Raw genomic sequence first — 188,427 nt, forward strand, 5'->3', positions numbered from 1 at the left:
GGTGCCGCCCGGCCCGCCCGGATTGAGCATGAGCACGCCGCGTCGCTTCTCCGGCTTCGTGCTCGCGATCCGCGACACCATGAGCTCGATCTGGGCGCCGCCCGGGTCGCCGTAGTCCAACGGAACGGGAACCTTCGCGCACTGCAACGGCAGCTGCACCGTCGGCGGCACCACCACGTCCTCCGGGCACGCCACCCACGCCAGCCCCGCCATGGGCTTCCCCGCCGCCGATTCCCCGGCCGCCGCCGGAATCACCGCGACCACGGCACCGACCAGTCCCAGCGTCCCCACCAGGGCCATACCACGTCTTCTCAACATTCTCGTCTCCTGTCCGACCCGCCCTCAGCGGGCTCGGACTCATGCGAACCTGTGCCCTCGGGGCACAGTCAAATGGGCACCGGGTCCTCTGCGGGTGGTCCCGTACGCCGATCGTCCTGAGCCGTCGAAAAGCGCCGCAAGCTCCCAGCCGTACGCCACTGTGCCGGGAGCACGGACCGGCCGGGTCACCGCGCCTGCCGGTCGGCAGACATCCCGTACGAGGTGGCGGATCTTCTCGGAGTCACCGACCAGATCACACCCCGGCGGGGTTGAGTGTGCCGTTACGGCCGGGTGTTTCGTCGAAGACGCAAACATGTAGAACGAATCGGAGGCTCCGATGACCTTGTTCGACTCCGGTCCGCCCGTGGACCGCTCCGCTCCACCTGCCTCCCCGGGCATGCCCGGGCGTCTCGGCGCCGCTGTCGGGGCGATGGCAGTGCTCGCGTTGGCGGCGGCCTGCACCAGCACCCCGACCTCGGCGGGATCCGAGCCGCAGCCGTCCGCTGCCGGGCTGGAGGCCTACTACGGGCAGAAGCTGTCGTTCGGCTCGTGTGCGGGCTACGACACCACACCCGGACAGAAGAAGCTCTATGTCGAGCCCTTCGAGTGCGCCCGGCTGAAGGTGCCGCTGAACTACCAGAACCCCAAGGGCCGGACCATGCAGATCGCGGTGCTCCGGCTCGCCGCTCAGGGGGACCCCGGGCAGCGCATCGGATCCCTCGTGCTCAACCCGGGCGGCCCGGGCGGTTCGGGCCTGACCCAGGCGACGAGCTTCGTCGCCGCCCAGGCGAAGAGTCCGCTGCTGCAACGGTTCGACGTGGTGGGGTTCGATCCGCGCGGTGTCGGCTCGTCGACGCCCGCGATCAGCTGTTTCACCGACGCCGAACGCGATCGAGGCGAGGACCAGACCACTCTGCTGGCCTCCTCGGGGCAGTGGACCGAGGAGGACACCCGACGCTTGGCGGAGCGCTGCGCGAACGGCTCGGGCGGGAAGGAGATCCTGTCCGCGGTCGGCACCCGCAACGCCGCGCGGGACCTGGACGTCCTGCGCTCGGCTCTGGGTGACGAGAAGTTGACCTTCGCGGGGCAGAGCTACGGCACCCGACTCGGCGCGGTCTACGCCGAAATGTTCGGCAAGAACGTCCGGGCGCTGGCGCTGGACGGGGTGACGGACCCCACCCTGAAGAACCCGCAGCGGCGGCTCACCCAGCAGGCCGGCTTCCAGCAGAACTTCGACAAGCTGGCCGCCTCCTGCGCCGCCAGCAAGGACTGCCCACTGGGCACCGACCCGGCCCAGGCCACGGCGGTCTTCCAGAAGCTGGTCCAGCCACTGATCGACAAGCCCGTCCCCGCAGGCAAGGGGCGCACGCTGAACTTCACGCAGGCCGTCGGCGGCATCACCGCCGGCCTCTACCAACCCGAGGTCTGGCCCGTGCTCATCAAGGGCCTCACCCAGCTCAAGCAGGGCGACGGAACGCAGATCCTGAAGGTGGGCGACCTGTTCGGCGGTCGGGAGGCCTCCGGCGTGTGGACCAACTTCCTTGAGGCCAACCTCGCCATCAACTGCAACGACGAGGTACGCCGCACCCCCGAGGAGGAAGCCCGGCTGCGCGCCGACATTGCCAAGAGCAGCCCGTACGTCGCCACCGGCAGGAACGTCGAGGGAGTCACCCGGGACGCCTGCGAATCCTGGCCCGGCGAGCCCAGCCTCGGCATCCCCTACGCCCAGGACGTCAAGGGCCTGCCCGCCACCCTGATCATCTCCGTCACCGGCGACCCGGCCACCCCCTACGCCGCCGGCAAGGTCCTGGCCGACGAGATCGGAGGGGCTGTGCTCACCGTCGAGGGTGCGCGGCACACCGTCGCGCAGGATGCGGTCAACCCCTGCGTCAACGCCGCTTTTGCCGCCTACCTCATCGATCTGAAGGTCCCCGCAGAAGACCAACGCTGCCGACTCTGACCGGACGGCCGGCCATCGACCTGGCATCGCCGGGCGTGGACGGCCTCGGCGCGGTCACCTTATCCGGTGCGCCCGCTCGTAGCCGGTCACCAACGCGCCGCGTCGAACTCACCCGGGTACGCCGGGCTGCGTGAACACGACTGGCGGTAACCGGAGGCACGGGCGGTCCCCGCGGACGCGACGCCTCACTAGCGACCTTTGGATTGAGAGCATGACTTCCACCTGGACCACTACTCCGATCACCGCTGACCTGCTGCGCGGTGCGCTCGACGTGGAGCGCACCGCGCGCGGGGTGCTGCCGCACCGGCTGCCCGCCTGGGCCCGCGCCCAGAACACCGACGGCCAGCTCGCCATGGCGGAGGCCCAGCCCGCCGGCGTACGGCTGGCCATCCGCACCCGCGCCACCGCGGTCGAGCTGGACACGCTGCCGGCCCGATGGACCTACACCGGCCTGCCGTCCCGCCCCGAGGGCGTCTACGACCTGCTCGTCGACGGTCACCTGACCGACCAGGCCAGCGTCACCGGTGGTGACACGGTGACCATCGACATGACCAGCGGGAAAACTCAGCGCCGGTCCGGCCCACCCGGCACCGTCCGCTTCACCGGCCTGCCCGACCGGGTGAAGGACCTGGAGATCTGGCTGCCGCACAACGAGACCACCGAACTCGTCGCCCTGCGCACCGACGCCCCCGTCGCACCCGTGCCCACCGGGGGTCGCCGGGTATGGCTGCACCACGGCAGTTCCATCAGTCAGGGCTCCAACGCCACCAGCCCCACCGCCACCTGGCCGGTCGTCGCCGCGTCCCTTGGCGGAGTCGACCTGGTCAACCTCGGCTTCGGCGGCAGCGCGCTGCTCGACCCGTTCACCGCCCGCACCATGCGGGACACTCCGGCCGAGCTGATCAGCGTGAAGATCGGCATCAACCTGGTCAACACCGACGTGATGCGGCTGCGCGCCTTCGGCCCGGCCGTGCACGGCTTCCTCGACACCATCCGCGACGGCCATCCCCACACGCCGCTGCTGGTCGTCTCCCCGATCTACTGCCCGATCCACGAGGACACGCCCGGCCCAGGCTCGTTCGACCTCGCCGGCCTCGCCACCGGGCAGATGCGGTTCCGGGCCACCGGCGACCCAGCCGAACGGGCGAGCGGGAAACTCACTCTCCGCCTCATCCGCGAGGAGCTGGCGCGGATCACCGCCCAGCGGGCGGGCGGCGACCCGAACCTGCACCACCTCGACGGCCTCGACCTCTACGGCGCGGCCGACTTCGCCGAGCTGCCGCTGCCCGACCAACTGCACCCGGACACCGTCACCCACCGGCGCATCGCCGAACGCTTCGCGAAGCGGGTGTTCAGCGCCGACGGCCCCTTCGCGGGACCTAGCTCCTGACCGGCCCGGGGTAACCGGTGGGGACGGTCAGCACCGGTCGGCCGCCCCCGGTCGTTCCGGGGAGTTCCGCCGTTGCCGGCGGCTCGGGGAACGTGGCCTCGGACGACGTCCCGGCATCGCCGGCCTGATTTCGGCCGAGACCAAACGCCAGGGCGCTGTCGATGCCAGATCCGCATGAACACCGCCAGTTCCGTATTCGATCGCATGCAGGATCCCTGTCAGGGTGGCGTTCTGCCCGACCGGCGCCGCCCGCGCCGGACCTGACGACACCAACAAGGAGCGACCATGGTGCTTGCAACACACCGTCTGGTAGCCGCGGTGGCAGTGGTGTCACTGGCCGCCTGCGGCCCCGCTGATGCCGCGGAGCAGCCGACGCGGGACAGTGCGGCAACGATGACCCCGTCCACCGCCGTTGACCGGGGCCACGAGTTCCGGCAACTGGAGGAGCGGTTCGACGCGCGGCTCGGGGTCTATGCGATCGACACCGGCACTGGCCGGACCGTGCAGTACCAAGCCGACGAGCGGTTCGCGTACGCCTCGACGTTCAAGGCGTTGGCCGCTGCCGAGGTCCTCGACGAGACCACCGACGCCGAGTTGGACCGGGTGGTGCGGTACTCGGCGGACGATTTGGTGACCTACTCGCCGATCACGGAGCAACACGTCGCCGAGGGCATGACGCTGCGCGCGATCGCCGACGCGGCCGTGCGCTACAGCGACAACACCGCCGGCAACCTGCTGTTGCGTCGGCTCGGCGGACCACAGAAGTTCGAGAAGGAACTGCGCGGGATCGGCGACAAGGTCACCGATCCGGCGCGTTACGAGACCGCGCTCAACGAGGGCAGGCCGGGTGACCGGCGGGACACCAGCACCCCGCGGGCCCTGGCCGGGTCCCTGCGGGCGTACGCCGTCGGTGACGCCCTCGAACCCTCGGACCGCGACATCCTCAACGGTTGGCTGCGGGGGAACACCACCGGTGGTGCGCTGATCCGCGCCGGTGTTCCCGACGGTTGGGTCGTCGGGGACAAGACCGGGTCCGGCGGGTACGGCACCCGTAACGACATCGCGGTGATCTGGCCGCCGGACCGTGCGCCGATCGTCCTCGCGGTGCTGTCCAGCCGCGCCGAGAAGGACGCTGACTATGACGACGCCCTCATCGCCGAGGCGACAAAGGTGGTGATGGCCAGCTGGTGACCGGTTGACCGGCACCCACTCGTCGCCGAGCGCCCGCACGGACGTGTCGGACACCGCGGGGCGGCTGCGTTGGAGGACCCGAACGGGGCGTGGGACGCCGTCGGTGGGCCGCTGCCGCCCTGCACCCTATGGATCGAGGTTCCCTGGATGTGGAAACGTGACCACAAGGTCTTCACCAACGCCGCATCGCTGCTGATCTGCAGCCTGCTGGTCGGCGTGGTGGTCGCGGCGGCGGCCTTCCCCGCGGTGGCGATGTCCGGCCTGGCGGCGAAGGCTGGCGTCGAGACGTTCGGCGCGCTACCCAAGGAGCTGACGTTGGTCCGAGCGCCACAGATCAGCTACCTGCTCGCCTCCGACGGCAAGACGCCGCTGGCGACGATGTACGACGAGAACCGCCGGGACGTGAAGCTCGCCCACGTCGCCCCGGTCATGCGCCAAGCGATCATCGCCGGGGAGGACCACGACTTCTACCGGCACAACGGGGTCGACCTCAAAGGCATCGTCCGAGCCTTCGTCAGCAACCAGTCCCGCGGCGTCAACGGTCAGCAGGGCGCCTCGACGCTGACCATGCAGTACGTCCGGCTCGCCATCGCGTACTCCGCCACCCATCCGGCCGACGTGGTCGCCGCGACCGAGGACACCAGCGCCCGCAAGCTACGCGAGATGCGCTACGCCCTGCAGGTCGACAAGGAGTTGTCCAAGGACGAGATCCTGGAGCGCTACCTGAACATCGCCGCCTTCGGCAACGGCGCGTACGGCATCTTCGCCGCCAGCCAGGTCTACTTCGGCAAGCCGCCCAGCAAGCTCAAGCTGGAGGAGGCCGCGCTGCTGGCCGGCATGGTCAAGGCGCCCAGCCAGAACGACCCGACCACCCGCAGCGGCCGCACTCCGGCCTTCGACCGGCGCAACTACGTGCTGCAGAACATGGTCACCACCGGCGCGATCGACCAGCAGCAGGCCGATGCCGCCAAGGCCACCAAGATGGTCGTAAAGGACAAGCGCACCCCGAACGGCTGCGTCGCCACCAACCAGCGGCAGTGGGGCTTCTTCTGCGACTACTTCTACCGCTGGTGGATGGATCAGGAGACCTTTGGCGCCAGCACCTACGACCGGGAGCGGCGACTCAAGAGCGGTGGTTACACGATCACCACCAGCCTCGACGTGCAGGCGCAGCGCGGTGCGGACCAGGCGGTACGCAGGGCCAAGAGCGAGACCGCCGAGGAAGCGGCCATGGTCGCCACGGTGGAACCGGGCACGGGCCGTGTCCGTGCCCTCGCCGTGAACCGCACCTTCCGGCCCGACGACCCGAGGAACCCGACCAACAGGCCGCACAGCGACCCGAAGCAGCGGGCGAAGGGCGTCCCGGGCAACTACCCCAACACGATGAACCCGCTGCTCACCGGCGGTGACGGCATCACCGGTTACCAGGCCGGCTCGACCTTCAAGATCTTCACCGTCGTCGCCGCCCTGGAGAAGGGCGTCCCGCTCAGCCACACCATCGACGCCCCACAACGATTCCGGTCGGAGTACGTCATCGACCGCGCCAGCCCCACCGCGTGTCCGGGAACCGATCTCTACTGCCCCACGAACTCCGACAAGAAGGCCGGTGGCGTGCTGAACATGTGGAGCGCGTTCGCCCGGTCGACCAACACCTACTTCGTGCCGCTACAGCAGCAGATCGGCGCGGAGAACGTGGTCGACGTGGCCAAGCGGCTCGGCATCCAGTTCCGGGTCGACCAGGAGGACCGGTGGGCCGACGACCGGGAGGCCGCCCATGACTGGGGCGCGTTCACCCTGGGCGTCTCCAACACGACCCCGCTGGAAATGGCCAACGCGTACGCGACGCTGGCCGCGGACGGCACCTGGTGCGCACCGACACCGGTGCAGGAGATCCGCGACCCGGACGGCAACAAGCTGGACATCGCCAACCCACGCTGCGAGAAACGAATCAGCACCGACGTTGCCCGCGCCGCCGTCGACGTCGCCCGCTGCCCCGTCGGCGACGACTCCGCTACCAGCCGGTGCGGCGGCAGCCGTACGGCCCCGCAGGTGAAGACCGCCGTAGGTGCTCCGGTCGCCGGCAAGACCGGCACCACCGACGCGGAGAACTACGCCTCCATGGTCGCGATGACCAGGCAGTACGCCGTAGCCGGCATCCTGACCGACCCGGATTGGCCACAGACCACCGTGACGATGCGGCACCAGCAGCGCGACGGCATCAATCCGCCGGTCTACGAGAGCCTGGCGGCGGCGATGCAGGGCAAGCCACGCATCGATTTCGCACCGGCGCCGACGGAACTGACCCGCTGAGCCACGCGCGACGAGCGCCGGCTAACCCCACCAGGGCAGGGTGCCCGTCCGCAGATAGTCGTGCAGGCTCCGGGCGACCTGGGCCATCGTCGCCTCACTACCCGGCTGCGCGACGGCGGGCACCCGGGAAGCGGTGAGCGCGGCGACCGCGTACGACTGACCGTCGGCGTGGTCCACCACCCCTACCTCGTGGCGCAGGTGCAGCAGGGTGCCGGTCTTGGACGACCAGCGGGACGCGTCGGAGGTGAAGTCCGGCGCGAGCCGCTGGCGGTGCAGGTTGTCGCCCATCAAGGCGCGTACCCGCGCAGCGGTGGTCTCCTGGATCGCCGACGGCCGCCAGAGAGCCTGCAGCAGGTCGACGTAGGCCCGGGCCGACCCGGTGTTGGCGCGGGCGACGTCGAGCTGGGCGACGGGGTGGCCCTGGCCGGGCGTTCCGCCGCCGATGGCGAGGGAGTGCGCCAGGTGTACGTCGTCGGGGCCGAGACGTTCCGCCGGCGTATCGGCAAGCTCGCCGGCCCGGTGCCGTACGGTGATGCCGTCGATGCGCAGTCGCTGCAGCTCGGCGGCGACCGCGGCCGGCGGTACGAGGTCGAACAACGCGTCGGAGGCGACCCCGTCGCTGACGGCGGTGCTCAGGTAGAGCAGGTCGTCCACGGCGACCCGCGCCGGATGGCGGAAGCGGCTCAGCCCGGTCGGGCCCGGTGTGGTGATCCGACCGGGGAGGACGTCGACAGGCATCGCCGGGTCGAGTTCCCCGCGTGCGATCCGTTCGAGCACGGCGACAGCCAGCGGTACCTTCACCAGCGACGCCGTCGGGTACGGGGCGTTCGCGTCGAAGCCGAGCTCCTCGCCGGTGTCGAGGTTGCGGACCAGGAACGCGCCCTGCAACCCCGCCTCGTCGAGCTGGGCCTGGGCGTTGCGGATGACGGCGGTGGCGCTCACGCCGGATCTCCCGTCGCGCGGTCACCGAGTGTGCGGCCCCCGGCCGGCTCCGGGGGGCCGTCTGGCGTGCCCAGGCATCGTGCGATGTCCCCGTCGAGGACCGTGCTGAGCTGATCGAGGTCCTCGCGCACGCCGGCGGCGACGTCGTAACCCCGTAGAAGCTGCGGGCCGGCGAGGGGGGCCCAGTGCAGGTCGAAGTCCTCGGCTTGTTGACGGGAGCAGAGCAGCAGGTCGGGGGAGCCGAGGGCCGCTGCCGCGGCGTCGACCAGGGAAGGCGCGACCGCCACCTGGGCCGGCACCAGGCCGGCCGCCTGACCCGCGCGGCTCAGCGGGTCACGGAGGTGCGCGACGTCGTCCTCGGGTTGGATCAGGATGCGCCGGCGTGCCTGCGTGCGGGCCCGGCCGCTGCGCAGCGTCTCCAGGAACACCGTCGGCGCTGGGAAGGGGGTCCGGGCGGCCAGCCCGAGCGGCACCCGCCAGGACGCCGCAGCCTCCGGAACCGCCACGATCCCGGCACCGACCTCAAGGGTCCGACAGAGCCGTTCACGCTCGGCCGGGCCGGCCGGCCGTACCTCCAGGTGGATCCGCTGCCGCCGCGCCGCGACCACCAGATCCGCGAGGCGGCGCGGCGGGCAGACCTCGGGTACGGCGACCCGCAGCGGACGCAACCGTGCCCGCTCGGCGTCGTCGGCCATGGCGTCGGCCAGGTCGACCAGACGCCGGGCCGACGGCAACATGTCCTGCCCGAACGACGTCAGCCGCACCGCGCGCGACGACCTGTCGAACAGCCGCGCCCCGAAGTGCTCCTCCAGTCCGGCGACGCGGCGACTGGCAACCGACTGGGGGATGCCCGCAGCCGCGGCCCCGGAGGTGAAGCTGCCGTGGCCGCTGACCGCGACGAAGGCCCGGCAGGCAGCGACCACATCCACCCACCGAACCTATACCCGGATCGCATGGACGAACTGGCGCGGCACCTGCCCAGTATCAGGCCCGAACCGGCCTGAGACGAGCGCGATGACCCATGCGACGCGGGGCGGTGACGTGGCGAATTCGGGGCGTGCCCGCCTGGACCGAACGCCGGGCCGCCGGCCTCTGGGACGAGGATCACCTGGCCGCGGCTTGAGTATGCCGCTACGGCCGGGTGTCTCATCCAAGGCGCAGCTTGACGGACGAATCGATGCCGAGGAGTTCCCGCGGCTTGTCGGACGCCGTCACGCGCGACAGCACCGGGGCCGAGCACTCCGAGCACTGAAGCGGCCCAACCGATCGACATATGGATGCAAAGGACAGCATGCCCCACTCTCAAGCACATCCGGTCGTGCGCCCGCTGGGGGCGTTCGAGCACGTCATCGACCTCTACATCAGCCGCAACCCGGTACAGTTCTCACTCGTCATCGAACTCGTTACGCCCGTCTCGGCGCAGCAGCTGGACCGCGCGCTCGCGCACCTGCAGCAGACGCATCCGCTGCTCGCCGTCGGCATCGACCGCAACGGCGATCGCCCGACCTTCCAGGAGTCGACCGAGCCCATCCCGGTCCGACAGGTCCGCGGGGGCGACTGGCGTGAGGCCGCAGCGCAGGAGCAGACGCGTCCCGTCGATGCCGAGGGGAGTCCGCTGGCGCGCGCGACGCTCATGAGCGACGCATCCGGTGATCGGGGAACCGTCGTCCTCCTGACGTTCTCCCACCAGATCACCGATGGTCGCGGCGCGCTCCGCGCGGCACACGACCTCCTCACTATCCTCGACGGGCAAACGCTCTCGCCCCGGCCGGCGCCCATCGACCAGGAGAGCCTGCTCGTGGGCCTGCCCCAGGCGGAACGGGCGGCCGATCAGGCCCCGAGCCCGACGCCGGCCGTCGCCACGATACGTCCGTTCGACGCCACCGCACCCAACGTCGAGAGCGCCGAGCTCGACCCTGCGACGACCGAACAGCTTCGCTCCACCGCCCGCGCCAACGGGTCAACCGTTCAAGGTGCACTATGCGCCGCCGCCGCCCAGGCACTCTCCGCGCTCACCGGGGGCGAGAGCATCCGCATCAATGTTCCCATCGACCTCCGATCGGCGCTGGGTCTCGAGGACGACGTCGTGAACCGCTTCACGGCGACGACCGTGGTGCTGCATGCATCTGCGCACAGCACGCTCTGGTCGCTTGCGCAGGACGCGACGGCCCAACTGCGAGCGGCACGGGACGCCGCCCGCGACGCGGCGCTGATGCTGGCCTCGCTCAACCCCGCCGGCGCCGCGGAGGCAGAGGCGGCGATGCTCGCGGCCACCACCGCCGACCTGGAGATCACCAACCTGGGAACGTCCGAGCCCGGCACATCGTCCGCCGTCGCGATCTGGGGACCGACGATGACGACGCAGGTCCGCGACGAACGGATCCTCGGCGTCGTCACGCACGCCGGGTCACTCCGGATGGTATTGACGACCCACGGCGATACGAGGGGTCTTCCCGCTGACATTGCCAGCCGCCTCACGCGAGTGCGAGATTGAGGATCTGAGGAGCAGGCCTCTGCCGTAGGCGTGTTGGGCACGCCGGCCGGGCCGCTACCTACGGCCGACCAAGAGCCTGGCGTGCGGCGTGGGATACCAGTCCAGTCAGCTCTCAGTCGACGGTGGCGAGTCGTCCTCGCCCCGGTCCCTCGGTGACGGGTCGTTACGCCGATGAGTGGGGCGCATCAGAGCTAAGACCGCTCGGCCCCGATGCTGCCGGTCGTGACGGCGTTGGCGGCCATATGGAGCGTGTCGGTCTCGAACTCGAGTCGCAGGGCGTTGGTCGGGAGTGCGCGCTCGGTGAACAGGCCGTTGACGATGGTGGCCAGGAACCGGGCGCGTCGCTCGGATGTCGTCCGCCGGGACTGCGCCTTCGTCGGCGAGGGCGGCCAGCCATCGCTCGATGCGGTGCAGGCCCAGCCGCTCGAGCGAACGGTATGCCGCAACCCCGTCATCCGTCGGGTCGGACGCGATGTACGTCTCGTGGATCGCGCGCCAGACGATCGCCCTGCTGGTGGTCACCGTGCTGACCACGCCGCTGCAGTCCGCTGGCGAGGAGCTGTGGTGGCGAAGCGCTGTGCTGCCCGCTGCCGCGTCGTGGATACGTGCGGTCCGGCGGGCTCTGGCAGTCGGGCTCGTCGTCTCCAGCCTCGGCTTCGCTGCGCTCCACGGGTCGAGCGACCCCTGGTTCTTCGGTTACTTCACCTTCATCGGCCTCTGCACCGGACTCATGGCAATCAGGCGCCCGCAGCCAAGAAGCGAGTGCTGCCCCCTTCATGTGGCAGACGCCCTTCACAACCGGAGCTATACCGCGACGGCGCCTCGTGGTGGTACTCGGCCGCTGCGCAACCTCACGCTTGGGTCCACCGCCTGCGTCGAACTCAGCCGTTCGGCTCAACTTCTGCCGCCCAGTGCCGCGGACTGGGGCTCCGTCCTGCTGACGAGACGCTGACAAATGATCAAGGGCGGGTTTCCCGTCATCCGGAAACCCGCCCTTGATCTGCTGTTTCTTGGTGGAGCTGAGGGGATTTGAACCCCTGACCCCCTCGATGCGAACGAGGTGCGCTACCAGTCTGCGCCACAGCCCCCCGCCGGCGAGCCGGCTTCGGTCCCACCCGGCTTACACCGGGCGGGCCGGCAGCAAGGCTAACAGGTCGCTGGCCCCGATCGCGAATCCGCCCCCGGCACGGCGCTCCAGCCCACCCGAAGATCCACTCGACGTCCCGAAAATACGGCACCCAGGAAGCCGCGACACCCCGCCTTCCGCGAAGACACCATCCCGACCGCCCCCGAGCAGTCCACCGAGGCTCACCCGGGCGTCGCGGCGGCTGAAACCGAGTCGATCACCCGCCGGCCGCCCGCGCCAAGGTGATGATCGACTCCGTATCGCCGACCTGGCGGTATCCACCCCCGGGGACACCCCAAATCGGCGACATGGAGTGGATCAAGCCGACGAGTACGCCAGAACACGCCGAGCACGCCGCAACACCCCGCCTTTCGCGATGCGGAGTCGATCACGCCGGCCATCGCGCCGGGGATCAACTCCGTATCGCCGATACGGCGGCATCCACCCCCGGGGACACCCCCAAATCGGCGACATGGAGTGGATCAAGCCCAACGAGCGCCGCCAGAGGGCGCCAAGTGCCGGGGCACGCGGGGCACGCCGCGCACGCCGAGCACGCCGCGCACGCCGAGCACGCGGGGCACGCCGCGCACGCCGAGCACGCTGGAGCACGGCTCGGGCGGGCGGCCGGCGCCCCGGTCGGGCTTGGCGCGGTCAGGCGCCTCGGCCGGCCTCGTAGGGGCGCCCGCGTAGCCCGCCCGACCGTCGGTACGAGACCGAGCCACCGTTGACGGCTGCCGGCAGGTCCCCCGGTCGGTCGAGGCCCATCGCGGCTCGGCGTACCCCCTCGCGTTGGGCGGCGAGGCGACGCTGCGCCTCTCGGCGGGCCGCCGCGCGGCGGGCCTGTTCGCGGCGAACCTCGGCCTGCCGGGCGGCCAGCCAGGCCGCCTCACGGGCCCGGGCGCGGCGTCGGCGGCGGCCGGCCAGGGCCTGACCCCGTAGGTGGATGACGTACACGGCCAGCAGCATGAAGGTGACCGAGAAGCTGATCCAGAAGCCGGGGCTGACGAACAGCACACCGATCAACTCGACGACGTTGAGCAGGAGCAGTGCGGCGAGCACCCGGCGACGCCGGTACACGGCGGGGGTGTGCTGCCCGCGGGGCGGCGGGCGGCGGCGGGATCGCTTCGGTGCGGGCGGCACGGCGCGCAGCCGACCGGAGCGGCGGGCAGCCGGGGGCGCGGAGACCGGCGCGGTCAACGCTCCGGTGGTCGCATCCTCGCTGAGGGTGACGACCAGTGAGCGCGGAGGGTGGACGGGCCGCCGGCCCGGCACAGTACGGCGCCGTCGGCGGCGCTGGAGCACCCGCGCCGTCGACTGCGCCCGCTCCGCCACCAGCCGCTCGGTGGCGTCGTACCGGCGAACCAGCGCCGGGGCCAGGGCGAGCAGGCCGGCGGCGGCGAGGACGGCGAGGAGCACCGAGGTCGGCACCCTCACCCCTCCCGTCACCGAATTCGAAGCAACCGCCACCCGACCGCAGGATCTTCCACCGATCGCGCCTGGGTGCGTGGATCGTCCGGACGGGGAGCGCTTGCCGCAGCTTGCAGTTACTTGAGGTTACGGCGCACCGACCGAGATGCCACCGCGCCGCGCCGATCCCGTGCGTGGGACGCCTCACCGGGCGTTGGCGCGTACCCGGTGCCAGCGGGCCAGCAAGCCACCCTCGGCAGCGATCTCCTCGCTCGTCATGGCGTATCCGATGTGGTCACGCCAAGCGCCGTCGATGTGCATGTAGCGCACGTGGTACGACTCCTCGCGGAAGCCCAGCTTCTCCACCACCCGCCGGGACGGCCGGTTCTCCGGACGGATGTTGATTTCCACCCGGTGCAGCCCGCCCGGACCGAACGCGTGGTCCACGGCGAGCGCGAGCGCCGTCGGGATCGCACCCTGGCCGGCGACCCGGGCGTCCACCCAGTAGCCGACGTAGCCAGAGCAGAGCGCCCGCCGCACGATGCTGCCCACATTGATGTGCCCGACCAGCCGGTCCCGGTTGGCCTCGCGCAGGCAGACCGCGAACGGCATGCCCTCACCCTCACGGGCCGAGCGCCGCTGGTCACGGTGCACCCAGCGGAACGCGGCCGGTGAGTTCAGTTCGTCCCAACCGCCGGGCAGCGACGACTCCCAGGGTGCCAGCCAGGCCCGGTTGGCCCGCCGGACCTCCGACCACGCCACGGCGTCGGAGCGCCGGTAGGGCCGCAGCAACACCGGGCCGTCGGCCAACTCCACCGGCCAGCCCGGTGCCCGCGCGGGTCCAAAGAGACTCACCCGCACAGTCTCCCGCGCGGGACCGTGTTGCGCGCAAGAGGACCCACCGCGCCGACCGCACCCGCCAAGCTGTCCGCACCCGCCAAGCTGACCGCACCCGCCGGAACGACCGCACCCATCGGATCGACCCGGCGACCGCCCGACGCAGCCCGTCGGCGAACAGACCGGGACACCGTCATCGGCGGCGGTCCAGCAGCAGGACGTCCACGGTGGAGCCGGCGGCGGCGGTGGTGACCCGTTCGCCGAGCACCAGCAGCCCGTTGGCCTCGGCCAACCCGGAGAGGGTGAACGGCCCGCCGCTGAGTGGCTGGACCGTGTACCCGCCGCCGCGCCGCTCGGCGACGTGCGCCGGCCGGAACTCGCGCAGCCCCGTCGGGGACGACACGGTCTCCAGCAGGTGCGCCCGCACGCTGGGTCGGAACACCGGCTCCGCGCCGGCGAGCAGTTGGATGGCGGGGCGGGCCAGCACCTCGAAACCGATCAGCGCGGCGCCCGGGTCGCCGGGCAGGCAGACCACCGGCACCTCCTCGGCGCCGACCGTGCCGAACCCGAGCGCGGTGCCGGGATAGAGCGCCACGTCGGTGAACGTGACCGGCCCGGCGCGGCTGCCCTCACGGCGGGACAGGATCCGGCGCACCATGTCTCCGGGGCCGGTGCCGGTGCCCCCGGTGGTGATGATCAGGTCGGCGCGCAGGGTCTGGTCCTCCAGCAGCCCGCGCAGGCCTTCCGGGTCGTCGTCGCAGATACCCACGCGGTACGCCAGTGCGCCCACCTCGGCCGCGGCGGCGGTCAGCGCGTGCGAGTTCGCGTCCACCACCTGCCCGGGCTGGCTGCCCCGACCCACGTCGACCAGTTCGTCGCCGGTGGCCACGATGACCACCCGCGGGCTGGGCCGGACCACCACGTGCCCGATGCCGGTGGCGGCGAAGACCGCGACCAGGGCCGGGGAGACGTACGTGCCGGCACGGGCGAGCAGAGTGCCGGCTGGCAGCTCCTCACCGGCGCGGCGCACCCCGTACCCCCGTTTGGGGGTGCGGAAGATCTCCACCGCGGCCATGCCCTGGTCGGTCCACTCCACCGGGACCACCACGTCCGCGGCGATCGGCAGCGGCGCCCCGGCGGCCACCGAGAAGCACGAACCGGGGGTGAGCCGGACCGGTCGCCAGCTCGCGGCACCGAGATCGCCGACCACGTTGAGCCGGATGGTCCGCCCGCCGGGCGTGCCGGAGGGGGCCGGGACATAGCTCGGGCCCCGACCCCCTCCCGAAATGTCCTCCCAGCGGGCGGCGTAGCCGTCCACGGCCGCCTGGTCGAAGGCCGGGAAGGCGTGCGGCGCGACGACGTCCTCGGCGAGGACGTTGCCGTGCGCCTGGGTGAGGTCGAGGTCGAGTGGCGGCAGCGCTCGTAACCTGCGCAGCACGCTGCCCAGGTAGTCGGCGAGCGGCGTCAACTCGTTCGCGGCCGCCTCGGCGTCGGCCGTCGCGGTCATGTACCAGATCCGCCTGCCGCGTCGGCCTTGACGAAGTCGGCCAGCCAGGAGCGGAACTCGGTGCCGAGGTCCTCGCGCTCGGCGGCGATCTGCACCACCGTCTGGAGGTAGCCCAGCGGCATGCCGGTGTCGTAGCGGGTGCCCCGGTAGACGATCGCGTGCACCGGAGTGCCCTCGGTGCGCAGCAACTCCATCGCGTCGGTCAGTTGGATCTCGCCACCGCTGCCCGGCTTGGTCCGCCGGATCGCGTCGAAGATCGTGCCCGGCAGCACGTAGCGGCCGAGCACCGCGAGGTTGCTCGGGGCGTCCTCCGGCTGCGGCTTCTCCACCATCCCGGTCACCTTGACGACCTCACCGATGTCGCTCAGCTCCGACTCGGCGGGCTCGACGGAGGCGATGCCGTACCGCTTGGTCTCGGCCGGGTCGACCTCGAAGAAGGCGAGCACCACGCCGCCGGTGCGGGCCTGCAGCTCCAGCATCGCCGGCAGCAGCGGCTCCGATGGCTTGACGAACTCGTCACCGAGCAGCACCGCGAAGGGCTGATCGCCGACGTGCGACTCGGCGTACCCGACGGCGTGGCCGAGCCCGAGCTGCTCCGGCTGCCGCACGGTGTAGATCTCGGCCAGCTCGCTGGGCCGACGCACGGCGGCCAGCCGCTCGGCGTCGCCCTTCTCCTCCAGCCTGGTCTCCAGGTCGGGGCGACGGTCAAAGTGGTCCACCATCGACGTCTTACCCCGACCGGTGATCAGCAACACGTCACCGATGCCGGCCTGGGTGGCCTCCTCGACGATGTACTGCAGAACCGGCCGGTCCACCACTGGCAGCAGCTCCTTGGGCACCGCCTTGGTGGCCGGCAGGAACCGGGTGGCCAGTCCGGCGGCCGGGATGACGGCCTTGACCGCCAGGGGACGGCCAGTTGCGGCGACCGTCGATGAGGGCTTCGCTGAGTGCTCCGACATGCCGCGAGACTATCGGCCACGGCTCTGCCGCGGCGGGTGTGGCCCAGAAGACGCGCCGCCACCCGACCCCGGCCGCGCGGCGTCCGGGCCGGCCCGTGCCCCACCCGTCGCGGTGTCCGCCGGGTCGTCGGCCGACTCCGGCCGGGCGTGCGCCGGGCCGGCCGGCGATGATTCCGGTACGCCCACAGCCGGCTCCGACCGGGCGGGCCCGCCCGGCTCCCGGATGGCCTGCACGGGCTGGCCGGCGCGCGGCAGCCCGTCGGGTGGGCTCACGGCACCCGCGAGCACTGGTATCTCCCGCGTCGGCACGTCCTGGCGCACCTCGGCGACCCGGTACGTGTCGCGGCCGGCTGCCTTGGCGGCGTAGAGCGCGTCGTCGGCGGCCTCCAGCACCTCCCGCCCGGTGCTGCCGTTGTCCGGGTAGACGGCGATGCCCACCGACACGGTCACCACGACCGGGCCGGCGTACGCCTCGACGGCGATCGGCGTCTCGCGGACCACCACGCCGAGTCGCTCGGCCACGATCGCCGCGCCCCGCGCGTCGGTCTCCGGCAGCAGCAGCACGAACTCCTCACCGCCCTGCCGGAAGGCCAGGTCGACCTCACGTATCTCGCCGCGCACCCGCCGGGCGAACTCGGCCAGCACGGTGTCCCCCGCAGCGTGCCCGTACGTGTCGTTGACGTCCTTGAACCGGTCGAGATCCAGCGCGAGGATGCTGAGCATCCGCCCGAATCGGCTGGCCCGTTCCACCTCGCGCCGGATCGACTCGCGCAGGTACCGGTAGTTCCACAGCCCGGTGAGCGGATCGGTGAGGGAGAGCCGCTGCGCCTCCTCGTGCACCCGGACGTTGTCCACCGCCACGGCCGCATGGCCGGCGAAGGTGCGCAGGGTGACGAGGTCGTCGTCATCGAACTCGTCCGCGCCGAGCCGGTCGTAGAGGGCCAGCACGCCGAGCGCCGCCGCTGCGCCGGCCTCGTCGGTCGGTCCGGAGGACCCGATGAGGGTGGCCGCGGTACCGCCGCCCGGGGCGGCGAACGGGACTGCGACGTACGTGCGACAGCGCGGCTCACCCGCGGGGGCCTCGGTCGGCTCCACTCTCCCCCGCTGCGGCTCCCCGGTGGCGGCGACGGCGCCGACCACGCCGACGCCCACCGGCACCCGCAGCGTCTGCGGCCCGTCCGCGTCCCCCTCCGGCCAGCGCCCGTCCAACCCCTCGGTGCACTGTGCGACGAGCACCCCGCCGGTCTCCACCAGCAGCACGGCGCCGGCCCGCGCGCCGGTGGCTCCGATGGCGCTGTGCAGGATCACCCGCAGGATGCGTTGCAGGTCGTGCGTGCTGGCCAGGGTGTCACCGAGCACCGCGAGGTGCCCGCGGAGCTGGTCCCGGTTGCTGGTCAGCGCCGCGACGTAGGACCCGGTCTCCCGGGTCATCCGGTTGAACGCGGCGGCCAGCCGGCCCAGTTCGTCGCGGCTGCGTACCGGCACTCGGGCGGTCAGGTCGCCGTGGGCCACCCGGTCGACCGCGCCGGCCAACTCCATCAGCGGCCGGGTGGTCATCCGGGCCAACCGCCAGGCGGTCAGCACGGCGAGCAGCCCGGCCAGTACGACCACCCCGACCAGCGTGGCGTGCAGCCCGGGTGGCCGCTCGCTGGGCACGGAGAGCACCAGTGGCAGCGGCTGACCGTCGGACGGCCCGATCCGTCGCACGTACCGACCGTCGGTGGTTTCGGTGACCCGCTCGCCGTGGACGGAGCTGGCGGCGGCCAGCACCGCGTCGCGTACCTCGCGGGATTCGGTGGTGTGGGTGACCCGCGCGGCGCTCGCCTCGCTGTCGAGCAGGGTGACCGCCACCCCGGTCACCGCCGCCAGCCGGGCCACGAAGGCCGGGTCGACCAGCTGCGCGGCGGTCACCGTGCCCAGCAGGGTGCCGGCGCGGTCGCGCAGGTCGACGTGGGCGGCCAGCGCGCGGACCGGGCCGGTCGCGCCCGTGGTCGCGCCGGAGCAGTCCCGCCATGGGGTTGACGGCGCGCCGGGCGAGACGTAGGTGACCTGGCCAGTCACATCGGTGATCAGCACCGCGGCGGCCAGGCCCCGGCCGACCAGTTGGGCGGCGGCGACGGCCGGATCGGCGGTGAGGGCCGCCGCGTCGGCGGTGGCGCGCAGCTGCTGGCAGAGCGCGTCGACCGAGGTACGAACGGTCGACGCGGCCACGGCCAGGCGCTCGGTGGAGCGGCTGTGGTCGACGGCGGCGACGGTGTAGGCGACGAAGAGCGCGCCGAGCAGGACCGGCCCGAGCACCACCACGAGGAAGGCTGCTGTCAACCGCCCGCGTAGCGTCACTCGGTCCCCCCGGAAGTTCCGCCTCCGTTGCTTGCGATGCTGACACAGAGCAACCGTGGGAGAGGCGTTGCGTCAGGAGTGTTGCGTGCCGGAATTTTCTGATGAAGCGGAAGTGACCCGAATGGCGAAGCGGGACGCCCGCGTCGAGCTGCTCGCCCGCCGCCGGGCGCTGACCGGTCCGGCCCGGGCCGCCGCCGCCGGGCGCGTGCAGGCCGAGCTGGTCGCGTTGGTACGCCGGCTGCGCCCGCACCGAATGACGGCGTACGTGCCGGTCGGCTCCGAACCGGGCGGCGCCGAACTGCCGGAGGTGCTGCGGGCGGCCTTGCCAGCCGACGCCGAGCTGCTGCTCCCGGTGCTCCTCGCCGACCTGGATCTGGACTGGGCGCCCTATACCGGGCCGGATGCCTTGATCGCCGCGGGTCGGGGTATCCGAGAGCCCGTCGGTGCCCGTCTCGGGGTGGCCGCCGTGGCGGACGCGGAGCTGGTCGTCGTACCGGCTCTCGCGGTCGACCGCCACGGTCGGCGGCTCGGACGCGGCGGCGGCTCGTACGACCGCGCGCTCGCCCGGGTGCCCGAGGCGACGCTGACGGTGGTGCCTCTGCATGACGGCGAGCTGGTCGAGGCGCTGCTGGCGGAGCCGCACGACCGCCCTGTCCGCGCGGTCGTCACCCCTGCCGACGGGGTGCGTAGGCTTGACGACGGCCCGGGCGCGGCGCACGGTGTCTCGCCCCACACGTCCGCTGGACGAACCCGGGGCGAATGACGCACCATTGGCACTCGAATAGGTCGAGTGCCAACTGGCCGAGCCACATCCGGAGGAGAACGTGCCCACGTACCAGTACGCCTGCACCACGTGCGGTCACCAGCTCGAGGCGGTGCAGTCCTTCTCTGACGAGCCGCTGACCGAGTGCCCGGCGTGTGAGGGGCGGCTGCGCAAGGTCTTCAACTCCGTCGGCATCGTCTTCAAGGGCTCGGGCTTCTACCGCACCGACTCGCGGGCGTCCAGCTCTGAGGCGGCGGCCGGCGGCCCGGCCAAGCCAGCAAAGTCCGAGTCGTCCTCTGGTGGGGACTCCGGGTCGTCCTCGAGCTCGTCGAGTGGTTCGTCCTCGTCGTCGGGTTCGTCGTCGTCCGGCTCTTCGTCGTCCGGCTCCTCGTCGTCCGGCTCCTCGTCGTCCGGCTCCTCGTCGTCCGGCGGCAAGGCTCCGGCCGCCAACTCCGCGTCCTGACCCGTCGGCCCGCCCCCGCCGGGGCGGGCCTTGATCCACTCGGGTTCACGGATGTCGGCCGGCCCCGGCTGGCCTGACAGCCCGCCTTCCCCGACCTTGAGTCGATCAAGGTCGGCGCCATAGCAGGTCGAGCCGACCGGTGGGCGTTGTCCACAGGCCGGCCGGTTGTCCACAGGCGCCGGCCGACAGCCGGCCGACCAGGCTGGAGCGGCCTAACCTGCCGCCACGGGTGTCGCTGCGACACCCGCGGACGGGAGGCGGCAGAGACCATGGGCGATCCAGACTCCGCGCGGGCGTTGCGTCCGCTGCGCCGGCTCACCCTGCCCGGCGGGCGCACCCTGCTCCGGGCCGGTCTGGTCGCCGCGCTGCTCGGCCTGGCCGCCGCCGTTCTCCACACCCCTACCGGCTGCCCGCCGTCCCGGGCACCGGCGGGAGCCACCGACGCAGGCGGGTCGACCGACCCCGACCGGGCACGCCCCACGGACGGCAGCGGAAAGGCCGGGCCGCTGCCCACCGACGCGCCAGGTGCCTCCGACGCGCTGCCCGCCGACGCGCCGGGCGCCTCCGACGGCAGCGGCGCGAACGGAAGAACCAGCCCGCTGCCACTGCCCGCTGGCGCTGTCGGGGTGCCGGTCCGGCTGGCCGAGCCGGCCGCGCTGGCAGTGGTCCGCCCCGGAGCCCGGGTCGACCTGCTCGCGGCGACGCCGGGCGGGGCGGCCACCGAGGCAACGTTGCTCGCACCCGCGGCCCTGGTGCTGGACGTGCTGGGCGCCGGCGCGACCGACGGGTCCTCGGCGCTCTATCTGGCACTCCGCCCCGACCAGGCGCAACGCGCCGTCGGGCTCCCCGAGAACACCCGGTTCGCCATCGTCGTCCGCGGCTGAGCGCGAGCCGTCACCACCGGGCCCTCTGGCGGTACGGCCGCCGGGGTCACTCCCAGTGCGGAGGGCGTTGGGCGAGCAGCCAGTCGTCGTTGCCGTCCGTCCGCTCACCCCAACCACGGTCGGTGTCGTCGGAGGTCTGCTCGGGCAGCACCACGAAGTCTTCGCTCAGGTCGACGGTGCGGTCTTCGTCGCCGCGCGCGCCCTGCGTGCCGGGGTCCTCGGTGCTCACGAGCGGCAAGACTAGCGCAGCCGACGGCAGCGGACCGGTCGCCGACGGTGGCACGCCGGCCAGAAACGACCGGGCCGCCAGCGTCGTTGGTAGCGTCGGACGGCGTGACGACCCCCAGCGGTGGCAGCACCCCGGACGACTACTGGCGACGGCCCGGCCCCGGTGACGACGCGGTGGCGGACCAACCCCCCGCCGCGCCCGCGACGACACCGGCGAGCGGATATTCCGGGCCCCCGCCGAGCGTGCCGCCGCCGACTGGTTGGCGTCCACCCGTACACCTGCAGCCGGCGCCTCCGCGACGGCTGCCGCCGCAGGACATGGCCGACCTGGACGCGGCCGAGCAGCGCTCGCAGCGGGTCACCTACGGCTTCGGCGCGGCGGCCGGTGTGGTGCTGGTGTTCCTGGTCTGCCTGCTCTGCTCGCGGCTCATCTTCTGATGTCCGCCAGGAGCGCCGGTCAGAGGGTGGTGCCCCAGACGGCCTCGGCGCCGGTGTGGCCGGTCAGGTAGACGTAGACCAGGGCGGCGATGGACAACGCCACGACCGCCACCGCCAGCACCGGGGTGACCAGCGCCGGCAGCCGCGGCACGCGAGGGTGCCCACTGGTCGCCACCAGCAGCAGGATGGCCACGATCCCGAGCGGCACCAGGATGCGGAACAGGATGTCGCCGTAGCGGGAGTGCTCGAAGATCTGGTCGAGGATCTGACCCTGGAAGCCCCGGGCGACCAGCGCGTCGGTGAACGCCTCACCCGACTCGACGGCCACGAAGGCGGTCACCGGCGCGGCCACGGCGAGGATACCCAGGGCCCAGTCCAGCCGGTGTCGCCACCGCGGCAGCCCCACGTACGCGATCGCCAGCACCGCCAGCAGCGGCACGAACACGACAACCATATGGACCACCAGGACGTGTACCGGTAGACCCAGGATCTCCTCGAACATCGAACCCTCCAGGTGGATCATGGTCAGGAGATGGTCAGCGTACGTTCCGCCGGTCGTCCCCAGGCTCTCGACCGGAGACACGCGCGCCGCCTCGATAGGGTTCACCGTCGCGGGCCGCGCCCGCGATCTTCCTGGCTGTGTCGGTGGCCACCCGGGCCGGGCGACGGTTGTCGATGCTGATCGCGCGTGCTGTCATTGGCGCATGTCCGGTACCGAGGAGCTGCTGCGATCGAAGGGCCTGCGTGTCACGCGGCCCCGTCTCGCGGTGCTCGACGTGCTGGCCGGCGGCGGCCATCTGGAGGTCGACGAGATCACCCGGCGGGTCCGTGAACGCCTCGACTCGGTCTCCACCCAGGCGGTGTACGACGTGCTGGGTGCGCTGTCCCGAGCCGGGCTGTCCCGCCGGATCGAGCCGGCCGGCGGTCCCGCCCGCTACGAGGCGCGCGTGGGCGACAACCACCACCATGTGGTGTGCCGGGGCTGCGGCGAGATCGCCGACATCGACTGCGCGGTGGGCAGCGCCCCGTGCCTGGAGCCGAACGTCGCGCACGGGTTCGAGGTGGACGAGGCGGAAGTGACCTTCTGGGGCCTCTGCCCGAGCTGCCGGGCCCGCCGCTCCGCCGACGTCTGACCGGCCGCGTAGGCGGACCGTTTCCGACGGGGTCGGCCCGAGCGTGGCACTCTTGGGCGGTGAACTCCGATGACCTCGGCCTCTTCGGTCCGGGTTCGGTCACGTGGAAGGTGCACGAGGAGCCGATCCTGATCGTCGCCGGCCTGCGCTCGCTCTACCTCCAGGCGTTGCACCCGCAGGCGATGGCCGGGGTCGCGCAGAACAGCAACTACCGCACCGACGCCTGGGGCCGCCTGGCCCGCACCAGCACCTACGTGACGACCACCGTCTACGGGACCACCGCCGAGGCGGAGGCTGCCGGGGCCCGGCTGCGCCGGCTGCACGCCCGGCTACGGGCCACCGACCCGGCCACCGGCGCGGAGTTCCGGATCGACGAGCCGGACCTGCTGCGCTGGGTGCACGTCACCGAGGTCGAGTCGTTCCTCAGCACGGCCCGGCGTGCCGGGTTGCCGCTCACCGATGACGAGGTGGACGGCTACTACACCGAGCAGCGCCACTCTGCCGCTCTGGTCGGCCTGGACCCGGCCACCGTCCCGGGCACCGCTGCGGAGGTCGCGGAGTACTACCGCGACGTACGGCCGCAGCTGCGCATGACCCGGGAGGCCGCCGAGACGGCGCTCTTCCTCACCGCCCCGCCGCTGCCCTGGAAGCTCAGCCTGCCGGCCCGGTTGGGGCTCACCCTCGGCCCACCGCGTTGGGCGTACCTGGGGATCGCCGGCACCGCGCTGGCGCTGCTGCCGGCCTGGGCACGCCGCCTGTACGGCGGGCTCGGGTTGCCCACCACCGCCCTGTCGGCGGACCTTTCCGTGCGCGCCCTGCGGCTCGCGTTGGCCGCGGTCCCCCGTCGCTACATCGAAGGGCCGTTCATCCAGGCCGCCAAGGAGCGGGCCGCAACGGCGCTGGCCGGCTGACCCGACCCACACCGCCGGGGAATCAACCGGTGGTGGGCCGGTCCACGGCCGCCCACGGCTCCTTGCCCGGTGTCTGGGCGCCGGTCGGGCAGTGCCGCCGGAAGTCGCACCAGCCGCAGCGGGGGCCGGGTGCCACCGGGAAAGCCTCATCCGCGTCGGCGCCGTCCACGACCGCCCGCTCGGCGGCCATGATGTCGCGGGCCGTCTCCTCCGCGCGGGTCAACTGCCGGGCCAGCGACTCGACGGTGTGGTCGTGGGCGGCGATCGTGCCGGTCGGCAGGTGGTGCAGCTCAACCCGACGGCACGGCCGGCGGAACACCCGCTCCGCCGCGTACGCGTAGAGCGCCAACGCCTGCGAACCCCGGGCGTCGTCCGTGTCCAGCCCGGTGCGGCCGGTCTTGTAGTCGACGATGACCAGCTCCGGACCCTCCGGCCCGGGCCGTGAATCGATACGGTCGGTCCGGCCGTTGAACGCCAGCACGGCGGTCTTGACGGCGACCACCCGCTCCACGCCGAGCGGGTCGGAATCCGGCTCCAGCGTCTCGATGTACGACTCCAGCCAACCCAGCGCCCGCCGGTAGGCGGCCCACTCCTGCTCGTCGTCGCGGTAGCCCTCGCGAACCCAGGTGCCCTTGAGCAGGGTGGCCAGCGCCTCGGGGCGACGCCGGTCGGCGGGCAGCGCATACCAGTTTTTCAGTGCCGTGTGCACGCTGGCGCCGAGCGAGTTGTGCGCCCACGGCGGGCCCTTGGGCGGGGCCGGCCGGTCGACGTAGGAGTAGCGGTAGCGACGTGGGCAGTCCGCGTACGCGCCGAGCTTGCTGGGTGTGCAGACGAACAGCCGCTCCGGCATGCCCTCGAAGCCGAGCTGCTCGGCGCCGCCGTTGCGCTGCTGGGGGGCCCGGCCGCCAGCGGCGGGCCGTCCTGCTGAGGAGGATCGTCGCACGCCTGCGATCCTGCCATCCACCCCCGACACCGTGGGCGTGCCGGTCAGGTCATGTTCACGTACTGCGTGACGAAGGCGGCCACCGCGTCGGCGATGAGCTGCACAGCGATCGCGGCCAGCAGCAGGCCGGCGATCCGGGTCAGCACCTCGATCCCGCCCGGCCGGAGGATCTTCACGATGCCGCCGGAGAAGCGGAGGACGATCCAGACCGCGAGCATCACGGCGAGGATCGCCAGGGCGATGGCGGTGAAGTCGCCCAGCCCGTCGGCCTGCTGGACGAAGAGCATGGTCGCCACGATGGCGCCCGGACCAGCCAGCAGCGGGGTGCCCAGCGGCACCAGCGCGATGTTCGAGGTGACCTGCTGACTGGGGTCGTCTGCCTTGCCGGTGAGCAGCTCCAGGGCGACGAGCACGAGCAGTAGCCCACCGGCCGCCTGCAACGCCGGCAGGTCCACGTGCAGGTAGTCCAGCAGGGTCTGCCCCGCTACCGCGAAGATCACGATCACGCCCAGCGCCAGCGCGACGGCCTGCCAGGCCGCCCGGTTGCGGTCACGGGCGGGCAACGGGCCGGTCAGCGCCAGAAAGATCGGCATCATGCCCGGCGGGTCAGTGATCACCAGCAGGGTCACGAAAACCTCGCCGAACAGCTTCAGATCCACGTGATCAACCTAGCCGCGCCGCGATTCGCCGAAACTGGGATCAGCCGGAAGCGACCTCGGTCACCCCTTCGGCGACGATCCGCTCGTACGCCTCGACGCTGGTGCTGAACTCTCCGAGCTGGACGGTCTTGTGGGTGCCGTGGAAGTCCGAGGAGCCGGTGACCAGCAGGCCCAGCTCGGCGGCGAGCGCCCGAACGTGCGCCTGCTCGGCCGGGCTGTGGTCCTCGTGGTCGGCCTCCAGCCCGGCCAGCCCGGCGGCGGCCAGCTCGACGATCAGCTCGTCGGGCACCACCCGACCTCGTCGGGTGGCCCGGGGGTGGGCGAAGACCGGCACGCCGCCGGCCTCCCGGACCAGCCGGATCGCCCGGAACACGTCGATGTCCTCCTTGGGCAGCCGGTACCGCTCGCCCAGCCAGTCCGGGCCGAACGCCTCCCGGGTGTTGCCGACCAGGCCGGCCCGGATCAGCGCCTGTGCGATGTGCGGGCGGCCCACCGTGCCGCCGCCCGCGCCGGCCAGGATGTCCGGCCAGCGCACGTCGATGCCGTCGGCGCGCAGCAGCGCGACGATCCGTTCGCCGCGCTCCTCCCGGGCGGCCCGCACCCGGGCCAGCTCGGCCACCAGCTCCGGGTGGTCCGGGTCGAACAGGTACGCCAGCAGGTGCAGCGGCACCGCCGGCTGCACGCCGGACCAGCGACAGGACAACTCCGCGCCCCGCATCAGGCGTAGTCCCGGCGGAAGCGCGTCCACGGCCGGCGCCCAGCCGGCGGTGGTGTCGTGGTCGGTGATGGCCAGCACGTCCAGCCCGGCCCCGGAGGCCGCGCGGACCAGCTCACCCGGGCTCAGCGTGCCGTCGCTGGCCGTCGAGTGGGTGTGCAGGTCGATCCGCGGGGCGGAGCCGGTACGCGAGGTCACCATCCGACGCTACCGAGGGACCACGGAGCCCGGCTCGCGGAGGTCACCCCGACCGCGAGGGATCAGAACGGGGTCACCAGGACTGGCCGTTCCCCGGCTGGCACGCCGGGCACCGGAGCGGGGCTGGCAGCCTTTCCTGCCTGCACCTGGCCGACGTCGACCCGGACCAGCTCGCCGGTGTCATCGAGGTAGGAGGCGTGGGACTCGTCGCTCCAGACGATCGCGCCGGTCATCGGCGGCCCGGCCGAAACGGCGGCCGTGTCCGGCCCGAGCCTCTGCAGGTCGACCAGCAGGGAGCGGCTGGCCTTGCCGACCCACCCGTTCACCAGCAGCCACCGCCCGTCAGCGGAGACCCCGCCGACTCCGTCCTGGCTCAGGTCCGGACCGCAGCCCGTGCGTACCGGATCCAGGTGACGCGTCGGGTCGAGCACGGCCAGGCAGGTCCCGCCCGGATCGGTCGTGGAGATCTGGCCGACCAGCCGGCCGTCGGGGAGCCCTCCGTAGACGTTGAGGGTCTTCTGGTCGACGGCCTCCGGCAGCTGTCCGGCTCCGGGGCGCCACAGGGTATGGCCGGCGTCGGCCGGGTCGAGTCGGACCAGGACGCTGTCACCGACGAACCGGACGGGTGCCGCGTCTGCGGGCGCCGGGGTGCGCACCGCCCCGATGAGCTGGGTGCCGACCACCCCCGCCATCAGCAGGTCGCTGCCGTCGCGCCAGGCGACCTGGCGGCTGTCGTCTGCCAGGACGATCGGGCCCGCACCGGCCAGCAGCACCTGCACCAGGCCGTCGTTCTGCACCACCCAGAGGGTGCGACCGGCGGTGGTCGGCGTGCTGACCACCAGCCAACCGCCGCCGCCGGGCAGGACCTGGGCGCGTTCGGCCGGCCCGACGTCGGGCAGCACCAGTCGCCGTCCGTCGGCGCTGACCAGTGTCTCGCTCCCGATCAGGGCCGCGGACGTTCCGGGCGAGGGGGTGGAGCCGGGAACGCTGGCCGTCGGGCCCGGGCGGCTGGACGGGTCCGGGTCACCGATCACCACGATGGGTGTCCCGTCCTGGCCGGGCCCGGCACCGAGCTGGGCCATGCCGACGCTGAGCAGCACGGTGGTGACCGTCGCGAGGGCGAGGCCGGCGGCGGTGCGCCGACGCCGGATCCGGTTTGCGCGGCGGATGGCCTGGCCGGCCGGGTCGGCGCCCAGTGGGCGGGCAAGGGCGACCTGGCGCGAGAGAGTCTCCCGCACCGCACCTTCCAGCTCGTCAGGTCGCACCTGGTATGAACGCCGCGGGCCGCCCGTCCGGTTGTCAGGCCGACCAGGGAATCCGCTCACTACTGCTCCCCGGAGCCCGTGCCGACGGGCACGGCCGCCGGGGCGGTGGGCAGCACGACCTGCGGGCCGATCGGACGCGGCGCGGCGGGGCGGGGAGTGGCCGGGCGGGGCACGGGTCGGCCACTGGCCTGCCGGGGTCGGGACGTCGCGGCGGCACCGGAGGCCGGGACCTGTCCGGTCGGGGCACCCGAGGCCCCAGCCCGGGCGGCACCGGCTGCTGCCGACCGACCGGCAATGCCGGCTGCTGCCGACCGACCGGCGATGCCGGCTGCGGCGGCCAGGTCCGGTGCGTCGGCGCCCATCCGCCGGCGCAGCGTGGCCAGCGCTCGGGACGCCTGGCTCTTCACCGTGCCCGGTGAAATGTCCAGCATCGCGGCGGTCTGCGCCTCCGACATGTCCTCGTAGTAGCGCAGCACCAACACCGCTCGCTGCCGGTTGGGCAGCTCCTTGAGATGCCGCCAGAGCAGGTCACGGTCAAGTTGCTGCTCGATCTCGTCGACACCGGCCCGCTCGGGCAGCACCTCCGTGGGGCGCTCACCGTGCCAGCGCCGCCGCCACCAACTCGTCGAGGTGTTGACCATCACCCGTCGGGCGTACGGCTCGACCGCCTCGATCCCACCGAGCCGCTTCCACGCGAGATAGGTCTTGGTCAGCGCCGTCTGGAGCAGATCCTCCGCCGTGGCCCAGTCCCCGGTGAGCAGATAAGCGGTGCGAAGCAGCGCGGCGGAGCGGGCCGCGACGAACTCGCGGAACTGCTCCTCCAACGAGTCCTTGCTCGCCACCGCCCACCTCCACGCCCCCGGCTGTCCTGGCAGAGTGCCACGTCAGAGGCGCCCTGGTCCATGACGAAAGGTGCGCACTTGCTCCGATGTTCGGTCGAAAACCTTCACGCCCCGTCGTCGGCCTTGGCCTCGTCGGCCTCCTTGCCGAGCCGAGCCTCGACTGCCTGCGGCTCGTACATTTCCTCGACCACGCGCAGGTAGAGCTCGTTCGGGTTGGGCAGGTTCTTGATCTCGCGGAGCGCCTGCTCCTGGCCGGCGGACTCCAGCACGAACGTGCCGTAGTTGAGCGCTCGGCCGGTCGGCGTCTGCTCGTACTTCATGTCGGTGACCCGAACCAGCGGCATCATGGCGACCCGGCGGGTGATGATGCCGTTGACCACCATGACCCGTTTGTTGGTCAGGATGAAACGGTCATACCACCAGTCTGCGACCTTCCAGGCCACCCAGCCCATCACGGCGAACCAGAGCAGCACGGCGATGGTGGTCAGCGCGCCCACGTTCTGCCCGGCGAGAAAGCCGGAGAGGTAGCCGAGCACGAAGGTCGCCGCGATGCCGATCAGCAGCGGGGTGGTGAGGTGGATCCAGTGCCGCTTCCACTCGCCCCGGTAGCGCTCGGTGGGGAAGAGGTAGCGGGCAACCAGCGAGCTGGGCTCGTCTTCCAGTGGCAGCACCCGCCGAGGGGACGAGCCGGTCGCGTCGGCGCGCAACCCGGCCAGCTCGTCCTCGGAGATCTGCGGCGGCTGGTAGCCGGCCTCGGGATCACGGATCCACGCCCGACCGGAACGACCCTGGCCGGCATAGCCGGGCCCGTCGCCATAGCCGACGTCGTCCGAAAGGGACGGACCGTCGGACAGGCTGGGACCCGCCCCGTAGCCCGGGCCATCGTCAGGCCCGATCCGCGGAATCGGCTCGGTGTCACGCTCACGGCGTTCCCGGTCGGGGTCGTCCGGGTCAAAGGGTGGACCGGAGGGGCTGCCCATCGGCTGCTAGGCGACGAGGCTGGTGAAGAAGTCGCCAAACCCCTGGGCGATGTCCATGATCCCGCCGCCGAGCGACTTGAACACGTCCGCCGCAGAGTTTGGCCGGTAGGCGACGAAGAAGATCAAGAACGCGATACCGGCCCAGGTGAGGACCTTCTTGACCATGGCGGGCCATCCTCTCGCGCGGCGCCGGGTCCCATTACCGCAGCGGCACCCAGAGTATCAGTGTGGTGTCGTACAGTGAATATCTGCGTCCGTTCTCCGTCAATCCGGATGGGTTGTCAAGCCCTCCCGGGTAGATACGGGGACGGTGCGCCGTACACGAGCTCGGGCGGAGTCCACTCGGTCAGGTCGTGTAGCACGACGTCTTCCGCGAGCAGGTGACCCGCACTCGCCGGCCAGGCTATCGCATGGAGCCACATTCCCCGAGCTTCGCCCGCGTACGCGCTTCGATCCGTCGGAGAATTCACCAACCACAGTGGAGTGGGGTGCCCCCCGACCCTGATCCTGGCCTGCCCGACGTGGTCGGGGTGGCCCGGCCCCGGGTCGGTCAGCGCGCCGACCAGCTCCGGTCCCGGGTCCGGGCCAGCCAGTCCGGCGAGCCGGGTGCCCAGGCCGACGCCCGGTTCCTCGGCCACGAACACCAGGTCCGCCGGGCCACCACCCAGTGGCGCCGGGCCCGCGCAGGCCACGGCGGTCGCCCGCACTCCCGTCCGGTCGTCCCCCGCGTACGCCACGCCGGTGAGGGTCCAGCCGGACGGCAGCGGCCACGGGCACCACAACGGCATCCCCGGCGGATCCGCGGTCGCGGTGATCCGCTCCACCACGCTCGCCATGATCTCCGCTCCGATGTGCTCGGGCACGTGCAGCGGCGGCACCGGGCCGCAGCGCAGACACCTCGAGTCGCTGTGCATCAGATCCGGCGCCCGTACCGGGCCCCCGCATCTCGGACAACTCACCGCGACACTCACATCCCCACCGTCGCCCCGGACCGCCGGCACGTCAAGCCGGAACGTCCGATTCGGCACCCCGGTGGGTCAGTCCGGCGGCGCGTCGGCGTGGGCACGGATCCAGGCGTGCATCGCGATGCCGCTGGCCACGCCCGCGTTGATCGACCTCGTCGAGCCGTACTGGGCGATGGAGTAGAGCTGGTGGCACGCGGCGCGGGCCGGCGCGGAGAGTCCGGGCCCCTCCTGGCCGAACAGCAGCACGCAGTCCCGCGGCAGGGCGCCGGTCTCCAGCGGACGCGACCCGGGCAGGTTGTCGATGCCGAACACCGGCAGCCGCCGCTCGGCCGCCCAGGCGACGAACTCCTCGATCGTCTCGTGGTGCCGCACGTGCTGGTAGCGATCGGTCACCATCGCGCCGCGCCGGTTCCACCGTCGCCGCCCGACGATGTGCACCTCGGCGGCGTTGAACGCGTTGGCGTTGCGGACCACCGTGCCGATGTTGAAGTCGTGCTGCCAGTTCTCGATCGCGACGTGGAAGCCGTGCCGATGCCGGTCCAGGTCGGCGACGATCGCCTCGTGCCTCCAGTAGCGGTAGCGATCGACGACGTTGCGCCGGTCCCCCTCTGCCAGCAACTGCGGGTCGTAACGCGGGTCATCCGGCGGGTCCCCCGGCCAGGGGCCCACGCCCACCTCAAGCTGGTCGTCGGTCACGGTCATCAGAGGGTACGGACCGCGCCGGCGCTCGCCGCGGCGGCCCGCCGATCAGCCCAGCCCGAGCGCGGCACCGAGTCGGTCCAGGAAGCGCCGGTCCGCCGGGCTGGCCAGATGGTCCACCCGGCGTTCGCCGGGGCTGGGCACCGCACGGCAGACCCGGGCCGCGACCGACTGCACCCACTGGCGGTACGCGGCCGAGTCGGCGGGGTCGGCGCGCCGCCCCAGGACCCGGCTCGCCGCCCGGCAGGCGGCCAGCAGGTCCACCAGATCGGTGAGTCGCTCGGCGGGTTGCGGGGTGCCGTCGTGACGGGCGTAGATCGCGGCGACCACCGCGCGGACCAGATCGCTGTCGAAGGCTCGCCCCGCCGCCACGGCATCGAGGCCGGCCAGGCCCGCCATGACTCCCCGTTCCGCGCGGCCGGGGCCGGGAGCGGCAGCGGCCACGAGGACCCGACCGGGCAGGCTGGTGAGCAGGTCCCACTCGGCAGCGGAGTAGACAGCAGTGGTCAAGGGTGCGGCTCGGCGGCCGGCAGAGGGCGGCTCTCCGGCGACGGAGTGGCTCATCGGAACCTCCGGCGCCAGCATATGCCCCGAAAAGGGAACAGGGCCCCTTCCCCAGCAGAACCCGCTGCGGGGAAGGAGCCCAGAGCCCGACGGCGGTCGACCCGCCGCGATGTTCAGCGCGGCTCGGGGAAGCTGGGCCGCTCCGGATCCACTCCGTCGGGGACGGCGCTGGCCGCGTACTCCCGCTTGGGGACCATGACCTTGCGCCGAAAGACGCAGACCATGGTGCCGTCCTGGTTGTAGCCGCGGGTCTCCACCGACACCACGCCCCGGTCGGGCTTGGAGCCGGACTCGCGCTTGTCCAGCACGGTGGTCTCGCCGTAGATGGTGTCGCCGTGGAAGGTCGGCGCGACGTGCCGCAGCGACTCGACCTCCAGGTTGGCGATCGCCTTTCCACTCACATCGGGCACCGACATGCCCAGCAGCAGGGAGTAGATGTAGTTGCCGACCACGACGTTGCGCTTGAACTGGCTGGACGTCTCGGCGTAGTGCGCGTCCATGTGCAGCGGGTGGTGGTTCATGGTGAGCAGGCAGAAGAGGTGGTCGTCGTACTCGGTGACGGTCTTGCCCGGCCAGTGCCGGTAGACCGCGCCGACCTCGAACTCCTCGTAGTAGCGGCCGAACTGCATCCTGGTCCCCTTCGACGGGCGGCGATGGAGTTCGGCACAGCATGCCTTACCGGTGGTTAAGGCGACCGGCGGGGCGCGACGGCGGCGGAAATGTCACACCGGTCACTCAAACGGGGGGAGACGCAATGAGCGGCGGGGCCCTCCCCGGCACCCGCCGCCCACGCTCTGATGTCAGGAAGTCTGCCCTACGGCACCGTAGGTTCAACAGAGATCGGCGTCACATTTATCTTTTTGTAACACTACTCTGGGTGACGAGATAGAGGTTGATCAGCGATCTCCGCAGGCCGGATACCTCCTCGTCAAGGGGCAAGTTACCGATTCGTAGCGCTCAATCCGGTGGATCTCCTTGGAAACGCTCCCATCACCGCAGGTCACGCAAGTGCGTCATGCACTTGCGATCCGCACATCGGGGAAAACAGACGTGGGTCGATGACCCCTCGCGCCCCCCGGCAGCCCCGAGCACGTTTCGTGCCCCATGGCCCGGGAATTCGATACGGTCAGCCCTGGTTCTACGGGACGTAGATAAACCGCGGTGATCGGAGAGTGCAATGGCAACCGTTGAGCTGACCTCGGCGAACTTCGACGAGGTGACCGGCGACGACGGCATCGTCCTGGTCGATTTCTGGGCCGACTGGTGTGGTCCGTGCAAGCGGTTCGCCCCGGTCTACGAGCGCTCCTCGGAGAAGCACCAGAACATCGTCTTCGGCAAGGTCGACACTGAGGCTCAGCAGGAGCTGGGCGCGAAGTTCGACATCCGGTCGATCCCGACGATCATGGCGATCCGTGACGGCGTCATCGTCTTCTCCCAGCCGGGCGCCCTTCCCGAATCCGCCTTGGAGAACCTGATCGAGCAGGTCGAGGCGCTGGACATGGACGACGTCCGCAAGCAGCTGGCCGAGCACAACCACTGAGCCGTCTCCACGACGGCACGCGAGGCCGGGCCCGGTACGGGCCCGGCCTTCGTCGTACCCCCGGAAGCGCACGCATGATCACCTGCCCGGGTAACCGGAACAGACCGTCGGTGGGACCCGAGGCAGCCGGTACATCCCGTATCGTCACGACCCGATGGAGAATCTGACCACCCGCGGGCGCGTGACCCGGTTGGGCGCGACCGCACTCGGTCTCGTCCTGCTGCTGGTCGGCACCTTCTGGGGCAGCGACGACGACTTCCCGTTCGGCCCGTTCCGGATGTACTCCACCTCCAACCCGCCGAACGCACCCGCCCCCGACACCCGCGTCGAGGGCGTGAACAGCTCCGGGGCGGTGATCGACCTCGACCAGGCCGCCACCGGCATCCGCCGTGCCGAGATCGAGGGTCAGCAGGCCCGGTACGCCGCCGACCCGACGCTGCTCACCGAGGTCGCCGACGCGTACGCCGAACGCCACCCGGACGCCGCCGAGCTGGTCGAGGTCCGGATCGTCATCCGCTGGCACGGCATCCGCGCCGGTCGACCGACCGGCAAACACACCGATGAGACCGTGGTCCGCTGGCAGGCCCCCCGATGAGCCGCTGGCTGACCGAGGCTGTGCCCCGGGGGCGGGTGGCCGCGTTCCGCACCCTGATCTACCTCTTCGTCACCGCCGACCTGGTGATCTTCACTCCCTGGGTACGCACCCGGGTCAGCGTGCCCGGCGAGCTGTACCAGCCGCTGTTGATCGGACGTGTGCTCCAACTGCCGACGCCGACCTCGGCGCTGGTGGCGGTGATCTTCTGGTCGCTGCTGGTGCTCGCTCTCCTCGCCGCGACCGGACGCGCGCCCCGACTGCTCGGCTGGGCGGTCTGCGCGCTGTACCTGGAGTGGATGTTCATCGCGATGAGCTACGGGAAGGTCGACCACGACCGGTTCGGGTTGCTCATCGCGCTGGCCGTGCTGCCCACCGCCGGTCGGGCCCGGCACGGCGACACCACCCGCACCGAGGCCGGTGGCTGGGCGCTTCGAGTCACCCAGATCGCAGTGATCTGCACGTACTTCCTCGCCGCCTGGGCCAAGCTGCGCTTCGGCGGCCTGGACTGGGTGACCGGCTCGGTCCTGGCCCGCGCGATCATCCGACGTGGCACCGATCTGGCGGACCTCATCGCCCAGGTGCCGTACCTGCTGATCGTCGCCCAGTTCGGCATCGTGGCCTTCGAGCTGCTGAGCCCGGTGGTCTTCCTGCTACCGCCCCGCTGGCGACTCGCCATGGTCGGTTTCTTCTACTCGTTCCACGCGATCACCATCGCGACCATCACGATCTCGTTCGCGCCGCACCTGGCCGCGATGACCAGCTTCCTACCGCTGGAGCGGGTCCGCCCGCTGGTCTGGGCCCGCCGGTTAGCCGGCCGCGACACCCCCGGGCCAGCGACGGACGCGTCGGAACCGGACCCGGCGGGCGCCGGCACGGAGCCGGTGCCGCTTGGTCAGGCTCCGGTGGGAGCCAGTGCGGAACGGGCGCCGCTCGGCGATCAGGCCCCGGTGCTCGGCCGGCCGGCCGGCCCGTAGAGCCGCTCCCGGGCCTCCTGCGGTAGCGAGCAGGCCGCCGTGCCACCGGGAAGCCGGTGCCGGTTGCGGGCCACCCAGCGGTACGCCGGCCAGGCCGCAGCACGTGCCGGCGGAAACCGCAGGCCGGCTCCGGCGACCCGCCAGAGCGGGCCGCTCGCGGCGAGCAGCTTCGCGATGGCGTCCGGCCCGGCGGCGCGTGAGCCGTCCGCGCCGACCCACTGCACGGCCTCCTCGCACTCGTCAGCCGTGAGGCCGAGCGCGTCCAGGTCGGCAAACTGCCAGGGCACCACCCGTGCGCCGGTGGGGATACGGCGTTCGATGAACTCCGCGCAGCGCGTGCAGAACGCGCAGTCGCCGTCGTAGACGAAGGTCGACGTCTCCATGGTGTCCATCCTCCACTCCCCGACCACCGAAACGACCATCGGTGTACGGCGGGTCACTTGCGCTTGACTCGTACACGTGTTCGAATAGTGCCCATGCGCTGGGACAACCTCACCGCTCCCCCGGTTGAGGGAGACCCCGAGCGGGCAGCGCCAGCGACGCCACCCCTGCCGCTGGCGCTGCCCGGCGCCATCGCCCGCACCTTCGACACCCCCGAGTTCGCGGGGATGACCTTCTACGAGGTCCGGGCCAAATCCATCATCAACCGGGTGCCCGGGCAGTCCCGCGTCCCCTTCGAGTGGACGGTCAACCCGTACCGAGGCTGCTCTCATGCATGCCTCTACTGCTTCGCGAGAAATACCCACACCTATCTCGACCTCGATGCCGGTGCGGACTTCGACCGGAAGGTGATCGTCAAGGTCAACGCCGGTGAGCTGGTCCGGCGGGAGTTGGCCGCGCCGAAATGGCGGGGCGCGCACGTCGCGATGGGCACCAACGTGGACTGCTACCAGCGGGCCGAGGGGCGTTATCGGCTGATGCCGCAGATCATCGCGGCTCTGCGAGACTTCGCGAACCCGTTCTCGATCCTCACCAAGGGCACGCTGATTCTGCGGGACCTGCCGCTGCTGCGCCAGGCCGCCGAGGTGACCAGGGTCGGCATCTCCTACTCCGTGGGCTTCGTCGACGAGCAGCTCTGGCGTGCCGTCGAGCCGGGCACACCGCACCCGCGTCGCCGACTGGACGCGGTCCGGGCGCTCGCCGACGCCGGCTTCTCCGTCGGGGTGCTGATGGCCCCGATCCTGCCGGGGCTGAGCGACAGCGACGAGTCGATCGACGCCACCGTTTCGGCGATCGCCGACGCCGGAGCGACCAGCGTGACCCCGCTGGCCCTGCACCTGCGTCCCGGCGCTCGGGAGTGGTACGCGGGCTGGCTGGCCCGGGAGCACCCGCACCTCGTGCCCCGCTACCGCGAGCTCTACCGAGCGGGCTCCTACGCCCCGCAGGCGTACCAGCGGGAGTTGACCGCGCGGGTGCGGATCGCCGCCCGTCGGCACGGGTTACACCGTGGTGAGCTGGGCGACAACCGCCCCGTGCCCGAGCCTCCTCCATCGCCTGCCGCCGAGCAGCTGACCCTGCTCTAGCCTCGGGGCGGCGCTACAGTCGGCGGGTGCGTACCGCTCAGCAGATCCTCGCCGACTCCGCCGTGATCGCCGTCGTAGGCGCTTCCCGCGACCCGTTGAAGGCCGCGCACGGCGTGCCGTTGCAGATGCAGCAGCACGGCTGGCGGATCATCCCGGTCAACCCGACCGTCGACGAACTCTTCGGGGAGCGGGCGTACAAGACGCTCGCCGACATTCCGCACCCCGTCGACCTGGTGGACGTGTTCCGGCCGGCCGCCGACGCCGTGCAGGTGGTCCGCGACGCCGCGGCGATCGGCGCCCCGGCGGTCTGGCTGCAACTCGGCATCGTCTCGGCCGAAGCACGGCGGATCGCCGAAGAGGCCGGCATGGACTACGTCGAGGACCGCTGCCTCATCGTCGAACGTAACGCCGCCGGCCTGACCCGCCTCCCCTAACCACCCACCCACCCCACCCCACCCCGCCCCGCCCCTGCTCCGTCGATCATGGAGTTGTGGTGCCGGATTCGCGGTTTTTTACCGCATCTGTCCCCCACCACAACTCCATGATCGACGGAGCAGGGGCGGGGGCGGGGCGGGCGGTATGGCTGCGTGGCGGTCGCACGCTGCGTTGTGTCCTTTTCGCGGCTGTTGCGTGCCTTCGCTGGACGACGGGCTCTGCCTCGCCGGTTCCTGGCACTGACGGTCGCGGCGCTGGTAGCGGGGGTGATGGCCGGCGGGTTGCTCCGGGTGCCCCAGGTGGACTCCTCCGCAGTGAGCTTGGCGGTTTGGGTGACCATCGGCGTCCGGCTGCTGGCCGGACGGTGGTGGCCGCCGCGAGACGGCCGACTGCACTGGCGGGAGCGGGTCACCGGCCTGGACACGGTCGAACCCGGCCTGGTGGCACGCCGGTTGCTCGCCGGCTGGGTCGATCTGGCGGCGGAGTGGGTCATGCTGACCGTGATCGGGGCGGCCCTGCTGGCCAGCTTGACTGAGCAGGGCCTCTGGGTCGACATCGTCCGGCCGGTGCTCGCCGTCGGAGTCGCGGCATGGCTCGGTCGGACGGCCTACGCGCAGGCGCGGTTCACGGGTCAGCTGGCGTTGACTCCCCGCGCGATCCGGCACGGCCGCCAGGTCCTGGACTGGACGAACATCGACCGGGTCAGCCGCACCGGCGCGACGTTCGGCTGAACGGCGTACGGCTGCGGCCCGCGGTCTGGCGGTCGCTGCAGCCCGCCCCGGTCGTCTTCGGCAGGGACACGGCGGTGCCGGAGGACCGGCTGATCGCGGCATTCGAGGAGTACCGGTTCCAACCGCAGGACCTGGCCAGGGAGCCGGCTGACGTGCGGATCAGAGCTTGTACTCCTTGAGCAGGCCGCGGGAGATGATGGTCTTCTGGATCTCCGAGGTGCCCTCGCCGATGAGCAGGAACGGGGCCTCCCGCATCAGCCGCTCGATCTCGTACTCCTTGGAGTAGCCGTAGCCGCCGTGGATGCGGAACGCCTCCTGGACGACCTCGGCGCAGTATTCGGAGGCGAGCAACTTGGCCATGCCGGCCTCGACGTCGTTGCGCTGACCGGCGTCCTTGAGCCGGGCGGCGTTGACCATGAGGGCGTGCGCGGCCTCGATCTTCGTGCCCATCTCGGCGAGCTTGAAGGCGATCGCCTGGTGCTTGGCGAGCGGCTGGCCGAAGGTCTTGCGCTGCTGGGCGTAGCTCACCGCCAACTCGAAGGCGCGGATCGAGATGCCGCACGCGCGGGCGGCCACGTTGACGCGGCCCACCTCGATGCCGTCCATCATCTGGTAGAAACCGCGACCCACCTTGTCGGCGCCACCGAGGATGGCCGAGTCGGGCACGGTCACCCCGTCGAGCACCATCTCGGTGGTCTCGACGCCCTTGTAGCCCATTTTGTCGATCTTGCCCGGGATGGTGAGGCCAGGGGCGGTCTCGCCGAAGCCCGGCTCCTTCTCCAACAGGAAGGTGCTCATGTTGCCGTACACCGACTCGGCACCGGTGTCGGTCTTGACCAGGGTGGCCACCACCGAGGAGTACGCCCCGTTGGTCAGCCACATCTTCTGCCCGTTGAGCACGTAGCTGTCGCCGTCGCGGACAGCCCGAGACTTGATCGCGGCGACGTCGGAGCCGGTCTCCGGCTCGGACATGGAGAACGCACCGCGCACCTCGCCGGTCGCCATCTTCGGCAGCAGGCGGGCCTTCTGCTCCGCGGAGCCGTGCTGGGAGATCAGGTACGCCACGATGAAGTGGGTGTTGACGATCCCGGAGATCGACATCCAGCCCCGGGAGAGCTGCTCGACCACCAGCGCGTAGGTGAGCAGCGACTCGCCGAGCCCGCCGTGCTCCTCGTCGATGGTGAGGCCGAACAGCCCCATCTCGCGCATGCCGTCGAGGATGTCGGTGGGGTACTCGTCGGCGTGCTCCAGCCGCTGGGCGTGCGGGATGATCTCCTTGTCGGCGAACTCCCGGACCGTCTCCAGGATCGACAGCTGCACATCGGTCAGGCCGGGCGTCTGGGCGAGTCTGGCCATCTCAGCCTCCGGGGATCAGCGCACTACTCATGGGTAACTGAACGCTGGGTCAGTATCGGCCTCCGGAGCCGGCAAGGCCAAGGTGACCAGTCCACACAACCGCTGTGAAAAGGTTCACCGCTGCGGGTAGCGTCCGGCAAGAGGGACTTTTCCGGCACCGGCAGGAGGAGGACAGCTGTGAGCTACCCGCCGCCGTCGGGACCGCCCGGGGACGAGCCGCCGCCGTCACCCTACGAACCACCCCGGGACCAGTCGCCGTACGGGCCACCGGCGGACGAACCATCGCCGTACGGGCAGCAGGGGCCGCACCAGTCGGCGCACTGGAGCCAGCAGCCGGCGTACCCCCCGCAGGGCCCCTACGGCCAGTACGGCCCACCACCGTCCGGCCCAGGTCGGCCCACCAACGTGCTGGCGATCCTGTCGCTGGTGTTCGCCTTCGTGTTTCCGCCGGCCGGTGCCGTCCTCGGCCACGTGGCCAAGCGGCAGATCCGTACCAGCGGCGAGGAGGGCGACCAGCTCGCCACCTGGGGGCTGATCCTCGGTTACGTCTTCACCGGGCTCACCGTGCTGGCCTGCTGTGGCTGGCTGGCCCTGGTCACCCTCGGCAACACCGGCAACAGCGGGGGCTACTGACCCGACGGGCCGATCTGGACCAGCGCCGTCAGCGGAACCGAGCCTCGCGGACGCTGTTGCCGCCGTCGACCACCAGCATCTGACCGGTGATGTACGAGGCGGCCGGAGAGCACAGGAAACTGATCGCCGCGGCGACCTCGTCCGGAGTGCCCGGTCGACCCACGGGAGTGCCCAGCCCCTGCTTGATCTCGGCCATCGTGGACGCCGCGGTGTAGATGGTGCCGGGCGCCACCGCGTTGACGGTCACCCCGTCGGCGATCATCTCCATGGCCAGCGCCCGGGTCAGCCCGACCACCCCGGCCTTCGCCGCGGCGTACGCGGCCTCGGTGGGCAGGGCGTTGACCGGGCCGGCCGTGGCCGCCAGGTTGACGATCCGACCCCAGCCCCGCTCTGCCATCCCACCGATGAACGCCCGACTGCACAGAAAGGCGGTGGACAGGTTGCGGTCGATCTCGCCGCGCCACTCGTCGTAGGTCAGCTGCGCCACCGGCCGCAGCACCCCCTGGCTGGCCCGACTGGCCAGGCCGGCGTTGTTGACCAGCACCTCGACGTCGCCCAACTGCTCGGCGACCGCGTCAGCCAGGGCACCGACCTCGGACTCGTCGGTCAGGTCCGCGACGAAGCCGGTCACCCCCAGCTCGCCGGCCCGCTCGTGGATGCGCCGGGTGGTGGAGACGATGGCCACCCGCGCGCCCAGGTCGGCGAGTCGCCGGGCGGTGGCGTACCCGATGCCGTCCGGGCTGCCCGCCCCGGTCACCAGGGCGACCCGCCCATCGAGCCGCATGGTCACCGGGTCGGCGAGCGCGACCGGCTCGTCAGGACCAGGGCTGCCGGCCGGCGTGGCCGCACGGGCACGCCGGGCCACGCCCGGGCGGCTGACGTCCCGTCTGGGTCGGCTGCCGGAGCGGTCCGCGGCGCGCGCGTCGAATGCCATGCCAGGATCCTGCCCGTTACGACCGGCCCGAGCAATGCGGCACCCGGTAGCAGGGGCGTCAGGTTTGGGCTGCGGTGGCTACCCTGACGGCGCACCCGACCTGACGGAGAGTTCGCATGACCAATAATCCCCCGCCCTCCGGCGGCTGGCACGACCCGGCGTCGTCGGGACAGCAATTCGACGACCCCACCCTCCCGGTGAGCAGCCAACCGGTACCCGCCCAGCCGACCGCCGCGTACCCGTACGCACCGAACGACCCGTACGCGGGCGGCGCGCCGCAGATACCGGTCCAGCCCGGCCCGTACGCGGCCACACCCGGTTACCCACCACCGGCCGGCTACCCGGGTTACGGCTACCCGCCCGCACCGAAGCAGAACGGCCTGGCCATCGCCGCGATGGTCGTCTCGATCATCGGCGCCCTCGGCCTCTGCGGCTACGGCCTCGGCGGCTACATCGGCGCGATCGGCGCGATCCTCGGCCACGTTTCCCGCAAGCAGATCAGGGAGCGCGGCGAGGGCGGCGAGGGCTTCGCCACCGCCGGCATCATCGTCGGCTGGGTCGCCACCGCACTGGCCGTGCTGGCCACCATCGCCATCGTGATCTTCATTGTCTGGGTGGCGAACCAGGACTCGTCCAGCTACGAGACCGGCACCTACTGAGTTCGGCGAGCCGCCCCCGGGGGCGACCCGGGGGCGGCTCGGCCGGTCACTCCGGTGCGGTGAACGACGAGGTACGGCTCATCCCGGCGGCCCGGCCCTTGGCCGCGACCACCAGTGCCATCTTGCGGGACGCCTCATCGATCATCTCGTCACCGAGCATCACCGCGCCGAGCTTGCCGCCCGCCTCCGAGGTGTAGTGCTCGTACGCGTCGAGGATCAGCTCGGCGTGGTCGTAGTCGGCCTGCGCCGGCTGGTAGACCTCGTTGGCGGCATCGATCTGGCCCGGGTGCAGCACCCACTTGCCGTCGAAGCCCAGCGCGGCCGAGCGCTTGGCGACCTCGCGGAAGCCGTCCACGTCCCGGATCTGCAGGAACGGGCCGTCGATGGCCTGCTTGTCGTGCATCCGGGCGGCCATCAGGATCCGCATGAGGATGTAGTGGTACGGGTCGCCCGGGTAGTCCGGGATCAGCGCGCCGACCACCAGCGACTTCATGTTGATCGACGCCATGAAGTCGGCCGGGCCGAAGATGATGGTCTCCACGCGCGGCGAGGCGCCCGCGATGGCGTCCACGTTGACCAGGCCGGCGGCGTTCTCGATCTGCGCCTCGATGCCGATCCGGCCGACCTCCAGGCCGAGCGTCTTCTCGATCTGCGTGAGCAACAGGTCCAGCCAGTGCACCTGCTCGGCGTTCTGCACCTTCGGCAGCATGATGCAGTCCAGGTTCGCGCCGGCGCCCTCGACGACCTCGATGACATCCCGGTAGGTCCACGGGGTGGTCAGGTCGTTGACCCGCACCACGCGGGCCTTGCCGGCCCAGTCGCCCTCGTTGAGCGCGGCCACGATGTTCTTGCGCGCGTCGGGCTTGGCCAGCGGGGCGACCGCGTCCTCCAGGTCGAGGAAGACCTGGTCGGCCGGGAGTCCCTGCGCCTTGCCGAGCATCTTGACGCTGGAACCCGGCACGGCGAGGCAGGACCTGCGGGGGCGACCGACTGCGGCCATGGATGCGCTCCTTCCAGCGTCCGGCGGGCATGCCGACGCCACTGATGTCAGATCCGAGAACTTAACGATCCCAAAGGGCGTTGTGACGCCACGGTAACCTCGCGCCATGACCGGGGTGAATGGACCTGTGGAAGATCTCACTGGGCGTCGGCTGGTGGTCGTGACCGGGGCCAGCTCCGGCATCGGGTTGGCTGCCGCCGTGCACCTGGCCTGCCGTGGTGACCAGGTGGTGCTGGTCGGGCGGGACCCTGCCCGCCTACAGGCGGCGGCGGAACGGGTACGCGAGAACTCGGGTGAGCGTCCGGAGTTGTTCCGGGCCGACTTCGCGGTGCTCGACGACGTACGCGGGCTCGCCGAGCGGCTGCGCGACGCGTACGACCGGATCGACGTGCTCGCCAACAACGCAGGCGCCATCGCGCTGCAACCACTCACCACCGTCGACGGTTTCGAGATGTCGATCCAGGCCAACCACCTGGCCCCGTTCCTGCTGACCAACCTGCTCGCCGACCGGGTGGGCCGGATCGTGGTGACCGCCTCCGGTGCGCACCGCTTCGGCGCGCTCGATCCGGACCACCTCAACGCTCCGCTGCGCGGCTACCAGCCGATGGGCGCGTACGGCACCAGCAAGCAGGCGAACATCCTGTTCACCGCCGAGGCGGCCCGCCGCTGGCCGGGCATCCCCGCGTACAGCTTCCATCCCGGGGTGGTGCGCACCCGCTTCGCCAATGACAGCAGGCTGGTCGCCTTCGGTATGCGGATCCTGCCGTTCCGCAGCCCCGAGAAGGGCGCCGAAACCCTGGTGTGGCTGGCCAACCAAGACCGCTCCCGGCTGGTCGACGGGGGATACTACGCCGACCGCCGGCCGCGTCAGCCCCTCCGGAAGGCCGCCGATCCGCAGCTCGCCGCCCGGCTCTGGGCGGCGAGTGCGAACGCCGTCGGCATCACCGAATGAGGGAGCCATCATGCTGACACTTGTCGCGATCGTCGAGTTCGCCGTCGGGGCCGAGGCCGCCGGGCAGCGTTACGAGGACGCCGTGCTGGCCCTGCTCGGCCGGCACGGCGGTCAGTTGGAACGACGGCTGCGCGGCACCGACGGGCAGACCGAGGTGCACGTGATCCGGTTCGACGCGCGGGCCGGCTACGAGTCGTTCCTCGTCGACCCGGACCGGGCGGCACTGCGCGCCGCGCTCGGGGAATCCGCACCGACCACCCGGGTCATCGAGGTCCACGAGGGCTAGGCCGGCGGCCGTGCGGTCCCGACGCGCCGGACGTCGTCCCCCGCCGTCGTGCGATCAGTCGTTCAACGGGGTCGGGTCGGTCGGCAGCGCGGTGGGTGCGGCCCGGCGGCCACCCAGCACCACCACCGCCACTCCAACCAGCAGCAGCGCCATCCCGAGCAGCGCGTACGGGCGGGGAAGCTGACCCAGCCAGGCCCAACCGAGCAGGGCCGCGCCGGGTGCCTCCAGCAGGATCAGCACGCTCACCGTGGTCGCCGGAATCTTCTTCAGGGCGTAGTTGAACATCGAGTGCCCGAGCAGTTGGGCTCCGGCCACCAGGGCCAGGATGGCCAGCCAGGTACGCCCCTCGAACCCGGTCAGCCGGACACCGCCGACCAGGCAGATGACCAGCAGGATCAGCGCGCAGATCCCGTAGCAGATGGTGGTGTACGTGGTGGTGCTGATGCTGGCCCGGGCCCGCTCACCGAAGGCGGTGTAGATGGCGGCGAACATGCCACCGGTCAGCGCCAGCACGTCGCCGAGGACGGCCCTGCCGGAGACACCCACGTCCGCCCCGGTCGCGATCACCGCGCCGCCGACCGCCACCGCGATGCCGATCCACACGACCAGGGGCAGCCGACGCCCCTGGGCGCGGGCGATCAGCCCCTGCCAGACCGGCTGGGTGGCGACCAGGGCGGTGGCCGCCGCGACCGAGGTGAGCTGGGCGCTCGGCATCCAGGTGGCGAAGTGCGCGGCCAGCGCGACCCCGGAGAAGACGCAGAACAGGCCCTCCCGCCGGCCCACACCAACGGTCAGCCTGCGGAACTCGGCGCGGCGCCGGGCCAGCGAGAAGGGGCTCAGCACGGCCACCGCGAGCAGGTTGCGCCAGAACGCGATGGCCAGCGCGGGGGCGGCGGCGTACGCGATCAGCGGCGCGGACGACGACACCGCGACCACGGCCAGACCGACCGCGCCGGTGGTCAGTGGATCCAGGGACGGGCGGGGTGAAGGCGGGGACACGGGAGGTAATCCTCACACGCATCACGGACAGCACGGAACGTCAGCACTCCGTTACGATCACGCGGGTCCGCGCCGGCGACCCTCGACCGCCCGGAGGCGCTCCCCATGCCCAGCTACCAGGCGGTGCTGTTCGACTTCTTCGGCACCCTGACCCGTTCGGTGCAGCGCGGCGTCGCGCACGTCGGCACCGCCGAGCTGCTCGGGTGCCCCACCGACACGTTGACCGCGGTGCTGGACCGCACCTACTACGAGCGGGCCACCGGCCGGCTCGGCAACGCGGAGGCGACCCTTCGCTGGGTGTGCGCCCAGGCCGGCGTACACCCCAGCGACCATGCGGTGCGGGCGGCGGTGGCGTCCCGGCACCGGGCGGTCCGCGCGGACACCTGGCTGCGCCCCGACGCCGTGCCGGTGCTGGCGGCCCTGCGCCAACGCGGACTGCGTACAGGTGTGATCAGCGACTGTACGCATGAGCTGCCGGCCTTCCTGCCACAGCTCGCGGTCGCCCCACTGCTCGACGTGCGGGTCTTCTCGGTGCAGGTGGGACGGTGCAAGCCGGATCCGGCGCTCTACCTGACCGCCAGCCAACGGCTCGGGCTCGCGCCCGGCGACTGCCTGTACGTCGGTGACGGCGGCAGCCAGGAGCTGACCGGTGCCGAGCGGGCCGGGATGACCGCCGTCCGGCTCGCCGCACCGGACCTGGCCACGCACATGGTGTTCAACGCCGATCTGGACTGGCGCGGCCCCACGCTCAGCACACTGCGCGAGGTGCTCGCCCTCGTCGACACCGACGCCGAGGTGGTGGGCGCCGGCGGTCGGGCGGGTTGACGCGCGGGCGACTCGATCAGCGGCGACGGACCCGGTGCAGGCGGAACGGTTTGCGGGTGACCCGGACCGCCGGAGTGGGCCGGGGCGGCTCGGCCTGCGCGTCGGCCGGCAGGTCGGCGCCGGCCAGCGGCGTACCGGCGGGGGCGAGCCGGTTCACCGCGCACCCGTCGGCTGCCCACCGGGCCACCAGATCGGCGGTCGGGCCGGGCGCGTTGAGGCGCTTCGCCGCCACCAGTGGCGCGGTGGTGTCCCACGCCTCGGTGCCCGGCTGCACCCGGGTCACCCGGGCCGACCAGGTGACGATCCGACCACCGTGGTCGCCGCGCAGGGTGACCTGGGCCTCGGTCGCGTCGGCCAGACCCGGCGCGGCCTGCTCGCCCGGCCCGCTGACCACCAGGAGCGTGCCCTCAAGCGGGGCGCACCAGAGCGCGAGCGCCGGGCCACCGGGCACGCTGACCCAGGCCACGGCGGCCTTCTTCATCGCCTCGTCGACCAGCGGTGTGCTCCCGGGGGCATCCTCGTCCGTCACACCCGCATTCTCCCGCATCGGCACCTCCGCTCAACCCACGAACGGCGGCACGGCGATCTCGCCCCGAGCCACCGGCATCACCTGGCCGGCGACCGTCGCGCCGACCGTCGCGCCGTTCGCCGCGGTGACCGTGCACGCCAGCGCGGAGGGACGGTTCATCTCCACACCCTGGCGCACCGCGTAACGGGACAGCCCTTCCCCGGGCAGCAGGCCGCTGGCCACCAGCCAGACACCGAGACCGAGCGCCGCCGAGCCGGTCGCCGGGTCCTCCGGTACGCCGAGCCCTGGAACGAACACCCGGGCGTGCGCGGTTTGGCCGGCGGGGTCCCAGGAGAAGACGCTGACATGCGCCACCCCGTACCGCTCGGCCGCCGCCGGGTTCACCCGCGCCCGGGCCACCGCCTCCGGCCGCACCGGCAGGTACGGAAACTCCAGCCCGCAGCCGGCGACGCGTGGGGCGGGCCCGATGTGGTCGTCCGCGACCAGCCCGGCGATCTCCAGCAACGGCTCCGGGTCCAACTCCGGCCCGAGGGTCGGGGTGCCACCGGTCAGCGTCGCCCCGGACGCGGTCACCTCGACCGGCAGCACCCCGGCCTGGCACTCCTGGGTGACCTGCCCCACACCGAACATGCCGCGCCGGCTCGCGGTGACCGCCGCGCCGACACTCGGATGCCCGGCGAACGGCAACTCCTCGACCGGGGTGAAGATCCTGACCCGGTAGGTGGCGCCGACCTGGGTCGGTGGCAGCACGAACACCGTCTCGGACAGGTTGAACTCCCGCGCGAGAGCCTGCATCTGCTCGGTCGCCAGCGCCTCCGCGCCGAACACCACGGCCAGCGGGTTGCCGGCGAAGGGCCGGTCGGTGAAGACGTCCACGATCTCGTAGGCCAAGGTCGACATGTTGATAAACACTAGGCGCTTAGGCTGGTGCCCGTGAGCACGCCGACCCGGGTCTACATCGCCCGTCTCGCCGGAGTCGCCGTCTTTGACCCGAACGGCGATCAGGTGGGCCGAGTTCGTGACGCCGTGGGACGGCTACGGGCGACCAAGCGTCCGCCGGAGGTGGTGGGCCTGGTCGCGGAGATGCCGATGCGTCGTCGGATCTTCCTGTCCATCAACCGGATCACCTCCATCGACGCGGACGCCGTCGTGCTCGGCTCCGGCACCCTCAACCTGCGCCGGTTCGAGAAGCGCCCGAACGAGCTGCTGGTGCTCCAGGAACTGCTGGACCGGCGGGTGCAACTCGACCCGGGCGGTCAGCCCGGCGCGGTCGTGGACGTCGCGATGGAGTGCACCCGGGGTGGTGAGTGGTCGCTGACCCGTGTCGCCGTACGCGAGCAGACCGGGCGGCTGACCCGCCGGGGCCACCTGCACCAGGTCGAGTGGGACCGGGTGCGCGGGCTCAGCGGCATCGCCGACAACCGGGGTACGGCGAACCTGCTCGCCGTCCTGGAGGACATGCGCCCGGCCGACCTGGCCAACGCGCTGCAGGATCTGCCCGACGCGCGGCGCAACGAGGTCGCGGCCGCGCTGGACGACGAGCGGTTGGCCGACGTGCTCAGCGAGCTGCCGGAGCACGACCAGGTGGAGATCCTCGCCGCCCTCGATCGGGAGCGGGCCGCCGACGTCCTGGAGGAGATGGACCCGGACGACGCCGCGGACCTGCTCAACGAGCTGCCCCCACCGGAGCAGGACGTGCTGCTGGACCTGATGGAGCCGGACGAGGCCGACCCGGTGCGTCAGCTCCTCAAGTACACGCCCGGCACGGCGGGCAGTGTGATGACCTCGGAGCCGGTCATCCTGCCGCCGGACGCCACCGTCGCCGAGGCGCTGGCCCGGATCCGGGAGCCACAGCTCTCCCCCGCCGTCGCCGCGCAGGTCTTCGTGACCCGGGCACCGCAGAACACCCCGACCGGCCGCTACCTGGGCATGGTGCACTTCCAGGCGCTGCTGCGCGAACCGCCGGCGGACCTGCTGGGCAAGGTGGTGGTCAACGACATCGAGCCGCTGCGCCCGACCACCCCGCTGCCGGAGATCACCCGCCGGATGGCCACCTACGACCTGGTCGCCATGCCGGTGATCGACCGGAACAACCGGCTGGTCGGCGCTGTGACGGTGGACGACGTGCTGGACCACCTGCTGCCCCGGGACTGGCGGGACCGCGACACCCTGGCCGCCCCGGGCACCACCGACGCGATGCTGGATGGCGCAGATGGCTGACCAGCGGCGGGCGGAGCGGCTCGACCAGCCACGCGAGCCCCGGGGCATCAAGCTGCCCCGGTTCGACGCGGAGGCGTTCGGCCGGTGGTCGGAGGGCATCGCCCGGAGCATGGGCACCGCGAACTTCCTCGTCGTCATGACGGTGGTGATCGCGATCTGGTTCGTCTGGAACACGTTGGCCCCGGCGGTCCTGCGCTTCGACCCGTACACCTTCACGTTCCTGACCCTGGTGTTGTCGTTGCAGGCCAGCTACGCGGCGCCGCTGATCCTGCTGGCACAGAACAGGCAGGCCGACCGGGACCGGGTGGCCCTGGAGGAGGACCGGCGGCGAGCCACCGCGCAGAAGGCGGACACCGAGTACCTGGCCCGGGAGATCGCGGCACTGCGGATCGCGTTGGGCGAGGTGGCCACCCGCGACTACCTCCGCTCCGAGCTGGCCCGGCTGGCCGAGGAGCTGGACGAGGCGGGGCAGCGCCGGCAGCGGCTGGAGCGCCGCCAGCAGGAGAAGGGCAGCCGACAGGAGAAGCGTGGCCAGCGGCCGACCGACGGTGTTGGCCTGGACGAACCACGCGACGACCTGGACGGCGACTTCACCCGGGACGCCCGACCGGACGGCACCGGACCGCGCCTGTCGGACGGCTGACCAGCGGGTCGAGGCGGGCCATCGATTGGCTCACACCGACCCGGGCAGCAGCGGCAGCGGATGCCCCGCGACGTAGCATTGCGGGCATGTCAGCACCCGTGAGCACCGTCGAGGACGCGATCCAGGCCGCCCTGGCCACCGTCAACGACCCGGAGATCCGCCGGCCCATCACCGACCTGGGCATGGTCCGCTCCGCCACGATGGGTGCCAGCGGTGTCGTACGGGTCGAGCTGCTGCTCACCGTCGCCGGTTGCCCGCTCAAGGACAAGCTGCGTACGGACATCACCGCCGCGGTCACCGCCGTGCCCGGGGTTACCGGCGTGGAGATCGACTTCGGTGTGATGAGCCCCGAGCAGCGGCAGTCGTTGCAGTCGCAGCTGCGCGGCGGTGGTGCCACCGAGGAGCCCGTCATCCCCTTCGCCCAGCCCGGCTCGCGTACCCGGGTGTACGCGGTGGCCAGCGGCAAGGGTGGCGTCGGCAAGTCCAGCGTGACGGTCAACCTGGCGGCGGCGCTCGCCGCCCGCGGGCTCTCCGTCGGCGTGGTCGACGCGGACATCTACGGCCACTCGGTGCCTCGGATGCTCGGCGCTGACGGCCGGCCCACCCGCGTCGAAGACATGATCATGCCGCCGCAGTCGCACGGTGTGAAGGTGATCTCGATCGGCATGTTCACCTCCGGCAACGCCGCAGTGGTGTGGCGTGGCCCGATGCTGCACCGGGCGTTGCAGCAGTTCCTGGCCGACGTCTACTGGGGCGACCTGGACGTGCTCCTGCTCGACCTGCCCCCGGGCACGGGTGACGTGGCCATCTCGCTGGCCCAGCTGCTGCCCAACTCGGAGATCCTGATCGTCACCACCCCGCAGACCGCCGCCGCCGAGGTGGCGGAGCGGGCCGGTTCGATCGCCCTGCAGACCCACCAGCGGGTGGTCGGCGTCATCGAGAACATGTCCTGGCTGGAGCTGCCGGACGGCTCCCGGATGGAGATCTTCGGTGCCGGGGGCGGCGCGGCCGTCGCCGAGTCGCTGAGCCGGACCATCGGCGCTCAGGTGCCGCTGCTCGGGCAGATCCCGCTGGACACCCGGGTCCGCGAGGCCGGCGACGCCGGCAACCCGATCGTGCTGGCCGCGCCGGAGTCCCCGGCCGCGAAGGCGCTCGGCACGATCGCCGACCGGCTCGCGCTGCGCCGTGAGTCGCTGCTCGGCAAGCCGCTCGGCCTCAAGCCCGCCGGGCGCTGACCGTCTGGAACACCATCAGCCCGCTGGCCGATCGGCCGGCGGGCTGATCACATGACGCGTCGGTCAGGTGGCGGGTCGGTCAGGTGGCGTCGTCGTAGCTGACGCGGGGGGCGGGCGCCGAGGGGGCGCCGGTGGCCGTGCCGGGCCGGGTCCCGTTCGACCGCACGTCCGCGGCGCTGGCCACGTCCTTCAGGTCGTTGTGCACGCCGCTGACGTCCGCACGCAGGTTGTCGTAGACGCCCTGCAACGGCTTGCGGATCGCCGCCTCGTCCTCCTCGCTGAGGAGGTGCTTGCGGATGAACGCCTTCGGGTGCAGGTCCTCCAGCTGGATGTCGGTGCCCAGCTCGCGACTCAGGTCGCCGGTGGCGTTGCGGGCCATGTTGCGCAGGTTGCGCACCAACCGCAGGCCGTCGGAGATGACTGCGGGCAGTCGGTCACCGAAGATCAGCAGCGCCAGGAGCAGCAGCGCCCCGATCTCCCACCAGTTCAGGTTCTCGAACATCCCGCTGGCCTCCTCTCGGCGTCAGCAGCAAGACTACGCACGCCGGACGGCGTTCGGGCAAGGGGTGAGCCGGTGTTCACTTGGCGTCCGCCGCGAGAGTTACCGAGGTGTTCTGGCGGGAGGAGCCCCGCCGGAACTCGACGGTCACCACCGAGCCGGGCGCGAACTTGCGGACCAACGCGGTCAGGTCCGTCGGCTCGGTCATCGGTCGGCCGTTGACTTTGAGGATCACGTCGCCGACCTTCAACCCGGCGCCGTCCGCCGGCCCGGACGGCTCCACCTCCGCGAGCCGCAGGCCACCCCCGACAACTCCGCTCGGGCCCTCGGCCCGGGCGCCGATCACCGTACGCCGGGCCTTACCGGTGCCGATGATGTCCTGCGTCACCCGCTTGGCCTGGTTGATCGGGATGGCGAAGGCAAGCCCAATGTTGCCCGCCTCCTGCCCCTCGGCGACCAGTGACTTGATGGTGGAGTTCACCCCGACCACCCGCCCGGCACCGTCGACCAACGGGCCGCCCGAGTTGCCGTGGTTGACCGCGGCGTCGGTCTGGATGGCCGCGTAGTAGCGCACCGGGCCGCCCGGCTCGCCGGCCTGCATCGTCCGGTCCAGGGCACTCACGATGCCGGCGGTGACCGTGTTGGCCAGCGACAGCGGCGAGCCGATGGCGAGCACCGGGTCGCCGACCGCCAGCGCGTCGGAGTCGCCGAACTCCACCGGCCGCAGCCCGGGGCGACTCACCTTGATCACCGCGATGTCCGACTCCGGGTCCTGACCGACGATGGTCGCCGGCGCGGTACTGCCGTCGTTGAAGACCACCGATGCCTTGCCGGTGCCACCGGCCACCACGTGGTCGTTGGTGATCACATGGCCGTCGGCGGTGGCGACGAAGCCGGAGCCCTCACTGGTCCCGCCGAGGCTGCTCACCCGCACGGTGACCACGCTGGGCAGGACACGTTCGGCGACCCCGGCCAGTGACTCGGGCCTGCGCTGGGCCAGTGCGGGGACCTCCGCCGGCGCACCGCCGAGCACCGCCCCGGCAGCCCCGCCGCGTACCGCGAACGCATAGCCCAGCGCGCCGCCGAGGGTGCCGGCCAACAGCGCGGTGATCACGGAGATGAGCAGCAGTTGGCGCAGCGCCGGCCGGCCCGGCGCGTCCGGATCGGTGACCGGCTCTGGCTCGGTGCCAGCCACCACCACCCCGGGCACCACCACCGCGGTCGGCGCCGCCGGATCCCGCCACGGATCGGCGAGCGCGTCCGACCACCAGGGCGACGCGCCGGCCGGGACGGGCCCGCCCGCGATCGGTGTCGGCCAGCTCGGCGACGGACCGGCGGTCGGCACACCCGCCACGGGCATCGCTGGCGGGTGCCCGGATGTCGGTGCGCCGCCTGGCGGCACAGTGGGCGCGCTGCCAGCCCCCGGCATGGTCGGCGACCCCGCCGGCGGGGCCCCTGCCCCGGGCGGTTGCGCCGGAGCCGGAGTCTCACCGCCCCGGCGCCAGTCCCAGCCGTCGGTCACGTCGGTGCCTCCCAGTCCGTCCCCGGATCCCGCACCGCGTCGCCCGGCCACGGGCCGGTCTGGTCGCGGCTGACGGGATACCGCCTCCAGGATTGCACGGATGCACGCGGTGGAGTCAGCGGTTGCCCCTGTGATCGCAACAGGCGGAGGCGCGGCTGCGCCCCACGGCGGTCGCCTCTACGCTCACAGTGCCAACCCGCCCCCGCACCACGCACCGCCCCCGGAGGTGCCCCATCGCCACGGTCGCCGGTTCCGGCAGTTCGACGACCCAGGCTCAGCAGTTCGCCGAGTCGTACGCTACCGAGGATCTCGTTCTGCGCACCGCCCGCAGCCTGGCCCATGAGGTGGGCCTCGACGCGGTCACCCCCGGCGCGGGAGCGGCACTGCGGCTCCTGGCCGCCGCCGGCAACGCCCGTGCGGTGGTGGAGATCGGCACGGGCACCGGGGTGAGCGGGGTCTGGTTGCTGCGCGGCATGCGCGTCGACGGTGTGCTCACCACCATCGACGTGGAGGTGGAGCACCAGCGGATCGCCCGGCGGATCTTCGCCGAGGCGGGCTTCGCGGCCGGCCGTACGCGGATCATCACGGGTCGCGCGCTCGACGTGCTGCCCCGGCTCGCCGACGGCGCGTACGACCTGGTCTTCGTGGACGCGGAGGCCACCGGCTTCCATGCCTGCGTGGAAGCGGCGCTGCGGCTGCTGCGCCCGGGGGGCGTGCTCGCGCTCAACGGCGTGCTGGCCGGTGGCCGGATCGGCGACCCGGCCGCCCGGGACGCGGAGACGGTCACGGTCCGCGAGACGATCAAGGCGGTTCGGGAGTCGGAGCACTGGATCCCCGCGCTGCTTCCGGTCGGGCACGGGGTGCTCGCCGCGGTGAAGTGCTGACGTCGCTCAGTCGACGCTGGCCAGCCAGCGCAGCAACGACCGGACGCCCCAGCCGGTGGCGCCGCGGCTGACCTCGGCGTGGTCGCCGTCCGCCCAGGACGGGGCTGACATGTCCAGGTGCAGCCAGCGGTCCCGTAGCTCGCCGGTGAACTCGCGCAGGTAGAGCGCGGCCAGCACCGAGCCGGCGCCCTGTGTCGGCGCGCTGTAGAGGTCGGCGATCTCGCTGCCCAGGTACTCGACGTAGTCGGTGTGCAGCGGCATCCGCCATGCCGACTCGCCAGCCGACTCGGCCGCGGCCAGCACGTCGGCGGCCAGCCGGTCGTTCTCGCTGTACAGGGCGGCGGTGCGCTTGCCCAGCGCCACGGCGTTGGCACCGGTGAGGGTGGCCAGGTCGAGCAGCAGGTCCGGTTTGAGCTGCTGCACCGCGTACGCCAGTGCGTCGGCGAGGACCAGTCGGCCCTCGGCGTCGGAGTTGGTCGTCTCGCTGGTCGTCCCGCCGTAGTGCCGGATGACGTCGCCGGGGCGGAACGCCGAGCCGCTGACCATGTTCTCGGCAAGCGGGGCCAGCGTGGTGACCCGGACCGGCAGCCGCAGAGCGGCCGCGCCCAGGGTGGCGGCGACGACCGCAGCCGCGCCGGCCATGTCCTTGCGCATCAGCTTCATCGCCGGCACCGGCTTGATCGAGATGCCGCCGGTGTCGAAGGTGATGCCCTTGCCGATCAGCACCACGTGTGTACGCGCGTCGGCTGGATTCCAGTCCAGCTCGACGAGCCGGGGGCCGCTGGCCGAGCCACCGCCCACGGCGAGGATCCCGCCGAAGCCCTCGGCGGCCAGCTCGGCCGGGCCACGGACCCGCAGTCGCAGATCCGGCAGGTCGGCTGCGGCGGAGGCCACCTGGTCGGCGAACCACTGCGGGGTCTTCACCGAGGAGGGGGTGTTGGTCAGGTCACGGGCGAGATGGGTCATCGCCGCGGTGGTCCGGGCCGTGGCGACGGTCGCCTCGTACGCGGTCGGGTCGCCGAGCAGCAGATCGACGCTGTTGAGCGCCGGCCGGTCGCCAGCCTCGGTCAGTCGGAACCGGTACGGGGCGAGCAGCAGCCCCTCGGTCAAACCGCGGACGGCGGCCGAAGTCACCTCGGCCGGTAGCGCGATGGTGATATGCGTCTCATCCGTGGCAGAGCGGGCCAGGGCCGCCCCAGCCGTCCGCCAGGCCGCCTCGTCGCCGTCGCCGATGCCGAGCAGCAACAGCCGACCGGGGGTACGCCCGGGACGCAACTGGGTGTGGATCTCGCCGGCTCGGCCGGTCAGTCGGGCCGCCGGCACCAGCGCGGCGGCCTCGTCGGCCGTGCTGTCCGGAGGTGCCACGGCGGTCGACATCGGCTCCGCCGGGGTGCCACCCTCCCCTGCCGGATCGGTGGGACGGACAGGCAGGACGAGGACGTCGAGCCGGTCGGGCTCAGCGATCAGACGGATGGCGAGCACGCGGAACCGTACCTCCAGGAAAGTGTCGCGGAGCGGGACCGGGCCCGCCAGCCCGCACCGATGAAGGCCCTGAGCCACCGGCGATACCGGTGGCTCAGGGTCCAAAAGAACGTTCCGGGCGGCATACGCCGCCCAGACCACTCCTTACTCAGCCGGCCGCTGCCTTCAACGCGTCACCGAGCGCGTTGGCCTCGTCGGGAGTCATCTCGACGACGAGCCGGCCACCGCCCTCCAGCGGGACCCGCATGACGATGCCCCGCCCCTCCTTGGTGACTTCCAGCGGACCGTCGCCCGTCCGCGGCTTCATCGCCGCCATGTTGTCTCCCCTCAGACCTACACCAGGGTCGGTGGGTTGCCCCACAGCCACTTCTCACGACCACCCGCAACGGTCGCGGGGGTGTCGACCAACGATTTTCCCTGATGAACACCGCCGGACCCAAACCGGAGCAGCATTGATGTAACAGCATCTAGCTTATCTTGAGAAGGCCTGTCACAATGTGCGGTCATGCAGGCACGGTCGGCACTCTTCGACCTGTACGGCGACCACCTCCGTCCGAGAGGTGGCCGGGCACCCGTTGCCGCCCTGGTCAAGCTGCTGGCGCCGCTGGGAATCGCGCCGCCAGCTGTTCGCACCGCCGTCTCCCGGATGGTGCGCCAGGGCTGGCTCGAGCCACTCCGGTTGGTCTCCGGACCCGGATATTCGATCACACCGAAAGCCGCCCGGCGACTCGACGAGGCAGCTGCCCGGATCTACCGGACCGGCCGGGTCACCTGGGACGGCCGGTTCGATCTGCTGGTGTTGGAGGCCCCGGGCTCCCGACGCGACCGGCAGCGGCTCGCCGCCACCCTGAGCTTCCTCGGCTACGGCACGCTCGACGAGCAGACCTGGGTGGCCACCCGGCCCGCCGAGGACGTCGACCTGCTGCTCGCGGAGTCCGGTATCCGATTCGAGCGGTTCACCGCCGCGCACTACTCCGGCACACCCGGCGCGATGGGCGTGGTCCGGCGAGCGTGGAACCTCACCGAGATCGGTCGCGCCTACGAGCGGTTCGTCGCCGACCAGCGCCCGCTGCTCGGCGCGGTCACCGTGCGCAGCACCGACGAGGAGGCGTACGCGACCCGGTTCCGGCTCGTGCACGCGTGGCGTACCTTCCTGTTCCGGGACCCGCAGCTGCCCCCGGCGCTGCTGCCCGAGCGCTGGCCCGGCACCGCCGCGGCCAGCTTCTTCGACCGGCACGCGGCCCGCCTGCGTCCGGCCGCCGACCGGTACGTCGAGCAGTGCCTCGACTCCGGCAACCGCATCGTCCGACAGAAGGGTCGTTGACACGTGACCGAGCCGCTGCTGGTCGACCGGACCGACGCCGTCGTCACCCTCACGCTGAACCGGCCGAAGGCCATGAACGCGCTCGACGTGGCGCTCAAGGAGGCGCTGCGGGACGCCCTGGCCGAGCTGGAGACCGACCGGTCCTGCCGCGCGGTCGTGCTGGCCGGGGCCGGCGGGTCGTTCAGCGCCGGCCAGGACCTGCGCGAGCACGTGTCCACCCTGGAAACCTCCGCCAGTGACCCGCTGGGCACCGTGCGGGCGCACTACAACCCGATCGCCGCCCGGCTCGCCAACCTGCCCAAGCCGGTGATCGCGGCGGTCCGGGGGATGGCCGCCGGGGCGGGCGCCTCGCTGGCGTTCCTCGCCGACATCCGGATCGGCGGCCCGACGACCAGTTTCCTGATGGCCTTCGCCAAGGTCGGCCTCGCCGCCGACACCGGCGCCTCCTGGACGCTGCCCCGGCTGGTCGGCCACGCCAAGGCGGTGGAGCTGCTGATGCTGGCCGAGCCGGTCCGCGCCGAGGAGGCCTGCCGGCTGGGCCTGCTCAACCGGTTGATGGACGACGACGAGCAGGTGTTGCCGGCCGCCCAGGAGTTGGCCGCCCGCCTCGCCGCCGGTCCGACCATCGCGTACGGGGCCATCAAGCGGCAGCTCTCCATCGCCGACGCGGGCACCCTGGCCGACGCCCTCGCTGCCGAGGCGCAGGCGCAGGCGATCTGCGGCGCCACCGCCGACCACCGGGCGGCCACGCTCGCCTTCGTCGGTAAGCAGAAACCGGTCTTCGAGGGACGCTGAACGCGATCCGGACGCCGCCCTTACCGTCCTCGAACAGGGGACGCCTAGCGTCGGCCGGTATGAGCGATCGTGAAGCGGTGGCGCACCTGCTGCGCCGGGCCACCTTCGGGCCGACCGCCGACGAGGTGGACGCGGCCGAGCGGGCCGGGCCGGAGGCAACCCTGGACCGGCTGCTCACCCCGCCCGCGACGGACCGGGGCGCGGCGGCCACGCCGATCCCGACGCTGCCCCCCGACCCGTACGCCGAGCTGACCAAGGACTCCACCCGCGAGCAGCGGCAGCAGGCCAACGCGGAGCGCCGCAAGCAACTCCAGCAGGTCACCGAGTGGTGGCTGGACCGGATGGTGGCCGCCGAGGACGGGCTGACCGAGAAGTTGCACTTCTTCTGGCACGGCCACTGGGCCACCAGCGCGCAGAAGGTCAAGTCGGCACGGCTGATGGTGGGCCAGTTGGAGACACTGCGCCGGCACGGTCGTGGGCCGCTGGGCCCGCTGGTCGCCGCGATGGTGCGCGACCCCGCCCTGATCGTCTGGCTGGACGGGCAGAAGAACACCCGCAAGGCACCGAACGAGAATCTGGCCCGCGAGCTGATGGAGCTGTTCACCCTCGGCATCGGCGCCTACAGCGAGGCCGACGTGAAGGCCGGCGCGCGGGCACTGACCGGCTGGGTGGTCGACCGGCGTACCGGCGTGGCCCGCTTCGAGCCCAAGCGGCACGACCCCGGCGAGAAGAGCATCCTCGGCCACAGCGGCCGGTTCGACGCCGAGGCGTACGCCGGTCTGCTGGTCGCCCACCCCGCGGCGGCGACCTTCGTGGCCGGGCGGCTCTGGTCCCGCTACGCCGGCCCCGACATCCCGGCACCGGACGGTCTGACCGGCGCGGACACCATCGCGACCCTGCGCGCGCTCTTCTCCGCACCGGCCTTCGCGCAGACCCGGGGCACGCTGGTGAAGCAGCCGGTGGAATGGCTGGTCGGTGCGCTGCGGCAGCTCGGCATCCGACCGTCCGCGCTCCCCGAGCAACAACGCAGACAACTGCTGGCCGGCCTGAACGCGCTGGACCAGGTGCCGCTGCGCCCACCGAGTGTGGGCGGTTGGCCGGCCGGGGCCGCCTGGCTGACCACCTCGTCGTTGCAGGCCCGGCTGCGGACGGCCGGGGTGCTCGCCGCCGCCACGGCACCAGCGGTGCTGGCCCGGCTGACCGCCGCGCCCACCGCCGGCCGACCGGACGCGCTGGCCCGACTGCTGGTGGTCGACGGCTGGGGCGCGCGCACCCGCGCCGCCCTCACCCCGCTGGCCGGTGAGCCCCGCAAGCTGCTGGCCGCCGGCCTGGTCAGCCCCGAATACACCGTCAGCTGAGCGGAGGAGTCGACATGGACACAGTGACCCGACGCAGGTTCCTGCTGACCAGCGGAGTGGTCGGCGCGGGCGCGCTGGCCGCCGGGGCCGGCGCGTACAGCCTGCGGGACCTGCTGGACACCACCGGGGACCGCGATCCGCAGTCCCGCACGCTGGTGCTGGTGACCCTCTACGGCGGCAATGACGGGCTCAACACGGTCATTCCGTACGGCGACCCGGCCTACCGGGCGGCTCGCCCCGAGCTGGCGTACCCGGACGGGGAGGTGCGGCGGTTGGACGACGGCTTCGGCCTCAACCCGGCGCTGGCCGGCCTGCATGAGCGCTGGTCCGGCGGTGGGCTGGCGATCGTGCGCGGGGTCGGCTACCCGAAGCCGGACCGCAGCCACTTCCGGTCGATGGACATCTGGCACACCGCGCAAACGGACCGGCCCGGCAACACCGGCTGGCTCGGGCGATGGCTGGACCGGGCCGGTGGTGACCCCCGGCTGGCGGTCTCCTTCGAGCCGGCGCTGCCGCCGCTGCTGGCCGGGGCACAGAGCGCCGGCGCGGCCGTGCCGGTGACCGACCGGAAGGCCGCCAAGGGGCTGCCCGCGGAGACGCTTACCGCGTTCGCCGCCGCGGAGGCGGGCGAGTCGGCGGCCCGGGGTCGAGCCGCCGCCTGCTTCGCGGACCTGCGGTCGGTGGACGAGATGATCCGCCAGGTACGCGATTCCGCCGACCCGGACACGGCGGACCCGGACGGCGAGCAGGCCCCCGCGACGGCCACCGGCGGGGCACGCACACCGCTGGACGCCCAGCTCGACCTGGTCGCGCAGTGTGTCGAGGCGGGCGTTTCCACCCGGGTCTTCTCGGTGTCGCTGGGCGGCTTCGACACGCACGCCGACGAGAAGCAGTTGCAGGCCGTCCTGCTGGGTCAGCTGGACCGGGCGTTGACCGGGTTCGCCGACCGGATGAGTCGCACCGAGGCGGGCCGCAAGGTGGTGGTGGCGGTCTACTCCGAGTTCGGCCGTCGCGTACGGGCCAACGCCTCGGACGGCACCGACCACGGCACCGCCTCGGACGTGCTGCTGCTCGGCGCGGGCGTCCGGGGTGGCTGGCACGGCGCACCGCCGAGTCTCACCGACCTCGACGACGGCGACCTCAAGTACACGACCGACTTCCGGGACGTCTACGCCACGCTGCTGGAGCGGGTGCTCGACACCGACCCGGGCCCGGTGCTCGCCGACTGGCGAGGACGCCTGGACAAGCTCTTCTAGTCGTCCTCTTCCGGGTCCTGGTTGGCCTGCTCGCCCAGCACGAAGGCCTGCATGGCCAGCTCGTCACCGGCCGGCGAGACGAAGGCGGGCAGCTCACGCGGCCCCAGCTCCTGCACGTACGACCAGAACAGCCGAACCGCCTCGGCCGGCGTGCCGGCCTCGATCGGCAGGTCGAGGCTGACCAGCCAGGTGCGCCGTGCCGGGGGCGGGCCGAGCTGGTCGGCCAGCGCCCGGAAGGCCGCCGGCTCCAGTGCGGTGACCGGCCCATCGAGCGTCGGCAGGTCGGCCGGCACCGGCTCGTCGAAGGCCCGCCGGGTGTACGCGACGACGAGCGTCCCCGGCACGGCCAGGGACTGCGGGTCGTCCGGGTCTTCGCGGTGGCGTCGACCCGGCGTGGTGACCCGGCCGAGGGCCACCAGCCGTGGCGGCGCATCGACCAGCACGGCGACCTGGTCTCCCGGCCCCGGCCGGGCGACGTCGGTCAGCCCGGTCAGCTCCAGCGTGTCGTGGTGCACGAGCCGCTCGGCCTCGTACCGCTCGGCGGGCAGCAGCACGGCCCAGGCGTCCACCCCGTCGGCGTTGCCGGCCGCACCGGCCCGGTGCGCGGTCTCGGTCGTCATGGCTGCCATCCCATCATGTCGCCGGTGGGAGCGTGACGTGACAGCCGACGATGTGATCGTCGACCATGCCGGTGGCCTGCATCAGCGCGTACGCGGTGGTCGGGCCGACGAACCGGAAGCCGCGTTTCTTGAGTGCCTTGGCCATCGCCGTCGACTCCGGGGTGATCGGCGCGAGCTCGGCGAACGAGGCGGGGCGGGTCGGCCGGGGCTCCGGTGCGAAGGACCAGAGCAGCGCGGACAACCCTTCCGGCAGCTCCAGTGCGGCGCGGGCGTTGGCGATCGCCGCCTCGATCTTGGCCCGGTTACGGACGATGCCCGCGTCGGCGAGCAGCCGGGTCTCGTCGGCTTCGTCGTAGCCGGCGACGGTCGGGATGTGGAACTCGTCGAAGGCCAGCCGGAACGCCGGGCGTTTGCGCAGGATGGTCAGCCAGGACAGCCCGGACTGGAACGCCTCCAGCGTCATCCGCTCGTAGAGCGCGTCGTCGCCGCGCAGCGGTCGCCCCCACTCGGTGTCGTGGTAGATGGCGTAGTCGGGGGTGCTCGACCCCCAGGCGCAGCGGGGCAGCCCATCGGCACCGATCACCAGGTCAGTCACCTCGTACACGCTAGGGCATCGGACCGACACCCCATTGCCACCGGCCACCCGGCTGCCTATGGTGCTTGTTACCGACCGGTAAGTCGTGGTCACCCCGCGGTGCGCCCCGGCCGGTGACTGGCGAGCGGAGGCCGCGCGATGAAGGAATTCCCGAACGTCATCGCCTGGTCGATCCCAGCCTTCCTGCTGCTCATCGTGCTGGAGCGGGTCTCCTACCTGCTGCACCGCGACGAGGACGAGGTCGGCTACGGCGGTGCCGACACCGCGACCAGCCTGGCGATGGGGCTGGGCAGCGTCTTCACCGACCTGCTCTGGAAGGTGCCGATCGCCGCCGCGTACGCGCTGCTCTACGCGCTCACCCCGCTGCGGGCGGCCGAGGTCTGGTGGAGCTGGCCGCTGATCCTGCTCGCGCAGGACTTCTTCTACTACTGGTCGCACCGTGGCCACCACGTGATCCGGATCCTCTGGGCCTCGCACGTGGTGCACCACTCGTCGCAGCGGTTCAACCTCTCGACCGCGCTGCGCCAACCGTGGACCAACCTGACCACTTGGGTCTTCTACCTCCCGCTGATCCTGGCCGGCGTACACCCGGCGGTGGTCGCGTTCTGCGGCTCGGTCAACCTGCTCTACCAGTTCTGGATCCACACCGAGCGGATCGAGAAGATGCCGCGCTGGTACGAGGCGATGTTCAACACCCCGTCGCACCACCGGGTCCACCACGCCTCGCAGGGTGGCTACCTGGACCGCAACTTCGGCGGCATCCTGATCGTCTGGGACCGGCTGTTCGGCTCGTTCGCGCCGGAACGGGAGCGCTGCGTGTACGGCCTGACCAAGAACGTCGGCAGCTACAACCCGGCCCGGGTGGCCTTCCACGAGTACGCCTCGATCGCCCGGGACCTCCGCGCGGCGGTGAGCTGGCGGCATCGCGCCGGGTATCTCTTCCGGGCGCCGGGCTGGCAGCCGGCGCCGGGCGTGGTCAGGGCAGCCGGCCCTGCTCGACCAGGCGGGCGAACCTCTTCAGCGCCTGGGTGAGGCCGAGCTTGGAGCCGGGCCAGAGCACCGGCCACGCCAGTCGACCGGCCCTGCCGCCCGGCAGGTGGAACCACTCGTGCCAGACGACCTGGGTGCGGGCACGGCCAAGCTGGGTGCAGCGCAGCACGCCCGGGCCGCGCAGCAACTGGCCGTGGTGCACCACGCCGATCTCGTACGGCTCGTCGACCCGGACCACCCGCATCTCGTCGCGCAGCGTCGCCCGGCCGAGCGCGGTCACCGCCTCGATCCGGCTGCCCTCGCGCCCGTCGCCCTCGACCACCCGGACGCGGGTGAACGGGATCCAGTCGGACTGACGCTCCCAGGCGAGCAACGCTGCGAAGACCCGCTCGGCCGGGGCGTCGACGATCACCGTGGCGGTCACCTCACCGGCGCCGGGTTGGGCTGCCTCCCGAAGATCGTCGGCGCCCTCCGGGCCGGTCACGCCGACTCCGACCGAACCACCGCGCCGTGTCGCTCGGTGCCGTCGGCGGGTGCGCTCTCGGCCTGCTCACGATCGGCCGGCGCGCCGTCGGTCTGCTCATGATCGGCCGGCTCGCCGTCGGCCGGTGCCACGCCATCGGAATCCGCTGGGGATGAGGTGGCGGCGGGCAGCGGGCCTGCGTCGGCCGAGGCGATCGGAGCCGCGTCGGATTCGGCGTCGGCGTCCAGCGGCACATCCGCGCCCGGCTCTGCCGAATCCGCGGTTGCCGCCTTGCTGGCGGACTGCTCACGGGCCTGGCGCAGCACGTCCGCGTCGTCGGTGCGCCCCTCACGCAAGGCGATGACCTCCGACTCCAGGACGCCGATCAGCTCAGACTTGTAGCCGATGTCGTAGGCCGCGCGACGCATCGCCTGATCGACCTGGGCCATCCGGTACCCGCGCAACCCGGTGTCGAAACGGACCGCCCCCACATCGGATTCGCGCAACGGCCGGGTGCCCGGCAACGCCACGGCCTGCGAATCCGGCTCGGTGGGCACCAGGCCTGGATCACGGCCGCTGACCAGCACCGTCACGCCGAATATGACCGCCGCGACGGTCAACGCCACGACCAGGAGGAGCAGAAGCTGACCCATGCACTGATCGTGGCACGGCAGCGGGCCAGGAGCGACCCCGCCACCCGTCCCGATCACGATCTGCGCCGACGCCCGCCCGGAGTTCCGGTCGGACGACCGACTAGCGTCGGGACCGGCCGACGCGGCGGCGACGGCGCGGACTCTCAGGAGGCGGGCATGGCCGGGGCGCTTCGGCTGGGTGGGCGCACGTTCGCCCCCGGCGAGCTGGTGGTGATGGCGATCATCAACCGCACACCGGACTCGTTCTTCGACCGGGGGGCCACCTTCGCCGCCGACAGCGCTCTGCGCGCGGTGGAGCGGGCGGTGGACGAGGGCGCGGCCATCATCGACATCGGCGGGGTCAAGGCCGGTCCCGGCGTGGACGTGGGCGTCGCCGAGGAGATCCGGCGCACGGTGGACACCATCGCCGCGGTCCGGGCCGCGTTTCCGGAGGTGGTGATCTCCATCGACACCTGGCGTGCCGAGGTGGCGACGGAGGCCGTGGCAGCCGGCGCCGACCTGCTCAACGACACCTGGTCGGGCGCCGATCCGACGCTGGCCCAGGTCGCCGCGCAGACCGGCGCGGGCCTGGTCTGCTCGCACGCCGGCGGCCTGGTCCCACGGACCAGGCCGCACCGGGCCGCCTTCGACGACGTGGTCGCCGACGTGGTCGCGACGGTGACCGGGCTCGCCGAGCGCGCGGTGGCGGCAGGGGTACGCCCCGACGGCATCCTCATCGACCCCGCACACGACTTCGGCAAGAACACCCGGCACTCCCTGGAGATCACCCGGCGACTGGGCGAGCTGACCGGGACCGGCTGGCCGGTGCTGGTGGCGCTCTCCAACAAGGACTTCATCGGTGAGACGCTGAACCTGCCAGTGGCCGAACGGTTGGAGGGGACGCTCGCCGCGACGGCGGTCTCAGCCTGGCTGGGCGCCCGGGTGTTCCGGGCCCATCAGGTCGGCCCGACCCGCCGGGTGCTGGACATGGTGGCCTCGATCCGAGGCGACCGCCCGCCCGCGGCGACCCGTCGGGGCTTGGCCTGACCGGTCGTCGCCGTAACCGACCGCGAACGGCCGGGTGGGCCGGCACGATCGCCGGAGGTCGCGACGCTCAGGTCCAGCGGAGGATGTTCCTACGCCAGGCATAGAGGATGCCGAGCGCGAGCACCGCCACGAACACCGCCATCTCCACCACCGTCACCAGACCGAAGCCCGGCCGGTCGAAGACCACCGCCCACGGGAAGAGGAACACCGCCTCGACCGCGAACAGCACATACAGGTACGCGTAGACGTAGTAGCGGATCTGCATCTGTGCCCAGTCCGCGCCGACCGGGTCGATCCCAGACTCGTAGGTGGCCCGCTTGCCGGGCGGATCGGCCGGATGCGCGGGGCGTAACACTCGGTTGGCCGAGAACGCCGTAACGAAGAACAGAACGCTGGCGAGCAGCAGGAGCCCGAGGGTCGCGTACGAGCCCAGGTATCCGGTCACAGTCGGGAGCCTACCGTCCGCCCGGAAGGGCCGTCACAAACACGTTACGGACTTGTTTCCGCATGGGACTAGTGCACTGGGGCAAGTGTTACCGAATATTGGACACCCACCCATGTCACCGGAGGACAGATGGCCCGCGTCAAGGCAGCGCCCGGTAAACGGGCGGAGGGGCGGCGTCCCACGCCCCTGCTGGCGACCGTGCTCGCCCTCGGACTGCTCGCGGTGCTCGGCGCGGGTCCGGCGTGGGCCAGCGTGGCGGAACCGGACACGGAACCGGTCGTGGCGCTGACCGACCCGGTCAGCGAACCTGGGGCAGACCCCGAGACCTCCCCGGCGGAGGAACCCACCCCGACCGAGGAGCCGGGTGATCCGGTGCCGACCGACCCGGCACCGGAGACCACCGCGCCGCCGCCGGAGACGACGCCGGCGGCACCGGTGACCACCGCCCCGGTCGTGCCGCCAGCGCCGACCAGCACCGCGCCCGCACCGGGCGGCACGACCCGAGCGCCCACGCCAGTGCCGTCGGTGCCCTCACTGCCTCCCGTGCCGACGGTTCCGCCGGCTCCGCCGGTTCCACCGGTCCGCCCGCCCGCTCCGGGTGCGCCCGCGCCGCCACCGAACCCGCTGGGCGTCCAGGTCACCACCCAGGACGTCACCCTCACCGAGGCGTACTGGAACGCGGCCAGCACGGCCACCACATTGCAGGTCACGGTGAGCAACACCGGCACGACCGCGCAACGGATCCGGCTCTCGTACACGCTGCCGGCCGGACTGACCGACACCGGGACGAAGGGCTGCGCCGCCGCCGGTGGCGGCGCGTACCGCTGTGGGGCCTGGACGGCCGAGGCCGGCGTCCGGTTCAGCACTCTGCTCCGACTGCGGGTCGACAGCACCGCGTGGAAGCAGATGCCGCTCGGCGGCTCCGTCCAGGTCGTCGCGGACGCGCCGGGAGTGCCCGGCGAAGCGATCGACGACCAGGGCTTCGCGGTGCTCTTCCCGCCCGGTCCGCCGGTGCCCGGGATCGCCCTGGACGCCGACGAGGTGACCTTCGACATCAGCGGCGCGGCCAGCACTCTCGCGCTCCGGCTGGGCAATACCGGCACGGTGGACGCCGCCGGCCGGGTCGAGGTCGTCCTGCCGGCCGGGGTGACCGTGCCGACTCCGCCGCTCGGCTGCGTGGCGGTCGACCCGACCCGGACCCGCTGCGACGCGGGCCTGGTGCCGGCGGGCGAGACCGCCGAACTGCGGCTGCCGGTGGAGGCGACGCCGCAGGCCCAGCGGGAAGCGCCATTGTCCGGCGCCGTTGTCGGCCGACTCGACCCGCGCAGCGGCCCGACCCGCCAGGTGCAGATGAGCTTCCGGATCACCGCGGCGGCAGCCCTGGCCACGCCGGTGGTCTCACCACCGGCGCCGACCGGCTCCCAGGGCGTACTCCCTGCTGGTGCTGCCGCCGACGACGGCGGGATGACCTCGGTGCAACGCACCGCGGTCATCCTGATAGCGGTCTCCGCGCTGCTGGTGGTGCTGGCTCTCCTGCTGGCCACCACCTCGTTGCGCCGCCGGCTCACCGGCCCGGCGCCCGAGCCTGCGCCCAGCCCCGCCGACTGATCCCCGGCGACCCCGGCCGCGCGCGGCCGGGGTCGCCGGAGCGACCCGGTGGTGATCTGAATTACGGCGGGCGGGGCGTAACACCGCAAACCTGGGCATTTCTTCGCCCAGTCCGGTCCCAGTCGGCGGACCTCCGGGGAGGGTCGGGGGTCCGTTCGACGTAGGCTCTCAGGTGAGGAACGACAGCGGCCGGACCAGCCTGGAGCGGTGCGGTGAAACGTCGCGTCAAGGAGGTCCCGTGGCCGGGCAAGGCGAGGTCAGCATCATGTTCAGCCGCCCGCGTGACCGGGCGCAGCGAAGCGAGGTGCAGTCGTGACCAAGCAGATCCGTCAACTCGACCGGGTGGTCATCCGGTTCGCCGGTGACTCCGGCGATGGCATGCAGTTGACCGGCGACCGGTTCACGTCGGAGACGGCACAGCTCGGCAACGACATCTCCACGCTGCCAAACTTCCCCGCCGAGATCCGGGCTCCCGCCGGCACCCTGCCCGGCGTGTCGAGCTTCCAGGTGCACTTCGCCGACTACGACATCCTCACCCCGGGCGATGCGCCCAACGTGCTGGTGGCGATGAACCCGGCGGCCCTCAAGGCCAACCTGGCCGACCTGCCGCGCGGCGCGGACATCATCGTCAACACCGATGAGTTCACCAAGCGCAACCTGGCCAAGGTCGGCTACCAGAGCAGCCCGCTCGACGACGACTCGCTGGCCGGCTACGTCGTGCACCCGGTGGCGCTGACCTCGATGACGATCGGCGCGCTCGCCACCCACGCGGTGTCCAAGAAGGACGCGGAGCGGTCGAAGAACATGTTCGCCCTCGGCCTGCTCTCCTGGATGTACTCCCGGCCCTTCGAGTCGACGCTGCGCTTCCTGGAGCGCAAGTTCGCGGCCCGCCCGGAGCTGGTCGCGGCGAACGTGGCCGCCTTCAAGGCCGGCTGGAACTTCGGCGAGACCACCGAGGACTTCGCGGTCCGCTACGAGGTCAAGCCGGCGAAGATGAAGCCGGGCACCTACCGCAACATCACCGGCAACGCGGCACTCTCGCTGGGGCTGGTCGCCGCCGGAGTCCGCTCCGGGCTGCCGGTCTTCCTCGGCGCGTACCCGATCACGCCGGCCTCGGACATCCTGCACGAGCTGAGCAAGCACAAGCGTTTCGGCGTGCTCACCATGCAGGCAGAGGACGAGATCGCCGCGGTCGGCGCCGCACTGGGCGCGTCGTACGGCGGGTCGCTCGGGGTTACCACCACCAGCGGCCCCGGCGTGGCGCTCAAGAGCGAGACGATCTCCCTCGCGGTGGCGCTGGAGCTGCCGCTGGTAATCGTGGACGTGCAGCGCGCCGGCCCGTCGACCGGCCTGCCGACCAAGACCGAGCAGGCCGACCTCAACATGGCGCTCTACGGCCGGCACGGCGAGGCGCCGATCGCGGTGATCGCGGCCCAGTCACCGTCGGACTGCTTCTTCGCCGCGCTGGAGGCCGCCCGGATCGCGCTGACCTACCGCACCCCGGTGATCCTCCTGTCCGACAACTACGTCGCCAACGGCTCGGAGCCATGGCTGCTGCCGGACGTCGAGTCGCTGCCCGACCTGCGCGTCGAGTTCGCCACCAAGCCCAACGGCGAGGACGGCACCACCTTCCTGCCCTACCTGCGCGACCCGGAGACCCTGGCCCGTCCATGGGCGATCCCGGGCACCGCGGGGCTGGAGCACCGGATCGGCGGGCTGGAGAAGGCCGACAAGACCGGGGACATCTCCTACGACCCGGCCAACCACGACTTCATGGTGCGTACGAGGGCCGCCCGTATCGAGGCCATCCCGGTTCCGGACATCGAGGTGGAGGACCCGGACGGCGACGCCCGGGTGCTGGTCCTCGGCTGGGGCTCGACGTACGGGCCGATCGGTGCGGCCTGTCGTGGGCTGCGCCAGCGAGGCCTGTCCGTGGCCCAGGCGCACCTGCGGCACCTGGCTCCGATGCCGGCCAACCTCGGCGAGGTGCTGCGCTCGTACGACCGGGTGGTCATTCCGGAGATGAACCTGGGCCAGCTCGCCCACGTCATCCGGGCCCGCTACCTGGTCGACGCGATCAGCTACAACCAGGTCCGCGGCCTGCCGTTCACGTCCGCCGAGCTGGAGACGACGCTGGAAGAGGTGCTGAAGAATGTCTGAGCCCGTCGCTCTCAAGCTCACCGCGAAGGACTTCAAGTCCGACCAGGAGGTGCGCTGGTGCCCCGGCTGCGGTGACTACGCCATCCTGGCGGCGATCCAGCAGTTCATGCCGGAGCTCAACATCCCCCGGGAGCGGACGGTCTTCGTCTCCGGGATCGGCTGCTCGTCCCGCTTCCCGTACTACATGAACACCTACGGGTTGCACTCGATCCACGGCCGCGCCCCGGCGATCGCGACCGGCCTGTCGGTGTCCCGGCCGGACCTGTCGGTCTGGGTGGTCACCGGCGACGGCGACGCGCTCTCCATCGGCGGCAACCACCTGATCCACGCGCTGCGGCGCAACGTCAACCTCAAGATCCTGCTGTTCAACAACCGGATCTACGGGCTGACCAAGGGGCAGTATTCGCCGACCTCCGAGGTCGGGAAGATCACCAAGTCGACTCCGGCCGGCTCGGCGGACGCCCCGTTCAACCCGCTCTCGCTCGCCCTCGGCGCGGAGGCCAGCTTCGTCGGCCGCACCATCGACTCCGACCGCAAGCACCTGCAGTCGGTGCTGCGGGCCGCCGCCGAGCACCAGGGCTCGGCGTTCGTGGAGATCTACCAGAACTGCAACATCTTCAACGATGGGGCGTTCGACCAGCTCAAGGACCCGGCCACCCGGGACGACTACCTGATTCGCCTGGAGCACGGGCAGCCGATCACCTTCGGTGCGGACGGGCAGTTCTGCGTGGTGCACCCGCCGGGCGCGTTTGGCCTGGAGGTCCGGGAGACCAGCTCGGTCCGCCCGGAGGAGATTGTCGTGCACGACGCGACGGTGCCCGACCCGGCGTACGCCTTCGCGCTGTCCCGGCTCCCCGGCCTGGACCTGCGCAACACCCCGATCGGGGTGTTCCGCTCGGTGGACCGACCGTCCTACGACAGTGTGGTGCAGAGCCAGCTCGCGGCCGCCAAGGCGAAGGTCACCGAGACCCCCGAGCAGCAGCTCGCCGGCCTGCTGGGCAGTGGCGACACCTGGACGATCCTCTGACCCGTACGGCATGACGAACGGCCGTCCCCGGAATCGGGGGCGGCCGTTCTCCGTCGTACCGGTGCCGCTCAGCGCTGGGCGGACGCGGGCAACCAGAGGTTGTCGATCTCCTTCTCGGCCGCCGCGAGGCTGGCCTCGTGCAGCGGGATCAGCTCGGCCATCGCCGGGACCGCGGGGGCCAGGGTCAGCTCGGCGCTGATGAAGCGCGGCTGCATGCCGGTCAGGGACAGGCCGTGCGGGAGCCAGGGCTCGGCGTGGTCCCAACCGTTGCGCGGGGTGCCCTCGCCGTAGCCGCCGCCCCGGCTGGCCAGCACGACGAACTCGCGGTCGCCGAGCAGGCCCTGCTGGGTCGTCGGGTCGTACGCCAGGCCAGCCACCGTCAGGTGGTCGACCCACGCCTTGACGCTGCTGGGCGCGCCGAAGTTGTAGAGCGGCAGCCCGAGCAGCACCGCGTCGGCCTGCTTCACCTCGTCGATCAGCCGCTTGCTGAGCTCCCAGGATGCGCGCTGCGCCGGGGTGTGCTGATCCGGCGGCGTCATCCGGGCCAGGCCGGCCACCGAGTCCAGGTGCGGCAACGGTTCGGCCTCGAGATCACGGTAGGTCACGGTGCCGTCCGGATGAGCCGCACACCAGGCGGCGGTGGCGCGGGCGGTGAGCCGCCGGCTGACCGAAAACTCACCCTGAATGCTCGAATCGATATGCAGCAGATGCATTGTTCCTCCTCCAAGGATCGTCTGTGTGGCGTCAACTATTTATAGCAGGCCGATGTTCCGTCGGGTCGGTAGACTGGGTCACATGTCCGCCCCGCCCCTGGATCCCACAGAGCACCGCTCAGGAGCGCTGCTGGACCATCTGGCCCGGCGGATGCGGCTTCGGTCCGAGTCGGTGCTGGCGCCACTGGGGCTGCGCCCCCGGCACCTGGTCGCGCTCACCGTGTTGCGGGACAGCGGCGGGACCAGCCAGCAGTCGCTCGCCACCACCCTGGCGATGGACAGCACCAACATCGTCGGGCTGCTCAACGACCTCGAAGCGGAGCAACTGGTCGAGCGGCGCCGATCACCCGAGGACCGGCGGCGACACGTCGTCGACCTCACCGAAGACGGGGCAAAACGCCTCAACGAGGCGGAATGCGCCCTCGCCGGCGTCGAGGACGAGGTGCTGGGGGTGCTGGAGCCCGCCGAGCGGGAGACGCTCTACGAATTGCTCCGGCGCGCCGTCAACACGACACCGGTCACCTGCACCGAGGCGATCCGCCGGGACGCCGCCGCCTGCTGACGCCGCCGCAACGGCGAGGCGGTCAGGCGGTCGTGGCCGACTGGGGCCGGTCGTCGCGCACGTGCACCAGCATGTCGCCGGTCTCGATCACCGCACCGGCCCGGTCGGCCAGGGAGACCACCTTGCCCCGCCGGACCAGGGCGATCACCAACGACTCCAGCTCACGCGGCGAGCGACCCACCTCGTCCCGCTCCGCCGAACGCATCGCCAGCGCCATGCCCTGGCCCGGAGTGAGCAGATCCTCCACCACGTCGATCAGCGGCGGCGCCGAGGTGGACAGGCCGAGCAGCCGGCCCGCGGTGGCCGAGGAGACGATCACGTGGTGCGCGCCGCTCTGCTTGAGCAGCGGGGCGTTCTCCGCCTCGCGTGCCGCCGCGATGATGCGGACCTGCCCAGCGGTGAGCTGCCGTACCGTCAGCGCGACAAGCACCGACGCGTCGTCGCTGTCGGTCGCGATGATCACGGCCTTCGCGTTCTTGACGTGCGCCTCGTTCAACACCGACGACCGGGTAGCCGAACCCTCGATCGCCACCAGCCCGGCGGAGGTGGCCTGCCGCAGGGCGGCGGCGCTGCGCTCGACCACCACGATCCGCGACCGGTCCAGACCGTTCTCCATCAGGGCGGAGACCGCGCTGCGCCCCTTGGTGCCGTAGCCGCAGATGATGACGTGGTCCTTCACGCTTCTCCTCCACCGCGACAGGCGACGGCCGGTCCGGTACTGCTCGGTCAGAACTTCCAGGGTGGTGCCAACCAGGATGATAAGGAAGATCACTCGGGCCGGGGTGATGAAGAGGACGTTGACCAGCCGGGCCGACGGCGCAGCCGGCGTGATGTCGCCGTAGCCGGTGGTGGAGAGCGACACGACCGCGTAGTAGAAGCAGTCGAGCAGGGTGAGGCCGTCCTCGTTCACATCACGGTAGCCATCCCGGCCCAGATAGACCGCGGCGACCACGGCGAAGACCAGGCCCAGAGCGGCAGCGAGCCGTATGCTCAGCGCGCTCAGCGGACCCCGGCGCTGCGCGGGAAAATGGATCACCGTCGAACCTGCTCCGCCACCGTCGCCTGCACGCCCACAACATAGCGGGTACGCCGCGGGCCGCACGTCGGGGTCGCACCGCAGGTCCGGGTTGCGCAGCGGACAACCGAGACCGTCCCCGCAACCGACCACCTGACGACAACACCGAACCGGTGCAGGCCGGCAGACGGAGGGGGCGCGGCCCTCGTGACGACGAGCGGCGGACGGCGAGCCGAGGCCGACGAATACACCGAGTACGTCCGATCCCGGATGGTCCAGTGGCGACGGACCGCCTACCTGATGTGCGGGGACTGGGACCGGGGCGACGACATCCTGCAACGGGTGCTCACCGAGCTGTACCGCTCCTGGGCGCGAGCGCGGCAGGCCCACCACCTGGACGCGCTCGTACGCACCATGCTGCTGCGGCGGCTGATCGACGAGCGGAGGTTGCGCTGGGCGCGGGTCCGGCTCGGCGCCGCACTGCCCGACGTGTCGACCGCCGCCACCGACCCGACCGACCGGATCACCCTGGTCGGCGCGCTGCGGCAGGTGCCGCCGCGCCAACGCGCGGTGCTGGTCCTGCGGTACTTCCAGGACCTCAGCGTCGAGGAGACCGCCCAGGCCATGGGCTGCTCGACAGGGACCGTCAAGAGCCAGACCGCAAAGGGCCTGGCCACCCTGCGCACCCTGCTCATCCCCAGCCTGACCGGCAATTGAGAGGAGCGACGATGCTGGACGAACGCCAGATGGGCGACCTGATGCTGGCCGAGATCGAATCGGCCGAGCGGCCCTCCGCCGTGTTGGACGTGGACCGGGCGATGACCACCGCGCGGCGGCAACGCCGCCTCACCCAGGGAGCCGGCGCCGTGCTGCTGGCAGCGGCGCTGACCGTCGGCGGGCTCACCGTCCCCGACCTGCTGACCCCGGACCGAGCGCCGGAGACCGCCCCGATCGGTGCCGCGACCGGCGAGGGCCAGACCGGGCTACCGGCCGCGCTCACCACCGTTGACCCACAGCGGGTGTACGCCCGGTTCGGCTGGTTGCCGAACGGGTTGCGCAATCTCAGCTACCAGGCCGGGCTGCTCCTCTCCGGCCCTGGCGTGTACCTGGGCGCGTCCAACGGCCGCACCGACGACCAGCGGCAGTTCGTGGCGGTCTCGCTTCTCCCGAAGGGCGTGCAGCCGTCGGCGCCACAGCGGGACAGCGCAGAGCCCGCCCTGGCCGGCGACACCGATGCCGGCCCTGAGCTGAACGGCGGAGCCAGCAGCTTCGCCAGCTACTCCGGTGCCGAGGCACCGGAGGCCATCCTGCGCTGGCGGTACGCCCCGGACGGTTGGGCGCAGGTCCGGGTGGTCGGGACCGGGCCGGACGTGCGGGGCACGGCGGCGCAGGTCGCGCGGTCGCTGCGCTTCGGCACCGACACCGTCCCGATGCCGGCGACCGTGGCGGGCGTACCGGCCAACCTGCGGATGATCACGCTCGACGTGAATGAGTCGCTGGATGAGCCCAGGTCCTGGTACGCCGGGTGGACCTGGACCCCGGAGCCGGCTACCGCCGAGCCGCGGTGGCAGCGGGCCCGCACGCTGACCGTTGGCGTCTCCCGCTACCGCAACGTCACCGATCCCACCGACAAGGCGTACGTCAACCCGAACACCACCTTTGACGGGCACCCGGCGCGGTTCGGTGGAGAGAACGGCAACGAGTCGCTGACCGTCTACGACGTCGATGGGGCGACCGTGACGATCGACGACAGCGCTCTGCTTCCGGCCGGCGGCACCCGCGCGCTGTTCCCGGCGATCACGCTGGTGGACGAGCCGGCCGCCTGGCACACCCACCTGCGCCCGTGAGGCCTCGGGCCCGCGCCGTCGAGCGGCGCGGGCCCGCATGGGTCGGTCGGGAACGCCGGGGACGGGCATGATGGGGGTGTTCCCCGACCGCGAGGGTGAGGTCCGTATGTCGTTACTGCGACGAGTGATCGGTGGAGTGCTGCGCCGCCACCGCCAGCGTCAGGGCCGCACGCTGCGCGAGGTGGCCGAGTCGGCCGATGTCTCGGTGCCCTACCTGTCCGAGGTCGAGCGGGGCCGCAAGGAGGCCTCCTCGGAGGTGCTCGCGGCGATCTGCCGGGCGCTCGGCATCAGCCTCGCCGACCTGCTCGGGGAGGCCCGCGATGACATGCGCCGGGTCGAGCCCCGCCTCCCGGCCGCGCCACGCGCCGCGCTGACCCACCTGGAGCGGGTCGATGCCGCTCGACGGGAGATCGGCAACGCGACCCTGCTGGTGGGTCCGCTCACCGGCGGGCTGGTCCTGCACTGTGTGCCGAAGGTTGGTGAGCCAACCCTGCGCCTCGGCGCGCTGGCCTCCGCTGATGGCTCGCGCACCGGTCCGCGTACCCCCTGCCTGGCGAGCGGCGACGCGGCCCGGGCGGGTGCGCGGCGGCTGACCGCCGTGTAGGCCGCGCGGTTCTGCCGTCGGCGGATCTGCCGGCGGCAGAATCACTGGGCCAATCACCGCCGTCGCACGCACGCTGGAGGGGCCGGTCCACCGGGCGGTCCCACCGCCCGCCGGCACGGTGGAAGGCGGCGGCACATGATCGGGTACGGCGTGCGGATGCTGGATGGCGGGCAGCCGTCCTTCGGCGATCAAGTCTTCGAGCGGCTGCTGCGAGAGCGGATCGTCTTCCTCGGCACCGAGGTGACCGAGGAGTCGGCCAACCAGATCTGTGCGCAGATCCTGCTGCTCGCCGCCGAGGACGCAGACCGGGACATCTACCTCTACATCAACTCGCCGGGCGGGTCGGTAAGCGCGGGGATGGCGGTCTACGACACGATGCGCTACGTCCGCAACGACGTGGCCACGCTGGCGCTCGGGTTCGCCGGCTCGATGGGGCAGTTCCTGCTCTGCGCGGGCGCGGCCGGCAAGCGGTACGCGCTGCCGCACTCTCGGATCATGATGCACCAGCCGTCCGGCGGGATGGGCGGCACCGCCTCCGACATCACCATCCAGGCGGAGAACATGCTGCACGTGAAGCGGACGATGCAGGAGCTGATCGCCGAGCACACCGGACGGACGCTCGACGAGATCCAACGCGACTGGGACCGGGACCGCTGGTTCACCGCAGAGCAGGCCCGGGAGTACGGCCTGGTCGACCAGGTGCTCACCCGAGCCGAGCAGCTACCGGCGGTCTGACGGGTAGCCCTACACCCTCAGGTTGCCAGGCCGGCGCGGTAGGCGTAGACCACCGCCTGCACGCGGTCGCGCAGGTCGAGCTTGGTGAGGATGCGCGACACGTACGTCTTGACGGTCTCCTGGCTGATCACCAACGTCGCGGCGATCTCGCTGTTGGACAGGCCGTTGGCGATGAGGCGCAACACCTCCAGTTCGCGCGGGGTCAGCCCAACGTCGTCCGGTTTGCCCTCGGCGGGACGGATACGCGCCGCGTACCGTCCCACGAGTTGCCTCGTCACCTCGGGCGCCAGCAGCGCGGCACCGGTCGCGACGGTGCGGATACCGTGCAGCAGTTGGGCCGGAGGGGCGTCCTTGAGCAGGAACCCGCTTGCTCCCGCGCGCAGCGCCTCGTACACGTACTCGTCGAGATTGAACGTCGTCACCACGAGCACCTTGACGGGTCGGGCCACTCCGGCACCCGCCAGCAGGCGGGTCGCCTTGATGCCGTCGAGTACGGGCATCCGGACGTCCATCACGACCACGTCCGGATGCAGCCGGCTGGCGAGGTCGACCGCGGTGCGCCCGTCCCCACACTCGCCCACCACCTCGAGATCGGGCTGAGCGCCGATGATCGTCGCGAAGCCGGTGCGGATCAATGCCTGGTCGTCGCAGACCAGCACCCGAATCGGCGTCGTCACGACGGGTTCCCGGTGGGGATGCGGGCCCGCACGACGAACCCGCCGTCCGCGCGCCGTCCTGCGCTGAACTCGCCGCCCAGCACGCCGACCCGTTCGCGGAGCCCCGCGAGGCCGCGTCCGCTCCCGCCGGGGGCCCCGGCGTACGAGCCCGAACCTTCGGTGCTGACCTCCACAGTGGTCTCCCTCTCGCCGTGGTGCACGTGAACAGTGGTGCGCATGCCGTGGGCGTACTTGAGAGCGTTCGTCAACGCCTCCTGCACCACCCGGTAGGCCGCGACCTCGGCACCGCCGGTCGTGTCGGACGGGCTGCCCTCCTCGGTGAAGTCCACGGGCTGTCCGGCCTGCCGGGTCTGCTCGACGAGGGCGCGGAGCTCGCCGACGGACGGCGTACGCGGGTCGGTGCTGTGGTCGGGGTTGAGCAGGTCGAGCAGGTGACGCAGGTCGGTGATCGCTCGACGGCCGGTGTCGGTGATGGCGGTCAGGGTCGTGTCGAGCCGTTTGGGGGCGGCGGTCAGGTAGCGGGCCGCCTCGGCCTGCACGACCATCGCCGTCACATGGTGGGTCACGATGTCGTGGAGTTCGCTGGCGATGCGGGTGCGTTCGGCGGCGCGGGCGGTCAGGGCTACGTGGCGGCGGCGTTCGGCTTCGGCAGCCCGGGACTGCCGCAGCCAGGCTCCGATGCCCCAGGCCAGGACCAGCAACAGGTAGAAGGTGCCGAACCCGGTCCAGCCCTCGGTCGACCCCTGCCGGTCGAGAGCCACGGCCAGCGCCACGTACGCGGCGGAGGCCAGGACCATGGTGGTACGCCGGCGATGTTCGAGGTGTGCCCCCGCGCTCACCAGCGCGATGGCCAGCGCGGAGCCCGCGACCGTGTGATAGCCGCGGAGCTGGTCGATCACGAAGCCGACCGACACCAGCGCGAGGCAGAGGGCAGGCCAGCGTCGGCGGACAGCGAGCGGTAGGCACTCCAGGGCGAGCACCGCGACGGTCAGCGCGTCGAAGGGGCGCGCCGGCAGATCCCCAAGCTGCGTGCCGTGGTTCTGCAACGCGGGCACCACCGACGCGAGGGCGAGCAGCAGCGCCACCGGGAGATCCCGGACCGTGACGTCCCACCGCCGCCACGAGTCCGGGATCTTCCGAAGGCCGATCATCAGGAAACCGTAGCCGTCGCCGGCTGGACGCCAACCGTGCGGCGGCGACGCGGGACGATGTGACCGCGGCGGTGTGCCAACCACATGAACACCAGGGTCAGCACCACACCCGCCGCCACCGTGTAGAGGCTTCCCTCCGGGCCGAAGTCGCCGCCGGTGACCAGGGTCGGGCCGGACATCGTGGTGTTTAGCAGCCCCTCGGACTGGCCGTTGCCGGAGACCACGACGCTGAAGATGCCGCCGGCGGCGAAGTTCCAACCGAAGTGCAGGCCGATCGGCACCCAGAGGTTGCGGGTGGCGGCGTAGCAGGCGGCGAGCATGAAACCGGCCTCGACCGCGATGCAGATCGCGCCCCACACGCTGGCGTCGGGGTTGAGCAGGTGCATCAGGCCGAACACGACGCCGGTGAGCACCAGTGCGATCCAGGTGCCCGTGCGTTCCTCGATGATGCGGAACAGGACGCCCCGGAAGATCAACTCCTCGGTCACCGCGGCGGCGGCCATGAACCCGAACAACGCCAACGCGCCCGACACCGAGCCCAGGCCGTTGACGTCGTAGTCGGCGACGAAGGCGATGTTGACGATCACCGCGGCGAACATCCCGAACCCGATCAACGCCCCTCGGGCGATCCGGGCACCGGCACCGGCTCGCGCCAGCTCTGTGACCTCTCGGCGCTCGGTACGCCCTACCACCCACCGGTAGACGAGGACCGCGACCACGGCCGTCAACACACCGATGACCAGAGTGAGCCAGGCGTTCCCCTCCACCGCGACGATGGCCTGACCACCGACGAAGGCAACCGCCGCAACGGCCACGAGCTGTTTCAACAGACGCATGATGACTCCCTCAACGAGACCGCGGCTGAAGCGCAGCGGCCACGTCGAACGCTATGGAGTCGCTGGTCAGGAATCGTCACCGTGCGGTGGACACTTGCGGGTAGCTCGCACGGGGGACAAGCTCACGACGTTCCGACGCCTGGCGCGAGACTCAAGGACCGAGCGGGTGGCCATCAGGGCCAACGCGGTCAGAAACAGCACCGCACTGATCCACCGGCTCGGAGTGCGCCAAGTGCTGGGCGTGATCTCCGTGAGATCTCCCAGCCCCAGCAGAACATAGAAGCCCATGCATGCTGCCCCTGCGGCCCACAGCCGGGGGTGATGCAGGGTCCGCCCGAACAGCCGAACCGTTGACACGCGCCGGCTGTGGATGACCAACCAGGCAGCACACCCGACCAGGGCGACAGCGGCGCCGGCGAGCAGGATGTCCACGGCCGTCGCGCCCGCCTCGTAGGTCGTCACGGGCATCACGGTAGCGGCAGCACACCAGCGGTATCGACACGTGGACAGCCGTCGTCTGCTGTGGGAGCAGCTAGTGGTTGAGGTAGGCGAGGACCGCACGGACGCGCCGGTTGGCATCCTCGGCCGGGGGCAGATCGAGCTTGGCGAAGATGTTGGTGATGTGCTTCTCCACCGACACCGGCGCCAGGACGAGCGCCGCGCAGATGGCCGCGTTCGACAGGCCCTGGGCCATGAGGCCGAGCACCTCCCGTTCCCGTGCGGTGAGCCCGTCGACGCCGTGGTTACGGCTGTTGCGGGTGAACAGTTGCCGTACCACCTCCGGGTCCAGGGCGGTGCCACCGTTGGCGACCCGCTCCACCGCGTCAAGGAAATCATCGAGGGCGGTCACGCGGTCCTTCAGGAGGTAGCCGACACCGCCCCGGCCGTCGGCGAGCAGTTCCACGGCGTAGGCCCGTTCGACGTACTGGGAGACGATGAGCACCTTGGTGTCCGGGTCCGTGGCCCGCAGCGTCAGAGCGGCGCGAAGCCCTTCGTCGCGGAAGCCGGGTGGCAGTCGAACGTCGATGATGGACAGATCTGGTCGGTGCTCGGTGACGGCAGCCAGCAGGGCGGGTGCGGTGTCGACGGCGGCGACGACGGTGTGACCCGTGTCGGTCAGCAGCCGCACCATGCCATCCCGGAGCAGCAGCAGGTCCTCGGCGATCACGATGCGCATCAGTGGGGCAGTTCCGCGGACAGGACGGTGGGACCGCCGGGTGGACTGGTGATGGTGAGCCGGCCGTCGAGTGCCTCGACGCGACGGCGCAGACCGTCGATCCCGGAGCCGGACGGGTCGGCGCCGCCCTGTCCGTCGTCGGTGAGCGTGACAGTGACCGTGCCGGCGGTTCGGGCGAGGGTGACGACGCAGGTCCGGGCGTCGGCGTGTTTGCCCGCATTGGCGAGCCCTTCGGCGATGACGAAGTAGGCCGCCGACTCGACCGCTGGCGGGTAACGGTCGTCTGGGTCGCCCCGAATCTCGACGGCGAGTGGGCTGTCGCCAGCCAGGGCGGCGACAGCGGCGTGCAGCCCTCGGTCGGTGAGGATCGGCGGATGGATGCCGCGTACCAGCCGGCGCAGCTCGGTGAGGGCGTCGTCGAGCTGCCGGCGGGCGAGGTCGACGTCGGTTGCGGCGGCCGCACCCATCCGCAGCTTGCGGGCGGCCAGTGCCAGCGTCATGCCGGCGGCCACGATCCGGGCCTGGGCACCGTCATGCAGGTCCCGCTCGATCCGACGCAGCTCCGCCGCCTGGGCATCGACGACCCGACGGCGGGTCTGTGCGAGGCGGGCAGCTTCCTCGACCAGGTGCCGGTGCGTGCCGGGTCCCAGGAGGGCGCGGGCCGTACGGGCCTGGGCCAGTGCGACGGTCCGCAGGAACCGTGCGATGAGCGGCAACAGCAGTACGCCGAGGACGGTCAGGCCGAACCGGCCCGGCACCGTCGTCATGAGCGGACGCATCGGGAACGGTGCGTGCGGGTTCGGCACCGCCCACGCCCACGCCGGTGCCACCACGGCGGCGAGATCGACGGCGGTGACCACGATGGCGACGATCCCACCGGCCAGGCCCAGCGGAAACAGCGCGACCAGCCAGGCCAGGTCACGCCAGGTCGCCGGTTGCACGGCGACCGCGCTGACCCGCTGCCGGATGGTGCCGCCCTCGGTCGGCAGATACGGCGCGACGATCGCGGTGCCGAGCACCCAACGGGCTCGGTGCCGCTCCAGGTCCGCGAGGCGCCGGGTCACCCAGGCGGCGCCGAGGAACACCGGGCCACCAAGGTGCGTGATCGACAGCAGGCCGACGCCGAGGCTGGCCGCCAGGCTCCAGGCGAGACCGACAAAGCCGGCAACGATGCTGCTGACCAGGTACGCCAGCGCCGACGCCGTTGTGCGGATCATCGCGGCGATCCTACCGGCGGCACGCCGGCACAGGTCCGTGACCGCCGGCCGGACCCGGCCCCCGACGATCCGGAGGGCGGGTCCGAGCGGTGATCCGACTGTGCGCACCGTCAGTGTCCGTCGCTCAGGGCCGGCAGGCTGCGCCGCCGCAGCAGGACCCGGGCCGGTACGGCACCCGCGACCAGCCCCAGCGCCGCGACACCGCCGAGCATCCCCGCGTACGTGCCAGCGTCGACGAACACCCGCAATGTGCCGTCCTGCGCGGTACTGAAAGCGCCGACCACGATTGCGGTGACCAGGACACCCAGCGTCAGCCCGACGATGACCGTGATCATCGCCTCGCGTCCGACGAGCCGGTGCAGCTGCCCGGTCGTCGCCCCGGCCAGCCGCAGGTCGGCGAACTCACGGCGGCGGGCGGTGGTGGCGATGGCGAAGGTGTTGATGACCGCGATCGCCGTGAAGCCAAGGGAGATGACCACCATGAGTTCCCAGGCGCCCTGCTGGTTCTGACCGTCCCCGGCGGGTGCCGCACCGAGCGTGGGGGTCACCCGCAAGCCGGGCCACGAGGCGGCGATCCGGTCCGGTACGTCGCCGCGGTAGCGCAGCCCGACCGTGCTGACCAGGCCGCGCGGGTCGTGTGCCGCCACCAGGTCCGCGGGGAGTGCCAGGTCACCGAAGCCCCGGGCTCGGGCGTACACCCCGGCGAGGCGCAGTTGGACCTGGTGGCCGTCGGCGAGCCAGACCCGCACGTCGTCACCCACCCGCCAGCCGTACTGGTCGGTCACGTACTCGCTGGCGGCGAAGGTGCCCGTGCCCGGCAGCGTCCCGGCGCGTAGATCGAGGTCGAGCGCGGCCTCAGCGCCGGCGATCAGCAGACCCTGCGTCGCATAGTCCTCGGGCTTGCCACCCTGCTCGACGATCGCCCGCGTCGGCAACGTCGCCGCCGCGCCGGTCACCCCGTCGAGGGCAAGGAGCTCTTCGACGGTACTGAGCGGCAGCCCTCCCGGTGCGGTCACCTGCGCCGTCGCGGGCGCGGTCCGGTCCGCCTGCTCCCGCCCGGTGAGTTCGTCCAGCAGGGCGCTGTTGAGCAGCATGGTGGCATTGATCGCGAACATGAGCACCAGCGGAACCGCGACCGCAGCGACCCGTCGCCGCTCGGCCCGGGTGACCAGGCCGGCCAGCCAGCCGATCGCGCCGACGCCGACGAGACGGGACACGGGCGTCGTCAGCACCCGGGCCAGCAACGGGCCCAGGGCCGCGACGGTGCACAGCAACAGGGCGGACGACACGAAGCTCATGCCCATTCCGAGCGGTCCGTCGAGCGGAACGAAGACGAGCAGGGCGATTGCACCGGCCGTGGTCACCACCGCCGAGGCGCTCCGCAGGACGAGACCACCGGTCGGTGCGTTCGCGGTCTCGGCGAGTGCCTGCGTCGGTGCGATCCGCACCGCCCGGCGGCCGGCGACCCGGGCACCGAGGAAGGTGACGAGCATCCCCGCCGCCGTGGCGGCGATGAGCACGATCACGTTGGTCTGTACGACGAACTGGGCCGGCACCGCGCCCAACTCCCGGAACCGGGCTGCCACCACGTGGGCGAACACCACACCCAGCGGCACGCCCGGCAGCGCGGCGACCCCGGCGAGCAGGAGGCTCTCCACGCCGAGGAGGCGACGCAGCTGATTGGGGGTCGCGCCGGCGGTGCGCAGCAGGGCCAGCTCACGCAGTCGCTGACGTACGCCGAGCGTGACCGTGCCGGTGAGGACGAAGACCGCAGCGAACGCCGTGATGCCGATGACGAAGCCGAAGATCGAGATGGGACCGATGTAGTCCGGCAGGGCCCCCGGCAGGTCGGCCCGGACCCGGTCGGCGCCGGTGAGTACGGGCGCTTTCCCGGCGACCCCAGCGACGGCGGTGCGGAGCGCGACCGCGTCGGTGCCGGGGCTCGCCAGGACGGCCACCGCGGTCGGGCCGGGCAGCCCCGACACCGACGCCACCTCGCTGTCGGCGACGAACAGCGCGCCCTGGGCGGGCAGCCCGTCCCGCCCGGGCGGTGCGGCGACACCGGACACGATCATGGTGCGGACGCCGGTCTTCGTGGTGACGACGAGACGTCCGCCCACCCTGATGCCCGAACGGTTGGCAAGGTCGGCGTCGATGACGACCTGACCCGGGCCGGGTGCCTCGCCGGTGCGCAGCGAGTACGGGGTCAGCGGGGCGGAGGCCCACCCGTGTCCGATCACGGGAGCGTCGTCGGCACCGTGCAGTGGACGTCCGTCCGGCGTACCCGCCTGGGCCGGGAAGGCGACGTCCGCGACCGCGACCGCAACGCCCGGAAGGTTGCCCAGCCGGCCGACGAGGTCCGCCGGCAACGAGCCGGCCCCCGTGAGCCGCTCGGACTTGACCTTGCGCTTGACCTTGACCTTGTCCTTCTTCTGTTTGGTGGTGACCATCTCGAGGGTGACGTCGCGGTCGCCCGACACGACGATCGGCGCTGCCGCGAACCGGTCGGCCGGCGGCTTCGCGGTGAGCACGGAGGCGAGCAGCAGACCGCCGCCGGCGAACAGGGCCACGGCCAGCAGCGCGGCGAAGAACGTGCCGGCGTAGGCGCCACGATGCTGGCGCAGGGTGCCGAGAGCGAGCCGCATCATCGGACGGTCACCGCCATCATCTGCGCCGCGACCTTCTCGGCGGTCGGGTCGGCGAGTTCCGAGACGATCCGACCGTCGGCGAGGAACACCGCGCGGTCGGCCCACGCCGCCGCAGCCGGGTCGTGCGTCACCATGACGATCGTCGTACCGATGCCGTCCACCGCTTCGCGCAACAGCCCAAGCACCTCGCGGCCGGTCGACAGATCCAGCGCCCCGGTCGGTTCGTCGGCGAAGATGACCTCCGGCCGGCTGGCGAGGGCGCGGGCGAGCGCGACCCGCTGCCGCTGACCGCCGGACAGTTGGCCGGGCCGGTCTTTCTCCCGTCCGGTGAGTCCGACGCGGCGCATCAACTCCGACGCCCAGTCCCGATCCGGCCGTACGCCGGCCAGCCGCTGCGGCAGCAGGACGTTGTTCCAGACCGACAGCGAATCCATCAGGTTGTACGACTGGAAGACGAACCCGACCCGCTGTCGCCGTGCCTGGGTGAGCCGCGGCTCACGCAGCCCGCCGATGTCCTCACCGGCGAGGAGCACCCGCCCGCTGTCCGGCCGATCCAGGCCCGCCGCGCAGTGCAGAAGCGTCGACTTCCCCGAGCCCGACGGGCCCATCACCGCGCAGAACGAACCGGCCTCGAAGGCGACCGACACGCCATCCAACGCCCGGACACCGCCCCCGCCGGCATAGGTCTTCGTCACGTCGAGCATCTCGACGACCGGCCCACGAGCGGCGGTCACATCACTGTTTCGCATAGCGGAAAGCCTGGTTCAGGCGGCGCTTCCGGAACACACGGCGACCCATGATCTCGGTGGTGGGGAAACCCCTACTGTCGGCGGGGACGCGCTTTGAACTGGGCGAGTGCAGCCTGGACCGGCCAACGCGGTCCACCAACGTCCGGTGCCGTCCAGCATGGACGGCCGCATAGCCATCAGCGGTCTGGTGTCCCGAGTACGACGGTGAGGTCTTCTTCGGCCGCCAGCACAACACCGTCGAACTCCATCTGCGCGGCGGCTACTGCGACAGCCCGGTCATTGCCTGGCCAAAAGTGGGTGAGCATCAGTCGGCGGGCACCCGCCCGGCGAGCCCAGAGACCGGCCTCGGTGGAGGTCATGAGATTGCGTACGGGCCGGCCGGCCTCGCCGGCACGGTCGGTTGCCTCGACGATGAACACATCGGCGTCGCGGCCGAGTTCAGCCAGCAGCGGCGTCGGGCCAGTGTCCCCGGAGTAGGCCAGGACGAACCCGTCGGCCTGAAGACGGATGCCGGTGCTGGGCACGAAGTGCGGCAGTAGCAGTCCCGTCAGATCGAACGGCCCCAGCCGGTAACTGCCGGGCAGAAGGTGCACGTCGAAGACGTCGCGCAAGTCGACGTCGGGCTCCAGGCCGCCGAGCCCGTCGAGCACGCCCGGCGGGCAGAACAACGGCAGTCGTGGTCCAGCAGAACCACCGTAGAGTCGCATCCGGAACAGCCCATGCAGGTCGATGCAGTGATCGGGGTGCTCGTGGGTGATGACCACCCCGTCCACTGCACCGTCTGGCCAGTGCGTGAGCAGCCGCGGCAGCGTGGCGTAGCCGAGGTCCAGCACCAGACGGTAGCCGTCCCAGTCCAGGGCGAAACCGCTACAGGCACGCCCTGGCTCGGGGAAGGCACCACAACTACCCAGCACGGTGACTTGTCGCATCGGTAAAGGATCTCAGCCGGCCAAGCCTTCTCCGCGGCAATGTCGACATGCTCGCGCAGCTTCTTCCGCTGCCGAACTCCTGGACGCGAAGGCTTTCTTCGAAGCCGACCTCGCCGACGTCGTCATCCGTTCGCTCTGAGTTCCCGGGGTGCCGGGCCGGGTCGGCGGCGGTCACGGCCGTCTTCCCGTCCAGCTCCCAGCCTTTCGCGTACGCCGCGGCGAACTCTTCCCCGCCCAGCGCAGCTTGACCCCGGCGGGTGAGCTCGCGGCTACGCATCGGTGTGGTCGTGCGCGCCCCGCAGCCGGGCGGCGGCCCCGAGCAACACGGCCGACTCGTGCCGCCACCCGCGCGTCGCGGCGAGCGCGGCCGCGTTCACCGTCAGCCCCGACCTTGTCGCCTGACCTGGGCAGATGCCTCCAAGGTCATTCCGCGCCTGTTCCGCGACCTACGATCGAGCAGCGTGCGTATTGCCAGCTCAGATAGCGTTTCTGCTGAGTATCGAGGTGCCCCCGGCAGGATTCGAACCTGCGACACACGGTTTAGGAAACCGATGCTCTATCCCCTGAGCTACGGGGGCGCGAGGGCCCAGTCTAGCGACCTGGGGGTTCACCTGGGGTGGCAGGGAGTGGCCCACGTCCACCCACGTTCCCCGCACCCCGTTCTCCCAGCCCAGGAGCCCACCCGGAGCACACGAACCCCGGTTTGCGACCGGCGGTCGGCCGCGGTGACCCGCGTTGGCGCCCGTTCACCCGGCTTGGCATCCGCTGGCGCACACCGCGCACATCACGCAAGATCATGGTGTGCCGGCCGGGCCGCCCACCAGTCGATCCAGTCGTGGCCGGACTGATCGAGCAGATGACCCGCGACAATCCCGACCGGGTAACTCCAACGGCATGCCGGGCAGACAGGTCGGGGCGGCGGCGGTGGCCATGGCGACGTCGACGGCCGTTCGGGCTGCTGACGTCGCTGATCGGTCGGGGGACGGCGGGCCAACCCCCGGGCGGACGCTGTCCGGTGCGTACTAGCCTGTCGCAGTGGCGAGCAATTCTCAGCCGAGCGGCGGGTTCTCCGGCACGCTACGGGCGATCCTCAGTTGCGTTATCGCACTAGCGGTCGGGGCGGGCGCGATCTATGTCCTCGGACCGTGGTCGGTTGAATCGCCCGTGACGACTGACCCACCCCGTGCGTTGGGGGCCCCGGTGAAGGTCGCCGGGCGCACGGTCTCCGTGCTCGGTGCGGGGGACATCCTGCTACACCCCGAGTTGTGGGACCAGGCCCGACGCGACGGCGGGGGCGAGTTGGACTTCGGCCCAATGCTGGCACCCGTGCGCGAGACCGTTTCCAGCGCGGATCTGGCCCTGTGCCACCTGGAGACTCCGCTGGCACCGCCGGGAGGCCCGTACATCGGCTTCCCGAAGTTCAATGTGCCGCAGGAGGTGGTCAAGGGCATCAAGAACATCGGGTACGACGGTTGCTCCACCGCCTCGAACCACACCATCGACCAGGGGTACGACGGCGTCAAGCGGACCCTCGACGCGTTGGACAAGTCGGATCTGGGGCACACCGGCAGCTACCGGACCGAGCGTGACTCCCGCACTGTCAAGATCTATCGGGCCAAGGGCGTGAAGATCGGGCACATCAGCTTCACCAAGAGCTTCAACGGCCTGCGCCCGCCGGCCGGCAAGGAGTGGGTGGCGAACCTGATCGACGCGAAGGCGATCCGGCGGGACGCGGCGGCGGCTCGGGAGGCGGGCGCGGAGATCGTGGTGGTCAGCCTGCACTGGGGCACCGAGTATGAGCACGAGCCGGACGTCGACCAGCAGACCTGGGCCCGTCAGATCGCCGCCATCGACGACGTGAACGTCGTCTTCGGGCATCACGCACACGTCGTTCAGCCGGTGGAGCGGATCGGCGACACCTGGATCGTCTACGGGATGGGCAACCAGATCGCCCGGCACGCCGAGCCGGTCAACGCCAACCGTGACGGTGCGATGACCCGGGTGACGTTCGGTCCGGCCGGCGAGACGAAAAGGTGGAAGGTGGTAGCCATCGAGGCGATCCCCACCTTCGTTGATCTGAACCCGGACATCCGTCTGGTCGATCTTGAGCGGGCGCTGGCGGATCCAGCCCTGCCCCCCGGGCGGCGTCGGATCTACGAGGCCGCGGTCGAGCGCATCGAGGGCAACCTGTTAACCAGGGCCGCTGACACGGCGGGCCTGGTGGTACGCGGCGTACCCCGCAAGTAGCAGCCACGTTTCAGGCGACACAAGGGCGAAATCGTCCCAGATCTCGTGGTGGTGCGCCTTGCTAGCATTCGCGGCGGCCGGCGGTCATGCCTGGCCGACGAGCTGGATGGGCAGCGGTCCAGGGAGTAGTTCCACGGGGAAGGTTGCCGTTTCGTGTCAGGCAGGTCGGCGCAGTACGCGCCATGGCAGTCGACGGCTGGGCCCGCAGACGATCATGAACAGCTGCTGGCCTGGCGACGACGGGCGCTCGACCAGCAGTTGCCAGCTGCGGCCTTCCCAGCCGGCACGAGCGCGCCCTCACTGGTCTATCTCTGGACCACGATGTTCGTGGTTGCCATGGCGATCCTCGGGTTCGCGGTCAGCGCCCAGCGCGGGGTACTCCCGGCTGTCGTCGACTCTCAACGTGACGTCGTGTCCAAGCTGGCATCGGGCATGCAGGTCGAAGCCCGCGGCCGGGCGACCGACCTCAGCCGGACGGTGCAGGAACGCGGCACCGCGAGCGACGCCGACCTGCTGGCCCGGCTGGCCGGGGAGGGCGCCGGCTTCACCGGCGCGGTGATCGTTGAGACCGCCTCCCGGCGACCTCTCGCCGCCAAGGGCTCGGCGCTGCCGATCGACCTGCTGCCGCCGGTGCTGGTAGTTGACGAGACGACCGCCGTCACCACGCCGGATGGCCCCATGCTGGTCTATTCCGTCGCGCTGGACGACACCCGGGCGGTGCTCGCGATCCAGCCGGTCACCATGCGGAACCTGCGACTCAACCCCGACGCGGGACACGGCATCCACATGATCACCCCCGACGGCAAGAGCAGCCTGATGCAGGGAGCCAGTGCGGTCGACGCCGTGCACCTGCCGACGGTCTTCGCCGGCCTGGTCGGGCCCGACTCGCCGCAGAGCCGTGAGGTGGTGGTCAAGGAGTGGGCGGACCGCAGGTTGGTGGTGTCGTCCGCGCCGGTGGGTGAGACCGGGCTCGTGGTCGTCTCCCTGCTCGCCGCGGAGGTGAGCGCGGGGACCTCGGGCACCAAGGGGGTTTTGCTCGGGCTCAGCCTGCTGGTCGTGACTCTGCTCAGCTTCGTACTCATGCGCATGTCGCTGGTCCGACCAGTCCGGGCGCTGCTGAATCAGGCCAAGGCCGACGCCTGCGGCGCGATGACGCGGCGTCGTGCGCCGACGCGCATCCGCGAGGCGCACCGGATCACGCGGGCGTTGGCCCTGACCTCCGGCGACCAGTACCCGGCGGACCAGCGGTGGCGGCCAACCGTCCTGCAGGGCCTGACCGTAGCCGTGGTGGTCGCGATGCTCTGGCCGGTGGCGGCCACGGTGCTCGCGTTGCAGGCGCCCGAACCGACGATTCCCGTGCAGTTGGTGCGGGATGCGGAGAGCCGGGCCGAGGAGGCCAGCAACGCTCTGGGACACCTGCTCGATGATGGCCTGGCCACCGTCTCCCGGGTTTCGCAGGGGGTCACCTCGAAGGATCTCGCGCAGGCGGATCGGACACTGGACCGGGAACTCGCCGCCGAGCAGCGGCTTCGGGCGTTGTACCTGGTCGACCGAGACGGGACGATGGTGGCCGGCGCGGGTCGGAAGCCGTTGCGGGCCTTCGCGCCACTGCCGGGCGAGGTCGGCATCCATCTCGACGACACGGCCGAACGGTTGCCGCTGGTGTACGCCTTCAACCAGCGCGCTGACGGCTATGCGGTGATTGGTGAGTTCGACCCTGACCGTCTGCTCGGGCTGGTCCGTCGGGTCGATGGCCGGGTCCGGGTCGTCGACGCCGAGCTGCGGACGATTTTGGATTCGGAGGGCTACCGGGCATTTCAGCCGCTACAGGGCGAGTTGGCCCGAAGCATCGCCGTCGACGTGCTGCCAGGCAGCACGGTTGGCCGGTCGACCACCGAGGATGGCGCCCCGGCGATGGTCGCCGCCTCCGGTCTGACCGTGCCGACGACTGTCGCCCACCTTGAGTGGGCGGTCGTGCTGGAGCAGGACGTTGCCGGGTTGCGCCTGCCGACGATGGTGGAGCGACGCTGGACCTTGCTGGTGGCCGGTGCCGTGGTGGGCATCGCCCTCCTCACTCACGTGTGGCAGCTCTACATCTTCGTCCGGCCGTTGCGGAGGTTGAGTTCCTTCGCCGAGCAGATGAGCGAAGGGACGGTGGAACTGCCCGTTCCACCGCAGCGGCACGACGACATCGGCGCGATCGCGATGTGCCTGGAGATCTGTCGGCAGGTCCGGCACACCGGGTCCGCCCGGTTCGGTGGTGCGCTGCGGCTGCGTGGCGCGGGAGCCGACCGGACCAGCGTCCTCGCCCGCGTCCGGCACGCGGCCGGGACTCGCAGCCGGGCGACGAAAGGCTGAGCATGTTCTACCTCTACACCGTCTACAGTCTCTGCTGCCTCGCGCTCCTGGTGGCTGGCGTGATCGAACAGCGGAACCACAACCGCAACCTCAACACCATCCCGCACCGCGTGCTGGTCAACGGGATCCGTGGCAAGAGTTCGATCACACGACTCTGTGCGGGCGCGCTGCGCGGCGGCGGCAAGGTCGTGGTGGCCAAGACCACCGGCACCGCCGCGAGGTTCATCTTCCCGGATGCCAGCGAGGAGCCGGTACACCGCAAGTTCGGGATCGCCAACGTGGTCGAGCAGATCGGCATCGTCCGGCGGGCCGCCGTCTACCACCCGGATTCGCTGGTCATCGAGTGCATGGCGGTCATGCCGGCGTTGCAGGAGATCAACCAGAGCAAGCTCATCCGGTCCACCATCGGGGTGCTCTGCAACGTCCGCGAGGACCACCTCGCGGAGATGGGGCCGACCCTCGACGACGTGGCCCGGTCGTTGAGCCGGTCGATGCCCGAGGACGGCATCTGCATCACGGCGGAGAAGGACCGGCTGGCGATCCTGGAGAAGGAGGCAGCCAAACGGAACTGCCGACTGATCGCGGTCGACCCTGAGTCGGTGACCGACCAGGAGATGTCGGGCTTCGGCTGGATCACCTTCAAGGAGAACGTGGCCATCGCGCTCGCCGTTGCCGAACAGCTCGGCGTCGACCGGCACAGCGCGCTCACCGGCATGTGGTCGGCGCCGCCTGATCCGGGAGTGCTCTCCGTGGCCCGGGTTCTGTACGGCGACAAGCGCGTCCGGTTCGCCAACATCTTCGCCGCCAACGACCCGGAGTCGACGTACATGAATATTGAGCAACTGGAGAAGCAGCGGCTGATCAGCAAGCCGTTGACCATGGTGATCAACTGTCGACCGGACCGGATGGAACGAAACGGGCAGATGGGTACGCTCGCCGGCCGGGTACAGCCGCAACGCATCGTGCTGATCGGTGAGATGACCCGCAGCGCCCGGGTCAACGTTCCCGCCGAGTTGCAGAGCCGGGTGGTCGACCTGGGCGGCAAGCTCCCATCGGAGCGGCTGATCAGCGAGGTCATGGCGGTAACCCCGGAGGATGCCTCCATCGTCGCCGTCGGGAACATCCACGGGCAGGGTGAGGTGCTGCTGCACGAGTTGGCCGCCCTGCCGAGCTGGGAACCGCAGGACCGCACCCGTGCCGAATCGATGCTCCGTCCGCCGACCACGCGCAGTTCCGCCGTGGACGGCGAGACCGTGTTCCTGGGAAGGACCTACCGGTGACATTCGGAGGAGAACTCAGCGCCCAGTTGGCCACCGCCTGCCTCGGCATCGGTCTGGTCTTCGCGCTGCTCTGCTATCTGACCACGAATCTCTCGCCCGGCGGGATGATCACGCCGGGCTGGATCGCGCTCGCGCTGATCGAGGACCCGCTCCAAGCCGCGGTGATCGTGGTGATGACTGTCGTCACCTACGCCCTCACCCGGCTGATGCAGCGCACCGTGATCCTTTACGGCAAGCGTCTCTTCGCCGCGATCGTCCTGCTCAGCGTCCTCCTCCAGATGACGCTGTTCGTGATCGTCCAACGGGACCTGCCGCTGCTCTTCGCGCACCAGACCCTGGGCTTCGTGGCACCGGGACTGATCGCCTACCAGCTCGTGCGCCAGCCGCCGAAGGCAACCGTGCTGGCCACCGTCATGGTCACCGTCATCACCTACGGGGTGGCGTTCAGCGGCGTCGTGGCCGGCTTCGTGCCGGTCACCTGAGGCCACACACCGACGAGGGACAGGCATGAACTACCGGACTTACTCCCGCAGCCGCGCCATGCTGATGACCGTCGCCGCCTTCGCGTTGCTGAGTGGTGGTAGCACCTTCGCCTACGTCGTCGTCCGGCACACCGCGGCGGATCCGATCGAGCTGAGCCTCGGCGCGCAGGCCGCGCAGGCCGCCGCGCCTACTCGCTCCGGCTACAGCTACCGACGGTTGACCGAGCCGAACCGGACGCAGATGATCGACGCCAAGGGAAAGACCGTCGCGATCATGACCGACGGTTCCCGCACGATGCACATCAGCGGCCCGCAGCGGACGTTCGCCGAGGCACGGTTCACCAAGGCCAAGGTGCCCGCCAATTTCTGGGTGCGACTCGCCCCCCGAGAGTGGCGGGCGGGGGCCGAGAAGGAGAAGTGGTTCACCGACTGGTTCCTCAAGGCCCGCACGGACCGCTCGCCGGATGTGCTGGCGGTGGCCCGGGAGTACACCTACGTCGCCGTGCCGAAGAAGGATGCGAAGGGCCGGCAGTACTCCGGCGACGCCGCCTTCGGGCCACTCTCGGACATCGACCCGGACGGTCGCGCGGAAAACTCCGACTTCTACGACTACCTCGGGGTGTCGTGGGAGTTCCCCGACAAGAAGGAGAAGCCGACAGCGTCGCACATCCGTAGCCTGGACTGCTCGGGCTTCCTGCGCATGGTCTACGGCTACCGGATGGGCTATCCGCTGCTCGGCACCAACAACGCGGGCCCCGGCCTGCCCCGACGGGCGACCGCGATGGCTTCGGTGGGACCAGGGGCGCTGCTCATGCCGAACACCGGCAAGCGGGCCCGGGAGCTGGATCGGCTACTCCCCGGCGATCTTCTATTCTTCAACGCCGGGCCGGTGCAGGGCGCGAACATCGAGCACTCCGGCATGTACCTCGGGGTGGACGACCGGGGGCACCACCGGTTCATCTCCAGCCGCACCACCGCCAACGGCCCGACCATGGGTGACCTGGGTGGTGAGTCGATCCTGGACGGTACCGGCTACTGGGCCCTGCGCTGGCGGACGGCCCGCCGGATCTGACCTCGACAGCAACCCACCAGCGGGTCAGGCCACGGCGAGCTGTGCCGCGAGCACCGTCGCGACGCGGTTACGGGCCTCGGCCTCCCGGCGGACAGACCAGCTCAGCTCCAGGTGAATGAAGACGGCTTCCAGTGCCGCTGCGGCCCGGCCCTGCTCGTTGGTCTTGCCCTCAAGTTGGCCACACTTCTTCACCCACGCCCGGCAGGTGTTCAGCCCGGCCCCGGAGAGGCCATCCGCGATCCGGCGGGCCACCGGGGTCACCGGAGCCGAACCGGTCGACACTACCGCGTCGGACGTGGGCAGGTTCCGATCGGCAAAGCCGTGCAGTTGGATCTGGTCCAGGCCGTTCTTGGCGAACTCGGCCGCCAGGGCGTGGAACAGCGACCGATCGTTGTGGGCAACGTCCGCGTCGCCGTCGGCGGCCTGTCGGTGTGCCCCAGCGACCAGCAGCACGCTGGCCGGCGCCTTCCGGTACAACGCCAGTCCCAGCTTCTCCGTATTGATGTCGAAGCCGGGGTGCGGCACCTCGATCACCGTGCGCGGGGTCGCGCTCCGGTCCACCAGCACGGCACCCCAGGAACGGTCGTCGGACCCCTCGGCGAGGTAGAGGTCAAACGGCCGACCGGTGACCGGGTCCGCCCCACGGTGAGCCCGGAAGCCGAGGTCGCCGAAGACCTGATCCAGGTCGGCGCCGGCATTCGGATCGGTGACCAGCGATCGCGCTGCCCGCCGGGCCGCCGCCCGTTCCTCCGTGTCCGGGTCACGGTAGGGATTGTCCCGGGAGAGGCCGGCGGTCAGCTCATCGATCAGAAGCTCAGGATCAGGCCCTCGCTGCTGTTCAAACTCCGGCTCGGCGTCGGCGCACGCCCCCGACCCGAGCACTGCCAGCGTCGCCGCCGCGAACAGTCCGCGGCGAGTTGAACTCACAGCCGGAAGCGGTGTACGCACCCGTGCAGGCTATCCGATCATGCCCGGGCGTCTGCTCCGGCTCGTCCCAACGCAGTACCGAGCTGACCTGACCCGGCGACAACGACGCCGCACCGACAGCGAAGATGGTTGCGCCCGACCGCACCACATTCCCCGACCTGTCCGATTACAGGGCGAATAGCACCAAAGGCCATATAGGCCAACGAAGTCCTCGCCACGCCTATAGGTTGACGGTTCCGTTCATCCGACGGTTCACCGAGGTGTCGTGTGACCGATGCCGACCTCGCCGATCTCCCAGCGGTTCCCTACTGGGCCCCGCGCCCCGTTCGAGCCGGCCTGAGGCCGACCCGGCCCGCTGGACAGGCTCGTGACCCAGTGCCGAGACAGTGGCAGTTGAGCGGTCCGCGACCGCATCAGCTCCACAATGGACGCTAATCGCCCGATTTTGGAACCCACGTCGTACGACGAAGTTCGGGTCGATCCCACGAATCGACACCGGAAGGTGTCGTCTGGTGTCCCTCATTGCAACGGAAGGGAATCACGTGTTTGCCGCCTACGTAACGATCAACATCCTCGCTGCGCTCTTCACAGGCATCGCCGCCGTCACGTATTTGATCAATCATGCCTACCCCAGGGAACAGATGGAGATGAAGCGCCTGCCGATCTCCTGGATGCCCAGATTGGGCGCGACGCTCGCGGTGGGTTCACTCGGCCTGCTGGCCGGCTTCTTGGTGCCGGTGCTGGGCACGCTCGCCTCGCTCGGCCTCGTGCTGTACTTCATCGGCGCCTTCATCGCCCACATGCGGGTGGGGTCGCGCAAACTCGTCGGATGGGCCGTCTTCTTCGCGACCGTCGTGGCCGCTCTCGTGGTGAACCTGGCCTACCACGGCCCCTGGTGATCCACAGCGGCGACCGCCGAGACTGCGTTCGAGACAGCGCGCAGCATCGGGTTGACCCTTGCGTCGTCAGACGGGTCGGACGGATGCCAGGGACGGTCCGACTCTCCATGACATACCGTCCACGATGCCTGGTGGGGGTAGTCACGGCCGACCGTCCAGGCTGGCTCTTTGCTAGGCTTGCCGACACCGAGGGGAGCGGGCGACGATCGCCACGCCTGCCCATCTCGAGTGATACGGCGAGCTGCCTTCGGGCCCGTGCCGCGTCGTCGAATGGCAGGCACCAACGCTCCCATCGCCACCCGCCGATCAAGGCTGTGTAGACGCCGCATGGAGCCCCCCTTGACTGACGACCCGAGCAAGACCATCGTCGTGTGCGTACCCTTCGCGGGCGCCGGAGTTTCCTTCTTCCACCCGTGGCGCGAGCTCGCCGGTCGCACGCTGGAGATCCTCCCGCTGCAACTACCGGGCCGGGAACGCCGGATCGACGAGGAGCCACTGCGGGACGCCCGTGCCGCCACGGAGAGCCTCCTGACCGACCTGCTGGCGGCGGTGACGACGCCGGCACGGGTGGCGGTGTTCGGGCACAGCCTGGGCGCGGTCCTCGCGTACGAGCTGGCCCACCGGCTCAGCGGGCTGCCCGGATTCGAGGTGCGCCATCTGTTCGTCAGCGGTTCGCCGCAGCCGTCGGTGCAGCGGTCCCGGCGGATCACCGGCCTGCCGGACGACGACTTCCTCCCCGGGGTCGCCGAGTTCGCCGGGTTCGACCACGAGGCGCTGGCCGACCCCGAGGTGCGTGAGCTCGTGCTGCCGACCCTTCGGGCGGACGTGGAGATGCACGAGCACTACCTGCCCAGCACCGTGGATCCCCTGCCGGTGCCGATCACGTCGCTGCGCGGGACCGGGGACAGCCTGGTCAGCGCCGCGGATGCGGCCGGCTGGTCCAAGGCGACCGACCGGGACTTCACGTACCACGAGGTTCCGGGCGGCCATATGTACCTCATCGACGCCGCACCCGCGGTCGTCCGCCTGTTCGCCTCGACCCTTGGCTGAGCCGAACTGCGGTCGCCTGGTTGACAAGGTCGTCCTGGTCACCGGCGCCGCCCGTGGCCTCGGCCGGGCCGCCGCCGTGGCCTGCGCGCGGAACGGGGCGGATCTCGTCCTGCTGGACGCCTGCGCCGACCTGCCGGGGGTCCCGTACCCGCTCGGGACCGCGAGCCAGCTCGCCCACACCGGGTCGCTGTGCCGGCAGGCCGGCGCCGCCGTGCTGCCGGTCACCGCCGATGTGCGTGACATGGCCGCGCTGAGGGAGGCGACCGATCGCGCCATCGACCGTTTCGGCCGGATCGACGTGGTGGTCAACAACGCCGGCATCGCCGCGCCCTCCGGCAAGCCGACCCACGAGATCAGCGAGGACGAGTGGGACCTCATGATCGACGTGGACCTGACCGGCGCGTGGCGCATGATCCGGTTGGTGGGCGCGCAGATGTGCGCCCGCCGGTCGGGCAGCATCATCAACATCGCCTCCACGGCCGGCCTGGTCGGCTACCGGAACTTCGCCGGCTACGTGGCCGCGAAGCACGGCGTCATCGGGCTGACCAAGGCGGCTGCGCTCGACTTTGCGCCGATGAAGGTGCGGGTGAACAGCATCTGCCCCGGTTCGGTACGGGACACCCCGGAGGTCGAGGGTCGGATGCTCGCCGAGATCGCCCGATCGCTCGACGTGCCCGTTGAAGAGCACGAACAGACCTTCGTCGGCGCCCAGCCGATGAACGCGCTGATCGAGCCCGAGGACGTCGCCGCGGCGGTGGTGTTCCTGGCCAGTGACGAGTCGCGTCAGGTCACCGGGTCCGTGCTGACCGTGGACGGTGGATTCTCCATCCGATGACCGCACCGAGGAGAGCAGTGGCGTCAGTCCCGTCGTGTCACGCCGTGCGGATCCGGATGACCGCGCCCGCCGACCCGGGCCCTCTCGCGGCTCGGCTGTCCGCCGTCGGCGACGTGCCGCTCTGGGTGGAGCAGTGCCCGTTTCCCGCCGAGCACCCGGCGTCCGTCCGGCTCCGTGAGCGGGAGCTGACGCGACCGGCCGCCGGGGCGCGCGCCGTGCTGCTCCGATACGCCGACGGGGTGGGCGACCTGTTGGTGCTGGCCGACCGGGCCCGGCTCGGAGTCTCCGCGCTGCGCGACCTGGCCGCCACCGTGCGAGGCGCCGTGCCGGCCGCTGCCGACGAGCCGGTGGCCGGCGGTACCGGCGTCGGCGCGTCGGCGCTCACCGCCGGACCCCCGCCCAGCTGGGGAATGGGCGACGGAAGCGGTACGGGTGACGGGGCGGTGCGCCGTACGGTTCCCGCCGCCGAGGCCGGCACCCCGGCCAGCTGGCTCGCCGCCCTGGCCGTCACCCTCGACGGGTATCGGGGCCACGACGCCACCGGCCAGGTGCTGATCGGCGTCGGTGCCGCCGCGGTTCAGGTGCGGGTCGAGGGGACGCTCGGCGACCTGCGGAGCCGGCCGTGCCCGCCGGTGGGCGGACCGGTCGCCGCCACGCTCGACACGGCGGCGCTCGTCGCGCCGGTGGGCGACGAGTACCGACCCGGCCGCCTGCCCGGAGTCGCCCTGGCGGTCACCGTCCAGTCCACCCCGGACGGCGGTGTCGAGGTGCACTGCGAGCACCCGCTGCGGGACGTCACTCCGCCGCAGGCAGCCCAGTTCGTCGACAGTCTCCAGCACGTCCACCGGCAGGTGCTGACCCGCCCCGAGCTGCCCGCCACGGCGGTGGAGCTGCTCGCTCCAGCCGCGTCGGCCCAGGTGGTGGCCCTCGGACGTCCGGCGCCCGCGCTGGTCACCACCCCACGCCCGGTGCACGAGGCGTTCGGCCTGGTGGCGGCCTCCCATCCGGAGGCCGTCGCCCTCACCGACGACGGTGACTCGCTGACCTACCGGCAGCTGGACGAGCGGTCGAGCAGCATGGCGCACGGGCTGCGGCTCGCCGGCGTCGAGCGAGGGGATCGCGTCGGCGTCTGCCTGGAGCGTGGGGCCGAACTGGTCTGCACCCTGCTCGCCGTGCTCAAGGCCGGCGCCACCTACGTGCCGGCCGACCCGGCGTACCCCTCCGAGCGGCTGGCGCACACCGCGCGGGATGCCGGGGTCCGGCTCGTCGTCACCCGGCTCGACGGGTTCCCGGCGGTCGTGCCGGCGGTCCGGCCGGCCGACCTGGTGGCCACTCCCGACGACGACGTGCTGCTCCCGTCGGTCGGCCCGGACGACCCCGCGTACGTCATCTACACCTCCGGGTCCACCGGCCGCCCGAAGGGCGTCGTGGTGCCGCACCGCAACGTCGTCGCCCTGGTGGACGCCACCCGCGGCGAGTACGGCCTCGGCCCGAGCGACGTGTGGACCCTCTTCCACTCCAGCGCCTTCGACTTCTCGGTCTGGGAGATGTGGGGCTGCCTGCTGACCGGTGGGCGGCTGGTGGTGGTGCCGTTCTTCGTGTCCCGGGAGCCGGAACGGTTCCGGGACCTGCTGGTGGCCGAGCGGGTCACCGTGCTCAGCCAGACACCGTCGGCGTTCGCCCAGCTCCTCGACGTGCCGCACGACGAGATGGTGACCCGGTTGGTGGTGTTTGGCGGTGAACCGCTGGACACCCGGATGCTGCTGCGCTGGCTGGACCGGCATCCGGAGTCGGCCTGCCGGCTGGTAAACATGTTCGGCATCACCGAGACGACCGTCCACGTCACCGCGCAGACCCTGGACCGGGGGCACGCCCTGTCGGCGTCCAGGTCCGTCGGGCCGGCGCTGCCCGGCTGGCACCTCTACGTGCTGGACGCGGCGGGTCGGCCGGCGCCGGTGGGCGTACCCGGGGAGATCTGCGTCGGCGGGGTCGGTGTCGCGGCCGGGTACCTCAACCAGCCGGAGCTGACCGATCAGCGCTTCGTGCCGGATCCGCACGGCGTGGGCCGGATGTACCGCAGCGGTGACCTGGGTCGGCTCCTGCCGGACGGCGCCCTGGAGCATCTTGGCCGCATCGACAGCCAGGTCAAGGTGCGCGGGTTCCGGATCGAGCTGGACGAGATCCGGGCCGTGCTGCTGGAGGACACCCGGGTGCGGGCCGCGGCCGTGGTGGCCCGCCGGGACGACCCCGCCGACGCCGCCACGGCGCGGCTCGACGCGTACGTGGTGACCGAGGCGGAACCCGCCGAGCTCCGGCGCCGGGCCGCGACCGTCCTGCCGGACTACATGCTGCCGGCCACCGTGACCGTCGTGACGACGTTGCCGCTGACCCCCAACGGCAAGCTCGACGTCGATCGGCTCCCCCCGCCGACCCAGCCGACCCGGGCGCAGGTTGCCGACGCGGCGCCGGCCCAGCCCACCCCCTCACCGTCCCCGGCTGGCGAGGAAGACCTGGCCAGCGTGTTGCGGACGGTCTGGAGCGAGGTGCTCGGGGTGGCCGTGGGCGAGGACGACGACTTCTTCGAGCTCGGCGGGAACTCGCTGCTGGCGGTGCGGATCAGCGCCGCGATGCGGAGCCGGGGGATGACGCCGGTGCCGCTGCGGCAGCTCTACCGCCATCCCAGCATCCGCCGGCTCGTCGGTCACCTCGACGCGCAGCCCGCGGGCCGCTAGACCCGGCCCCGAGCGCGGTCCGGCCGAGCCGGCCGCGCCCGGGGACCGGGCCGGTGCGATCTCCTCAGTCGATCGGCTCCGCGTCGGCCACCAGGACGGTGACGTTGTCCCGGCTGCCCGCGGCGATCGCCGCCTTCACCAGGGCCGCGGCACATTCGTACGGCTCCTCGACGGTGCTCATCAGGTGGGCGATCGTTTCGTCGTCCACCTCGTCGGTGAGGCCGTCGCTGCACAGCATGAACCGGTCGCCGCGCAGGTGGGACAGCACGGTGATCGCCGGCTCGACAGGTGTCCCCTGCAGGGCGCAGGTGACCAGCGCCCGGTGCGGGTGGGTACGCGCCTGGTCGGGCCGGATCACCCCCTGGTCCACGAGCGCCTGGACGTACGTGTCGTCCCGGGTCAGCTGGCGCAGGTGGCCGTCCCGCAGCAGGTAGCACCGCGAGTCACCGACGTGACCGACGACCATGCGGCTGCCGGAGGCGAGCAGCGCGGTCATCGTCGTACCCATGCCCTGACGCTCGGCCGACCCGGCCGCGGCCGCCCCGATGGCCTCGTTGGCCCGGTTGAAGGCGGCGTGCAGCGCCGCCACCGGGTCGTCGGCGCTGAGGCGCTCCATCGGTGCCAGGGCCCGGACGGCGAGATCGCTGGCGACCTCGCCGTCGGGCATCCCACCCATGCCGTCCGCGACGACCGCGAGCCGCCGCCCGGCGATCGCGACGTCCTCGTTGTTCGTCCGGTACGGCCCGGTGTCGCTCACCACCGCGCTGACGAGCGTGAGAGCCACGTCCGTGTCCTTCCTCGTGTCGTAGATCGGCCGGTGGCTCCGTCAGGCCTCGCCGGGACCGGTCTCCGCCACGTCGAGCGCCGCCTGTGCCAGCCGCTGCCGCATCTCGGGGGACAACCGGGGTGACAGGGCCGCGCCCAGCGACCGGGGAGTCGGGTGTTCGAAGACCGTGCGTACGGAGACCCGCTCGCCGAGCAGCTCACCGACGGTCGTGGCGAGCTGCATCGCCAGCAGCGAGTAACCGCCTGCGGCGAAAAAGTCGTCGTCGTCGGTGAGGTCGTCGCGCTCCAGCAACTCCGCGAAGATCGCCCCCAACAGGTCCACCAGCGGATCGGCCGCCGGTTCCCCGCCGGTCGGGGCGGAACCGTCGGCCACCGAAGGGCCGTCGTGCAGCACCAGCTCGGGACGCTGGTGCGGCAACAGCCTCTTTCGCAGGTGTTCGACCAGCCCTCGCCGGTCGGTCGACGGGTCGAGGACGACCTCCGCGCGCACGACGCGCGCCCCCTCCGGCCCGGTCACCGTGACCTGACTGTCGCGGAGCCCGGCGAAGCCGGCCAGTTCCCGGCGCACCAGGCCCAGGTCGACGCGGGCCCCACGGACCCAGACCTCCTCGTCCATTCGGCAGACCGGCTCCAGCCGGCCGTCCCGCCGCCGTCGGGCCAGCTCCCCGGTGGGCGTGAGGCTGCCGTCCGGCCCCCGCTCGTGCAGGGCGCCGACCACGTTCGGCGGGACCGGCTGGCCGTGGCCGTCGAGGACCAGCCGGTCGTCCGCCGGGGCGTCCGCGCCGGCCAGTGGCAGCGTGGCCACGGGGCGGTCCGGGTCGGCAAGCACCGCGTCGAGCAGCCCCAGCCACGAGTCGGCGATGAGCCGCACGGTCTCCTCGTCGAACAGGTCGCTGCGGTACGAGAAGACACCGGTGATCTCCTCGGGGCCACCGGTCAGGAAGAGCCCCAGGTCGAACTTGGCGGTGGTGAGGGTGACCGGCCACTCGGTGACTTCCAGGCCGGGCAGCCCGGCGGCGTCCCGGGCGGGGTCGTCCACCGTGAAGGCGGCCTGGAACAGCGGGTTCTGCAGCGGGTGGCGGGGCGGGGCGACCTCCTCGACGATCCGCTCGAAGGGCAGGTCCTGATGCGCGTACGCGTCGAGGGCGACGTCCCGTACCCGGTCGAGCAACTGGGCGAAGGTCAGTTCGCCGTCCACGTCGACCCGCATCGGCAGCATGTTCACGAAGAAGCCGATGAGCCGTTCCACCTCGACCCGGGTGCGGTTCGCCGACGGCACGCCGACCACCAGGTCCCGCTGCCCGGTGAAGCGGTGCAGCAGCACGTGGTACGTGGCGAGCAGGGTCATGAAGACGGTCGCCTGGTGCCGCCGGCCCAGCCGGACCAGCCCGTCCGCCGTCTCCGCAGCCACGGTCACCGGCACGAAGCCACCGGCGTAGCCGGTGAGGTCGCCGTGCGGCCGGTCGACGGGCAGGTCGACGACGGCCGGTGCGTCGGCCAGCGCCGCCCGCCAGTACCGGGCCTGCGCCGCACCCAGCTCACCGTCGAGCAAGGCGCGCTGCCAGATCGCGTAGTCCGCGTACTGGACCGGCAACGCCGGCAGCTCGGCCGGCTCGCCGCGCAGCGCGGCGGCGTACGCGGTGGACAGCTCGTCCAGCAGGACGTGCCCGGACCAGCCGTCGGTGGCGATGTGGTGCGCGGTGACCAGCAGGACGTGCTCGTCCTCGGCGAGACGCAGCAGCCCGGCCCGTACCGGCGGCGCCGCGAAGAGGTCGAACGGTCGGTGCGCGTCCTCCTCGACGTGTCGCCGTGCCGCCTCCTCCCGCGCGTCGACGGGCAGGCCGGCGAGGTCGACGACCTCCAACGGCTGCGACCGCGCAGCGGTGACCTGCTGCTGCACCTGACCGTCGACGGAGACCAGCACGGTACGCAGGACGTCGTGCCGGGCGAGCACCGTGTCCCAGGCGCTCTGCAACGCCGGGAGGGAGAGCTCGCCGCGCAGCCGTAGCACCGTCGGCACCAGGTAGGTAGCGCCCTGCGGGTCCAGGTGCTCGTGGAACCAGAGCTGCTGCTGGGCGAAGGAGAGCGGGTACGGCCGGGCCGTGACCCGCTCACCGGCGGTGATCGGCGGAGCGGTGGGCATGCTCGCCCGCTCCCGCCGTACCCGGTCGATCTCGGCGGCGAGGGTGGCCACGGTCGGCGCGTGGTAGATCGACCGCACCGGCAGTTCGAGGTTCCAGCCCTGTCGGACCCGGGCGACGATCTGGGTCATCAGCAGGGAGCCGCCGCCGAGGGCGAAGAAACTGTCGTCGACCCCGACTTCGGTCACCCCCAGCACGTCGCACCAGACGGCGACGAGCATGTCCTCGGTCTGGCTGAGCGGCCGGCGCTGCGTCGGGGCGGTCTGCTCCGCCGGATCGGGCAGGGCCCGCCGGTTGAGCTTGCCGTTGGCGTTGAGCGGGAACTCGTCCAGCGTGATCACGACGGACGGCACCATGTAACCCGGCAGGGTGCCACGCAGGTGGTCCCGCAGCGCCTCGGCGTGGGACCGCGTGCCGGCGCGGAACGTCGCGTAGCCGATGAGCCGGGCGTGCCCGGCCGTGCCGTGGTGCACCAGCACGACGGCCTGGTCGACCGCCGGGTGTGCCCGCAGCGCCGACTCGATCTCACCCAGCTCGATGCGGTACCCGTTGACCTTGACCTGGTTGTCGGCCCGCCCGATGATCTCCAGGATCCCGTCCGGGCGGTAGCAGGCTAGGTCGCCGGAGCGGTACAGGCGGGAGCCGGGGATCCCGCTGAACGGGTCGGGCAGGAACCGTTCGGCGGTCAGGTCCGGGCGCCGGTGGTAGCCCCGGCCCACGCCGTCGCCGCCCACGTACAGCTCCCCGGCGACGCCGATCGGGCAGGGCTCGAACCGGTCGTTGAGGACGTAGATCTGGGTGCGGTCCGCCGGCCGGCCGATGGGAACGATGCCGGTGAGGTCGTCGCCGACCTCCTCACCGTCGAGAGTGGTGTTGTCGATCGACGTCTCGCTGAGGCCGTACGCCGCGATGATCTTCGTGTCCGGGCGGCACAGCCGTCGGGCCCGCAGGTAGTCACCGGCGTACCAGATGTCGCTGCCGGCGATGAGCAGGTCGAGGAAGTCCATCCGGCCGCCCACCGACTCCACGTGGTCGACCAGCGCGGCGAGGATCGGCGTGATGAACTCGGCGCTGTTGACCTGCTCGCGAAGCATCAGCGCGTACAGCCGGTCGGGTGCCATCACCACGTCGTGCGGGCAGACCACCAGCGTGGCCCCGGTGAAGAGGGCACGGGTCGCGTCGGCGATGAAGATGTCGAACGCGTAGCTGGTCATCTGGAGGTGGACCCGCATCGGGGTCTGGGTCAGGTAGCGCTCCCGCCAGAACGTCACGTAGTGGACGTAGTTGGCGTGGGTCAGCATCGCGCACTTCGGCACGCCGCTGGAGCCCGAGGTGTAGAACATGCAGGACAGGTTGTCCGGCGTGGTGGCGGTGGGCGGTTTGGTGGTCGGGCACTCGTCGATCAGCCCCGCGTCCCGGTCCAGGCAGAGCTGCCCGGCCGCGCTGGCCGGCAGCGTGTCGCGGACCGTCTCGTCCACGATCAGCACGTCGACCCGGGAGTCGGCAAGCATGAAGGCGAGCCGCTCGGCGGGGTAGCCGGGGTCGAGCGGCACGTAGACGCCGCCGCTCTTGAGCACCCCGAGGAACGCCACGATGGTGCCGGCGGTGCGTTCCATGCAGACGCCGACGCTCGTCTCGGCCCGCACCCCGCGACGCTGCAACGCGTGCGCCAACTGGTTGGCCCGCCGGTCGAGCTGGGCGTAGGTCAGGCGATCCTCGCCGGCCACCACCGCTACGGCGTCCGGCGTCGCGGCGGCCTGAGCCTCGAACAGCTCGTGCATGGACACGGCGGGCGGAGCCGCGGTGTCGGTGGCGTTCCACTCGCCGAGCATCAGCGCCCGCTCGTCGGACGTCAGCATGCCGAGGTCGTCGATCCGCCGGTCCGGCGCGGCGACCGCCTCGCCGAGCAGTTGACGCCAGTGACCGACCAACCGCGCCGCGGTCGCCTCGTCGAACAGGTCGGTGCAGTACTCCGCCTCCACCCGCAGCCCGTTCGAGGTGCGAAGGACATCGAGGCTGAACTCGAACTTGGCGGTGGTCCGCGGGTCGTCCAGGGCCTCCACCTGCAGACCGGAGAGCTCCGGGGTGCCGAGAACGTCGTCGCCCAGCAGGCCGAAGGAGACCTGCGCCAGCGGGGAGTAGCTGGCATCGCGCTCCGGCCGCACCGCCTTCACGATCTGATCGAACTGCACCTCGCCGTTCTCGATGGCCCCCGACAGCCGGTCCGACACCCGGTCGAGCAGCTGCCGGAACGTCCGGCCCTGCTCCGCGTCGATCCGGACCGGAACGGTGTTGATGAAGCAGCCGATCAGGGCATCGTCGGCGGCGTCCTGCCGCCCGAGCAGCGGCACGCTGACCGCGAAGTCCTGCTGGCCGCTGTGCCGGGCCAGCACCGCACCGAAACCGGCGAGCATCGTGGCGAACAGCGAGACCCCCTCGGCCTCGCTGAAGGCGACCAACCGCTCCTCGAACGACCGGTCGAGGTCGACCCGGAGACAGGCGCCCCGGTGGGACTGGACGGCCGGGCGCGGCTGCGTCGTGGGCAGTTGCAGCCGGCTCGGCGGCTCGGCGAAAGTCTCCCGCCAGTAGGTGACCTGGTCGGACAGATCGGCCGAACGCTGCCGGGCGGCGAAGTCCGCGTACCGGGCCGGCAGCGGCGACAGGGCCGGCGTGCTGCCCCGCGTGTACGCCTCGTAGCAGACGCGCAGCTCGTCGAGGAGCACGCCGCGGGAGCCACCGTCGAAGACGATGTGGTGGCAGACGACGACGAGGACGTGCTCGTCCTCGGCCAGGCGTGCCACGGCGACCCGGATCAGGGACCCGGACACCAGGTCGAAGGCCGCGCCGCACACCTCCTCGACCAGCGCGTCGAGCGCCTTCGTGCGGTCGTCGCCGGTGCGGTCGTCCAGCCGGGACAGCTCGACCAGGCCGGCGGGCACGGCGGGGGTGACCACCTGGACGGGCACGCCCTGCTCGTCGGGGAAGGCCGCCCGGAGCACGTCGTGCCGGCGGACGATCTCCCGGAAGCTCGCCTCCAGCGCCGACAGGTCAAGCGGGCCGCGCAGCCGGAAGAGCATCGGGATGTGATAGAGCGGCGTGCCGGGCTGGAGCCGGTCGACGAACCAGATCTGCTGCTGGGACAGGGACAGTGGCAGCTTCTCGATGGTGGCCCGGGCTCGCCGGGGCGTCGGCCGCGAGGCGGAGGAGGTGACGGTCATGACGATTCCTTCGACGACGTGGTTCGGGTCCGCGGTCACGCCGGGTCGGCGAAGGCCAGCAGCGCGCGCATGTTCCGGGCGACCACACCTCGGGTGCCGGGATACCTGCTCAGGTCCTGCATGGTGTCCATGCAGGACCGCCAGGACAGCGCCCGCAGGACGATGCCGGTGGGCCGGGCGCGTTCGAGCGCCGCCGTCAGCCGTTCGCGGGGGTGCAGGTCGGTCCAGGCGTCGAGGTAGGCCGCGGTGAGCAGGCCGAGGATGGACTCCCGCTGGGGATGGTCCTCCAGGGCCGGGTCCCGATGGACCATGGTGAGGGAGCTCAGCGGGTTGGCCAGGACGCTCTCCGCCCAGTCGAGCAGGACGACGCCGTCCTCCCGGACCAGGACACAGTCCCGCCAGAAGTCGGTGTTCTGCAGCACCTCGGGCAGGCCGAGCCCGGCGAGTTCGGCGCAGAGGTCGGCGAAGCGGGGTAGATAGCCGACCAGGCGGCGGTGTTCCTCCGGGGTGAGCGCGGTCGCGTCGTCCAGCAGCAGCACCCGGTGGTCGTCGGCCAGTTCGGCGAGCAGGTCCGGCAGAACGGACAGCCGGCGGTCGGGCACCCCCAACGCGGCCAACTCCCCCGCCGCCGGCACCAACGCACGTTGCAGGTGCGCGTAGCGGGTCACCGCGGCGGCGTACGTGTCCAGGTCGGCGAGGTCGTCGCCGATCAGCCGGTAGGGCCCGACGTCGTCGGTCAGCAGCCACCGCCGCTCGGGGTCGTGCGCCAGCACCGGGGGCACGATGCCGGGGGCGCGCCGGTGCAGCAGGTCCACCAGCGCCGGTTCGTGCTGGAAGGACGGCGTCGCCGCCTTGAACCAGACCGGGCCGCGGTCGGTGGGCAACCAGGTGGTGTACGAGTACGGCGAGCTGATGAACTGCTCCATCGGCCCGGTCGGGACGCGTCCCGCCGCGCGCGCCCCGTCGGTGATCCACTTCGCCGCGCCGGCCCGCCACTCGGCGTCGGCCCACGGCTGGGTCAGCAGCGGGTCGGCGCCGGGTGCCCGGCTGGCCGCCCAGTCGGACAGCACCTTCCGGTGTTCCGCGACCGTGAGAGAGAGGTCGGGCAGTTCCCCGGGCTCCACCCAGCGGGTGTCCGGGGACGGGACGTCGGCCCCGTCCCCGGAAGCCGTGGCCAGATATCCGTAGGCGAGGCCGTCGTGGGTCAGTTCCCAGGCCCGGCCGTCGATCTCCACCGCGACTCCGTACCGGTCGGCGAGGTCGGCGACCACCTGGTGGGCGATGCTGTCCGCGTGCGCCGGCAGGCTCCACCCCGACCCGTCGCGCACCAGCAACACCGCCGGGTGGGACCGCCGGGTCACCACCGAGTAGCTCTCTGGCGAACCGGTCATCGTGCGGTGTCCTCTCGGTCGGCCCCGATCAGGGCGGAGACATGGTCGGGTCGTGGATCGCGGCGGAATTCGGCCAGGGTGACCGGAACCTGGTGCCGGTCCCGCAGCGCGGTCACGAACCGCAGCGCCAGCAGCGAGTCGCCACCGGCGTCGAAGAAGGACTCGCCGTCCCGCGGCGGCCTGCCGAGCAGTTCGGTCCAGAGACGGGTGACCACCGCCGACACCGGGCCGGAGGCCCCGGCGGGCACCTCGTCGGCGGCTCTCGCCGACGGGGTGGAGCCGGTCGCGGCCGGTACCGCCGGCAGCGCGGTGCCCGGCCGGTCGACGAAGAGTTCCAGCACCTCCGCGTACCGCCGTGCCCAGGCCCGCACCGCCTCGTCCGACAACGCCCGCTCGTCGTACTGGAGGGTGAGGCGCAGTCCCGGCTCGTCCGGGAGCACGTCGATGTCGACCGCCAGGCGGAACGCGACGTCCACGGTCGCCTCCCGCTCGGCGACCACCCGAGACCGGCGCTGGTCGGTGGATCGCAGCGACGAGAAGTCCGTGAAGTTGAAGAACACGTCGAAGAGCCGGCCGACGCCCAGGTCCGATTCGATGTCGGCCAGGGGCAGGAGGTGATGGCCGATCAGGTCCCGCTCGACCTGCCAGGCTCGCCTGGCGTTGTCCAGCGGGCTCGCCGCGGCCAGCGGGATCCGGACCGGCAGGGTGTTGAGGAACAGCCCCAGGGTACGGTCCGCGCCGTCCTCGCCCGGGCGCACGCTGCACACCAGACCGGTCACCACGTCGTCGACATGGCTCGTCTCGCCGACCACCCGGGCGTGCGCGGCCAGCAGCACCGACTTCAGCGGCAGCGCGTGCCGGGCGGCGGCGTCCCGGAGCCGGGCGGTCAGGTCCGCGCCCAGCAGGACGGTGTGCCGTCCGGTCAGGCAGGGCATGTCGTCCGTGACGCGCGGCGCCGGTGTGAACCCGGCGAGCACCGTGCGCCAGTACCGCCGGGACTCCTGGTCCTCGCGCGACCGCCGTTCGAGTTCGACCAGGCGCCGGGGCGGCATGGGGGACGGACCCGCCGTCCGCCCGGCCGCGCCGCGCGCCTCGTCGTAGCGCTCCAGCAACTCTTCGAGGAGCAGGTGCAGGCTCCACCCGTCCAACGCGGCGTGGTGGTGCGAGACGATCAGCTCGAACGCCTGCTCGTCCAGGTCCAGCGCCCGGATCCGGAGCGGCGGCCCGGCGCACGGGTCGACGTCGTCCCCCCGTTCCTGGGTGAAGGCGGCCACGGTCCGGGCCTCGCGGTCCTCCGGCGGGAGCCCGCGCAGGTCCTCGTGGGCCAGCGGTACGACCGCGGTGGCGTACACCAGTTGGAGCGGCTCCCGGAAGCCGGCCAGGTCGAAGGTGGTCCGCAGCGCCGGGTGGGCGGCGACCAGGCCGTCGACCGCCCGGCGCAGCGCCGGCAGGTCCAGCGCCGCCGCCACCCGGTGGCCGGTGACCACGTGGTACGTGTGCCGCTCGGCGGTCAACCTGCTGTGGTAGAGCATCCCCAGCTGGAGGGCCGTCATCGGGTACGCGTCCCGCACGCCGTGGGGCAGCCGGGCCCGGTCCTCCTCGTCGATCAGCGACACCGACGCGCTGTCGACCACCGACTCGTCGCTGAACGTCAGCTCACCGTGCCGGACCAGCTCCCGGATCGTCTGGTGGCGGAAGACGTCACGCAGCGGGAAGCTCACCCCGCGCTTGGCGGCCGCGGCGCGAACCCGGATGCCGCGGATCGAGTCGGCCCCGATCTGGAAGACGTTGTCCTCCACCCCGATCCGGGGGATACCGAGGATCTCCTGCCAGACCTCGACCAGGATCTCCTCGGCCCGGTTCGCCGGAGCCGCGTACGGTCCGGCGGCGCCGGTGTCCGGTGCCGGCAGTGCCGCCCGGTCCAGCTTGCCGTTGCGGGTCAACGGGATGTGGTCGATGAGTTCCACCGAGTCGGGCACCAGGTGGGCGGGGAGCCGGTCGGCCAGCCAGTCGCGCAGCGCCGGGCCGGTGACCGCGTCGCCGCGGACCGCCGGCGCCGGGGTCACCGTGGCCCGGTACTGCGACCGGAAGGCGCAGAGGTTGTACCGGTCGGTGCCGGTGAGCAGGGTGTCCTGCTCCAACAGCACCTGGAACCCGTGGGACTCCAGGAGCTTGGTGATCTGGTCGCCCCGGCCCCGGGTGGGCCCGTCCGGGGCGTCGTGCACCTCCATCGCCACCTGCTGCACCAGCGCCCAGTGCCGGTCCTCGATCCCCAGCAGGACGTCCAGTTCGGCGCGCTGCACGTCGATCTTGAGCAGATCGATCCGGTCGATGCCCTGCTCGTCGATGACCTGGGACAGCGGTCGCAGTCGGCACCGCTGCTCGGTCGCGGCGAACCGGTCGTCCAACAGGTCGTCGAGGTTGTCCAGCAGGTCGGCGCCGCCCGTCGGGGCGCTGTCCCGCTCGTTGCTCAGGTACTGGCGTACCACCTGCTTCTCGGCGTCCGGATCGGCGTAGTCCCGCTGGCCGGACATCATGGAGTAGCCGGGGTAGTAGGTGAAGGTGGTCTCGCCCTCCCGGTCCGACAGGCCGTGGTCGAACAGGTGCACCTCGCCGCCGGCCGGCTCCAGGTTCTGACGCAGCGCGGCGAAGACCGGGGCCACCGGCTCGAAGGCGTACAGCCGCGCATCCGGCACCAGGGTGCGGACGAAGAGCGAGAAGACCCCGATGTTGGCGCCCACGTCGAGGACCACGGCGCCCGCCGGCAGGGTGACACCGCCACGCAGGTACGTCTCCTGGGTGAAGATCTCGTCGTACAGGTAGCGGGTCTCGTGCGGGTTGATCCCGACAAGCTGGTCCGGGTCGACCGCCCGGCTGCCCGGCACGGCGTACGCGACCAGGCGTCGCTGCGCGCCCTCGCCGTGCGTGGTGACGGCCGTTGCCCGGACGCCGGGATGCTGGCGCAGGGCGTGCGAGATCTCCGCCGGCTCGATCCGCAGCCCGCGCACCTTGATCTGATCGTCGATCCGCCCGAGGTAGTCGAGCCGACCGTCCGGCCGGAGCCGGACCAGGTCGCCGGTGCGGTACGCCCGGACCTGCTCGCCCGTCGGGCCGGTCAGGGTGACGAAGTGCCGGGCCGTCGCCGGCTCGTCGTGCAGGTAGCCGACGGCGAGTTGACCACCGGTCACCAGCAGTTCACCCGGCGCGCCGATCGGCAGTGGCCGGCCGGACGGGTCGGCGACGACGACCGCCACGCCGGGCAGCGGGCGGCCGATCGTCGGGCCCTCGTCCGAAGTGACGGTGGCCGTGGTGGTGTCCACCGTGCACTCGGTCGGGCCGTACAGGTTGACCGACCGGACGCCGTCGAGCGCCGCCAACTCCTGCCAGAGCGGGTCGTCGATCGCCTCGCCGCCGATCAGCAGCAACCCGGGCAGGGTGTCCCCCGGCCGGCGGGCGTCGAGCAGCAGCCTCAGGTGGGAGGGGGTGGCGTCGAGGACGTCCACCTCGTGCCGCGCCAGGTGGGTCAGGAGCCCGGCCGGGTCGTGCCGGACGTCCTCGGAGATCGGACAGAGGGTGTGCCCACCGGCGAGCTGGATCAGCTGCTTGATCGACGCGTCGAAGGTGGCCGGGGCGTTCACGCTGACCCGCAGCGACCGCTCCGACCCGCCGTACACCGCGTCGGCGAGGGCGTACCACAGGCGGGCGACCGCACCCTGCTCGACCAGCACCGGCCGGGGCGTACCGGTCGACCCCGAGGTGAAGATGACGTAGGCCGGGTCGGTGGGGCCGACCCGGGGAGCGGGTTCGACCGTGGCGGCCACGGTGACCCGCGGGACCGGGACCGCGGCGAAGCCGTCGGGCAGGGCGACAGCCCCGCCGACCACGGTCGTCGACCCCGCCAGCCGGAGGAGGTCGTGCAGCCGGGCGGTCGGCTGCTCGGGGTCCAGCGGCACGTAGGTCCCGCCCGCGCGCAGCACGCCGGCGAAGGCGACCACGGTGCGCCAGGTCCGGTCCACCAGAACCGCCACCCGGTCACCCGGTCGCACCCCGGCCCGGATCAGCGTGCCGGACAGCTCCTCGGCGCTGGCGTCGAGTTCGGCGTAGCTGAGCACGTCGTCGCCGTCGACGACGGCCGGTCGGCCCGGGTCCGCCCGACGGATGCCGTCGTTCACCAACTGCTGGAGCGTGGCCGCGGCGTCGGCGCGGTTGGCCGGCCCCGCGCCGAGGCGGGCGATCGCGGCCAGCTCCGCCGGACCGACGAGCTGCTCGTCGGAGTGGTCGCCGCCCATCGTCCGCAGCACCAGCGTGACCGCGTCGTGGAGCCAGCCGGGGTAGTCGCCGCCGGCCCGGGCCCACACCCGCAACTCGACCCCGCCGTCGGTCACCACGCAGTCGAGGTGCAGGGCGGCCAGCGGGGCCGGTGCGTCGACGGTGCTGTCGGCGTCGGAGGGCGCGGCAACGGTGGCGAAGCTCGCCGCGCAGACCGCCGGATCGGCCAGACCCGGCAGCGCCTCGGTGTCGAGGCTCTCCCCTACCGGCAGCGCGACGGCGACCGCCTCGTACCGGCCGAGCGGGCCAACCACCGTCCGGGTACCCGCCAGGTCCCGCCCGTCCCGGTAGCGTGCCACCACGATCCGCGCCGGGTCCGGGCCGACGTACCGTGCGAGGACGGTGACCCAGGCGTGCAGGACGAGGTCCTCCACGGTCGACTTCGCGTCGGTGGCGTGCTCGGCCAGCCGGGTCACGAGTTCCCGGTCCAGCGCCGCGGCCGCACTGGCCCCGGTCGCCGTGGCCGGCGGCAGTGCCGGGACGGTCAGCTGCGCGACCGGGCCGGCGCCGTTGGGCAGGTCCTGCTCCAGCTCCCACTCGGACACGTCGATGAACTGGAGCCGGTCCTCGTCGTCCGGCAGGTTGCCGCCCGCGAGTTGCACCGCCAGTTCCGTCCCGACGACGCGCAGGCTCTCCGGGTCCAGCGCGACGGGGTCGGCGTAAAGGGTGAGCGCGCCCTCCTCGTACACCGCCGCCACCGGCTGCTGACACCAGTCCCACCCGGCGTCGGGGGCGGACCGCGAGACCTGCGGCCGGTGCTCCTCCGGCACCTGCTGGAAGGGCTCGTGCCGCGCGTCGGCGGTGATCCGCAGGCGCAGCGCCTCGTGCCGGTCGCTCAGCAGGTCGAGCGCCTGCTGCACGTCGGCCTGCGTGGTGCCGGCCGGCAACGGGTACCGGCCCCGCAGCGGCGCCAGGTCCACTCCGGACCGGGCGTTCCACCACTGACGCTGCGCCGGGGAGAGCTGGTAGCTGTCGGCCGTCACTGGGCGGAACCTCGATTCACGTAAAGATCGGACATGGCGACGAGGATCCGGCGGTCGCCCTCGAAGGGCTCCCGGCCGTGGGTGGCGAGGAAGTTGTCGACGACCAGCACGTCCGAGGAACGCCAGGGGAAGCGGACGGAGTTGTCGCGGTACAGGTCGCCGATGAGGCGGACGACCTCGTCGTCGATCACCTCGCCGTCGCCGAAGTACGCGTTGCGGGGCAGGCCCGCCATGCCGTACTCGCTGAGCAGCGCCGACGACACGTCCGCCGGGAGGTTGGTGAGGTGGAACAGGTGAGTGTGGTTGAACCAGACCGTCTCGCCGGTGCGGGGGTGCACGGCGGTGGCCTGCCGTACGGCGGTGGTCCGCAGCCCGTCGCGGCCGATCCACTCCCACTCGGTGCCCGAGTCGCGGCAGTACGCCTCCACCTCGGCGCGGTCGGTGGTCTGGAACACCTGCTGCCACGGCAGGTCGAGTTCCTCGCTGTAGTTGCGCACGTAGCGCACGCCGTGCCGGAGGAACCGTTCCCTGATCTCGGCGGGGATCAGCGGGTACACGGTCCGCTCGCTGGCCAGCGGGGTGGCCCCCTGGCTACGGGAGGGCACGTCGCAGTAGAAGTAGAGCAGGCTGGGCCAGTTGTGCGAGTAGGACATCTCGTGGTGCAGCGGGATCCACTGGTCCGCCGCCATCTCGGTCGAGGTGAAGACCCCGGGCGCGACCTCGTCGCGGGGCGCCGCCCGTTCCAGGTAGTCCAGCAGGGTGGGGCTGATGCCCCGGGCGCAGGCGCCGAAGCCTTCCGGACCGGGCACGAGGAAGCCGCGGAACAGCACGGCGCCGAACCGGTCGAGGTCGGCCCGGATCTCGTCGCGGTGGCCGTCGATCCACCCGCGCAGGTCCAGGCCCGGCCCTGCGGCCTCCAGCACCAGCCCGAACTCCTCGGCCAGGGTGCTGCGCCGGACGGTGTCGGTGCCGCCCCGGGTACGGCGCCGGGGCCCGGCGCTCGGCGCGGTCACGAGCGACCCGCCACGGAGCGGTGCGCGTCGGTCATCGCGGCGAGGATGCGCCGAGGGCCGGTGTAGCTGTCCCGAGCGTGCGCCACCAGCATGTTCTCGACCACCAGCACGTCACCCCGCTGCCAGTCAAAGGAACGCGTCTCCGCCTCGTACGCCCGGTGCAGCTCGTCGAGGGTCTCCGGGCTGATCGGCGCGCCGTCGCCGTAGTAGGTGTGGTATGGGAGTTTCTCCTCCCCGAGGGAGTCCAGGAGGTCCTGGCCCACACCGGAGGGCATCGAGAGCACGTGGAAGAAGTGCGCGTGGTTGAACCAGGTGGCCTCGCCGGTCACCGGGTGCCGGTGCACGGCCGGCCGGGTCTGCGTGGTGCGCAGGCTACCGTCACCGGACCACTCGCACGTGATGCCGTCCCGGCCGCAGTGTTCCTCGACGACGGCCCGGTCGTCGGTCTGGAAGGCCTCCTGCCAGGAGAGGCTGATCCCGGGGATGTAGTTGCGGACGTACCGCACGCCCGTCTCCTCGAACCGGGCGCGGGTGACCGCGCTCAGCCGGGTCAGCACGCGCCGGCTGTCCACCAGCGGCGTGCGACCGCCGGTGTCCGGCGGGGTCTCGCAGAAGAAGGAGATCCGCATCGGCCAGTTGAGGGTGTACGACTGCTCGTTGTGCGGCAGGATCCGCTCGCTGGCCGGGTGCTCGGTCGAGGTGTAGACCCGGTTGCCGATCACCTCGCTGCGCGGCGACGAGCGCTCGCCGTAGCTGAGCACCTCGTCGGAGAGCGCGCCGATCGCGTCGTGGAACGCAGCCGCGTCGGGAACGGCGAAGCCTCGGAACAGCACCGCACCGGTCCGGCGCACCAGGTCGTCGACCGTGTCCCGGTTCGCGCCGATCCACCCGGCGAGGTCGGTCAGCGGTTGGCGACTGCGGACCAGAGCAGGCAGGCTACCCCCCTGCCAGTCCTCGCTGACGGACACGGCTTCCTGGCGGCGCTGCCGACGCGGGATCGGCGGTGCCGTCGATGCGTGGTCACCCATTTCTCTTCCTTCTTGCTAGTGGTCCCTGCGCCGATCGGGCGGCCTGGAGGTCCCCGATCGTCTGGTCTGGAGCCGCAGCGGCGGCCCCGAGCACGGTCACGAAACGCTGGTGCAGCCGGCCGATGGTGGTGGGCCGGAAGAGCCGGGTCGGGTAGGTCCACACCGCCTCGACGCCGTCCTCGCTGTCCTCCAGCCAGAGCGTGAGGTCGAGGCGGCTGTGTCCGGCGGTCACCTCGCGGCCGCGCAGCCGCAGCCCGTCCGCGGCGAAGGTGGGCACGGCCTCGGTCCGTACGCCGAACGCGACCTGCACGAGCGGGTTGCGCCCCTGGAGCCGGGGTGGCCGCAGGTGCTCGACCAGGCGGTCGAACGGCACGTCCTGGTGTCGGGTGGCGACCAGCGTGTTCTCCCGGACCGAGCCGAGCAGCTCGGTGAAGGTCGCGCCGCCGGTCAGGGGTACCCGTACCGGCAGGATGTTGACGAAGCAGCCGACGTGTTCCTCGTCCTCGGCGCTGGTCCGTCCGGCGAAGGCGGTGCCGACGAGCAGGTCGTCTCGACCGCACCAGGCCCCGAGGGTCACCCCGAACGCGCCCAGCCCGACCATGTAGAGGGTGGCCCCGTGCCGGCCGGCGCAGGCGCGGGCGGCGGCCACCAGGGCGGGGTCCAGCGCCTGACGGTGCTGCCGGCCGGGTGGCTCCGCCGCACCGGACGGCTCCGCGTCGACCGGCAGATCCAGCACGGTGGGTGCGCCACTCACCGCCGCCGCCAACCGCTCGGTCGCCACCGCCGCCCCGGCCCCCGCGCTCCACTCCCGGTGCCGACGCGCCGCCGCCAACGGGCCGGCGGGCGGTGGCCCGTCGGTGGCCGTGCCGGCGAGCAGCCGGCCGAGGTCGCGGACGAGCAGCCCGAGCGACCAGCCGTCGAAGACGATGTGGTGCAGGGTCAGGGCCAGGACCAGCGGCGTGCCGTCGCGGTGCACGACGTGCGCCCGCAACGCGCCGGGACGGTCGAGCGGCACCGGGCGGGTCGCGTCGGCCGCGGCGACGTCCCGGGCCCGTCGGGCCGGGTCCTCGCCGGGAGCGAGGCCGACGACCGACACGGTGAGGTCCGGCTCGCGGGCGACCCGTTGCACCGGGTGGCCGTCGGCGTCCACGACGAACGCGGTGCGCAAGGCGGCGTGCCGGGCGACCAGTGCGCGGAGCGCGTCGGTGAGTCGCTCGACCGACCGCACGCCGGTGACCTCCACCAGCACGCTGATCAGGTACGACGTGTCCTGCGGATCCAGCTCCTGCAGGAACCAGAGCCGGTGCTGCGCCGGGGTGAGCGGGCCGGCAGCCGGGTCCCCGTCGTGGTCGGTCGGGTCGGCGGCGTCCGGGGCGCTGTCGACGGCGTCGCGCAGCGCAGCCCGGGTGGGATTGTCGAACAGCAGGGTGTACGGGACCTGACGGCCGCAGATCCGTCTGATCTGCACGGCGAAGCGCACCGCTGAGAGGGAGTCGCCTCCACTGCTGAAAAAATCCGAGTCCGCCTCGGGTGTCGTCCCGATGAGATTCCGCCAGATCTCGGCCACCGCCGTACCGATCGCGTCGGGTGTGCCCGGGGTGGCGACCGTTTCCCACCGTGGGGCGGGCAGCGCCGCCCGGTCCACCTTGCCGCTCGGTGTGCGCGGCAGATCCTCCTGCCAGACGATCATCGTGGGGACGAATTGCGACGGAAGCGTGGCGCGCATGTGACGTAGCACCGCCGCGGTGTCGCCGGGGCCCCCCGGTCGCGCGACGACGTACCCCGCGAGACGGGTCTCCCCCGACGGCCCGGTCACCACGGTCGCCGCCGCCGCCCGCACGCCCGGCGCGAGGTGCAGCGCGGCGGAGACCTCGCCCAGCTCGACCCGGTAGCCGCGGACCTTGACCTGGTCGTCGGTGCGGCCGATGTAGTGCAGTGTGCCGTCCGGGTCCCGGCGGACCCGGTCACCGGTCCGGTACATCCGGGCGCCCGGCGTCGGCGAGTGGGGGTCGGGCAGGAAACCGGCGGCGGTCTCCCGGGGCCGACCCAGGTAGCACCTGGCCAGGCCGGCGCCGGCCAGGAACAGCTCGCCCTCCGCGCCGTCGGCCACCGGCCGCAGGTCCCCGTCCAGCACGTACGCCCAGGTGCCGGGCAGCGGCACACCGATCGGCGGTTCGCCGGTGTCGCCCGGGCCCAGCTCCGCCCAGGTGGAGTAGGTGGTGTCCTCGGAGGGGCCGTACAGGTTGCAGACCCGCCGAATCTGCGGGGTCCGCCACAGCGCGGCGGCCAGCGCCGCCGGGAACCGCTCGCCGGCGAGGCAGACCGTCCGCACGGACGCGGGCAGCGCGTTCGCGGCGAGCAGCTCGCTCATCGCCGACGGGACGGTGTTGACCAGACGCACCCCCACGTCCGGAGGCAGATCCACGAGTTCGAGCACGTTGTCGACCAGCACCAGCCGGCCACCGGCGGCGATGGTGCCGAAGATCTCGAAGACCGAGAGATCGAAGCAGACCGACGTGGCCGCCAGCACCCCGTCCAGATCGTCGGCGAACGTGTCCGCCGCCCAGGCCGCGAGCATGTGCGCCGACCGGTGTTCGATGGTCACGCCCTTGGGGCGTCCGGTGGAACCCGACGTGTAGATGAGATAGGCAACGTCCCGAGGCGATGGCTCCGGAGTCGGCACAGGTCCATGAAGGACAGTAAGGGATTCAAGGTCAGCGACGTCGATTGTCCGGAACTGATCGGAGAGAGTCGGCGCGGTCGCACTGTCGACAATGACAATCTGCGCACCCGAATCAGCCATCATTAAATCCAACCGCTCCGGCGGATAATCCGGATCCAGCGGCAGATATGAACAACCATTCTTCAGTACGCCGAAAAGTGCGCTGACGAGTTCCGGAGTTCTGCGTAGGCAGACGCCGACGACGACTCCGGGGCGCACCCCGGCCCGACCCAGACCGTGCGCCAGGCGGCTGGAGCGCTCCTCCAGCTCCCGGTAGCTGACCTGCATGCCTCGCCAGTGGACGGCTGGCGCGTCGGGAGTCCTCGCGGCCCAGTGCGGCAGGGCCGCGTGCAGCAACTCGGTGCCGGACGGAGTGACCGAGACCGACCCGGGCCGGCGGGACGGATGCCGTTCCCCGACCTCCCCGGCCACCGGGGTCAGCGGCGTCGACGGGCTCCGTGCGGACACGTCCAAGCGCATAAATCCCCCGTCCCCCGATGGTCTCCGCGCCCTGCGAGCGACCTGGACCTTAGTGGATGGTCAGTGCCTTGTCAGCTCCAGATTGGTCGGTCGGATCCACGGCAAAGCCAGGATTGGGCGGGCCATGGGGGATGTGCTTAACTAGGCGACCGTTGGCTCCCAAGTGGATGATCGGGCCTCGGCGGGCGTGGATGTTCGACCGGTCCGTGGCGACTCGGGAGCCGTGCCGTCGACGTGCTGAGCATCATCGGCGGCGGCCCTTTTCAGGGCATGATCCACTGATCGGAAACGGGGAACAAGGTGCTGGGGACCTTACGGTGAGGAGTTCTCCGTCGGTCGGCGAGCGCTTCGTCCGGCAGGTCGCGGCCCGACCGGACGGCATCGCCGTGGTCGACGGCACACGCCGACTGACGTACGCCGAGCTGCACGCCCGTGCGCGCGGGGTCGCCGACCGGCTGACCCACGGCGGGGTCCAGCCCGGGCACCTGGTCGGCACCGCCTTCGCCCGCTCGGCCGACGCGGTCGTCGCCATGGTCGGCGTCATCCTCGCCGGGGCCGCCTACGTGCCGCTCCGGCCCGGCGACCCTCCCGCCCGGCTGCGCCAGATCGCCGACATGTGTGACCTTTCTCATGTCCTTTGTGATGGATCGCAGGTCGCCGACCTGCGCGCCGCGCTGCCCGACGGGTGCGCCGTCGTGGAGGCCGGCGCCGTGCCGCCCGCCACCACCGCTCCGGGCGACGGTGGAGTCGCCGGCACCCCGTCGAGCCTGGCCTATGTCATGTTCACCTCCGGCACGACAGGCACGCCGAAGGGGATCATGGTCGAACACCGGGGCGTGCTGCGCCTGGTGACGGGGACGGGCTACCTGCCGTTCGGCCCGGAGCAGCGGTTCCTGCACGCCGCCGCGCCGGAGTTCGACGCGGCCACCTTCGAGGTGTGGGGGGCCCTGCTCAACGGCGCCAGCCTGCACATCGTCCAGGACGGGACGCTGCTGGTGCCGAGTGCCCTGGCGGAAACCCTGCGCACGCAGGGGGTGACGGTGGCCTGGTTGACCGCGCCGCTGTTCCACCAGATCGTCGACGAGGCACCCGCGACGCTCTCGCCGCTGCGGATCCTCGTCACCGGCGGGGACGTGGTCTCGCCCGCGCACGTCCGCCGGGTCCGGGCCGCCGCCCCGCACCTGACCGTGCTCAACGGGTACGGTCCGACCGAGAACACCACCTTCACCACTGTGTACGAGGTCCCGGCCGAGGTGCCCGAGCCGCTGCCGATCGGCCGGCCCATCGCGGGCACCACCGTGATGGTCGCCGACGGCTCCGGCCGCCCCGTGCCGGACGGCACCGAGGGCGAGCTGTACGTCGGCGGCGAGGGACTGGCCCGTGGCTACCTCGGTGACCCGGAGCTGACCGCAGCGCGCTTCGTGATCTGCGACGGCACGCGGTGGTACCGCTCGGGGGACCGGGCGACCCGACGCCCCGACGGCACGATCCTCTTCCACGGGCGAGCCGACGATCAGGTGAAGATCGCCGGCCGGCTCGTCGACCCGAGGGAGGTCGACGCGACGCTCTCCCGGGTCCCCGGGGTGCGGTCGTCCTACACCCGGGTCACCGGTGACTCCGGCGCCGACCGTCGCCTCGTCTCGTACGTCGTCGGCACCGTCACCCCGGAGGGGGTACGGGACAGCCTCCGCGCCCAACTGCCGGCGTACCTCTGCCCGCAGTGGGTGGTGGTCGTGCCGCGCCTGCCGCTGACCGCCACCGGCAAGGTCGACTGGCGGGCGCTCCCGGACCCGGCCGAGGCCGGCGCGGACCCGGTCGGACACACCCGGCTCTCGCCGGGCCATCGCGCCCTGGCCGAGCTCTGGGTCGAGGTGCTCGGCGTCCGACCGGAGGCGGTCACGCCGGAGTCGACCTTCGTCGGGCTCGGCGGCGACTCGCTGGGCTTCGGCCGCCTGGCGGCCCGGATCTCCCAGCGGGCCGGCGTCGACGTACCGCTCGCCGACCTGATGGCGGCGGCGGACCTGGCGGCCATGGCCGAGCTGCTGGCCGGGGCACCCCCGGCTGGCGAGGTGCCGGTCGACGGCCCGGCGACCGACCAGCTCCACCCGGCCCAACGCGCCCTCTACAGCCGGTGGTTGGCCGACCCCGGGTCACTGGCCTACAACGTGCCGTTCCGGGTTCGGCTCGACGGCGCGGTGCGGCCGGATCGGCTGCGCGCCGCCCTGACCTCGGTGGTGGCCCGCCACGACGCCTTCCACGGCCGGTTCGCGCTCACGCCGGACGGGCCGCGCTGGCGTCACGCCGAACCGGCGGCGCCGCCGTTCGAGTACCGGGCCGAGCCGACCGGGGACGAGGAGGCCACCTTCGTCCGCCCGTTCGACCCGGCGCTGGCGCCCCTGCCCCGTGCCCTGCTCGTCCGGCTCGGCCCCACCCGGCACCACCTGTATCTCGACGTGCACCACGTGGTCTTCGACGGGGTGTCCCTCCGGGTGCTGATGGAGGACCTGCTGGCGGAGTACGCCGGGCGGACGCCACCCGGCCCGGCCGGCTCCCTGCGCCAGGCCGCCGACCGGTACGCGCGTCGGCTACGGATCGACCCCGACGGCGACGAGGAGTACTGGGTCGCGCAGTTCCGCGACCCGCCGGCCCGGCTGGCGCTGCCGTACGACCGGCCACCCGGGCCGCGCCGCGACGACCGTGGGGCGGTCGTCCGGCGGTCCTGCGGGGCCGCTCGGCTCAGCCAGGTCCGGGCCGCCGCCCGTCGGCACGGCAGCAGGACCTTCAGTGTCCTGCTCGCCGCCTACGTCACCCTCCTGGCGCGGCTCACTGCGGCGACCGAGGTCGCGGTGGGCATGCCGGTGCACGGACGCGACGGGGCCACCTCCGACCGGACCGTCGGCATGTTCGTCAACACCCTCTGCCTGCGCCTCCCGCTCCACCGCGAGATGACCCTCGCCGAGCTGGTGCGCGACGTCGACCGCCGGAGCCGGGAGGCCATCGCGCACCAGGGCTACCCGTTCGACGTGCTGGTGGACCGGCTGGGCATCCGCCGCGACCCGGCCCGAACGCCGCTGTTCGACGCCTTCTTCGCCCTGCAGAACCTCGACTTCTACGAGTTCGAGGTCGGCGGGCTGCACGCCTCGGTCGACCTGCTGCCCACCGGATACTCCCGCTTCGACCTCAACCTGCAGGTGCACCAGCGACCGGACGAGTTGGTCGTCGACCTGGAGTACGCGACGGCGCTGTTCACCGCTGCGACGGCGAATGGGTTGGTCGAGCGGTACGTGGCCGTGCTCGACGAGATCACCAGACCCGGACACGACGACGTCCCGGTCCGGCCGGCCGAGGCCGTACCGGTGCCGCCCGAACTGCCCACCTTCGACTTCGAGCGGTGCTGACCATGGCGAGCGACAACGGCCCCGGGCCGACCCTGCTGCCCCGCGACCTGCTGCCCACCGGCGGGTCGCCCCGGTACGTGCGGATCGACCGCGCCCACCCCGACCTGGTACGCGACGGGCTGTCCCGGCTGACCCGCGGCGACGCCGTCCTCACCCGGGTGGTGGCGCTCACCACCGCCGCGATCGTGCTGGCCCGCTCCACCGGCCGGCGTACCGTCACCGTGCTGGCCGCCGACCCGTCCGGTCGGGCGGGGGGCGCGGTGCCCGTGACGGTGCCGGTGGTGGTCACCGAGCCGATCACCCGCCTGCTGGTCGCCACCCGGGAGGCGCTCCGGGAACTGCTGGTCGCGCCGCCGGCGGGTGGCCCCTCCGTCACCGACCTCGCCGTCGGGGTGGACGGTGACCTGCCGGTGGAGGCCGCGGCGGCGGCTGGCGCGACGCTCCACCTGGAGGTGCGCACCGACGACCCGTCCGCCGTGCGGCTCAGCTACCGCGCCGACCTGTTCCTGGACGGCACCGCCGAGCGGCTGCTCGACGCCTTCGCGACCGCCGTCGCGACGGCGGCCACGGACGTGCACTCCACCGCCACGACGGTGTGCGGGCCGACCCCCGCCGACCGGGATCTGGTGGCGGCGGTCAACGACACCGCAGCCGCCTTTCCCGACCGGGCCACCCTGCACGACTTCCTGCGTTGGCAGGCGCGGGACCGGCCAGCGGCGCCGGCCGTCCTCGACGCCGGTCTGACCTACTCCGAACTCGACCGCCGGGCCAACCAGCTCGCGCACAGGCTGCGGGACCGGGGGGTCGTCCGGGGCGATGTGGTGGGCATCTGCCTGGGCCGGTCGGCGGAGTTCATCGTCGCCGCGCATGCCATCCTCCGCGCGGGGGCGGCCTACCTGCCGCTCGACCCGGAGACGCCACAGGGCCGCGCCACGGCGATGCTCACCCGCGCCAACTGCCGGCTCGTGGTGGTGGACGGGCGCACCGAGGTGGCACCGCCGCCCGCCGTCGAACGGGTCAGCGTCGACGACGCCACGGTGTGGGCCGGACCGGTCACCGACCCGGCAGTCCCGGTCGGCCCGGACGACCTCTGCTATGTCATCTTCACCTCCGGCTCGACCGGGCGTCCCAAGGGCGTCGGGGTGAGCCACCGTGCGGTGGTGAACCGGATCGCCTGGATGCAGAGGGCCTATCCGCTCGCCGCCGGGGACGTCATCCTGCACAAGACCTCGACCAGCTTCGACGTGTCGGTGTGGGAGCTGTTCTGGTGGTCGTTCGCGGGCGCCGGGGTGGCCTGCCTGCCGAACGGCGACGAGCGCGACCCGGCCGAGATCGGCGCCTGGATCGCCCGCTACGGCGTGACCACCATGCACTTCGTGCCGGCCATGCTCCAGGGCTTCACCCAGCACCTGGCCACCGGCGGGGACGACGTCCGGCTCGACACCCTGCGGCAGGTCTTCGCCAGCGGGGAGGCGTTGACCGCCGGCCAGGTCGCCGCCTTCCGGACAGAGATCGGCAAGCGCTGCGGCGCCACCCTGACCAACCTCTACGGCCCGACCGAGGCGGCCATCGACGTCAGCGTCCAGGACTGCGCCGACCTCCCGCTCGACCGGCCGGTGCCGCTGGGGCGACCCATCGACAACATCCGGCTGTCCGTGCTGGACCCGGCCGGCGCACCCGCGCCGGTCGGCGTCCCCGGCGAGCTGCACATCGCCGGAGTCGGCCTCGCCCGTGGGTACGTCAACGATCCGGCGCTGACCGCGGCGGCCTTCGTGCCCGACCCGACGGGCACCGGCGAGCGGATGTACCGCACCGGGGACCTCGCGCGGTGGCGGCCGGACGGCTCGCTGGAGTTCCTGGGTCGCATCGACGGCCAGGTCAAGTTGCGGGGCTACCGGATCGAGCTCGGCGAGATCGAGCACGTCGCGGGTCGGCTGGCCGGGGTCGGGCGGTGCGTGGCGTTCGTCCGGGCCGACGACGACAACCCCACCCTGGTCCTCTGCCTCGTCGCGACCGACGCGGTCGTGGCCACCGACGCGGTCGACGTGGCCGAGGTGCGGGCGCAGCTCGCGGCGGCGCTGCCCGCCTACATGGTGCCGTCGTCCATCACGGTGGTGCCGGAGATCCCCACCACGGCGAACGGCAAGCGGGACCTGGCGGCGCTGACCCGGCTGGTGCGGGCCGCGGATGAGGACCGCTGGGAGGCGCCGCGCACGCCGCGCGAGCAGTTGCTGGCCGACATCTGGCGGACCGCTCTCGGGCGGGACCGGGTGGGCATCCGGGACAACTTCTTCAGCCTGGGCGGCGACTCGATCCGGTTCATCACCGTTCTCGCCGCACTCCGGGCCGCCGACCTCGACCTGAGCTTCCAGGAGCTCTTCGCCCACCCGACGATCGCCGAGCTGGCCGAGCTGGTCCGCCCGTACGCGGCGGAGGCGGACCGGGCGACGGAGCCGTTCACGCTGCTCGCGCTGGCGGACCGGGCGTTGCTGCCGTCCGACGTGGAGGACGCGTACCCGCTCAGCGCCCTCCAGGCCGGGATCCTCTACGACGTCGCCACCGGGGAGGACGACCTCTACCACGACGTGGCCACGTTCCAGGTGGCCGGCGGGTTTGACGAGACCGGATTCAGGCGTGCCCTGGACCAGGTGGCCGGGCGGCACCCGATGCTGCGGACCTCTCTTCACACCACGGGGTTCAGCGAGCCGATCCAGCTGGTGCACCGCGACGCCCGTCCCGAGCTGTCGGTGGTGGACCTCCGGGGCCGGTCCGCCGCGTACCGGGAACGGGCCGTGGCCGAGGTGGCGCGGGTCGAGCTGGGCCGGCCGATGCGGCCCGGGCAGCCCGACCTGTTCCGAGTGATCGTGCACCGGCTCGACGACGAGTTCTTCCTGCACCTGAGCTACCACGCGGCCGCCCTCGACGGGTGGAGCGTCAGCACGGTCATCCGGGACCTCTTCCGGGCCTACCTGGGCGCCGACGACGACGCCACGCCCGGCGCGCGGCCCGGGTACGACCGGTTCCTGGCCCTGGAGCGGACCGCGGTCACCGACGATGAGCAGCGGGCCTTCTGGCAGCGTCTGCTGGCCGGCAGCACCCCGACCCAGCTGCCCCGGATCGGGACCGGCGCCGACGCCGACCGTCCACGCCTGGTCATGCGCGACGTGCCGCTCACGCCGGGTCTGTCGGCCGCGGTGGTGCGGCTGGCCGGCGAGCTGCGGGTGCCGGTCAAGTCCGTCCTGCTCGCCGTGCACGTGGCCGTGCTCGGCTTCGTGACCGGCACCGACGACGTGCTGACCGGCTACGAGCACAGCGGACGCGCCGAGGAGCACGGCGGCGAATCCGTGGCCGGCCTGTTCCTCAACACGATCCCGTTGCGCCTGGAGTGCGCCGGAGGCAGCTGGGCTGACCTCGTGCGTGCGGCGTACGCGGCGGAGACGACGCTGCTGCCGTACCGGCGGTACCCGATGAGCCGGATGATCCAGGACCAGCGCCGCCGCGAGCCGCTGTTCGAGGCGGTCTTCAACTTCACCCACTTCCACGTCCTACGGGAGTTGCGCGACTCGTGGGACGTGCGGCTGAGCCGGACGGCCATCTTCAGCCGCACCGGCTTCCCGTTCCGTGCCGAGTTCTGGCAGGACGGTGTGACCGACGAGCTGGGCCTGGCCCTGCACCACGACGGGCGCCAGTTCGACGACGAGCAGATCGGCCGGCTGGCCGGCTACTACGTACGGGCGCTGGAGTTGGCCACCGGCACGCAGCGGACCGATCTGCGGGCCCGGACCCTGATGTCCGAGGCGGAGCTGCGCTTCGTCACCTCCGCCCACCAGGGTGCGGTGCGGGCGCTTCCGGACCGGACGGCCGTCGACCTGATCGCCGACCAGGCCCGCGAGCGACCCGACGCGGTGGCGGTGAGCTGCGGATCCGACCACCTGAACTACGCCGCGTTGGAGCGCCGCTCCGCACAGGTCGCCGACCTGCTGATCCGGTCCGGCGTCCGGCCCGGGGACGTGGTGGCGGTCCCGATGCGGCGCGGTCTCGACTGGGCGGTGGCCGTCCTCGGGGTGTTGCGCTGCGCGGCGGTCTACCTGCCGCAGGAGCCGGACGACCCGACGGAGCGCCTGCGGGTCATGCTGACCCGGACCCGGGCGCGACACGTGCTGACCTCCGGGGACCTCGTCGCGCGGCTCGCGCCGCTGGCCGGCGATGCCGACGAGCTGCGGATCCTCGCCGTCGAGCGGGCCTTCACCGACCGGGCGGCGCAGGCCGGTCCGGTGCCGCGGAGCCCACGCCCGGACGATCCCGCGTACGTCATCTTCACCTCCGGCTCCACCGGCGAGCCCAAGGGCGCGGTGCTGCGGCACAGCGGCATGCTCAACCACCTCGCCGCCAAGATCGAGGACCTCGGTCTGACCGCCGGGGACCGGGTGTCCCAGGTCGCCCCGCAGTGCTTCGACATATCCGTGTGGCAGCTCCTGGTGGCCTGGCTGGTCGGTGGCCGTACCGTCGTCTACGACGACGCGGCGGTCACGGATCTCGGTGGCTTCGCGGCGCGGCTGCGGGCGGACGGGATCACCGTCGCCGAGACCGTTCCGTCCTATCTGGACGCCCTGCTCGCCGTGGCCGGTGACGCCTCGACGCCGCTGCCGGACCTGCGCTGGATGCTGGTCACCGGCGAGGCGTTCCCGCCCCGGCTGACGCACGACTGGTTCGCCCGCTACGACGTGCCACTGGTCAACGCGTACGGGCCGACGGAGGCGTCCGACGACGTGACGCACCACGTGGTGCGGGAGCCGGTCGACGGCGACCGGGTGCCGGTGGGGACGCCGGTCCGCAACACCGGCATCTACGTCACGGACGCGCACGGCCACCTGTTGCCGGTGGGCACCTTCGGCGACATCGGGGTCACCGGCGCCGGGGTGGGCCTCGGCTACGTCAACGACCCGCAGCGCACCGCCGCGGTCTTCGTGCCCAACCCGTACGACGACTCGTCCCCGGTGCTGTACCGCACCGGCGACGTCGGGCGCTGGCTGCCCGACGGCACGCTGGACGTCGCCGGCCGCAGCGACCACCAGGTCAAGATCAGGGGATACCGGGTCGAGCTGACCGAGGTGGAGGCGGCCCTCGGCGCGCAACCGGGCGTCGCCAACCCGGTGGTGATCGTGGACCGGGTGGCCGAACGGCACCGGCTGGTGGCCTTCCACACCGGCACGGCGGTGGACAACGACCGGACGGTGCTGGCCGGCTTGGCGGCCCGGCTGCCGCACTACATGATCCCGGATCTGGTGGTCCGGCTGGCGGCCCTCCCGCTGACCGCCAACGGCAAGGTGGACCGCCGGGTTCTCGTCGGGCTGGTGCCGACCGGGCAGCCGGCCGCCCGGCGGGAGCCGCCGGCGACCGCCGCCGAGGCCGAGCTGGTGCGCGTCTTCGCCGAGGTGCTCGACCTGCCCGTCGGGCAGGTCGGCGCCACCGACAGCTTCTTCGAGCTGGGCGGGCACTCGCTGGCCGCGATGCGGGTCGCCGCCCGGCTGGGCGACGCCGCCCTGGTCGCCGAGCTGACCCGCCACCCCGACGCCCGCGCCCTCGCCGGACGGCTGGCATCGACGCGGACGGCCCGGCCGCTCCTGGTCGACCTGGCGTCCATCACCCGCAAGCCGGTGGCCGGGAACGACGCCCTCGTGTACGTGCCGTTCGCGGCGGGCGGCGCGATCAGCGCGCTGCAGATCGCCCGGGCCGCAGCCGTCCTGCCCCGGCCGGCCCGCACGTACGCCGTCGAACTGCCCGGACGCTCCGCCGACGACCGGCGGGCACACCCGGGGGTGGCAGCCCTGGCGGAGGAGGTCGCCGCGGCGCTGGTGGCCGAGGTGCCCGGCGAGATCATGTTGATCGGTCACTCCGCCGGCTGCGCACTCGCCCTGGCCACCGCGCTGGCCCTGCAACGCCGTGGCCGGCCGGCCGGTCGACTGGTGCTGGTGGGCAAGGTGCTCGGCGAGCACGACCGCACCGGGCAGGCCGACGACGTGCTTCCGCTCAGCGACGACGAGGCGGTCGACTGGCTCGTCGGGCACACCGGATTCGCCTGGGCCGACGCGTTGGGCGAGAGCGATCGGCGGGAGATGGCGGTGGCCCTGCGCACGGACCTGGTGGCCGCCCGGGCCTACCTCGCCGCAGCCCTGCGCGAACCGGCGGCGCACCCGCTGGACGCCCCGACGACGGTCCTGCTCGCGGCCGACGACCCGGTGACGGCGGGGCGGACGGACCGGGCCACCGACTGGCAACGGCTCATCACCGACGTGGAGATCGTCGAGCTCGACCACGGCGGCCACTATCTGCAGGCGACGCGTCCCGAGGCCATTGCGGCCGCCGCCCGTGGGGCGGCCGGCCGTGGCGGGCCGGTGCCGAACGACAGCGAAGAGGATGTGAGCACGGGATGCTAGTCAGGCCGCCCCTGACCGGGACGATCGCTCGGCAGTACGTCGAGCTGCCCGGCCTGTTGCCGCACGCGAGCACCTTCGTCAAACTCGAAGGCCTCACCGTCACCGGCTCCATCAAGCACCGCACCGCGCTCGCCATGATCGACGCCCTGGAGGCCGAGGGTCGGATCGGCCCCGGATCGCACCTGATCGAGTCGACCTCCGGCAATTTCGGTGTCGCGCTGGCCTCGATCTGCGCCGTCCGTGGCTACCGGATCACCCTGGTCACGGACCCGAACACGAACCCGCAGTCGGTGCGTTACATGCGCGCCCTGGGTGCCCACATCGTCGTCGTGAACCGTCGCGACGAGAACGGCGGCTACCTGCGCAACCGGATCGCCTACGTACAGGAGGAGCTGGCCCGGACGCCGTCGCTGATCTGGCCGAACCAGTACGCGAACCCGGCGAACGCGGCGGCGCACCAGTGCAACACCGGTCCGGAGATCGCGGCGGAGTTCGGGCTGCCGGACTGGCTGTTCGTCACCGTCGGCAGCTCCGGCACCCTGATGGGGCTGGCCGCTTACCTGCGTGAGATCTCGGCGCCGACCCGGCTGGTCGCCGTGGACGCGGTCGGTTCGGTGATCTTCGGGGGTCAGGCGGGTAAGCGCTGGATCCCCGGCGCCGGGGCCAGCCGGCGGCCCGAGCTGTTCAAGGACGACGGCTCCTTCCACAAGTTGATGGTGTCGGAGGCGGACGCGATCCGGCTCTGCCGGCAGACCGCCCGCCGCTACGGCCTGCTGCTCGGCGGTTCGTCCGGGCTCGCCCTCGCCGGCGTGCTGGCCGCCGCTCAGCTGATCGAGGCGGACAGCCGGGTGCTGGTGGTCTCACCCGACATGGGCGAGCGCTACCTGGACAACATCTACTGCAACGCCTGGGTGCAGCGTCACTTCGGTCCCGACGTCGTCGGTGACTGACATCTTCCCCGCACGACGAAAGGACCTTTCCCGCGATGACTGACTTCGCCGTGGTGTCGCGCTTCGTGGTGGACGAGGTGCTGGACGGTCGCGAGGACGCCGTCCTGGATCGCGTGCGCGACGCGTACCTGGCCCACGCCGCGGGTCGGACGGTGAACCCCGACAGCTACTTCCTGCGGTTCCCCGACAAGCCCGACTCGCGCATCATCGCCCTGCCCGCCTTCGTCGACGGCGACGAGCCGACGGTCGGCATCAAGTGGATCTCCAGCTTCCCGGGCAACCGGTCGGTGGGGCTCCCCCGGGCCTCCGCCGTCCTGGTGCTCAACGACTACCGGACCGGCGTTCCGGTGGCCGTGCTGGAGTGCGCCCGGATCAGCTCCGCGCGTACCGCCGCCTCGGCGGCACTGGCCTGCGACCTGCTCGGAGGTCGCGCCGCGGGCAGCGTCGGCGTGGTCGGCTGCGGAGTGATCTCCCGGGAGACCCTGGGCTTCCTGGCCCACGTGGGTGTGTCCATGGACGACGTGCGGTGCCACGACACCGACCCGGCCGCCGCGAAGCGATTCGCCGCCGGTCTGGGGCAGGGCGTCGCCGCGTCGACGGCCACCGCCGACGAGGCGCTGGACGCCGACGTGGTGGTGCTGGCCACCACCGCGCTCACCCCGCACATCGGTCCGGAGCGGCGGTTCCGGGCCGGCCAGATCGTGCTGCACCTGTCCCTGCGCGACCTCGCCCCCGAGGTGCTGCTGGCGGCCGACAACGTCGTCGACGACGTCGACCACTGCCTGAAGGCCAACACCTCGCCGCACCTGGTGGAGCAGCTCACCGGCAACCGCGACTTCGTCAACGGCGACATGGCGGCCCTGCTGGAGGGCCGGGTGGTCCTCGACCCGGAGCGGCCGAAGATCTTCTCGCCCTTCGGGATGGGCGTGCTCGACCTGGCCCTCGGCTCGTTCGTCCTGGCCGAGGCACGGCGCGACGGCCGGTTGACCGTCGTGCCGGACTTCGCCGCGCCCGCCACCGCCGGCTGACCCGGCGACACCGATAGAGGGAGAGAGCATGACGACCATCGGCCTGGAAGCTCCGGACGTCGCGCGTACCGACGCCAACGCGCTGGTTCCCACGATCTGGCCCCGCAGCGCCGCGCGTCGGGAGGACGGCGTGGTCACCGTGGGCGGCGTCGCGTTGACCGAGATAGCCGAGAGCTACGGCACGCCCGCGTACGTCTTCGACGAGGCGGAGTTCCGTGCCCGCTGCGCGGAGTTCCGGGCCGCCTTCGCCGACTTCGACATCTACTACGCCGGGAAGTCCTTCCTGTGCCGGGCGGTCGCGCGGATCGTCGCCGAGGCCGGCCTCAGCCTGGACGTGTGCACCGAGGGGGAACTCCGACTGGCGCTGTCCGCCGGCTTCCCCGCCCAGCGCATCGTGCTGCACGGCAACAACAAGTCGGCCACCGAGCTGAGCCTGGCGGTCGAGCACGGCGTCGGTCGGATCGTCCTGGACTCCTTCGACGAGGTCGCGCGGCTCAGCGAGCTGGCCCGGGAGCACGGCGTGCGGCCAGCGGTCCTGGTCCGGGCGACGGTCGGGGTACGACCGGACACGCACGACAACATCGCCACCGCCCACGAGGACCAGAAGTTCGGCTTCTCGGTGGCGGCCGGGGCGGCCCGCCGCGCGGTGGAGGAGATCTGGGCGGCCGACGTGCTCGACCTGCGGGGCCTGCACATCCACCTGGGCTCGCAGATCCTCGGGACCCGGGAGTTCGAGGTCGGCGCTGAGCGGGCGGTGGTCCTGCTCAAGGAGCTGGCGACGGTGCTCGGCGGCGAGCTGCCGGAATTGAGCCTGGGCGGGGGGTTCGGCATCGCGTACCTGCCGGAACACCAGGCGCTGCCGGCGGAGGCGCTCGCCGCGCGGCTGCGGGGCACCGTGGAGCAAGCCTGCGCTGCGGCGGGCCTGCGCGTTCCCCGGTTGGCGATCGAGCCGGGCCGGGCGATCAGCGGCCCGTCGGGCTGCACCATCTACCGGGTCGGCACGATCAAGCACCTGCCGGGCCTGCGGACGTACGTGGCCGTCGACGGCGGCATGAGTGACAACATCAGGCCCCCGCTCTACGACGGCGTCTACACGGCGGTGATCGCCGACCGGGACTCCGCCGCCCCCGCGATGCGGGTCCGCGTGGTAGGCCGGCACTGCGACGCGGGCGACGTGATCGTCCGCGACGACGACCTCCCGGAGGACCTGCGGGTGGGCGACCTGGTCGCCGTTCCCGCCACCGGCGCGTACTGCCGGAGCCTGAGCAACAACTTCAACCACGTACCCCGGCCACCGGTGGTCGCGGTCGCCGACGGTGTCGCGCGGCTGATCATCCGGGGTGAGACCTTCGACGACCTCTTCGGACTGGATGTCGGCTGATGCACGCTGAGCTGGACGCCTCGACCACGATCACCTTCCCCGCGGGCGGGACCAGGGCCCGCACCCAGGTGCTCGCGGTGCTGCCGTACGAAGACGGGCGGAGCGGTGTCGTCTGCCGGGAGACCTCGTTCCACCCGGTCGACCACACCTGGCCCGACCACCCGGCCGACCACGGCACCCTGATCCTCGGCGACCGGGAACTCCCCGTCGTCGACTGCGTGATCGGCGCGGCTCCCCGCTCCGGTGGGGCGCTGCTCACCGGCGCGGACATCCCGGTCCGGCGGGGCGACGACGGTTGGCACTGGTTCGTGGTGCACGTGGTCCCCGAGTCCGGGGACGATCTGGTCGGCCAGCCGGTCGAGTGCGTAGTCGACCCGGCCCGGCGGGCCGGCCTCTCCGCCGGGCACACCGCCTGCGAGCTGGTCAGCCTCGCCATCAACGAGGCGACGAGCGACTTCTGGACGAAGGTGGACCGCCGGGACGTCCGTGGCGTCCCCGACTTCGACGCCGCCGCGCTCAGCCTCTCCCGGATCGGCGTGGACGGCTCGGTGGACCGGTATCGCCTGGGCAAGTCGTTGCGGCGTAAGGGTTTCCTTGCCGACGACCTGCGGGCCGCCCTCCCCGACGTGGCGCGCACGGTTCAGGACCGCCTCCGCGAGTGGGTCCGGACGGACGCGCCGGTCCGGGTGGAGGTCGGTGGCGCGCTCGTCGAGGACCGCCGCACCTGGGTGTGCGAGCTGCCGGACGGCGCGGTACGGGTGCCGTGCGGCGGCACCCACGTCGAGTCGACCGGCCAGCTCGGGGAGGTCGGGGTGACCCTCGACCTGACCCAGGACGGCAGCGAGCTGACCATGATCACCACCGTGCGCGGGTCGCGCCCCGAGGACCTGCGGGTGCACCCGTGACCGGGCGGTGGGGGTCACCGGACGCTTCCCTGCCGGACCTGTTCGCCCGCCGCCGCGCGGAACGCCCCGACGCCACGGCGGTGGTCTGCGGACCGGAGTCGCTGACGTACGCCGAGGTCGACGCCTCGGCCCGTGGGCTCGCCGCGGAGCTGGTGCGGCGGGGCATCCGCCCCGGCGACCGGGTCGGCCTACAGGTGACCCGGACGATCGACGTCCCGGTCGCCGTCCTCGGCATCATGCTCGCCGGCGCCGCCTACGTGCCGCTGGACCCGCACTATCCGGCCGAGCGGCTCCGTCTCATGATCGACGAGGCGGGGATCAGCTGCGTCGTGGGCATCCTCGACGACGAGCGGGCGGTCTCCGCGACCGGTGTGCCGGTTCGTGGCCACGCGCCCGTGCCGCTGGCGGAACTGCCCACCCCCGGACCGGACGACCACGCGTACGTGATCTACACGTCCGGATCGACCGGGCGACCCAAGGGCTGCGTCATCACGCACCGAAACGTGGTGGCGTTGCTCTTCGCCGCCCTGCCGCTCTTCGACGTGGGCCCGGACGACCGCTGGACCCTGTTCCACTCGATGAACTTCGACTTCTCGGTGTGGGAGCTCTGGGGCCCGCTCGTCACCGGCGGCACCGTGGTCATCGTCGACCCCATCGCCGCGGTCGACCCTGACGAGTTCGTCGAGCTGCTGATCCGGGACCGGGTCACGGTGCTCAACCAGGTGCCCTCGGTGTTCCGGGCGCTGGTCCAGGCGCACACCGCCGCGGGCCACCCGGCACTGGCCCTGCGCCACCTCGTCTTCGGTGGGGAGGCCGTCGACCTCGACACCACGGCCCGCTTCCTGAACACGCTTCCGGAGGGTGGCCGCCCGGTCGCGGTCAACATGTACGGGATCACCGAGACCACCGTCCACGTCACGTACAAGGAACTCGACGCCGCCGCCCTGGGCGGCACCGACCGCTCGCCGATCGGTGCCCCGCTGCCCCACCTGACGGTCGAGTTGCGGGACGTGGACGGGACGCCCGTGCCGGACGGTGCGACCGGAGAGATGTGGGTGTCCGGCGCGGGGGTGGGCGTCGGCTACCTGCGACGCCCGGAGCTGACCGCGGAGCGGTTCGTCGAGCGTGACGGTGTCCGCTGGTACCGCTCCGGCGACCTGGCCCGGCGGCTGCCGGACGGGGAGTTGCAGTACCTCGGCCGCGCCGACCGCCAGGTCAAGGTACGCGGATTCCGGATCGAGCTGGGCGAGATCGAGGCGGTGCTGCGGAACGACGGCGGCGTCCGGGACGCGGTGGTCGAGGTGGTCAACGGGCGCGCCGGCGGGCAGTTCCTGGTCGCCTACCTGGTGCCCGGGGACGGATTCGACGACCGCCTGGTGCGGGTCCACTGCCAGGAGATGCTGCCGTCGCACATGGTGCCCAGCAGGTTCGAGCTCATCGAGGCGGTGCCGCTGACCTCCTCCGGCAAGGTGGACCGGGCCGCGCTGTCGTCCGTCGCCCGCGAAACCGCCACCGCCGGAACCCGCGGCTCCGGTGCGGGCGCGCGGATCGGACCGGCCACGCCGTCATGACGGGTGGGCCGCCCGCGCGGCCCGCTCCGTTCGACCGCAGACACGGGTGCAAGAGAGAGAAGGTTTGCAGAGTGCAACAACACATGCACCTCCTGCGGCGGTACCTCCGGCCGCAGGGGCCCAAGCTCATCGTGCTGATGGCGCTGCTGTTCGCCAACATCGCGCTCGAGCTCGTCGCGCCGATCTGGATGAGCAAGTTCATCGACGGCGTGCAGAACGCGGCCACCATCGAGGCGCTGACCACCATCGCCCTGGTCTTCATGCTGCTGACGGTGGCCCGACCGATCGTGATGGGCATCGCCGGCTACCTCGCCGAGGACGTGGGCTGGCGGTCCACCAACGCGATCCGCACCGACCTGACCCGGCACTGCCTCTCGCTGGACCTCTCCTTCCACCGCTCCCGCACCCCCGGTGAGCTGATGGAGCGGGTCGACGGAGACGTGGCCGAGCTGCACGAGTTCCTGTCGTTCTTCTTGTTCGCGGTCATCGGCCGGCTGCTGCTCGCGGTCGGCATCATCGTGCTGGCGTTCGTGGCCGACTACCGCATCGGCCTGCTGCTGCTGGCGTTCGCGCTCTGCGTGGTGGTCATTCTGCGGCGGACCCAGAGCATCGCGATGCCCCGTTCCCGGGCCCTGCGCGAGGCCCGCGCCGACCTGTCCAGCTTCGTGGAGGAGCGGCTGGCCGCGCGGGAGAGCATCGTCGCCAACGGCGGCCGGCGGCACATGTTCCACCAGCTGTACGAGCGGATCGCCGTGCTGGTCGAGCGAACCAGGGCCAGTATGGTCGCCTCCCGGTACGCCTCCAGCCTGCTGGAGGTGATGGTCGCGCTGGCCGGCACCGGGGTGCTCGCCCTGGGCGCGTACCTGTTGACGGGCAACTCGATCACGCTCGGCCAGATCTACCTCGGCTACTACTACACCCAGCTGCTCAGCCTCAGCCTGACGGTCGTCACCATGCACATGGACGGCCTTCAGCGCGCCGGCGCGAGCATCGCCCGGATCAGCGAACTCACCGGCACCGAGACGGCGGTGCCGTCAGGCCCCGGTCGGGACGTCCCCCGCGGCGCCGCGGAGGTCGAGTTCACCGGCGTCGACTTCGGCTACGGGGAACGGCAGCAGGCCCTGAGCGACGTGTCCTTCCGGCTCGCCCCGGCGCAGACCCTGGGCCTGCTGGGCCGGACCGGCAGCGGCAAGACCACCGTCACCCGCCTACTCTGTCGTGACCACGACGTCAACGCCGGCACGGTGCGGCTCGGCGGGGTCGACGTCCGGGAGTTCACCCTGGAACAGCTGCACTCCCGGATCTCGATGGTCACCCAGGACGTCCAGCTCTTCCACGCCTCCCTGCGGGACAACCTCACCCTCTTCGACGCCACGGTCCCCGACGAGCGGATCGTCGCCGCACTCGGCGAGCTGCACCTGACGGACTGGTACGAGGCCCTGCCGGACGGGTTGGACACGGTGCTCACCGACGGCGGCGGCAGCCTCTCGGCGGGCGAGGCCCAGCTCGTCGCGCTCACCCGCGCGTTCCTCGACGATCCGGACGTGGTGGTGCTGGACGAGGCGTCCTCCCGCCTGGACCCGTCGACCGAGCGGATGGTCGAGGAGGCCACCGCCCGCCTGCTCGACGGCCGTACCGGCATCGTGGTCGCTCACCGGCTCAAGACCGTGCGGCGCCTTGACCGCATCCTGATCCTCGAGGACGGGCGCGTGCGGGAGAGCGGCGATCGCAGCACCCTGGCCGCGGATCCCAACTCGCGGTTCGCCGCGCTGCTCGCAGGAGGCAAGGCATGAGCACCATCCGGGCGACGTTCGCGCTGATCCGGTTCGCGCCGGGCTGGTACGCGCTCAACGCCTTCCTGCAGATCCTGCGCAGCGGTTTCCCCCTGATTCCGGCGCTGGTCGTCCGGGAGGTCTTCGACCGGCTCAGTGGCACGCCGGGGCTCTCCCCCGGCCTCTGGCTGCTGTTCGCGCTGCTCGTCGGCGCGGTCCTCGCGCGGGTCACCGCCCTGTTCGCCAGCGTCGCCGTGGACGGCCGCACCAGCAGCATGACCAACGGCCTGCTGGTGCGCAACGCGCTGGACCGCATCTTCCGCCGGCCCGGCGCGCAGACCCTGCCGCACACCACCGGCTCCACCGTCAACCGGGTCACGACCGACTCGCAGGCCGTGGCGGACATGCTGATCGCGAACATGGTCGTGATCGGTTCGGCGGTGCAGGCCATCGTGGCGCTCGCCATCATGGCCAGCATCGACCTGACCATGACGGTGATCGTGGCGCTGCCGATGTTCGCCGCAGGCGCGCTCATCACCTTCACCAGCACCCAGATCAAGCGCTACCACGCGCAGAGCCGGACGGCGGCCGGCGAGGTGAGCAGCCTGCTCCGCGAGTTGTTCCGGGCGGTGCAGGCGATCCAGCTGGGCAACGCCGTGGACCGGGTGACCGACCGGGTCCGCGACGTCAGCGAGACGCGTCGGGCCAGGAGCCTGCGCAGCCGGATGTTCTCCCAGGTCTTCCTCGGTTCCGTGTGGAGCAGCACGTCCGGCCTCGGCGCCGGTCTGGTCCTGCTGTTGGCGGCGAGCCGGATCGACCGGGGCGAGCTGACCGTCGGTGACGTGGTCCTCTTCATCTCCTACCTGGGCTGGATCACCGAGTTCACCGCCCTCTTCAGCCAGGGCCTCGCCGCGTACAAGCAGGCCAGCGTCTCGCTGGAGCGGCTCGACGACATCGTCGAGGGCGACGCGGGACTGTCGGCGGTGGTGGCGCCCGCGCAGATCCTGCCGGGTCCCGAGACCCCCCGCCCACGGCAGCCGGAGAGCGAGCTGGGTCGGCTGGATACCCTGCGCGTCGACGGTCTTGGTTACCGCCATCCCAGCTCGGGTCGCGGCGTCTCCGGCGTGGACCTCGAGCTGCGCCGGGGCGAACTGGTGGTGGTCACCGGCAGTGTGGGCTCCGGCAAGACGACCCTGCTGCGGGCCCTGCTGGGACTCCTCCCGGCGGACGAGGGGACCATCCGGTGGAACGGCCGGACGGTGGCCGACCCGGCCGCCGGGTTCGGACCGCCGCGGTGCGCGTACACGCCACAGGTTCCGCACCTGGTGACCGGCACGGTAGAGGAGAACATCCGTGCCGGCGCGGACGCCTCCGACGAGGAACTGCGGCAGGCGATCCACCGGGCCGTCTTCGACCGGGACCTGGCCGGTATGCCGGACGGTCTGGAGACGCGGGTGGGGCCCCGGGGCACCACCCTCTCCGGTGGTCAGGTCCAACGGGTGGCGGCCGCGCAAATGATGATCCGTCGGCCGGACCTGCTGGTCTTCGACGACATCTCCAGCGCGCTGGACGTCAACACCGAGCGTGAACTCTGGCGGCGGATCAAGGCGGACCCCGAGGCGACCTGCCTGGCGGTGTCGCACCGCGAGACCGCGCTGGCGATGGCGGACCGGGTGATCGTGCTCCGCGACGGCGCCGTGGTCGCCCAGGGCAGCTACGACGAGCTGCGGGAAACGGTCACCGAGCTGCGCCACACCACGGCCGACGACAGCGTGGACGGCCGGACGGAGACCGACGGGCACCTCGACGGCGAGGTCGTGTCACGATGACCGCCCGCTCCGACCGGCGCTCCCTCCTGTTGCGGCAGCTCCGGACCACCCTGCCGACCGCTCCGGCCCCGGCCGGCGGCGATCGGGCCGAAGCTCCGCTGACCGGCGCGCAGTCGGGGCTGTGGGTGATCGACCAGATCGACCCGGGGTCGTCGCAGTACAACGTCCCGTTGGCCTACCGGCTGCACGGGCACCTCGACCTCGCCGCGCTGGACCGCGCGCTCGCGGCCGTGGTGGCCCGGCAGGAGGCGCTGCGCGCGGTCTTCGACGCCGAGGACGACGAGCCGGTGCAGCGGTTCCAGGGGCCCACCGCCCCACTGCGGGTGGTGGACCTGTCGACGCGGACCGGGGCGGACCGGGAACGCGAGCTGCGGGAGGTGCTCCGGGCCGGGTCGAACGAAAGCTTCGACCTGGCCACCGGCCCGCTGCTGCGGGTGGTGGCGGTATGCCTCGGGGCGGACGAGCACGTGCTGCTGGTCGTGCCCCACCACATCGTCTTCGACGGGTGGTCGGTCGGGGTGTTCCTGCGTGACCTGGGCGCCTGCTACCAGGCCGAGCTGACCGGACAGCCGGCCGACCTTCCCGCTCTCGGCGGGACCTACGGCGACTACGCCCGGTGGCATCGGGAGTGGCTGGCGGGCGAGGAGTGCCGCCGCACCCGGGACCACTGGCTGACCCGGCTGGCCGACCTGCCGGCGCCGGTGGACCTGGCGACGAAGCCCCGGCGGCCCTACGCGGCGGCCCCGGGCACGCCGGTACCCGTGGGCGTGGACGCCACGTCGGCCGCGGCGTTGGACGAGACCTGCCGGCGCGCCCAGGTAACCCCGTTCATGGTGCTGCTCGCCGCGTTCGCGGTGGTGCTGTCCCGGCGCACCGGCGCGACGGACCTGCTGATCGGCTCGCCGATGGCGAACCGCCCGCTGCCGTACACCCGGCACCTGGTCGGCTACTTCGTCAACCTGGTGGTGCTGCGCGTCGATCTCGGCGGCGACCCCACCCTCGCCGAGCTGCTCGGCCGGGTACGCGACGTGGCGGTCGAGGCGTACGAGCACCAGCACTACCCCTTCCCGGAGCTGGTCGACCATCTGGCGCCGCACCGGGACACCACGGTCCCGCCCATGGTCCCGGTGACGTTCGTGCTGCAGGACGCCGAACAGGAGGTGGCGACCGACTGGCCGGGGCTGCGGATCGAGGTCGAGGAGCTGCGCGTCGATGGGACGGTCAGCGACCTGACCGTCTCGCTCGCCCCCGGGCCGGACGGCCTGTGGGGCGACATCACGTACCGCGCGGACATCTGCGACCGCTCCGACATCGAGGACCTCGCCTCGGCCTTCGCCCGGACTGTCCGGGAGTTCGCCAGCGATCCCGATGTCCGGGTCAGCAGCCTGGATGTCTGAGCGCATCACCACCACGCAAGGGCGACACGGGAGCAGCACATGACTGACGAGCAGCGCACGACGACCATCGCGGGGCGCTTCGCGGCCCAGGCCGCCCGCACGCCCGAGGCCGTCGCCGTGGTCGGCGAGGCAGGCGAACTGACGTACGCGGCCCTGGATCACCGTGCCAACCGGCTGGCCCGGCACCTGCTCAGCCGTGGTCTCCAGGCCGAGGAGCCGGTGGCGCTGCTCCAGGAGCGCTCCATCGACCTGGTGGTGTCGCTGTTGGCAGTCGCGAAGGCGGGCGGCACGTATCTGCCGGTGCACGGCGCCTTCCCGCCGCACCGGATGGCTGCCGTGGTGGCCGACGCCGGTGCCCGCTTCCTGCTGCTCGACGAGGCCAACGACCCGGCGCCGTTCGACTCCGCCGCCTCGGTCGTCCGGCTCGCGGATCTGAACCTGGACGGCGAGGCGACGGACGAGCCCGGCACGCCGGTGGCACCCGAGCAGCTCGCCTACGTGATGTACACGTCGGGGTCGACCGGGCGGCCCAAGGGAGTCGCCATCACCCAGCGTGCCGTGGTGCAGCTCGCGACGGACAGTTGCTGGCGGGCCAACAGCAGCACCGGCGCGGTGCTGTTCCACTCGCCGCACGCGTTCGACCTGTCCACGTACGAGATCTGGGTGCCGTTGCTCAACGGTGGCCGGGTGGTGGTGGCGCCGCCGGGTGTCCTCTCCGCAGACGTGCTGCGCACGCTGATCACGCGTTTCGGCCTGACCGCGGTCAGCCTGACCGCAGGCCTGTTCGACGCGCTGGCCGAGACCACGCCCGAGGTCTTCGCGGGGCTGCAGGAGGTCTCCGCCGGGGGCGACGTGGTGAGCCCCAGCGCGGCCGGACGGGTGCTGGACACCTGCCCGGAGACGGTGGTGCGGCACATGTACGGGCCCACCGAGGTCACCCTCATCGCCAGCCAGACGGCGCTGGACCGGGGCCGCCCCGCCACCGCGCCGTTGCCGTTGGGGCGGCCTCGGGACGGGATGTCGGTGCACGTGCTCGACGGGTCCCTGGCGGAGGTGGCGCCGGGAGAGGTCGGCGAGCTGTACGTCGCCGGGCCCGGGCTCGCCCGGGGCTACCTCGGCCTGCCCGGGATGACGGCGGAGCGCTTCCTGCCGTGCCCGTTCGGGCCCCCCGGGTCGCGGATGTACCGCACGGGCGACCTGGTCCGGCGTACCACGACCGACGAGCTGCTGTTCGTCGGCCGGGCCGACGGGCAGATCAAGGTACGCGGCAACCGGGTGGAGATCGGCGAGATTGAGGCGGTGATGGCCAGCCACCCGGGGGTGTCCCAGGTGGTCGTCGGGGCCCGCCCGGACCACTCGGGGAGCTACAACCTGATCGCGTACGTCGTGCCGGTGCCCCGCGGCGAAGTCTCCGTCCGGTCACTGAAGGAGCACGTCAGCGGCGTGCTCCCGGACTACATGGTGCCGCAGGAGTTCGTCCGCATGAAGCACCTGCCGCTCACCCCGAATGGCAAGGTCGACCGGCGGGCCCTGCCGGAGCCGCGCCGGCGCGCCAGCGGGTCACCCCGCAACGCGCAGGAGGCCGCGCTCTGCGACCTGTTCGCCGAGCTGTTGCACCTGCCCCATGTGGGTGTCCATGACGATTTTTTCGCTTTGGGCGGTCATTCGTTGTTGGCGGTGCGGTTGGTGGCGCGGGTGCGGGCGTTGTTGGGTGTGGAGTTGGCGGTTCGGGATCTGTTTGAGTTCCCGACGGTGGCGGGTGTGGTGCGGCGGTTGGGTGTGGTGGGTGCGGCGCGGGCGGGTGTGGTGGCGGTGCCGCGTCCGGAGCGGGTGCCGTTGTCGTTCGCGCAGGCGCGGTTGTGGTTCATCGGTCAGTTGGAGGGTGTGTCGGGGACGTACAACATTCCGTTCGCTGCGCGGGTGCGTGGTGGGTTGGATGTGGGTGCGCTGCGGTTGGCGTTGGCTGATGTGGTGGGTCGGCACGAGTCGTTGCGGACGGTGTTCCAGGAGGTGGGTGGGACGCCGTGTCAGGTGGTGTTGTCGGGGTGGGCGCCGGAGTTGGTGGTGCGTCGGGTGTCGGCGCAGGGGTTGGCCGGTGCGGTGCGGGAGGCGGCGGGTGCTGGTTTTGATCTGACGGTGGATCCTCCGTTGCGGGCGTGGTTGTTCGAGGTGGGTCCGGCGGAGTCGGTGTTGGTGGTGGTGGTGCATCACATCGCTGGTGACGGTTGGTCGATGGGGCCGTTGTTGGGGGATCTGTCGCGGGCGTATGAGGCGCGGCGTGGTGGGGTGGCGCCGGGGTGGGTGCCGTTGCCGGTGCAGTACGTGGATTACGCGTTGTGGCAGCGGGAGTTGTTGGGCGTCGAGGGTGATCCGGACAGTGTGTTCGGGCGGCAGTTGGCGTTCTGGCGTGGGGCGTTGGCGGGGTTGCCGTTGGAGTTGCCGTTGCCGGTGGACCGGCCGCGTCCGGTGGTGTCGAGTGGGCGTGGTGGGTCGGTCGAGTTCCGGCTCGTCGAGGGTGTGCATGCGGCGTTGGCGGATTTCGCCCGGGTGAACAAGGTCAGCTTGTTCATGGTGGTGCAGGCGGGGTTGGCGGCGGTGTTGACCCGGTTGGGTGCGGGCACGGACGTGCCGATCGGCACGGTGGTGGCGGGTCGGGACGACGCGGCGTTGGAGGACCTGGTCGGGTTCTTCGTGAACACGTTGGTGTTGCGGACGTCGACGGCGGGTGATCCGACTTTTGTGGAGTTGGCCGCGCGGGTGCGGGAGACGGATCTGACGGCCTTCGGGCATCAGGAGATGCCGTTCGAGCGGTTGGTGGAGATGGTCAATCCGCCGCGGTCGTTGGCGCGGCATCCGTTGTTCCAGGTGATGTTGGCGTGGCAGGGCGTCGGCGACGTGGAGTTGCGGCTCGACGGCGTGGATTGTGTGGTGGAGGACTTCGACTGGTACGCGGCGAAGTTCGACCTGGCGATGGCGTTCCAGGAGTCGCGGGACGCGTTCGGCCGACCGGCGGGGGTCAGCGGGTCGGTGGAATACAGCCTGGATCTGTTCGACCGGGACACCGCCGAGCACATCGCGGTGGTGTTCACACAGTTCATGGCAGCGGTCGCGGCGGACCCCGGGCTGCGGTTGTCGCAGGTGCCGATGGCCCAGGACGACCTGGTCGCGTTGACCGAGCGAACGGCCCGACACGTTCCGGCACTGCCCGCCGCCCAACCAGCGGCCACCACCCGCCGTGAAGCCCGCGATCCCCGCGAGGAAATCCTCTGCGGCCTGTTCGCCGAAACCCTCGACCTACCCCATGTGGGTGTCCATGACGATTTTTTCGCTTTGGGCGGTCATTCGTTGTTGGCGGTGCGGTTGGTGGCGCGGGTGCGGGCGTTGTTGGGTGTGGAGTTGGCGGTTCGGGATCTGTTTGAGTTCCCGACGGTGGCGGGTGTGGTGCGGCGGTTGGGTGTGGTGGGTGCGGCGCGGGCGGGTGTGGTGGCGGTGCCGCGTCCGGAGCGGGTGCCGTTGTCGTTCGCGCAGGCGCGGTTGTGGTTCATCGGTCAGTTGGAGGGTGTGTCGGGGACGTACAACATTCCGTTCGCTGCGCGGGTGCGTGGTGGGTTGGATGTGGGTGCGCTGCGGTTGGCGTTGGCTGATGTGGTGGGTCGGCACGAGTCGTTGCGGACGGTGTTCCAGGAGGTGGGTGGGACGCCGTGTCAGGTGGTGTTGTCGGGGTGGGCGCCGGAGTTGGTGGTGCGTCGGGTGTCGGCGCAGGGGTTGGCCGGTGCGGTGCGGGAGGCGGCGGGTGCTGGTTTTGATCTGACGGTGGATCCTCCGTTGCGGGCGTGGTTGTTCGAGGTGGGTCCGGCGGAGTCGGTGTTGGTGGTGGTGGTGCATCACATCGCTGGTGACGGTTGGTCGATGGGGCCGTTGTTGGGGGATCTGTCGCGGGCGTATGAGGCGCGGCGTGGTGGGGTGGCGCCGGGGTGGGTGCCGTTGCCGGTGCAGTACGTGGATTACGCGTTGTGGCAGCGGGAGTTGTTGGGCGTCGAGGGTGATCCGGACAGTGTGTTCGGGCGGCAGTTGGCGTTCTGGCGTGGGGCGTTGGCGGGGTTGCCGTTGGAGTTGCCGTTGCCGGTGGACCGGCCGCGTCCGGTGGTGTCGAGTGGGCGTGGTGGGTCGGTCGAGTTCCGGCTCGTCGAGGGTGTGCATGCGGCGTTGGCGGATTTCGCCCGGGTGAACAAGGTCAGCTTGTTCATGGTGGTGCAGGCGGGGTTGGCGGCGGTGTTGACCCGGTTGGGTGCGGGCACGGACGTGCCGATCGGCACGGTGGTGGCGGGTCGGGACGACGCGGCGTTGGAGGACCTGGTCGGGTTCTTCGTGAACACGTTGGTGTTGCGGACGTCGACGGCGGGTGATCCGACTTTTGTGGAGTTGGCCGCGCGGGTGCGGGAGACGGATCTGACGGCCTTCGGGCATCAGGAGATGCCGTTCGAGCGGTTGGTGGAGATGGTCAATCCGCCGCGGTCGTTGGCGCGGCATCCGTTGTTCCAGGTGATGTTGGCGTGGCAGGGCGTCGGCGACGTGGAGTTGCGGCTCGACGGCGTGGATTGTGTGGTGGAGGACTTCGACTGGTACGCGGCGAAGTTCGACCTGGCGATGGCGTTCCAGGAGTCGCGGGACGCGTTCGGCCGACCGGCGGGGGTCAGCGGGTCGGTGGAATACAGCCTGGATCTGTTCGACCGGGACACCGCCGAGCACATCGCGGTGGTGTTCACACAGTTCATGGCAGCGGTCGCGGCGGACCCCGGGCTGCGGTTGTCGCAGGTGCCGATGGCCCAGGACGACCTGGTCGCGTTGACCGAGCGAACGGCCCGACACGTTCCGGCACTGCCCGCCGCCCAACCAGCGGCCACCACCCGCCGTGAAGCCCGCGATCCCCGCGAGGAAATCCTCTGCGGCCTGTTCGCCGAAACCCTCGACCTACCCCATGTGGGTGTCCATGACGATTTTTTCGCTCTGGGCGGGAACTCGTTCTCGGCGATGCGGTTGGTCGCTCGGATCCGTGAACTGGGCGTACCGGCCCGGGTGCGGGCCGTCTTCGAGGCCCCGCGCGTCGCGGACCTCGCCCCGCTCCTGCTGGCTCCGGAGACCAGCGGCGGCGCGCTCCTCGCGCCGGTGATCCCGCTCCGTGCCGCCGGGGAGGCGACCCCGCTCGTCCTGCTGCCTCCGGTCAGCGGACTGAGTTGGGGGTACGCGTCGCTGCTGCCGTACATCCCGGAGGACCACCCGGTCTACGGCGTGCAGGCGACCGGCTGGCCGGCCGGTGACGGCTGGAGTCTCGTCGCGGCGCTGGTCGACCGGATCGAACAGGCGTGCCCGGCCCCGGCGTACCACCTGGCCGGCTGGTCGGTCGGCGGCGTGGTCGCCCACGCGGTCGCCGCGGAGCTGGCGGACCGGGGCCGGGTCGCGAGCCTGACCCTGATCGACGCCTATCCGTTCGCCGAGCAGCGACGGGTCCTGGGGATCGCCGCGTCCGATCCGGCCGCGGACGTCCTGGCCGGCTTCGCCGCCAGCCACCCGGCCGTCGACGGGCCGGCCCCCGTCGACGGGGAGACGCTGCGCGCGTCGCTCGCCGACCTGTGGGGGCTGACCCCGGACGAGGCCGACCAGCTGGTGACGTCGGCGGTGCGGTACCGGGCGGCCGCCGACGAACTGGAGAAGGCGTACCTTCCCGGCGACGTCACCCTCGTCACCGCCGGCCGCGACGAGGCGGCGGCGGTGTTCGGCCCCGAGCTCTGGCATCCGTACGTGGGCGGGCGCGTCCACCGGGTCACCGCCGACGGGGACCACTTCGGAATGCTTGCTCCACCGGCGGTGGCCACAGTCGGCGCCGCCCTGGCGGCGGCCGTGCGGGCGGACGACCGGAAGGCCGACGCCCCGCCGTCCGCTGACGATTCGACGACGAAGGAGGCGCTGGCATGGCCAGCTCGATGAGGGACCTGCGGTTGGCGTACACGGAGTTCCACGTCCGCGACGCGATCGGCGCGGCTGCGGAGTTCGCGGCCCGGCACGGCCTGGCGGCCGGGGAGCCGGCGACGTTCGAGGGAGTCACCTCGGTCGTCCTCGGACCCGCCGCCGGGACGATGGTCTTCACGTCCTCGCAGGTGGAGAGCAACGCCGTCGCCGACTACGTGGCACGCCACGGTGACGGGGTGGCGGACATCGCGCTCGCCACCCCCGACGTCCGGGCCGCCTTCGCCGCGGCGGTGGAGCGGGGCGCCGTGCCGATCGCCGCGCCGGCTCCGTCGCCCCGGCACGGCGGAGTGCTCGCCGCGACGATCGGTGGCTTCGGGGACATGGTGCACACCCTGCTGGAGCCGACCGGGCCGGAGGCGCCGGTGCCGGGTCACCGCCCCGTGGCGCCGGAGGGCACCGCCGGCCTGCTGGACACCGACCACTTCGCCGTCTGCGTGCCCGAGGGTGAGCTGGGTCGCTGGGTGGACCACTACCGCACGGTGCTCGACTTCGAGTCGATCTTCGCCGAGCGGGTGCTCGTCGGCGAGCAGGCGATGAACTCGGAGGTGGTGCAGAACGCCGCCGGCGACGTCACCTTCACCATCCTGGAACCGGACAGCACGGCCGCGGCCGGGCAGATCGACGACTTCATCGCCCGGCACGGCGGCGCGGGCGTCCAGCACGTGGCCTTCCGCACCGACGACATCGTCTCGTCGGTACGCCGGCTGAGGGAGAACGGCGTGGAGTTCCTGCCGATCCCCGGGGCCTACTACGAGGCCCTGCCGACCCGGCTGATCCCGATCGGGCACACCATCGGGGAACTGCGGGAGCTGGGTGTGCTGGCGGACACCGACCACGCCGGCCAGCTCTTCCAGATCTTCGCCCGGTCGACCCATCCGCGACACACGTTCTTCGTCGAGGTCATCGAGCGGATGGGGGCACGCCTGTTCGGCAGCGGCAACATCAAGGCGCTCTACTCGGCCGTTGCCCAGGAGCAGGCCACCGTCGGCTGACGGGTGCCCGGGGCAGCCGTCCCGGAGCCGGCTTCGTGGTCGGCGACCACCACATCCATCCCATCGCACATCGGGGAGAAGACATGTTCGGCGAGAACGAGACCGACAACGAGCAGACATTCGGCGTCGTGGTCAACGACGAGGAGCAGTACTCCATCTGGCCGCAGGGCAGGGACCTGCCGGCCGGCTGGCGGCAGGAGGGGTTCACGGGGACCCGGGAGGCGTGCCTGGAGCACGTGGGCGAGGTGTGGACGGACATGCGTCCGCTGTCCCTGCGCCAGGACATGGACCGTACCGGGATCTCCGGCTGACCGCCCGCCCCCGGAGGAGAATCATGAGCGCGCTCTTCACCCTGGCCGACTACGAGGCGGAAGCCCGCCGGCGGTTGTCGCCGCCGGTGTGGGACTTCATCGAGGGCGGCCAGGGTGACGAGCGGAGCCTGCGGGCCAACCGCGAGGCGTTCGACCGAGCCACCCTGACACCGCGGGTGCTGACCGGCACGGCGGAGCCCGACTCGACGACGGTCCTGCTCGGACACCGCTGGCCGGTGCCGATCGCGATCGCGCCGACCGCCTTCCAGACCATGGTCCACCCCGAGGGTGAGCTGGCCACCGCCCGGGCGGCGGCGGCACGGGGGGTGCCCTACGTGGTCAGCACCATGGCGTCGGTGCCGTTCGCCGACATCGCGACCGCCGGGGGCCCACTGTGGTTGCAGCTCTACGTCTTCGCCGACCGGGGCATCACCCGGCACGTCGTCGCGCAGGCCGAGGCGGCCGCCATGACGGCCCTGGTGCTGACGGTGGACACCCCGCGGATGGCCCGGCGCCTGCGTGACCTGCGGCGGAGCTTCCAACTACCGCCGGGCGTACGGCCGGCCAACCTTCCGGCCGACGACTTCGCCTCGCCCCTGGCGCACAGCCGGCGGGCATTCGCGCCGGCGCTCTCCTGGGGCGACGTCGAGTGGCTGCGTTCGGTGACTCGGCTGCCCGTGTTGCTGAAGGGCGTCGCCGCAGCCGAGGACGCGGAGCTGGCCGTGCGGCACGGTGCGGCGGGTGTGATCGTCTCCAACCACGGAGGGCGGCAGTTCAGCGCCGCACCGGCCACTCTCGACCTGCTCGGCCCGGTCGCGGACCGGGTCGGTGGGGCCGTGCCGGTCCTGCTCGACGGAGGCGTCCGCAGCGGTACGGACGTCCTGGTCGCCCTCGACCGCGGCGCGGACGCGGTGCTGGTCGGCCGGCCCGTGCTGCACGGGCTGGCCGTCGACGGCGAGAAGGGGGTGGGCGGCGTGCTCGACCTGCTCACCGAGGAGCTGGGCGAGGCCATGCTGATGGCCGGTGTGCCACGGACGCGCCGGTCCGTCGACCGGGCGCACGGGCCCGTCGGCACGGTGCACGTCTCCGACCTGCACGGCAGCCTGCGAGACCCGGTGCTCGACACGATGACGTTCCTCAACGAGGTCACGTCGCGCTATCCGGCCGCGGTCTCGTTCGGCCCAGGCCGACCGTACGAGGCCGATTTCGACCTCGATGACGTGCAGCGTCACCTGGCGCGGTACCTGGACGACCGGCGCGCCGGGGGAGCCGACGAGCCGGAACTGCGCCGGGAGATCTTCCAGTACGGCGACACCGCCGGGCAGATCCGCGACCACGTGGCCCGGATGCTGCGCGTGGACGAGGACGTCGACGTGTCGCCGGAGAGCATCGTGGTCACCGTAGGGTGCCAGGAGGCGATGCTGCTGGTGCTGCGCGCACTGCACGCGGACGCCCGGGACGTCCTGCTGGTGCCGAGCCCCTGCTACGTCGGGATCTCCGGCGCCGCCCGGATCCTGGACATCCCGATCGTCCCGATCCCCGAGGGGCCCGACGGGTTGACCGGTTCCGCCGTCGCGGCGGCGGTCCAGGCGCAACGGACGGCGGGCCGTCGGCCCCGGGCCTGCTACGTGATCCCCGACCACTCGAACCCGTCCGGGCGGACCATCCCGCTGGCCCAGCGACAGGAACTCCTCGACGTGGCCGCGGAGCACGGGATCCTGCTGCTGGAGGACTCGCCGTACCGCCTGCTCGGCGGCGCGGACCCGCTGCCGTCGTTGAAGTCGATGGACCGGCGGCGCACAGTTATCCAGCTCGGCTCGTACGCGAAGTCCATCTTCCCGGGCGCTCGGATCGGCTACGTCGTCGCCGATCAGGAGGTGGTGGACGACAGCGGTCGCCGCTGGCCGTTCGCCGCCGAGCTTGTCAAGATCAAGAGCATGGTCACGGTGAACACCTCGCCGCTGAGCCAGGCCGTCGTGGCGGGCGCGCTGCTGGCGGCGGGCCGGCTGTCCGAGGCGAACAGGCCGGCTGCCGCCCACTACGAGCGGATGCGGCAGATCATGCTGGACCGGCTCGCCCACCACTTCCCGCCCGCCGATCGGGACGACCACGGGGTGAGCTGGACCGACCCGGGTGGCGGCTTCTTCCTCCTCGTGCGACTGCCGTTCGTGGCGAGCGAGGAGGCGCTGACCCGATCGGCGCGGGACCACGGCGTAATCTGGGTGCCGCTGTCCTACTTCCAGCCCGAGGGTGGGGACTCCCACCACATCCGGCTCTCCTTCAGCTGCATCTCCGAGGAGGGGATCGTCACGGGCGTCGACCGGTTGGCCCGGTTCGTCGCTGCCGAGACGGGCTACCCGAAGCTGCTGGGAGAGAGCGGCCCGACCTGAGCGGGGCGATCGACCCGGGGCGATCGCGGCGGTTCCCGCGATCGACTCCGATCGAGCCGTCCGGTGACGTGCACCTGTAGAGCCCGAAGGGACAACATCACATGCGGGAAGACCGCTGTTGGACCGTCACGCCGTGGCGTTTCTCGGACGAGCCGAGAGCGATCGAGGAAATCCACCGGCTACTCCCCGACGAGGAGCCGTACCGGACCTGGTCGCACTTCTCGTTCGTCGCCGACAGTGGCCACGTGCACAGCGTCGACCTGCTGGTGGCGACGCCCACCGGGCTGTGCCTGGTGGAGGTGGAGACGCTCCGTGGCCAGGTCCGCAACGTCGGCGGGACCTGGCTGCTGACCACCGGCGGCCGGACCCGCGCCGTCGACAGCCCCCGGCGGACCGCCGACATCAAGGCGGCCCACCTGTCGGCCGTGCTCGGCCGGGCGGCGGCGACCCTGGGGCTGCCGGCTCCCGTCGTCCACGGCGCGGTCTATCTGCCGGAGCCGAGCCTCGACGTCGACCTGACCCCGGATCAGGCCCACCGGGTGTACGGCCCGGACCCCGCCGGACCCGCCGGGCTCCCCCGGCTGCACGCCGACCTGCTGAGCCGGCCCGCGCCGCCGGAGTGGGCGGGTGCCGCAGCCGCCGTCTCCCAAGCGATGCCGGAGCTGCTGCGCCTGGTCGGCTGCGCGCCGGTCGAGGATTGGAGCCGGATCGGCACCTGGCAGGTCACCGAGGAACCGATCGAAGTGGCCCCCGCCTGGCAGGACTACACGGCGTGGAGCACGACGCTCGACAAGGTCTCCCGCCTGGTGCGGGTCTACGTGTCCGGCCCCTTCGGTGGCGAGCAGCGCCGGGCCCTGCTGGAGGAGGCGACGCTGCGCGAGCACCTTCTGCTGCGCGGCCTCCGGCATCCCGGCATCGTCGAGGTGGTGACGCTGGGCCACCACCGGTCCGGTCCGGCCCTGCTGATGCACCAGGAGCTGCGGGCGCTGCGGCTCGACCACTTTCTCGCGCTGCATGGTGCGGCACTCGACGAGCGTGGCCGGGCCGGCATCATCCGCCAGTTGGGCGAAGCGCTCGCCGAGGCTCACGCGCAGGACGTGCAGCACACCGCCCTGTCGCCGTGGTCCGTCGTCGTCACGCCCCGGCCGCCCCGAGGCGGCACGGTCGAGCAGGGCTGGCTCGACCCGCGGATCCGGATCACCGGCTGGCACGCCGCCGGCCTCGCCTCCGCGTTGGCGAGCCAGGAACCGGCCCACCGCCCGTGGCCGGCTGATCGGGCCGGGAACGTGACGGCCGACCTGCTCGGCCTGGCGGCGCTGGCCCGGGCGGTGCAGACCGGCCGGGTGACCGACGACGCACCTCCCCAGCCCGCGGACCTGCTCCCCGACGGCGGCCCGTTCCACCCCTCCGCGGGTATCCCGGATCTCACCGACCGGCTCGTCGCCGCGGTCCGACGGGGCGACGAGATCGAAGCGGCGACCGTGGTGACGTCCCTGCGCGACCTGCCGCGGCAGCGGGGCGACGAGCTGCGGGCCGCGCGGTGACCGGGCCCGAACGTCCGTCGTCCATGGTCTCCCGGACGGCCGGCTCCGGCCGGGCGACCGTCTCCCGCTGACGAGGAGAAGCGTGCCGAACCGTTTTCTCTACCTGGCCCGACACGGTGAAGCCGTCGACGAGGGCGACCTGACCGCCCGCGGACGGCAGCAGGCGCGGGCGCTGGGGCGACGACTCGCCGCCGTGCCGCTGACCGCGGTCCACCACGGGCCGCTGCCTCGGGCCACCCACACCGCGGAACTGGTCGGCCGGGAACTTCCGGGCGTTCCCCTGCACTCCTCCCCGGTCGTGGGGGACTACGTCCCGCCGTTGCCCGACCTCGGGGCGCTGCCGGACCCGTACGCCCGGTTTCTCGACGGCGTCTCCCCGGCGGAGCGCGCCGATGGCGCCCGGCTGGCCGCGGCCGCCGTCGAGCGGTTCGCCACGCCCGCGACTGTGGAGACCCACGAACTGATCGTCACCCACAACTTCCTGATCGCCTGGTTCGTCCGGCACGCCCTCGACGCGCCGGAGGCCCGCTGGCTGGGCCTCAACGCGGCGAACTGCGCGCTCACCGTCATCCTGTACCGTCCCGACCGCCCGGCCGCGCTGGTGGCGTACAACGACGTCAGCCACCTGCCGCCGGACCAGCGGTGGACCGGGCTGCCCCCGTACGCCGGGGTGCTGACGTGAGTGAGGGCGCGCTGCCGGCGACCGCTCAGGCGCTGGCGGAGCCGCCCCAGCGGCGCACCGTCGTCCGCGACGCTCTGGCGGTCGGGCTGGCCACCGGCACCTACGGCTTCTCCTTCGGTGCTCTCTCCAACACCGCCGGGCTCTCCACCGCCCAGACGGTCGCGCTCTCCGCGCTGATGTTCACCGGAGCGTCACAGTTCGCCTTCGTGGGTGCGGTGGCTGCCGGCGGCACGCCGCTCGCAGCGGTTTTCCCCGCGGTGCTGCTGGGCCTGCGCAACTCGTTCTACGGCTTCGCCCTGGACGGGCTCCTGCGGCTGCGCGGGCTGCGCAGACTGGTCGGCGCGCAACTCGTGATCGACGAGTCCACCGCGATGACCATCGGGCAGCGGCGCGTGGAGTTCGCGTCGTTGGCGTTCTGGGCGACCGGCGGATCGGTCTTCGTCCTGTGGAACCTCGCCACGCTGCTCGGTGCCCTCAGCGGCGACATGATCGCCGATCCGGCAACGATCGGGCTGGACGCCGTCGCGCCAGCGGCCTTCGTCGCCCTCGTCGCGCCGCGGATCCGCACCCGGCCGGCGTGGCTGGTCGCCGCGGCCACCGGCGCCGTTGCCCTCTGCCTCGTCCCGTTCCAGCCCGCCGGGGTGGTGGTGCTGGCGGCCGCGGCGGTGGTGATGGCCGTCGTGACGCTCCTGCCCAGGCTCGCCGGGGTGACCACCGCCGAACGGGGCACGACGACGGAGGTGGACCAATGAGCATGTGGGTGGCGATCCTGCTGGCGGCGGCCGGGTGCTACGCGCTGAAGCTGCTCGGCTTCCTGATGCCGGCCACGCTGCTGGAACATCCGCGGGTCACCGCCGCGGCGGCCCTCCTGCCGGTCGGGGTGCTGGTAAGCCTGATCGTCGTGCAGACCGTCGGTGGCCATGAGCAGATCGTGCTGGACGCCCGGCTCGTCGGGGTAACGGCCGCGCTCGTCGCCGTGCTGCTCCGGGCGCCCTTCCTCGTCGTCATCGTCTGCGCGGCGGCGGCCACCGCGCTCACCCGGCTGATCTTCTAGGGCCCGTCCGGGGACGTCGAACGGGTAATCCGTTGGGCGAGTGTGCGTTTCGAAGGCCGGAGGTCGATGCGACAGATCAGTGCACCTGATGTGGAGGCTTGGCCTTCTGCGGGTAGATCGTCTCGTGACGGGCCAGCATGGCGACGAACTCGCCGATCTTCCGCTCGCGGGTCTGCGCCCGTTTGACGGCGTTGAGGCGATAGATGAGAGCGAACCGGTTGGCTTTGGTGAGTACGTCGAACATGGCCTGGGCGGCGGGGTCGGCGGCGATGGCGGCGAGGAGGTCGGCCGGCACCTCGGCTTCGGAGGACGGGGCGTAGGCGGCTGCCCACCGACCGTCTGCCTGTGCTGCTTCTGTCGCGGCGCGACCTGGGGGCAGCATTCGCCCCTGCGCCTCCAGTCGGGCCACGTGGGCGACGTTGCGTTGTGACCAGGAACTGCGGGGCCTGCGCGGGGTGAACCGGATCCAGGAGGTCTCCTCATCCCGTTTACGGGCCTGCCCGTCGATCCAGCCGAAGCACAGGGCCTCGTCGACCGCCTGCTGCCAGGTCAGCGTGGTGACCGTGCCGCCCTTCTTGGTCAGGGCGAGCCAGACGCCGGGCGACGTGGCGTGGTTGGCCGACATCCACACGCGCAGCGCGTCAGCGTCCGCGACGATCAACTCATCCAACTCCGCGCTCACCATGACGGTGAGGCTAACCGCTGCGCCGTGGCCGCGGCATCGGCCCAAGACTCCAGGCGAGTCGACGTACCGCCAGGCTTCTTGATCTTGGTTATTGCGGTTGACCTAAAGATAGATAGATTTGCATGTCTATTTGGCTTCGGGTATGAAGGCTGCAAGCACGTCTGGGTGCTGGTTCCTCGGGAGGAGCGACGATGAAACATGCCCTGCGCCGCCTACGAACGGTGGCCGTCGCGCTCGGCGCCGGCACACTCGGGCTGAGCCTGCTGTCAGTACCAGCCGCCGAGGCGTACTCGGTTCAGCCTCTCGCACCGCAATCCGTGCGGGCACCCGAGCCGGACCAGTTCTCGGCCGAGGGCGTCACCACGGTCGGTGAACTCCGGACCATGAACGGGTCGCTGGCCTCCGCCCAGGACGGCCGGACGCAGATCATCCGGCACCCCGGCGCGTCGTACGTCAAGGTGCACTTCAGCGCACTGCGACTGGCCGACGGCGAGTACGTGACCGTGTCGAGCCCCGACGGCCGGGAGAGCTACCGGTACGACCGCTCCCTGAACCGGGCGACCGGCGCGGACTACACCACCGACGGACAACCGGGCTTCTGGGCGATGTCGGTGGAGGGCGACACCGCAGTGGTGACGCTGCACAGCACCCGCGCCTCCCGCAGCAGCGCCGCGACGATCGACCGGTTCTGGCGCGGCTACGACCGCACGGAGATCGCTCAGCACAACTTCACCACCCAGTCCGTCTGTAGCACCGATGCCCGCCGCGACGCGGTCTGCTACCAGACCAGCCACCCCAACGAGTACGCCCGGGGCAGGGCGGTGGCGCGGCTGCTGATCAGCGGTGGCGGGATGTGCACCACCTGGCGGGTCGGCAACACCAACCGCATGCTGACGAACAAGCACTGCTTCTCGACGCAGTCCGCCGTCAGCGGCAGCGAGATGCAGTTCAACTATCAGTGCGCCACCTGTGGCGGCTCGAACCCCGGCGCCGGCACCAAGGTCAGCGGCGCCACCCTCTACAAGGTGAGCAGCGGCGGCTCCAACCAACTGGACTACACCCTCTACTCGGTGAACAACTTCGCCAACATCCAGACGTTCGGCACGCTGTATCTGGCGACGACCGCCACCACCACCGGCACGCGGATGTACGTCCCGGGCCACGGCGACGGCAGCCCGAAGCGACTGTCGATCTTCGAGGACACCCAGAACGGCGCGAACTGCACCGTGAAGAACGCGAACTACAACACCTGGAACATCAGCTACAGCTGTGACACCTCTGGCGGCAACTCGGGCTCACCGGTGCTGAACGCCAGCCACCGGGTGATCGCCCTGCACCACCTCGGCGGTTGCCCGTCGAACCAGGGCGCGAAGGCACACCTGATCTACAACGAGATTGCCAGCCTGATCGACAACGGCTGACGTCAACGGGCCGTCGGGGCGTGATGCGCTCCGACGGCTCACCGGCGTCCCGCACCTGCCCGCACCTGCCCGTGCCGTCCTGGCCGTGCCCGCAGTGCCGTCGTGCCCGCTTCACCGTCGACCGGAGATCCCGCCGGAGTCGGTTCGGGTGCTTAGCCCAGTGGCGGCGGCAGGCGCGCTGAGACCGCCACCGTGAGTCCGTCGGCGCTGCTGTCGACGACGAGGGCAGCGCTGAGCCGTTGTGCCAACCACAGGCCGCGCCGCCCGACCTCCGCCGGCCCGGGTAGACGGATCGTCACGTCGTCCAGGCCCGGACCGTGGTCGCTGATTCGGCAGGTCAGCACATCGGCGTCACGACACAGTTGAAGGTGACCGACGCCCCCGCCGTGCCGGATGACGTTGGCTACCAGCTCGTGCACCGCCAGCACGAAGTCGTCCAGCTCGGCATCGGCGAGGCCCGCCTCGCCGGCAGCGGCGGCCACAGCATGCCGCAGCCGCGTCAGGTCGGCGGCGCTGATCGGCGCTGACACCAGGCACCCTTCCGTGGCACCAGCGGAGTCACGCCCACCGCTGACACTGCTGCTCATAGCGCAAGACTGTAGCCGCAGCCCGTGACCCCGGCGGGCACGTCACCGGTTGGCACCGCCCAACGGCCGGCCGAGACCTGAGCCAACCCTGACGAACGTCGATCGGTGGCAACCCGGAGCGCCTGGGCCGCGATTGGCCGGGTTGGGCGACGGGTAGAACATCGCCGAATTGAACCTGCGGGTGGGCCGAGGAGGAGCGGTGGCAGGCAGCAACAATGGACGAGGGCGGCCCTCTCCGGGATACCGGGGCGACCGTGCCGGGTTGGACAGGGCACCACAACCCACCGCCGTGACCTCGCGTCCCGTCACGTCGGCCGCGGCCGTACGACCGTTCGCGCCGACACGCCAGGAACAGCACATGCCTATGCTCGACGCATGGACGACAACGAGCAGGCCGTCTTGACCGGGATGTTGCAGTCGGCCGAGGAAGCCGCACCGGTCGAGGCGGTCCACGCCGTCACCGGGGACATCGCCACGGCGTTGAACGCGCTCAGCGTCTCGCTGCTCATCGCCGACCTCAGCGGCCGGGCACTGGTGAGGCTCACCCACCAGACGGCCGCCGGTCGTCCCGGCCGGCATCAGGGTGAGGAGGCCGCCGAGGTTCTCCCCTTCGACGGCGGGCCCTACGAGCAGGCACTGCGCCAGCAGACCACCCAGGTGCTTCCCGGCGATGGCTGGCACACGGTGCTCGCACCCGTCGCCCAACGCGGCGAGGCCATCGGCCTGCTGGAGATCGACCTGCCCGACGAGCCGAACGCGGCCGTGATCGCGCGGATCAACCGCACCGCGCACGCGCTGGCGTTCGTCGTCATCGCCAACCGCAGGCACACCGACCTGTTCGAATGGGGGCAGCGCAGCACCCCGTTCACTCTCTCCGCCGAGATCCAACGCCGCCTGCTGCCCGCCTCGTTCACCTGCGAGGCCGGCGCGTTCGCCCTCTCCGGCTGGCTGGAGCCCGCGGCGAGCGTCGGCGGGGACACCTTCGACTACAGCGTGGCCCGTGACGTGCTGCACCTCAGCGTCACCGACGCGATGGGCCACGGCGTGGCCAGCGCGCTGACCGCCACCCTCGGTGTGGGCAGCCTGCGCAACACCCGCCGCCGCGGCGACAGCCTCGTCACCCAGGCCGAGGGAGCCAACCGGGCCCTCGCCGAGCACGCCAACGTACGCGGCGCCTACGTGACCGCCGTGCTCGGCCGCATCGACCTGGCCACCGGGCGTTGTGAGCTGCTCAACGCCGGGCACGTCCCGCCGGTGCTGGTCCGCGAGGGCCGAGCCGAGCCGCTGGAACTGCCCGCCAACTTCCCGCTGGGCATGTTTCCCGACGAGGGCTATCGCAGCGGCGAGATCCTCCTGCTGCCCGGCGACCGGCTGGTCATCGTCACCGACGGGATCCGCGAACGCAACGCCGCCGACCTGGACCTCCCCGCCGCCCTGATCAGCATCGCCCACCTGCATCCACGCGAGGCGGTCCGAGCACTGTCCGACGCGGTGCTGGCGACCGCCGGGCCGGTCCTGGCCGACGACGCCACCCTGCTCATCATCGACTGGTATGGCGGCCACGGGCCGCGATCAAGCGCCGCTGGCGCTGACATCGGCCGCGCCAGCATCCTGCGGCAGTGAGGCCGGTCACGACACCGCCGGTGACGCCTCCTCGGCGTCCTGCACCGTGTCGAAGATCCCGATGACCCGATCCACCGAGGTGATCGACAACACCGTACGCACCGCGCGACTGACCCCGGCCAGGGCGAGCCAGCCGTCCCGCTCCCGCAGATCCTTGTAGGCGACCACGAGCACGCCCAGGCCACTGGAGTCCATGAACCCGACGCCGGTCAGGTCGACCACCACCACCCGGGCACCGCTCTCCACCAGCTGGCGCAACTGGTCCCGCAACTCGGGGGTGGTGCTCATATCCACGTCACCGGCGACCTCGACCACCGTCCCGATCCGCCCCTGCCGCGTCGACAGCGTGAAGTCCATGCAACCCCCCTCAATACGGCGTGGCCGGTAACTCGGCGACACTGCGCGCCGTACCACGGTGCCAGAAAAGCGCTCCGATCGCTCGTCGACGTGTGCGCCACGGGTGAACGCGCGCTGCCGCCGGCGTGGGTGACGATCGCCGCGCCTCTGGTCATCGACTTCGGCCCTGAGTCACGACCCTAACGGTCGGGCCGCCCACTCGGCGGCCACCTCCTGCGGGTCACCGGTCTGAAACAGCGGCGGCTCGTGCAGCAGGAAGTCGCGGTGGCTGATGTTCCAGGCGTACGCCCCGGCCATGGCGAACGCCAGCACGTCACCCACGCCGATCGGCCCGGCGGTGGTCGACCGGGACAGCACGTCCTTCGGGGTGCAGAGCTGCCCGACCACGGTGACCGGCCCCCCGTCGGTGCGCTGGGCGTCGCCGCCGCGTCGCCGGTGCACAGCGAACGGCTGCGCGTGCCCCTTCGCCGCCGGTGTGCGCAGGTGGTGGGTGCCCCCGGCCACCACCACGAACCACTCGCCGTAGGAGCGCTTCACATCGATGACCTCGGTGAGGTACGCCCCGCAGTAGGCGGTGACCGACCGGCCCGGCTCGATGCGCAGCCGCACTCCCGGGTACGCGTCGAGGACGTCAGCCAGTGCCCGGCCGTAGCCCACCCAGTCGAATCGTGCCGCCGGGTCGGTGTAGTCGACGGCCATGCCTCCGCCGACATCGACCTCGGCGGCACCGACCTCGGCGACCGCCCAGCGGACCACGGCGGCGGCGACCGTGGCGGCGAGTGGCGCGTCCAGCCCGCTGGCCAGGTGGGCGTGGATTCCGCGTACGTCGATGCCGGCGGGCGGGCGGCGGGCACACTCGACCGCGTCGGCCGGGTCCATGCCGAACGGGCTCGGCCCGCCGCCCATGACCAGGCTCGCGCCCGGCGCGTCCACCGGCAGGTTCACGCGCAACAGCACCTGGGCCGACCTGCCCGAGGCGGTGGCCAGCGCGCCGAGCCGCCGAAGCTCGGCGGGCGATTCGACGTGGATGCGGCGTACCCCGGCGGCGAGAGCGGCGGCGAGGTCCGCGTCGGTCTTGCCGGGTCCGGCGTACGCGGCCGGCGCCCGCCCCGGCAGCACCTCGGCCAGTCTCCGTAGCTCGCCACGGCTGGCGGCCTCGAACCCGTCGACGACCGGGGCGAGGGTACGCAGAACGCCGGGATCCGGGTTGGCCTTGACCGCGTAGAGCAGCTCGGCCTGCCGGGGCAGCGCCGCCCGGATGGCTCGGGCCTGCCCGGCCAGCCCGTCGAGGTCGTGGACGTAGACGGGTCGCGTCACCGTGGCCCGCCCATCGGGTTCGGCACCGGCACGAACGGCGCCGCCCGATCCGCGTCGCGCCGCCACCGGACCAGCAGGTTCGCCTTGGCCACCAGCGGCTCACCGCTCAACAGCGCGCGCAGCTCGGGCGGATCGTCGAGGTCGCCTGCCACCGCCTCGATGACGGCACGCAGCTCCTGCCACAGCCGCCGTTCGACCCCCGGTCGTGCGTCGGCCAGGGCCCCGCAGATGCCACCGAGGTGATTGACGAACAGGCAGTAGACGATCCGACGACGGGCCTCGTGGGGGCCGTAGCGGACCTGCGCCGGGACACCGTCCGGCCAGGTGTCCCACCGGTCGGCGTCCAGCTTCACACCCTCCAGATCCCGCAACAGCATCCGTACCGGGCGGCGGTCGCGATCGAGCACGACGACCACGTTCTGCAGATGTGCCTCGTGCACGACGCCGTGGCTGAGCCACCAGCGCAGCACCGCCGGCACCAGCAGCTCGACGTACGCACGCCACCAGGCCACCGGGTCCGCTGTCACCAGCGGCGCGGCGGCCAGCGCCGCCGCCAGGATCGGGGTGTCCCCGGGTCGCAGGTGCGGGCGCAGGCCAGTGCGCAGGATCGTCCCGTACGCCTCGTCCGCGCCGGGGACGCCGACCGTGCGGTAGGCCGGCTCGGCGAGCAGACCGACCCCGGCCGGCATCGGCACCCGGGCCAGCAGGTCGGTCAGGGCCACCGCGCCGGTGAGTTCGTACCGGGCGTTCTTGCGGAGGCAGTTGGTGATCCGTACGTGCAGGCTGGTCTTGACGAACAGGTCGGCCTCGGGGGCGTAGAGGGTGCGGACGCTCGCCGTCGGCCGTACCGGCACGCCGGCCTCCCCCAGGTCGCGCAACCCCGGGTGGGTCGGCGGGATCAGCGACAGCTGCCAGGGATGCACCGGCAGGACGCGGTGCCCGCCCGGTGGCCGCGGCGGGTCGAGGGCGGCCACGAGCGGATCGAACGGCCCGGCGTCGGCGACCAGATCGTCCGGTACGGCGAGCCAGTGCAGCCGGAACGACGTGCGCAGCTCCGGCGCGTACGCCCGCCAGCTGTCCGGGTCACCGCTGCGCCACTTCGGGGTGGGGTGGTGCGGGTGGCCGAAGACCAGTGACTGCTCGGAGTCGACGTACGCGTCGATGGCGGGCTCGCCTGTGGGGGTCGGATCCTGGGCCGGCCGGTCGGCCAGCAGCCGGGCCACGGTGTCCCGGCTGGCCCGGACCTGCCCGATGAACTCGTCGTTCACCAGGCCGGTACGGGTGCCGAGTTCCGCCGCGACCAGACCGGCAAGCCGTTCCGCGTCCAGGTCCTCCCACCGTCCACCGGCGGTCATCCGCTGCACCGGGCCGGCGTAGCGGTGCGCGCCGAGCGGTGAGGCTCGCGCGACGGCGCAGCGCAGCGTGACGTCGAGCTGCCGCAGCAGCAGACGTGCGGCACCGTCGACCACGGTCGAGGTGCCGTCCGGCATGGCGAGCTCGCGCACCAGGCAGCCGAAGACGGCGTGGGCGGCGGCCAGGTCGGCGAGCTGGCCGGTGTCGGTGGCCGGCCGGGAGCGCAACCGCGCGCTCGTCATCGTGTCTCCCGGAGGTAGTTCGGGCCGGTACGCAGGTAGTACTTGTTGATGTCGGCACAGCCCAGCCGCTGCTTGGGCAGCAGGGTCCCGGCGGTGAGCATCGCCTTGATGGGTAGGTGGGCGGCACGCAGCACCCGCTCGGTGAAGGTGCGCATCGCCGGCCCGTCGCCCCAACGGTCGCGGGCGGCGACGAGCCGGGGCACCAGCGCTTCCGCGGGTGACGGCACGGGCAGCCCTCGGGCGGCCAGGGCGACCAGCGGGGCCGCGGCGGCCAGGTGCAGGGTGATGGTGATGAACACGTCGGCCAGCTCCTGCGGATCGCGGGCCCACATCCGGTCGTCGCCCAACGCGAGCCCGCTCGGGCCGCCATGCCGCGCGTCGAGTCGGGCGCCGTCGTTGTCCTTGTAGAGCAGGCCGACCGTACCGTCGGGATGCACCAGCAGGTGGATGTTCTGCGGGTGCGCCTCAAGGGCGATCCCGTGGCGTAGCCAGAGGAAGACGTGCCAGTCGAGCAGCAGGTCCAGGTAGGAATTCAGCAGCGTCACAGGGTGCTCGGGGCTGATCCGTTCGAGGACCGTGCCCGCGACCGGGTCGGCTGCGGCGAGGGCCGCGACCGGCACCACGTGGACGTCGGCCAGATCGCGCGGGAAGCGGCGCAGCAGGAAACTGCGCCGCTCGTCGCCGTCGACGTGCGCCCAGGTGCCCTCGTCGGCGTGCCGGATCCGGCCGACGAAGGCGGGTTCCGCGTTGGCGATCCGATCGAGCAGCCCGGCGACGGCCGCGCCGTCGGCGAGCGAGCCCGGTTGCAGCGTGCGCCGGTTGCGGGCGCCGAGGCTCGCGGTGGGCAGGGGCAGTTTGAGGTGCAGGTACGGGTCGTGGTCGAGCGCCACCGTCCGCATGGAGAGGGTGGGCCGCGCGGAGATCAGCGGCTGGTCCGTCACCGGTAGCGCGTCGCGTGCCGCGGTGATCGGATGCACTGGCAGCAGCAGCTGATCCGATCGCGGTGCGCGTGGCCACCAGGACGGGAGTTCCCCGGTGAGCCGGACGTCCTCGGCGGAGGCGGCGTACCACCGCAGTGTGAGACGCGGCGCGTGCTCCGGGGCGTACCGGCGCAGTTCGTCGTCACTGAGACCGTGCCGGCACCGGTCGGTGGGGTAGACCGGATGGCCGTGGTGGGCGGCGAGCACGTCGTCGAGGAGCGCCGCCGGCATGCCGGTCGGGGTGATCGCGCGTTCGGCGGCCACTTCGGCGAGCACCCGTGGTCGGTTCCGGGCTGCGAGCCGCCGGGCACGGAGGTCGGCGCGGCACTCGGCGCTGAAGTCCTGCCAGCCGGTCTCAGCTTCCGCGTTGCCGTGCGGGGCGAGCAACGTCAACAGCCCTTCCATGGTGTCCGTACGGTGGGTGTCGCCGTTGTCGACCACCAGCACCATGGGCGCGGCGCTGCGCAGGGCCTGCTGGAAGCCGTCCACCCGAACCGGGATCCGCAGCAGGCCAGCGGGGCGCGGCACCTGCCACCAGTCGGGCCCGTCCGGTCGGCCGGTGCTGAGCAGACCGAGGTGATCCTCGCGCAGCAGGGCGTCGAGCACACGGGCGAACACCTCCCGCTCGCAGTCGTCGCTCACTCGACGATGGTCCACTGGAGGTCGCTGCGGAACGCGGCCAGCGACTCCCGGACGGTCCCCTGATCGGGGCCGATCGCGTGCAGCACGGCGAGGTAGTCGCGGTTCGTCCCGGTGTGGTCGGCGGTGCGTCCCACCGCGCGCAACGGTCGGCAGCCCAGCCGGACCTCGCCGTGGACGGTGTCCAGCAGGCCGGGTGCGGCGGTGAGCCGGCCGGGCCGGTCCGCGCAGACGTACTCGACCTGGGCGTACCGGTCGACGGTGGTGGGCAGGTCGAGGGCAATCAGAGGCTCGCCGAGGTGCAGCCGGATGACGTACTCGAACAACGGCACGCCGAGCAGCTCGGCGAGGATCAGGTCCATCCGGTCACCGATGAGGCGGTAGTTCACCTCGATCAGCCGGACCCGGCCGTCGGAGATGACGTACTCCGTGTGGCAGGCGCCGAAGCCGACCCCGAGCGCGTCGAGCCGTGCCCGCAACTGGGTGCTCGCCTGCTCCCCCGGGGGCGACCAGTCGAGGCTCTCCTCGGTGAAGGTCGGTGGCGGGCCGAGGCCGGTGCGCCACCCGCCCAGGGAGGCCACCGCCGTGCCATCGCCGAGGGTTTCGAAGGTTCGCAGCTCCCCGGTGAGGTACTCCTCGACCACCAGGGCCACGTCTGGCCGCCGGCCACGGATCTCGGTGACCCGAGCGATCAGTTCGGCGTGGTCGGCCACCAGGTACGCGTCCTCGCTGGCCACCCCCTCGCGGGGTTTGACCACCGCCGGGAACATCCCGCCCGGCACCTCCGGTGTGACACCAGGGTCGATGGTGACGGTGCGGACCAGATCGAGCCCCGCAGCCGCGATCGCCCCGCGGGCCGCGGCCTTGTCCTTGCAGAGACGGGCGGCGTCGGGATCCTTGCCGGGCAGGCCGAGCTTCCGTGCGGCGATCGCGGTGGCCTCCTGAAGATGGTCGCTGTTGGACAGTAGCGCCACCGGTCGGGTCGCTGCTGTCGCCGCGACCACCGCGGCCGCGTCCCGGACGGCGCACCGCGCCACCGGCACGTCGACCGACCATTCGTCGGGCCGATCGGTCAGCACGGTGACCGGCAGCCCGAGCGACGCCGCCGCTGGGAGGAACCCTTCCAGGACGGCGTCGGTGGGGTTGAGCGCGGTGATGTACAGCCGCATACCGCCTCCGTCAGCTACGACAACTGTCGTGATTAGGCTAGCCTATCCTAATTAGACGGATATGGAGCGGTCTGCCCGGCACAGCAGTCCGGCGGCGACCAGGCCACCGATCAGCACCGCGGCCGCGCCCACCACGTCGAGGCGACCACCGGCCGGGCCGCGGGACTCGGGTATCAGCGCGCGACCGAACTGTGGTCACACCGCGACTTTGGCGCCGTTTACCGATGGGTGCTCCGCCTCCGGGCCGGCGACGGGGCCGGACGTGTGGGGGAACCGCCGCTGGTGAGCGAGGCGGGAACGACGGTGACGTACAGCGCGGTCAGGGTACCGAGGCGGCCCTTCACGCGGCTTTCCAGTAGCCGAGGGAGGTCAACCGGTCCTTGTCGACGCCCAGCGTCCGCCGGAGGTGGCGGGTGATGCCACGGGCGGTGGCCGCCTCGCAGGCCACCCAGTAGTGACCGGCGGCGCTGGTCGGCAGGGCGGCGCAGACCGTGTCGACGAGGTGTTGACCGGCGTCGCGCCGAGGCACCCAGGTGACGTCGTGGTGCGTCCGGGCCCGCAGCGCGAGTGCCTGCTCGCCCTCGTGGGCGTACTCCAGCCAGACCGTCGCCGGGATGTCGGCGCCGGCGTCGAGCAGGCTGTTCACCGCGGGCAGGGAGGCCGCGTCGCCGACGAGGTAGAGGTGCTCGGGTGCGGGGTCGGGCAGTTGGAAGGCGCTGCCCTGGACGGTCGCGCCGATGGTGTCGCCGACCTGGGCCGTGGTGGCCCAGCGGGCGGCGCAGCCGTCGTGGATGGCGAATTCGAGGGTGAACCGGCCGGTGGCCGGGTCGGGGTCCACCAGCGTGTACGCGCGCTGATGTGCCTTGCCGTCGTTGTCGAACCACAGCCGGATCCACATGGTGGGGTGCACCCCGCACTCCTCCAGCAGGCCGCCTCCGTCCAGGAGAAGCCGCTGGTAGTGCCCGTCGATCGACTCGGTGCCGAGCACGGTCAACCGAAAGTCCCGGCCTCCCATGGCCTTGAGGACCAGGGCCTCCCAGTTCCGTTTCACGCACCCCTCCAGATAAGGTCATCCTTGGTTAGGGAAGGCTAACCTAATCGCACCCCCGATGGAACAGAGGACAGCGCCCGATGACGTACCAGGAGAAGATCGCCGGTCTCGGTGAGTTGTCGTTGCTGACCGTCGATCCCGATCGGGATGCCGCCCTCCTGCACGGCTGGGTGACCCGCCCCCGCAACTCCTTCTGGGGGTTGGGCTCACACACCCTGGAGCAGGTACGCGAGATCTACGCCTTCGTCGACAGTCTGCCGACGCACCACGCGTACCTGATCATGATCGACGCGGAGCCGGTCGGTCTCTTTCAGAGCTACCAGCCCGAGGCGGACCCGGTCGGTGAGCGCTACACGGTCCAGCCGGGCGACGTCGGAATGCACCTGCTGCTCAGCCCCGATCGGCGCCTCGCCGGCAGCCTCACCAACGCCGTCGGCCCCGCCCTCGCCCGTTTCCTGTTCCGTGACCCGAACGCCCAGCGGATCGTCGTCGAGCCGGACGTCCGCAACCACCTTGCTCTGCGCCGACTGGAGATCGAGGGCTTCATCTTCGACTCGGAGATCGACATGCCGGACAAGCGCGCGCAGCTCGCGTTCCTGACGCGCGCCCGGTTCGAGTCGGATCACCCGACGTCGGCCTGAAGCCCCGACCACGCCGGCAACGCGCGGGCGTCAGCGGTTGGGAGAGGGTGACGTGCGGCGCGACGTGCCTCGGTCGCGCCGGGGTGACTGTCCAACGCGCTCAGCTCGGCGGCCCGGGCCTGCTGGATCCGGGCGGCGAGCGCCTTCAGCTCCGGACTGCCCCCGCCCGTCTGCGCGCCCCGGCACAGCAGCACGGTCTGCGCGAGGTGCGCCCGGATCAGCGCGGCCGCCCGGGACGGCACCTCGGCGTCGGGTGCGGCGCGCAGCTTGGCGAGGCTGTCATCGGTGACCATGCCCGGCATCTGATGCCCCTCGTGGATGTTCTGCTCCGGAACGTTGCCCGCGGCCAGCAGCCCGCGCAGGTCCCGCAACTCGGCCAGGTGAGCCACCCGGATGTCGTCGACAAGGGCCCGCAGCCACGGATCCGCGCCCGCCGACCGGGTGTCGATGTGGTCGATCAGCGCGACCGCACCCTCGTTCATCGGGATCAGCAGTTGGATGAAGGCGTCATCGGTGCTGTTGAGCAGCACGGGCGCCGTCGGCACCGGAGCGGCCGACGGGGCAGCCGCGGTCTGCTCGGTGCTGCCCCAACCCTGCGTGAGACCGACGGCCAACGCCGTCACGACGAGAGTCGCGACGACGCCGACGATCTGCCAGGCGCGGCTACTGAACGCGGATCGTTCGGCCATGGTCTGGTGCTCATCCATCCATCCGCCTCCACTCAACGGGCGGCTTGGAACGCGCGGCCGACCAGGGTCGCCTCTGTGCCGTCGCTGAACAACCCGGACCGGTCCTGGTCGGTGGCGGGTAGGCCGAACCAGGCGTAGCGCTGCACATAGGAGAGTTGGCCGAGCATGGCGGTTGCCGCGGTGAGGAAGGCCGCCTGCTGCTCCTGACCGGGGAACTGTTGACGGCCGCCGTCGAAGCGGATCAGAGCGAACTCGGTCAGCCAGATCGGTTTCCTGTACCGCTGGTAGACGGCCTGCAGGTACTGCCGGAGTTGGTTGACCGCTGTCGTGCTCGTGAAGTCGGCGCCGAACCAGTGCAGGGTGATGAAGTCGACCCGGTGGCCCCGGGCCTGGGCGCCGGTCATGAACCTGTCCAGCCAACCTTGCGGGTCCGGGCCGCCCCAGGCGACCGCTGGGCTGCCCAGCCTGCTGCCCGTCGCCATCAGTTGCGGCCACAGATCCAGCGCCTGCTCGACGGACATGTTCGCCTGCTCGGGCAGGTCCGGCTCATTGAAGGTGAGCAGGTACGGCCCGGCCGCCTTGGCCCGGGCCAGCTCCGCGGCGGTGACGTTCTCCGCGCCGCGGATCATCGGCACGAACGTCACACCCTGCGGCGTGCTGATCCCCGCATGTTGGGTGCCCCAGGTGTAGTACCAGCCGGCCTTGGAGTTCGCCAATGCCTGACTGGCCCCGGCGAAGTTCCACACCCCGACGCCCTTGCGCGCGGAGCTGACCGCCGGCGCGACCGGGGCCCTCGACGAGGGCCGTGCGCTCGGCGATGGTGCGCCGCTCGGTGTGGCGACGGCGGCGGGCGGCGGGGACGGCGGGGCAGCCCATGAGGGTGCGGCCGGGTCCTCCGGCAGCATCACCACCACCGTGGTGATGGCGAGGACGGCGGCGACCACTCCGGCGGCGAGGGATGGAACGAGGCCACGGGGCCGGTTCACCGCAAGGTCGACGAGGCTCGGGCCGCCGCCCGCATCGGGGGGCACACCGCCGGGTGGGGTGGGCCCGGCGGTGTGCCCGGCCGTCGGGCTCGGGGGGTGATACCCGACGGCCTGCGACGCGGCCGGGGGAACGGCCGCGCTCGGGAAGTGGGCGCTGAGACCGGCCGGCAGCGGCAACAGCGGCAGACCGGCGAGGAGCCGGTCGATCGGCAGGAGCGTGGAGCCCAGTCGTCCACAGAACGCGCAGTCGCGGGCGTGCCGGGCCAGCCGCTTGCGCCACAGCGGGCTGGGAGTGCCGTCCCAATCGGCGGTCACGCCGCCCAGATCCGGGCAACGGGGGCGGGCGCGGAGCGCGCGTACGACCGCCCGGGCGCTCTGGATCTGCTCCTTCATCCGGTGGATCCGCACCGCGACGTGCCCGGGCGACAGCGCGAGGGCGTCCGCGACCTCATGTCGGGTCAGCTCGCCGGTCTCCTCCAGCCACCACAGCGAGAGCAGCTCCTGGTCGTCCGGGTCGAGCCAGCGGGTGGCCTCGGCGACCTCGCGTCGTTGGTCGGTGAGGCCCAGCCGGAGGATGGTCATCCCCGCGAAGTCCGAGGCGGGGTCGGGCACGTTGTGGATCGCGTCGAGCCCGGCGTCGCGGTTGAGCGCGACGCGTCGGCGCTGTTCCCAGTCGCGCACCTGGCGGATGGTGATCGCCACCAGCCAGGACCGGTAGGCCGCCGGGTCGTTGAGCGCGGGTAGGTACCGGATCACGCGTACCAACGTCTCCTGGACCACGTCGTCGACGTCGGCGTGACCGCGCAGCGCACGCCCGACGATGTTGTAGACCAGCGGGAGCGAGGCCGCGACGACGTCGTCGAGAGCTCGCTGGTCGCCCTGTCGGGCCGCGACGACCAACCCGGCATCGGGTAGTGCCCGACCGGCTGACGACATGGGTGTCACTCCTTGTCTGCTGATCCGCGCGGCGCCCTGCGCTGTGTGCGCTGACGCCCTCAAGATCGGAGACTGACGACAGCGGGTTGGATTACAGAATTCTCAGGCCGCCGGTGGGCCAAATGCGACCCGGGGCCGCTGGCGGCGCATGAGGGGTGACGACGCCGGGTATGGTGCAGGGTGTCGGTGTCGCCGGGCGCTCGCCCGTGAACGAGACACCCTGATCGGGCGCCAGTGTGAGCGCCGCAGTGTCACCAGGTCGCGCGGCGGAAGTTGCCGGGGCCGTGACGCACCCTTTCGCGAGACAGGAATCCTGCATGACATCGAACGACAACGGTCGACCGGCCTTGTTTCTCGCCACGTCGAACGCTGACGGCCTCGACGGATCGGCCGTGACCTTCGACAGCAGCGAGGAGGCCATGCGGCGTCTGCGCCACCCGTTCGCGGTGAAGCCCGCCCAGCAGGCCCCGAACGCTGGTGACGACCCGGATCAGCGCGGCTGATCGGCCGCTCCCGCTCCTCTGTAAAGCGCCATCCAGCCGCGCGGCATCATACTTTCGGCTAGTAATTATTCAATCATTCGGGTAGTGTCCACGTCATCAAGAGAACGACATGACGCGGTGGTGAGGCCCGTGCTCGTGGCCTTGCGACAGCGCGCTTCGCCCGTACGTGCGCCCCGGCGGCAGCCGGTTCGGAGATCTTCCGGTCGATTCGATCGACGGGCATGTACGGGAAGGACCACTCCATGGCTACCATCGTCGGAACAGCGACCAGCACCCGCGTCGGTCAGCGGAGCAGCGACCAGAGCCCGGATGACCTCCTTGCCGCCCTGGCGACGACCCATGCGGACGACCCGCGCCGCCCAGCGCTGCGGGACCGCGCCATCGAGGCATGGCTGCCACTCGCCCGGCATCTGGCGCGCCGCTACGCCGGGCGCGGCGCATCCGACGACGACCTGACCCAGACCGCCTCGGTCGGGCTCATCAAGGCCGTGGACAACTTCGACCCCAGCCGGGGTGTCGACTTCACCGGGTACGCCATTCCCACCATCATCGGCGAGATCAAGCGGTACTTCCGGGACCGCACCTGGTCCGTGCGCGTGCCCCGCCGCCTCCAGGAGCTGCGCCTGTCGATCAGCGCGGCGAACAGCGCCCTGACCCAGACCCTCGGCCGCTCGCCGACCGTGGCCGACGTCGCGTCCTACCTCGACCTGTCCGAGGAGACCGTCCTCGAAGGGCTGGAGGGTGCACGGGCCTACCGGGCCACGTCGCTGTCCACCCCGACCGGGGCCGACGGCAACCGGGAACTCGGGGACACCCTCGGCGGCGACGACCACGAGTTCGACCTCGTCGATATCCGCGTCGCCCTCGGCCCGGCCCTCGCCACGCTGCCGGAGCGCGAGCGCGAGATCCTGAGCCTGCGCTTCCACGGCAACCTGACCCAGACCCAGATCGCCGAGCGGATCGGCGTCTCACAGATGCACGTTTCCCGGCTGATCACCCGATCGCTGGCCACGCTTCGCCGCCACCTCTCCGAGGACAGCGCGTTCTGAAACCGGCACCGTCGACCGCTCACAGTTGGACGACGTGACCCACCCGCGGTGGCGTACGACCCGCCAGGACGTCGAGCCACGCGTGCTGGAGGGCGTCCGGCCCGGCACCGACCTGCACGTCGAGCCACCCGCTCACCACGGCGGTGAAGCGTTGCCAGGCCTCGGTGAACCGTTGGTCGAGCCCGTCGCGGCCCCAGTCGTGGCTGCGCTTGCGCATCTGGACCGGCGCGAAGAAGACCTCCTCGGCGGCGTCGGCGTTCGGCGTCTGGTTGGTGAGCCCGACCGCGATGTCCCGGACGAGCCGGTCGCCGAGGTGCCGACGCAGGGCCACACGGGTCGAGGGCGCACCGGACAGGTCGAGGTAGACGCTCGGAACCGCGTCGAGGGCGCCGATGTCGTCGTACGAGACGACCTCGTCGTAGCAGCCGAGCGACCGGGTGAAGGCCAGGTTGCCGGGTGAGGTGAGCCCGACCAGGCGTGGCCCGCGACCGCGCAGCTCGAACGCCGCCGCGTACGCGGTCTTACTCGACGCCGACGACACCAGCAGCGACTCGGCACCGTAGAAGTCGTTGTCGACAACCTGGTCGGCCAGCATGAACGAGGTGAAGAACAACGGCCGGAACAGGATCAGCAGATCCTCCTGGTCGGGCTGGTACGCGGGGTCGCCCGTGGTCGACCGGTACGCGTTGTACGGCGACGGCAGGTCGGCCCGGTGCGGGCTCGCGTCGCGGAACCCGGACGCGTCCACACGGTCCGGTCGCACCAACAGGTGACCCGCGGGCGGGAGGTAACCGTAGACCCGCTGCCCCACCTCGACCCCCGCGACTGCCGACGCGACCACCTCGGCGAAGCCCCAGAGTGGCGGGAGGCCCCACTCCGGCCCGAGCCCACGGGGCGCCGGCGGAAAGAACTGCCAGTAGCGCATCGAGTCGCCGAGCACCGCGTACGTCACGTTGTTGGCGGTGAGGCCGACGCGGTTCACGCGCAGCAGCGCGGCGCCGTCGGGTACGGCGGGCGTTGCGCCATCGACGAGTGTGGTGCGCCCAAGGTCGTCACGGGCCACGGCGAATGTCCATGAGTCAGCCATGAGGTGACGCTAGACAGCCGCACAACCGGAGACAAGTGCACTGTGAGTGCAAAATACCACTGGGTGGGGTCAGGGTCGGGACGCGGCGAGGTCCCGGAGGTGCGCGAGCGGCAGGTGCGGTGGGCGCCACTCCACGAAGAGGGCCGTCGCGTCGTCCTCAAGCTTGTCGTCCTGGTACGCGACGACAGCGCGCACCAGTCGGCGCATCGTCTCCGGGCTGGGCAACCCGTCGTTGAGAGCGCGGTTGACGAAGTCGACGAGCCGCTCCGGCCCGAACTGCTCCCCATCCGCGCTCCGCGCATCGGTGATGCCGTCGGTATAGGCGAGGACGCGGTCGCCCGGGTGCAGATCCTCCACGTGCACCCGTGGACGGCGGGCGGACAGGTGGCCCAGGCCGAGCGGCAACGCGGTCGGCCCCGGGAGCTCCCGAATGGCCTTGCCGTCCCGCAGCAACATGGCACCGGGATGGCCCGCGTTGATCATGCTCAGTCGGCCGGTCCGGCGGTCCAGTTCGATGAGCAGCCCGGTCGCGAAGAAGTTCGGGTGCTCGGACCGCACCCACCGGTCGATGCTGATCGCCGTGTCGACCAGGTCGAGGCCACACCGGCGGGCATTGCGGTACGCGCTGACCGCCAGTGAGGCCAGCGTGCTCGCCTTGATGCCGTGCCCGCAGGTGTCGAAGAGCGCGACGCTGAGCACGTCACCGTTCAGCGCGTAGTCGAAGATGTCGCCGCCGACGTCGTAACACGGTTCGAGGATGGCGGTGATCACCAGGTCGTCGGTGGCGAAGGTCAGCGGCGGGAGCAGGCCCCACACGATCTCGGCCGCGACCTGCATCGGAAGGCGGCGCCGCATCCGCTCGACCACATCACCGTAGAGCCGGCGGTTGACCAGGATCTGGGCGACGGTGACCGCCACCTCCCAGGCCGGCCCGTCCAGGGTCTCGTCGGCGGCTGCCGGCGAGACGATCTCCAGCACGCCCATCCGTTCGCACCCGAGCAGCAGTGGCACCCAGACCCGATCCGGGTTGTCGGCCGCGCGCTGGATGTCGAGGTTGGTGAAGGCCCGGCCGGCGAGGGTCGACTCGATCGGTAGCTCGTCCCGGACGAGACCCGCCCCGAGCAGTGGCACGAGAAGGGACTGCGTGTAGTCGGCCAGATAGATCACGATCTCGCTGGCGTCGATGGCCGGAGCCGCACGGGCCACGAGCTGAGACAGCTCGTCGGGCCCACCACGGGGCGCGTTGAGCTGCAGCCAACGCACCACCTCGCCGACGTCGACCAAGCTCCACCTCCCCGTGTCCTCCCTACCGTATGAGCACGGCGGCGACCCTGCCACCGCGCGGTCGGCCTGGTCTGGCGTGATCAGTGCGACCGCCCTCCGTAGGCTAACGAGCCCTTCGACCGGCGGGCCCGTCACCCGCTGACAGGAGTCGTGGTGCTGCGGGCGGATACGCCAGGCGCTGGGCCGAGCGACACCTCACAGGGACGGCGCGTCGGCGAGGTCAGCTGGGTTGAGGTGCAGGGTGGCGAGCAGCCCAGAGTGCTTGGCCGGGTCCACCCGCTCCGGCAGCTCGCGCTCGACCCAGTCGGCGCGGGCCTGCTGACCCCGTTCCCGCAGTATGTTGACGATCTTGTCCCTGGCGATCTCCATCTGGTGCTCCCTGGTTGAGGCGTTCGGAAATGATCCGCACGGAGGACGGTGTGAACGCGCACGTCGGATCCCCGACGAGCGGCCATCCCCCGCAAGCCGACGGCGCGGTGACCGGTGACGGTCGGGACGCGGTCCGCGGTCAGCCAACACGACCAGCACGTCGCGGCGATGGAGAAGTCGATCAGTGACGCCCCTTGGGGGCTGGCGGCGACGGTGTCTGGCGACCACCGAGGTCCCGGGCGGCATGCCAACCGTACGCCCTCGCGGTGGCCTGCCGCACCAGCGCCCTCGCGACCGGGCCGGCGACCGGATCGCAGACGGCGTCGACACCACCCGGCGACAGCTCGCGGATGCGCACCGGCACATGTCCGGGTCGCGGCAGTCCAGCCACGTCAGGCCAGCGGCACAGAAAGGTCGCGCGTCCGTCAGGGCGCGATGCGCAGGGCCCGGATCGCGCTGTCGTCGTAGTCGCTGAAGCGGTACCGGAGCCCGGCGAACGGGCTGCCGGGAAAGTCACCGGTGATCGTCGTGGTCACGATGGTGCCGGCGGGAGTGTTCTCCACGTCGGTGATCTCGTACGACACCAGCGGCACCGCGCGGCGCCACTGGCGGATGGCCGCGATGCCGCGGTACTCGTTCGACTCGTCCTCGACCACGGCGTCCTCGGCGAAGAGGGCGAAATAGTCCTCGGAATCGGGCTGGCCGGCGCGCTCGAAGTATCGACGAACGATGGTCGGCGCGACCTGGCTGGTAGTCATGGTTCGGTGTCCCTTCTGGACGCTGTTGCGCCGGTCTGGTCAGCAGGAAGCGGACGTCGTCACAACGTCGTATAGTTACTTCTGATACAGCACCGACTAACTTCGACACTAGCACCTACTGAGGAGAGGACACACCTGTGGCTGGGAAGATCCGTCTGGAGGACCGCGAATGCCCGCTGTCCACCGCACTGGGCCACGTGGGCGAGTGGTGGACGCTCCTGATCCTGCATGACGCCTTTGACGGCTATACCCGGTTCGACCAGTTCCAGGCCAACCTGGGCGTGTCGTCCAGCATCCTGACCAGCCGGCTCAAGACCCTCACCGGCCAGGGGTTGCTCGAACGACGCCGCTACCAGATCAGGCCGGACCGCTACGAGTACGTCCTCACCGACCTCGGCCGCAGCCTCCGGCCCGTCGTCGTCGCCCTCGCCGCCTGGGGCAACTCACGCCTCGACCCCAGCGAGCGCAGCATGATCCTGGTCGACCGGACCACCGGCGTGGAGGCCGACCCGGTCATCGTGGACCGCAGCACCGGGCGCCCGCTCGACGACGTCGACTTCGTCTTCGCCGCCGGCCCCGCCGCCAGCGAGGCCATGCGCAGGCGCTACGAGCAGATCCCCACCCAGGCGGCCCCGCGCCAGCCTTGACGGCTGACACGTCGTGCAGCCGTCCGGCTCACTCCAGCGGGTAGAGGCGGACCGGATCGCCAGGCCGGAGGCTGTCCGGGATGCGGAACCTCTACAACCTCGCCGCCCGGTCCAGATGGTTGAGGAACCGCCGCACTGCCGGAGGTCGGCTCCGACCGGCGACGGTGGCAGCGAAGATCCGCCGAACGGAGGCGTCGTCGGGGTGCAGACGGAGCAGCGTCAGGTCGGGCGGAGCGGCACGTACGGCCAGGGCCGGCACCAGCGCGACGCCCAGGCCGGCCGCGACACAGCCCAGCTTGCCGGTCCACTCCGCCGCGACAATGTCGATCCGCGGCCGGAAACCCGCAGGTAGGGTCGCTCGCAGCAGGGTCTCCTCGGCGGTCGCCGAGCCGGCGATGAACGACTCGTCGGCCAGGTCGCGCAGGCGGATCGTCCGCCGGTGGGCGAGCCGGTGCGTCCGGGGAACGGCCACCAGCAGCGCCTCATCGACGAGGTGGTGCAGGTCGAAGTGATCGCCGTCGAGCGGCTGGTCGGACGCGGCGCTCACCACGGCGACGTCGGCTTCGCCGTCGGTCAGGCGTTCCAGCAGCCCCGGCGTGAGCCCTTCGACCAGCGACAGGGCCACCTCGGGATGGTCGGACTTGAAACTGGCCAGAGCGCGCGGCACGAGCGCCGCGACCGCTGTGGGGAACGCGCCGACCCGCAGCCGGCCGGCGGACAGGTCACGCAGCGCCGCCAGGTCCCGCCGGGCGGTGTCCAGCCGGTCGAGCACGGCCTCGGTGTGGCCGAGCAGGCAACGGCCCTGCTCAGTCAGCGCGACACCGCGCGGAAGCCGATCCAGCAACGGCGCCCCGGCCTCGGCTTCCAGTGCGGCGATCTGTCGGGACACCGCCGACTGGGTGTAGCGCAGGCTGCGGGCCGCAGCCGTGATGGAGCCGTGCTCGGCGACGGCACGGAAGACCTGGAGCGCGTTCAGCTGCATCGTGCCATGTTCCTCCAGCATGGCAGCGATGCCTAACAGTCGTTGGTGGCATGGGTCGCCGCCACCTAACGTGAGCGACATGAACGAGATCGCCCTGCTGGGCACGGGCACGATGGGCACCGCGATCGGCCGTCGGCTGCTCGCCACCGGGCAGCGGCTCACCGTCTGGAACCGCACGTCCGTCCGGACGACGTCGCTCGTCGACGCCGGGGCGCGAGCCGCCGGGAGCCCGACCGAGGCCGTCCGGAACGCCGACGTGGTGATCACCATGCTCACCGATGCGGTCGCTGTCCGGCACACGTTGGTCGACTCCGGTGCGGCGTTGGCGCTGCGGCCGGGCACCCCCGTTATAGAGATGTCCACCATCGGTCCCCGGGCCGTAGCGGAGTTGGCCGCGCTACTGCCCGCGGGAGTGCCGCTGGTGGACGCTCCGGTCGCCGGCAGTGCCGGCGCTGCCGAGACGGGCCGGCTTGTGGTGTTGGCCGGCGGGGAGGAAACGGCCGTCGAGCGGGTCGCCCCGCTGCTGGAGTCGTTGGGCACGGTCCGCCGCTGCGGCGGCTCCGGCCGGGGCGCGGCGCTGAAGCTGGTACTCAACACCGCACTGGTCACCGCGGTCACCGCGGTCGCAGACGCGCTCGCCGTCGCGGACGCCGTCGGCGTCGACCGACGTACGGCGGTCGAGGTGCTCGGCACCGGGCCGCTCGGCGGTGCGGTCGCCCGGGCGACTGCCACGGACGCCGCGTTCGCCACCGCCCTCGCCGCGAAGGACGCCCGGCTCGCCCTCGACGTGCTGGGCGACGCGCCGGTGCCCGTGCTGCGCGCCGCCGCGTGGGCGTTGGCCGCCGCGCCTCGTCCGCAGGACGACATCGCTCGCCTCACCGACGCTGCCCCACCCAAGGAGGAAAAGTGAACGTGACCCTGGACAATCCGACGACCGTGGCCGCGCCGTTCGGCGACCGGTTCGCGCACGTCGCCCGCCTCGACCTGCCAGGGGGCGCGCTGCTGATGCTCTCCGGTCAGGTCGGAGTGGACGATGCCGGCGCGGTGGTCGCACCCGGAGACGTGCGGGCGCAGTCCGAGCGAATCTTCGAGTTGATCGGTGCGCTACTCGCCGCGCACGGCGCCACCTTCGCCGACGTACTGCACGTCCGGACGTTCCTGACCGACCTCGGCGACCTGGCCGGCTACGCGTCCGTCCGCAACCGCTACTTCGTGACGACCAGGCCAGCCAGCACCACTGTCGAGGTGAACCGGCTCTTCCTCGACGGCGCGGTGCTGGAGGTCGAGGTCACCGCGGCCGTGACCACGGGCTGACCGCCGTCGTCGAGCGCTGACGTCAGTGCCGGCGACCGTGCTGGTGTCAGTGCCGGCGTCCGCGCTGGCGTTCAGTGCTGGCCTTAGTGCTGGCCTCAGTGCCGGCCGGCGTCCGTGCTGGCCTCAGTGCCGGCGTCAGTGCTGGTGCGGCCGGTTGCGGACGAGGGCGAGCGCGAGCACGGCGGTGACGAGGAAGACGATGCCGTTGACCCGCAACCCGGCCTGGACTCCGGAGGTCAGTGCCTCAGCGAGCGCCGCCCGTACCGGATCGGGCAGCGGCTGGTCGCCGGTCGCGCCGGTGGTCGCCACCGCCTGCACGGCGGACCGGATGGGTTCGTCGACCTGGTGGGCGGCGAGCCGGTCGGGCAGGTCGGCCAACATCGTGGTGGTGAGCAGCGTGCCCAGCAGGGACGAGCCGAGCACCGAGCCGAGCTGACGGGCGGCGTTGACCGCGCCGGAGGCCATGCCAGCCTGAGCAGGCGCGACGCTGGCCAACGCCGCGGCGGTCGCCGGGGCCACCACCAGGCCGCCGGCGGCACCGAACAACGCGAACAGCGGCCAGCGGTGACCGAACGAAGCAGTCGGTCCCTGGGCCGCCAGAGCGAAGCTTGCCACCGCACCGAGGACCAGGCCGAGGGTGAGCGGCGCTTTGAAGCCGGCACGACGGATCGCCCGCCCGGCACCGAAGGCGACGAGCACGTAGGCGCCGAAGAGCACCAGCATCCGCCAGCCGGTGTCCAGCGGGCTGAGCGCCTGGGCACGTTCGTGGAAGAGGACCAGCAGGATCGCCACGCCGGTGAAGCCGAACAGCGACACCGCGGCGACGACCATGACAGCGCTGAACGATGCGGACCGGAACAGCCGTACGTCGAGCATTGGCGCGCTGGCCCGCAGCTCGACCAGCACGAACCCGACCAGTGCGACAACCGAGACGACCCAGGCCGCCGTCATTGCCGGGCTGGTGTAGCCGTCCCGGCCGCCCTGGATCATCCCGTAGACGGCGGCGGCGATGGCGACGGTGCCGAGCAACAGGCCGGGCACGTCGAGTCTGGCAGCGCTCGGCCGGGACTCAGCCACCCCGACGGCGGCGATGACGAGGGTGGCCACGCCCAGCACGATCGTCGACAGGAAGACGCTGTGCCATGAGAAGTGCCGCAGCAGCGCGCCGGCGATGAGCGGGCCGATTGCGAGCCCGATGCCCGAGGCTGCCGCCCAGGCGGTGATGACCTCCGTACGGCGGTGCGGGTCGGCGAAGGTCGCACCGAGGATCGCCAGGCTGTTCGGCAGGATCAGGGCCCCGCCGAGGCCCGCGACCAACTGCCCGGCGATCACCCAGGCCACGGTCGGGGCACTGGCCACGACGGCACCGCCAACGATCATCGCGATGACGCCGGCACCGAACATGCGCCTGCGCCCGTAGCGGTTGCCCAGGGTGGAGGCGGACAGCACGACGCTCGCCACCACCAGGGTGTAGGCGCTGGGGATCCAGATCAGGGTGGTCGGGTCGACCCGGAGGTCCCGCTGGATGGTGGTCAGGGCGGAGACCGTCGCGGTGATCTGCAGGAACGTGATCATCGCGCCCAGACACATGGCGATCAGGGTCACCGGGCGGGAGCCGCGAACGGAGGAGCGGGCGGTGGCGGCCGACCCGGGTGCCGTTGGGGCGGTGGTGCTGGTGGTCACTGGATGTCCTCGGGAGCTGGTCGGGCTGGCTTACAGTTGGTGAAGCCAGCAGCGACCCCAGTGAAGCACCTGACTAGCCTCGACGCAAGCCAGGTAAGCTTGACGACATGGAGGACCTACGGGACGACCGCGACTCCTGGTCGAATGCGAACTGCTCGGTGGCCCGGGCGATGGACATCGTGGGCAGCAGGTCGACGGTCCTGATCATGCGCGAGGCCCTGCTCGGCACGCGCCGTTTCGACGACTTCGTCCGCCGGGTCGGTGTCGGTGAGCCCGCCATGGCTGCCCGACTCAAGGAGATGGTCGCCGCCGACCTGCTCGAACGAATCCCCTATCGGGAGCCGGGACAGCGCACCCGTCACGAGTACCAACTCACCCGCAAGGGCCGCGAACTGCTGCCCGTCATCACCGCACTGCGCAACTGGGGCGACACCTGGGCCGCTGACGACGCCGGCCCGTCCGTCACCGCCACCCACCGCAACTGCGGCGAGCCGGTCCGTGCGGTGCTCCGCTGCGCAGCCGGCCACGACGTGGAGAACGGCGACGTCGACATCATCGCCGGGCCGGGCCTGATCCGACGCGGCTGACGCCCAGGGCCGTCGGCGTCATCAATCGATCATGGCCACTGAAGTTGTCGTACACCTGTTCTAGTCTTCGGTCATGGTTGAGGAGTTGGCCCTGGCAGACGGCGCGGTCGCGGCCGGCGCCGCCGCAGCCACCTGGGCCCTCCCCGAGCACGAGTTGGTCGCCGCGCTCGACACCGCGCACCGCCTCGAGCAACGTCTCGCCGCAGTCAAGCTGGCACTGATACGCGAGATCGACGGCCGAGGCACGGCCCGCGCGCAGGGTGCGTCCTCCACCGCCGTCTGGCTCCGCGAACGGCTACGCCTCACCGTCCCCGCCGCCCGCCGGCTCGTCGACCTCGCCACCACGCTGGACACCGGCAACCCGGGGGTACGACAGGCGCTCGCCGACGCCGACATCACCCTGGAGCAGGCCCGGGTCATCGCCGACACCGTCGACACCGTGCAGACGGCCGCCGGCCCCGACGCGGCCGACAAGGCGGTCAACGTGCTCATCGACTGGGCCGGGCAGTTCGACCCCACCCTGCTGCGCAAACTCAGCACCCGGATCCTCGACCACGTCGCGCCCGAGATCGCCGAAGCCGCCGCCCGAGCCGCCCTGGAGGCCGAGGCCCGCCGCACCGCCCGCGACCGTCACGTCACCCTCTCCGAGCTGTCCGATGGCCGGCTTCGGCTCACCGGCAACCTGGACGCCGAGACAGCCGGCCTGCTGCGCGCCGCCATCGACCCGTTGACCGCACCATCAGGCCCCGACGACCCCCGTTCCCCGGGGCAACGCCGCCATGACGCGCTCGCTGACCTCTGTCGACTCAGCTTGCGCACCCGAGAGCTACCCGAACACGGTGGGGACGCAGCTCAGCTCGTCGTGACCACCAGTTTCGAAAGCCTCGTCCGGCAGCTCGGCACGGGCACCCTGGACACCGGCCTGCACCTCACCCCGGAGACGGTCCGCCGGCTCGCCTGCGACGCGACCATCCTCCCCACTGTCCTCGGCGGCGCGGGTCAACCACTCGACGTGGGCCGGCAACGCCGGCTCATCACCGGGCCCCTACGGCGCGCGCTGGTCCTCCGCGACCGCGGCTGCGCCTTCCCCGGCTGCGACCGCCCGCCCCGCTGGTGCGATGCCCACCACATCCAACACTGGGCCGACGACGGCCCCACCAGCCTTGCGAACGCCGTGCTGCTCTGCGCCCACCACCACCGCCACATCCACCACAGCGACTGGGCGGTGCGGTTGGGCGGCGACGGCCACCCGGAGTTCACCGCACCCGCATGGCTCGACCCCGACCAACTCCCCCGCCGCAACCAGTACCACCGACGAACGTAGGCAGCCAGCAGGAATCGACCACCCATCGGCGTCATTCACGCTGATCGCCCTGCGCGACGCGCTCTGTGTACGACGTCGACGAGCTGACACCAGACCGGCCGTCAAGCGCGGGCCGTCAAGCGCCGGCCGTCAAGCGGACCAGCGCTGGCGCGTCGGGGTGCCGGGCGGCAGGCGCGACGCGACCGACCCGGTCACGGCGCTGCTCTCGGCTGGCGTGACCGAGGTCGTGGTCAAGCACGGTGCCGGCGGGGCGACCAGCCACAGCGCGACCGGTGTGGTGCACCGTCCAGCTCGGACGGTGCCGGTGGTGGACACTGTCGGCGCCGGTGACGCCTTCGTGGCCGGGCTGCTCTCCGGCTGGCTCGATGGCGCCGACGCGCCGGCCCGGCTGGACCGGGCGGTCACCACCGGCGCGTTCGCGGGTCGCCACCCGGGGCGACTGGGAGGGCCTGCCCGACCGGTCGGAGCTGGCCCTGCTCGACCACGCCCCCGGCGGTACGGTCCGCTGACCGCGTGGTGGCCGACCACCACACCGGCGTGGCCACTGACCGGCGCGGCGGCCAATCGCCACCCGGCGATCGTTTGGAGGAGCGAGATGGACCTGACCGAACCGACCGTCTGGAACAGCGACCGGCTTGAGCTGGGCGAAGGGCTGCGTTGGGTCGACGACCGGCTGGTCCTCGTCGACCTGCTGGCCGGGCGGCTGCTGGAGACCGACGGCGACGGGCCGGCCCCGCTACGGGAGCTGCGCCGCCTCGATGTTCCGCTCGGCGCGGTCGCCCCGGTCGCCGACCGGCCCGGTGACTGGCTGGCCGCCGCCGGGACCGGCGTCACCCTGCTGCCCGCCTCCGGTGACCCTCGACCGGTCGCCGACCTGGTCGGCGACGAGCCCGAGCCGACCCGGATGAACGACGCGGTCGCCGACCCGCACGGCCATTTCTGGGCCGGCAGCATGACGTACGCCGGTGTGCCCGGCGGGGGCACGCTGTACCGGCTGGCCCCGGGCGTGGCACCGGTGCCGGCGGTGACCGGGCTGACCATCCCGAACGGGCCGGCGTTCGACGCCACCGGCACCACCATGTACCTGGCCGACTCGCCGCGCGGCGAGGTCGACCGGTTCACCGTCGACCCGGGCACCGGTGACCTGCACGGACGGGAGCCGTTCCTGCGGCTGGCCGCCTCCGACGGAGGCCCGGACGGGATGACGGTCGACGCGGCGGGCCACCTTTGGGTCGCGCTGTGGGGCGGCTCCGCGGTCCGCCGCTACCGGCCGGACGGCACCCTCGACCGGGAGATCCGGCTACCGGCGAAGCAGCCGGCCGGCATCTGCCTTGGTGGCTCCGACCTGCGCCGGCTCTTCATCGGCACCGCCCGCCTGGGGCTGGCTGCGGCAGGGTCGAAGGACGGCGCGCTGCTCGCGGTCGACGTCGAAGTCCCCGGTTTGCCCACCGCACACGCCGCCGCACCCACCACCGGCTGACGCACCCGTGGCCGGTGGGCGAGGCTGACCGCTTGAGCCAGCCGACGCTGCTCGCGTCCGCAGCGCCCGCCATCAAGCGGCCATGTCAGGCATACCGGATGCCACGGTGGGAATAGCGACATCGACGGCCCCGTCGGTGCGGGCCCGGACCGGCAGGGGCATGACGATGAGAGCAGCGGGGCGGGCGTCATGAACGGGCCGGTCGGCGACGAGCCGGTTGGCGAACTGGAGCTGGTGCACACCTTCACCGGCCCGATGCCGACCGGGGTGAGCGTCTCGCACCGGGGCCGAATCTTCGTCAACTTCCCGAAGTGGGGCGACGAGGTGCCGGCCACCGTCGTCGAGTTGCGCGACGGCCGGGAGGTTCCCTACCCCGACCAGCCGTGGAACGACCCGTCCGGCGACGACGACGCGGGCGCGTTCGTGTCGGTGCAGAGCATCGTGGTCGACCCGGCCGATCGGCTCTGGGTGCTGGACACCGGCAGCCCGATGTTCCAGCCGACGAAGCCGGGCGGCCCGAAGTTGGTCCGGGTCGACCTGGACACCGACACGGTGGCCCAGGTGATCACCTTCCCGGAGGACGTGGCGCTGCCGACCACGTACCTCAACGATGTCCGCTTCGACCTGCGACGGGGCGAGGCGGGGGTCGCGTACATCACCGACTCGGCGTCCTCCGGGCCGAACGGCATCATCGTGGTGGACCTGGCCAGCGGGGCCTCGTGGCGGCGACTGCACGACCACCCGTCCACGAAAGCGGAGCCGCTGACGACGTTCCGCCCGGTGGTCGAGGGCCGGCCGTTCCTCGAACGGCCGGCGGACGGGCCGCCGAAGCCGGTCACCATGGGTGCCGACGGCATCGCCATCTCGGCCGACGGCACCCGGTTGCACTACTGCCCGCTGGCGTCTCGGCACTGGTACAGCGTGTCCACCGAGGCGCTGGCCGACCCGGGCGTCACCCAGGAGGCCGTCGCGGAGACCGTGGTCGACGAGGGCGACAAGGGCACCGCGTCGGACGGGCTGGAGAGCGACGACGCGGGACGGTTCTACCTCACCTCGTACGAGCACAACGCGGTGCTGCGCCGGCTGCCGGACGGCGAGTACGAGACCCTGGTCCACGACCCACGACTGCTCTGGCCGGACACCATGTCGGTGGCGACCGACGGGCACCTCTACGTCACGGCCAACCAACTGCACCGACAGGCGCAGTACCAGCGGGGTCAGGACCTGCGGCGTCGGCCGTACGCGCTGTTCCGTACCCGCATCGACGCCGGCCCGGTGCTGCTGCGCCGCTGACCGCCGCGCCGAACCGTCGCCCCTTGACCGTCAGGTGGTCGGAAGCGTGCGGTCCAGCAGGTCGAACAGGGCGGCCCAGTGTCGTTCGGTGGCCTGCTCGTCGTAGACCGGGGTGTCGGCCATGGTGAAGCCGTGGTGCGCGCCCTCGTACAGCTCCGAGCCATACCGGACGCCGGCGGCGGTGAGCGCCTTCTCCAGCGTGGTGATCTGCTCGGGCGTCATCGAACGGTCCTGGTCGGCGTGCCCGAAGTACACCTCACCGGTGATCGAGCTGACGCCCAGGTGCGGGCTGTCCGGCGCGTCGGTGACGATCCGGCCGCCGTGGAAGCTGGCGATCGCGGCGATCCGGTCCGGGTACGCCTCGATGGCCCGCAGGGCATTCGTGCCGCCCATGCAGTAACCGGTGATCGCGACCGGCCCCGGCCGGACGTCGTCCCGAGCGGCCAGGAAGTCGAGGTACGCGGCGGTGTCCCGGCTGATCACGTCGGGCGTCAACGCGCCGACCAGCGGCATGATCTTCTCGAAGAGCGCGGCGCGCTGGTCGGCCTCACCGATGCGGGACAGGTCGAACAGCGGTGCCCGACCGGCCCGGTAGAACAGGTGGGGCGTCAACACCAGGTAGCCCCGGGCGGCGATCCGTTCCGCCATCTCCACCAGGCGCGGGCGGGGACCGAAGGCGTCCATGAAGAGCAGCACCGGCGGGAACGGGCCGTCGCCGTCGGGCCGGGTGAGGCACGCGTCCGCGACCCCGTCGCCGGTCGGGATGTCCACCGTCGTCGTCTGCACCGGAGCCTCCTCGTACGAGAGTTGATCGTCGGGAACGCTACTCGCCACGCAACCGGCCCCGTTCGACACCCGGCCCGAGCCGGGGACCGTCGATCCCTGGATAAGACCACCCTGGGTGATGGGCGGCGACCGACCCAGGCTTGTCCATGACCGATGAAGGAAACCGTCGACCTGGGGGTTGTTGTGCTCGACCTGACCGTTCCGGACCTGACTGGAAAGCTCGCCGTCGTGACCGGCGGCAGCGACGGCCTGGGCCTCGGCCTGGCCGCGCGGCTGGCGCGAGCCGGCGCCGAGGTGGTGCTGCCGGTCCGTAACCCGGCCAAGGGTGCCGCCGCGCTGGATGCCGTCCGGGCCGCCGCGCCGGGCGCCGTCGTGTCGACCCGGGAGCTGGACCTCGCCTCGCTGGACTCGGTGGCCGCGCTGGCCGACACGCTGCTCGGCGAGGGCCGCCCGATCCACCTCATGATCAATAACGCGGGCGTGATGACACCCCCCACCCGGCACACCACGGCCGAGGGCTTCGAGCTTCAACTCGGCACCAACCACCTCGGCCACTTCGCGCTGAACGGACGGCTCCTACCGCTGCTCCGGGCCGGACGAGCCCGGGTCACCACCATGTCGAGCAGCGCCGCCCGCTCCGGCCGACTGGACTGGGACGACCTGCAGAGCACCCGCCGGTACGCGGCGATCCGCTCGTACAACGCCTCCAAGCTGGCCACCCTGCACTTCGGGCTGGAACTCGACCGGCGCAGTCGAGCCGGCGACTGGGGCATCGTCAGCAACGTCGCCCACCCGGGCACGACCATGACGAATCTCTACGCGTCCGGTCCCAACCTGGGCCGCAGCCGGCCCTCGCTGCACCACTCGGTGATGAATCGGCTGGCTCGCTGGGGCATCCTGGTGCACTCGGTGGACGCCGGGCTGCTTCCCGCCCTGTACGCGGCCACCAGCCCGCAGGCGCAGGGCGGCCGGTTCTACGGCCCGGACGGTTGGGGGCAGTTCACCGGCGCGCCGACCGAGTTGACCGTCTACCGCTCGGCGCGCAGCACGGGCGACGCCGCCCGCCTCTGGACCGTCTCCGAGCAGCTGGTGGGCGTCGAGTTCCCCGGCAACTGACCGGGGCACGCGCCGCGTGAACGCGGCATCGAGAACGGGCGGTGGCCCGTACCGCGAAGGACGCCCGCCGGTCAGGGGCGGTAGCGGTAGCCCATGCCCGGCTCGGTGATGAGATGCCGCGGTCGGGCCGGGTCGTCCTCCAGCTTGCGCCGCAGTTGGGCCAGGTACTGCCGCAGGTAGTTCGTCTCGTTCTGGTATTCCGGCCCCCACACGTCCTGCAGGAGCTGACGCTGGCTGACCAGCTTGCCGGGGTGGCGCAGCAGCTTCTCCAGCACGCTCCACTGGGTGGGGGTCAGCTTGACTTCGGTGCCGTCGTCCCGCAGCACACTGTGGTCGGCCAGGTCGACGGTGTGTTGACCGATCCGCAGTGCCGGCACTGCCTCGCTGGGCGCGCCGAGGCGGCGGGTCACGGCGCGGATGCGGGCCAGCAGCTCCTCGACCCCGAACGGCTTGGTGACGTAGTCGTCCGCACCGGCGTCGAGCGCGGCGACCTTGTCCTCGCTGCCGGTCCGGCCGGAGAGCACGATGATCGGCACGGCGGTCCACCCGCGTAGGCCTCGGATCACCTCCACCCCGTCGATGTCGGGCAGGCCGAGGTCGAGCACCACCAGGTCGGGCGGGTGGCTGGCGGCGGCTTTCAACGCGCCGGCACCGGTGCCGGCGACGTCCACGTCGTACCGGCGGGCGCGCAGGTTGATCCGCAGGGCACGCAGGATCTGCGGTTCGTCGTCGACGACCAGGATGCGGGTCATTCCTGCGGCCCCTCCGAGCTGGTCTGCACGGCGGCCGGCAGCCGCAGCACCAGGGTGAGGCCACCGCCGGGAGTGGTCTCGGGGGTGATGCTGCCACCCATCGCCTCGGCCAACCCCCGGGACAGGGCAAGGCCGAGACCGACGCCGGTCTGGTTGTCCCGGTCACCGAGGCGTTGGAACGGCAGGAAGACGTGCTCCCACTGGTCCTCTGGGATGCCCGGCCCTCGGTCGATCACCCGCAGCTCGACCTGGCCGGCGTGGGCGCTGGCGGTGATCGTGGGTGGCTGGTCGGGCGGGCTGTAGCGCAGCGCGTTGGCGACGATGTTGACCAGCACCCGTTCCAGCAGGCCCGGGTCGGCGGTGGCCGCCGGCAGGTCGGCCGGGATGTCCGTGCCGACGGTCGCGGCCGCCGGGCCAAGTTCGTCCAATGCCAGGGGTACGGCGTCCTCCAGGCCGATCGCCGTCGCCGTGATGCCGAGTACGCCGGCCTGGAGTCGGCTCATGTCCAGGAGGTTGGCGACCAGCCGGGCGAGGCGGTCCAGCGACTCCTCGGCAGTTTCCAGCAGTTCCTCGCGGTCCTGCTCGTCGAACTCGATGTCGTGGCTTCGCAGGCTGGTCACGGCCGCCTTCGCCGACGCCAGTGGCGTACGCAGGTCGTGGCTGACCGCGGCGAGCAGCGCGGTGCGCATGCGGTCCGCCGCGGCGAGGGGTCTGGCGGTGGCTGCCTCCTCGGCGAGCCGCTGCTGGCGCAGCGCGACGGCGGCCTGGGCGGCGAACGCCTCGACGATTCGCCGGTCGGCGGCCTCCAGTCGCCGGCCGGCGAGCACGACGGTGATCCGGTCGTCGACCGGTACCGCCGTCTCACCGCCGTCGGGCGTGCAGGCCGGCTGCTCGCCGACGCTGGCCACGACACACCAGGCGTGCTCCTCGCGGGCCCGCTCGGGGCGCCCGCTGGCGTCCTCGGCCAGCTCCAGCACGCTCACGGCGCGCAGCCCGAAGGTCTCCCGGAGCTGGTCCAGCAGTGCGGGCAGTGGGCGTTCGCCGCGCAGCACGCCACCGGCGACGGCGGCGAGAGTCTGTGCGTCGGCGGCGGCGCGGGCGGCCTCCCGCGTACGTCGTGCGGCCACGTCGACGACCCAGCTCACCGCCAACGCCACACCGACGAAGACGGCCAGGGCGAGCAGATTGTCCGCCTCGGCGATGGTCAACGTGCGGTAGGGCGGGGTGAAGAACCAGTTGAGCAGCAGCGATCCGCCGAGCGCGGCGACCAGGGCCGGCCATACCCCGCCGACCAGCGCGACTCCGACGACCCCGGCGAGGAACAGCAGGATGTCGTTGGTCAGCGTCAGGTCGGGCAGGGTCTTCAGCAGCAGGGTGAGCAGGGGTACGCCCAGCACCGCCAGGGCGAAGCCGAGCAGCCGTCGACGCCGAGACAACGCCGCCGGCACTGCTGCTGCCCGGCGGCCCTTGCCGGCCTGCTTGTGGGTGACCAGGTGCACGTCGATCGAGCCGGAGAGCGCGGTGGTGGTCACCCCGACACCTCGGGCGAACATCTGCGCGAAGCGGCCCCGTCGGCTGGCGCCGAGGACCAACTGGGTGGCGTTCACGCCCTGCGCGAAGTCCAGCAGTGCGGCCGGCACGTCGGTGCCGAGCACCTGGTGGTAGGTGCCACCCAGGCTCTCCACCAGCACCCGCTGGCGGGCCAGTTGGGCCGGGTCGGCGCCGGCCAGCCCGTCGCTGCGGCCGACGTGAACGGCGAGCAGGTCGGCGCCCTTGCTGCGGGCCGCGACCCGGGCCGCCCGGCGGATCAGCGTCTCGCCCTCCGGACCGCCGGTCAACGCCACCACGACCCGCTCCCGGGCCTCCCAGGTGGCGGCGATGCCCTGCTGGCTGCGGTACCGGTCGAGCTGTTCGTCGACCTTGTCGGCCAGCCAGAGCAGCGCCAGCTCACGCAGGGCGGTGAGGTTGCCGACCCGGAAGTAGTTGCCCAACGCGGCATCGATCTTGTCGGGGCGGTAGATGTTGCCGTGCGCCATCCGTCGGCGCAGCGCCTCGGGTGTCATGTCGACCAGCTCGACCTGCTCGGCGGCGCGGACGATCTCGTCCGGCACCGTCTCCCGCTGGGTGGTGCCGGTGATTTGCGCGACGACGTCGTTGACCGACTCCAGGTGCTGCACGTTTACCGTGGACAGCACGTCGATTCCCGCGTCGAGCAGCTCCTGGATGTCCTGCCAACGCTTGTCGTGCCGGGAACCGGGCACGTTGCTGTGCGCCAACTCGTCGACCACCGCGATCTCCGGCCGGCGGGCCAGCACCGCGTCCAGGTCCATCTCGGTGAACTCGGCGCCGCGGTAGGTCATCGTGCGACGCGGGACCTGCTCCAGGTCGCCGAGCATGTCGGCGGTGTGCTGGCGGCCGTGGGTCTCCACGAAGCCGATCACCACGTCGGTGCCGCGCGCGGCACGCCGCTGGGCCTCCTCCAACATGGCGTACGTCTTTCCGACGCCGGGGGCGGCCCCGAGATAGATGCGCAGTTCTCCGCGTGGCACGCAAACCATCCTTCCTGGTCAGGGTCGCCGGTGCGGGAACCGGGCGAGGCCGCCCTCGTGGAACGGCCTCGCCCGGTGTCGTGCTCAATGCCTGCTCAGCGCGCCGGGAACTGCTTGTCGAGGGCGATGTTCAGCTCCAGCACGTTGACTCCCGGCTCGCCCATGAAGCCGAGCCCTCGTCCGTCGGTGTGCTCCTTGACCAGCTTGCGGACCGCCGCCGGGTCCGCGCCGCGTTCCCGCGCGATCCGGTTGACCTGCAACTCGGCGTACGCCGGGCTGATCTGCGGGTCGAGGCCGCTGGCGCTGGCGGTGACCGCGTCGGCGGGCACGGCCGGGTCGGCGGGCGCGTTGCCGCGGATCGGGGTGACCACCCCGCCGGCGGCCACGTAGTCCTCGCCGGGCTGGGCCAACTCCACCGGCACCCCCTCGTAGGAGGACACGAACGGGGTGGCCGGGGCGGCCTGGTTGACGCTGACCACCCGGGTGACCGGGCCGGTCAGACCGTCGGCGCGGAAGACCGCGAGCACGGCACCCACCCCGTCGTCGGTGCAGAAGGGGCGCCGGCCGTCGACGCCGTTGAGCTCGCCGACGGACTTGCTCCGCCCGCACACCTGGGTGAGCAGGCTCTCGCTGGACTCCTCCGGGTCGGTGGCGATGGTGTCGACCACGCTCTCCGGGCCCAGGTTGCTGGCCGAGGTGGAGGTTGGGTCGTAGCCGTCGCCAGCAGCGGACGGGCGGGACTGGAAGTAGCGCGGGACGGGGTTGCCGTCGGCGTCGGTGAAGGACTGGCCGATCAGAGAGCTGCCGATCGTCGTCCCACCCGACTCGATCAGCGAGCCGTCGGTCTTGTGGCTGAGGCCGGGTAGCTGGCCGACCGCGACCAGGGCCAGTGGGTAGACCAGCCCGAGCAGCACCGTGAAGACGAGCACGGCACGCAGGGCGGCGAGGTGTTGGGCGATCCAGGTGGGTAGGCGCATCACGAAATCCCCGGGATGAACTGGATGAGCAGGTCGATGAGCTTGATCCCGATGAACGGCACGATGATGCCGCCCAGCCCGTACACCAGGAGGTTGCGGCTGAGCAGCTTCGACGCGGCGGCCGGCCGGTACCGCACACCGCGCAGGGCGAGCGGGATCAGCGCGATGATCACCAGGGCGTTGAAGATGACCGCGGACAGGATCGCCGACTCCGGGCTGGACAGCCGCATGATGTTCAGCGCGTCCAGGCTCGGGTAGAGGCCGGCGAACATGGCCGGGATGATCGCGAAATACTTCGCGATGTCGTTGGCGATGCTGAAGGTGGTCAGCGCGCCACGGGTGATCAGCAACTGCTTGCCGATCTCCACGATCTCGATCAGTTTGGTCGGGTCGGAGTCGAGGTCGACCATGTTGCCGGCCTCCTTGGCTGCCGACGTACCGGTGTTCATCGCGACCCCGACGTCGGCCTGAGCGAGCGCCGGCGCGTCGTTGGTGCCGTCGCCGGTCATCGCGACCAGCCGGCCACCCTCCTGCTCCCGCTTGATCAGCGCGAGCTTGTCCTCCGGTGTCGCCTCGGCAAGGAAGTCGTCCACCCCGGCCTCGTCCGCGATGGCCTTCGCGGTACGCGGGTTGTCACCGGTGATCATCACGGTCCGGATGCCCATCCGGCGCATCTCGTCGAACCGCTCCCGCATGCCGGACTTGACGACGTCCTTGAGGTGGATGACGCCCAGCGCGCGGGCGGGCTCTCCGTCGACGTGCTCGGCGACGACCAGCGGGGTGCCGCCGGTGCCACTGATGGCGTCCACGATCTCACCGACCTGCTCGGTCGGATGCCCGCCGTTCTCGCGGACCCACTTCATCACCGCCGCGGCCGCGCCCTTACGGACCCGGCGGGCCGTGCCCACCGCCCCGCCGTCCATGCTGGCGTCCGGCGTCAGGTCGACGCCGCTCATCCGCGTCTGCGCCGTGAACGGTACGAAGGTGGCGTGCGGCATCACGCCGGGCTCGCGCTCCCGCAACCCGAACTCGTTCTTCGCCAACACCACCACCGAGCGACCCTCGGGGGTCTCATCGGCCAGGCTGGACAGTTGCGCGGCGTCGGCCAGGGCCGCGGCGTTCACCCCTTCGACGGGTACGAACTCGGCGGCCTGCCGGTTGCCCAGCGTGATGGTGCCGGTCTTGTCCAGCAGCAGTGTGTTGACGTCGCCGGCCGCCTCGACGGCCCGGCCGCTCATGGCGAGCACGTTGCGCTGCACCAGCCGGTCCATGCCGGCGATACCGATGGCGGAGAGCAGCGCGCCGATGGTCGTGGGGATCAGGCAGACGAGCAGCGAGATCAGCACCACCCCGGTGACACCGGAGTCGGTGATCGCGCCGCTGTCCGGTGCGGCCGCCTGGTACGCCTTGGAGAAGATGGCCAGCGGTTGGAGGGTGACCACGGCCAGCAGGAAGATGATCGTGAGCGCGGCGAGCAGGATGTTCAACGCGATCTCGTTCGGCGTCTTCTGCCGGTTGGCCCCCTCGACCAGGGCGATCATCCGGTCGATGAAGCTCTCCCCCGGCTTCTGGGTGATCTTCACGATGATCTGGTCGGAGAGCACCTTGGTGCCTCCGGTGACCGCGCTGCGGTCGCCACCGGACTCCCGGATGACCGGGGCCGACTCGCCGGTGATGGCCGACTCGTCGACGCTGGCGATGCCCTCGACGATGTCACCGTCACCGGGGATCGTGCCGCCCGCCTCGACGAGCACGACGTCGCCCTGACGCAGCTCCGACGCGGGCACCGCCTCATCCCGGTAGGTGTTGGCCCGTGCGCCCGACTTCCAGTCGATCAACCGGGTGGCGATGGTGTCCTTCTTCGCCTGCCGCAGCGTCGCGGCCTGGGCCTTGCCCCGGCCCTCGGCGACCGCCTCGGCCAGGTTGGCGAAGAGCACGGTCAGCCAGAGCCAGATGGTGATCGCCCAGGCGAACACCGACGGGTCGGTCACCGCCAGGACGGTGGTGAAGGCCGCGCCGACCTCCACGATCAGCATCACCGGGTTGCGCCACAGTGTGGTCGGGTTGAGCTTTCGCGCAGCGTCCGGAAGGGACCGGATCAACTGCTTGGGGTCGAGCAGGCCCCCGCCGACCCGGTTGCCCTGGTCGGCTCCGGTGGCGAGTTGCCCGGATGTCACGGACATGTCCTCGTTCCTCATGATGGTCAGAGCCCTTCTGCCAGCGGGCCGAGCGCGAGCGCGGGCAGGAAGGTCAGCGCGACGAGGACCACGGTGACGCCGACGACCATGCCGATGAACAGCGGTCGGTGGGTCGGCAGGGTGCCCTCGGACGCGGGGGTGGGTGCCTGGCGGGCCAGCGAGCCGGCCAACGCGAGCACGAAGATGAGCGGCAGGAACCGGCCCAGCAGCATGCACAACCCGAGCGCGGTGTCCCACCAGGTGGTGTTGACCGTGATGCCGCCGAAGGCGGAGCCGTTGTTGTTGCTGGCCGAGGTGAACGCGTAGAGCACCTCGGAGAGGCCGTGCGGGCCGACGTTGAGCGCGGTGGAGTTGTTGCCGGTGGCGAACGCGGCCGCCGTACCGGACAGCACCAGGATCGGCGTGATCAGGAAGTACAGCGAGGCGAACTTGATCTCCCGCGAGCCGATCTTCTTGCCCAGGTACTCCGGGGTGCGGCCCACCATCAGGCCAGCCACGAAGACCGTGATCAGCGCGAGGATGAGCAGGCCGTACAGCCCGGAACCGGTGCCGCCCGGCGCGACCTCACCGAGCATCATGTTGACCATGGTCATCATGCCGCCGAGCGAGGTGAACGAGTCGTGGAACGAGTTCACCGCACCGGTCGAGGTCAACGTGGTGGCGGCGGCGAAGGTGGCCGAGTTCGACACGTCGAACCGCACCTCCTTGCCCTCCATCGCCGCGCCGACCGCCTGCGGCACCGTGCCGTGGCCGGTCAGCTCGAAGATGTTGGTGATGGCGACGCTGGCGAACGCGAGGATGCCCATCACCGCCGCGATGGCGTAGCCCTGGCGGTTCTGCCCGACCATCCGACCGAAGACCCGGGGCAGGCTGAACGGGATCAGCAGGATCAGGAAGATCTCCAGCCAGTTCGTCCAGGTGGTGGGGTTCTCGAACGGGTGCGCGCTGTTGACGTTGTAGAAGCCGCCACCGTTGGTGCCCAGCTCCTTGATCACTTCCTGGCTGGCGACCGGACCACCGGTGATGGTCTGGGTGCCGCCGGTCAGCGCGGTCACGTCGGTGCCGCCGGACAGGTTCTGCACCGCCCCGCCGATCATCAGCGCGATGGCGCCGAGCACGGCGATCGGCAGCAGGATCCGCAGCGTGATCCGGGTCAGGTCGACCCAGAAATTGCCGAGCTGCCCGGTGCGGCTGCGGGCGAACCCGCGTACCAGCGCCACCGCCACCGCGATGCCGACCGCAGCCGACACGAAGTTCTGCACCGCCAGACCGGCCATCTGCACCAGGTGACCCATCGTCGACTCACCCGAGTACGACTGCCAGTTGGTGTTGGTCACGAACGACACGGCCGTGTTCCACGCGCCGTGCGGCACCACCGGGTCGAACCCCAGGGACAGCCACAGGTGGTTCTGCACCCGCTGGAACAGGTACAGGAAGAGGAGCGAGATCGCGGAGAACGCCAGCACGCTGCGGGCGTACACGCCCCAGGTCTGCTCGGCTGCCGGGTTGACCCCGATCAGACGGAAGATTCCCCGCTCGACCCGCGACTGCCTCGTGCCGGAGACCGCCCGGAACATGTAGTCGCCGAACGGCTTGTGGACGGCCACGATGGCCGCCACCAGCGTCAGCACGAAGATGACGCCCGCTGTTGTCATGGTCATCAGAAGCGCTCCGGAAACAACAGGGCGAACACCAGGAACGCGCCCAGGACGATCGCGAGCACCAGACCGACGGCATTGACCGCGTTCACAGCTTCTCCACCGCCCGGACCACCAGGGCGAGCACTGCGAACAGCGCCACCGTCAGGACCACGAACACCACGTCAGACACGCTGACTCCTCAGACCGGAAAGGTTCGTCGCGACCGCCTTCCGGTCGCGCCGGGCAATCAAAGCCCCACCAACCGCCTGACGGCATGGGTCATAACGCGGCCATGACGGGGACGAACCTTTTCTTGACGTGGTTTTCACACCGCCGCCCGAACAGGTGAAATGCGGCACAACCAAGCCAGGCAATCGCCCTCCGCCAACGGGCACCCCGCCGGCCCCACCCTGTGCCGCGCCGCCCCCGCCCCGCCCCGCCGCCACCCTCGGCGCAAAGCCCTCCACGGCGTGCCGGGGCGAGCCCCCTACCCTCGTCGATCTAGGGCAAATCGCTGTTCGAGGAGATCAACTCACGACGATCTGCCCTAGATCGACGCGGCGAATGGGGCGCGGGCGGCGCGGCGCGGCGCGGCGCGGCGCGGCGCGAGGCGGCGCGAGGCGGCGCGAGGCGGCGCGGCGCGGCGCGAGGCGGCGCGGCGCGAG

Annotated in this window: 159 protein-coding genes, 2 tRNA genes and 3 pseudogenes; 81 read left to right on the plus strand and 83 right to left on the minus strand. The window is 71.8% G+C overall.

What is annotated here, in order from left to right:
- A pseudogene (locus ABZS37_RS13855) lies at positions 1 to 318 on the minus strand (hypothetical protein); the annotation flags it as partial.
- A 337-nt stretch (positions 319 to 655) separates the two neighbouring features.
- Between ABZS37_RS13855 and ABZS37_RS13860 the strand changes: the two are divergent.
- The 4 genes and pseudogenes from ABZS37_RS13860 to ABZS37_RS13875 form a co-directional block, all read left to right on the plus strand.
- Entirely contained in the window at positions 656 to 2,278 is a 1,623-nt protein-coding gene (locus ABZS37_RS13860; protein WP_355168762.1) for an alpha/beta fold hydrolase, read from the plus strand.
- A 211-nt stretch (positions 2,279 to 2,489) separates the two neighbouring features.
- Complete coding sequence (locus tag ABZS37_RS13865) at positions 2,490 to 3,668, plus strand: SGNH/GDSL hydrolase family protein (protein WP_355168764.1); 1,179 nt, start codon at positions 2,490 to 2,492, stop codon at positions 3,666 to 3,668.
- Between the two features lie 285 nt (positions 3,669 to 3,953).
- Positions 3,954 to 4,859 (plus strand): class A beta-lactamase, encoded by a 906-nt coding sequence (gene bla / locus ABZS37_RS13870; RefSeq protein ID WP_355168766.1) that lies wholly within the window; start codon positions 3,954 to 3,956, stop codon positions 4,857 to 4,859.
- A gap of 147 nt (positions 4,860 to 5,006) precedes the next feature.
- Positions 5,007 to 7,166 (plus strand): annotated as a pseudogene (locus ABZS37_RS13875) (transglycosylase domain-containing protein); the annotation flags it as partial.
- Positions 7,167 to 7,190: 24 nt separating this feature from the next.
- Here ABZS37_RS13875 and ABZS37_RS13880 read toward each other — a convergent pair.
- Together ABZS37_RS13880 and ABZS37_RS13885 are read right to left on the minus strand one after the other, a co-directional pair.
- Positions 7,191 to 8,111 carry a serine hydrolase gene (locus ABZS37_RS13880; RefSeq protein WP_355168768.1) on the minus strand — a complete coding sequence of 307 codons (921 nt, stop codon included), beginning with the start codon at positions 8,109 to 8,111 and terminating at the stop codon, positions 7,191 to 7,193.
- The gene (locus ABZS37_RS13885; protein ID WP_355168770.1) at positions 8,108 to 9,040 is read right to left on the minus strand and encodes a LysR family transcriptional regulator; all 933 of its coding nucleotides are present in this window, start codon (positions 9,038 to 9,040) and stop codon (positions 8,108 to 8,110) included. The genes ABZS37_RS13880 and ABZS37_RS13885 overlap by 4 nt, the downstream gene beginning before the upstream one ends.
- A gap of 344 nt (positions 9,041 to 9,384) precedes the next feature.
- On the opposite strand from ABZS37_RS13885, the gene ABZS37_RS13890 reads away from it, so the two are divergent.
- On the plus strand, positions 9,385 to 10,605 hold the full coding sequence (locus ABZS37_RS13890; RefSeq protein WP_355168772.1) for a hypothetical protein: 1,221 nt from the start codon (positions 9,385 to 9,387) through the stop codon (positions 10,603 to 10,605).
- A gap of 191 nt (positions 10,606 to 10,796) precedes the next feature.
- Here ABZS37_RS13890 and ABZS37_RS13895 read toward each other — a convergent pair whose 3' ends face one another.
- Positions 10,797 to 11,060: a hypothetical protein gene (locus ABZS37_RS13895; protein ID WP_355168774.1), complete on the minus strand. Its 264-nt coding sequence runs from the start codon at positions 11,058 to 11,060 to the stop codon at positions 10,797 to 10,799.
- Between the two features lie 17 nt (positions 11,061 to 11,077).
- Between ABZS37_RS13895 and ABZS37_RS13900 the strand changes: the two genes are divergently transcribed.
- Positions 11,078 to 11,557, plus strand: a complete 480-nt coding sequence (locus ABZS37_RS13900) for a CPBP family intramembrane glutamic endopeptidase (RefSeq protein ID WP_355168776.1) — start codon at positions 11,078 to 11,080, stop codon at positions 11,555 to 11,557.
- 59 nt (positions 11,558 to 11,616) lie between these two features.
- On the opposite strand, the gene ABZS37_RS13905 is transcribed toward ABZS37_RS13900, so the two are convergent.
- The 6 genes from ABZS37_RS13905 to ABZS37_RS13930 form a co-directional block, all read right to left on the minus strand.
- Positions 11,617 to 11,693, minus strand: a tRNA-Ala gene (locus ABZS37_RS13905).
- 689 nt (positions 11,694 to 12,382) lie between these two features.
- Positions 12,383 to 13,165 carry a hypothetical protein gene (locus ABZS37_RS13910; protein WP_355168778.1) on the minus strand — a complete coding sequence of 261 codons (783 nt, stop codon included), beginning with the start codon at positions 13,163 to 13,165 and terminating at the stop codon, positions 12,383 to 12,385.
- Positions 13,166 to 13,342: 177 nt separating this feature from the next.
- Complete coding sequence (locus tag ABZS37_RS13915) at positions 13,343 to 13,993, minus strand: GNAT family protein (protein WP_355168780.1); 651 nt, start codon at positions 13,991 to 13,993, stop codon at positions 13,343 to 13,345.
- Between the two features lie 175 nt (positions 13,994 to 14,168).
- The gene (glp, locus tag ABZS37_RS13920) at positions 14,169 to 15,482 is read right to left on the minus strand and encodes a gephyrin-like molybdotransferase Glp (RefSeq protein WP_355168782.1); all 1,314 of its coding nucleotides are present in this window, start codon (positions 15,480 to 15,482) and stop codon (positions 14,169 to 14,171) included.
- Entirely contained in the window at positions 15,479 to 16,441 is a 963-nt protein-coding gene (locus tag ABZS37_RS13925; RefSeq protein WP_355168784.1) for a UTP--glucose-1-phosphate uridylyltransferase, read from the minus strand. Before ABZS37_RS13925 ends, glp begins: the two co-directional genes overlap by 4 nt.
- A 9-nt stretch (positions 16,442 to 16,450) precedes the next feature.
- Complete coding sequence (locus ABZS37_RS13930; protein ID WP_355168786.1) at positions 16,451 to 18,781, minus strand: diguanylate cyclase; 2,331 nt, start codon at positions 18,779 to 18,781, stop codon at positions 16,451 to 16,453.
- Between the two features lie 85 nt (positions 18,782 to 18,866).
- Here ABZS37_RS13930 and ABZS37_RS13935 point away from each other — a divergent pair, with 85 nt between their 5' ends.
- Positions 18,867 to 19,544, plus strand: a complete 678-nt coding sequence (locus ABZS37_RS13935) for a 5-formyltetrahydrofolate cyclo-ligase (RefSeq protein WP_355168788.1) — start codon at positions 18,867 to 18,869, stop codon at positions 19,542 to 19,544.
- A gap of 61 nt (positions 19,545 to 19,605) precedes the next feature.
- Positions 19,606 to 19,746, plus strand: a pseudogene (locus tag ABZS37_RS13940) (FmdB family zinc ribbon protein); the annotation flags it as partial.
- Between the two features lie 14 nt (positions 19,747 to 19,760).
- On the opposite strand, the gene ABZS37_RS13945 reads toward ABZS37_RS13940, so the two are convergent.
- Positions 19,761 to 20,180 carry a hypothetical protein gene (locus tag ABZS37_RS13945; RefSeq protein WP_355169053.1) on the minus strand — a complete coding sequence of 140 codons (420 nt, stop codon included), beginning with the start codon at positions 20,178 to 20,180 and terminating at the stop codon, positions 19,761 to 19,763.
- Between the two features lie 96 nt (positions 20,181 to 20,276).
- Here ABZS37_RS13945 and ABZS37_RS13950 point away from each other — a divergent pair, with 96 nt between their 5' ends.
- Positions 20,277 to 20,891 carry a flagellar biosynthesis protein FlgA gene (locus ABZS37_RS13950; RefSeq protein WP_355168790.1) on the plus strand — a complete coding sequence of 205 codons (615 nt, stop codon included), beginning with the start codon at positions 20,277 to 20,279 and terminating at the stop codon, positions 20,889 to 20,891.
- A 46-nt stretch (positions 20,892 to 20,937) separates the two neighbouring features.
- Here ABZS37_RS13950 and ABZS37_RS13955 read toward each other — a convergent pair whose 3' ends face one another.
- A complete protein-coding gene (locus ABZS37_RS13955; protein ID WP_355168792.1) occupies positions 20,938 to 21,120 on the minus strand; it encodes a hypothetical protein in 183 nt (60 codons plus the stop codon).
- Between the two features lie 104 nt (positions 21,121 to 21,224).
- Here ABZS37_RS13955 and ABZS37_RS13960 point away from each other — a divergent pair, with 104 nt between their 5' ends.
- Positions 21,225 to 21,557: a hypothetical protein gene (locus ABZS37_RS13960; RefSeq protein WP_355168794.1), complete on the plus strand. Its 333-nt coding sequence runs from the start codon at positions 21,225 to 21,227 to the stop codon at positions 21,555 to 21,557.
- A 19-nt stretch (positions 21,558 to 21,576) separates the two neighbouring features.
- On the opposite strand, the gene ABZS37_RS13965 is transcribed toward ABZS37_RS13960, so the two are convergent.
- On the minus strand, positions 21,577 to 22,059 hold the full coding sequence (locus ABZS37_RS13965; RefSeq protein WP_355169043.1) for a DUF2231 domain-containing protein: 483 nt from the start codon (positions 22,057 to 22,059) through the stop codon (positions 21,577 to 21,579).
- 202 nt (positions 22,060 to 22,261) lie between these two features.
- On the opposite strand from ABZS37_RS13965, the gene ABZS37_RS13970 reads away from it, so the two are divergent.
- Together ABZS37_RS13970 and ABZS37_RS13975 are read left to right on the plus strand one after the other, a co-directional pair.
- A complete protein-coding gene (locus ABZS37_RS13970) occupies positions 22,262 to 22,690 on the plus strand; it encodes a Fur family transcriptional regulator (protein ID WP_272615291.1) in 429 nt (142 codons plus the stop codon).
- A gap of 59 nt (positions 22,691 to 22,749) precedes the next feature.
- Entirely contained in the window at positions 22,750 to 23,601 is an 852-nt protein-coding gene (locus ABZS37_RS13975; RefSeq protein ID WP_355168797.1) for an oxygenase MpaB family protein, read from the plus strand.
- Positions 23,602 to 23,623: 22 nt separating this feature from the next.
- Here ABZS37_RS13975 and ABZS37_RS13980 read toward each other — a convergent pair whose 3' ends face one another.
- The 11 genes from ABZS37_RS13980 to ABZS37_RS14030 form a co-directional block, all read right to left on the minus strand.
- Complete coding sequence (locus ABZS37_RS13980) at positions 23,624 to 24,451, minus strand: PD-(D/E)XK nuclease family protein (protein ID WP_355169045.1); 828 nt, start codon at positions 24,449 to 24,451, stop codon at positions 23,624 to 23,626.
- Between the two features lie 137 nt (positions 24,452 to 24,588).
- Entirely contained in the window at positions 24,589 to 25,203 is a 615-nt protein-coding gene (locus ABZS37_RS13985) for a MarC family protein (protein ID WP_354995541.1), read from the minus strand.
- A 40-nt stretch (positions 25,204 to 25,243) separates the two neighbouring features.
- A complete protein-coding gene (locus ABZS37_RS13990; protein WP_355168799.1) occupies positions 25,244 to 26,116 on the minus strand; it encodes a PHP domain-containing protein in 873 nt (290 codons plus the stop codon).
- 62 nt (positions 26,117 to 26,178) lie between these two features.
- Positions 26,179 to 27,381, minus strand: coding sequence for a hypothetical protein (locus ABZS37_RS13995; protein ID WP_355168801.1), 1,203 nt, complete (start codon positions 27,379 to 27,381; stop codon positions 26,179 to 26,181).
- Between the two features lie 59 nt (positions 27,382 to 27,440).
- Positions 27,441 to 28,223, minus strand: coding sequence for a SigE family RNA polymerase sigma factor (locus tag ABZS37_RS14000; protein ID WP_355168803.1), 783 nt, complete (start codon positions 28,221 to 28,223; stop codon positions 27,441 to 27,443).
- Positions 28,224 to 28,327: 104 nt separating this feature from the next.
- Entirely contained in the window at positions 28,328 to 29,203 is an 876-nt protein-coding gene (locus tag ABZS37_RS14005) for a PH domain-containing protein (RefSeq protein WP_355168805.1), read from the minus strand.
- 6 nt (positions 29,204 to 29,209) lie between these two features.
- Complete coding sequence (locus ABZS37_RS14010) at positions 29,210 to 29,368, minus strand: hypothetical protein (RefSeq protein ID WP_007455302.1); 159 nt, start codon at positions 29,366 to 29,368, stop codon at positions 29,210 to 29,212.
- Between the two features lie 116 nt (positions 29,369 to 29,484).
- Positions 29,485 to 30,231, minus strand: a complete 747-nt coding sequence (locus ABZS37_RS14015) for a DUF6758 family protein (protein WP_355168807.1) — start codon at positions 30,229 to 30,231, stop codon at positions 29,485 to 29,487.
- A gap of 9 nt (positions 30,232 to 30,240) precedes the next feature.
- Complete coding sequence (locus tag ABZS37_RS14020; protein ID WP_355168809.1) at positions 30,241 to 30,864, minus strand: RNA methyltransferase; 624 nt, start codon at positions 30,862 to 30,864, stop codon at positions 30,241 to 30,243.
- A 51-nt stretch (positions 30,865 to 30,915) separates the two neighbouring features.
- Complete coding sequence (locus tag ABZS37_RS14025; protein WP_354995547.1) at positions 30,916 to 31,452, minus strand: hypothetical protein; 537 nt, start codon at positions 31,450 to 31,452, stop codon at positions 30,916 to 30,918.
- A gap of 92 nt (positions 31,453 to 31,544) precedes the next feature.
- The gene (locus ABZS37_RS14030) at positions 31,545 to 32,060 is read right to left on the minus strand and encodes a MaoC family dehydratase (protein WP_354995548.1); all 516 of its coding nucleotides are present in this window, start codon (positions 32,058 to 32,060) and stop codon (positions 31,545 to 31,547) included.
- Between the two features lie 548 nt (positions 32,061 to 32,608).
- On the opposite strand from ABZS37_RS14030, the gene trxA reads away from it, so the two are divergent.
- The 3 genes from trxA (at position 32,609) to ABZS37_RS14045 (ending at position 34,540) form a co-directional block, all read left to right on the plus strand.
- Entirely contained in the window at positions 32,609 to 32,971 is a 363-nt protein-coding gene (gene trxA, locus ABZS37_RS14035) for a thioredoxin (protein ID WP_355168811.1), read from the plus strand.
- A gap of 154 nt (positions 32,972 to 33,125) precedes the next feature.
- On the plus strand, positions 33,126 to 33,566 hold the full coding sequence (locus ABZS37_RS14040) for a hypothetical protein (protein ID WP_355168813.1): 441 nt from the start codon (positions 33,126 to 33,128) through the stop codon (positions 33,564 to 33,566).
- Positions 33,563 to 34,540: an HTTM domain-containing protein gene (locus ABZS37_RS14045; RefSeq protein ID WP_355168815.1), complete on the plus strand. Its 978-nt coding sequence runs from the start codon at positions 33,563 to 33,565 to the stop codon at positions 34,538 to 34,540. Before ABZS37_RS14040 ends, ABZS37_RS14045 begins: the two co-directional genes overlap by 4 nt.
- On the opposite strand, the gene ABZS37_RS14050 is transcribed toward ABZS37_RS14045, so the two are convergent.
- Entirely contained in the window at positions 34,504 to 34,923 is a 420-nt protein-coding gene (locus tag ABZS37_RS14050) for a DUF393 domain-containing protein (protein WP_355169047.1), read from the minus strand. The genes ABZS37_RS14045 and ABZS37_RS14050 overlap by 37 nt on opposite strands.
- A 93-nt stretch (positions 34,924 to 35,016) precedes the next feature.
- On the opposite strand from ABZS37_RS14050, the gene ABZS37_RS14055 reads away from it, so the two are divergent.
- The 3 genes from ABZS37_RS14055 (at position 35,017) to ABZS37_RS14065 (ending at position 37,229) form a co-directional block, all read left to right on the plus strand.
- Entirely contained in the window at positions 35,017 to 36,063 is a 1,047-nt protein-coding gene (locus ABZS37_RS14055) for an Rv2578c family radical SAM protein (RefSeq protein ID WP_355168817.1), read from the plus strand.
- Positions 36,064 to 36,089: 26 nt separating this feature from the next.
- Positions 36,090 to 36,497, plus strand: a complete 408-nt coding sequence (locus ABZS37_RS14060; protein WP_355168819.1) for a CoA-binding protein — start codon at positions 36,090 to 36,092, stop codon at positions 36,495 to 36,497.
- Positions 36,498 to 36,812: 315 nt separating this feature from the next.
- Positions 36,813 to 37,229, plus strand: coding sequence for a hypothetical protein (locus ABZS37_RS14065; protein ID WP_355168821.1), 417 nt, complete (start codon positions 36,813 to 36,815; stop codon positions 37,227 to 37,229).
- A 159-nt stretch (positions 37,230 to 37,388) separates the two neighbouring features.
- Here the strand turns inward: ABZS37_RS14065 and ABZS37_RS14070 are convergent, their stop codons facing one another.
- Positions 37,389 to 38,585, minus strand: coding sequence for an acyl-CoA dehydrogenase family protein (locus ABZS37_RS14070; RefSeq protein WP_355168823.1), 1,197 nt, complete (start codon positions 38,583 to 38,585; stop codon positions 37,389 to 37,391).
- 177 nt (positions 38,586 to 38,762) lie between these two features.
- On the opposite strand from ABZS37_RS14070, the gene ABZS37_RS14075 reads away from it, so the two are divergent.
- Positions 38,763 to 39,218, plus strand: a complete 456-nt coding sequence (locus ABZS37_RS14075) for a DUF4190 domain-containing protein (protein WP_355168825.1) — start codon at positions 38,763 to 38,765, stop codon at positions 39,216 to 39,218.
- Positions 39,219 to 39,246: 28 nt separating this feature from the next.
- Here ABZS37_RS14075 and ABZS37_RS14080 read toward each other — a convergent pair whose 3' ends face one another.
- Entirely contained in the window at positions 39,247 to 40,083 is an 837-nt protein-coding gene (locus tag ABZS37_RS14080) for an SDR family NAD(P)-dependent oxidoreductase (protein ID WP_354995613.1), read from the minus strand.
- A 185-nt stretch (positions 40,084 to 40,268) separates the two neighbouring features.
- Here ABZS37_RS14080 and ABZS37_RS14085 point away from each other — a divergent pair, with 185 nt between their 5' ends.
- Positions 40,269 to 40,811 (plus strand): DUF4190 domain-containing protein, encoded by a 543-nt coding sequence (locus ABZS37_RS14085; protein ID WP_355168827.1) that lies wholly within the window; start codon positions 40,269 to 40,271, stop codon positions 40,809 to 40,811.
- Positions 40,812 to 40,857: 46 nt separating this feature from the next.
- On the opposite strand, the gene ABZS37_RS14090 is transcribed toward ABZS37_RS14085, so the two are convergent.
- A complete protein-coding gene (locus ABZS37_RS14090; protein ID WP_355168829.1) occupies positions 40,858 to 41,811 on the minus strand; it encodes a CoA ester lyase in 954 nt (317 codons plus the stop codon).
- 127 nt (positions 41,812 to 41,938) lie between these two features.
- Here ABZS37_RS14090 and ABZS37_RS14095 point away from each other — a divergent pair, with 127 nt between their 5' ends.
- Together ABZS37_RS14095 and ABZS37_RS14100 are read left to right on the plus strand one after the other, a co-directional pair.
- Positions 41,939 to 42,763, plus strand: coding sequence for an SDR family NAD(P)-dependent oxidoreductase (locus tag ABZS37_RS14095; protein ID WP_355169049.1), 825 nt, complete (start codon positions 41,939 to 41,941; stop codon positions 42,761 to 42,763).
- Positions 42,764 to 42,773: 10 nt separating this feature from the next.
- Positions 42,774 to 43,049: a hypothetical protein gene (locus ABZS37_RS14100; RefSeq protein WP_355168831.1), complete on the plus strand. Its 276-nt coding sequence runs from the start codon at positions 42,774 to 42,776 to the stop codon at positions 43,047 to 43,049.
- A 54-nt stretch (positions 43,050 to 43,103) separates the two neighbouring features.
- Here the strand turns inward: ABZS37_RS14100 and ABZS37_RS14105 are convergent, their stop codons facing one another.
- Positions 43,104 to 44,048, minus strand: a complete 945-nt coding sequence (locus tag ABZS37_RS14105; RefSeq protein ID WP_355168833.1) for a DMT family transporter — start codon at positions 44,046 to 44,048, stop codon at positions 43,104 to 43,106.
- Between the two features lie 105 nt (positions 44,049 to 44,153).
- Between ABZS37_RS14105 and ABZS37_RS14110 the strand changes: the two genes are divergently transcribed.
- Positions 44,154 to 44,873 (plus strand): HAD family hydrolase, encoded by a 720-nt coding sequence (locus tag ABZS37_RS14110; RefSeq protein WP_355168835.1) that lies wholly within the window; start codon positions 44,154 to 44,156, stop codon positions 44,871 to 44,873.
- A gap of 16 nt (positions 44,874 to 44,889) precedes the next feature.
- Here the strand turns inward: ABZS37_RS14110 and ABZS37_RS14115 are convergent, their stop codons facing one another.
- Positions 44,890 to 45,420 (minus strand): hypothetical protein, encoded by a 531-nt coding sequence (locus ABZS37_RS14115; RefSeq protein WP_355168837.1) that lies wholly within the window; start codon positions 45,418 to 45,420, stop codon positions 44,890 to 44,892.
- Positions 45,421 to 45,432: 12 nt separating this feature from the next.
- On the minus strand, positions 45,433 to 46,302 hold the full coding sequence (locus tag ABZS37_RS14120) for a PhzF family phenazine biosynthesis protein (RefSeq protein WP_355168839.1): 870 nt from the start codon (positions 46,300 to 46,302) through the stop codon (positions 45,433 to 45,435).
- 33 nt (positions 46,303 to 46,335) lie between these two features.
- On the opposite strand from ABZS37_RS14120, the gene ABZS37_RS14125 reads away from it, so the two are divergent.
- From ABZS37_RS14125 to ABZS37_RS14135, 3 genes are all read left to right on the plus strand, one after another.
- Entirely contained in the window at positions 46,336 to 47,622 is a 1,287-nt protein-coding gene (locus tag ABZS37_RS14125) for a CBS domain-containing protein (RefSeq protein ID WP_355168841.1), read from the plus strand.
- Positions 47,615 to 48,265, plus strand: coding sequence for a DUF1003 domain-containing protein (locus ABZS37_RS14130; protein WP_355168843.1), 651 nt, complete (start codon positions 47,615 to 47,617; stop codon positions 48,263 to 48,265). The genes ABZS37_RS14125 and ABZS37_RS14130 overlap by 8 nt, the downstream gene beginning before the upstream one ends.
- 86 nt (positions 48,266 to 48,351) lie before the next feature.
- Positions 48,352 to 49,500 carry an Mrp/NBP35 family ATP-binding protein gene (locus tag ABZS37_RS14135; protein WP_355168845.1) on the plus strand — a complete coding sequence of 383 codons (1,149 nt, stop codon included), beginning with the start codon at positions 48,352 to 48,354 and terminating at the stop codon, positions 49,498 to 49,500.
- Between the two features lie 79 nt (positions 49,501 to 49,579).
- Here the strand turns inward: ABZS37_RS14135 and ABZS37_RS14140 are convergent, their stop codons facing one another.
- Positions 49,580 to 50,002 (minus strand): preprotein translocase subunit TatB, encoded by a 423-nt coding sequence (locus tag ABZS37_RS14140; protein WP_355168847.1) that lies wholly within the window; start codon positions 50,000 to 50,002, stop codon positions 49,580 to 49,582.
- 76 nt (positions 50,003 to 50,078) lie between these two features.
- Positions 50,079 to 51,359, minus strand: a complete 1,281-nt coding sequence (locus ABZS37_RS14145) for a trypsin-like peptidase domain-containing protein (RefSeq protein ID WP_355168849.1) — start codon at positions 51,357 to 51,359, stop codon at positions 50,079 to 50,081.
- Between the two features lie 476 nt (positions 51,360 to 51,835).
- On the opposite strand from ABZS37_RS14145, the gene ABZS37_RS14150 reads away from it, so the two are divergent.
- Entirely contained in the window at positions 51,836 to 52,405 is a 570-nt protein-coding gene (locus tag ABZS37_RS14150; protein WP_354995615.1) for an O-methyltransferase, read from the plus strand.
- 6 nt (positions 52,406 to 52,411) lie between these two features.
- On the opposite strand, the gene ABZS37_RS14155 is transcribed toward ABZS37_RS14150, so the two are convergent.
- Positions 52,412 to 53,887: a leucyl aminopeptidase family protein gene (locus tag ABZS37_RS14155; protein WP_355168851.1), complete on the minus strand. Its 1,476-nt coding sequence runs from the start codon at positions 53,885 to 53,887 to the stop codon at positions 52,412 to 52,414.
- 148 nt (positions 53,888 to 54,035) lie between these two features.
- On the minus strand, positions 54,036 to 54,203 hold the full coding sequence (locus tag ABZS37_RS14160; protein WP_007455245.1) for a DUF3117 domain-containing protein: 168 nt from the start codon (positions 54,201 to 54,203) through the stop codon (positions 54,036 to 54,038).
- A 189-nt stretch (positions 54,204 to 54,392) separates the two neighbouring features.
- Between ABZS37_RS14160 and ABZS37_RS14165 the strand changes: the two genes are divergently transcribed.
- The 4 genes from ABZS37_RS14165 to ABZS37_RS14180 are packed head-to-tail and all read left to right on the plus strand — an operon-like array spanning position 54,393 to position 58,620.
- Complete coding sequence (locus ABZS37_RS14165; protein WP_355168853.1) at positions 54,393 to 55,211, plus strand: PaaX family transcriptional regulator C-terminal domain-containing protein; 819 nt, start codon at positions 54,393 to 54,395, stop codon at positions 55,209 to 55,211.
- A 3-nt stretch (positions 55,212 to 55,214) separates the two neighbouring features.
- The gene (locus ABZS37_RS14170) at positions 55,215 to 56,006 is read left to right on the plus strand and encodes an enoyl-CoA hydratase-related protein (protein WP_355168855.1); all 792 of its coding nucleotides are present in this window, start codon (positions 55,215 to 55,217) and stop codon (positions 56,004 to 56,006) included.
- A 59-nt stretch (positions 56,007 to 56,065) separates the two neighbouring features.
- Positions 56,066 to 57,364: a DUF1800 domain-containing protein gene (locus tag ABZS37_RS14175; protein ID WP_355168857.1), complete on the plus strand. Its 1,299-nt coding sequence runs from the start codon at positions 56,066 to 56,068 to the stop codon at positions 57,362 to 57,364.
- A gap of 14 nt (positions 57,365 to 57,378) precedes the next feature.
- Positions 57,379 to 58,620 carry a DUF1501 domain-containing protein gene (locus ABZS37_RS14180; protein ID WP_355168859.1) on the plus strand — a complete coding sequence of 414 codons (1,242 nt, stop codon included), beginning with the start codon at positions 57,379 to 57,381 and terminating at the stop codon, positions 58,618 to 58,620.
- On the opposite strand, the gene ABZS37_RS14185 is transcribed toward ABZS37_RS14180, so the two are convergent.
- Both ABZS37_RS14185 and ABZS37_RS14190 read right to left on the minus strand, forming a co-directional pair.
- Positions 58,617 to 59,240: a hypothetical protein gene (locus ABZS37_RS14185; protein ID WP_355168861.1), complete on the minus strand. Its 624-nt coding sequence runs from the start codon at positions 59,238 to 59,240 to the stop codon at positions 58,617 to 58,619. The two genes, ABZS37_RS14180 and ABZS37_RS14185, sit on opposite strands and share 4 nt — an antisense overlap.
- 13 nt (positions 59,241 to 59,253) lie before the next feature.
- A complete protein-coding gene (locus ABZS37_RS14190) occupies positions 59,254 to 59,835 on the minus strand; it encodes a DNA-3-methyladenine glycosylase I (protein WP_355168863.1) in 582 nt (193 codons plus the stop codon).
- 138 nt (positions 59,836 to 59,973) lie between these two features.
- Here ABZS37_RS14190 and ABZS37_RS14195 point away from each other — a divergent pair, with 138 nt between their 5' ends.
- Positions 59,974 to 60,867: a sterol desaturase family protein gene (locus tag ABZS37_RS14195; protein ID WP_355168865.1), complete on the plus strand. Its 894-nt coding sequence runs from the start codon at positions 59,974 to 59,976 to the stop codon at positions 60,865 to 60,867.
- On the opposite strand, the gene ABZS37_RS14200 is transcribed toward ABZS37_RS14195, so the two are convergent.
- Complete coding sequence (locus ABZS37_RS14200) at positions 60,812 to 61,309, minus strand: SRPBCC family protein (protein ID WP_354995577.1); 498 nt, start codon at positions 61,307 to 61,309, stop codon at positions 60,812 to 60,814. The two genes, ABZS37_RS14195 and ABZS37_RS14200, sit on opposite strands and share 56 nt — an antisense overlap.
- A complete protein-coding gene (locus ABZS37_RS14205; protein ID WP_355168867.1) occupies positions 61,306 to 61,941 on the minus strand; it encodes a DivIVA domain-containing protein in 636 nt (211 codons plus the stop codon). Before ABZS37_RS14205 ends, ABZS37_RS14200 begins: the two co-directional genes overlap by 4 nt.
- Positions 61,942 to 62,097: 156 nt before the next feature.
- Between ABZS37_RS14205 and folP the strand changes: the two genes are divergently transcribed.
- Positions 62,098 to 62,967 carry a dihydropteroate synthase gene (gene folP, locus ABZS37_RS14210; RefSeq protein ID WP_355168869.1) on the plus strand — a complete coding sequence of 290 codons (870 nt, stop codon included), beginning with the start codon at positions 62,098 to 62,100 and terminating at the stop codon, positions 62,965 to 62,967.
- Positions 62,968 to 63,034: 67 nt separating this feature from the next.
- Here folP and ndhC read toward each other — a convergent pair whose 3' ends face one another.
- Positions 63,035 to 63,412: an NADH-quinone oxidoreductase subunit A gene (gene ndhC / locus ABZS37_RS14215; protein WP_354995580.1), complete on the minus strand. Its 378-nt coding sequence runs from the start codon at positions 63,410 to 63,412 to the stop codon at positions 63,035 to 63,037.
- Positions 63,413 to 63,541: 129 nt separating this feature from the next.
- Between ndhC and ABZS37_RS14220 the strand changes: the two genes are divergently transcribed.
- The 3 genes from ABZS37_RS14220 to ABZS37_RS14230 all read left to right on the plus strand — a co-directional run bounded on the left by ABZS37_RS14220 (position 63,542) and on the right by ABZS37_RS14230 (position 68,207).
- Positions 63,542 to 65,020 (plus strand): hypothetical protein, encoded by a 1,479-nt coding sequence (locus ABZS37_RS14220; protein WP_355168871.1) that lies wholly within the window; start codon positions 63,542 to 63,544, stop codon positions 65,018 to 65,020.
- A gap of 312 nt (positions 65,021 to 65,332) precedes the next feature.
- The gene (locus tag ABZS37_RS14225; RefSeq protein WP_355168873.1) at positions 65,333 to 67,180 is read left to right on the plus strand and encodes a 2-oxoacid:acceptor oxidoreductase subunit alpha; all 1,848 of its coding nucleotides are present in this window, start codon (positions 65,333 to 65,335) and stop codon (positions 67,178 to 67,180) included.
- A complete protein-coding gene (locus tag ABZS37_RS14230; RefSeq protein WP_355168875.1) occupies positions 67,173 to 68,207 on the plus strand; it encodes a 2-oxoacid:ferredoxin oxidoreductase subunit beta in 1,035 nt (344 codons plus the stop codon). The genes ABZS37_RS14225 and ABZS37_RS14230 overlap by 8 nt, the downstream gene beginning before the upstream one ends.
- 68 nt (positions 68,208 to 68,275) lie before the next feature.
- Here the strand turns inward: ABZS37_RS14230 and ABZS37_RS14235 are convergent, their stop codons facing one another.
- Positions 68,276 to 68,920, minus strand: coding sequence for an NAD(P)H-dependent oxidoreductase (locus tag ABZS37_RS14235; protein ID WP_355168877.1), 645 nt, complete (start codon positions 68,918 to 68,920; stop codon positions 68,276 to 68,278).
- Between the two features lie 82 nt (positions 68,921 to 69,002).
- Here ABZS37_RS14235 and ABZS37_RS14240 point away from each other — a divergent pair, with 82 nt between their 5' ends.
- Positions 69,003 to 69,482 (plus strand): MarR family winged helix-turn-helix transcriptional regulator, encoded by a 480-nt coding sequence (locus tag ABZS37_RS14240; RefSeq protein ID WP_355168879.1) that lies wholly within the window; start codon positions 69,003 to 69,005, stop codon positions 69,480 to 69,482.
- Positions 69,483 to 69,504: 22 nt separating this feature from the next.
- Here ABZS37_RS14240 and ABZS37_RS14245 read toward each other — a convergent pair whose 3' ends face one another.
- Complete coding sequence (locus ABZS37_RS14245) at positions 69,505 to 70,518, minus strand: potassium channel family protein (protein WP_355168881.1); 1,014 nt, start codon at positions 70,516 to 70,518, stop codon at positions 69,505 to 69,507.
- A 186-nt stretch (positions 70,519 to 70,704) separates the two neighbouring features.
- Between ABZS37_RS14245 and ABZS37_RS14250 the strand changes: the two genes are divergently transcribed.
- From ABZS37_RS14250 to ABZS37_RS14265, 4 genes are all read left to right on the plus strand, one after another.
- Complete coding sequence (locus ABZS37_RS14250; protein WP_355168883.1) at positions 70,705 to 71,214, plus strand: SigE family RNA polymerase sigma factor; 510 nt, start codon at positions 70,705 to 70,707, stop codon at positions 71,212 to 71,214.
- 11 nt (positions 71,215 to 71,225) lie between these two features.
- Positions 71,226 to 72,344 carry a hypothetical protein gene (locus ABZS37_RS14255; protein WP_355168885.1) on the plus strand — a complete coding sequence of 373 codons (1,119 nt, stop codon included), beginning with the start codon at positions 71,226 to 71,228 and terminating at the stop codon, positions 72,342 to 72,344.
- 106 nt (positions 72,345 to 72,450) lie between these two features.
- Complete coding sequence (locus ABZS37_RS14260) at positions 72,451 to 72,948, plus strand: helix-turn-helix transcriptional regulator (protein ID WP_355168887.1); 498 nt, start codon at positions 72,451 to 72,453, stop codon at positions 72,946 to 72,948.
- A 135-nt stretch (positions 72,949 to 73,083) separates the two neighbouring features.
- Positions 73,084 to 73,683 carry an ATP-dependent Clp protease proteolytic subunit gene (locus ABZS37_RS14265; RefSeq protein WP_355168889.1) on the plus strand — a complete coding sequence of 200 codons (600 nt, stop codon included), beginning with the start codon at positions 73,084 to 73,086 and terminating at the stop codon, positions 73,681 to 73,683.
- Positions 73,684 to 73,700: 17 nt separating this feature from the next.
- On the opposite strand, the gene ABZS37_RS14270 is transcribed toward ABZS37_RS14265, so the two are convergent.
- The 10 genes from ABZS37_RS14270 to ABZS37_RS14315 all read right to left on the minus strand — a co-directional run bounded on the left by ABZS37_RS14270 (position 73,701) and on the right by ABZS37_RS14315 (position 83,645).
- A complete protein-coding gene (locus ABZS37_RS14270) occupies positions 73,701 to 74,360 on the minus strand; it encodes a response regulator transcription factor (protein WP_355168891.1) in 660 nt (219 codons plus the stop codon).
- Entirely contained in the window at positions 74,357 to 75,511 is a 1,155-nt protein-coding gene (locus tag ABZS37_RS14275) for a histidine kinase (protein WP_355168893.1), read from the minus strand. The genes ABZS37_RS14270 and ABZS37_RS14275 overlap by 4 nt, the downstream gene beginning before the upstream one ends.
- Positions 75,511 to 76,347 carry a CPBP family intramembrane glutamic endopeptidase gene (locus ABZS37_RS14280; RefSeq protein WP_355168895.1) on the minus strand — a complete coding sequence of 279 codons (837 nt, stop codon included), beginning with the start codon at positions 76,345 to 76,347 and terminating at the stop codon, positions 75,511 to 75,513. The genes ABZS37_RS14275 and ABZS37_RS14280 overlap by 1 nt, the downstream gene beginning before the upstream one ends.
- A 66-nt stretch (positions 76,348 to 76,413) precedes the next feature.
- Positions 76,414 to 76,809: a hypothetical protein gene (locus ABZS37_RS14285; protein ID WP_355168897.1), complete on the minus strand. Its 396-nt coding sequence runs from the start codon at positions 76,807 to 76,809 to the stop codon at positions 76,414 to 76,416.
- 70 nt (positions 76,810 to 76,879) lie between these two features.
- The gene (locus ABZS37_RS14290; RefSeq protein WP_355168899.1) at positions 76,880 to 77,524 is read right to left on the minus strand and encodes a response regulator transcription factor; all 645 of its coding nucleotides are present in this window, start codon (positions 77,522 to 77,524) and stop codon (positions 76,880 to 76,882) included.
- Complete coding sequence (locus ABZS37_RS14295; protein ID WP_355168901.1) at positions 77,524 to 78,741, minus strand: sensor histidine kinase; 1,218 nt, start codon at positions 78,739 to 78,741, stop codon at positions 77,524 to 77,526. Before ABZS37_RS14295 ends, ABZS37_RS14290 begins: the two co-directional genes overlap by 1 nt.
- 110 nt (positions 78,742 to 78,851) lie before the next feature.
- Positions 78,852 to 81,386, minus strand: a complete 2,535-nt coding sequence (locus ABZS37_RS14300) for an ABC transporter permease (RefSeq protein ID WP_355168903.1) — start codon at positions 81,384 to 81,386, stop codon at positions 78,852 to 78,854.
- Complete coding sequence (locus ABZS37_RS14305; protein WP_355168905.1) at positions 81,386 to 82,138, minus strand: ABC transporter ATP-binding protein; 753 nt, start codon at positions 82,136 to 82,138, stop codon at positions 81,386 to 81,388. The genes ABZS37_RS14300 and ABZS37_RS14305 overlap by 1 nt, the downstream gene beginning before the upstream one ends.
- 176 nt (positions 82,139 to 82,314) lie before the next feature.
- On the minus strand, positions 82,315 to 83,067 hold the full coding sequence (locus ABZS37_RS14310; RefSeq protein ID WP_355168907.1) for an MBL fold metallo-hydrolase: 753 nt from the start codon (positions 83,065 to 83,067) through the stop codon (positions 82,315 to 82,317).
- A 505-nt stretch (positions 83,068 to 83,572) separates the two neighbouring features.
- Positions 83,573 to 83,645, minus strand: a tRNA-Arg gene (locus ABZS37_RS14315).
- A gap of 586 nt (positions 83,646 to 84,231) precedes the next feature.
- On the opposite strand from ABZS37_RS14315, the gene ABZS37_RS14320 reads away from it, so the two are divergent.
- The 5 genes from ABZS37_RS14320 (at position 84,232) to ABZS37_RS14340 (ending at position 90,506) form a co-directional block, all read left to right on the plus strand.
- Positions 84,232 to 85,314: a CapA family protein gene (locus ABZS37_RS14320; protein WP_355168909.1), complete on the plus strand. Its 1,083-nt coding sequence runs from the start codon at positions 84,232 to 84,234 to the stop codon at positions 85,312 to 85,314.
- Between the two features lie 153 nt (positions 85,315 to 85,467).
- Positions 85,468 to 87,672, plus strand: coding sequence for a HAMP domain-containing protein (locus ABZS37_RS14325; protein ID WP_355168911.1), 2,205 nt, complete (start codon positions 85,468 to 85,470; stop codon positions 87,670 to 87,672).
- Between the two features lie 2 nt (positions 87,673 to 87,674).
- A complete protein-coding gene (gene pgsB / locus ABZS37_RS14330; RefSeq protein WP_355168913.1) occupies positions 87,675 to 88,952 on the plus strand; it encodes a poly-gamma-glutamate synthase PgsB in 1,278 nt (425 codons plus the stop codon).
- Positions 88,949 to 89,434 carry a poly-gamma-glutamate biosynthesis protein PgsC/CapC gene (locus ABZS37_RS14335; protein WP_354996688.1) on the plus strand — a complete coding sequence of 162 codons (486 nt, stop codon included), beginning with the start codon at positions 88,949 to 88,951 and terminating at the stop codon, positions 89,432 to 89,434. Before pgsB ends, ABZS37_RS14335 begins: the two co-directional genes overlap by 4 nt.
- Positions 89,435 to 89,459: 25 nt before the next feature.
- Positions 89,460 to 90,506 carry an NlpC/P60 family protein gene (locus tag ABZS37_RS14340; protein ID WP_355168915.1) on the plus strand — a complete coding sequence of 349 codons (1,047 nt, stop codon included), beginning with the start codon at positions 89,460 to 89,462 and terminating at the stop codon, positions 90,504 to 90,506.
- Positions 90,507 to 90,530: 24 nt separating this feature from the next.
- Here ABZS37_RS14340 and ABZS37_RS14345 read toward each other — a convergent pair whose 3' ends face one another.
- Positions 90,531 to 91,454: a hypothetical protein gene (locus ABZS37_RS14345; RefSeq protein WP_355168917.1), complete on the minus strand. Its 924-nt coding sequence runs from the start codon at positions 91,452 to 91,454 to the stop codon at positions 90,531 to 90,533.
- A 521-nt stretch (positions 91,455 to 91,975) separates the two neighbouring features.
- Here ABZS37_RS14345 and ABZS37_RS14350 point away from each other — a divergent pair.
- The 4 genes from ABZS37_RS14350 (at position 91,976) to ABZS37_RS14365 (ending at position 96,949) form a co-directional block, all read left to right on the plus strand.
- Positions 91,976 to 92,332: a DoxX family protein gene (locus ABZS37_RS14350; RefSeq protein ID WP_355169051.1), complete on the plus strand. Its 357-nt coding sequence runs from the start codon at positions 91,976 to 91,978 to the stop codon at positions 92,330 to 92,332.
- Between the two features lie 339 nt (positions 92,333 to 92,671).
- On the plus strand, positions 92,672 to 93,382 hold the full coding sequence (locus ABZS37_RS14355; RefSeq protein WP_355168919.1) for an alpha/beta fold hydrolase: 711 nt from the start codon (positions 92,672 to 92,674) through the stop codon (positions 93,380 to 93,382).
- Positions 93,375 to 94,217: a mycofactocin-coupled SDR family oxidoreductase gene (locus ABZS37_RS14360; RefSeq protein ID WP_355168921.1), complete on the plus strand. Its 843-nt coding sequence runs from the start codon at positions 93,375 to 93,377 to the stop codon at positions 94,215 to 94,217. The genes ABZS37_RS14355 and ABZS37_RS14360 overlap by 8 nt, the downstream gene beginning before the upstream one ends.
- Before the next feature lie 56 nt (positions 94,218 to 94,273).
- Positions 94,274 to 96,949 carry a non-ribosomal peptide synthetase gene (locus ABZS37_RS14365; RefSeq protein ID WP_355168923.1) on the plus strand — a complete coding sequence of 892 codons (2,676 nt, stop codon included), beginning with the start codon at positions 94,274 to 94,276 and terminating at the stop codon, positions 96,947 to 96,949.
- 64 nt (positions 96,950 to 97,013) lie between these two features.
- On the opposite strand, the gene ABZS37_RS14370 is transcribed toward ABZS37_RS14365, so the two are convergent.
- Genes ABZS37_RS14370 through ABZS37_RS14400 form a run of 7 tightly spaced genes read right to left on the minus strand, consistent with a single transcriptional unit; the run spans position 97,014 to position 115,028 of the window.
- A complete protein-coding gene (locus ABZS37_RS14370; protein ID WP_355168925.1) occupies positions 97,014 to 97,733 on the minus strand; it encodes a protein phosphatase 2C domain-containing protein in 720 nt (239 codons plus the stop codon).
- 42 nt (positions 97,734 to 97,775) lie between these two features.
- On the minus strand, positions 97,776 to 103,094 hold the full coding sequence (locus tag ABZS37_RS14375; RefSeq protein ID WP_355168927.1) for an amino acid adenylation domain-containing protein: 5,319 nt from the start codon (positions 103,092 to 103,094) through the stop codon (positions 97,776 to 97,778).
- A 35-nt stretch (positions 103,095 to 103,129) separates the two neighbouring features.
- Positions 103,130 to 104,485 (minus strand): hypothetical protein, encoded by a 1,356-nt coding sequence (locus ABZS37_RS14380; RefSeq protein ID WP_355168929.1) that lies wholly within the window; start codon positions 104,483 to 104,485, stop codon positions 103,130 to 103,132.
- On the minus strand, positions 104,482 to 109,797 hold the full coding sequence (locus ABZS37_RS14385; RefSeq protein WP_355168931.1) for an amino acid adenylation domain-containing protein: 5,316 nt from the start codon (positions 109,795 to 109,797) through the stop codon (positions 104,482 to 104,484). Before ABZS37_RS14385 ends, ABZS37_RS14380 begins: the two co-directional genes overlap by 4 nt.
- The gene (locus ABZS37_RS14390) at positions 109,794 to 110,810 is read right to left on the minus strand and encodes a TauD/TfdA family dioxygenase (RefSeq protein WP_355168933.1); all 1,017 of its coding nucleotides are present in this window, start codon (positions 110,808 to 110,810) and stop codon (positions 109,794 to 109,796) included. The genes ABZS37_RS14385 and ABZS37_RS14390 overlap by 4 nt, the downstream gene beginning before the upstream one ends.
- The gene (locus tag ABZS37_RS14395; RefSeq protein ID WP_355168935.1) at positions 110,807 to 111,838 is read right to left on the minus strand and encodes a TauD/TfdA family dioxygenase; all 1,032 of its coding nucleotides are present in this window, start codon (positions 111,836 to 111,838) and stop codon (positions 110,807 to 110,809) included. Before ABZS37_RS14395 ends, ABZS37_RS14390 begins: the two co-directional genes overlap by 4 nt.
- Positions 111,831 to 115,028 carry an amino acid adenylation domain-containing protein gene (locus ABZS37_RS14400; protein WP_355168937.1) on the minus strand — a complete coding sequence of 1,066 codons (3,198 nt, stop codon included), beginning with the start codon at positions 115,026 to 115,028 and terminating at the stop codon, positions 111,831 to 111,833. Before ABZS37_RS14400 ends, ABZS37_RS14395 begins: the two co-directional genes overlap by 8 nt.
- Positions 115,029 to 115,357: 329 nt before the next feature.
- Here ABZS37_RS14400 and ABZS37_RS14405 point away from each other — a divergent pair, with 329 nt between their 5' ends.
- The 18 genes from ABZS37_RS14405 to ABZS37_RS14490 all read left to right on the plus strand — a co-directional run bounded on the left by ABZS37_RS14405 (position 115,358) and on the right by ABZS37_RS14490 (position 148,708).
- Positions 115,358 to 118,438 carry an amino acid adenylation domain-containing protein gene (locus ABZS37_RS14405; RefSeq protein WP_355168939.1) on the plus strand — a complete coding sequence of 1,027 codons (3,081 nt, stop codon included), beginning with the start codon at positions 115,358 to 115,360 and terminating at the stop codon, positions 118,436 to 118,438.
- 2 nt (positions 118,439 to 118,440) lie between these two features.
- Positions 118,441 to 124,875, plus strand: coding sequence for an amino acid adenylation domain-containing protein (locus ABZS37_RS14410; protein WP_355168941.1), 6,435 nt, complete (start codon positions 118,441 to 118,443; stop codon positions 124,873 to 124,875).
- Positions 124,869 to 125,825 (plus strand): 2,3-diaminopropionate biosynthesis protein SbnA, encoded by a 957-nt coding sequence (sbnA, locus tag ABZS37_RS14415; protein ID WP_355168943.1) that lies wholly within the window; start codon positions 124,869 to 124,871, stop codon positions 125,823 to 125,825. The genes ABZS37_RS14410 and sbnA overlap by 7 nt, the downstream gene beginning before the upstream one ends.
- Positions 125,826 to 125,860: 35 nt before the next feature.
- Positions 125,861 to 126,853, plus strand: coding sequence for a 2,3-diaminopropionate biosynthesis protein SbnB (gene sbnB / locus ABZS37_RS14420; protein ID WP_355168945.1), 993 nt, complete (start codon positions 125,861 to 125,863; stop codon positions 126,851 to 126,853).
- A 28-nt stretch (positions 126,854 to 126,881) separates the two neighbouring features.
- Positions 126,882 to 128,234: a diaminopimelate decarboxylase gene (gene lysA, locus ABZS37_RS14425; protein ID WP_355168947.1), complete on the plus strand. Its 1,353-nt coding sequence runs from the start codon at positions 126,882 to 126,884 to the stop codon at positions 128,232 to 128,234.
- Positions 128,234 to 129,139, plus strand: coding sequence for a hypothetical protein (locus ABZS37_RS14430; RefSeq protein ID WP_355168949.1), 906 nt, complete (start codon positions 128,234 to 128,236; stop codon positions 129,137 to 129,139). Before lysA ends, ABZS37_RS14430 begins: the two co-directional genes overlap by 1 nt.
- Positions 129,136 to 130,710 (plus strand): amino acid adenylation domain-containing protein, encoded by a 1,575-nt coding sequence (locus tag ABZS37_RS14435; protein ID WP_355168951.1) that lies wholly within the window; start codon positions 129,136 to 129,138, stop codon positions 130,708 to 130,710. The genes ABZS37_RS14430 and ABZS37_RS14435 overlap by 4 nt, the downstream gene beginning before the upstream one ends.
- Before the next feature lie 71 nt (positions 130,711 to 130,781).
- Entirely contained in the window at positions 130,782 to 132,503 is a 1,722-nt protein-coding gene (locus ABZS37_RS14440) for an ABC transporter ATP-binding protein (RefSeq protein WP_355168953.1), read from the plus strand.
- Entirely contained in the window at positions 132,500 to 134,311 is a 1,812-nt protein-coding gene (locus ABZS37_RS14445; protein WP_355168955.1) for an ABC transporter ATP-binding protein, read from the plus strand. Before ABZS37_RS14440 ends, ABZS37_RS14445 begins: the two co-directional genes overlap by 4 nt.
- Positions 134,308 to 135,708 (plus strand): condensation domain-containing protein, encoded by a 1,401-nt coding sequence (locus ABZS37_RS14450; protein WP_355168957.1) that lies wholly within the window; start codon positions 134,308 to 134,310, stop codon positions 135,706 to 135,708. The genes ABZS37_RS14445 and ABZS37_RS14450 overlap by 4 nt, the downstream gene beginning before the upstream one ends.
- A 39-nt stretch (positions 135,709 to 135,747) precedes the next feature.
- On the plus strand, positions 135,748 to 141,693 hold the full coding sequence (locus ABZS37_RS14455) for an amino acid adenylation domain-containing protein (RefSeq protein WP_355168959.1): 5,946 nt from the start codon (positions 135,748 to 135,750) through the stop codon (positions 141,691 to 141,693).
- The gene (hppD, locus tag ABZS37_RS14460) at positions 141,678 to 142,727 is read left to right on the plus strand and encodes a 4-hydroxyphenylpyruvate dioxygenase (protein ID WP_355168961.1); all 1,050 of its coding nucleotides are present in this window, start codon (positions 141,678 to 141,680) and stop codon (positions 142,725 to 142,727) included. The genes ABZS37_RS14455 and hppD overlap by 16 nt, the downstream gene beginning before the upstream one ends.
- Before the next feature lie 83 nt (positions 142,728 to 142,810).
- Positions 142,811 to 143,038: an MbtH family NRPS accessory protein gene (locus ABZS37_RS14465; RefSeq protein ID WP_355168963.1), complete on the plus strand. Its 228-nt coding sequence runs from the start codon at positions 142,811 to 142,813 to the stop codon at positions 143,036 to 143,038.
- Positions 143,039 to 143,061: 23 nt separating this feature from the next.
- Positions 143,062 to 145,428, plus strand: coding sequence for an aminotransferase class I/II-fold pyridoxal phosphate-dependent enzyme (locus ABZS37_RS14470; RefSeq protein WP_355168965.1), 2,367 nt, complete (start codon positions 143,062 to 143,064; stop codon positions 145,426 to 145,428).
- Between the two features lie 101 nt (positions 145,429 to 145,529).
- Positions 145,530 to 146,972 (plus strand): NERD domain-containing protein kinase family protein, encoded by a 1,443-nt coding sequence (locus ABZS37_RS14475; RefSeq protein ID WP_355168967.1) that lies wholly within the window; start codon positions 145,530 to 145,532, stop codon positions 146,970 to 146,972.
- 82 nt (positions 146,973 to 147,054) lie between these two features.
- Positions 147,055 to 147,654: a histidine phosphatase family protein gene (locus ABZS37_RS14480; RefSeq protein WP_355168969.1), complete on the plus strand. Its 600-nt coding sequence runs from the start codon at positions 147,055 to 147,057 to the stop codon at positions 147,652 to 147,654.
- The gene (locus ABZS37_RS14485) at positions 147,651 to 148,406 is read left to right on the plus strand and encodes an AzlC family ABC transporter permease (RefSeq protein WP_355168971.1); all 756 of its coding nucleotides are present in this window, start codon (positions 147,651 to 147,653) and stop codon (positions 148,404 to 148,406) included. Before ABZS37_RS14480 ends, ABZS37_RS14485 begins: the two co-directional genes overlap by 4 nt.
- Positions 148,403 to 148,708: an AzlD domain-containing protein gene (locus tag ABZS37_RS14490; protein ID WP_355168973.1), complete on the plus strand. Its 306-nt coding sequence runs from the start codon at positions 148,403 to 148,405 to the stop codon at positions 148,706 to 148,708. Before ABZS37_RS14485 ends, ABZS37_RS14490 begins: the two co-directional genes overlap by 4 nt.
- A 76-nt stretch (positions 148,709 to 148,784) precedes the next feature.
- Here the strand turns inward: ABZS37_RS14490 and ABZS37_RS14495 are convergent, their stop codons facing one another.
- Positions 148,785 to 149,393, minus strand: coding sequence for a YdeI/OmpD-associated family protein (locus ABZS37_RS14495; RefSeq protein WP_355168975.1), 609 nt, complete (start codon positions 149,391 to 149,393; stop codon positions 148,785 to 148,787).
- Between the two features lie 191 nt (positions 149,394 to 149,584).
- Here ABZS37_RS14495 and ABZS37_RS14500 point away from each other — a divergent pair, with 191 nt between their 5' ends.
- Positions 149,585 to 150,814, plus strand: a complete 1,230-nt coding sequence (locus tag ABZS37_RS14500; RefSeq protein WP_355168977.1) for a trypsin-like peptidase domain-containing protein — start codon at positions 149,585 to 149,587, stop codon at positions 150,812 to 150,814.
- A 152-nt stretch (positions 150,815 to 150,966) separates the two neighbouring features.
- On the opposite strand, the gene ABZS37_RS14505 is transcribed toward ABZS37_RS14500, so the two are convergent.
- Entirely contained in the window at positions 150,967 to 151,401 is a 435-nt protein-coding gene (locus tag ABZS37_RS14505) for an ATP-binding protein (protein WP_355168979.1), read from the minus strand.
- Between the two features lie 375 nt (positions 151,402 to 151,776).
- Between ABZS37_RS14505 and ABZS37_RS14510 the strand changes: the two genes are divergently transcribed.
- A complete protein-coding gene (locus tag ABZS37_RS14510; protein WP_355168981.1) occupies positions 151,777 to 153,024 on the plus strand; it encodes a PP2C family protein-serine/threonine phosphatase in 1,248 nt (415 codons plus the stop codon).
- Positions 153,025 to 153,030: 6 nt separating this feature from the next.
- Here the strand turns inward: ABZS37_RS14510 and ABZS37_RS14515 are convergent, their stop codons facing one another.
- The 6 genes from ABZS37_RS14515 to ABZS37_RS14540 all read right to left on the minus strand — a co-directional run bounded on the left by ABZS37_RS14515 (position 153,031) and on the right by ABZS37_RS14540 (position 160,132).
- Positions 153,031 to 153,381 carry an STAS domain-containing protein gene (locus ABZS37_RS14515; protein WP_354996674.1) on the minus strand — a complete coding sequence of 117 codons (351 nt, stop codon included), beginning with the start codon at positions 153,379 to 153,381 and terminating at the stop codon, positions 153,031 to 153,033.
- A 171-nt stretch (positions 153,382 to 153,552) separates the two neighbouring features.
- Positions 153,553 to 154,698: an alanine racemase gene (locus ABZS37_RS14520; RefSeq protein WP_355168983.1), complete on the minus strand. Its 1,146-nt coding sequence runs from the start codon at positions 154,696 to 154,698 to the stop codon at positions 153,553 to 153,555.
- Complete coding sequence (locus ABZS37_RS14525) at positions 154,695 to 156,293, minus strand: IucA/IucC family protein (protein ID WP_355168985.1); 1,599 nt, start codon at positions 156,291 to 156,293, stop codon at positions 154,695 to 154,697. Before ABZS37_RS14525 ends, ABZS37_RS14520 begins: the two co-directional genes overlap by 4 nt.
- Complete coding sequence (locus tag ABZS37_RS14530) at positions 156,290 to 157,915, minus strand: IucA/IucC family protein (protein WP_355168987.1); 1,626 nt, start codon at positions 157,913 to 157,915, stop codon at positions 156,290 to 156,292. The genes ABZS37_RS14525 and ABZS37_RS14530 overlap by 4 nt, the downstream gene beginning before the upstream one ends.
- The gene (locus ABZS37_RS14535; protein ID WP_355168989.1) at positions 157,912 to 159,081 is read right to left on the minus strand and encodes a siderophore biosynthesis protein; all 1,170 of its coding nucleotides are present in this window, start codon (positions 159,079 to 159,081) and stop codon (positions 157,912 to 157,914) included. Before ABZS37_RS14535 ends, ABZS37_RS14530 begins: the two co-directional genes overlap by 4 nt.
- 340 nt (positions 159,082 to 159,421) lie before the next feature.
- Positions 159,422 to 160,132, minus strand: a complete 711-nt coding sequence (locus ABZS37_RS14540; RefSeq protein WP_355168991.1) for a siderophore-interacting protein — start codon at positions 160,130 to 160,132, stop codon at positions 159,422 to 159,424.
- A gap of 80 nt (positions 160,133 to 160,212) precedes the next feature.
- Between ABZS37_RS14540 and ABZS37_RS14545 the strand changes: the two genes are divergently transcribed.
- The gene (locus tag ABZS37_RS14545; RefSeq protein ID WP_355168993.1) at positions 160,213 to 160,773 is read left to right on the plus strand and encodes a GNAT family N-acetyltransferase; all 561 of its coding nucleotides are present in this window, start codon (positions 160,213 to 160,215) and stop codon (positions 160,771 to 160,773) included.
- On the opposite strand, the gene ABZS37_RS14550 is transcribed toward ABZS37_RS14545, so the two are convergent.
- Both ABZS37_RS14550 and ABZS37_RS14555 read right to left on the minus strand, forming a co-directional pair.
- On the minus strand, positions 160,755 to 161,480 hold the full coding sequence (locus tag ABZS37_RS14550; protein ID WP_355168995.1) for a DUF305 domain-containing protein: 726 nt from the start codon (positions 161,478 to 161,480) through the stop codon (positions 160,755 to 160,757). The genes ABZS37_RS14545 and ABZS37_RS14550 overlap by 19 nt on opposite strands.
- 14 nt (positions 161,481 to 161,494) lie before the next feature.
- Positions 161,495 to 163,384 carry a sigma-70 family RNA polymerase sigma factor gene (locus ABZS37_RS14555; protein ID WP_355168997.1) on the minus strand — a complete coding sequence of 630 codons (1,890 nt, stop codon included), beginning with the start codon at positions 163,382 to 163,384 and terminating at the stop codon, positions 161,495 to 161,497.
- 317 nt (positions 163,385 to 163,701) lie between these two features.
- Here ABZS37_RS14555 and ABZS37_RS14560 point away from each other — a divergent pair, with 317 nt between their 5' ends.
- Positions 163,702 to 163,887 (plus strand): hypothetical protein, encoded by a 186-nt coding sequence (locus tag ABZS37_RS14560; protein ID WP_355168999.1) that lies wholly within the window; start codon positions 163,702 to 163,704, stop codon positions 163,885 to 163,887.
- Between the two features lie 242 nt (positions 163,888 to 164,129).
- Positions 164,130 to 164,936 carry an RNA polymerase sigma factor SigF gene (locus ABZS37_RS14565; protein WP_355169001.1) on the plus strand — a complete coding sequence of 269 codons (807 nt, stop codon included), beginning with the start codon at positions 164,130 to 164,132 and terminating at the stop codon, positions 164,934 to 164,936.
- A 19-nt stretch (positions 164,937 to 164,955) separates the two neighbouring features.
- On the opposite strand, the gene ABZS37_RS14570 is transcribed toward ABZS37_RS14565, so the two are convergent.
- The 4 genes from ABZS37_RS14570 to ABZS37_RS14585 all read right to left on the minus strand — a co-directional run bounded on the left by ABZS37_RS14570 (position 164,956) and on the right by ABZS37_RS14585 (position 168,434).
- Positions 164,956 to 166,023, minus strand: a complete 1,068-nt coding sequence (locus ABZS37_RS14570; RefSeq protein WP_355169003.1) for a DUF2855 family protein — start codon at positions 166,021 to 166,023, stop codon at positions 164,956 to 164,958.
- Positions 166,024 to 166,092: 69 nt separating this feature from the next.
- Complete coding sequence (locus ABZS37_RS14575; RefSeq protein WP_355169005.1) at positions 166,093 to 167,307, minus strand: PP2C family protein-serine/threonine phosphatase; 1,215 nt, start codon at positions 167,305 to 167,307, stop codon at positions 166,093 to 166,095.
- Positions 167,308 to 167,502: 195 nt separating this feature from the next.
- Positions 167,503 to 167,676 carry a hypothetical protein gene (locus ABZS37_RS14580; RefSeq protein ID WP_355169007.1) on the minus strand — a complete coding sequence of 58 codons (174 nt, stop codon included), beginning with the start codon at positions 167,674 to 167,676 and terminating at the stop codon, positions 167,503 to 167,505.
- Positions 167,677 to 168,101: 425 nt separating this feature from the next.
- On the minus strand, positions 168,102 to 168,434 hold the full coding sequence (locus ABZS37_RS14585) for a nuclear transport factor 2 family protein (RefSeq protein WP_355169009.1): 333 nt from the start codon (positions 168,432 to 168,434) through the stop codon (positions 168,102 to 168,104).
- Between the two features lie 137 nt (positions 168,435 to 168,571).
- Here ABZS37_RS14585 and ABZS37_RS14590 point away from each other — a divergent pair, with 137 nt between their 5' ends.
- Positions 168,572 to 169,081: a helix-turn-helix domain-containing protein gene (locus ABZS37_RS14590; RefSeq protein WP_355169011.1), complete on the plus strand. Its 510-nt coding sequence runs from the start codon at positions 168,572 to 168,574 to the stop codon at positions 169,079 to 169,081.
- 91 nt (positions 169,082 to 169,172) lie between these two features.
- Here ABZS37_RS14590 and ABZS37_RS14595 read toward each other — a convergent pair whose 3' ends face one another.
- Entirely contained in the window at positions 169,173 to 170,084 is a 912-nt protein-coding gene (locus ABZS37_RS14595; RefSeq protein WP_355169013.1) for a LysR substrate-binding domain-containing protein, read from the minus strand.
- Positions 170,085 to 170,142: 58 nt separating this feature from the next.
- On the opposite strand from ABZS37_RS14595, the gene ABZS37_RS14600 reads away from it, so the two are divergent.
- Entirely contained in the window at positions 170,143 to 170,973 is an 831-nt protein-coding gene (locus tag ABZS37_RS14600; protein WP_355169015.1) for an NAD(P)-dependent oxidoreductase, read from the plus strand.
- Complete coding sequence (locus tag ABZS37_RS14605; protein ID WP_355169017.1) at positions 170,970 to 171,377, plus strand: RidA family protein; 408 nt, start codon at positions 170,970 to 170,972, stop codon at positions 171,375 to 171,377. The genes ABZS37_RS14600 and ABZS37_RS14605 overlap by 4 nt, the downstream gene beginning before the upstream one ends.
- Before the next feature lie 135 nt (positions 171,378 to 171,512).
- Here the strand turns inward: ABZS37_RS14605 and ABZS37_RS14610 are convergent, their stop codons facing one another.
- Positions 171,513 to 173,060: an MFS transporter gene (locus ABZS37_RS14610; protein ID WP_355169019.1), complete on the minus strand. Its 1,548-nt coding sequence runs from the start codon at positions 173,058 to 173,060 to the stop codon at positions 171,513 to 171,515.
- A gap of 107 nt (positions 173,061 to 173,167) precedes the next feature.
- Between ABZS37_RS14610 and ABZS37_RS14615 the strand changes: the two genes are divergently transcribed.
- The 4 genes from ABZS37_RS14615 (at position 173,168) to ABZS37_RS14630 (ending at position 177,744) form a co-directional block, all read left to right on the plus strand.
- A complete protein-coding gene (locus tag ABZS37_RS14615; RefSeq protein ID WP_355169021.1) occupies positions 173,168 to 173,647 on the plus strand; it encodes a helix-turn-helix domain-containing protein in 480 nt (159 codons plus the stop codon).
- 73 nt (positions 173,648 to 173,720) lie between these two features.
- Complete coding sequence (locus ABZS37_RS14620) at positions 173,721 to 174,971, plus strand: DUF222 domain-containing protein (RefSeq protein ID WP_355169023.1); 1,251 nt, start codon at positions 173,721 to 173,723, stop codon at positions 174,969 to 174,971.
- A 157-nt stretch (positions 174,972 to 175,128) separates the two neighbouring features.
- Positions 175,129 to 176,451, plus strand: a complete 1,323-nt coding sequence (locus tag ABZS37_RS14625; RefSeq protein WP_355169025.1) for a PfkB family carbohydrate kinase — start codon at positions 175,129 to 175,131, stop codon at positions 176,449 to 176,451.
- 189 nt (positions 176,452 to 176,640) lie between these two features.
- Positions 176,641 to 177,744, plus strand: a complete 1,104-nt coding sequence (locus ABZS37_RS14630; protein ID WP_355169027.1) for an L-dopachrome tautomerase-related protein — start codon at positions 176,641 to 176,643, stop codon at positions 177,742 to 177,744.
- A gap of 30 nt (positions 177,745 to 177,774) precedes the next feature.
- Here the strand turns inward: ABZS37_RS14630 and ABZS37_RS14635 are convergent, their stop codons facing one another.
- A complete protein-coding gene (locus tag ABZS37_RS14635) occupies positions 177,775 to 178,530 on the minus strand; it encodes a dienelactone hydrolase family protein (protein ID WP_355169029.1) in 756 nt (251 codons plus the stop codon).
- Positions 178,531 to 178,683: 153 nt separating this feature from the next.
- Here ABZS37_RS14635 and ABZS37_RS14640 point away from each other — a divergent pair, with 153 nt between their 5' ends.
- Positions 178,684 to 179,646, plus strand: a complete 963-nt coding sequence (locus ABZS37_RS14640; RefSeq protein WP_355169031.1) for an SDR family oxidoreductase — start codon at positions 178,684 to 178,686, stop codon at positions 179,644 to 179,646.
- A gap of 71 nt (positions 179,647 to 179,717) precedes the next feature.
- On the opposite strand, the gene ABZS37_RS14645 is transcribed toward ABZS37_RS14640, so the two are convergent.
- The 6 genes from ABZS37_RS14645 to kdpF all read right to left on the minus strand — a co-directional run bounded on the left by ABZS37_RS14645 (position 179,718) and on the right by kdpF (position 187,872).
- Entirely contained in the window at positions 179,718 to 180,398 is a 681-nt protein-coding gene (locus ABZS37_RS14645) for a response regulator (protein ID WP_355169033.1), read from the minus strand.
- Positions 180,395 to 182,947 carry a DUF4118 domain-containing protein gene (locus ABZS37_RS14650; RefSeq protein ID WP_355169035.1) on the minus strand — a complete coding sequence of 851 codons (2,553 nt, stop codon included), beginning with the start codon at positions 182,945 to 182,947 and terminating at the stop codon, positions 180,395 to 180,397. Before ABZS37_RS14650 ends, ABZS37_RS14645 begins: the two co-directional genes overlap by 4 nt.
- A gap of 95 nt (positions 182,948 to 183,042) precedes the next feature.
- Positions 183,043 to 183,924: a potassium-transporting ATPase subunit C gene (locus ABZS37_RS14655; RefSeq protein ID WP_355169037.1), complete on the minus strand. Its 882-nt coding sequence runs from the start codon at positions 183,922 to 183,924 to the stop codon at positions 183,043 to 183,045.
- The gene (gene kdpB / locus ABZS37_RS14660) at positions 183,924 to 186,107 is read right to left on the minus strand and encodes a potassium-transporting ATPase subunit KdpB (RefSeq protein ID WP_355169039.1); all 2,184 of its coding nucleotides are present in this window, start codon (positions 186,105 to 186,107) and stop codon (positions 183,924 to 183,926) included. Before kdpB ends, ABZS37_RS14655 begins: the two co-directional genes overlap by 1 nt.
- A 20-nt stretch (positions 186,108 to 186,127) precedes the next feature.
- On the minus strand, positions 186,128 to 187,783 hold the full coding sequence (kdpA, locus tag ABZS37_RS14665) for a potassium-transporting ATPase subunit KdpA (RefSeq protein ID WP_355169041.1): 1,656 nt from the start codon (positions 187,781 to 187,783) through the stop codon (positions 186,128 to 186,130).
- A complete protein-coding gene (kdpF, locus tag ABZS37_RS14670) occupies positions 187,783 to 187,872 on the minus strand; it encodes a K(+)-transporting ATPase subunit F (protein ID WP_036390805.1) in 90 nt (29 codons plus the stop codon). Before kdpF ends, kdpA begins: the two co-directional genes overlap by 1 nt.
- Between the last annotated feature and the right edge of the window lie 555 nt (positions 187,873 to 188,427).

The sequence above is a fragment of the Micromonospora sp. NPDC005413 genome (assembly GCF_040606435.1).
Classification (GTDB): domain Bacteria; phylum Actinomycetota; class Actinomycetes; order Mycobacteriales; family Micromonosporaceae; genus Micromonospora.

Coding starts and splice junctions, on each gene's coding strand:
- ABZS37_RS13860 (WP_355168762.1), top strand. CDS start 656: ATGACCTTGTTCGACTCCGGTCCGCCCGTGGACCGCTCCGCTCCACCT.
- ABZS37_RS13865 (WP_355168764.1), top strand. CDS start 2,490: ATGACTTCCACCTGGACCACTACTCCGATCACCGCTGACCTGCTGCGC.
- bla (WP_355168766.1), top strand. CDS start 3,954: ATGGTGCTTGCAACACACCGTCTGGTAGCCGCGGTGGCAGTGGTGTCA.
- ABZS37_RS13890 (WP_355168772.1), top strand. CDS start 9,385: ATGGATGCAAAGGACAGCATGCCCCACTCTCAAGCACATCCGGTCGTG.
- ABZS37_RS13895 (WP_355168774.1), bottom strand. CDS start 11,060: ATGACGGGGTTGCGGCATACCGTTCGCTCGAGCGGCTGGGCCTGCACC.
- ABZS37_RS13900 (WP_355168776.1), top strand. CDS start 11,078: ATGTACGTCTCGTGGATCGCGCGCCAGACGATCGCCCTGCTGGTGGTC.
- glp (WP_355168782.1), bottom strand. CDS start 15,482: ATGACCGCGACGGCCGACGCCGAGGCGGCCGCGAACGAGTTGACGCCG.
- ABZS37_RS13925 (WP_355168784.1), bottom strand. CDS start 16,441: ATGTCGGAGCACTCAGCGAAGCCCTCATCGACGGTCGCCGCAACTGGC.
- ABZS37_RS13950 (WP_355168790.1), top strand. CDS start 20,277: ATGGGCGATCCAGACTCCGCGCGGGCGTTGCGTCCGCTGCGCCGGCTC.
- ABZS37_RS13965 (WP_355169043.1), bottom strand. CDS start 22,059: ATGTTCGAGGAGATCCTGGGTCTACCGGTACACGTCCTGGTGGTCCAT.
- ABZS37_RS13970 (WP_272615291.1), top strand. CDS start 22,262: ATGTCCGGTACCGAGGAGCTGCTGCGATCGAAGGGCCTGCGTGTCACG.
- ABZS37_RS13980 (WP_355169045.1), bottom strand. CDS start 24,451: ATGCCGGAGCGGCTGTTCGTCTGCACACCCAGCAAGCTCGGCGCGTAC.
- ABZS37_RS14005 (WP_355168805.1), bottom strand. CDS start 29,203: ATGGGCAGCCCCTCCGGTCCACCCTTTGACCCGGACGACCCCGACCGG.
- ABZS37_RS14010 (WP_007455302.1), bottom strand. CDS start 29,368: ATGGTCAAGAAGGTCCTCACCTGGGCCGGTATCGCGTTCTTGATCTTC.
- ABZS37_RS14025 (WP_354995547.1), bottom strand. CDS start 31,452: ATGCTGGCGCCGGAGGTTCCGATGAGCCACTCCGTCGCCGGAGAGCCG.
- ABZS37_RS14030 (WP_354995548.1), bottom strand. CDS start 32,060: ATGCAGTTCGGCCGCTACTACGAGGAGTTCGAGGTCGGCGCGGTCTAC.
- trxA (WP_355168811.1), top strand. CDS start 32,609: ATGGCAACCGTTGAGCTGACCTCGGCGAACTTCGACGAGGTGACCGGC.
- ABZS37_RS14040 (WP_355168813.1), top strand. CDS start 33,126: ATGGAGAATCTGACCACCCGCGGGCGCGTGACCCGGTTGGGCGCGACC.
- ABZS37_RS14045 (WP_355168815.1), top strand. CDS start 33,563: ATGAGCCGCTGGCTGACCGAGGCTGTGCCCCGGGGGCGGGTGGCCGCG.
- ABZS37_RS14050 (WP_355169047.1), bottom strand. CDS start 34,923: ATGGAGACGTCGACCTTCGTCTACGACGGCGACTGCGCGTTCTGCACG.
- ABZS37_RS14055 (WP_355168817.1), top strand. CDS start 35,017: ATGCGCTGGGACAACCTCACCGCTCCCCCGGTTGAGGGAGACCCCGAG.
- ABZS37_RS14070 (WP_355168823.1), bottom strand. CDS start 38,585: ATGGCCAGACTCGCCCAGACGCCCGGCCTGACCGATGTGCAGCTGTCG.
- ABZS37_RS14085 (WP_355168827.1), top strand. CDS start 40,269: ATGACCAATAATCCCCCGCCCTCCGGCGGCTGGCACGACCCGGCGTCG.
- ABZS37_RS14090 (WP_355168829.1), bottom strand. CDS start 41,811: ATGGCCGCAGTCGGTCGCCCCCGCAGGTCCTGCCTCGCCGTGCCGGGT.
- ABZS37_RS14100 (WP_355168831.1), top strand. CDS start 42,774: ATGCTGACACTTGTCGCGATCGTCGAGTTCGCCGTCGGGGCCGAGGCC.
- ABZS37_RS14110 (WP_355168835.1), top strand. CDS start 44,154: ATGCCCAGCTACCAGGCGGTGCTGTTCGACTTCTTCGGCACCCTGACC.
- ABZS37_RS14115 (WP_355168837.1), bottom strand. CDS start 45,420: ATGCGGGAGAATGCGGGTGTGACGGACGAGGATGCCCCCGGGAGCACA.
- ABZS37_RS14120 (WP_355168839.1), bottom strand. CDS start 46,302: ATGTCGACCTTGGCCTACGAGATCGTGGACGTCTTCACCGACCGGCCC.
- ABZS37_RS14130 (WP_355168843.1), top strand. CDS start 47,615: ATGGCTGACCAGCGGCGGGCGGAGCGGCTCGACCAGCCACGCGAGCCC.
- ABZS37_RS14135 (WP_355168845.1), top strand. CDS start 48,352: ATGTCAGCACCCGTGAGCACCGTCGAGGACGCGATCCAGGCCGCCCTG.
- ABZS37_RS14140 (WP_355168847.1), bottom strand. CDS start 50,002: ATGTTCGAGAACCTGAACTGGTGGGAGATCGGGGCGCTGCTGCTCCTG.
- ABZS37_RS14145 (WP_355168849.1), bottom strand. CDS start 51,359: ATGCCCGTGGCGGGTGTGCCGACCGCCGGTCCGTCGCCGAGCTGGCCG.
- ABZS37_RS14160 (WP_007455245.1), bottom strand. CDS start 54,203: ATGGCGGCGATGAAGCCGCGGACGGGCGACGGTCCGCTGGAAGTCACC.
- ABZS37_RS14165 (WP_355168853.1), top strand. CDS start 54,393: ATGCAGGCACGGTCGGCACTCTTCGACCTGTACGGCGACCACCTCCGT.
- ABZS37_RS14175 (WP_355168857.1), top strand. CDS start 56,066: ATGAGCGATCGTGAAGCGGTGGCGCACCTGCTGCGCCGGGCCACCTTC.
- ABZS37_RS14180 (WP_355168859.1), top strand. CDS start 57,379: ATGGACACAGTGACCCGACGCAGGTTCCTGCTGACCAGCGGAGTGGTC.
- ABZS37_RS14185 (WP_355168861.1), bottom strand. CDS start 59,240: ATGACGACCGAGACCGCGCACCGGGCCGGTGCGGCCGGCAACGCCGAC.
- ABZS37_RS14195 (WP_355168865.1), top strand. CDS start 59,974: ATGAAGGAATTCCCGAACGTCATCGCCTGGTCGATCCCAGCCTTCCTG.
- ABZS37_RS14205 (WP_355168867.1), bottom strand. CDS start 61,941: ATGGGTCAGCTTCTGCTCCTCCTGGTCGTGGCGTTGACCGTCGCGGCG.
- folP (WP_355168869.1), top strand. CDS start 62,098: ATGGCCGGGGCGCTTCGGCTGGGTGGGCGCACGTTCGCCCCCGGCGAG.
- ABZS37_RS14220 (WP_355168871.1), top strand. CDS start 63,542: ATGGCCCGCGTCAAGGCAGCGCCCGGTAAACGGGCGGAGGGGCGGCGT.
- ABZS37_RS14230 (WP_355168875.1), top strand. CDS start 67,173: ATGTCTGAGCCCGTCGCTCTCAAGCTCACCGCGAAGGACTTCAAGTCC.
- ABZS37_RS14235 (WP_355168877.1), bottom strand. CDS start 68,920: ATGCATCTGCTGCATATCGATTCGAGCATTCAGGGTGAGTTTTCGGTC.
- ABZS37_RS14240 (WP_355168879.1), top strand. CDS start 69,003: ATGTCCGCCCCGCCCCTGGATCCCACAGAGCACCGCTCAGGAGCGCTG.
- ABZS37_RS14255 (WP_355168885.1), top strand. CDS start 71,226: ATGCTGGACGAACGCCAGATGGGCGACCTGATGCTGGCCGAGATCGAA.
- ABZS37_RS14260 (WP_355168887.1), top strand. CDS start 72,451: ATGTCGTTACTGCGACGAGTGATCGGTGGAGTGCTGCGCCGCCACCGC.
- ABZS37_RS14265 (WP_355168889.1), top strand. CDS start 73,084: ATGATCGGGTACGGCGTGCGGATGCTGGATGGCGGGCAGCCGTCCTTC.
- ABZS37_RS14275 (WP_355168893.1), bottom strand. CDS start 75,511: ATGATCGGCCTTCGGAAGATCCCGGACTCGTGGCGGCGGTGGGACGTC.
- ABZS37_RS14280 (WP_355168895.1), bottom strand. CDS start 76,347: ATGCGTCTGTTGAAACAGCTCGTGGCCGTTGCGGCGGTTGCCTTCGTC.
- ABZS37_RS14290 (WP_355168899.1), bottom strand. CDS start 77,524: ATGCGCATCGTGATCGCCGAGGACCTGCTGCTGCTCCGGGATGGCATG.
- ABZS37_RS14295 (WP_355168901.1), bottom strand. CDS start 78,741: ATGATCCGCACAACGGCGTCGGCGCTGGCGTACCTGGTCAGCAGCATC.
- ABZS37_RS14300 (WP_355168903.1), bottom strand. CDS start 81,386: ATGCGGCTCGCTCTCGGCACCCTGCGCCAGCATCGTGGCGCCTACGCC.
- ABZS37_RS14305 (WP_355168905.1), bottom strand. CDS start 82,138: ATGCGAAACAGTGATGTGACCGCCGCTCGTGGGCCGGTCGTCGAGATG.
- ABZS37_RS14310 (WP_355168907.1), bottom strand. CDS start 83,067: ATGCGACAAGTCACCGTGCTGGGTAGTTGTGGTGCCTTCCCCGAGCCA.
- pgsB (WP_355168913.1), top strand. CDS start 87,675: ATGTTCTACCTCTACACCGTCTACAGTCTCTGCTGCCTCGCGCTCCTG.
- ABZS37_RS14340 (WP_355168915.1), top strand. CDS start 89,460: ATGAACTACCGGACTTACTCCCGCAGCCGCGCCATGCTGATGACCGTC.
- ABZS37_RS14365 (WP_355168923.1), top strand. CDS start 94,274: ATGACCGCGCCCGCCGACCCGGGCCCTCTCGCGGCTCGGCTGTCCGCC.
- ABZS37_RS14375 (WP_355168927.1), bottom strand. CDS start 103,094: ATGACCGTCACCTCCTCCGCCTCGCGGCCGACGCCCCGGCGAGCCCGG.
- ABZS37_RS14380 (WP_355168929.1), bottom strand. CDS start 104,485: ATGACCGGTTCGCCAGAGAGCTACTCGGTGGTGACCCGGCGGTCCCAC.
- ABZS37_RS14395 (WP_355168935.1), bottom strand. CDS start 111,838: ATGGGTGACCACGCATCGACGGCACCGCCGATCCCGCGTCGGCAGCGC.
- ABZS37_RS14410 (WP_355168941.1), top strand. CDS start 118,441: ATGGCGAGCGACAACGGCCCCGGGCCGACCCTGCTGCCCCGCGACCTG.
- sbnA (WP_355168943.1), top strand. CDS start 124,869: ATGCTAGTCAGGCCGCCCCTGACCGGGACGATCGCTCGGCAGTACGTC.
- sbnB (WP_355168945.1), top strand. CDS start 125,861: ATGACTGACTTCGCCGTGGTGTCGCGCTTCGTGGTGGACGAGGTGCTG.
- lysA (WP_355168947.1), top strand. CDS start 126,882: ATGACGACCATCGGCCTGGAAGCTCCGGACGTCGCGCGTACCGACGCC.
- ABZS37_RS14430 (WP_355168949.1), top strand. CDS start 128,234: ATGCACGCTGAGCTGGACGCCTCGACCACGATCACCTTCCCCGCGGGC.
- ABZS37_RS14445 (WP_355168955.1), top strand. CDS start 132,500: ATGAGCACCATCCGGGCGACGTTCGCGCTGATCCGGTTCGCGCCGGGC.
- ABZS37_RS14450 (WP_355168957.1), top strand. CDS start 134,308: ATGACCGCCCGCTCCGACCGGCGCTCCCTCCTGTTGCGGCAGCTCCGG.
- ABZS37_RS14455 (WP_355168959.1), top strand. CDS start 135,748: ATGACTGACGAGCAGCGCACGACGACCATCGCGGGGCGCTTCGCGGCC.
- hppD (WP_355168961.1), top strand. CDS start 141,678: ATGGCCAGCTCGATGAGGGACCTGCGGTTGGCGTACACGGAGTTCCAC.
- ABZS37_RS14465 (WP_355168963.1), top strand. CDS start 142,811: ATGTTCGGCGAGAACGAGACCGACAACGAGCAGACATTCGGCGTCGTG.
- ABZS37_RS14470 (WP_355168965.1), top strand. CDS start 143,062: ATGAGCGCGCTCTTCACCCTGGCCGACTACGAGGCGGAAGCCCGCCGG.
- ABZS37_RS14475 (WP_355168967.1), top strand. CDS start 145,530: ATGCGGGAAGACCGCTGTTGGACCGTCACGCCGTGGCGTTTCTCGGAC.
- ABZS37_RS14490 (WP_355168973.1), top strand. CDS start 148,403: ATGAGCATGTGGGTGGCGATCCTGCTGGCGGCGGCCGGGTGCTACGCG.
- ABZS37_RS14495 (WP_355168975.1), bottom strand. CDS start 149,393: ATGGTGAGCGCGGAGTTGGATGAGTTGATCGTCGCGGACGCTGACGCG.
- ABZS37_RS14500 (WP_355168977.1), top strand. CDS start 149,585: ATGAAACATGCCCTGCGCCGCCTACGAACGGTGGCCGTCGCGCTCGGC.
- ABZS37_RS14505 (WP_355168979.1), bottom strand. CDS start 151,401: ATGAGCAGCAGTGTCAGCGGTGGGCGTGACTCCGCTGGTGCCACGGAA.
- ABZS37_RS14510 (WP_355168981.1), top strand. CDS start 151,777: ATGGACGACAACGAGCAGGCCGTCTTGACCGGGATGTTGCAGTCGGCC.
- ABZS37_RS14515 (WP_354996674.1), bottom strand. CDS start 153,381: ATGGACTTCACGCTGTCGACGCGGCAGGGGCGGATCGGGACGGTGGTC.
- ABZS37_RS14525 (WP_355168985.1), bottom strand. CDS start 156,293: ATGACGAGCGCGCGGTTGCGCTCCCGGCCGGCCACCGACACCGGCCAG.
- ABZS37_RS14535 (WP_355168989.1), bottom strand. CDS start 159,081: ATGCGGCTGTACATCACCGCGCTCAACCCCACCGACGCCGTCCTGGAA.
- ABZS37_RS14545 (WP_355168993.1), top strand. CDS start 160,213: ATGACGTACCAGGAGAAGATCGCCGGTCTCGGTGAGTTGTCGTTGCTG.
- ABZS37_RS14550 (WP_355168995.1), bottom strand. CDS start 161,480: ATGGATGAGCACCAGACCATGGCCGAACGATCCGCGTTCAGTAGCCGC.
- ABZS37_RS14555 (WP_355168997.1), bottom strand. CDS start 163,384: ATGTCGTCAGCCGGTCGGGCACTACCCGATGCCGGGTTGGTCGTCGCG.
- ABZS37_RS14560 (WP_355168999.1), top strand. CDS start 163,702: ATGACATCGAACGACAACGGTCGACCGGCCTTGTTTCTCGCCACGTCG.
- ABZS37_RS14565 (WP_355169001.1), top strand. CDS start 164,130: ATGGCTACCATCGTCGGAACAGCGACCAGCACCCGCGTCGGTCAGCGG.
- ABZS37_RS14570 (WP_355169003.1), bottom strand. CDS start 166,023: ATGGCTGACTCATGGACATTCGCCGTGGCCCGTGACGACCTTGGGCGC.
- ABZS37_RS14580 (WP_355169007.1), bottom strand. CDS start 167,676: ATGGAGATCGCCAGGGACAAGATCGTCAACATACTGCGGGAACGGGGT.
- ABZS37_RS14585 (WP_355169009.1), bottom strand. CDS start 168,434: ATGACTACCAGCCAGGTCGCGCCGACCATCGTTCGTCGATACTTCGAG.
- ABZS37_RS14595 (WP_355169013.1), bottom strand. CDS start 170,084: ATGCTGGAGGAACATGGCACGATGCAGCTGAACGCGCTCCAGGTCTTC.
- ABZS37_RS14600 (WP_355169015.1), top strand. CDS start 170,143: ATGAACGAGATCGCCCTGCTGGGCACGGGCACGATGGGCACCGCGATC.
- ABZS37_RS14615 (WP_355169021.1), top strand. CDS start 173,168: ATGGAGGACCTACGGGACGACCGCGACTCCTGGTCGAATGCGAACTGC.
- ABZS37_RS14620 (WP_355169023.1), top strand. CDS start 173,721: ATGGTTGAGGAGTTGGCCCTGGCAGACGGCGCGGTCGCGGCCGGCGCC.
- ABZS37_RS14630 (WP_355169027.1), top strand. CDS start 176,641: ATGAACGGGCCGGTCGGCGACGAGCCGGTTGGCGAACTGGAGCTGGTG.
- ABZS37_RS14640 (WP_355169031.1), top strand. CDS start 178,684: ATGAAGGAAACCGTCGACCTGGGGGTTGTTGTGCTCGACCTGACCGTT.
- ABZS37_RS14645 (WP_355169033.1), bottom strand. CDS start 180,398: ATGACCCGCATCCTGGTCGTCGACGACGAACCGCAGATCCTGCGTGCC.
- ABZS37_RS14655 (WP_355169037.1), bottom strand. CDS start 183,924: ATGCGCCTACCCACCTGGATCGCCCAACACCTCGCCGCCCTGCGTGCC.
- kdpB (WP_355169039.1), bottom strand. CDS start 186,107: ATGTCCGTGACATCCGGGCAACTCGCCACCGGAGCCGACCAGGGCAAC.
- kdpA (WP_355169041.1), bottom strand. CDS start 187,783: ATGACCATGACAACAGCGGGCGTCATCTTCGTGCTGACGCTGGTGGCG.